The sequence below is a fragment of the Prosthecobacter debontii genome (assembly GCF_900167535.1).
Lineage (GTDB): Bacteria > Verrucomicrobiota > Verrucomicrobiia > Verrucomicrobiales > Verrucomicrobiaceae > Prosthecobacter > Prosthecobacter debontii.
The window spans coordinates 115,344-346,029 of the sequence record NZ_FUYE01000002.1; the positions used below are offsets into that span (position 1 = coordinate 115,344).

Here is a 230,686-nt window from a genome sequence, read left to right on the forward strand (position 1 = left end):
TTGCTCTTGCACCTTTTCCTCAATCAACCAGCAAAGGCGCTGCATCTCGTCTTCGTTTGGAGCCTCGCGCTGTTCATCAATCAACTTGTCCAGCTCGGCGTTGGCTGTTTGGGTGAAGTTATTGGTTTCAGTCTTGGGTTTACGGGTGCCTTTTTCATAGGCGTTATCGCTGTGATAAAACTGCCAGGGTTCAGGATAGGGCGGTGTTGCGCCGAAACCTGCGAGCACCAACTCATGCTTTTTCTCAGCCGCTTTTTTGAAGAGTTGAGTGAAGTCCAGAGACTCGATCTGAAGGTCCACCCCCGCTTTCAGCGCATCTTCTTTCCAGATCAAGGCCGCTTGGTTATAAAGCGGCAAATTGCCGACACTGAGCGTGAAGGTGAGGCGTTTCCCGGCATCATTGGTTAGAACGCCATCGCGTCCAGATTTCGTGAAGCCTGCTTTGGTAAAAGCCTCCCGAGCTTTGGCCGGATCATAAGGACGAGCGCGCAGGTTGGGACTGGTGAAACGGCCAAATCCCGCAAAGGCGCTCTGCATGCGCACGGCGTCATCCCGCAGCACCACAGAGATCACCTTCTCCATATTGAAGGCGTGATGCAGACCCACACGGATGTCTAGGTTATCCAACAAAGGCTTGCTTTGATTGATGAAAATACAGCGTGGGATGCGAGGGTATTGATTGTAAAAGGAATAACGCTCGATGTAGCCATTGAGCAGTTCAGGGATGTCACCTTTGTCATACCAATAGGTAGGCGGCAGGAGTTGGGCGCTGCTGGAAAAAAGATCGAGCTTGCCCTGACGGAACATCTCAAAGGCTTTGTCCATGGAGCTGATCATGCGATAGACGACGTGATCCGCATTGTAGCGATAGCGATAGTATTTCTTGTCCTTCGCCCACCAGTTTTTCACGCGTGTGAGCGTGATGCTGCGGCCAAATTTAACATCTTCGAGCTTGATGTCGTAGGCACCAGCTGTTGGCATCTTACGCCACTGATAGCGAGCGGGGAAATCATCGGTGAACTCGCGGAAAAAGTGCCGTGGCATCGGTCCCATGTTGGCGGAGTAGATGGGGTCAGGCTTCGGTTTCGTTAGAGTCACCGAGAGTGTGCGTTCATCGTATTTGGTGATGCAGGTGAACTCGCGTTGAAAGTAGTCGGCCCGGAAAGGGTCCTTGGCATGCTTTGACAGCGACATGTAAAAGGCCATGAAGAAATCTTCGACCTCCACTTTCACGCCGTCCGAATAGGTGGCATCCGGATCGAGGCGGAAGAAAACGGTGAGGCGATCTTCGCTGACGGCCCATTCATTCGCCAAGCCCGGGATCCAGGTGTCCAAATCCAGGTGCTTGCTCAGCAGGCTCATTTCGATGTTGTCATAGTGCTCGCTACGGAAGGTGTTGTTACCGTCTGGACCCATGAAACGCAGGGTCGAGGGGTAGTTCGGCATGTCATAGTTGAACGTGCCGCCCTTCTTCGCCTCAGGGGAACCCATGTCGGGATAATCCAGGCCTGTTTCCCACTTCAAGTTAGGCGGAAGGTCGGCGGGGGTGCGGAAGCGATACAGATCAGGCTTGGCCTGCCAGGCGGCTTTGACCTCCTCGGTGTTGTCGTAGGGAGGAAAACGATCATCCGTCACGGTGCGCGAGCACGCGCTTATGAGCAGGGTGCAACCGAGCAGCAAGGCTGTTAAGGTTTGATGGAATGAAAATCTCATGGCTCGTGTCAGTCCAGTTGCTGCGAGTAATGTAACCATCGGGACTGGGCTCATTTGTAGATCGTGAACTTTTTCGGATCGAAGGCTTCGCGAACGGCTTCACCCACAAAGGTGACTAGCACGAGAACCGAGGCCATGGCGAAGAACGCGCTGCTGACGATCCAGGGATAGGAGAAGTTATCCACGCCCTCATGCAGCAGTCGGCCCCAGCTGGGTTCATCTGGGGGGAGGCCAAAGCCCAGGAAGTCCAGGGCAGCCAGGGAGGTGATGACACCGGCGACTTCAAACGGGGCGAGTGTCACCAGGATGGCGATCACATTCGGCAGCACTTGGCGGAAGATGATGCGGGGTGTGCTGGCTCCGAGCAGGCGTGCAGCAGCCACGTAGTCTCGAGCTTTCTCACGGAAAACGGCGGTGCGCAGGTAACTGGTGGTGCCCATCCAGCCGAAGGCGGCAATCACGGCCACAAGCACCGTCAAGCTCGGCGTGATGAGTGAACTGATGATGGCCACGACAAAGAGGAAGGGCAGCACGGACCAGATCTCCATGAAACGCTGGACGGTGATGTCCACCCAGCCACCGAAGTAACCCAGAGCGCCCCCGACAAAGATGCCAATGACAAACACCGCAGACACATAAAGAACGGCGGCGACGAGAGCCTGCTGCCAGCCCCCGAAGAGCATGGCCAGCACGTCTTGCCCAGTGGTATTGGTGCCCAGGTAATGTCGATGAGCAGCGGAGGGATAGGATGGCGGATAAACGAGGCGCTGCCAGACGGAGCCCGCTTGGGATTCCAGGGCTGCTGCTTGGCCATCTGAGAAGTCGGTGTAAGCCACGCGCTGGCCGTTTTCATAACGGCCTTTCTCCACCTGTTCACCCTTTTCATTCCAGCCTCGGAAGTCGCCATGCTTCAGGCCTCGGCGAAACTGGAACTCTTGGCGTTTCTGGTCGGGATTGTTGGCAAAGACGGTGTAAGCCGTGCCATTGAGTGGGAGGCCACCCTCTTTAAGGCTGAGCTTGTCACCATGCATTTCCAACTCTTCGATGATGGGTGGCGCATCCAATTTAGTCGCAAAAGGCACCAAGGGCAGAATCACCCAGTCACCCTTGTTCTCACGTCGGCTGCGAGTCTGCAACTCACGGTAATCCGTCTCCGCTTCCGTCTCGAAACCGAACGTCTTGCCTGGCAGAAAATCGCCACGCAGGAAGGGAAAATAAAACTCCCCAGCATAACGAACGATGAGGGCGCGTTTGCCCACCACCAGATTATCCAGGCTTGCCAACCCGGCGAGACCGAGCAAGATGAGGAAGGAAATGTAACCCCGACGAATGGAACGAAAGCGTCGGATCTGCTTCAAGGTCAGTGGGCTGAATTGCCACTCCCGCTGGGGGCGCAGGATGAGGCGCAAGCCCATGACTGTGAGAAGAGCCAGAAGAATCCAACCTGGCCAAGGGCCGCCGAGAAAGGGAATCTTAAACACAGGAACCTGAAAACCCAGGCCCTGAAACAACGCCGAAAGAACAGCGAAGCCAACAGAGAGATAACCAGTGGTGCGTGGGCTCATGGGTAGGTTTACTCAAAGCGGACTCGCGGATCGGTAAGCGCCACGAAGTAGTCAGACAGGATGTTGCCAAGCATGATGAGAAAGACATCCACCGTGAGGATGCCCAGAACGAGAGGGTAATCACGATCCGTGATGCTCTGGATCATGAGCAACCCGAAACCATCGATCTGAAAGATGCGCTCGATCAGCATAGAGCCTCCAACGAAGATGGTGGTGATGCTGCCCAGGGTCGTCGCAATCGGGATCAAAGAGTTTCTCAGCGCATGACCAATCACCGCGCGGCGGAAGCTGCCGCCTTTCGCAATGGCCGTGCGGACATAATCCGCGGCGAGGTTATCCATGAGGTTATTCTTCATGAGCATGGTCATGAAGGCAAAGCTGCCGATCATGTAGCAGATCAGGGGCAGCACGGCGTGGTGCAGGATGTCCCACACCTTGCCGCCGAAACTGAGAGAGTCGAAGTTTTCCCCGGTAAAGCCTTCCGTGGGAAACCAGCCGAGGCGGGCGGCCAGATACACCACCATGAGACTGCCGAGCAGGAAGCCTGGGATGGAGTAACCGATGAAGATGAGCATTGAGGTCACGTTGTCGATCACCGTGCGGTGTTTAATCGCCTTCAAGACACCCAAAGGGATACACACCACATAAGTCATGATGAAGGTGAGCAGTCCGTAGAAGATCGAGACGGGCATCTTCGAGGTCATCATCTCCAGCACAGGCTGATTGTAGCTCGATGACACATGGAAGTAGCCGTGGATGACCCCTTTGCGTTGCGGGCGATAGATGACCACGCGTTCCTTCGCAGGCTCGGCTCGGGTTTCCCAGCCTTCGAGCGCCTTGGCATCTTCGGCCTTTAGCGTGCCGTCGCGCGTTACCGTGGCTTGGGTGAGCTTGTAGGCGTTGTTGGGGGTCCATTCCTCCTTGGGCAGCAGCACCTTCAGCGTGACGGACATCTCCTTGGTTTCTTTTTCGAACTTCACAAACTGAAGTGACTCTTCGCGTGGTAAGACGCCTAGCCAGATGCCATAGGCCTGGAGGAAAGGCTTATCGAAGCCATAATAGGCAGCGAGCTCTTCCATCTGCTCTTCGCTCAGAGACGAGCCGGCGTTTTTACCCCCACCTTTTTCATTCATCAGCGCTTGCTGCATGACTCTCTCCATGGGGCCGCCGGGCGTGATGCGTGTGATGAAAAAAACCACCAGGGTCGCCCCGATCAGCGTGGGGAAGATGAGGAGAAAGCGCCGGATGAAATAGTCTCGCATGAGATAGGTGGACAGAAACTCTCAGGCATACGTTCGCCAGAGACAAGGAATTGTGTGGTTTTTCCTCGGTAGAGGATTCATCTTCAGTTTATGCGTTGGCTCCTCCGAATCATTGTCCTGGCTGGCCTTGGGCTGGGACTCATGGCTTTTCACCAGACCCGCACGCATCGGCCCACGCGCGTGGCTGAGGCGACCGAGAAAGGCATCCTGATTTTGGGCAATGGCTCCGAGCCTGAAACCATGGATCTGCATCTGGCGACCGGAACTCCTGAACATCACATCTTTGATTCGCTTTTTGAGGGCCTCGTGGCTGCCTCGGTGGAAAATCCAGACGGTAATACTCCTGGCGCTGCCAGCCGTTGGGAGACGGCGGACTTCATCACCTGGACCTTTTATCTTCGCCCAGAGGGTAAATGGAGCGATGGCGTGCCGGTCACCGCAGAGGATTTCCTATTTTCCTTTCAGCGCATCCTGTCTCCCGAGCTAGCAGCACCCTATGCGCCCATGCTTTACCCCATGCGCAATGCAGAGAAGTTCAATAAGGGCGAGCTCAAAGATTTCACTCAGGTGGGAGTCAAAGTGATTGATGATCACACCCTGCAGATCGTTCTGGAAGGCCCCGCGCCCTATCTGCCCTCCATGCTGAAACACTACTCCTGGCACCCCGTGCCACGGCATGTGATCGAGCGATTTGGCAAGATGACGGATCGTGATACGAAGTGGACCCGCGTCGGTAATCTGGTGGGCAATGGCCCGTTTCAGCTCAAGGAGTGGCGCTACACCCACTCTCTCACCGTGGAGCGTAATCCTCACTATTGGGATGCCAAGACGGTGAAACTGAACGGCATCGAATTCATCCCGATCGTCAGCGATGCGACCGAGGAACGAGCTTTTCGCGATGGTCAGATCCATCAGACTCAAACCATCCCACTGCCGAAGCTGGATTACTACCGACAGCAGAAGCCGGAGTTGTTTCATGAAGACCCCCTTTTAGGCACCTACTTCTACCGCCTGAATGTCACCAAGCCTCCCTTCAATGACAAACGGGTGCGCCGGGCGTTGACCTTGGCGGTGGATCGTGAAACACTGATCCGCAATGTGTTACGAGCCGGGCAAAAACCTGCCCTGGGTTTCACCCCGCCAGGAGCAGGCGAGGGCTACACCACGCCGATGCCTTTGAAGTTCGATCCCGAAGAAGCCCGCCGATTGCTGGCCGAGGCAGGTTTCCCCAATGGCAAGGGTTTCCCCAAGTTCGACATCCTCATCAACACCATGGAATCTCATCGCACCATCGCTGAGGCCATCCAGGAGATGTGGAAAAAGCACCTCAACATTCCCGCTGGTGTGCTCAATCAAGACTGGGGGGTGTATCTGGAAAACCAACGCAAGCTCGACTATCAAGTCTGCCGCGCTGGCTGGATCGGTGATTACCTGGACCCTTACACCTTTCTCAGCATCTGGCAGACCGGCGATGGCAACAACAACACCGGCTGGGGCCTCCCCCGCTACGACGCCCTCATGCAGGCCTCCCTCCGCGAAGGCGATGCGACCCGCCGCATGGCTATCCTGTCTGAGGCCGAAAACCTCCTGCTCGACGAACTGCCCATGGTGCCGATCTACTGGTATGTCCGCAACTACCTCAGCCGCCCCGAAGTGCGCGGCATGAAGCCCTCCCTCCTCGAACATCGCTGCTATAAGGCGGTGTGGCTGGAGGGTGCTCCTGCTGCGCGCGAGTAGTGAACATTCCACTGGCGTTTTAAGCAGAGGATTGCTCGATGCTGTTGGTAGGAAGGCGAAGAAGTCTTGCTAGGAAGTTCAATTCATCCCGTCGGGCGGTGCCTATATCATCATATTCCCCACCCAGTGCGATACGCTCGCGTCCAGAGTTTTTCGCCTTCGGGATTGTCTAGCATCTTGCCTGTCTTGGGGTCGCAGCGCACGACGGTGTTGGTGCGATAGGCGATGTTCCCCAAGTGACAGAGCATCGTGCTCTTTTGTCCCTCTTCGATGGGACTGTTGAGTTGAGCCTGACCACGAATAGCATCCAAGAAATTGCCGATGTGAGCGGGATCACCACCTCCGGCCCCCTTGCCCTGACTCATCTCCTTGCCCTTTGGATCATAAATCGTCCAAGAGTCTCGATTGATGCCCATGGTGCCGTTGTCCCCATAGAACACTACTTCAGCCAAGGGTTTTTCCGCCGCCCGCGGATGACAGGAACTCTGCACCCACTCGAAGCCTGATTCACCAAAGTCATAGACGGCGGTTCCTGTATCCGGCGTCTCCTGAGCATCATCATAAAAGTAGCGACCACCATTGTAGGTGACTTTCACAGGGTAGTCCGCCTTTAAGCCCCAGCGCAGGATGTCCATGGTGTGGATTCCGTTGTTGCCGAGTTCACCATTGCCCCAATGCCACAGCCAGTGCCAGTCGTAGTGGGCAAATTTCTTGATGTCATGCTTGGCATCATCTGGAACCGGTCCTTGCCACAGATTCCAATCCAGATCGGCTGCGGCAGGGAGGGCGAGTTTGCCCACTTCCTTGCGGGAATTGTAATAGAATCCCCGTCCAAAACGCACCGGACCAATGGCTCCGCCATGGAGGGCTTCGATCGCCTCTTTCATCCAAGTGCGACGCTGATTGCCCATCTGCACCACACGGTTGTATTTTTTCGTGGCGGCGACCAGAGCTTCGGCTTCGCCGGGGTTTTGGCTGCCAGGTTTTTCTACATACACATGTTTACCTGCCTGCATGGCTAAGATGGCCATGGGGGTGTGCCAGAAGTTAGGTGTAGCGATGAATACCGCATCCACACTCTTATCCTCGAGGATCTTGCGGAAGTCCTTCACGCCTTGGCAAGATACGGCCTGCTGATCCGTGACCACCTTCAGCCCTTTCTCCAGTCGATTGGAATCCACCTCGCAGAGGTAAGCAATTTCGACGTTTGGCAACTTCAGCAATGCCTGCACATGCCCCATACCTCTCCCCAGAGCGATAACGGCTACTTTCAGTTTGTTTGCCTGTGCATCCGCAGCACGAAGCCGCGGCAGCGAGGATAAAGCGGCTGTAAGGCCGAGGGCGGAGGTCTGGCGGAGGAGAGTGCGACGGTTCATGAGGATATGAACCGAAACATCGCTGGCAGAAGCCCCCGTCTTTCCCTGTGTAGTCAACGGCCTTTGATACTTTTCGAACTTATTGGGATAACATGAGGATGTTGCAGAAACCGCCAGTTGTGATCCCTTGGGCGCTGATCGTTGGTAGCGTGTTTCTGAGCTATCCTGACCTTGACCCATGCACCCCTGGTTGAAACGCATTCTTCGCCTCTTGGGAGCAGGTTTGCTGTTCGCATTACTCGGTTGGTGGGGCCTGCCTTGGCTGGTGCCACTGCCGGAGGCGCTGGAGACTCCGTTGCAGGCTTCGCCACGTTTTCTCAGCCGTGGGGGACAGCCTCTCCGGATGCTGCTCACCCCAGAGGGCGACCGTGTCGCCGAGGTGCTGCGGTTTGAAGAGATCCCCGAACGTCTGATCCAGGCCACCTTAGCGGCCGAGGATAAGCGCTTTTGGAAGCATGGCGGGGTGGATCTCCTGGCCACCGCGCGTGCGGCCTGGGACAATGCTAGCAATGGGCGGATTGTCTCCGGAGCTTCGACCATCCACCAACAACTCATCAAGGTTGCCGCGGCGCGAAAGGAAAAGCGTGGGTGGCAGATGAAGCTCATCCAAACCCTCCAAGCCCGAAGGCTCGCGCTGAGTTGGAGCAAGCCTCAAGTCATGGCGGAATACCTGAATCGCATCAGCTATGGCAACCTGCTCACTGGCTGTGCCAGTGCGGCTCAGGGATACTTCAATAAGCCTTTGAGCGATCTCAGTCCGGCGGAATGTGCCTTACTCGCCGCCATTCCTCAGTCACCCAGGCGGTTCAATCCCTTCCGCAATCCTGAGGTTATCCAGCCGCGGCAACATCGTATTTTGGATAAGATGCATCAGCTCGGCTGGCTACCCCCAGAGGTATGGCAGACTGCACTCAAAGAGCCGCTGAAACTCCAGCGCTATCATGGTGGGTTCGAGGCACCCCACGCGGTCGGCATGCTGCCAGCGACTCCGGGCTCGATCACCACCACGACACTAGATGCTGCTTTGCAACGACAGGTCGAGACCATCATCACCCAGAGGCTGAATGTGCTGAAGGATCGCCATGTCACTCAGGCTTCGGTGATCGTCATTGAAAACACCACTGGCCATGTGCTGGCGCTGGCTGGCTCTCGCGACTTTTTCGCGACGGATGGAGGTCAAATCAATGGTGCTTGGGTGCCCCACTCTCCGGGGTCAGCGATGAAGCCGTTCACGTATGTCATCGCACTGGAGCGAGGAGCGAGCGCTGCCAGCCTCGTGGCGGATCTGCCCGTGGAATACGCCACCAGCACCGGCACTTACCGCCCCGAAAACTATGCTCATCGGTTATACGGTCCGATGACCTATCGAGGTGCTCTGGGCAATAGCTTAAACATCTCGGCGGTGAAAGTGCTGAGCAGCATCGGTGGTGCTGAGACCCTGCTGGAGCAAATGCACATGTTAGGCCTAACGACATTGACCGAAACACCTGACCATTACGGGCTCGGCCTCACCATCGGCAATGCACCTGTACGCTTGATCGAATTGGCCAATGCCTATGCCTGCCTCGCACGTTTAGGGGTTGATCGCCCTTGGGCATTGGTGGCGGATTCGAGCACTCATGAACCTCAGCGCCGGTTTGATGAACGTGCCTGTTATATCCTGGCGGATATTCTCGCCGACAATCAGGCTCGACAGCTCACCTTCGGTCAGCATTCGCCTCTCCGTCTGCCCTTTCCGGCGGCGGTCAAAACGGGCACCAGCACCAGCTATCGAGATAACTGGTGCGTGGGGTTCACCCCCGAGTTTACTGTAGGCGTCTGGGCCGGAAACTTTGATAATACCCCCATGCAGGAAGTCTCCGGCGTCACGGGAGCAGCGCCCATTTGGCGGGATGTCTTTTTAGAGCTGCAACGGCGCTTTGGTGTCACTTGGTATTCCGAGCCCGCAGGCCTCGTGCATGCACGCATGGATCCCCGCACGGGGAAACGACTTTCGCCTCAGGTGCCCCCGGCCCGCGTCAGTCGAGAGGAAATCTTTTTGCCCGATCATCTCCCACCGACTGCGAGTGCAGCCGACTACGACCCCCAAGGACGCGCTCTGCTGCCTCCTGAATACAACGCCTGGGTGCGAAGCCGTGATAACTGGATGGGCGATCTCGTGATCGCCGATAGCAAGGCAAATGCCCCGCGTCCCTGGCATATCCGCCAGCCCATTCCAGGCACCGTAGTGCGGCTCGATCCCGATCTGCCTGGAGACGGTAAGCGCATGCTGCTCACCACGGAACCCCATCAGCCTCAAGTGCGCTGGGAGTGTGAGACGCTGACTATCCGAGATGACGCTGGGTCGCCCTACGTGGAGTTGAAACCCGGACGTCATGAGTTGCGTGCCATCGATCCCAACACGCAGGAAGTTCAGCGCACGTTCGTAATCGTACATCCAGAGTGAGTTGACAGCGGAACCTTCTACAATTTCCCAAGGTTATTGATCCGCTGACTACTTTCAGCGAAGGCTCGCAGTTTATCACGGTGATAGCCCGTGGGCACCTTGTCCAACGCTTGGTGGAGGGCAAGCTGGGCATGATGCCGAGCGGCTTGGGCGAGGAGAGGATGCTCAAGGGATTGCAAGGAACGGAAGGCCTTTTGCAGGCGCATACCCACCTCAAACATGGCGGCACCATCCCGGGCGATGGGAGTGAAGGCATCATCCAGCAAGTCTTCGGCATCCAGCGGTGGCACCTCGATCTTGGGAAATTGCACCTTGGCTTGATCCAACTCGCGGGTGGCATCTGCCCACTGACTTAGCAAGCGCACCTGACTGCCGATGACGGCGATGGCAGTGCCTGGGTCATTGATCCCTGGAGACAGCGCACGGTCCGCGATTTCCGCCAGCATGACGAGGCCAAAGCGGGGGTCGGACTCGACATGGCGCTCCACCCCTAAGGTGAAGGCACGCACGAGCCGCTCTTTCAGTTCATCGTCTAGACTCGTGATTCCCTGCACGATGAGCAGAGGCCGACAGCGATCGAGAAAGGCGCCTGGACGCACTTCTAGACGCAGGGTGGATTTGCATTCCTCGGCCACCCCTTGCAGGGCTTCCATATCCACAAACTGAAGATAACCAATTTTAGGGGTGTGGATCACTAAGCTCTTGGCATGATTGTCCCCTGTGGAGAGCGAGGCTGGTTTGCCACCGAGCGTGCCTGCAAGGATCGGATCGGTGAACGCTTCCAGAGCAGCGGTCTCTACTCGCTGGATGGTATCGTGCACACGGCCCAGCTTAGAGACCTGATCCACCCAGCGGATGAAGGAGACGAGCACCCACACCACGATGCCTACGTAACCGACAAAGAGAAAAAAGCGTCCCAGCCCCCCATACGGGATGGCGCTGAGAGCCACGAGCGCCACGATGGCGTAGATGAAGGCGGAGAGAAAGGCTGCGAGGGTATTTTGAGAGCTGCGATCCTGCATCACCAGCCGACTGGCACGCGGCGTGGCGGTGGTGGTGACGGAGGCATACGCCCCCACCATGGCCGTGACGGCAAAGATGGCCACCGTGAGCATGGTGGAAGCCAGGATCTGCAGCAGGCTCAGCATCAGCTCCCGGTCGATCTCGAAGGGCGGGCGCATCCGCCAGTTACTGGCGATGAAGGCCGTCTCGATCCATACCGTAGCCGCGAGGCCCGTCAGGGCGGGTTTGATCCACAATCGAGTGCGGAGCTGCATGAGCAGGTAGCGCCATTTTAACATGCGCGCAGCCTAGCGGCTACCGGAGCGTTGAGCAATGAAGGATGGGTTTTGCGCTCAAGATGAGGAGAAGTACTCTACAACCTCCCCCGCAAGCGGCCGCTATTTCAGCCGCTTGCCCACCGTAATCGTCTTGGGTCACTTGCCAGCGACTTGACCAGCACCGGAGGGCAGGGTGCGGAGGCGGTGGCTGGGGCTGAGGCCGTATTTGTCGGGCTCATACATGGCCTCGATGCGGGCGGGTGGGGCGATGGTGTCGCCTTCGCCAGTTACGCGGGCCAGGTAGCGGAGCTGGAATTTGCCTTTCTCAGGGGCGTAGTCGGTGAAGAAGAGGGCACGGTCGGCACGCACCTCGCGGTGGTCGCAGAACCAAGCCCCGACGCCTTCCGGCAGTTGATCACCCTCACGCTCGTTTTGGGTGGCAAACTCGGGGTTGATGGCTTCTAGCACGCTCGGCAGCGGATCATTGATGGCGAGGTAACGATCTCCCCCACCGATCTCGATTTGCAGGGTGATCACGACCATGTCGCCGACGCGCAGGTTTTCGGCAGGGAGCATGGTGCCGTCATCTTGGAGCTTGTTGTAAGTGCGCTCGATGGCGAATCCCTTGTTCTCGCCTTTGAAGTCGCGATCTGGCGGATACGACACGGCCTCGATGCGGGAGAAAACTTCGCGCCCGGTGGGTAGGTCCACCTTCAGAGGAGCAGCGGAGAGCTGGTCATTGAGGGCAAAGGACACCTGGGCACTGCCCGGTGGGGTGGCGATGTTCAGGGGCTGCTCTTGAGCATCCCACAGCACCTTGGCCATGAGTGGCTCGGCGCTGAGCTTGAGGCTGCGCTCGTAGGCAGCCAGGGCGGTGAGAGTCCAGGCGTTGGTGAAGGTATTACCCCACTCGCCACGGCCATTGCGGCTTTGGAGAATGTTTTGCGCCAGGGTCTCGGCGTCCTGCTTCAGACCGAGGTGGGTGTAAACGATCAGGCGCAGGGCTTGATTGACCTTGTTACCGGCCCAGTGAGACCACGTAGGGGCGCTTGTCTTGGTGGGCAGGATCTTCTTGGTCTTCTTAGCTCCAGGCTTCTCAGGTGGTGGTGGTGGTGTCCAGCCGACCATTTCCTGGATTTGCTTGGAGGGAGCATCACTCAGGCACATGGCCAAGGCAGTGTAGAGGCGGGCGGCCTCGGGTAGGCGCTCGCGGCTTTCATGAAGCAAATTTTGGTAGGCGGGCTCAGCCTTTTTGCCTTTGGCCAGGGTGTAGAGTGCCAGCGCGCAGTCGGTGATGTTGTAGTAGTCCTTCTCCTGGTCCAGACCGCGCAGCTTTTTGGAGAGATACTCCAGCAGCTTGGTGGTGACCTCAGGCGGCACGCTGGCTCCAGCGTCCTGGGCGCGCAGCAGCATGAGGCCGCCGTAGGCACTGGTCCAGAGGGAGGGCTCTTGGCCGCCGGGCCAGTAAGCGAGGCCGCCTTCATCGGTGACCATCTGCATGAGTCGATTCACCCCGCGCTGGATGGCCTCGCGGGTTTTGCCGGGCTCGATGAGCTCGGGGAAGAGGGTCTGATAACCGCCGAGCGCCAGCCAGGGCATGGTGGCGGAGGTGGTCTGCTCCGCGCAGCCGTAGGGGTAGGTGAGGATGTATTCCAGGGCGTCCTTGGCCTCGTAAAGGCGGGAGGTGCTCACGCTCACTTGCAGGCTGCCTTCTCCCTCCAGGAGGGCGGGATTGATCGGCTTGGCCAGGTTTTCCACCGGGCTATCGCCGCTGAGACGGGCATAGCGTACTTCCTTGAGCTCAGGCACGGGATAAGTGACCTCGAAGGTAGAGATGGTGGCGTCATTCAGGGCGGGAGCACCAGCGGTCCAACTCACGGTTTTGGCGGACCACTTCCACTGGGCGGTGCCCAGCTGGGTGAAACGCACGGGGTAGGCCACGGCGGTGGTTTCACCGGCCTTCACGGTGAGGGTTTGCTCCCACACTTTGGGATTGTCTTGCGCTTCGGGTTTAAGGCTCACGGGGATGAAGCTGCGCTCCTCGCGGATGAAGTCGGCGGAGTCATCCAGCTCCAGGCGCACGAGCACCTGGCCTTCATTCGCGGTGGTGTTATGGATCACGGCTTTCAGCAGAGTCTCATCCTCCAGCCGGGCAAAGCGCGGCACCACGGGGTCCACCATGAGCGGCTTATTGACCTTGATGGCGGACTCACCACTACCGAAGAGATCCGCCCCGCTGCTGGCCACGGCCATGATGCGGTAGCGGGTGAGGTTATCCGGGGCGGTGACGCTGGCGCTAATCTTACCCTGGGCATCGGTGAGCACGGTGGCCAGCCAGAGAGGGGTGGCCACGAAGTTTTTCCGCACATCCATAGGCGGCTCTTCCATGTCTCCCCCTCCCCCAATGAGGAAACCTTTGTTACCCCGCTCACGGGCGGCGGACTCTTCAGGCAAGAGATCGTCAAAAGAGGTGTAGTTATCAATAGCCAGTGGCATGGGCTCGTGGAAGTAGCTGGAGGGGTCCGGCGTCTGGTGCTTCATCAGGCTGAGCACACCTTCATCCACGGCATAAAGGGTGACCTCACTGCTGGTGACGGGCTGGCCTTTAAAGTCGGTGACGGTGCAGCTGACGGTAAATGCCTGGGCAGGCTTCACCTCGGGCTGATCAGGTGCCACAGCCACGGTCAGCACCTTGGCCTGGGAGTCCACTTCGAGCTGGCAGTAGCCCACCTTGTATTCAGGCATCTTGTGCTGTTTCGGGCTGGCGTCACTGCCACGCACGAGGATGACGGAGACGAACACATTTGGTGCCTCCGCATCCTGCACGGGCACGCGGATGACGGGCTGCTCCGGGGAGATGGAGGTGATGAACTGGCGGTGGATGCTGTTACGCTCCACGCTCACCAAGGCGGTGCCAGCGATGGGGGTCTTCACCACGATCACGGCCTCTTCACCCGGCTTCAGTTTCTTTTTCTCCGGCTGGAGATTGATGCGCACGCCATCTTCCATGGCCCAGGGGAATTCACCACCACCCAGCACATACACGGGCAGGCGGGAGAGCATCTTTTTACCCATGGCATCCACGGACTCGGCGGTGATGAAATACACCCCGCCACGTGCAGGGGTGAAGCGCACCATCGCCGAAGGGGGGCTGCCTGCAGAGGCGGCCTTCAGGGCCAGAGACTGCTTCAGCTCCTCCCGCAGGATGACCTGATCTTTTGTGGTGCTGCCACCACCAGCGGTGGCGATCTTCAGGGTGTGATATTCCTGGCGCTCCACCTTCACATCCACCTGCACAGCACCTAGGGCTGGCTGGCCCTTTGAGTCAATGGCCACCAGATCCACCGCCACTTCCTGGCCGGCCGTGCCGAAGAACTGCGGGCCTTTCAGACCGAGGATGTAGGCTGCCCCAGGCACCTCGAATTCCGTGGCCGCGGTGATGGTTTGCTGATTGATGTCGGTGATCTCCGCCGTCACCCGCACCTGCTGCGGGAGCGAGGCGCGCTCAGGGGGCGGCATGGGCATCTCCAGGGTGGCGGTACCATCTGGGGAGAGAAAGACATCCCCGTTCACCCACCAGTCACTCTCTTCGTCGGTGTCGCTGTCATCATAGTGGCCTTCCGCATCGCGGTCCTTGCCATAGTTCGCCCAGCGGGGAGCTTCCCCAAAGTGATAGTCATCAAAGCCAGAGGGGGCGGTGAAAGCGCGTGTGGAGTAGGCGGACCACGTGGCCTTGGCCTGGCTCAGGGCCTTGCCCATGTAGTAGTTGGCGCTGAGAGGCAGCTTCAGCCGATCCGCCAGCACCTCCAGCTTTTGGCCGTCCAGCTTCACCTCGAAACTGTTCGGCTTGTAGTCGTCAATGCGGAAGGAGTAGAAGCCGCTGGCCCCTTGATGATCATCCTCATTCTCTGCCGCATGGATCATCAGTTCATACCAGCCGAGCGGACCCTCCGGCAATTTGAAATCGTCCGCCCAGGAGCCATTGCCCGTGAAGGTGATTTCCTTCTCCACCACCACACGATATCGAGGATCGCGGATCACCACGCGGGCCTTGCTGCCTGCGGCGTCCAGCTTCAGCTCATCGGCGATGCGGGTGCGGCTGAGCGCCTTCACGTGCATGGTGTCACCGGGCCGATAGAGAGGTCGGTCGGAGAAGATGAAGGTCTTATTCACCGGCTTCCACACATCTTCCCAAGCCGTGGGGATATCATACGGGATGGCGCCGCCGATGTGGGAGCCGTTGCAGTCCAGCGCGGTGCAGTCGCCGGCTTTCTCCGCCAGGATCAGCGCGGGGTTGGGGCCCTTCATAATGGCGATGCCCTTCTCGTCCGTATCTGCATAGCTAATGAGCTTTTGCTCCGCATCCACCGCCGTCAGGCGCACGCCGCTGACGGGCTGGCCGGTCTGGAGCGAGGTGACGAAGACCAGGGTCTCCTTGCCATTGCTCTTTTGCATCAAACCGAGGTCGGTGAACTGCACCAGCGTCTGCGTCAGCACGCCCTTTTGCTCCACGCCATCCGCCGCCCGTCCCTCGAACTCCAGGAACAGCGGAGCCGCTGCCTGCCCACCGAGCACCTCACGCCAATTTAGGCGGATCATGTCGCTCTGGTCGAGGGGCTTATTGATCGGGAACGTACGCTCAAAGACCACCGTGCCGGAGTAGGCGTCGAAGGGTTCGGGCTTGAACGCGTTCTTCTTCTTTTCCTCCAGGTAGAAGGCGTTGCGGTAGGACTTGTATTTGTTCAGCGCCTGCAGAAGCTCCGGCCCCACGAGGCGCTTGGCCCGCACCCGGACCTCCCGCACATTGGCCGCCGAGACTTCGAAGTCGCCACTGCCCTTCGAGAGCTGCGTGCGCACAAAGGTAGGTGCGGCGACATAGGGCGCATTCGGTTTAAACGTCACCTCATTCTCCGACACCGCCTGGAGGGGCAATCCATCCCCCGAGACCATCCCCGGCTCCACCACCACCCGGTAGGGCGTGTGCAGGGAGAAGCCACCGCTGAGACGCAGGGAATAACCCACGATCTCGGCCTTCACCCCCGCCACCTCGGGCGTGATGTGCACCGCCCCGGCCAGCTTATCCGCCAGGGTTTGCAGTTCCTCTGGGGTGTAACCTTCATCCTTCGCAGGTAGCAGCGCTTTGTTAAAAGACACTTCCACATAGTAAGATTGGTCAAAAGGTGTGTGGGCACTCACGTTTCTAACGCTGAAAGGTTTCACGCTACCCAGCGAAACCTCATCCCCAACCGCCAGGGTGGCATAACCCGAAGCATTCACCAGCGAGGGGGAGATGACCAGACGCCACTTTTCCGCCACAGGCAGCGGCTCCGCAGGCTCCACCACGATGGCGCTCATGCGCGTGGCCTCGGGAGCGACGGTCGGTTTGACCTTGCCAATCTCCTCCGCCCACGTGGGCTGGGGTTCACTGTAGCGGGGGAAGTCCTTCCCCAACGCATGCCGCACCACGGCAGGGATGGTTAGCTTCGGATTCTCTGAGGTGAAGCTGATGTGAGCCACACTGTCGGAGGCATTGACATTGTCATTGAACTCGAAGAGAAACCGAGGCTTCCGACGTGCTTCATCATCGTTAAACCATTTGGGCGATTGATCGACGATGCGGAACTGCGCGCTCTGCACGGAGGCCAGAGATTCCGTGGAGAGAGCCTTGCCCTCCACATCCCGCAGGCCCTGACGCAGGGCGAAGTCGTAGCTGGCATTGAACTTCGGCGTCTGAGTCAGCTTATACTGACCACTGCGCGTGCTCACCCACTGGAATTCACCGGTGAGTGCCGGAGTCACCACCAGAGGAGATTCCGGGTCCACGCTGCCAATCTTTTCCTTCGCGATCATCGGCGTGGGGAATACGACCTCGATGGTGCAGTCCGGGGCTAACTCCGCCGGATGCATGTTCAACTCCGCCTCTAAGACCGGTTGAACACTGGGCTTCGATTCGACGCGGCTCTTTTTCACAGGAGCCGCCGGGGACACGGAGACGGGCAGCAGAGCTGCCAAACACAGGGCTGAAACCAGCCGACGACATGCAATGGTTTTCATGGCTTGCGGGGAAATTCGCTCACGCGGAGAGTATCATAGACGAGGGACCGCGAAAAAGATTTTAAGACTTTTTCAAAAGATGTCCCAAGCATGGAACCACCGGTCGCAAAAGAGGAAACACTGCTTTCGGCTGTAGGTTACCGAGGGAGGTGTGACAATACTGACATTGCCAAAAATGCGTTCCTCTCGTTCCACACTCAATACAGCACTCGCACGAGATAAAGCCCTCCCGCAGGAGCCATCTGGTTACTCTGGACAGCTTTTGGATTGGTGAGGAGATCTTGAAACCAGTCCGCAGTGGCGCGCCCACGAGCAACTTGCATCAGGCTGCCGACCATCAGACGCACCATTTTATAAAGAAAACCGTCACCCTCGAACTCCAGTTCCAAGATGCCTCCCTCCAAGCGCATCTCAGCACGATGGATGGTGCGGGTGGTTTTCTCGGGCATCGTGCGGCGTAGAGTCTCTGGCATATCGCCACGATTAGCCGACAAGCAGGCGAAGTTGTGCGTGCCTACGAGACTGCTGAGACATGTCTGAAGGGAGTCCATATCTAGGGGGCCATGCACAGGCCAGACACGATCTGCCTCGAAGGGGGATAACCAAGGATTACGCCAAATGCGATACCGATAGACCTTACCGCAGGCACTGAAGCGAGCGTGAAAGGAGGGCTCACAATAAGCGACCTCGACCACTCTTATGGTCAGGGGTAAGCAAGCATTCAAGGCCTTCATCCAGGCTTCAGGACGTAGATTCAGCGACTCTGGCACATCCATGTGGGCCACCTGTTCGAGGGCATGGACCCCGGCATCCGTGCGACCGGAGCCATGCACCATCGTCTGCACACGAGTGGCTTTCAAGACGGCCGCATTGAGCTCATCTTGGATACCTCCACCGATCGTTTGGCTCTGCCAGCCACGCCAGGGAGTGCCGCAGTAGGCAATGTGCAGCCGTAAACGTCGCCAGCCCGGAGGCGGTCCCACATTCAGGCCCAGCTCACTTTCGACGTCGCTTCGGCTCATGCTGTGTCCACTCCAGATCGTAGGCTTCATCGGGCAGGAGAAAACCCGCCGGTCCGCGCTGATTGTTCAGATAGTCTTGCAGGATCACCACCGCCGCGAGTTGATCCACAATCTTCTCGCGCTCACGTTTGTCGGTAATGCCTGAACGAGACATGGAGGCCTCGGCTTCCACCGAGGAAAGGCGCTCGTCCACAAAATCGATGGGGACCTCATGCTCCACCGCTCGGCTCAACCGTTCGGCAAATTTCTCGACCCGTTCTGCGGCTTCTCCGCGATTGCCACTCATGAGAAAGGGCATCCCGATAATGATGCGCGACACGTGCTTCTCCCGCACCAGGCGCGCGATCTCTCGCTCGGCCTCTTGCTTGGCATCCACGGTTTTCAGCGGACTGGCCGTCAACTCCATCTCGTCGCTAATGGCCAAGCCGATGCGGACGGTTCCGTGATCTATGGCAAGAATACGAGGCATGGGGCAAGAAAGGGCTCCAAGATGACCGTAAAGCCAGCCGGATCAAGTCTGCGACGACCATTGATCCCAAAGCAATCTCAGAATCATGGCAAAGACGACGATGAGAAAGACCACCCGGATGAAGGGTGCCCCATGCCGAATCACCAGTCCAGACCCTAATCTCGCACCGATCAACTGCCCCACGATCATGATGCCAGCCACATCATATCGCACCTGGCCAGCAGAGATGAAGACCATCAGTGAGGCCACATTGCTGGTGAGATTGACCACTTTGGTATAGGCCGTAGCACGCGTGAGTTCCAATCCCAGCAAAGTAAGGCAAGCGATCGTCCAAAACGACCCTGTTCCAGGTCCGAGAAATCCATCATAGAAGCCCAACACACAACCGCCGGCACAAGCGAACGCGTGAGGCGAAAGCCGGGCGGCCACAGGTTGCTTACTCATTCTGGGACTCAATAAGACGTAGGCAGCGATGCCCAGAAGCAGCCATGGCACCCACTCTTTCAGCCGAGCATTGCTCACCTGGGTCACCGCATAGGTGCCGAGCATGGCAAAGACGAAGGTCACCGCCACCGCCAAACGCATGTCCCGCCAATGCACCAGCCCGGCGTTCATGTAGCGGCGCACCGCCATCAGGGTTCCCCAGGTGCTCTGCATTTTGTTCGTGCCCAGAGCCAGATGAGGTGGCAACCCGATGCTGAGCAAAACCGGTAACGAGATCAATCCACCGCCTCCCGCGATGGAATCGATGAAACCAGCACCGAGCCCCGCTAAAAATAAAAGCAAGGCGGCATCGGGACTGGGCATTCGAATGAGGAGAAGACCAGACCTCGAGCCCTGATCAAATCAAGCCTTTAATGGTAAAATAGCCCGGCTTCAGAGTTGGACCGCAGCTTCTAAATTCGCGGTCAGTCCTCTTTCACTGAGCACGGCCGCCAGTTGTGTGTAAGCACTCCGAAGTCCGGCCAAGACACGCTCCCTGGCATCCCTGCTCGTTGCATCAAACTCCGCCTCGTGGAAAAGCGCTGCCATGGCCGTAAACCCGAGGGTTCCTGTAGAACCCCGCACACGATGTGCAGCATGGCGCCAGACTGCATCCGCTCCCTCTTGAAGAGCTGTCTGCATCTTCTCCAGGGTTTCTTCGACTTGTTTAAGGGCCATCTGAATCAAATCCTGATCCAGCTCCAAGTCTCCAGTCAGACACGTGGCGAATTGCTCTTCATCGATGATCGGTTCCTGATGTTTGCTGTTAGGCAATTCATCCGCCCCACCCGATTGAGCCTTTGTCATCGTGGGCAGCCATTGTGAAAGCATCACTTGCAGCTTCTCCAGCTCCATCGGCTTGGACAGATAGGCGTTCATGCCTGACTCCAGGCATTGCTCGGCATCACCACTCATCACATGCGCCGTGATGGCAATGATCGGAATTGCGGGCCGACTCTCTTCTTTTTCCCAACGTCGAATCGCACGAGTGGCCTCAAACCCATCCATCTCAGGCATCTCGCAATCCATCAAAATCAGACATCCCTCGTCACGCTGTGCAGCTTCCAAGGCCTGACGTCCGTGACCACAAAGGACCACCTCCATCCCGAGATATTCGAGCTGGTTACGCAGGACCCTTTGGTTTACGGGGTTGTCATCGGCCACGATGATCCGAGAGGGTGGTAGATCCAGTTTGGTTTCGAGCTCGACCACCTCACTGGAGGCGTGAGAGCCTGCCAACCGGTTATAGAGTTCTGAAGGCCGAAATGGATATTTCAGTGTGCCGACAATGCCCTCTCGGAGCAAGGCATGCTCGCTGAGTTCTTCCTGATCCGTCATGAGGAAGACAGGGACATGACGCAGCCACTCTCGAGATCGCAATTGACGAAGCGGCTGTAACCAGTCCTGAGAAGTAGCGGACCCGATGATCAACGCCTGAAATTCCTCACCCATCTTGTTAGGCCCTTCTTTCGGAATCTCTGCCAAACTCCGATACATGTAAGGACGTAAACCCCAAGCCACGGCATGAGCCTGCAAAGCATCCGCCGTCATGGGTCGATTTTCGAGAACCATAATCGACCGATCTTCCAGCCTCTTCACCTCCGAGTCCGCGTCACTCGCGCCAAAGATCGCCGTAAACCAAAAGGTGGCACCATGGCCAAGCGTGCTTTCCACTCCCATCGCCCCATTCATCCGCTGCACAAGTTCGCGGGAAATGGCCAACCCAAGACCTGTTCCTCCATGCTGGCGAGCGAGCTTGGTATCCACCTGAGTGAAGGGTTGGAACAAGCGAAACTGGACTTCCTTGGCAATCCCAGGTCCTGTATCGCTGACATCAAAACGAAGGCACACCTTGCCGTCGAACTCCACTTCACGACGCCGGGTCACGTGAACGGAAATGCCCCCACTTTCCGTAAATTTGACCGCATTTGACACAAGGTTTGCCAAAACTTGGCGGAGCCTCAGTCGATCCCCCGACACCTGCTGAGGCACATCCGCTGAAATGTGTGGAGTCAATTCGATCCTCTTTTTCGCTGCCGCCGCAGCGAAGAGATTGATCACCTCCTCCACCACATCCTCAGGGCAATAAAGTTCGTTAACGAAGGACATTTCTCCAGCCTGAAGTTTGGAGAGATCGAGGATGTCATTGATGATATTTAGGAGTGCGCGTCCGGAACCCCGGATGGTCTCGATGCCGTCTCTTTGCTTCGCACTAAGCGTGGCATCCCTGAGCAGAAGATCAGCAGTGCCTAACACTCCATTCATCGGAGTCCGTATCTCATGGCTGACTGAAGCGACAAATGCTGAAGTCGTCTTGACCGCATCCAGAGCGGCATCTCTGGCATCGGCCAATCTAACTTCATAGAGCGACCGGGATCGACTCTCCTTGCGGAGCAAAAAGCCAACGCCACTGAGGAGCAAGAATCCGCCAGCGACCGTCCAACCCGCGATGTTTTGAAACTGTTTATTCGCGGCTTCAAAACGAACCCGCCTCTCATCGAGTAGCTTTTGCTCGATGATTGCCAATTCTCGGAGTTCAAGATTCAACTGCTCGGATTTCTTAGCCCCCACCTCCAACCGCACGTTCAAATCTTGATCATTTAAGGTGCTGATCTCACGAGCATTGGCATCAAGTATGGCTATCCGCTCCTTCAGGGTCTTTTGCATCTGGTCGAACCGCTTTACCTGCGCCTCGTTATCCTGAATCAACACTGAAAACTCACCGCCTTTGTCGGGTATTTTTGCCACCAGTTCCCGAAATCGGGTTTCGAAATGTTCACTTTTGGTTAGGAGATAGGCCCGCTGACTGCTCTCGGCTTCACCAATCAATCCATGAATTTCATCCAGTTTAGCGAGGACCTTATGCGTATGCTGGACCCATCGATAACTCTCTTCGGCAAGTCGGGATTGGACCAAGAGCAATCCTCCCAAAACCATGGGTAAAATCAGGATAATGGCCACCCCAAGGACCATTCCCCACCAAGAGCTCGATTTCACCCGATAAGTCACAGATGCAATATTTACCATAAATGGGAATGTTGCACCACTTTTTCTAAGGTCCTCAGCAGGATTGTTTGGGGCCAGTTGCCCTTGCGCATTCCATGCGCGAGAGGGTTCCAAACCCCTCACAAAATTGCAGTGGCCGACCCACTGACAAAGGGAATGCTAATACCGCTATGAACGCAGCTCCCACATCGACACATAACAAAGCCATCGGTTACATCCTCTGGATCTTCGGTTTCACCGGATCTCATCGATTTTACTTTGGCAAACCGATCACCGGAATCATCTGGCTCTTCACAGGCGGCCTGTTTTTAATTGGTTGGATCGTGGACCTCTTCTTGATTCCATCCATGGATCGCGATGCGGATGCACGCTATGCCACCGGGCCCTATGAGTATTCAGTCGCTTGGCTGCTGCTGACTTTCCTCGGTATCTTCGGAGTCCACCGCTTCTATCAGCGCAAGTGGCTGAGTGCGATCCTGTATCTTCTCACCGGGGGCGGTTTCCTCATCGGGGTCATTTACGACTTTTGCACGCTGAACGGCCAGATTGATGAGCTAAACCGCAAACCTGCTCAGTAAAACTGACAGAATCTTCCTCCGCGCATCGTGGAAGGCTGGCATGAAGTTATCTCTCCTAGCCAGCCTTCTCCTCGCGATGTCTTCCCTTTTGGCATCGGCCAAGAACCTCGAGATCCACTGGATTGATTCAGAAGGCGGTGGCTCCACCTTGATCGTGACGCCTGAAGGTGAATCGGTGCTCGTGGACACGGGCAACCCGGGGGGCCGTGATGCTCAACGCATCCTCCATGTGGCTCAAGAAGTCGCAGGGCTGAAGCGTCTGGACCACGTCATTATCACTCATTTTCATGGAGATCATTTCGGCGGCTTGGCCGACCTCGCAGCCCTCATCCCCGTGGGCACCCTTTATGACAAAGGCGTACCTGAAAGCAGCCCCGATGGGAAACCACAAGACATGCGTTGGACTCTACTCAAGCGCCCCTACCAGACGGCGCCTGTAGAAAAACGTGTGACTCTCCACGCAGGTGACGAAGTCTCCCTCCGTCAAAGTGAGAGCGGACCTCCATTGAAGTTGCGATGCCTGGGTGCCAACCAAAAGTTTATTTCCGCACCTAGCACCTGGCCGCAGAACCCACTCACGGGAAGCGTGCCGAGTAAGCCTGTGGATACCAGTGACAATGCCAACAGCGTCGTGCTCCTCCTGGAATTCGGAGATTTCCGCTTCTTCGACGGCGGTGACCTAACCTGGAATGTGGAAGAAAAGCTCGTCACACCCGTAAATTTGGTCGGTATGGTGGATCTTTATCAGGTCAATCATCACGGGCTCGATAGCAGCAATAATCCTCTGCTCATTCGTAGCCTCCAACCAACGGTTTCAGTGATGAACAACGGCCCCAAGAAAGGCACCAGCGCCTCCGCCATGGCAGCTCTGAAATCGGTGCCAGATCTCCAGGCCATGTATCAGATGCACGAAAACATCCGTGATGATCGTGAAAACACAGCGGATCCAAGCATGATCGCCAACCACGGGGACCTCGGAGATAGCTGCCAAGCTCATCAAATCCGCTGCACTGTGACGGCAGACGCCCAGAGTTACACGATTCAGGTTCCCTCACAAAATCACCGCCGGACCTTCAAGACTCGTGCTAAGCCTCACTTGAACTGAAGGTCCGGAGGAAAATTCCGCACGAGGTCATCCTCGGTATAAGGCACTCCGTCCGGGCCATCGTAAATTAACTGAAAGGCACAGCCGCTGCTGGAGATCACATGCAGGCGAATGCCCGGTGCCTCAGGTGATGAGCGAAACGCGTCTTTCTGCAAAGCCGGATGCTCCTTGGGAATGAAGGCCAACTTTTTTCGGTTAGCTCCTGAAAGCTGGGCACACACCTCTTCCCAAGTGCCATTCGGCAGTGAACGAACCGTCGTCCAATAATCCACCAGCATCTGACCCACGATGTCCGTTTGCTGCTCGGGCGTTAGATCGGATTTGAGCAAATCATTGAGGGGGTTCGGCGGCAATCCGGCTGCTGGGTCGGGCTTGGGGAGGCTGGCTGTTAAAGCAGGATCATCAGGAGCAAACTTACCCGAGGAACCACTGACCCAGCCTCTGAGATCAGCCCATAGACCCGCGATACCACCGCCTTTTCCGAGCATCAGCCCGAAGAGAATGGCAAGCATCAGTGCCACACCAAAAACCAAGGACCGCAGGGTGCGTGACATCAGATTCAAGTTAAGACACCGGCTTCATGAAGCCCAGATCAGCATCGAAGTTCACGATGTTGGGGAACACTTCTCGAATCTGTGTGGACGATAGGCCAAACCACTTGCCCATCGTCGCCGCATATTGATCCACACTGGTTGTAGGCACCCAACGGCCACGCCCCGTGTCCAAAGGATTTCCAGACACGGTGATGTCAGGATCAGGGAAGGAACCATAGGCACGCTGCCCCACAAGATCCCCCCCCATGATGAGATGGTGACCGCCCCAACCATGGTCAGATCCACGCCCATTGGAGTCAAAGGTGCGGTTAAAATCCGAAGCCGTAAAGGTAGTCACCGCATTGCCCATGCCGATGCTCTCCAGGCCGTCTTGGAAGCCTTTCATTGCCGCACTCACGCCGCCCAAAAGATTGGCGTGATCACCTAGCTGAGGTCCGTGCGTGTCGAACCCGCCTGTCGCAACAAAGAAGATCTGACGTGTAATCCCAAGCGGACCTTGTGCTTGAATCATTTTCGCGACCACACGCAATTGCTCACCTAACCCAGAGTTGGGAATCGTTGGAAAATTCGAGGTGCCTTGCAAAGCCGTATTGATCGTATCCGCCTCAACAATGGACTTGTTGGAGAGGTCTGCAAAAGCGTCTTCCATCAGGTTGGCATATTCCGCATTGAGGATATTGCGGAAAGCGGTGTAGCGTGTCACATCCTGGCTGCTACTCCCCTGCCCCAATCGAAAAACAGGGGTGCCTCCTGGGCCTGGACGGAAGGGCAGCATGGTCTTTCCCACCTGGAAGAAATTGGTGCCATTCAAAGAAACCAACATGGAGACCGAGGTCCTCTCCTGCCCCCCCACCAGTGCCTCCGCCATGCGTGCACCCCAGCCCGTTTGGTTGTAGGCTGCGTTCATCGTGCTGGCCGAGGTTTGCCACTGCATCTGTTGATCACTGTGTGAGAACAGATTCTCGGGGATCGCCGCCGTGCCATTGTAATAGTCTTGCAAGGTCGCCGGAGCAATGAGAGTGCCCACATTGGTCAGGAGGGCCAATTTGCCTTGATTGTAGAGATCCCGGCAGCCCGTCATGGACGGATGCAGCCCGAGATTCAGGCCGTTATCATTCTGAGTGTTTAGCGCTAGAATGTCCGATTGGGGAATCGTTAAGACCGTGCGGCTCGCTGCATACTTCGCATGCGCGCTGGATTCACGCGGCATCACCATGTTGTTGGAGTCATTACCCCCGTAGAGGAAGACACAAACGATGGCTTTATAGGGTGTGCCAGGAGTGAGGACATCGGCCGCCTGGGCATTCATTTGCCTCAGCGTAAGGATGGTATTCAGCAGACATGTCGTGGACATGGCTGAACACGCCGAGCGCCCCAGGAAAGTCCGCCGCGTCAGCAGCGTAGGCATATCGTTTGGTTGCATGACGAAAGAAGGGCTTGGGGATTAAAGCTCCGTGGAAAATTCCGGAGAGGCCGTGAGGATCTGCAGCATCACTTTCACGCCTGTGGTGGCATTGCTAGGATACAGCGAATGGATATTGAGCAAGGAGGCACGCAACTCAGCCGACATTGAGCGACCTAACAAAAGAGTTTCAAATTTCGCCAAAACGGCCTGCGGGTCTGCCCACAGCGCATTGAGCGGTGTAAGGTCCAGACCTATGCGGGAACCCGTGTTGACGTAAAAACCGTTCGTCACGCCTTCAAAGAAGTAGTTCGCCGTATCGGTCACCGTGAGTTCCGTGGTGATCTCAAACTCAGGCGCACGGATACCCGCATCTAGAACAGCTCCAGGTGGAGCGTAATCCGGCAAGAAGAAGTTGAAGACTGTCGGAGCCTGAAGCGGCCATTGGCCCAGCTCATCCAAAGCATTCCACATGAAGTAACGGCCTAAAATCGGCGGATTGCTGCTCGGAGCCTTGGGGAAAGCTCGCATGAGACGTGTCAGCCGGACCATGGGTTCACTCAGCTTACCTGCTCCTGCTGTGGCACTCATCGTCCGCGCTTCGGAGTCGAGCAGGATGGCTTTGACCACCGCTCCTAGGTCTCCACGCACACCTTTGCCGTTGTTATCCCACACACGAGAGACTCGATAAATGTAGGCCGGGCTAGGATTACTGGTGGTCAACCGCTGAATCAACCGGCGCGCCATAAACGGCCCGACATTCGGATGCGCGGCTAGCACATCCAAACAACGCCGCACATCTTCCATCGCCGTTTGACCTGCCGGAACGGTAGCCCCACCCACAATCACCTTGAGTCCGCGATCATGATAATCTTCGAACGACATCATCGGGTTGATATCATCCGTCGTGTTACCAGCCCAGGTAAAGGTGCGGGAGTTATTGAACGTCCACCCAGTGAAGGCTCGGGAGAGTTCCAGAATGTCTTTCTGAGTGTAAGTCGGGATGGTATCACCGGAACCGTTGCGTTTGAAGGTGCCATCCTTATTGAGGTGATTCAATCCGATGCTGAAAAGCTGCATGATTTCACGCGGATAGTTTTCATCCGGCTGAGCTTTAGAACTCCGCGCCATCGTCAACCACATGCCCATGACTGGGTTCAGCGTGATGTCTTCCAGCAGCTTTCGGTAAGTGACTCCAGAGCCAACACTATGAACCAACAGGTCGTAGTAGTTCGTGCAACCGCGTGGGTAATTACGCAACCCGCCATTGCGATCTGAGATGACTAAAATCTCACTCAAGGCCAGGGCCACGCGCTGACGCAGCTGATCTGGAGTCGTCACAGCAAGCGTCCACCACGTGTAGAGTCGATCTTCCGTATCGAGCGGCGTGTTGGTCATCGGCATCACCGCGCCTGGCAGCCCGAGAGTGCCTGCGGCTTTCGATAGCTCCAGCAACTCCTCTTGAGCACCCTCAAAGAGGGCCATCCTATCCAGATGGGTGAGATGCGAGCTCGGGGGCAGGGCCAATTGTTCATCGATCCATTTCGAGAATCCCAATTGCTTCACCCGTGCGATGTCTGCTTCGGAAGGGCCAAAGGTGGCTTGTTTCAAGAAGCGAGCGGCTTCCACATCTGAAATGGACGCCGGAGTTGCCCAGGCGGTGGTGGAATGTGTGCCACTAGCGTCGGGGGGATACACAGGATCGCTCCCCTCAGCGACGGCCACCGTCACCTGCCGGGTCATCACGGCGGACTGATTTCCCGCTGAGTCCGTCACCACATAACGCAGCAGATAAGTCCCGGGCTTGCTCGTGTCCACGCTGCCTTCTACCGTCACTTTTCCATTCAGATTTCCATCTTCCAGATCACTGGCGAGGAAACCGGGGTCCACGAAACTGGACCCTACATTCACCGTCATGTTCGAACCGCCTGTCAGAGTGATGGTGGGCGCTTGCTTATCCCCTAACTGAAAGGGAGATAAAAAGGGTCCATCAATGATTTCGAAGGCATTCGTCCCAGGCCGCATCCAGGCCAGGGCCATGTGATCCCTCCAGCTCGACTCTTTGTAACGGATCTCGATGTAGTAGCTCGCACCTTTCTTCAAGGTGATCGGACGAGAGAGCTGATAATCAGGAAACTTCCGCCATTCATAGTAGTCCGTTCCCGCTGGCACAAAGCACACGAGTTCCTTTTTCTCAGGGGTGCGGTCCGTGCTGAGATAAACCTCACTCCAGTCATCGGAAGCAATGTTAAAGCGATACACACCCGCCACAGGTGGATGCAGGTAACCTCGCAACAGCATGCCGTAATTGTCCGCTGTATTCGTGACGATCTCCGCACTCTTCAACTGGAAGCGATTGTCGGGATTGTTCGGGAACTTGGGCGACTTTGTCAGGTCGGTGACCCAACTGCCCGTGATGTTGTTAAACACCTCCGCTAAAATCGATCCCGTGCCTGGAGCCACTTGAGGTGCGATGGTGATGGCAACCACTGCGGCTCGGGTATTCGTGCCATCGGTCGCGGTCAGTTGAATTTTATAAGCCCCTGCGGCAGACAGTTCCACATCCGTCGTTAGGCTGGTGGGCGCCGTAAACAGAGCCTTATCAGCCGCACCTTTAGGACCGCTGATCACCGTCCACCGGAACGCCAAAGCTTGCGGCCCCGGTTTATAATCCACGGCTGTCCCACGCAGGGTAAAGCGATTGCGCGGCCACCAAGCCGTCTGATCCTCACCTGCCTTCACCAAGATCTCGCTTTCATGAGCTTCTGCCTTCACCCCATCTGGCGGGCTCAGCAAAACAGAAGGGATAATTTGTGCCTCATCGTCCGTTTGTGAAGCGAGGCGATAAGCCACGGCGAAGTAGTCATCACTGCCTCCTTCTTTATGCAAGGCTTGAACATAATAGCGCTGGCCAGGAACCAGATGAATGGGCGCTGATTTCTGCGAGGCATACCTTGTCCAGTTGTAGCGACCTGTAGCCGAGGCCGTGGAGCAAATCTTTTGAGCACCAGCGGCAGCTTCCCCCGTGCTGTTCAACCAAAAGGCGCTTTCATCATCACTGGCCAAGAGGAATACATAGTCGCCTTCCATCGGCACCTGAAGGAATCCAGTCAAGCGCTGGCCATAGTTGTCCGCCCAATTGCTAGGCGTCTCTAGGTTTGGCAGGATATCCGTGATGTTCGGCGTCCCAGCATAGGCGCTCGAGTTGGTCAAATTCGCCAACTGATAACCAGACACAGCTGTCCAGACCTCGCGGAGCAGTCCGCCAGCTTTGGCGGTCAGCGGATTCTGAACGGTGATCAAGACGGTGTCGCTACCCGTATTAATTCCATCGGTCGCAGTCACGGTCACTTCATGAATGCCTGGAGCCCCAAACTTTAAAACAGCGACTGGACCTGTCGTGTTATCGAAGGTGAGTTTCTTCGACTTCGTTGTCCATTTATAGGTTAGGGGCTGCGGTCCTTGCTTGAGATCATAAACCAGCGCAGCGACGGCCAACTCATTTTGAGGCCAGAGAATGGTTCGATCAGCCCCAAGCACCACTGTGATTTCTGCATTGTGAGCCGGGGCCGCATGATCTGGCGCCAAGAAAGCTCGCGAAATGACCTCACGGCCATTGGTCGCTGGGCCATCCATGGCGATGGAAAGATGATCCGCCCCCGTGCGGTCTTTATGCAGTGCCTGAATCGGATAAGCCACGCCTGCCTGCAACGTGTAGGTGCTCGACTTCTGAAGAGGGTGCCCATCCCAATCCCTCACGGCATGTCCCTCATGATCCAGATAGGCGATCCGGGTCAGACCAGAACCATCCTTGAGATCAAGCTGCAGGTCTGCGGTATCTTCGCCTGTGATCCAAAACGTGTAAGCCCCGGTCACGGGCACTGTCAGGAAGCCCTTCAAACGCGTGCCGTAATAGTCGGCCCAATTCGTGGGAGGCTCGACACTCGGAAGCAGATCTTCCAAATGAGGATTGGAGAGTGTGGGATCGAAATTCAGCAGATCTTGCAAGGTGTTCCCCTCCACATCCAGCCAGACGGAGCGAGTCAGATGCCCAGTTCCGTTAACAAACGATTTGTTCACCTGAATCGTCACACTGTCGCGATGAGAGAAATCCCCCGCGGTCACGGTGAGTTCATACACATAGGTGCCAGCCGCTGAGAAGATCACATCTGAAGTCAGACTGCTAGGCTCAGTCAACGTGGACTTGGGCCCGGAGACTTGCTTCCACAAGGAGGTGGGCGTCAAACTCGAAGACAGCACCTTCACCACCGACCCAGCCAGCTTTGTCTGCTGATGCGGCCACCAGTAGATGCGGTCTGCACCTGCCTTGGCATAAAAGGCAAGGTTGGGATCGAAGGCCGGGGCATTGAGGGAAGGCTCCAGCAAAGTGCCTTCGATCAGCTTTGGGCGTCGGTCGCCTTCAAGTGCCCAAGCGACTGCGAAGTGATCACTGCTCCAGGTCTCTTTGTGCAAGACTTCCACAAAATATCGCCCGCCAGGTTTTAATGCGACCGGAGCCGAAGTTTGCGAGGCCTCAGTCGTCCAGACCTCCCGCCCCGTCGCTGTGGTGGTGTAACAAACGCGGCGCAGGTTCGCCTCCGTCGCATCGGTGCTGATGGAAAACTCTGCGACATCATCCCCCGAGACGTAGAAGACATAGTTCACGGGACTGCTGCCACCCGCAGGCACATTCAGAATGCCCGTCACCCGTGTGGCATATCGATCTGCCCAGCTATTGCTCTGCTTGAGATCAGGAATGGCATCCGTGATGTCGGGTTGATTCGGATAGGAGGGATCCGCCTTGAAGGCCTGAATAGTCGCAAAGTTCCGGTTCCACCAGACTTGACGTGTCAAACTCCCAACTTGCTTATTGATGGGTGCTTTCACCACGACCGTCAGCTCATCCGTGCTGGTGTTATTCAGTGTGGTCACACTGTAGCGCAGCACATAGGTTCCCGCTTTGGGAAAGGTGGCGAGCGTCTGCGTCGCATCTGGGGCCGAGAAGAGCACCCCGGAAGGACCGCTGACCTGAGACCAAGCACGCGTCGGCGTATCACTACCCCAAATCCGGCGCGATTCATAGGCACTCAGAGAAACCGAGTTCCGTGGCATATAGAGCACCACATCGCGTCCGGCATTGAGGATGTAATCATGCGTCAGATCGAATTCCTGCGTTCCAGTCACCACCGCACTCGCATCGATCGGAGGAGCCAGATACTCTCCGGTGATCTCACCGAGATAGTTTTGGCCGGGCTGCTGCCACATCAGGGAGCAGTGATCGGTGCCCCAGTCCTCTTTGTGGCGGATTTCAAAAGCATACTTCTGGCCGCCCACGAGTGACAATGTTTGCGACCCCTGAGAGGCATGATTGGAAAAATCCGCCACATTCACGGCGGTCGTCACCGAAGAACGCAGCTGAAGATTCTCCGGAGAATCGTTGGTGCTGAGATAAAACTCCGCCTTCTCATTGGCCGCCAGAAAAAAACGATAGCTGCCGGTCACTGGCACCAGGATGACACCGCGAATGCGCTGACCATACACCTCGCCGAGGTTCTGGGTTTGTGTCAGCGTTGTGATCAGACGATGCGCGTGTGGGTAATTCGGGTAATCCAAGCTATTGGACAGTGATGCGACCGTATTGCCGCTCACGTTGAACCAATATTCCGCTAAGGCCCGCCCCGCATCCGTGGCAAGAGCTGGCATGATAGTCACTGTCACATCATCCGTGGCCGAATTGGTCGAATGAGTGGCGGTAGCTCTAAACACATAGGTGCCCACCTGAGTGAAGGTCACTTGGGTAGCCGCCACGGCGGGGGTGACGATTGTGGCTGTTGTCGGCCCGCTGACCTGTGTCCATTCGATGGCAGGCGCAGTATTGGCATTGGCGATATTCAGAGCCTGCGCCACCAGATCGACTTTGTAGTTAGGCGCATATTGCTGAATAGGTTTCCCTGCTTCAACGATCAAACCGGTGGGAATCGAGGCAGGCAATTCGAAGGGGGTCAGATAGGCTCCCTGAATCACCTGCGGTGTGCCATCTGGTAAAGTGGCCCAACCGACCGCCAAGCTGTCGCCACCATAGCCCTCTTTCATCAACGCTTCGATGTAATAACGACGTCCGGCCTGAAGCGTGATCGGAGCGGATTTCTGCTCTGGAAACTTGTCCCAGCGTTGAGCCTCCGTCCATCCCGGCACCGTGGCGATCTGGACCTTGTTGGTCGCCTGATCGTCGCTGCTCAGCCACAGCTCGCAGTTATCATCCCCACTCACCCAAAATGTATAGCTGCCACCTGTGCTCGGTGTCAGGTAGGCACGCATGCGCACGCCATACCGCTCCGACCAATTCACGGGGCTGGCAAAATGAGCATCCACCGTCCGCAGGATCGGATGCGTGGGATAGTCGGGAGACAGTGTGAGGTCAGCGATTTCGCCGCCGTCGAGGTTGTTCCAGACTTCCCGCAACACGCCTGTTTGGGCTTGGCTGAAAGACGCCAGCACCGAGATAAGGCCAAAGATCAGAGCGGAAACTTTGTGCATTTGATGAAGTCACTATAATAGCTGAAAAGCCCCTTTGACGCAATGGTTGCAGTCCAACGATCACGCTCGACCCGTGCTTTTTGTGATTCCGGGGTATTTACCCTATCTCTGAGGTTAGACCCTTCTCCTAGACACGTTGCGAGTCGCCAAAAAGCCGCTGATAATTCGCGGCAATTTGCCCGATGAGTTCATCTACAGGCATCTCTTTGACTTTTGCTAACAATTCATAGCTCACCCTTAGATTGGCCGGGTGATTCAAGGGCTTAGCCGGACTTCCCAAGGGATGCGGGTTCAGTTCAGCAGGCGGCCACATATCTGGAGCATCCGTTTCGGCCAGCAGTCGCTCGAGAGGCACCGCTTTGAAAACCTCCAATTGAGCGGCTTTGCGTGGGTGGCCAAAATACGGTGAAAGCGAAAAATACGCGCCGCGTTTGGCAAAGCCTGGAATCATTTCCACCGGTCCCCCATAAGAATGGAGCAGGAACCCACGCTCTGGAATCTTGACGATGCGCAACTGCTCTTCCAGCAGTCCCCAGGCACGCAGGCAATGGACGGTGGCGGGGCGCTCAAGATCATGTGCCAAGTCCATCTGCCAGCGGAAGCACTCCACCTGGGCCTCGATATCGGGATTTTCGATCCAGCGGTCCAGCCCAATCTCCCCGACAGCCGCTCCTGAGCAACCGTGAAGCCATCCTAACAAATGATCTTTCCAATGAGATGTCCGTTCTTTGACATACCACGGATGGAGACCGTAGGAGGGACGCACCCAGGGGTAGTGACGAGCCAGTTCCGCGACCGCGCTCCAGTCCTCTTCACTGGAGCCGTTAACCACAGCCTCCCCCAAATCACAACGGCTGAGTTCTGCCATCACCGCGGGTCGCCAAGGGTCGAGCCGGTCATCTTGCAGGTGATTGTGAGCATCGTGAAGCATGAGTTAATGCAGTCTCCGGAATAAGTTGCGCGTATGTAGCGTTTTATGAAGCGTTTTCAGCCTAAGCGCTGACATCTTCCCCGCTCAACCCATGAAATATACTCTGACCATCCTCGCCCTCGCCGCCAGTCTATTCACCTCCGCCCAGGCGGGCCAAGGTGAAAAAGTGGACCTCCCTGCCCCCCAAGTTTCCGGCGTCAATCAAGACGGCACGACTGTGAATTTCGCCGACGTCTATGCCAAAGGCCCCACCGTAGTTTTCTTTTATCCCAAGGCCAACACCCCAGGTTGCACGAAGCAGGCCTGCTCTCTGCGCGACGCCTTCGGCGATCTGACCAAGGAAGGTGTCCAGGTGCTGGGCGTCTCTTTTGACGGCGTGGAAGCTCAGCTCAAGTTCAAAAATGACCATACCCTGCCCTACGATCTGATCGCCGATCCTGAGGGTAAAATCGTGGATGCCTTCAATGTGGACCGCATTGTCAAAGGCCCCATGACCTTGGCCAGCCGCCAGGCTTTCCTGATCAAGGGCGACAAGATCGTCTGGAAAGATTCAAAAGCTTCCACCGACCAACAAGCCGCTGACATCAAGCGCGTGTTGGCTGAGACGAAGTAATCAAGCTACCCACTTTTGTTCCTCTCTTCATTCAAGGAGAGAGGAATGACCCTTTGCATAAAAGGGCTCAGACTCTTCTCGTTTCACTTCCTGACTTCACGCTGGGCCAAGACAGCCTTCACAAGCCGCAGCATATCCGCAGGCTCATAAGGTTTGGGCAAGACGGCAGCAAAGCCATAAGCCGCAGGCTTGGCCATGACAGGATCATCGGAGTAGCCGCTGGACACGATTGCCAGCACTTCAGGATCCAGTTGGCGTAAACGCTCCATGGTCCTGACTCCGCCCATGCCATTTGGGATCGACAAATCGAGGATGACCAAGTCGAAAGGTTGCCCCTGCTGAAGGGCTTCTTGATAGAGCCTCACCGTCTCGGTGCCTTCGGCGCTTTCCGCGATTTCGTAATTCTGGCTGCTGAGATTACGTACGATGAGATTCCGCACCAGAGGATCATCCTCAAGCACGAGAATGCGCGGCACGGCAGATTGTGGTGGGCTATCGAAGGCGGTGCTTAACCCCATCGCCTCGACTTCATCGCCCTCGGCATCGACGGGGAGATAAAAGCGCACGGTGGTGCCTTTCCCGGGTTCACTTCGCACGGAGATGGAACCGCCGTGGGCTTTGGCAATGGATTCACAAACCGTCAGGCCTAAACCAGTGGCGTTCTCTGCCTTGCGAGTGCTGTAATAGGGCTCGAAAATGTGCGCGAGATTTTCTGGGGCAATGCCTTCACCCCGGTCATGGACTTCAATGACCACGCCCGTAGGCTGCATGGGATGATCCTGGAGCATTTCATGCGGGAACATCTCTCCCGGATCTGCGGGCACACAACGAACGGTGATCAATCCCCCTTCCGGCTGTGCTTGCTCCGCATTGCGGATGAGATTCCCTAACAAACGACGCAACTGCGCAGGATCAACAGCAAGATTCGGCAGGCGTGGAGCTAACTCCAATCGATACTCGATGCGAGTAGCCCGGCTATGATGCAGGAAAAACTGCTCCACAAGATCGCCGAGTTGCGTCGGCCGTTTGATTGGCGCTCCACCGCGAGCGAAGGTGAGCAACTGCTGCACGAGGCCCTGGGCCTGCAGCGTGGCTTGTTTGGCGGTGTGCAACTCAGGCAGTTGCACCGCGCTGCGCAGGCGCATTTCTGCAAGAGAGATATTCCCCAGCAGCACCGTCAGCAGATTGTTGAATTCATGAGCAAAGCCACGGGCCAGCAGCCCAAGAGATTCCAAGCGGTCCAGACGATTGCGACGATCTGCCTCTTCACGGCGGCTGGTGATGTCCTGCATCAGCACAAGCAGCCCTTCCGCAAAAGGATGACCTCTGATTTCTAACCACGTTTGCTTTTCTTCAAAGTAGAGTTCCCGTGTGACGGATTCGCGATGCAGCAGGGCATGAGCCAGAGCTTCGTAATGTGATTCGCGCGTCGCCGTGGGGAGCAGGTCCCAGAAGTTGGCCCCGAGCAGCTTCTCCGGTCCGCGCTCGAACAGTTTTTGCGCGCTCGCGTTGGCATAGATGAGCTGCCACTTGCCATCCAAGGCGACCAGAGGGTCGGAAATGCTTTCCACCACATCCACCAGAGGTGCTTGGGCGGCACGCTCAGCAGGAGAAACGGTGGTCGGTAAATTTTCAGATACCGGAACTGCCAAACCCCGGAAGAGAATGACGACACCTGTCAATTGACCCGATTGATCCTTCAGGGGCGTGGAGCGGTCCTGCACGGCCACGCGGGTGCCGTCTTGGGTGGTCAGCCAAACGGTGCGCTCACGAGCGGGTTGGGTAGCAGTGCTCAACTCCACCGCAGCAGGTTCACCACTCGGATGATAGATGCGGAAAACCTCGTGTAGGGAACGACCAACGCCCTGTTGCTCGGCCCAACCAGTGATGCGGGCCGCCGCAGGATTCATGAAGACAATGACGCCGGCTAAATCCGCAGCGATGACGCCATCGGTCAAACTTTGAAAGGCTTCAAAGTAGCTCTGCTCACGCTTCAAACGCTCTTTCTCAGCAAGGTGACGGCTGGCGGCGACCTCCACCGTCAGGCGCAACTCATCCTGATTGAAAGGCTTGAGGAGATATCCCTGCGGATTGGTGTCGCGTGCTCGATTGACGGTTTCGAGATCCGCACAAGCTGTGACATAGACGACGCCCACATGCCCCTTGCGCTGGAGTCGGCGCGTCGTTTCAATGCCATCCAATGTCCCGTCGAGATGGACATCCATGAGCACAAGATCTGGATGCACCTCGTCATAGAGACGCAGGGCATCTTCACCTGTCGCACAGTTGCCTACCACGCGGTAGCCCAGGCCACTCAGGCACGACGCCATGTCACATCCGACGAGACCTTCGTTCTCGACGATGAGGATGCGAATGCGTTCAGGACCATTCATGGGCGAATTAGCAATACCACGCTAATTCTAAATATCAGCATATGCTATAGGAAATCGCAATTGAATTTCTGTTCCACCGGAATTTGAGCTCCCGACACTGAACTGACCGCGCATTTGCTCGGCGAAAACAGCCAGGATTTTCAGCCCCAACCCAGCAGAGGCCCCAGCTTCGAAGCCGGCTGGTAAGCCGACGCCGTCGTCTTCGACGATCAGTTGCCCGCCTTGAGAACCAAAACTCAGTCGTACCTGGATATGACCTGGCCGTCCTCCGGGGAACGCGTGTTCAAAGCTATTGGACAGCGTTTCATTCAATGTCAGAGCCAGCGGCATGAGCCATTCCTGCTGGATTTCGCCCTCTTCCAAGAAAAGTTGCACTGCCACCTGGTCGGTGGAGACTTGATAGCAGTCCCGCAGACGTCTGACGAGCCCTTCCGCGAAGGCCTTGAAACTTTCCGCCGCCCCTAGGGCGATTTGATAAAGATGCTGGTGCAGCTCCGCAATCGCTCGGACTCGGTTCTGGCTGGAGCGCAGCGCAGAAAGCGCATCGGGATTCGCCACCGTGTTCGACTCCAAGTTCAGGAGGCTCGAAATGATCTGCAGGTGATTTTTGATCCGGTGATGAGTTTCGCTCAAGAGTAACTTTTCCCGGGAGAGATCTGCGACTGGCCAACTGACTGTGGGCTGAATTTGCACTACGGTTTGCGGCACTTGGGGAGTGGCGGCCGCCTGTACGTTTGGCAGCCCCACCATCGCCACCTCCTGCACGTGGAAATCAAAGCCACCGCCATCGAGAGGCGTCACCTTGAGCCGAACGGCCTGCCTCTGACCATCGCGATTGAAGCAAGCCAAATCGGCCTCGCCCTCCACACTTTCCGCCAACCGTTTCAATTGAGCATAGAATCCGGAAGGATCTGACGGACTAAAATGCAGGTGCAGCGCGCGGCCACGGGCTTCGATCTCAGTCAATCCGAGAAGCTCCAATCCCCGAGGTGTGATCTCACGGATGCGTCCATTCACATTCGTTTTCAGCAGAGACCGTCTCACACTGCCTCCAGCCGCCCCACCGTAAGCAGCGGCATCCATCGGTGGCGCAAAAAACGCTGCTGAGGTGGGTATTGCCATCTGAGGAGCCATCTCCCGAGGCGCAAATGCCATTGAACCAGACACCGCAGCTGGAGTTTTCTTCTGGAAGAGGAAGATGGTGCAGTGCGGCTGCCCCTGAGCATCCATGACCGGAGCCATGATCAGGCTCACAGGAACCGAGCTTTGACTCGCCTGCCGCACCCGGACTTCCACCACAGCGCTGCGTCCTCCCGTTTCCAGCAATTGCCGCAAGGCCGCACGACGGGCGGAGGCATCTTCAGGCTCCAGCCAAGCATCCAACGGATAGCGGCGCAATTCCGTCTTCGGATGACCCAGTAGAGTCTCCGCCAGATGATTCACTTCAAACACTGCCCCGGCTTTATCCATCAGCACCACAGGCAGAGGCACCTCATGCAACAACGTGCGGAACTTGGCCTCCGTGGAGCGCAATTGCTCCTCCTGGCGGCAAGGTTCGGTCACATCCTGGATGCAGACGAGCAGTCCCCCTCCCGGTAGGCTGGCAGGTTGGAATTCCAGTTCTTTGAGCAAGCCGTCTGCGGTCGCCAGGGAAAAAGTGCGGGTCAGTTGACGGCGCCACACATCCTCCCGCCACATCGTCATCACCTCTTCACGATGATCGCCGTTCGGGCACGCAGCGGCTAACCAAGTCTCGACCGTCTCATCTTTTTGCAAGCCCCGCCCCAGCAATCGGGTCAGTGGCTCGTTTTGCCCCATGGGCATGCCATGCTCATCCAGCACCAGCACCCCGCAGGGTAAGGCATCCAGATATTGGCGCACGCGCGCTTCCTTTTGGGTAAAAACACGTTCCGCTTCATGCAATGTACGCAATTCCTGGCGAGCACGGGCCAGTTCATCTTGCAGCCGACGCATCTCCAGCATCCGAGTGGCAGTCTCAGAGACCCCTGGAGTGGCTTGAGAAATCGAAGCCACCGCAGTGGCAAGGCTCGCGAGATCAGGCGCTCCACCTCCGCTAGCACCACCCCGCTCCGCTGCCGAGAAAGGCGATGGAGCCGCTGCTGACGCTGGCAGCCGCATGGCGAGGTAACGTTTTTCCCCCTCCTGAGTTGACACCGTATGGGTCACTAGCCAGCGCTGAGATGGTAGGCGGCTGGCATCGGAGAAGGACTGCGCCTGGAGCGCAGGCACATCCAGTATCCAGCCTTCATGTTTGTGGTCTCCGGCCAGCTTCTCCAGAGTCAAACCCCACTGCAGTTGCACACGGCCCGACTCCCGAGATTCGGCAAAGACATCCCAGAAAGCCGAAAACCCTTCCTGAATCCCACGGGCCAATCCCAACTCCACCGCCGCTGGATTGGCCTGATGGATCACCGCCCGCTCATCCAACAGAACCATCGGCAGCGGACTGAGGTTCAACTCACTGGCCAGATTCGACGCGGCGGTCGCAGCTGCCGGCGCTTCCGAAACAGTTCCTTCTTCGGCAGGGAGGGATTGGAGCGCAGCGGCATTGCCAAATTTCTCGCAAGTCACCATCAAGCCCCCGACGCTGGCATCCTGCTTACGACGCCATGGCCTCACCTCCCAGCGATAAATGACCCTGCGACCGTCAGGACCTGAAAGAGCATCGTGCTCACTGCGCACCACATGCCCCTGCAGGGCGCGGTCATAGACCTGCTTCCAGCCTGGATGCATGCCTGGAAAAACCTCATACTGACTGCGGCCCATAAGCGGCTGCGCTGCCTGGAGTGAAAACTCTTCCACCCACGCCCGGTTGGCCAGCATGTAGCGCATCTGGTCATCGAACATGGCCATCGCCACAGGCGCGTTTTCAATCAGTACCCCTAGGACTGCCTCCATCTCCTCAGGGACCTTGCAGGGATCAGCAAGCCCTTGATCCCCACCCTCCATCTTCGCTGCCGAAGAAGGAAATTGGCGGGGCTGAATCACGTTTCGAAGGACGGAGGAAGACATTGAATGCCGAGGGTGACTGAAAGTCGAAATTTTTTAAATATAAAGGAACCTCAAGTTCCCAACAACAAAGAAATCATCAGTCTTGCGTCGCAATTTAGAGAAAATTGAGCTCCTCATTTTACTCGCGATGATACGGTTCATTTCGAAGAATACTATAAGCACGATAGAGCTGTTCGGCCAGCACAACGAGCGCAATCTCGTGCTGTAGGGTAAACGAAGACAGCGTCCAACACTCATCAGCCTGCGCGCGAAAGGCGGCGCTGTGACCGTCCGCCCCTCCGATAATCAAGCTCGCTCGCTTGGTCCCGTGAAGGTCTTTTTGCTCGATCCATCGCGCTAGATCCAAGCTGCGATAAGCCTTGCCGCGTTCATCCAACACAATTCGAAAGCTATCCGCACTGGCCTGAAGAAGCTGCGTCTCCACATGATCGCGGGGTCCTTCTTTAATCACCACATGCTCCACCTTTGCCACACGGCGGAGCCGATGGAGGTAATCATCCAGGCCTTGACGGGCCCAAGACAACGCAGGTTTGCCAACAGTTACAATTCGCCAGTGCATATGAGAGATCGGGCAGAATACACATCGCCTCAGTTTATGAAAAATCTAAGAAAAATAGAATTTAAGTTCATTCTGATAGTCCTTCGCTACCATTGCTGTTGCATAATCTAAAAAAAACACTATAAATGCGAAAGCGGCTTCAAAAAATCGCACCTACGCCCATGCTTCACTCCCAGATGCTCCACCGGCTCCGTCTGCCTTTATTAGGCTGTTCTGTCATCTCCCTCGTTTCCTGTGAGATACCTCCGAGGGAAGCCTGGAGTCAGATTCAAAGCGAGGGATTGATCTCTTATTACATGGCCAAGCCTTCGGGAGCACCTCTGACTTCGACCTCCGCGAAGCCGATGGTGGCGCAGAACACCGCACCAGTGGCCGCTAAACGTGAAGTGGCTCCCGCACCCGTGGACAACAGCAATCTGCCTGTCGCCCGCGCTGTCAGCGATCTTCCAGGCTATGTTCGTTCTCCTTACACCAATCCAGGTCGCCTCGTGGATGTGCGTGGCATGAGCGCTGGATCTAAGGTTGTGTGCCCTTATACTCAGAAGCCTTTTGTGGTGCCAAACAATGTGGCGCGTGAATCCACAGCTCCACGAATCGCAGCTTCTCCAACGCCATCCTCTCCCGAAGTGAAGCCCAAGCCACGGTCCAGCGTGAGCGTGCCCGTGCCTTCTTCCACTCCGACGACACCCACCAATGTGGCTGCTATGACGGCTCCAGAGCCCAAGCTGGAAACACCGACGACTCCAGCCCCTGAGAATCCAACTCCCTCGGTCGCTACTACCCCTGCCCCCGCTTCAGACCTCCCTTACGGTTCCGCCATCCCCGGACGCCCTGGTTTTGTGAACAGCCCCTACGCCGCCAAGCATCAGCTCGTCGATGTGACAGGCCTGCCTGTGGGGATGGAAGTGAAGTGCCCCTACACGGGTAAACTCTTCCGGGTGCCGCCACAGTAAGCGCTGCCGCTTTCCCACTTTCTGTTCGTTGTGAACACCCCGCTTTGAGCAATCAAGCGGGGTTTTTCTTTTCACCTGGGAATAGCCAAAATAAAAGGCGAGGGATGAGCCCTCGCCTTTTGTGATTGATCACTGCCCATTCGTGAGATCACACCTTCGCCATGGCCTTCTCCACACCGGTAACAATCTCGCCGATGCGGAAGTTCAGGCCGTCGGTTTTGCATACGGACTGAATCTTGGGATCAGCAAGGCTGGCACGCAGCAACATCGCTAGCTGACCGTAACCATAGACCCCCACATCATTCATCTCGATGACGATGATGTGTTTGTATTTGGCAAAGAGGCTGTCCAGATTCGCTGGCATCGGGTGCAGATGACGCAGGTGGGCAGCACCGATCTTGTGTCCTTCAGCACGCAAGCGGTTCACACTCTCTTTGATCGGACCATAGCTGCTGCCCCAGCCGACAAGCAGAGCATCGCCTTCTTGATCGCCATACACCTCAGGCAGAGGCAGTTGTTTGGAGAGTTCCACCAGCTTATTGCGACGCTTATCCGTCATCTTCTGGTGCATCTTGGGGTTACCACTTGGATGGCCCCATTCGTCGTGTTCCAGACCGGTCACGTGAGGATAACGCCCGCCTTCCATCTTCGCCCCAGGAGGTGCGTGACGTGTGATCTGATCCAGCGGATACGGTTTGAAATCGGCGGGGCGATCCGAAAGATCAAGGGTCGGTTCGACCCAATGCTTATCGAGATCAGGCTCCGTGAAGGCTTCGATACGGCTGCTCAGAGCTTGGTCGCTGAGAATGATCACCGGGCAGGAGTATTCGCGCGCCAGCTTGCCTGCCTCGAGGGCAATGTAGAAACAATCCTCCACATCTTTGGGCGCCAACACAATGCGTGGGCTATCGCCATGGCTGCCATAGATGGCCTGCAGGAGATCACTCTGTTCCACACTTGTCGGTAGGCCGGTCGAAGGACCGCCGCGCTGGACGTTGATCACAATCAGCGGAATCTCCGCCATGCTGGCATAACTAAGCGCTTCCATCTTCAAGCTCAGGCCAGGCCCAGCACTGCCGGTCACGGCCAGATGCCCGGCGTAGGCAGCCCCGATGGTCATGGCCACCGCAGCCAGTTCATCTTCGGCCTGGACATAAATGCCACCATATTTGGGTAACTCTGTGCGAAGCGTCTCCATGATGCTGGACCACGGTGTGATGGGATAAGCCGCACCGTAACGCACGCCAGCAGCGATCAAGCCCATGGTCATGAGTGTGTTACCATCCGTGCTCAGACGATGCTCATCTTTGTGCTCCCCCTCTTCAAAATTAAAGGTACCAATGTCACCGATGGGATAGGCGTAACCCGCATCGAAAGCCAACATCGCATTGCGCAGCACACTTTCATCCTTCTTGCCAAACTGTCGGCTCACAATGCCCACCAGCTTGTCTTTATCGAGCTGATAAACGGCGCACAAAAGGCCTAACACAAACATGTTTTTACCTCGGTCACGAGCGCTCCCGCCGATGGCCTCCACCGTCGCGGCGGTGAATGGAATGCCGATGTGGTGAATGCCACGCTCCTGCTTCAGCTCAGTCACTTCTCCACTGTCGTAAAAGCAGATGCCGCCCTCACGCAGAGAATTGAAGTGCGCATCATAGCTATGCTGATAAAACGCCACGAGAACATCACTCTCATCACCTGGGTGCAACACCTCGCCTGAGCCCAGATGAAGTTGGAAGATCGAAGGCCCGCCCGAGATCGTGGACGGGATGGTCATATAGGTCATCACATCGTGCTGGGTCCTGCCGGCGAGGCGGGCGAGGAATCCCCCGATGGATTGGATCCCGTCCTGCGAGTTACCTGCAAGACGGATGACGGCATTGCGAAGGGTCGTGCTAACGGACGACGCCGGTGAAGCGGTGGCTGTGGACATGGCTGGTCGGAGATCAGATCAACGCGCTTGATTGGGGAAATTGATCTTAAATCTGATGCTGCGATGAACCCGCCCCTGGCGTCAAGCCAGCGTTTCGCTGCTTTCATTGCTTTTTTCGACCAACTTTCCGACGTCAAAAAGCAAAACAATCGCAGCCTGAGCCCCAGAGTTGGCTCAGAGGCACTGGCTCGGCCTGGACCCCGCTACGACGCATTACTTTCGGTGAGGCCCAAGGGGAGAAAGACACGGACCGTTCGCTGCGCAGAAAGTGCGGTGCTCCATAGCCCCCGAATTTTGCCACCGGTGACCAATCCGGCGTCACGGGCAATTCTGGCGGCGCGTGATCTTTGAATTCTGCTTCCGCCCAGACCGGTTTCCCGCCTAACAAAGTAAGCACACTGTGCAGGCTTTTGATTTTCTCCTCCGGCACACTGAAGTAATCGTCACTGAGCACGATGAGATCGGCGAGCTGCCCGGGCTTGATCACACCTTTGACTTCTTCATCCCTGCTGAACCAAGCACTGCCTTGAGTGTAGAGCCGCAAAGCTTCCTCACGGCTGAGGCAGTTCTTTTCAGGATACAAAGAGAGCCCCCCGACTGTCTTGCCAGCGACAAGCCAATAGAGAGAGTTCCAAGGATTGTAGTTCGCAACACGGGTCGCATCGGTGCCAGCTCCTACGGGCAATCCCATCTCCAGCATTCGCCGCACGGGTGGAGTTCGCGCGGCAGTCGCCGCTCCATAGCGGTTCACAAAATACTCCCCCTGGAAAGCCATCCGATGCTGGATGGCGATACCACCGCCCAGAGCCTTCACCCTTTCCAGGCTGCGATCACTGATCGTTTCGCAATGGTCGAAGAACCAGTGCAAACCTTGCAGGGGCACTTCTCGATTCACTTCTTCAAAGACATTGAGGAAGCGGTTAATGCTCTCTTCATAGGTGGCATGCAGCCGGAATGGCCAACGGTTCTGTGCCAGCAACGTCACCACCTCTTTCAGTTCTGGTTCAAGCGAGGTCGGCAGATCAGGGCGCGGTTCCAGGAAATCCTCAAAATCCGCCGCGCTGAAGACCAGCATCTCTCCGGCACCATTGACCTTGTAATAATCATCGCCACTGCCAGGCCGGGTCATGCCGATCCAACGCTGAAAGTCGGCTTTCTCGCCCCCTTTATTCTGCGTAAACAAATTATAGGCAATGCGCAGACTCAGCTCACCGCGCTGATGGAGCTCAGAGATAACTGCGTAATCATCGGGGTAATTTTGGAAGCCTCCTCCGGCATCACAAACACTGGTTAAACCCAGCCGATTGAGCTCGCGCATAAAATGCCGCGTCGAATTGTATTGATACTCCAAAGGCAGTTTCGGCCCTTTGGCCAAAGTTGCATAAAGGATCAAAGCGTTTGGTCGTGCGATGAGCAGGCCTGTAGGCTCGCCATTTTTGTCTCGCTGGATTTCACCCCCGGGGGGTGAGGCGTGTTCTTGTCATAACCCACCGCTTTTAAGGCGGCTCGATTCAACATGGCTTGGCAATAGAGATGTAGGATGAAAACGGGGGTATCGGGAGCCGCGGCATTGATCTCATCGAGAGTAGGAAGTCGCTTTTCTTTGAACTGAAATTCACTCCACCCACCGACCACCCGCACCCATTGCGGAGCCGGTGTGCGCTCAGCCTGGAGCTTGAGCATGGTCAAGGCGTCCGCCAGCGAGGTCACGCCATCCCAACGCAATTCCAGATTGTAGTTCAATCCCCCCCGAATGACATGCAGATGACTGTCATAGAGGCCAGGCACCACGCGCTTGCCTTTCAGGTCAATACGCACCGTCTGCGGCGTGGTGATGTCGGCATATTCCTCACCTTCATCCACACCGAGAATTTTGCCCCCTCCAATGGCCACGTTGCTGGCTTCGGGATAGGCCGGATCCAGAGTCGTAATGCGTCCATTGTAGAGAATGAGTTCGGCTTTGGTCGTGGTATCGAGGGACATGGCGGCAGCGGGGATCAGGTTAATCGTGGATTGGAGAAAGCGGCGACGAGTGGACATGAGAAAAGATATGCAGTCAGAATTCGAGACGGGCAGCGACTTGGAGATAATCCACGCTTTGCCCGCCCACAGCGGTGAGAGACGGACCCGCTTCATGATGCGTGAAACCGAAAGCGATATTGAAAGCCGGATGCGGGTCCCAGCTCAAAGCGAGGTTGTAGGCTGTGCCCAGATACTTTTCTCCATTCGGTGCCGGACCACCGAGTTCATTGAATGGCGGGCCATAAACGGCGTCATCCGCAGCGTAGCGCCAGAGGAAATTAACCCCGAGGGTGAGAGACACTGATCGATGCAATTGCAGGACCAGATACGGATTCACATTCCACAGGTTTGAGGGTGAGATAAAACCGCCTTCGTTGAAGTAATTGTTGGCCTGAAAGAGTGGATGAAAGGTGTGAGATTCACCTCCACTCTGGCCACCACTGATGAGATCTCCCTTAAACCCGAGCAAGGGGCTCAGAGGCACATGTTTGAACAGCCGCCCCAGACCAAGGCTGAGCGCACCTGCGAGAATGTCTTCCTCCCCGGTTTGGCCGGTCTGTAAAATCAATTCATGGTTATAGCGCCAACGTTCCGTCTGACCAAACCAGCGGGTGCCAAAGGTGTGGCGGATTTCATTCTGGCTTGGCCTCAGCGGAGACTCATCCACATGAAGGCCTAGATAATACAGATCCACACCGTGCCCGGCCCCGAACCAGGACGGCCCCGTGGCATAAAGCCCCCAAAGCTGAGTCTGGTAGAAACGGGATTCATTGTCAAAAGCACCTGATTGAACACGAACGGGCGATGCGCCAAGAACGTCAACCTGCCAACCTGCGTGACGCCAAGAAAGGCGCAAAGCATCGTGACTCAATCGCTGGTTAGCCCCTTCCCGGTGCGCAAGTAAACGGCCCGAGCCGTAATAAAGCATCTGTCGCCCCACCCTCAACACCAACTCTCCGACTGGCAGTTCCCACCGCGTTTGAATATAACCTTGGAGCAAATCCGGCTCGTCTTCATCCACGGGCGACAACTCGCCCCGTTTCCCTTGTATCTCCCCCCAGGTCAGCTCGGCTGCGAGCGTGAAATCTTGCTCATGATCCACGGCCAGAAAGGCCTGCACACGATGATGCACCCAGGCATCTTCACTCAGGCCCGTAAGGCCAAAATCGGGGTTCCGATACGCTTCAGCCATCGTGCGAGCATGCCCAGCCAACCGTGTCTGCCATCCTTGATCATTCGATAGCCTCCATGTGCTCACCATGAGAGAATCCGCCGGTGGAGGCACACGGTCCCAGGGCTCGAGGTGAGCGTCTGCAGCCAAAGCTACCGTCACAAGTCCCAACGAACACCCCAAAGGCCAGCCGATATTTCTCGGTAAGGGGCGTTTCATGGCTTTATTTTTGAGGGTGTAGCCAAGCGTGCAGCATTTTTGTCACGAAAGGCATGACCAGCCAAGTCAAGCAGATGACCATGCAGCCAGAAATGATCAGCGCAGAAATGGCACGCGGCAAAACATGCAGATGAGGTGCCAGAACCAAACCTAGAACGAGGCTCGTCGGATACACGCCTAACCACGTCGCCAGAGCCATTTTCCAGCGCGGTGGACGCGGAGCATCGGGTTGCCGAAACCAAGCTTCCAATCCATGCAGATCTCGAAATTCCGGAGCACCATCGGTGAGATGCGCGATCTCTTTTTCCCAGTTCAAATAATCTTCCGAGGCATAAAAAGCATCGCGATCCTCCGCATTAGCGAAGGTGCGCAGGATACCGTACTCCGGCGCGGTATCACCCGGCGTAGGATGCAGGAGTTGGACGCCGCGTGTGCCACGAACATCAAGAGACCGCTGAGCAAAGCGCCGCAGCCGTTCTTCGAACTCCGCTTCGCTACCAAGACGAACTCGACGGGTAATGGCCACATGAATGCTCATAGAAAATGATCGTGCGCGTGAAGCTAACTTAAGGCCAACTTCACGCGCAAAAAGAAACTCAGATCAGTGTTTAAGTCCACCGGTCACCACCTGAGGCACCTGAGCGGATTGCGGTGCTTTGTGCACCATGGTGTAAGCATACTCGACTCCTACGCCATACGCCCCGCCCTGCTCTTTGATGATGCTCATGAGGTTGTTGTAATGCTCACGGTTCTTCCAGTCCCGCTGCCATTCCAGCAGTGCCGGGATCGTGGTCACGCGAGTGGCACCGGCCTGCACCATGCGGCTTAGCGCTGCCTCATGCGCTGCCGGAGAGGTGGCACCACAGCAGTCCTCCACGACATAGATGTTATATCCGGCACCGATCATTTCGATGGTGGGCCAAGTCACACATACCTCGGTCCAGAGACCGGTCATCAGGATATTCTTTTTACCCGTCGCCTCGATCGCGGCTCGGAAACCGGCATCGTCCCAGGAATTCATCGACGTGCGTTCCACGATGGGCTGCCCAGGAAAAACATCCAGGAGTTGCGGCCAAATGTAGCCACTGAAAGACTCTGTCTCCACAGCGGTCAAGACTGTAGGCACATTGAACTCCTTGGCGGCTTTAGCTAACAGCACAACATTGTTGATCAAAGTCGCACGATCAATATTGGCAACCCCGAAGGTCATTTGGGGCTGATGGTCGATGAAGACCACGGCAGTGTCTTCTGCCGTGTAGAGTTGATGGTAGTGGCTCATAACGTCGTTTGATGGAGAAAAATCCCAGCAGTGTGCTGACTATGAGCCGAATCAATTTTCGCACAATAAGGCACAAAAAAGTGCCTGCTTGCTTTGCCCTCATGAATTGTGTTTTAGAAGCATCATGAAGGGACCCAAGATTTGTTGTCACGTGGAAGAACTGCTCCGGATGGTCGGCGGCCGCTGGAAAGTGGTTTTGATTCGTGAACTGGAATCAGGTCCACGTCGGCATGGTCAGCTCCGCCGTAGCCTCACGGGCATCACCCAGAAAATGCTGACCCAACGTCTGCGTGAACTGGAGCGAGATGGTGTCGTCACTCGCAAAGACGTCCTCGAAGGTAAAATCAAGACAGTGGAATATTCCCTGACGGATTGGGGTCGCAAGGTGATGGAGGTGATCATGCAGCTTCATGATTGGACCCTCCAGCATCAGGGCCATTTCCCCGCTCAACAGGCCCACGAAGTGGCTTAACTTCAGGCGGCAGAGGCAGCATCGAGGAGTCCCCTCCCCTTTTGTTCTTGAGCTTGCATCATCGGGTGGTTCTCCATCATCCTTTTTGACAAATCCCAGCGCCCGCTCTCGTTACCCCCTGCCATGTTTCGCGTTCTCGTTCTCTTTTACTTCCTGCTCGCCGCTGTTTGTCAGGCAGCCTCGCGCCCCAATGTTCTCGTCATCCTCTGCGATGACCTCCGTCCAGATGCTCTTGGCTGTTATGGCTCCAAGCATGTAAAGACGCCGAACATTGACCGCCTCGCTGCGGAGGGGGTGTTGTTCCAAAACTCCTTCTGCACCACCTCCCTTTGCTCCCCGAGCCGCGCCTCTATCCTCAGTGGCTTGTATGCCCACACCCATGGAGTGACCAACAACTTCACGGAGTATCCCTCCGCAATGAAGAGCTTCCCCCAGGTGCTTCATGACTCTGGGTATGCCACGGCCTACATCGGTAAGTATCACATGGGTGAAGAGAATGACGAACCCCGCCCCGGTTACGACTGGTTCGTCACCCACAAAGGCCAGGGCAAATACTTCGACACGGAGTTCAACCTCAACGGTCAGAAGCGTGAAGTCATCAAAGGTTATTACACCACGATCGTCACCGACATGACGCTGGATTGGCTGAAAAAGCAGTCTTCCGAGAAGCCTTGGTGCATGTTCCTCGGCCACAAGGCCCCCCACAGCTTCTACACTCCAGAGCCGAAATATGAGCATGCCTTCGATGACGTCCGCGTGCCCTACCCTGCCACCGCTTTCCAGCTCGACGACAAGCCCAAGTGGATCAAAGAGCGTCTCTACACCTGGCACGGCATCTACGGCCCGCTGTTCGAGTGGCGGAAAAAATTCCCCGACGACCGCCCCGAAGCTGTGAAGGACTTCGAGGCCATGGTGCATGGTTACTGGGGCACTATCCTCAGCGTCGATGACAGCGTCGCCCGCCTCCGCACTTACCTTGAGGAAACTGGCCAACTCGATAACACCATCATCGTCTTCATGGGTGACAACGGGCTCCTCGAAGGTGAGCACGGCATGGTGGACAAGCGTACCGCTCATGAGGCCAGCCTGCGCATCCCGATCGTCGCTCGCTTCCCGAGCCTAACCAAAGACGCCAAAAAAATCCCTCAGCAGGTCCTCACGGTGGACATCGCCCCTAGCATTCTGGAACTGTGCGGCGCTCCGACGGTGCCGAACATCCATGGCAAATCCTGGGTCAAGCTCGTGCAGTCCGGCGACCCGGCATGGCGCAAAAGCTGGTTCTACCACTACAACTACGAGAAGCAATTCCCCTACACCCCGAACGTCCGCGCCATCCGCACCGACGAGTGGAAATACATCCATTACCCGCACGGCAACGGCAAACCTGACCGCCACCTGGCCGAGCTGTATAACCTGAAGGATGACCCCGGCGAGACCACCAACCTCATCGGCAAGCCCGAGCTGGCCAGTAAAGTCACCGAACTCCAGGCTGAACTGGCCAAACTCATGGCCGCCACAGGCCTCACCCCCGCTACCGACAAGATGCCCCTGGACGAAGGTGTGAAGAATGAGCTGCCCGACGCTGAAATCCGCTGAGTCCAGCCTCCCGCTCCATCATTAAGGACGCCACACGCCACCTAGCCTGCTGTTTGCAGTTTAGGTGGCGTTTGCATTGAGGTGACAAGTGAGGTCAGGCCCGACTTCCTGTTTGCCGGACAGGATGGTCTGTTGCACCCATGGTGTTAGCTACCTATCCGTCGGCGCACTTCATTCAGTCACTTTGCTTGGAGCAGATGAGGTTAGACGCTCCGGCCATGGGCACCGTTTCCACGGCTGCTGCACAACGAGGCGAGTTCTTGGAACGACCATGCTGTAGCTCATTAAGCACGGAATCCCTCACTTAGATTGCTGTTTGCAATTTAGGCGGTGTTTGCATGGAGGTGACAAACCAAGTCGGGCGCTATTTCTTGTTTGCCGGACATAATTGTTTGTTGCACTAAATGCCGGGGCCCATTGGCCATCACCCTCCCTTCATGCACCCTTTTTTTGAGCAGACGACGTTAGTCGCTCTGGCTATCGACGCATCTCGCAACCTCATTCACGCCAGCTCTGCCGCGAGCCGAGTTCTTGGATATTCGACCAGCGAACTTCTTCAGCGCCCCTTCATCAGTCTGCTCCAGGCGCCTTCCAGCATCACACCGGCGGTTTTCCCTCACGAGCTGACCCAGGTGAGTCCGACCCAGCCGACTTGCTGTGATCTCACGCTGATTTGCCGTGATGGCCGACCTCTCCCCGCCAGCTTCAGCGTTTCCACCTATCTCTCTCCTGCCACAGGTAGCCAGCACCTCCTGCTGCTGATGCAGCCTCCGCTGAAAGCCCTCACTCAGCAGGTCACATCCAAGGAAGAACTCTTCCTCCGCGCCTCCCTCAATGCGCTCCCCATCGGCTTAGCCGTTCTCGATGGAGACGGCGTCATCGTCATCACCAACAAGGCCTGGGGTCAGCCGGAAAATCAGGCTGTGCTTCCCTGGACGGCAGGCTGCCCGGGGGACAACTACCTCGATCTCTGCGAAAAAATCGCCGCCAGCGGCAGTGAACCCGCCCGCAACACCCTCGATCAGGTGCGCAGCGTCCTGGTCGGCCAGCTTGCCGAGGCCTGCATCGAGCTCAGCGGCACCTATCAGGACGAGGAAAGGAACCTCCTCTGCAAAGCCACCCGCTTCCAAAACCACGGTCCCGTCCACGTCGCCATCACCCACGAGGACATCACCGCCATGCGCCAGACACAGCGGCGGGCCGAGCGGAATCGCCAGCAATTCCAAGACCTCTTCGAGTGCGCGCCTGACGCCATGGTCATGACCAATGCCGAAGGCCTCATCACCCTCGTCAACCGCCAGGCCGAGCAGCTCTTCGGCTACCAGCGTGACGAACTCATTGGCCAACCCGTGGAGATCCTCATGCAGGAGCAGACCCGCCGGAGCCACGTCGGCCTGCGCCAGCAATACCTCGCCTCCGCCATCCCCCGCCCCATGGGCGTCGGCCGCTCCAATCTCAAAGGCCGCAAGCGCGATGGCTCCGTCTTCCACGTGGACATCAGCCTCAGCCCCATGCAGTCGGACCACGGCCCCCAGGTCGTCGCCGCCGTGCGGGACATCACCGAGCGCGTGCAGGCGGAAAGCCAGGTCCGCCAAGCTCTGGCCATGCTCAATGCCACCGATGACGGCGCCTTCATCTTCCAGCCCGAGACCCTGGCCTTCATCTTTGTCAATGAGGGAGCCACTCGTCAGCTCCAGTATAACCGCGAGGAGCTCCTCGGCATGACCGCCCTGGATATTCTGCCCGAATATGATGAGCCCCGTCTGCGCAGTCTCCTCCAGCCCCTCCTGACCGGAGAGAAGACCGTCCGCCGCGTCACCACCCAGCACCGCACCCGCAGCGGCAGCCAGCTCCCGGTCGAGATCAGCCTCCAGGTCGTCACCACCGAGGAAGGCCAGCGCCGCTGCATCGCCATCGCCCGCGACATCACTGAGCGCCTCCAGCGCGAGCGCAAGGAGCGCCGCACCCAGCGTCTGGAAAGCATCGGCACCCTCGCCGGCGGTGTCGCGCATGACCTCAACAACGCCCTCACCCCCGTCCTCATGATCTGCGATCTCCTCAAAGAGCGCTACCCTGAGGCCGCCGAACTCCTCCACACCGCCGAGTCCGGTGCCCAGCGCGGGGCCGACATGGTCCGCCACCTCCTCACCTTCTCACGTGGCGTCGAGGGCGAGCGCCAGCCCGTCAGCCTCAGTGATCTCTTCAATGAGATCGCCTTCATCATCAACGGCACCTTCCCGAAGAACATCCAGCTCCACCTCCAGCACTCCCCCGGGCTCAATCTCGTCCTCGGAGACCCCACCCAGCTCCACCAGGTCATCCTCAACCTCTGCGTCAACGCCCGCGACGCCATGCCTACCGGCGGCAGCCTCAAAATCACCGCCGAAAACATCCAGCTCCACGCCCCCCTCATCGGCGCCCAGCCCGAGTCCCCCGCCGGCAGCTACATCGTCTGCCAGATCAGCGACACCGGCCTCGGCATCCAGCCCGAGCTGCTCGACCGCATCTTCGAGCCCTTCTTCAGCACCAAAGGGCCCGACCGCGGCACCGGCCTCGGCCTCTCCACCGCCCTCGGTATCATCCGCAGCCATGGCGGCTTCATCCGCGTCGAGTCCACCCCCGGCCAGGGCTCCACCTTCTCCATCTACCTCCCCGAGGCCCCCCTCAGCAGCGACTTCCTCATCGATCTCGATCCCCCGCCCGCCCCCGCCAGCAGCAGCGACTACACCGGCCAGGGCCAGCTCATCCTCATCGTCGATGACGAGCCCGCCGTGCGCGACACCATCACCACCGTCCTCACCGCCCTGAACTACCGCGTCCTCGCCGCCGCCGACGGCACCGAGGCCATCATCCACGCCGTCGAGAACAAGGACTCCCTCCACGCCGTCATTACCGATCTCCACATGCCTGAGATGGACGGGCTGAATTTCGTCCGCGCCCTCCGCCGCATCATCCCCACCACCCGCGTCATCGTCGCCAGCGGTCGTTTTGAGCCGCCCCAGGTCCAGCAGTTTGAGCTCCTCGGTCACTGCACCCTCCTGCCCAAGCCCTTCACCCAGCCCCAGCTCCTGGAGGCCCTCCACCACGCCCTCCACGCGTCTGTGTAGGCCCGCTAGCGTTTTTCCCCACATCCGCCCGCCACCTGGGTCAAAATCCCAGCCGTCATGCTAAAATCCTCTTTACCCCCTGTCATCTTCAGGCGAAAACCGAGGCAGGACATGACCACGCGGCCCGTCATCTTCATCTCTGCTGTTTCTAAGGAGCTCAAAACAGCGCGCGACCACGTCGCCAAGACCCTCATCTCCCTCGGTTACGAGCCCAAGTGGCAAGACATCGCCCCCACCGAGACCGGCAACCTCAGCGGCGTCCTGCGCAAGTGGGTGGATGACTCCCAGGCCGTCGTCCAGCTCATCGGCAAATGCTACGGTTACGAGGCCCCCCAGCCCGACCCCCAGTTCGGCCGCTGCAGCTACACCCAATACGAAGCCCTCTACGCCCGCAGCCGGGGCAAGAAAGTCTGGTATCTCCCCGTCGGTCCCGACTACACCTGCGACACCTGCACCGACGAACCCGAGGAGTTGCGACAGCTCCAGGCCGACTACCTCCAGCGCATCCGCGCCCAAGGCGACCTCCGCCACGGCTTCGCCAGCCCCACCGAATTGGAAAACTTGGTCCTCAAGCTCCGCGACGACCTAGCCCGCCTCCGCCGCTGGTCCTACCAAGGGGCCATCGCCATCCTTGTGCTTCTCCTGCTCGTTGCAGGGGGAATCGTTTGGTTACAAATAGGGCAACAGCAGACCCACCAGACGCAGAAGCAGTCCCTTCAAAACGACGATCAGATCAAAGAAGACATCGCCGATGTAAAGCGCATTATCGCCGATTTTAACCAAGCTGCCGACTACCTCATTAAAGGTGGCAGTAAAGAAAAACTCGCCCAAGAATACGATAGCGTCCTGCGATTTACCGCCAAGCGGTGGAGTATACCAGCCACCCGTCTGCATAACCTTATCGAGGCCAATACAGCTAGTATTCTTAGCGATCCAAACATTTCTCTTCTAGTCAAAATCGGGGCGCTAAGAGATGCTGGCCAATTTATTGAAGCACGTAATCTTGCAGTCCAAGGAGCTAAAAACCTTGAAACAGTTCAAGTAGGTCAAACTCATGAACAAGTTCAGTTATGGATAGAATCCTCCATTTCCGAAATCCAGTTAGGCAATTATGAGCAAGCTTATATATATGCAAAAAAAGCGGACAGCTTAGCAAATCGAGAAGATCATTTTGAGACATGGGCTTCGGCTCGCCATACTTTGGGAAGAACACTGATATTATTGTCCCGTTATAAGGAGGCCCTGGAAATCTATAATGAAATCCTGCCTTTACGTCAAAAGGAACTAGGAGATGAAAATGAGGATACCCTCATGACACGAAATAATAGGGCTTATGTATATGAAAAAATGGGAAACCATAAACAAGCCTTAGAGGAACATACAAAGGTTTTTGAAATCAGGAAACGAACTTTGGGGGAATATCACAAAGACACAATTCAAAGCCGAAGCAATCTGATAACAGTACTATATAGACTAAACAGATCTAAAGAAGCCGAGCAACTTGCTAGAGGCACTATTGAATTACTAGAAGATAAATATGGAGAAGATAGTCTAGAAGTTTCATCTGAACGGCTAAATCTTGGAAATACATTATTTTCTCAGGAAAAATACATTGAGGCCGCAAAAGAATATCAAAGGTCAGCCGAGATAAAATCTCGCCTTTTGGGGGCCGAACACCACGGGACGTTAATGAGTCGAATGGGCCACGCCAACGCTTTAAATGAACTAAAACAAAGTAAAGCAGCAGAAGTTGAACATAGGATTGTATTAGCCTGTCTAAAACGCACTTTAGGCCCTGACCATGCAGATGTATTGCTAGCGAATCACAACCTAGCATTGACATTGGAAAATCAGGAACGCTACCACGAAGCACTGACCTTCATGAAAGGTGCATATGAAGGAAGATTAAAGATCTTTGGATCGGCTCATTGGCTTACGGAATACTCCTTGGACGGCTGCAAACGACTAGAGAGGGAGATAAAGGAAGCCAAGGCCAATTAGCCTGGGAAATAGCCCGGTGTGGAATGCGAGCACGACGCTGGCGGATGTGACCTGGGCGGCGAGTGCGGACCCTGACCTGAAGGAATACAAGGTGCGCGCGGCCCCTGGGGAGGACTATGATGCGGATGATGAGGTGGTGCTGAATACGGGCCGGGAACGCGGCAGCCCGCCGGTGTATGTGACGCGCCCGATCGTGACGTGAGTGGCTGGAGGGTTGGAGTGCCCCTACCCCTGAGCTCTGAAACGCGCAGTCGCGTCCCGGAGTGCGGTGGTCCCGCATGCGGGACTCAAGCGCGACACCGCCCTGGGCGCTGAGGGGTCCTTCCCGTAACCTTAACCCTCTGAGCCCACGGACGCCTGAAGACCTCTGCCTTCGTTGCCGCCGTCTCCTCTCCGCCACAAGCGGTGTCGCCGAGGCGAGTGCCCTCGCCTCTCTGCCACCGCACTCCGGGACGCCCCGCGCCTCCATCAGACGACGGATGTGCCCGGGGATCTTTGGGACCCAGCGCCCGACCTTCCGAGCCGGGCGGCGAGTCCCTACAGCTTGCGTTTATAGCCGTCGCAGCGGTTGTGCCAACCGGCGAGCCAGCGCTGCTCCTTGCGGGCAGGCGGGGCGTTTTTCACACGGCGGGTGAGGACGGCTTTGGCGGAGTCGGCAAAGGCGGCGGGGGTGGCGGCTTTCATGCCTTCCAGCACCTGGAGGAGGCCCCAGCCCTGGCCGTTGTAGCGCTCGGAGGGGGCGGTGCCTTCGCCTTTGAAGTTGACATAATCAATGAGGCAGAAGGCACCTTCGGGGCTGCCGAGGAGGGTCTGGAAGCGCGACTCGACAAGCTGGGGCTGGGTGGACGCGGCCTTCATCTTCGGCAGGGCACGCTGGAGTCGGGCGATGATGAACTCGGTCTGGAGGCCGACGGTTTCACCGAGCAAACGGCGCAGTTCCCTCTGGCGCGGGCCTTCGCGGTCAATCAAGAAAGCGCTGCGGCTGGACCAGGGACAGGGGCCGTGGGTCCAGTCGGGCACCTGGACGCCGCGCTGGGCGAGGAAGGCAGCCAGAGGCGGGAAGCTTTCTTCAAAGGGGCCGCGTTTGCCCTGCGGATACCAGATGAAGTGGCCGATGCCGAGGGAGGCGAAGTCCTCGCCCATGTTCCAACTGGTGAGCCCCTCCACGGTGCCGCCACATTCGTTCTGCCAGATGCGCTGGCCCACCCGCTGGAGCTGGGGTCCGGTGAGTTGCGGGCCGGAGCCGGAGATCTGCGGCACCTGAGCGCAGGCGCTGAGGGTGAGGAGGAAGCCGGAAAGGGTGAGAAAGCGTCGGGCGGTCATATTTTAGTGGCCTTAACTTTAGCGGGTGATTGTGGCAGCGCCTGAAATGATGGCACAGAGCGAGCTGACGGATGTTAGGCAGCAATTGATTAAGATTGATTCAATGATTTTCCAAAAGTAATCTGCATTTTCCACACGCCTTTCTGCGCCGCTGCGATGCCTTATCTGGCCTTTAACCTCAATGATGGGAACGAGTTTGTCTTCGACCTGCTCGATGAGCGGTTATCCATCGGCCGAGACATCAAGAACGACATCGTCATCGATAACACCTACATCTCGGGCTTTCACGCGGAGTTCGTGCGCCAAGCGGACGGCGGTTATGAGCTGGTGGACCTGAAGTCTTCGAACGGGACCTTTGTGAATGGCAAGCGGGTGGAACGTAGCCGGGTGAAAGGAGGGGACAAGATCCGTTTCGGTCAACTGGACTCGCGCTTCCGCGAGCGGGCCCCGAAAGGCACAGCCCCAGCCACGGAGGTGAAACCCGCCACGGCGAGTAAGGGGAGCCCAGCACGCACCGATGGCCGCCGAGGTGATACGGAATCCATCCCGGCTCGGGATGCGAAGCCGAGCGAGAACACTAGCCCGATCGAGCCCACGAAGCTGCCCCTGGCCCGGTCGGACGCGACCGCCAAAGGCCCCTCGGTAGCGCCGCCACCGATGGCACCGATCTCCCGCCCTGCCACCCTGGACCCCGCCCTGCAAAAACAGGCGGAGGAACTGCGGGAGGAACTGGCGAAACTGAAGCAGGAGCGCGATCTGCTGCGCACTGAAAATGAGAAGGAAGCCCGCCGCCGGGATGAGGTGCGTGCCCTGGAGAAGCAGATCGAAGATCACCGCAAGACCATGGCTGAAACGGAGCAGAAACTCGCCAGCCTGAAGACGGCTCTCACCACCTCCGAGACCGATGTGGCCGGACTGGACGGCAAGCGCCGAGAAGCCGCCAACCTGGAAAGCGAACTGGAGAGCACTCGCAGCGAATTGGGCAAGGTGCAGACCGACATCGCCATGGCCACCAAGAGCCTGCAATCTCTCCATACGGAAGCGGATCAGGTGAACACCGAGCGCAGCCGCCAGCTCAAGGAAAAGGAAGCACTGGCCGAAGAACTGGCTGCTCTGCGCAAGCAGATCAGCGAAGCCGAAGCGACTAAAACCGCCGCCAGCCAGCAGCAGGTGGAGGCGAAGAAGGCGGAAGCGGAAACACTGAGCAGCCGTGGTGCTGAGCTGGCGGATCTAGAAAGCCGCCTGACCTCCCGCCGTGAGGACCTCGCCTCGCTGGAGAAGCAGTGTGAGGAAGCCTCCTCCAAACTGAGTGGCCTGAGCACCAAGAGCACGCAAGCTACGGCCACTCACGAGAAGCTGAAAGCGGAACAGCTCCAGCTGGAGAACCAGATCAAGGATCTGCACCAGCAGCAGGAGAAACTGAAGGCGGAGCAGTCTCAAGCGGAGGCCACGGCCCAGCAAAAGCTGAGCGAGATCGAGGTCCAACTCCGCACGAAGACGGAGGCCGTCAAAGCCCTGGAAACCCGCGAGGCGGACCTCACGAATAAACTGGATGACCTCGCCTCAGCCGACAGCCGGCTCGGCACTGCCACGGAAGCGTTGAAAGCAGTGGAATCTCACAAGGCGGAGATCGCTGCGGCCATCATCCAGATCACCCAGGAGCGGGATAGCCTGACGCGCGAACTTTTGACCACCACCGAGAAGGGCAAGGCCCAGCACAGTCTCACGCAGACGCTGGTGACCCGGCGGGAGGCCCTGGAGAAGCAGATCCAAGAACTGTCCACCCAGCAGGAGGCTGCCTCGACCACTCTGGGAAAAACCCGCGAGGACTTGCGTCAAGTCGAGACCCATCTCACCGAACGGCAGGAGGAGAAAAAGAAGCTCGAGGCCGCGGAGAAACGTCTCCAGGACCAGACCACCACCCTGCGCCAAGAGGTGACGACTGCGGAAACCAAGCTGGCAGAACTGAAAAAGCAGGTCGCGGCTCAAGAGGATCGGGTGAAGACCCTGAATGACGAAGAGAAAAAGCTGGCGGAGATCCGTTCCGCACTCGTCACCAGCACGCAGGAGCGGGACAAGGTGCAGAGTGAACTGCAAAACCTCACCCTCCAACAGACCGCGCAGGAAAACCGCCTAACCACCCTCAAAACAGACGTGGAGAAGGTGCAGGCCGACCTCGCCACCAAGCTGAAGGAATTGGCGGAGGCCGAGAGCCGCACCCAAGCTCTGAAAAAGGAAGCCGAAGCCCTAGACATCCAGGTGCGCGAGCACGCCGACATCCAGAGCAAGCTGGAGCAGACCCGCACGTCCCTCACCAGCGCCACCGAAGAGCGCGAGAAGCTCACGGCCATCCTGGCCCCGCTCATCCAGCAGCGCGAAGATCATGAGAAGACCCTCCCGGGCCTGAAAGCCGAAGCCGAGGCCCTGCGCGCCGAGATGACGACGCTTTTACGCGATAAGCAGTCCACCATGGCCGCCCTGGAGAAGGCCCAGACGGATCGTAAAGCGGCCCTGGATCAGACCGATGCCCTGCGCAAGGAAGCCGCCAACCTGGAAAAACTGCTCTCTGACAAACGCAGCAGCCTCGAAGCCGAAACGGAGGCCAAGCTCGCCGAAGCCACGGCCGCGGAGACCCGCCTGAAGGACCTACAAAACAACATCGAAGCCGCCGAGAAACGCACCGTCGGACTGGCCGAAACCGAGAAGAAACTGGCCAGCGCCACCCAGGCCCTGCAAGAAGCTGAAAAGCGCCGTCAGACGGAAGAAAAGACCCTGACCGACCTAACTCGTCAGCAGGAGAACTTGCGCTTAGAGATCGCTCGCCTGCAGGCTGAGGCGCAGAACCACAACACGCAGATTGTGGATCTCGGCAGGAAGAGTCATAGCGAACAGACGCGGCTCGCCGATCTGGTGGAGAAGTTTGAGAAAGCCCAGACGGCCCTTCAGACGGCGGATTCTAAGCGCTTAGAAGCCGAAGCCTCCCTCGCCAAAGCCCGCGAAGAAGAAAAGATCCTGCGCAAGCAAGTCCCTGCACTCAACACGGAGGTGGCCGGTCTCCAGGCCATGCTGGTCGGGCTGAACAAAGAACGCGACGAAGCCTCCCAGTTCGTCATGCGGTTGAATGTCGCCACCGAGAATAACAACAAGAAACTCGGCGAGCTGCAGCAGCAAATTTCCCAACTCGAAGAGGCCCACAAGGTCCGTGAAGAACGCCTGATGAAAGCCCAAGCCGAGGTGGATCGTGAAGCCGCCCGCCTGAAGACGGCTCAAGAAGCCACCCGCGCCGCCGAGCTTGCCCAGCAGGAAGCTGAAAAGGAGACCAAAGAAGCCCGAGCCAAAGCCGATGCCGCCCGCACCCAATCCACTGGCCTGGAGACGGAGCTCAGCACCCGCATGGACCGCATCGAGAAGCTGAAGCTGGAGGAGACACGGATGCAGAAGGAAGTGGAAGGGCAGAAACTGGAAATCCAGGGAGCCCAAGCTGTGCTCGCCGAGCTCAACGACAAAATCCGGCACGAAGAGAGCCGCCTCTCCGAATTCACCCAGGTGGGCGGTAAAGTCCTCACCCTCGGGGCGGTGCTGGCCGGACTGGAGACTCGCCAAACCGAAGCCGGTAAGACGCTCCGCGATGCTGCCGAACGTGAGCTCGCCCTCCAAGTGAAGATCAATGCTCTGCAAGAGGCTGTGAACCGGGAGACCTCGCGGGCTGAGCAGATCAAAAAGGAACGAGTCTCTCTCGAAGCCGAACTTTCTGAGGCCACCCAAAAATCGGAGAAGCAGCAGGCGGTCCTCAAAGCTCAGGAGTCCGAGCAACGGAAACGCCTAGCCGAAAACGAGCAGCAGCTTCACGAGCAAATCGCCCATACGGAACGGCTCAAGGCCGAACTCGCGGACCTCAATGATCGCCGGGCTGAATTCACCCAAGCCGAGGCTCAACTCCGCCACTGGCAGGAGATCGAGGCGCGCCTGCGCGGACAACTCCTGGAACTGGAAGAGAAGCACGAGATCATGCGCCGCGGCCTCTCCACCGAGGATTCCACCGTGATCATGTTCGCCAATGACATCATCAAGCGCATTGACTTGATCGATGCGCTGTCCTCCCGCTATGCCGGACACAACGGCGGCGACGTGGTTTCTCAGATCCGCACCCTACGTCATTCGTTCGAGGATATCCTGCTCCAGCACGGCATCAGCGAGTTTGACATCACAGCAGGCACCGAAGTGGACGTGGATCTGCGGAAGCGCATCACCGTCGTGGAATCCGTGCCTGGCAAAAATAAGCCACGCGTGGTGGAAACCTGCCGCTCAGGGTTTATCTACTCTCGCGAGGAAGGCCACGAGGTCATCCTCCGCAAAGTGGAGGTGCGAACCTCCAGTCAGTAACTTTCTTTTGATTTAGCATTCTTTTTGTTATGGCAGAATACGTTGGCATTGACCTCGGAACCACGCTCTCCGGGCTCGCTTATCTAAAACCGGATGGCAATCCGGAAATCGTTCCCAATTCCGATGGCGAACGGCTGACGCCTTCCGTCGTTTTCTTTGAGGCGCACGAAGACATCAAGCTTGTGGGTAGCCCGGCCCGGGATGGTGGCGACCCTGATCGCACGGTCTTCCAGATCAAACGCCACATGGATGACCCCGAGTATCTGGTGGAAATCGATGGCAAGAAATGGACCCCCGCCGAGATCTCCGCCCTCATCTTGGCCAAGCTCAAGCGCGATTGCACCAAGATCATCGGCGACATCAACGAGGTGGTCATCACCGTGCCGGCGAACTTTAACGAACTGGCACGTAAGAGCACCATCGCTGCGGCAGAGATGGCGGGCATGCGCGTGCGTCGCCTCGTGAATGAACCGACCGCAGCCGCGGTTTATTATGCGCATCACCAAGGGGTGAAGGGCCGCATCCTGGTCTATGACTTGGGCGGTGGCACCTTGGACGTGACCATCCTGCAGGTGGAGGGCGATAACATCCGCATCCTCACCAGTGAAGGCGCACGCCATCTGGGCGGCAGCAACTTCGATGATCTACTGCTGGAGTCCTACGCCGAGCAATACACGAAGCAGACCGGTGCTCCCTTGTATTCCGATGAGCGCCATCGCCGCCGTGTGTTGCTGGCCACCGAAGACGCCAAAAAGATGCTGTCGAAGCTGCAACGCGTGAATGACACCGTGGCCAATGACAAAAACGATGGTCTGGCTCGCATTGATCTCACTCGCGATGGCTTTGAAAAAACGATCCGGCACATGCTGACCCGCACCGTGATGCTGGTGGAGCAGGCTCTGGATTCCGCCAAGCTCAAAGCCTCGGAGATTGACCATGTGGTGTTGGTCGGCGGCTCGACGCGTATTCCCAAGGTCAAAACCATCTTGGAGAAGATGTTCGGGAAGACCCCGAAATCCTGCGGCAACGTAGACGAATGCGTGGCCCTCGGTGCTGCCTTGTTCGCCAAAAAATCCTCCCGCATCCAAGAGGTGTGCAATGCCAGCTACGGCACGGTGGCGATGGTCTATAACGCCAAGACGGGTGAGGAAAAACTGATGAACTCCATCGTCATCCCAAAGAACACCCCCATCCCCTGCTCACGCACGCAGGTTTACCAAACCAGCGAGGATAATGAGCGCGTGATCGAGGTGGACATCACCCAGGGCGAGGATGAAGACGCGAAGTTCGTGGACATCATTGGCCGAATCACCCTGGAAGTGCCGCCCAATCGCCCTAAGGGTTGCGAAGTGGCCGTGACCTTCAGCTACGATGAAAACCAGCGCGTGCGCGCCCTGGTGGTGGACAAGCAATCGGGCCGCAGCCGTGAGGTGGCGGTCAGCTACAAGGGGGCTGGCGTGCTCTCAGACGAAGACCTTAAACGCAAGAGCGCCCACCTGCGCACCATGCGCATCGAGTAAACCGGCACTCGCCCTGCCCAACACACCCCCCGCACGCCATGTTCAAAAAGATCCTCCAATCCCTGTCCAAATCGCAAGCCGCCAAGCCCACCGCCGCAGCTCCCCCACCGCGCCAGGAAACCGCGAAACCCGGTGAAGTGCTGCAGAAGATCTCCAAGGTCAGCCCTGCGTCCGCAGCCCCTGTGGAGAAAACCCCCGATGAGCTGTGCGAAATCGCCCCGAAGACTCCCAAAGATCAAGTCCAAGCCCGGCTCAAACTGCTTTACCGACGCTACAATCGTGGTGCTTCCAGCCTCGACCCTAAAATCCGCGCCGAAGCGGACCTCATGCTGGATGCCATCGTGAAAGTACGGGAAAAGTATTTTGGCGAGATTTGAGCCTCACTAGGCCACGGACGCGGCATTCCTCAGCTTGGACGAGGTGACAAACCACTGATAGGCCCCCATCGACACTCACGTCTTGCATCGGGACGATGTGTGCCCAGGAGTGAACATCAGTGGTTCATCCGTTTAAATTGGCCGCTCTGACGTGAGCCAACCTGGATACCACCATCCGGTCGCCTCAGCTTACCGCACGATCCGTCTGGAAGATCCCCGCATGGGCCAGGAAGACCTCCCAATCCCGCACTTGATAGGTGTTGCGGATGAGTTGGGTCACGGGCACTTCACGAGGTGCAGAAGGGCGGCGGAGCAGCTTGAGACCCGCTTCTTCAGGCAGCTTGCTGCCCTTTTTGCTATTCACCTTTTTATCGGCCAGCACGCAGTTATCCCAGGTGCTTTTGCCTCCACGAGAAACGGGAATGACGTGGTCAATGTTCCCCTCACTAGGCTTCAGCTTACGCCCGGTGTATTGACAGACTCCACCATCGCGCTCCCAGATGGCCTTGGCACAGAATTTAGGACGACGCTTCGGCACCCGGTCAAATCGAGCGAGCACGAGCACCGTGGGCACACGAACGGGACCGTGGACGGTGCCAATGGAGTTGTCTCCCTCGTTGACGGGCAGCTTGACCCAGTCTTCCCAGGTGACAGGCGTCATGTCATCTTCGGCAGAGATTTTCAGCGCTGTGGCATTGCCTGTCGCCATCATGCTGAAGGCATCGGCGGGCGTTTTGACGCCGATGGCCTGCCAGTTTCGATTCAAAACCAACACGGTCGTTTTATTCAACACATCGTTCATGCTTTAGCTCCTAATAACGGGAATTGACGGCACGAAGGGACGAAGCGGTGTTCGTTCCTTTATGTTGGGCCAATATCCTGCCGCATCATCGGCGTTTGCCAAGTGGCAATTTTGCCAGCTTTGATGTTACGCCGCTCATCCCCCAGCCTTATGGAGGAAAATCAGCAGGCTTATCGAGGACATTGCTCAAGCGGGAGCGATCAATCCTCCGCCTTTTCTCCTGCAGGGCACATCTTAACGATACGCGGCAGGAATTGCCCGAGCACCTCCACGAGGTCCTGCTGAGCCGCCATCACGCCATGGATGTCTTTGTAAACTCCAGGCACTTCGTCGAGCCCGGCGCTGAGGAGTTCCACCCCGGCCGAGGCGAGTTGCTTGCGCACGCCGCTCCAGGTGAAGCTCTGCTGGGCCTTGCTGCGGCTCATGACGCGACCGGCTCCGTGTGAGGCGCTGTTGAGAGACTCCGCTTTGCCTTGACCACGCACCACGAAGCCTGGTGTGGCCATGGAACCGGGAATGACTCCCAGCTCACCCTGAGAGGCGGGAGTGGCACCTTTACGATGCACCACGACCTCGCGCTCTTGACCGTTGATGAGGTGCGTTTCCTTCCAGGCAAAGTTGTGATGGTTCTCGATGTCTAGGATCACATGAGCTCCTACCTTTTTGGCGATGCGCTTGTGAATGAGAGCATGGTTAGCCGCTGCATAGCGGCCCATCAGGTTCATGGCCGCCCAGTATTCCTGGCCCGCTTCTTCCTCAAAGGTCAGCCAGGCGAGGTGTTTCATCTCTTTGGGCAGGTCGTAACGACGCTCCATGGCGATCTGGCTGTAGTGCTGGCACACTTGAGCTCCAGCGCCTCGCGATCCACTGTGAGACAGCAGAGCCAGATACTCTCCCGGAGGGAGATCAAAACCCGACTCCGTCAGCGCGGCGGCCTGATCGGCATTCACATCGAAAGCACCAAACTCGACGAAGTGATTGCCCGAGCCACTGGTGCCGAGCTGAGCCCAGGCCTTGTCTTTGAATCGTCGGGTGATGGGCGAGACATTCCAGTCCTCATCCATCACCTCATGGTGTCGCTTGTCTTTGAAGGCACCACCCATACCAAAGTTGGTTTCGCTCTCCAGGATATTGGCGAGTCGTCCTTTTTGGCCGGGGATGATATTGGCCTTACGATCATACACACTGAGTCGCATGCGACAGGCGATATCCACGCCCACGGCATAGGGGATCACGCAGTGATCCGTGGCCAGCACACCGCCAATGGGTAGGCCGTAACCTGGATGTGCATCCGGCATCAAAGCACCCGCCACTGCAACAGGCAAAGCACAGGCATTGGCCAGTTGCCGCACCGCTTCAGCATCGAGTCCCGATCCCCATTGCTGCCAGGGGGCAAGCGTATCACGCTGCTTGTAGGCCGGGGCGTAAAGATGACGGGCAAAGACCTCGCGCAGAGGATCACCGAGAAACTTGGCTGGATCTGCGACAATCGCACTGATTTCCTCCTCCAGCTTAGAGGTGTCACCACCCTCGCGGACATAACAGGCGATGAACGCCATGCCCGAAGCAAGAGCCAGTCCCTCGGGCACGCCGAGGTGGATGAGAGATTGAGAGTTCATGGGGAAAGGGGATAGAGGAATAATGGCCAAAGCGGACTGTCTTGAGCTTTGCGCACGGTCACTATTAATGATGACTATAAACTATGATGAGACCCACTGAGCTGATCGCATTGAATGACGTGTCCTCGCTTCGCGATTATGATCCTTCGCTCGACTGGATTGCCCCAGTTGTGACTGGGGGCGGTTTGATTTTGTTTTTGGTTTGCTGGCTACCCTGTGTCATCAAGGTGTGGACGACGGAAGAAGTCATGTCAGGCATGATGAGGGGATGGGGTGGCCTGATCGTTTGGGGACTCATCATGGATTTATCAGGCCCGGCACTCTGGTGGTTGACTGGTAAATCGCAGGTTTTGTATTATTTCCCGCAAGCTCCTAACTTCATGGGTGCTCTTATCGCAGGCTGGCTGAGTGCAGGAATATTGGCGATCTTGGTCTGGGGAGTGAAGCGATCTTGGGTGAGGCTCAGGAGGTGCGTGTAGCGCGCACATAAATCGACGGATCAAATGTCGAAAACGCGTGCGGCATACTTTCCAGCATGCCGCACGCGCGAGGGTTTGAACGAGACGTTTGCGATGGGATCGGCTCAGTCGAGGAAGGCCAAGTTGCTGCGTGAAGGAGAGAGATGCTCTTCATTCATCAGCACACGGCACCAATCGTGAAGCACGATGGTTTCGTGGTCAGGATGACGTACAGAACCACGGGCATACACCCCGGGATTCCGATGCATCTGACGCCAAGACCAACGTTTCGCGGTCGGACGACGCAAGAGCACTTCTTCATACTGCTTCGGCGTGAGTCCGCGTGGGTAGTTTTGGTGCACATACACGACCTCACCGCCTGTGCGATAAAGCTGCTCGACGAGGTGCGGCTTACCACCACCACTGCGTGAGATGGGCTCGTGACGCAGAATGAGCTTGGGATCGACGGCCAGTGGTTTATCCAAAGGCACGAAGAACCACTCTCCCTGACGGCGAAAAGCCACGTTATGACGAGTGTTAGCCTGCCGAGCATTCAGACCTTTACGGGCCTGAGCTTGACGAACAGTCGCTGGTTTGAGGGCCTCCTTGGCCTGCATCACGGTGGATGCACTGCCTGGAACAGCAGCAATAAACCATTCACGTTCATCATGACCACAGAGGAAGCGATCCTTGCGCTTGCCGCCCTCGCTTTTGGCGAGCAGTAGCAGGTGACGGTCATGCTTCTTCTGGTTAAGCAGGAGGAACTCTGCCGTCGCAAGGCTCTCTTCATCACCACTGACAGTAAAATACTGGCCATGACGATCGTGGCCAATATTCAGGGAGTAACCTGAACTGATCTTCGTGCCATCCCAACGCAGAGCACCGGGATGGACTTCCACTTGGAATCGTGCACCGATAGCCTCAAACGCACGTTCAAGATGTTCGAGTTTCATAAGGAATCATCGAATCATCACCCGTGCGATTTTGCCTTCATCAGGCACGCTGGACGGGTGTCACAGCGATCTTCCAAACAAAAGGGAGGTCGGCTGGAAGACGGACCGACGAGCTAGGTTGTTTTGTCATAGTGTTATGGGTGTTAAAGATGGATATCCCTCATTCGAGGAAATAGACCTGCAGGGACACGCACCCTGCTCTGCCGGTTAAAAGCCGACTGCTTCGCTGCCTAAGCTTCAGGTCTGAAAAATGAAAAGAACCTTGGCAACCCTGACGGGATTCGAACCCGTATTGTCCGGGCGAAAGCCGGATGTCCTGAGCCATTAGACGACAGGGTCATGAAGGAACCAAATTGGCGGAACGCGGAGGGCATGCTCCCCATGCGAGTGGAGTCACCGCACGATCTCTTTAGCAAAGAGTCCCGGAGCCTTGTCCGGATCACGTTTCCGTATGAAAAGAAAAGTGTCCCCGGCAGGAGTCGCACCTGCGGCCTGCTGATTCGTAATCAGCCGCTCTCTCTACTGAGCTACGGAGACATGGAATGAAAAGTGCCACACCTTGGATTCGAACCAAGATCCTCTGAGGTCTGAGCTCAGCGCCTCTGCCAGTTGGGCCAGTGCGGCATAACAAGGAGTGAGGCCATATTGGCCTCACGATGACGACAGGATGCCGTCACTCCTAGAGTGATAAAGTCGGTCCGGCTGGATTTGCACCTGCACCTACCGGGTTATGAGCCCGACGCTCTTCTATTAAGCTACAGACCAAAAAAGGAGTCGGATACCCCGGTGCTGCCCCGGGCGCCTCTTGTCTCCAAAACAAGCGAGTTCGCTGGCTCTCTCGTATCCGGTGGAAAATGGACGCGTGCCCCAGACTTGCACTGGGTAAAGTGGCTTTGCAGGCCACCAACTCGGCTCTTTGTCTTGCACGCCAAAAATGAAAAGTGGTTCCCTCGGCCGGTGCTGCCCCGGCACCGTCTCCGTCACAGGGAGGAATGCTACTGTTACACTACGAAGGGAGTTGCCGAAAAGTCGGAATGCCGAATGCTCAATGACGAATGCGCGCCAAGCAGAAGATTGAGCCCCAATAGCCATCTTCGTCATTCGACATTCAATCATTCGTCATTGTGAAAGAGTGCGGTCTGCCGGTGCTGCCCCGGCGCGCTCTGTTTGGAAGACAGACATGCTGGCTGTTACATCAAGACCGCTGAAAAGGTCGCTGGAGTTGGTAGCGTGCCAACCTGTGCGGAGCTTCAGTCCGCCGCTCATCTGTCTGAGCCATCCAGCGTGGTCCCTCCGCGTGGTGACGCTCCACGGTCTTCCGGTTATCAACCGGGTGCTCTACTGTTGAGCTACGGAGGGGAAGGAAAAGTAATGCGGCCACTCTTGGCCGCAGTTGCTGAGGGTGGTTGTATTGGCGGAGCACCCGAGAATCGCACTCGGGACGCCTTCGTGGGCGCAGCGGTTTTCAAGACCGTTTCCTCGTCTATGCCGGACCTGCTCCTTTTGAAATGGCACCCGCGCCAGGATTTGCACCTGGAACCTCAACCGTTAGAACCGTCTTATGCAAGTCTGTTACATCTTGCGGGCATGGAAATGAATGGTGGACCTGGACGGTAACGCTCCGTCACCTGCTGGGTGCAGCGCCATGCGCGATAGCGCAAAGTCGATGGGGTGCGGAGCACTGACTGCCCAGCCGCCGGAGCGGCAAGCCAACTGTGCAACCTTCTACACGACAGGCCCAAACAATGAGTATGGCCACGAAGAGCGAGGCAGAGACAGCCTACCCGAGCCTAGCACCCCTCCGATGGGCGATCCTGTTTCCCAGGGATGTGGCGGATGATCTTCTGCTGTTCTGCCTCGCTCTCCATGATTGATCGTTGGTGGATCGAAATGAAATGGCACGGCGGGTGGGTGCTGCCCCCACATCTTCAGGTTTTGGAGGCCTGCGCATTCCTGGTCTGCCACCGCCGCTTCATGTCGAAAAGCAAGAAAATGAAACTGAAGGGTCGCAGCAAACCACGATCTAGATGTGAGATGAGATGAGTTGCTGCGACCCTTCATAACGTGACGCGGATGGGCATGGGCACATCTCGCGTCACGCATGAAAAGAACGAACACCGCTGCCACGCACGGGATGAAGTCATTCATCGCTGGCGTCGCACCCGCAGGGTATTTCACGGCGGATGTTTCGGTGTTTATGGCACACCTTCCAAAAAGCCTCTTCGTGATGTCTAAAAATGGGCGTGGACTCTCGTTATTCCTGCATCATTGCTTAGGAATACTTACTCGTTCACAAAGGCATGTTTTGATGCGTGAGCATCCATGCCTAGACCTCGTGGGTCAGGGCGACTCCGATGCCCGGCGCATGAGCACTGGAGCCGCTGGCTGGTTGGCATGACAGGCACCTCCTTTAAAAGGTAGAGCCTGCAATGCGCTCTCTATGGGAATAGGTCGGGGTAGGTCTGAAAATCTCCTGGGTTAAAGTGGATCAGGATCCGACAAGGAACTGAAATCGAATCGAAAAACAAAAAGCCCTGCTGCCTTCAGTGGGCGAGCAGGGCTGGAAAGCCTGGTTCTATGGAATAAAACCTGCGGTCTAACCGCGCTGCTCGTAAACCTCCTTGAGTCGGTTAAAACTCCAACCGCCCTCAGGATGGGTGGGGACCATGAAGCCTTTCGTCTCGATGGCACAATACCCCCGCTCCAATGATCCTGGCAGGATCGCCAAGTAGTCGGAGGTGGTGTGTATCGGGTTCATGGAAGGCGTGGGTGAAGTTGTGCTGAGTTTGACATCTCTTTGAGAAACGTCAACTCCATTTCAAAACTTTTTTTATTCGGCGATCTCTTGTTGGAGCTTTTGATCCTTAAGAATACCTAGAGCTAGGGAAAGGCCTTCTCCAAGGCCTCCACATTCGCCTGCATAACGCTCAAGAAATCGCTCTTTTCAGGAACGTTCCCACAGGGAGCAAAGACGAGACTTTTCAGCCCCAGCGCCTGGATCTTAGCCACACTCTCTTGGTTAGGCTCACCTTCCCAGATCATCCACTGAGCGGGATGGGTAGCGAGGATCTTTTGAAGGCCTTCCAGTGCTTGCCCATCGGGCACCGTCTCCGGCTCCCAGAGCACGGCCTGAAGGTTGAGGTCATAGCGTCGGGCCAGGTATTGATACACGGGGTGAGAAGCCATTAATGGTGCTTTCGCAATGCGCTTACCTACCGCTAACAATCTTTGATCCAAAGTCTCCAAGTCTTTTTTCAACGCTGCAAAGCGCTGAGAGATCTCGTCTCCCTTCCCTGTCGGCACGAGTGCCTGTAAAGCGGTGGCGACTTCTTTGGCCTGCAGGATGGCCTGCTGCATATCTAGCCAAGTGGTGAACGCCGTGCCGCTGTGGCTGTGCTCACCGCCAGGGCCATGGCTATGAGTCACTGCATCTTTAACCTCAATGAAATCTTTGGAAAACTCGCTGGAGGAATTCACCACCTTTTCATCCGGTAGAGTCGTGTTATCAACCCATTTGGAGTAGCTGGCTCCATTCATCAGGATGAGATCCGCGGCTTGGAATTTCGCTATGGTTTCATCGTCGGGTTGCCAGAAGGCAGGATCTTCATCCGCGGGTGCTGGGAAATGAACGTCCACCTCATCACCACCGATCCGCTCGGCAAAATACTTGAGTGGGTAATTGGCGACATAGACCTGAGGCTTTGCAGAGGTCTTACCCGCGTTGACCGGAGTTTCCGTCGCAGGTTTGCAAGCCGCCAATAGCAGTCCCAGAGAGAGAGCAAAAAAAGGTTTCATGAGTGAGGATTAAATACGGTCCAAGGGCTTAACGTGGCCACACCACAGAACGTGAAATGTCTGCCACGGTCTTGCAGCCCGTCAGCCCCATGGCCACTTCAAATTCGGCGCGCAGGATGTTCAGCACATGCGCTACACCCACGGCACCTGCCACACTCAGCCCGTAAATGTAAGGGCGACCAATGAGCACTGCACTTGCGCCTAGAGCGATGGCTTTCAAAACATCCGTGCCACGGCGAATACCACCATCCAAAAGCAAAGGCACACGACCTGCCACGGCTGCACTGATCTCCGGCAAAATATCAATGGTCGCAGGAGCCGTATCCAGCACCCGTCCTCCGTGGTTCGAGACGATGATACCCGCCACACCATGCTCCAGTGCTAGAAGCGCATCCTCAGCAGAAAGCACGCCCTTCAGGAGGATCGGCAGGCTTGTAATGGATCGCAGCCAAGCGAGGTCCTCCCAGGTCGGCGCGTCATTGAGGAAAGAACCAAAGGCCACATTTTCTCCCGCTTGTTTCGGGCGGAGATCTGGACCCTTCATGCCTTTCAGATTCACGGCCTCCACACCCGGCGGCATGCGGAACTGCGCACGCTGTAAGCGATTGCGAATGCCATTCAGCGGCGCATCAACCGTCAACACCAGGGCTTGATAACCTGCCGTCTCAGCGCGCTGCACCAGATCTCGTGTAAACGCTCTGTCAGGCTGAATGTAGAGCTGAAACCAAAGGTGTGTCTCGGCGGATCGCGCAATGTCTTCAATGGGCACGGAAGCCCGTGTGCTCACCACCATACCAGCCTTCATAGCAGAAGCGCCCAAAACTGTCGCCAACTCACCCTCTCGATGCGCCATCTTATGATAGGCAATCGGGGCTAGCAAAATCGGATAGTCATGCACCTGCCCCAGCAAGGTCGTTTGAGTGCCGCCGCCTTTCATGTCGCGTAGCACGCGCGGCAGCAGCTTCAGTTTATCGAAGGCCTGGCGGTTCTCGCGAATGGTCACCTCATCTCCGGCACCACCCGAAAAATAAGCCCAGGCTTGCTCACCCAAGTGCTCCCGCGCCAGCGGCTCGTAGTCGGTCAAAGCGACAAGCTCCGGCGGGATCTGGTTCAAGGCTGGCAGAGGAAACGACATCCGTGATGGCCTCAACTCATGCCGCAGAGTTCAGAGCCTGCAAAGTCAAAAGCCCACCTCCAGCATGGAAGCCAGAGATGGGCGTGGTAAAACCGGAAGATGGAAACGGACGCCTCGCTCAGACTTGAAGTGGTTTACTCCGCCTTCTTTTTCTTCTTACCCTTGCCTTTGGCATTGCCCTTTGCAGGCGCAGCGGCAGGAGCCACTTTCTCACCGGGTTTAGGCAGGGCGGCTTTCACGGAGTCCCATTCGGGGTTCAGGGTGGCGGCACGGATGGTCAGGTTACGGAAATCCACCGACTGACCTGCGACAGTGAAGCCTGGGTTCATTTTATCCGTCTTGAAGAGGGCGTCACTGCCCCAGGCGGTCAAGTCGTCCACTTGACCCAGCATGGTGTCGCCCACCATCTCCAGGCGCACTTTGTGCCAGGTGCCGGGACTCAGTTCCGCAGGCAAGCGGGCGAAGACCACCGCTTTATCGGGACCTTCATGATCGTTGTCGTCGCGCTGCACGGTCACGCTTTTGGGCGTGATGTTGATGCGGGCCATGTGATCTTTCACAGCATTGATGGACAGGCTGGTCGTGCGGGCACCCTCAAACTTGAATTCATATTCGATGACGAAATCATTCAGTTTGTTAGGCAGGCGGGTGACCGCGCCGTGTTTATCGGCTTCCAACTCTGAACCGCGCATCACGCCATCCTTGAGTTCCCACTGGCCTTTAGCGGCTTTCCAAGGGGCAGCAGGAGCGGTGTCGAGTTTGCTTTGGTAGATGACCTCACCTGGAATGGCGAGCAAAGGTAGATCAGCAGCACTGGCGATGGAGGCCAGGGCCAGGAAGAGGAGGGCTGGGACTTTCATGGGCCGCTGGAAACGTCCGATAAAACCCGATGTTGCCATGATTTGCATCTCTTGCACCCGCAGCGAGTCCGATGCACTCTGCGGACGATGCGCCTTTTTCTCCGTCCGCTCCTAGCCACCTGCCTCATGCTCCTCAGTGCATGCGCACCTGAGCGGGACCGCGCGGATCTCGTTTTCATCCAAAGCGCCGAGCCTGAGACACTAGACCCAGCCCTGGTGACGGATCAGGTTTCCATGCGCCTTTCCTCAGCCTTGTTTGAGGGCCTCTGCCGGGTCAATCAGGCAGGCCGACCTGAGCCGGGCATGGCCGAGCGATGGGAAGTTTCTGAAGATCGCAAAACCTACACCTTCCACCTGCGTCAGGGCACAACCTGGAGCGATGGCAAACCGGTGACAGCCCAGGATTTCGCCGCTTCCTGGCAACGGGCGCTCGATCCCTCCACGGGGGCAGATTACGCCAGTCTCATGCATGTGATCCGAGGTGGAAAGGATTTCAGCGAGGGCAAGATCCCCTTCTCTGAGGTGGGGGTGAAGGTCGTAAATAATCAGACGCTTCAGGTCACGCTGGAGAATCCCATCCCCTACTTCGTGGATCTCTCCGCCTTCCTCACGCTCGCTCCCGTGCCTGTCGCCACGATTGAAAAACACGGCAGTTCATGGATCAAACCCGCCAACATCGTGACCAACGGCGCTTATCTCCTGGAAGATTGGCGGCTGGACGACCACATTCGGCTGCGCAAAAACCCCTCCTATTGGGATGCCTCCCATGTGAAGATGGCCACCGTGGAAATCAAACCGGTGCAGGATGCCAATACCGCCCTGAGTTACTTTCACACGGGGCAATGCGACCTGATGATGGACAAAGGCATGGTGCCCCCCACGCTGACTCAAAAGCTGAAGCAGCAGCCGTGGTTCCACACCGGTCCCTTCCTAGGCACATGGTTCATCCGCATCAATGTCACACGTGAGCCCTTCACCGATGCGCGTATGCGTCAGGCCTTCGCGCTGGCGGTGGATAAGAAGCGCATTGTCGAAAAGATCACCCAACTCGGCGAAACACCCGCCTGGGGTCTCACCCCTCCGGGGACAGGGCAAAACTACCAGCCACCGGAAGGACTCGATTACAATCCCGAGCGAGCCCGCCAACTCCTGGCCGAGGCAGGTTTTCCAAATGGCAAAGGATTCCCTCGCGTGGAGTATCTTTACATCCCACTTCCGGTGGAAAGGAACATTGCCATCGAGCTGCAATCCATGTGGCAGGAGACCCTAGGCGTGACGGTGAACCTCACCAAGCAGGAGCAAAAAGTCTGGCTGAAATCCATGCGTGAACTGGACTATCATCTCTGCCGTTCCAGTTGGGTGGGAGATTACAATGACCCCAGCACCTTCCTCGACATGTTCATCACTGGCAGCGGCAACAATCGCACCGGTTGGTCTAACCAGGATTACGATCGACTGATTGCCGAAGCGGCCAGTGATCCCGATGTCCAACAACGCAACACAACCTTTCAGCAAGCCGAGAAGACGCTCATCCGTGATGGAGCAGCTATCATCCCGGTTTATTATTATGTCGGCGTGCAGTTTTATCACGATAACAAGCTGCAAGGCGTGCAGGGGAATCTGATCGATGACCACCCGTTCCGCTGCATGAGCTGGAAGTGAGGGTAATCAGCTCGTTCAGCGAATCTCCCGCAATCGCCCTCGGTGCGGCGCACCAGACGCTCCCAAGCACCTTTATCATCCGCCTTCATTTGTAAGCCGACGAAGTGCACGGACACCTTCTCAGGTTGAGCCAACTGCAACTCCTTCATTTTGTCTTCTAAAACCTCATTGGTGATGCGGCCTCCTTGAAGATAGATCTGTTCGAATTGACCATCGGAGATCAGGAAGACCACGTCCGGCTTCATGGCAAATGCCGCATCGAGCCCACAAACCACCCCGTTGGGATTGGGGCTAAAAGCCCCAGCCTGTCCACGTGCCATCTGGCCGCTTTTATTCCATTCCGTGTCGATCCACTGCTTGGCCAGATCACGATTGGCCGGCGGCATGAGCACCAATTCCGTTTTGAAAGGCTTGAAGTTACGCAGGAACTGGATGATGCCGAATTGAACACCCGGCGGCATGTTACTGATGAGCTTGACGGTCTCTTCCGTGATCCGGTTCAAAGGCATGCCGCTGGCCGTCCCGTTCGATCAAGCCGGGGTCCGTCTGCTTCATCAGCTCCTGAGCTAGATTCACGCCGATGAGCCCCGCGTTATTGGCAGGCCAGCTTAGATGTACGAATTTTCCTGCAAGAGCTCCATCAGCCTCTTTTGCCTCGTTGGGCCGGCAAGATTGGCCAGCGCTTCGGTCTCTCCAGTCAAAGACGCGAAATCAATGAACTTCACCTGATTGACTGGGATTGGCACCACCTACGTATTGGAAAAGAAGCGTGCGGAGGCAGCGACTTACTTCGAGCAGCAGTCCCGGCGTCTGTGGGACATGAATCCAGAGACAGCACTCCGAGAGCAGGTGCTGAGGTTGCACTGCTTATAGGAGGTGAATGAGCTGGATCAAGCACGGGCTTTACTGGCTCAACTCCACTCGCTTATGCCCAGGTGACTCAGATTATTCTCTGTACAGATAGGCGCTTGTCAGCGGCATCCTGGGACCACATCAGCCCGTCCGATAGGAGAAAAAGAGGCACAACAGGACAGGGCGCAGCGCCTGGGACATTCGGCTGATGACGACACGTCACCAACCCTCACAGCAGGGAAATGGCCAGAGACGATGTTGTCACAGAAAAAGTGCGGGATTCCCCTCTTCCCAAGGCACCCAACCAAGCCGATCAAGCCCATCGTCAGAAAAAAGGACACCCCCTCTGGAGTTTTCCCCACTTGACTCTGGATGAGACCGCCCGCAACTTCCCCGCCCTTTTCCAAAACCCTCCTATGGCCCAAGAAACATCCCTCCTCCTGCTCAAGCCCGACTGCGTCGCCCAAGGTCTGAATGGCGAAGTCCTGAAGCGTCTGGAGGCCGAGGGCTTCCGTGTGCGCGGCATCAAGATGATCCAGCTCACCGACGAGATCCTGAAAGATCACTACTCCCACATCGCCGACAAGCCTTTCTTCCCTGAAGTGGCTGGTTTCATGAAGAGCAAGCCTGTCATCGCCGTGGCTCTGGGTGGCGAAAACGTCATCTCCCACGTCCGCGACCTGCTCGGCCCAACGGACTCCAAGGCAGCTCCTAAAGGCACCATCCGTGGTGATTTCGGCTCCGACAAAATGACCAATGTCGTTCACGCTTCGGATTCCCCGGAAGCAGCGGCCATCGAGTTGAAACGATTCTTCAAAGACGGCGAAATCTTCTCTTATTAACCCTTCCGGCGCAAAAAGATGCGTTCCGGGGTTGACGCGCCCGCGTCCTCGGCTACTATCGCGCCCCAATTTTTTTCCAGGAGCACTCACATGGCTAAAGTCTGTCAAATCACCGGAGTCGGCGTTACACGCGGCCATCACATCCATCGCAGCGGTAAAGCTAAGAAGGAAGGTGGTATCGGTAAACACATCACCAAGCGTGTGAAGCGCGTTATTTTCCCGAACCTGCGTCAGAAGCGCATCTTCGTGCCTGAGCTGAATCAGTGGGTGAGCGTCAAGCTGACCGCTCGCGCTCTCAAGACCCTGGACAAGAACGGCGCTTACAAGACGCTGAAGGCCGCTGGTCTGATCTAATTTTGATTGTTGGCATCATCGCCAATGATGTTTGAAAGGCAGGTTCGCAAGAACCTGCCTTTTGCATTTTCTACGCCTAACAGGAGAAGCCGCGAGAGAAGCGTCGCCTTTCTTTCACCCAAAACTCCCCTTATCCTGCGGATTAGCCGACTCCCCTTGCTCGCCTCTTGACCAAAGGCCAGAACGCTTTCTTGTGGGACTTCCCCCTTTCCGGCGCTTCCGCGCTTTCTTTTTTCACAACTGGTCCCAACCTCTGATCCACTTTTATGAACCTCACACGCACAGCCTACGGCACCTGGAGTGGTGGCAAATACATGCATTTCGGCGAGATGCTGGACGATGACCGCTACATCGCCATGATCCGCCGCGCCTTCGACAAGGGCGTGCGAACCTTCGTCACCGCCGATGTCTATGGTGCAGGCCGTGCGGACTCCATGCTCGGTCAGGCTCTACAGTGCCTGCCCCGTGACGAATATTGCCTCGTCGGCATAGTCGGTCATGATTTCTACACCGGCCTTCGCTCTGGGGCCAAGGGCTACCCTCGCTTCACGGACGCCGGTCTGCACAAACCCGAGCAATATGAGAGCTACCTCACCATGGCGACTGAAGAGTCTCTGAAACGCTGCCAGGCGAGTAAGTTCGACTGCCTCATGCTTCACAACCCCGACACCATCGGTTACACCAGCGAAGATGTCTGGAAGGCCATGGCTGCGCTCAAAGACAAAGGCCTCGCGGATCGCCTAGGCATCGCCCCTGGTCCCGCCAATGGCTTCACACTCGATATGATCGATTGCTTCGAGCGCTTCGGAGATCTTGTGGATTGGGCCATGATTATCCTCAATCCTCTAGAGCCCTGGCCAGGCCAGCACGTGCTCCCTGCCGCTAAAAAGCATGGCGTGGATATCCTCACCCGCGTGGTGGATTACGGAGGTATCTTTCACGATGACGTCAAACCCGGTCACAAATTCCGCGATGGCGACCACCGCAGCTTCCGCCCCGCAGGCTGGGTGGAGCATGCCGGAGAGAAGCTGGAGAAAATCCGCCACATTGCCGACAAGCACGGACTCACCATGATCCAACTGGCCTGCCTGTGGGATCTGGCACAGGAACCCGTGAAAAGTGTCGTGCCGACCCTGATTCAGGAAGCCGGTGAAGAAGCGAAAAGCATCGAAAGCAAGCTGGATGAACTCGCTGCCCTGCCAGTGGAAAACATCCTGAGCCCTGAGGAAGTCGAAGAGATCCGCCAAATCGGTGACAACACCGGCTGCATGATGCTGAAAGGTGCCAGCCAGCGTCATGAAGGCCAAGAGCCACGCCCCGATGAATGGCCGATGCGCCCCGAACTGCTGTCCCTTGCGGGTCGCTGGGGGCTAGGAAACAGTTGGTAAGAGACCTGCGTCAGTCTTCTTTAAAAACACGGATCGCTCCCATGGGTCCGTGTTTTTCTTTTTGCACAGAGTGCCACCCAATTTCATTTCCAGAATAAAAAAGGCGATATCCAGTGAGGATATCGCCTTTCTAAAAAGAATTAATTCGGGCTCAGCCGTCGTTGATTACCAACGCTCATCGCCTTCGTCGCCGCCTTTACGGCTGCGGTCGCGATCCCAGCTCTTGCCGCCACGGCCACCGCCGCCACCGCCACCACCGTAGCCGCCACGGCCACCGCCGCCGCCACCACCACCACCGTAGCCGCCACGGCCACCGCCGCCGCCGCCACCAAAGCCGCCACGGCCACCGCCGCCGCCGCCGCCACCAAAGGCCGGGCGCTCTTCTTTAGGACGAGCTTCATTGACTGTCAGGGAACGGCCATTGAAGTCTTTTCCGTGCAGGTTCGTAATAGCCGCTGTCATGGCTTCTGGTGTGTCCATCGTGACAAAAGCAAAGCCACGTGGCCGGCCGCTCTCGCGGTCCATCGGAAGGAACACATCCGTCACGCCGCCGTATTGGGCGAAGAGATCACGCACATCTACATCGGTGGCGCTGAAGGGGAGGTTCCCCACATACATTTTCGTATTCATTTCTTTAATTAACTGAGAGTTCACTGAATCTGATTAGCCAGAACCCTCACCGACGACACCTTCACCTGTGAACTTCTGGACCTAACCCTTCAAACAGGTGGACGCTCGGCAGGAGTCGTCGATGTGTCGGAGCAATGCAAGCATTATTCTTGACACTTAATCAGAGCACTGATGTGCGGTTTTAAACCCGTCTGGTTTGTTTATCCGACGCATGAGCCCCCTTTGTCTGCTTAGATAAGCTGCGAATATTCGACATATCCCCTCGATAGGCGGTTAGGATGCTGGATGAACTGGACTCAATAACCCAACCAAGGGCCGAGCCATTTTTCCACCTGCTCCACGCTCATGCCTTTACGGGAAGCATAGTCTTCGATCTGGTCTTTACCGATCACACTGATGCCGAAGTAATGGGCCTCAGGGTGGCTGAAATACAGGCCGCTGACCGCGCTGCCGGGATGCATGGCCATGCTCTCGGTGAGTTCAACGCCGGTTTGGGCTGTGGCATTCAGGAGATCGAACAGGATCGGTTTCTCCGTGTGGTCAGGCTGCGCGGGATAACCCGGTGCTGGACGAATACCGCGATACTTTTCCTTCACCATCTCCTCAGTCGTCAGATCGCCGGGCTTTTCATAACCCCAAGCAAAACGTGCCTGCTGGTGTAAATATTCAGCACAAGCTTCCGCCAACCGGTCGGCCACTGCCTTCGTCAGAATGCCATGATAAGGATCATGCGCGGCGTCGAATTCCTTGGCGAACTCATCGGCTCCATGGATACCCACGGCAAATCCGCCGATGTAATCCGCACGGCCACTGGCTTTCGGGGCGACGTAATCGCTTAACGCAAAGTTAGGCTTGTCCTTCTTGATCACTTGCTGACGCAGCGTGTGGAAGACGGTCTTCACCGCGCTACGGCTGTCATCGGGATAAACCTCAATGTCATCCCCAATGCTGTTGGCGGGGAAGAACCCGATCACGCCACGAGCCGTGAAGCGCTTCTCCGCCACGATGCGATCCAGCAGAGCCTGAGCATCATTGTAAAGCTTCAGCGCCTCCGCTTCCGCCTTCACTTTCATCTCCGCGTCTTCATGGGCGGAATTGAAACGACCTTCATCAGGTAGCCAGCGGCCACGCAGCTCCCAGGAATGAAAGAAGGGGGACCAGTCAATGAAAGCGCGCAGAGTGGGGATGAGATCAGGACCCTCGTAAACTTTCGTCCCCGTGAAGCTTGGTGTCGCGATCTCTTGAGTGTTCCAGTCGCAGAGGAATCCTTTCTCGCGGGACTCCGCCAAGCTGAGTAATTCACGATCCTTCTTCTTGCCGTATTCCTCACGCAGCCTGGCGTGACGAGCTTCGTTCTGCTTCACGAAACCGTCTTTCTGGTCTTCACTCAGGAGAGAGGTTGTCACCGGCACGCTGCGGGAGGCATCCAGCACATGCACGATGCTACCGCTGTATTTTGGCGCGATCTTGATGGCTGTGTGGGCGGCGCTGGTGGTGGCTCCGCCGATGAGCAGTGGTTGGGTAAACCCAAGACGCTCCATTTCGCTGGCCACATGCACCATTTCATCCAGAGAAGGCGTGATCAAACCGCTGAGCCCGATGACGTCTGCACCGACTTCCTTGGCTTTGTCCAAAATCTTCTCGCAGGGCACCATCACGCCCATGTCAGTCACTTCAAATCCGTTACAGGCCAGCACGATACCGACGATGTTTTTGCCGATGTCATGCACGTCACCCTTCACCGTGGCGAGCACGATCTTGCCGGCACTACGCTGGTTCGGATTCGCGTTCTTTTCCTCCTCCATGTAAGGCTGGAGATAAGCCACGCTCTGCTTCATCACGCGGGCGCTTTTCACCACCTGAGGAAGGAACATTTTACCAGCACCGAAGAGGTCCCCCACCACGCTCATGCCATCCATGAGCGGGCCTTCGATCACGGCGAGAGGACGCCCGAGCTTAGCGAGCGCTTCAGCCGTGTCTTCATTGATAAAATCCGTGATGCCCTTGAGCAAAGCATGCTCCAAGCGCTTCTCCACGCTGGCTTCGCGCCAGCTCATGTCGATCTCCGCTTTCTTCGCGCTGCCCGCCTGCCCTTTGAACTGCTCGGCGTAGTCCACCAGGATCTCGGTGGCGTCGGGACGGCGGTTCAGGATCACATCCTCCACCTTCACCAGCATCTCTTGCGGGATCTCTTCATAGACCTCCAGCATGCCTGCATTCACGATGCCCATGTCCATGCCTGCCTTAATGGCATGGTACAGGAACACGCTGTGCATGGCCTCACGCACCTTGTTGTTACCGCGGAAGCTGAAGCTGACGTTACTCACCCCACCACTGACCTTAGCATGCGGCAGGTTCTCCTTAATCCAACGCGTGGCGTTGATGAAGTCGAGGGCGTAGTTGTTGTGCTCCTCGATCCCGGTAGCGACTGTGAGGATGTTGGGGTCGAAAATGATGTCTTCGGGAGGGAAACCGACCTCGTCCACGAGGATGCGATAAGCACGTTCGCAAATACGAATCTTGTCGTCGAAGGTCGCTGCCTGGCCTTGTTCATCAAAAGCCATGACCACAGTTGCGGCACCGTATTGTTTGATCTTAACGGCATATTCCTTGAACTTCGCCTCCCCTTCCTTCAGAGAGATGGAGTTCACGATGCCCTTGCCTTGCAAGCACTTGAGACCGGCCTCGATGATCTCCCACTTGGAGGAGTCCACCATGATCGGCACCTTGTTCACCTCGGGCTCGGTTTGCAGGAGGATCAAAAACTTCGTCATCATGGCCACGCCATCGATGAGGCCTTCGTCCATGCAGACGTCGATCACATTGGCACCGCTCTCCACCTGCTGACGGGCGATGGCCACACCTTCCTCCAGCTTGCCTTCCTTGATGAGCTTGGCGAACTTGGGCGAGCCCGCCACGTTGGTGCGTTCGCCGATCATCAGGTAAGGCGGACGCACATTGGCATCGCCCGTATTCAGCACGAACGGCTGGGAACCGCTGAGGCGCATGGTATGCGGATCTGCTGGCACCTCACGTGGGGCCAAACCTTCCACGGCTTTAGCAATCGCCGCGATGTGCTCCGGTGTATTGCCACAGCAGCCGCCCATGATATTGACGAAGCCACTACCGCCGAAATCCTTGGCAAAGTTGGCCATGTCTGGCGGCAGCAGGTCAAAGCCAGTTGGGGCCAACGGATTAGGCATCCCCGCGTTGGGATAGGCCGAAACAAAGCAATCCGCCTTCGACGAAAGTTCCGCCAGGAAAGGACGCATTTTATCTGGGCCTAACGAGCAGTTCAGACCGATGGACAGCGGGTTGACATGACGCATGGCGTTCAGATAAGCCTCGGTCACCTGACCTGAGATCATCGTCTCACCGCCTGGGCCCACCGCCGCGCTGATTTGCACCGGCAGTTCAACCTTATCCTCTTCAAACACCTCGCGAATCGCCACCAGAGCGGTCTTGGCATTTAGGGAATCGAAAATGGTTTCCACCAGCAGGGTATCCACACCACCGGCAATCAGCGCCCGGATCTGGTGTTTATACGCCTGCTTGACCTGATCAAAGGTCACGTAACGGAAGCTCAGGTCCGTGAGATCGGGAAACTGCGACAGTGAGACCGTGAGGGGCCCAATAGCCCCGGCGACGTAGCGCTTACGCCCCGTCTGCTCACCGACGATATCGGCCCATTTGCGGCATTGCTCGGCAGACTTAAAGTTGATCTCCCAGGCGAGGTCATTGAGGAACTTATCCTCCAAAACCGTCTGGAAAAACGCCGGATCTTTGCGCATGCCCTCCGGCACTTCTTTGAAGAACTCCGCCTGAGCGATGCTGGTCCCTGAGAAGGTGTTCGTCTCGATGATATCCGCACCGGCCTCCAAGAAGCGACGGTGGATGTCCTCGATGACGTCCGGGCGAGTCAACGAGAGGATGTCGCCATTGTTCAGCAGGTCCTTCTCATTCTTCAAAAAGCGATCCCCACGAGCATCCGCCTCCTTCAGACCATACCCGCGAATCGTCGTCCCCATGGCCCCATCAATGACCAGGATGCGTTGACGCATAGCGGCTTCGAGTTCGGAACGGACATTGGGACGGGCAGGCATAGCCTGAACCTACCCCCAAGCCGGGTGCCGTCAATCTCCCATCAACGCATCATGATGTGAGGATGGGAGATATAAAAAGGCATTATTAAGCTATCTTAACCGTTCCACACAAACGTCACGGGCTTCTCGATATCAGGGTGCAGGCTCTGATGAACGGGGCAGGCAAGTGCGGTGGCTTCCAGCACTTTGCGGTCAGGATGGTCCTCAGGCAGAGGGATCTCGATCGTAATCGGAAGTTGCACGATGCGACGCGGGGAGTCAGCGCTCATGTGCTTCTCCACGCTCACCTTCATGCCTGTGATGTCATAGCCTTTTTGCTGGGCCTTAATGTTCATCACCGTCGCCATACAAGCCGCCAGAGCTGTGGCCACGAGATCCGTGGGAGAAAAGGATTCGCCTTTGCCGTGGTTATCCACGGGGGCATCGGTGATGATTTGAGTCTGGGAAGGACCATGCGTGGCTTGGCAACGCAGGCCACCGAGGTAATCGACAGTGATGGAAACAGCCATGAGCCACCCTACACATGGATCATGCGGGCGAGCATCGAAAATCTGTGAATTTCGTTATGCGAGCTTTGAGCGTTGAGCCCGGCCATGGCGGATCAACCATAGGAGACCCATGGCCCATATCAACGAACTCAAGATCTGTCTGCCTGGATGAACTGGTGGGCGTGGGACGGGTGGCCAGATCACGATTTCGGGCGTCTTTTCACCCTCGATCAGAAGCATCCACTTCGCTTCTTTGCCGGGCAGCTTTTCATTCTGAGTCCAGAGCAAGACATCCAGGGGATTTTTCTCCGGCACGCCCAGCACGATGTGATCCGTATGGGGGCGCCATTTCCAGATGCCCGTGAGTAATTGGTGAGTCTGCCCTTCGGGTGGTGGAGCCATGGCTGTCGGTGCCGTGGGGTCCCATTCCATGCGAGTTTCAAACCTTAAGGGCTCCAATTCCTCAAGTCGCTGTGTCTGCCCCCCGAGATAAACGTGAAAGGAATTCAGCACCGCTTCACGAGCCGCCGCTTCATCCGGAATCAGCGGATTGCCACCATAGTCAGCGGTGATCTCCAGGGTCACGCGCTCGGGTTGAACCTCCAGTTTAGCCAGGAGAAACTCGCAGGCGTGTGCGTGCAGATGGTTAGCCCCTAAAAAAGAAAGGAGGCAGAGGGTGAACGCCAACGTCCACCTTGTTGGGTGTGCTCGCCAAACAAACCGGGGGAACGTGATGGTCCCCCCTATGGATGAATGAGTTCTATCGCGCGTCGGGATCATTTCTTATTCCAGCGCAGCACGCGACCGAAGAGATTCCATTCTGTCTCCAGAATGTTGCCTGCGTTGTCAAAGGTAATGCCGTGGGGGGAGGTGACGGTGCCCTGCTGCCAATCCTTGGGCTCCACCTTGGGGGTATTGGTCTGGCCAGCGGTGTCATTGACCCCGAGGGAGGCTACCTGCTTGCCTTCCTTATCCCACACGCTCACCCGACCTGCGATCTCCGCGATGCAAACGAGGTCACCATGGAAGGAAGCGCTGCTCGGACGACGCAGACCTTCTTCGGCATAAACGCTGATCAGATTGCCCTCCAAGTCCAGGTGCAGGATGCGGTTGTTGCCACGGTCGCAGGCTAAGATGCGGGCGGGTTCATAGCGACGATCAATGAAGATCTTGTGCGTGTTGCTCAGCTTCAGGGGCTCGCCTCGGCCTCCGAAGACTTTCTTGAACTTGCCGGCTCGATCAAAGACGAAGATCCAATCAATGCCATAGCCATCCACCACGTAGATGTCGCCATTCGGAGCCACGTCACAGTTGGTCAGCTTCAGGCCTTTCGGGCCCGCTTTATCGGCGGGAAAAGCGCTGGTGGGGATCTCCATCACGATGCTGCTATCGAGCTTGGCCTTGATCACACGCGCCTCACCCAGCACTGCGCCGAAGAGGTATTCGTGGCCTTCATCCTCACGAATCACAAAACCATGCAGAGAGTTGGGGAGAGGCAGTGCCTTGATGAACTTGCCATCCGGACCATAGACTTGCACACCTGCGTCCTTATTTTCGGGTCCTTGGACGCTCACATAGAAGTTGCCCGCACTGTCGCAAGCAATCTCACCGTGACCATTGCCGATGGTTTCCTTGCCTGCCGGTGGCGTGATAAAATTGGGGGCGAACTCATAAGCCACGTCAGCCAAAGCCGTGCTGCTCAAAGCCAAGATGCTGAAAAGGGAGAAAAAAGGATGTCTCATAAAGAAGGGAGCGGATGAAACCGAAGCTCATTCCAAACGAAACGCGCTCCATCCGTCAATCACCAAAGACATGCTGAATCCGCGTGCGTGTGTGTGTCATCCTGCGGAGAGCACCTCCCCCCAAGCTTGCAAAGCCACCACCCTGGCTCACTGTGGGGAGGTGCCACGCTTGCTCTTCATTCTCGCTCTCCTGCCTTGCCTGATTGTGTCGGGTTTGCGGGCTCAGACGTTTGAGGAGACGCTGGGACTGCAACCGAGCTATCTCACGATGGAGGAGGCTCTGCACCGAGTGCTGGAAAAAAGCCTGGATGTGCGCATCGAGTGGCTGAACTGGGCGATTGCTGAGGCCCAAACTCAAGGAGCCTGGGGAAAGTTTGAGCCGTCTTACTTTCTCAGTTCCACCTGGAGAGAATCCAACCTCCCGCAAAATGCTCTGGAGTATGTGCAGACGGGCGGCTTTCTGGTGCCGTTGGATGAGCCCAATATGTTCAAGCAACAGAGCTTCCTCACTCAAACGGGCCTTGAGGGTCGGCTGCCTCTAGGAACCCAATACAGGCTCTTTGCCAGCTTGGGTGAATTTCGCAATGATCTGAACCGTCAGCGTCCGCCTGCCATTTTTTATCCCGAGTATGGTGCGGCCGTCGGAGTGACACTCACCCAACCGCTGCTACGTGACTTTGGCCCAAGCGTGAATCTCGCTGAAGTGCGCATCAGCCGCCGCAACGAAGCCATTGCCGACAGTCAATGGGAGGCACGGCTACAGCGCAGCATCGCTGAGGTGATGTTGGACTATTACGATCTAATCTTTGCCATGGAGAATCTGGAGGTGAAACGAGAGGTCGTTCTCTTTGCTCAACAGTTGGTTCGCGAAAATCAAAAACGACTGGAGGCCGGAGTGCTCTCTCCAGCCGAGGTGCAAGAGGCAGAGGTCGCGGTCGCGGTCGCGCGCGAGGAAGTCATTGCGGCCATGAGCTTTGCCGTAGAGAAACAGCGCCGCTTAAAAAGCCAGATCCTTGGCTCCCTGGAGGAAGGGGCTGGCCTCATCTTTTTACCACGGGACGCGCTGCCCATCATCTCCCCTCGCACGGATCGCCAACAGCTTTTGCAAACCGCTTTGGCGCGCCGCCCCGATCATCGTGCCGCCATCGAGGAAGCTGAAAAGCAGGCCATCGTGGTGAAATACACACGCAATCAATTGCTCCCGCGCCTGGACCTCCAGGCCACGCTCTCCGCCAACGGCCTGAGCGGAGACCGCAGCGGAGCCTTTCAAGAAGCCTTCGACCGTCAGGGCTATGATACCCAGGTAGGCTTCCAGCTTAGCATCCCGCTTGGCAATCGAACGGCTCGATCTAGCAATGCCGTGGCCGAGCATCGCCAGCAGCAGGCGATCCTAAATATCGCGAGGTCCGAACTCAACGTGTCTGTGGAGCTGGATACGGTCATCGCTCAAGTGAAGGCAGCGCGGGCACGTCTAGACACCACCAAAGAATCCATGCGCTTGAGCCAACGCCTGCTGGAGACGGAGCAAAAACGGTTAGGCGAGGGACTAGCACGCACGTTCGACGTACTCAAAGCACGCAATGACCTCGCCGATGCCAGCACGCGCCGCATTGCAGCCTTGGCCGACTATAACAAGGCGGCCACGCAGCTGGCCCTCATCAGCGGCATTTTGCTCGAGCGTCAAGGCATTCGCATTGATCGCAGCCGCCAGCAGCCGCAGGCTGTGAAGACGGAGAAATAGCCTGCCCGCATGACTACCCCGCCCCGCTCTGATCGCCAACAAGCCCTGAAAGCTCTCTCAACAGAGCTTGCACGCCTGGCGGGACAGACGGCGGATGAAGCGGATTTACACCGCGCCATCTTGCATCAATTGGTACAAGCCACTGATGCTCTGGGGGGCGCGGTTTGGCTCGTCGCTCAACGCCGCGGCCAAGATCTCAGTCTCCGCCTGGCTGCCGCTGCGGAATTGGAACCCGCAGCCGGTGCACCTGAAACCGAGCAACGTCAGCAAACTCAACGTGCTGCTACGGAGGTCATCCTCTCTGCCCAGCCCCTGGTGCTCATGCCGAGCCCAGCGGATCAAGGTCCGGTGACGCCCGGGGTCCTCGTGAATCTAGGTCCTCATGCCATCATTGGTGCCCCTTTGCGCAGTGGCGATGATCTGCTCGGCAGTGTGCAGCTCTGGTTCCCTGCGCAGCGTGATCCCAAGGGCCTCGCCGAGATCGCCCTCATGGTGCAGGCTTTACTTGCCGATCTCGGACCACGCTTGCGCTCCCGCCAGATGCGCGAGTTGGGAGCTCTCAGCCAGCGTCAGCAGCGGCTGCTCCAGATGGCTTCAGATCTCGCGGGGGTGCTGGATGCAGAGATGGGAGGACGCCTCGCCGCTGCCCATGCTCGGGAGATGCTGGGCATCAACCGGGTGAGCCTTTTAGTACAAGAGGGGGACCGCTGGCGGATCATCGCCATCTCGGGCCAAGAGTCGGTGGACAAGCGTAGCCGCATCGTCAGTCAGATGCTGGCCTTTACCCAGCGTCATTTTCACGACACCGCGTGGGTGGTGCTTGCAAGCGATGACGTTACCCATTTTCAAGACACGCCCATGCAATCCGCTGCGCTGGTGCCGCTGCGGGATGGTGCCGAGGGAGTGCGCCTAGGCACGCTGCTGTGCGAGAGTACGGATCCCCACAGTTTCGGCTCAGCAGGTGCTCCAGTGGAGTCCCGTCCGCCCTCTCTGGTGCTCGCTCAGTGGTTGGCGGATCTCACCGGACGGTCGCTGAGAGCCGCGTTGGTGCACCAGGCCATTCCTTTTCATCGGCGTCTGCTCCAGCTCGGGCGCTGGCGTCAGGACGTCTCTGCCACGCGCAAACGCCGCTGGCTGGTGAAGACGCTTGCTCTTACGCTACTCATTGGGATTGCAGCTCTCTGGCCCCTACGGGTGCGCGTGGAGGCAGATTGCACCCTACTCCCACTGAAGCGTGCCCTCGTCACGGCAGAGGCACCAGGACGCATTGAGGAAGTCCTCGTGCATGAGGGCGACCGAGTCACGCCAGGGCAAATCATCGCTCGCCTGGATACCCGCCGCCTACAAAGCGATCTGGAAGCGGCTGTGCAAACCCGTAAACGCCTTGAAGCCGAAGCCACACGCCAGCGTGGCCAAGGCAAAGAAGCGCTCGCGCGCATGGCTACCCTGGAAGCTCAAGCGCAAGCGGAGATGGAGAAACGGTTTCGCCTGGAAATCTCCCTCGCTGAGCTACGTGCCCCGCTGGCAGGCATTGTCATGACGCGAGACGTTCATTTAAAAACCGGCAGTTTTCTTCAAGCAGCCGACACCTTTGCTGAGATCGCCAGTGTGGACAGCTGGGACCTGCGGCTGCAAGTGGAGGAAGCGGACATCAGCGCCCTTGAGGAGGCGCTCGCAGAAGGGCAGACCCTACCCGTGGATTACCTGCTCTACACCCAGAGTGCACATGAACTGCACGCTGCCATTACTCAAGCTCAGCAGATTAGCCCTGCCCTCCAGCCTGGCCCTCACGGCGGACTCTTCAGCATCACTCTACCTCAGGTGAAAATTCCTTCGTCGTTGGAACCCCTCATACGACCCGGCTTAACAGGACGCGCGAAGATAGACCTCCATCGTCGTCCGGCCGCCGCAGTCCTGTTCCGGCGTTTTACCCGCTGGCTACGCATGCGCTGGTGGCTATAGCCAGGAATGCCGAAACCTCCCTGAGGACGGACAGGAATCCACACCACGGGATCAGCCGAACCGGCCGCGCACATAGTCGTCGGTCAGTTTCTCTTTGGGGTTTTCAAAGAGGTGCATGGTTTCATCATACTCCACCAGCTTTCCCAGGTAAAATAGGGCCGTGTAGTCTGCCGTGCGCATCGCCTGCTGCATGTTGTGTGTGACAATGACCAACGTGTATTTCTCCTTAAGCTGGTGAAACAGATCCTCCACACGTGCCGTCGCGATGGGGTCTAGAGCCGAACAAGGTTCATCCATCAACAGCACTTGGGGTTTCACGGCAATCGCCCGGGCAATGCAGAGACGCTGTTGCTGACCGCCGGAAAGGCCGTAGGCGCTCTGATCGAGCCGATCCTTGACCTCGTCCCAGAGAGCCGCTCCACGAAGACTTTCCTCCACCACATGGTCGAGATAATCCTTCCGCTTTTCACCGTGAATCTGAAGACCGTAGGTGATGTTCTCGTAAATGCTGCGCGGGAAGGGATTGGATTTTTGAAACACCATGCCCACCCGGCGGCGTAACTGCACCACATCCAACGCTGGGCTATGAATGTCTTCCCCCTCGATCTTGATGCTGCCCTTCCGAACGGCGGCCCCATCCACCCGGTCATTCATGCGATTGAAGCATCGCAGCAAGGTGGACTTACCACAGCCAGAGGGTCCGATGAACGCCGTGGCCTGATTGCGCGGGATGTCCAGATTGATGTCGAACAGCGTCTGCTTGCTACCATAATAGAAATCCACATTCCGCACCTGAATGGCGCTCGGCAGGTGTGCGACGGGATTTGAAACTGTCATGCGTGAAGGGAGTGAAAGACCTTGCCTAGGCAGGTTGGGTTGGCAACTCCCCTTATTGTCACATTGCTGCCATATAAATCCAGAGCGCGTGACAAAACTGTCACACGTCTTTCCGCGCCATGTGACAAAGCTTCGTCGATGAATGCGCCACCTGTCACACAACATCAACCACACCATGAAGATTCCTTCATTTCTCACCCTCATTCTCAGCTTCTCAGCTCTCGCCCACTCGGCTGAGGTGGATCCTGCCATCCCTGAATACAAGCAGGTGAGTGGTGTTTCAGGAAACCTCATCTCCATCGGTTCCGATACTCTTAATAACCTAATGACCCTGTGGGCTGAGGGTTTTAAAGCGAAGTATCCGAATGTGAACATCCAGATCGAGGGGAAAGGCTCTGCGACGGCACCTCCAGCCCTGATCGCCGGCACCAGCCAACTCGGGCCAATGAGCCGTGAGATGAAGCAGGAAGAGCTGGACGCCTTTGAAAAGAAATTTGGCTACAAGCCCACTGAGATCAAAGTGGCTGTGGACGCCTTGGCCGTCTTTGCTCACAAGGACAACACCATCAAGGGTCTGACCCTTTCCCAGATCGACGGCATCTTTTCCTCCACCCGCAAGCTGGGCGCTCCTGCCGACATCACTGAGTGGGGTCAACTGGGCGTGGATGCCTGGAAGGGCCGTGCCATCTCCCTCTTCGGTCGTAACAGTGCCTCCGGCACCTACGGCTTCTTCAAAGAACATGCTCTCGGTAAAGGTGACTTCAAGAGCAGTGTGAAAGAGCAGCCTGGTTCCTCGGCTGTGGTCCAGGGGGTGAGCACGGATGAATTTGCGCTGGGTTACTCGGGCATCGGTTACGTCACCTCGGGTGTGCGTGCTCTCCCGATCGGTGAAACTGCCGAAAGCTTGGCCGAGCCGACCTATGAGAATTGCCTCAGCGGTGAATATCCCCTGGCCCGTTTCCTTTTGATCTACATCAACAAGAAGCCCGGCCAGCCTCTGGATAGCCTCACCAGTGAGTTTGTGAAGTTCATCCAGAGCAAAGATGGACAGCAGGTGGTAGTGAAGGATGGTTACTATCCGATTCCTGTCGAAGTGCTGGAAGAAACCCAGGCCACACTGGCTCAGTAAACTTTTGCGGAGTTAAATCCTCCGCCCGTTCGATTTCCTATGCGTCAGGGGGGTACCTCTGACGCATTTTTCGTGTTCAAATGCACAAGCCCTTGAATTCCTTCAGAGATCCTTACATACTCCGATACCTATCACCCCTTTCTCATGCTCTCCTTCATTAAAATCCGCCATCTGGCTCTCGTCGAGGACGTCACCTGGGATCTGAGGGCTGGTTTGATCGGAGTCACGGGAGAAACAGGAGCCGGGAAATCCATCATCGTTGGAGCCCTGAAGCTCATTCTGGGCGAACGTGCCGACCGCAGCCTGATCCGCAATGGCCAGGACACCTGCACCGTGGAGGCCAGTTTTCATCTGAACGACACTCGGGCCGTCGATGCTGTGCTGGAGGAGGCTGGATTAGAACCCTGTCAGGACGGCGAACTCCTCATCAAACGCAGCATCAGTACTGGTGGTGCCAACAAACAATTTGTTAACTGCTCCCCGGTCACCATCCAGGTGCTGAAGGCCTTGGGCGAGCATCTAGTGGACCTGCATGGCCCGCATGATCATCAATCGCTGAACTCTCAGGACCGGCAGCTGGAAATGCTGGACAAGTACATTGGCAGTGAGGATACCCTGACTCACTACCAAACCGCCTGGCAGCAATGGCGAGCCGCTTTGACCGAACTGGACGAACTGGAAAACAGCGAGCGTAGCAGCAGCCAGCAGGAGGACATGCTGCGCTTCCAAGCTCAAGAGATCGCTGCAGCGGATCTGAAACCCGGAGAAGAAGAGGAGATCGAGGGCCGTCACCGCATCGCCGCCAATGGCGCGCGTCTGGCCGAGGTCTGCTCCGCCATCACCGGACGCCTCAGCGATGGTGAGGGGGGCATTCTGGATGCCCTGCGCGAAATCGGTCGTCATATCCATGAGCTGGAGAAAATCGATCCCTCCACGGCAAGCATGTTCGAGGGCTTCAAGTCGGCTCAGATCGAGCTGACGGAACTGGAAAGCAGCGTGCAGGAATACGCCGATGATCTGGAAACCGATCCCGAAGAGCTCGCCCGTCTGGATCAGCGCATCCACACCATCCAGACCCTGAAGCGCAAGTATGGCTCCACCGTCGAGGCCATCCTGCAATTCCAACAGGAGGCCGAACAAAAACTGTCGAGAATCGAAAATCGTGGAGAGGAATTGGAGCGCCTGCAAGCTCTGGTCAAAACGCGTCGTGCCGAGGTCGATAAACTCGGTAAACAGCTCACCAAAAAGCGGGCTGACGCCGCACCGAAACTCGCCAAAGAAGTGGCGGCTCATCTCACCGATCTCGGCTTCAAACGCAGTGTCTTCGAAGCTCAACTGATCCCTCAAAAAGACCCCGCCCGCAGCGGTTTGGAAGAAGTCGATTTCCAGTTCGCCCCGAACCCAGGCGAGCCACTCAAACCGCTCCGGCTGACCGCCAGCAGTGGTGAAATGTCCCGCGTGCTGCTGGCCGTGAAGAGCGCCCTGGCCAAACAAGACGCTGTGCCTCTGCTCGTCTTTGATGAGATTGACGCCAACGTCGGGGGTAACATTGCCGAGGCGGTCGGTCACAAAATGGCGTCACTGGGCAGCACACACCAAGTCATCGCCATCACCCACTTCCCGCAGGTGGCCTCCCTGGCAGGTAGCCACTTCGTGGTGACCAAGGAGATCGAAGGCGACCGCACCAAGTCCAACATTCGCGAAGTCACCAACGGCGAACGGGTGGAGGAGCTCGCCCGCATGCTCGGAGGTAAAATCGAGTCTGCTCGCGAACATGCGCGAAACCTATTGGTGGGTCACGCCTAACAGCTGACGCAAATAGGCTTCAAACAAAAAGGACGAAGGTAAAACCTTCGTCCTTTTGTTTAAATTACCAGTTAGGCTGGACTCAATCAGTCTTCCCAACGACGTGGCTTGAAGCCGCCGCCACCACCACCGCCGCCGTAAGGCTTACGGCCATAGGGACGATCACCACCGCGGTCGCGATCTCCACCACCACCGAATCCACCAGGTTTGCGGAATCCGCCGGGCTTACCGCCACCGAATCCACCACCTTTACCGCCAAAGCCACCGGGCTTACTGCCGAAACCGCGAGGGCCAAAGCTGCTGCGACGAGGAGCACCGCTGTCTTGGCGATCTGCCATGTCCATACGCACATCACGGCCACGATAATTGGTGCCAGTGACGGTCGTCATCACAGTTTCCACATGATCTTCAGGCACCTCGATGTAGCTGCACTTCTCGAAGATATCGATCGTGCCCAGACTGCCACTTGGGATCTTTGCGGTGTTGTAGATCATTCCGGCGATGTCGCCTGGACGAGCATTGTCCATACCGCCGACGTTGATGAACAGACGCACCATGCCGGAGCGTGGGCCCTTCTGCACAAAGGAGCGGGAGCGCATCGGAGCTGGGCCGAAGTCATCACGAGGAGCCGGACCCGCATCCTGGCGACGTGGACCTTCGTCCTGATACTCGTCGCGCTCACGCGGGGCTGGCGCTGGTGAGGCTGCAGGAGCGGGGGCTGGAACTGCACCATCCGCCGCCGGTGCCGCCGCGGCGGCTTGGCCTTCCACTACGTTTTGTTCGCGAGGAACGAATTCACGCTGAGGAGCCTGTTTTCTCGGCTGAGCGCGATCCTCGACGATCTGCTCACCCTCACGGGAGAACTCTTTCATCCACAGATCCAGCAGGGCGCTCATGATGTCCGTCGGGTCAAACCCGGCGTCCAGAAGGCGCTGCACGGTGTGCTCATGCTTGGCGTATTCACCACCTTCGAGAGTGGCCTTCAATTTTTCAAAGCTCTGGTCCACACGGGTGGCTTCCAGCTCTTCCTGAGATGGCACCTTGGTGCGGGTAACCTTGGCATTCGTGAAGCGCTGGATGCGCTGCATGAGGTAGATCTCACGACCTGCCACCAAGCTGACAGCGGTGCCTTTCCGTCCGGCACGCCCGGTGCGGCCGATGCGGTGCACGTAGTCTTCCGTGTCATAAGGAAGCTCGTAGTTCACGATGAGGTCCACATCGTTCACGTCCAGACCGCGAGCAGCCACGTCGGTAGCCACCAGCACTTCCAGCGTGCCGTTACGGAAATTGCGCATCACACGCTCACGCATGATCTGGTTCAAGTCTCCGTGCAGGCGGTCAGCGGCATAACCGCGGCCTACCAAGGAGTCTGTCACGTCATCAACAGCCTTCTTCGTATTGGCGAAGACGATGGTTAGGCGTGGGGAATCCATATCCAGCACACGGCAGAGCACCTCGGTCTTGCTGCGGCCCTGAACTTCGTAATAACGCTGCTCGATGGTCGGCACCGTCATGGCCTTTTGCTCGATGGTGATCGTGGCCGGGTTGTTGGTATAACGATCAATGAGGCGGCGGATGCGCGGATCAAAGGTGGCGGAGAAGAAGATCGTCTGGCGCTCTTTGGGAACGATCTGCATGAGACGCTCGATCTCGTCGGCAAAGCCCATGTCCAGCATCTCATCCGCTTCGTCAAAGACCAGGGTCTTCAGCGCGTCCAGGCGCAGCGTGCCGCGGTCGGCAAAGTCCAGGATACGGCCGGGCGTGCCGACGACGATCTGGGAGCCCATCTGCAGGGCGCGGATCTGGCGATCATAAGAGGAGCCACCATAGATCGGCGTGGCGCGCACACCTTCTTTAAAGGAGGCGACCTTGTGGATCTCCGCGCAGACCTGCATGGCCAGCTCACGGGTCGGGCACATGATCAGCACCTGCGTGCTGCGGTTGAGGGGATCGATGCGGTCCACGGCAGGCAGACCGAAGGCGAGTGTCTTGCCGGAGCCTGTCTGGCTCTGACCGACGACGTCACGTCCAGTGAGGGCCACCGGGATGGCTTGAGCTTGAATCGGGGAGGGTTGTTCGAAGCCCTGGGCCTCGATAGCTTTCATCAGCTCGGGCGAAAGACCGAGCTCGGCGAATGTTTTTTCCATGTTGTTATACGACCGGCAGACAGGCTTCCAATGAGTGGGCAACCTGTCGCCGTTAGGGGCGTCTCATTTCGGAGCGAGACGGATCACCGCCAATCTGGCGGGCTACATGGCAAACTTCGGCCCCATAGGGGGAAGCGGCGAAAAACCGGTCGTGAGAGTTCCACACCTTGGGGAAAGTGCAAGCAATGTTTGTTGAGAGCGATCATAGCTCGTTCACAACCCGCCCCAAATAGGCATTTCGGTTCGACAATGTCGCTCATCACGGTCTAGTCCCGGTTACTATGACCAACCGCCGTCATTTCCTCCGCACCTCCGTCGCTTCACTCTTCGCCTCACGCCTGGGTTTGACCGCCCAGGAAGCCGAGCAGGCTGAGGTAACCATCCGTCAGATCACCCGTGGGCCGAAGTATCATTGGTTCGCGTATTACGACAAGCTTCAGTTCAGTCCCGATAACCGCTACGTCTTGGGTAACGAGGTGGACTTTGAGCACCGCTCCCCCACAGCGGAGGACAAGATCAAAGTAGGCATGGTGGACCTCCAAGCTGGCGACAAATGGATCGAACTGGGGGAAAGCCACGCCTGGAACTGGCAGCAAGGCTGCATGCTGCAGTGGGTGCCCAGCACAGAGAGCACCGTCATGTGGAATGATCGCCAAAAGGGCAAATTCGTCTGCCACCTCCTGGACGTGAAGACTCAGGAGAAACGCACTCTGCCGCATCCTGTTTACACCCTCAGCCCCGATGGCAAGTGGGGCATCTCACCTGACTTCCGTCGTCTCAACGACACCCGTCCCGGCTACGGTTACGCTGGTGTGCCTGATCCCAACCAAGATGTGCTCGTGCCTGAAGACGCCGGCATCTGGAAAATCAACATGGAAACGGGTGAGCAGGAACTCATCATCACCTTTGCTCAAGCTGCGGCTATTCCGTATGAAGGTGGCTTCAGCCCTAATGCCAAGCATTGGTTCAATCACTTGTTATTCTCACCTGATGGCAGCCGCTTCATCTTTCTGCACCGCTGGAAGGGTGATGGTGACAAGACCTTCAACACCCGTCTTTTCACCGCCAAGGCCGACGGTACCGATCTCTACGTGCTCGATCCTCTCGGCAAGACCTCCCACTTCGTCTGGAGGGACAACGATCACGTCTTCGCCTGGGCCTTCCACCCCAGCCATGGCGACAAATTCTACCTCTACAAAGACAAGACACGCGAGGTGACCGTTGTCGGCCCTGAGAAGATGCCGCGCAATGGCCACAATACCTATGTGCCGAACACCAATAACGAGTGGGTTTTGAACGACTGCTACCCCGACAAGCAGCGCATGCAGACGCCTTACGTCTATCACATCCCTACCGACCGACGGGTGGATCTGGGCCACTTCTACAGCCCCGCCTTTTACACCGGCGAATGGCGCTGCGACAACCACCCGCGCAGCAGCCGCGACGGCAAACTGGTCTGCATCGACTCCCCTCACAGCAAAGGACGGCAGATGTATCTCATCGACATTAGCAAGATCGTCGGGCTGTGATCCGGTCAACAGTCTTTAGTGATCCGTGCTCAGTGATTCGCCACAGAACACGGATTATTGGCCGCCCAAGCACCGCCGGAAGAAATCCACCGTCATACCGAGTGCTTGACGGGCCAATTCAGGATCATAACGCAGGCCCTCATCGCGGAGGAAAGCGTGAGCGGCATTGAATTCATGCCAAGTGAAGTTCACACCAGCCGCCGTCAGCGTTTGATAGATCATCGCCCTCCCTTCCGCAGGCACATGGGGATCTTGGCGCCCAAAGACCAGCATCAGCTCGCCTTGGATGTCCGCCGCACGGGCCAGAGAGTCGTCATTCATGCCAGCGCCCAGACTGCGCTTGTGCAGATCCGTCGGATAAAAGCATGCTGCCGCCGCCACATCCGGCTGTAGGGCCGCGCGATACGTCAAATGCCCGCCGATGCAGGGACCAAAAGAACCCAGGGCACCTGTACACGACTCATGGCTTTTCAGGTAATCCAGCACCGCCCGGTTATCGCCATCATAAGCCACCACTGGTTTCTCAATCTTCAGTCGGTTACCGACATCGGAGCCCGCTTGGTCATACGCCAATACGGTGCCTGACTCCAGATACTCGTGGTAGATCTCCGGGAGCGCCACGATGAACCCGTGCCCCGCCAGAAACGCCGCCGTGCGTACGATGGGGGCTGTCAGTTGAAAGATCTCCGAGTGAAACAGGAGCCCCGGAAACTTCCCCTCCCCCGCAGGCCGCAGCACCAGCGCGCGCATTGGACCGGTCGGCGTGGAGAGAATAACAATTTCAGGTTCGCGGAGGGTCATAACTGAATAGGCTAACTGGCATGTGTTTGTTCCCCTCGATACAGAAGATTAGTCGCAATGAATCACAAAAAAGAAGGCGGGCTTCAAAGGCCGACCTCCGTTTGTTACGCATCACTCCCACTCGATGCTCGCCGGGGGCTTGGTGCTGATGTCGTAGAGGACGCGATTGACGCCTTTGACGCTGTTAAGGATCTTGTTAGATGCATTGCGCAGGACGCTATACGGCAGCTCGACCCAATCGGCGGTCATGGCGTCTTCGCTAATGACAGCGCGGAGGGAGATGGCCTGTTCGTAGCTGCGTTCGTCGCCTTTGACACCGACGGTTTTTACAGGGAGGAGGGCTGCGTAGGCCTGCCAGACCTGCTCATACCAGCCGGAGCGGCGGAGTTCGCCAATGAAGATGGCGTCGGCCTGCTGGGTGGAGAGGATGCGCTCGGGGGTGATCTCGCCCGGGATGCGGACGGCGAGGCCGGGGCCGGGGAACGGGTGACGCCAGAGGGCGCGGTGCGGGATGCCGAGGCTGGCGCCGAGGGCACGGACTTCGTCTTTGAAGAGCTCGGCGAGAGGTTCGAGGACTTTGCCCTGCTCCTTGAGCTCCATGATCCGGTCCACGCGGTTGTGGTGGGTCTTGATCTTGCTGGCGATGGAGCCGCTGGTGGCGCTCTCGATCACGTCGGGATACAAGGTACCTTGAGCGAGGAGCTCGACGTTGTCGGCGACTTTCCAGAATTCATCCACAAACAGGGTGCCGATGATGCGGCGCTTTTGCTCGGGATCGGTGACTCCTTTGAGAGCGCCCAGGAAGGTGGTGCTGGCATCGATCTGCTCGATCGGCACCCCCACTTCGGCGAAGAGTTCCTTCACCTCAGCGGACTCATTGAGGCGCATGAGGCCGGTGTCGATGAAGATGCAGCGCACCTTCACACCGGCACGGGCCAAGAGCACGGCGAGGACGGTGGAGTCCACCCCACCGGAGACGCCACAGATGACCTCGCGGGAGCCGACCTCGGCCTTGATACGGGCGATCATCTGGTCTTTGAACTCGATGATGTCGAACTTCGCGAGAGTGTCGCCACACTGGGCGAGGAAGTTTTTCAGGATGCCCGTGCCCTCATGGGAATGGGTGACCTCGGGGTGGAACTGGATGCCCCAGCAGCGATCCGTCCACTTCAGCGCAACCGGGACGGCGTCTTCATTGGTAGCTATGACCTGAGTCGTGGAGGCGAGGTTCGCACAGGTATCGCTGTGGCTCATCCAAACCTGGGATTCATGCGAGATGCCTTTAAAGAGATCGGCATGATCCGTGACGACCAGCTTGGCAGGACCGTATTCCCGGGTGACACCAGGTTTCACCGTGCCGCCATGTTTGATATTCAGAAGCTGCATCCCATAACACACGCCCAGGACCGGCACACCGAATGACATGAGTTTGTCAAAGTCCACATCTGGGGCATCGACATCCGAAGTGCTGCGGGGGCCGCCAGAGAGGATGATGGCTCCGGGGTTCTTCAAGTTCGGAAGCTCAGCCGGCGGATACAGGTGCGAGACAAAACCCAGTTCGCGAACGCGGCGGACGATGAGCTGGGAATACTGGGAGCCGTAGTCAAGAACGGCGACTTCGTGGTCGGTCATGGAGAAGAGGGAGGGTTAGCCACAAAGAGGAATTAGGAAATGGAGAAAATCCTTCTTGCGCCTTTTGCGTGTCTTTGTGGCTGTTGGAATCGAATTAGGAGGGCTCGTAGTTCACCGGTTCCTCGGTGATGACCACGTCATGTGGGTGGCTTTCCTTGAGACCCCCGGCGGTGATGCGGACGAAGCGAGCATTCGCACGGAGTTCGTCGAGGTTGTTGGCACCGACATAACCCATGCCGGAGCGGAGGCCGCCCATGAGCTGGAAAACAACATCGGCAAGCGGGCCTTTGAACGGCACGCGGGCCTCGACGCCTTCAGGGACAAGTTTGCCGGAGCTGTTCTGGCCGTAGCGGTCACCTGCGCCTTTGCGCATGGCCTTGAGGCTGCCCATGCCGCGGTATTCTTTGAAGGTGCGGCCCTGCCACTTGACCATGTTGCCGGGGCTTTCAGCCGTGCCAGCAAGGAGGGAGCCGAGCATGACGCAATCGGCACCACCAGCGAGAGCTTTGACGATGTCGCCGGAGTAACGAATACCACCATCGGCAATGACGGTGACACCTCGCGGACGACAGACTTCAGCGACTTCCTGCACCGCGGTGAACTGAGCCATGCCCACACCGGAGATGATGCGGGTGGTGCAGATGGAGCCCGGGCCGACACCGACCTTCACGGCCGAGGCACCGGCTTCGACAAGGTGCAGAGCACCATCTGCGGTCACCACGTTACCAGCGACAATCGGGACATTACCACCGACCCGATCACGCAGACGGCGGATCACATCGGCCACGCGGGTGGTGTGGCCCGTAGCGGCGTCAATAAACAAGGCATCGGCACCTGCGGCGACAAGCGCAGCACCACGGTCAGCACAGTCTTCGCCGACTCCGACCGCCGCACCGACCCGGAGCTGGCCATTTGCGTCCTTGGCGGCGTTGGTGAACATCTGGCGCTTCACCACGTCCTGCTTGGTAATGAGGCCGGCAAGCTTACCATTGCTGTCCACCAGAGGGAGCTTCTCGATGCGGTGCGTGTAAAGAATCTTCAGAGCTTCATCGAAGCTGGTCTGCGGGGTGCCCGTCGCCAATCGCTCACGCGGGGTCATGATCGTGGAAACCGGCGTGCTCTCGTCCTCAATATACCAGAGGTCGCGGCTGGTGACCATGCCGACCAGTTTGCCATCCGGCTCGATGACCGGGAAACCGCTGACACCCTTCTCGTGCATGAGGCGCTGCAGCTCACCCAAAGTTGTCTCTGGGCGAACGGTGTGGGGAGTCTGGATCACCGTGTTTTCCGACCGCTTCACCTTCGCCACCTGCTCAGCCTGATAATCAATCGGGATGTTGCGATGAATCACGCCTAGACCACCTTCACGGGCCAGAGCGATGGCCAACTCAGCCTCAGTCACCGTGTCCATAGCGGAGGACAGGACCGGAATATTCAACTGGATGCTGTTGCCAAAAACAGTGCCTAGATTTACTTCACCAGGCAGGACCTGGCTGAGTCCCGGCAGGACCAAAACGTCGTCAAAACTTAATGCGAGGGAAGGAATATCGCCCATGTGCCATCTAAGCGGCACTCAAGCGATTGTCACGCAGAAAGTGCTTTCCGCGCTCAAATCGGGATCAAGGACGATAAACACGGGTGCGGCCTGTGTAGGAGTCGATCTGGATGCAATAAAAGTTCTTGGGTGCCTGCGTGCTCTGGCCGTCTCTCGACTCGACCATGGTAAAAAAACTTTTATCATACTCAGGCACCGTGTAAGCCATCGCGACGGTAGTCACATCAGCATTTGCGTTAAGCGACGAGTTAAGCACTCGCATGCTACCATCGGGATAAAATCGCAGCGAAGCGTAGCTGACGTCATCCGCCGTCGACGAACCGGGCGGTGTAAAGACGTTACGCCCTTCTCGTCCTGCCAGTTGCTGATTGGTCGTTTTCAACAAAGGCGACAGTTCTTCCTGTGGTGAAATGATCACACCCGACTCGAGATAATAGGGATCAGAAATCGCCTTCTCGGTACCATCAGCAAGGTTTTGCACCACTTGATACGCATAATAAGAATTATCCGATGGGCGATCTGAGGTTGAGTCGGCATACTTGTAGATGCGTAGTTCCACCTCCGCAGACAGTGAAGCTGCACTTTGCTGCGCTAAACTGATACGACTCACCAGGGCGTCTCCTGAAGAATTTAACCGTGTGGCACGAATCACATCCACCAAAGCTGGGGCCACCAAGCCAATCAAGAGTGAAATAATACCCACGACGGTGAGCATTTCCACAAGTGTGAATGCTGGCCTCGAGGGCTTAATTGAAGGAACCTTCATAATCATCTGACTACTATTGTTAACTAGCTGCTCCACTTTGCTCCCCGCAGAGCCACAGTGGCGGAAAAGACTCGATAATTGACGCGTTTCTTACGCAAAGCCTCAGCCACCTCTTCGAGCGCAGCATTCACATCAGTGGACATGGTTGAACCAGTCAATGCATCCGAAATATCCGTCCCAAACGGGGGCGTGGAACCATCCCCCATCTGGCTGAGGCGATCTGCCGAGCGCTCATCGATAGCGACGAGAATCACCTTCACCAATGGAGGCAAACGATGTTGATTGCCTTGGCTAGAAGCCGTAGCCCCGAGCAATGAATCGTAAGAGAGTTGTGGTTCAAATATTGCGCCTGAAGACCTGCCCTGAGCATTGGCTTCGATCATCGGTAAGATGGCCATTCCAACAATGTTATCCGCAATCGGACGCGTCAAACCGCGATTGGTTGGCACTTCCTGATCTTCAATCTGGATTCCCGCATCTTTAATCCACTTATTTTTATCATCGTCGTAAACAGTATTCTTTTCGGCCGGAGGTGAAAACTCCATCAACCGATACCGATAGCGTGGAACGCCTGGAGGCAAGATAGATGGGCGGAAAAAATCGTCCGAGGTGTATTGGACAAAGTAACCACGCCCGCAGAGTAAACGGTCTAACCCCACGTATTGAGGGTCGTGAGCAATACCGAGAGGAGCTTGAAAAAATACCGCATGTCCTGGTGCAATTGAAGCAGATCCAGCATTTGGGACCAGGGTAGAGGCCAAATCTGAAACAAAACGCAGGTCGGATTTGCGCAGATACTTGCTGGGGGCGACCGCACCACTGCCAGCATTGGTGGTCGCCGTCAGGTAACTCTGATCGTAGTCGATGTAAGCATTGAGGGTCGCTTGGCTTAGATTCCGAGTGATGATATCAAACGCAATACGCGCCTCACGGAATTGTCCGACTCGAGCACTGGAGGCTGTCCAAGTGCTTTGTACGGTGCCAATCACTTGCGCGCTGATGAGTAGCAGGACGACCAAGACGGTCATCGAAACCATGATCTCCACCAAGGTAAACGCAGACCTCTGAAAGAGGTTTTGCTTACCATTTGTTTTATAACAATGTTTCATGTCCGTCAGGAATGAGGAGGAAGGCTAAATATTTAAGGAGCAAAACGCTTCGATTCGATAATACGGAACCGATAATAGCTTTCGAGAGGCTTCAGAGCGAAGGGGTCTGAAGCAGAAGCATAATCAACGGCCGTGCCAGCCGCCTGCATATCAGCTTGGTCGATATACCTCTCGACCAAGAATGAACCGCGAAACTCACCACTCACCTGGTCACGATTTAGATCGAAAAAGTCTGGTTCCACAGAACGCACAGCCTTACGGATTGACTGGGCTCTCACATGCACCCGAAAGGTATTCGAGCGTGTGGTGAATTTCTGATAAAGATTTGCGTAAGGACGTTCACGGGTATTGTCTCCAGTAGAGCAATGTTCTGCCCAGAAACGCGCCATCGCGTCATCCCGGCTAGAAGCATTGGCAACGCCAGATGCCGAAACGTTGACCTTCCCCTGCGCAAGATCTGGGATCAAGTGAACTTCACACAACTGCGAAGTCGTACGGAAGAGCCCACCTCGGTAATTTGGCTTTAATGCGCCAGAGGTCTGACCGATGCCAAAGTTAAAGCGCTCTTCGAATTGGCGGAGCGTACCTTGAACACGATCCTTAACTTGTTGCTGCCACCAAAGCGAATCAGACGAGCCACCGCTGGGTTTGAAGCGATCAACCACAATACCGCGGTGCCAGTAATTACCATCGGCCTCACTGCGGAAGATCGGAGCCGTAGAGCCATTGGTGCCCCAGCCCGTCTTCACACCTTTGGACTGCTCATACTCCGCATTTGGCATGGCCGCCATGATCTCACCCTTCATAGCAGCATGTAGCGCTGTAGCCCGGCGGATGTGTGTGAAAGGAACCATCTGATAATTCAGGTTGATCTTACCCGCTGTCGATAAAGGCTCACTGATCGCGTAAGGCTCAACGACGGGCATCCAGAAGAGATCCAGTAAGTAATGATCTGGGGGTGTTTCTGCACCTGGGTGGGTCGAGGCCGCCGCACTGCGGGCCCCCGTCAAGCCGTTGGGATAGCTCACATAAGGGCGGAAGAGTAAATTTGTCCAAGCACCGGAGCCATTATTATCCCAAACATGCGAAGGCAATGAACCCATCACCACTGGAGATGGCACCATGCGATTAGGAGTGAAGAAACTACCCTTGCCATTGGCGAAACGCGCGCCCTGACTATTTGAGCGGAAATATGTGGACCGCCACTTTCTGGCATCTGGCCAACCAGAGAGCTTAAAGTCTCCAACCGAGTAGTTACCTTCATCTACTTTGTTGATGAAAGGCCCGATACGGCCACCAGGGTCACTGTCATCAAAGTCATAATAACGCTGAATGTATTGGTGAGCAGCAGTTGGAGTCGGCGCGTAGTCACTGCGTCCATGCGGTGCATCTGGAGAACGTGAAGCGGAAGCTGTCACCTTCACGGGCAGACCACGCACCGTATCATCTGACTTCGTATCCGTATTGCTCGTGCCCCGGTCAAACCCAGGCTCTGTGCCAGACGAATAAGAGGAGAAATTGTGCGCCATGTATTCGTCCTCGTTGTCCCAGAAGCGATGAGGCGTCCAGTCACTGGCAGGCACAGTCTTCTTAGCAGCGATCAGACGCGCATCACCATGAGCAGGTTGGAGCGTGCGCACCACATCTGAGCCATAATGCCATGGGCGGTCCCAGTCACCATTGTCATTTAACACGGCACCGCTCGAGAGCCCGTTGTTCATCACATCACTCCGTGGTCCGTAGGCGATAGCGAGCAATGGATCATTAGCCACCAGAACATGGGATTGAAGCTGTACGCTGGCATAATTTGCCGGATCCTTCGTGTAAATCAAAGACCGTGCGCCGGGAACACTCTGATTATTCGGTGCACTCGCCCGAGGATCATACGCACGGGTAATGTTGTTGATGGAAACACCGTCCCAATTGTAAAACCGACCGCGAATAGAACGCCTAATTGGATCCTCAGGATTGGTAGCCCCACCTTGATCGTCGTAACGCCCCAAAGCACCATCCCGATTAAAACTCCACCAACGAGGTGCTTGCACAGCAGGGTGATTATAGGTGCTGCCATCAGACTGAACATAGTTCACCAAATAAGAGCCTGCAGTCACCAAATCGGGTGTTGGGGCCTTACCATCTCTAAGGCGAAACTGGATCACTTGGACAGGATCATCACCAGTGCCTGCCGTCACATGGTGATCGTAGATTTTGACCGTGATGGTGCCAGACGAAAACTGAAGGGGCGCGTTACGGTCGACCGTAAAGAATGACGACACCAAATCGAGATTCGTTAGGCCAGCATGGGCTTGTCCCGTAGCGCTAGTATCAAAGCCAACATCTTCCGGCATATTTCCGCGTGCACCCACGCGACGGCCCGCAGCCACATTTCGGAAACTGGCAAATCCTCCGATTTCTGGATTACCATCCGTATCATACATCGGCCGCTCGCTGCGAAGCACGATGTCCTGAGTGGTGCTAAAGACAGAGCGCCCAGCCACTTGGATGTTACTAACATCGTTTCCTGAAATGACAATGGTGTAGTCAGGATTGATTTCTGTGTAGGATGCAGAAGGGCAGAAGAATTCCAGATGCAACAGTGCCTGGATGCGCTTTTGGGTTATGAGCATCGGAGTGTCACGCTCAAGCGTCCAGTTCCAATTTTCCCAGTTATACCCCGGGTGCAGACGGTAATAACGAGCATAGTTGGCACTTCCAGCAGGCAATGGTATGCCCAGAGTGCCATAGCGACCAGGCTCAGTTGGATTACTTAAAGGAGGAAAGTTAGAGTAGTACCTCTCTTTGATCATGCCTACATCAGGAACGAAACCATCTTCGTGCCCCTGGCCATTACGCCAGTGCACAGCATCGACATTGGTGAGACGGACTTCACCGCTAAAACCAGGGGGGTAGCTATGAGCAATCCTCAAGTGCGCCAAGTTATTCTCACGAACTTTCAAGGCGGTACGACCACCACTCACCACGGGTGTTGCCGCAGTCGCATAAGAGTCAAACTCGGCTGGCATCATCTCAGGAATTTTATAGTCCTTCTCTTCGCCATTTTCGTCCCTGATCGGAATACGCCAACTATACATATCGGGCTTGCCATCAGCTGTGCAGATGAAATGCAAGCCAACCTCACTGACGGAGAAAAAACGACCGAACCCGCGCACGGAATCTCCTGTACTCCCGATGACCCATTGCGGATGCTCCGAAGGGGTAACTTGACCATGACCTGGGAAGAAACGGTCAGAAAACGGATCCGCAGTATTCCCCGAATTACGAACAACCCCAGGAGTATAAGTTTTGAAGTCCGTTCGATCGCGGGTCTGATAAAGCTGTGTCCAGTTAATGCTGAGGCTGGGCCATTCGTTACGATTATCTGGCACCAGGAAGCTATCGTACAGATTGGTCGAACGAATGTAATCGAACATCGACACGATCAGTTGGCGTGTATTATCGCGTGTAATCTTTTGGACGAAGCTTTTTGCAGTGCCATTGGCTGAAGCGTTTTCAGAAGCCGTTGGGAAGGGCGCATCCAAAATCCGATCCAACATCGACAAGAGTTTCAAATTACGTGGCAGCGAGATGTCATAACGAGCACCATTGACCGAAGACCGACTCGCGGAATGCTCGCGCTGGAAGATATAGCTGTTCGTATTGTCTGCGCCGGCGTCATTACCCAAGCGAGAACAGAAATACATCAAATTGTCGAAGCCCGTCCGTTTGGAGGCAGTTCTTGGAAGAGGCCACATTGCAATCCTTGGCATACCAAACATGTTAATCTCACTTCCACGGCTGTGTGCAGTCAAGAAGGCTGAGGAGCGCTCAAGCGTCCTTTTGTTAAAGAGAGTGATCCCATTTCCACCATCGGCATTGTTGATCACTCGATTCCCACCACTGGAATTCTGGGAAAACAAGAGCTCATCCACACTGGCATAAAGACGCTCTCCAGCCACGCCTTTGATATCGACAAGTGTGGAAACATCCTTACTGCCAGTCGTTGTCGTGGCATACTCATCTTGCTCAAAGGTCAACGTGCCACCATAGCTGCCCCCCTCGGTAATTCTTGGCATCAGTTCATAGATGCGTGATTTGACGGCCAAAGCTCTCGATAACGCCCCTCCTGTAATGGGGCCTGAGAGGCCATAGGTGTCTAGACTGCGGCTGTCAGCAAGCTGGGGATTGGGATAGAAGACACTGCTCAGTGCCACGGTGGCGGGGTGACCAGGAAAGCGCTGATATTCACCACGTGCAGGGGGGTAGTCCGCCCAACGGTGATCGCGCTCATGGTAATAAATCGGCTGGCCAGCAAATGTCGGCTCTGCAGCGGTATTGATGTTCACCTTGCATGTTTCATCATCTGTCCAGAAGGCGATGCGGCCAACGATTGGATTTGACTCCGTGGGTATGCCATAAGTGCCACCCGCGACCGAAGACGGGCCATCTCCAAGTCCACCACCATCACCCTCCAACACCCGGAAATTCATGTTGTCATTGAGATAACCTACAGCTCCATCACGCAGCACATAAAGCCATTGCACAGGCATGGCTAAGCGGAGCTGATCAATCTGACCACCGCTCGTCGCATCGCTGGGCTTAACGATCGCTGGAGTAGTTTGGTTTTCAGCCTCACGACCGATGTTATTTCCCTTGAGGGAAGTCGTCAGCTCATAAGAAAAACCTTCCACAGGCACTTCACTGGCCTCAGCAGCATCAAGATCTTGGCCAGCCCGAGGGTCAATGATGGGGAAATAAATTTGAACCGTATCGGTTGCGTCAGCTTGGCTAGCGACGCCTTTAATGACAGGTTCATTAAGATCCACATAACGCGCCAAATTATTGTTTTGGTTCCAATCCGCCGGGGGTTCTGAATCTCTCACAAACTCCATTTCACGCTGATTTACCGTGCCTCCTGTGGAGCGGAAAATCATGTCTCGGTCCGAGAAAAGTTTATACCCAGCGAGGAAGGCTCCATTGCGAGAGTACTTCCGCACAGCGCCTGGCTGCGTCGCATGGATGACAGGCACGCCTGCTTGTTCACGAGCCGATCCAGAACGAATCTGGCCCATGACGATATTAACGGCAGTATCTGCAAGACGACGAGACGTTTGAGATGCTGAATAGATTGTCGTCGCTTTATGCTCCGTATCGGCAACGCTCAAGAAGGCTAAAATGACGATCGTAGCCAAAGCGAGCATCGATAAGACGATGATCAGAGCTAGGCCTTGATGGCGACGGGCGTCAGCAAGGAGATGGCGGATGGGTTTCATGACGATTTTTCGGGAATTAAATTCTTTTTTCCGATTTAATCGGAAAGCCGATTTTTTTTCAAGTCATTGCAGAGTATATACTTCGTTATTACAGGCGATTTTTGGCAATGGCGGCACTGCAGAGCAGGCCGCCGTGCATTTTTTTACCCTTACTCTTCAGTCTCCTCGCGAGGAGACAGCAAGACTTGCCCGGAGATGATCGGTGTAGTCTTCAGGCTATCATTTGGATCTTCCAAGGTCGGGGCTTTAGGCAGCAGGAAGTAACCAGCCCCCACCATGCCGGTGCTTGATGTGGGAGACTTCACGATGATGCCGTAAAACTTGGTCCCACGATTCAAGAACCCATTTTTATCGCCATGGACTCTGTCGATTTCACGAATCGTGAACGAGCCAGAGAAGACACCTGTTTTCGGATTGGCTGCGATCTTCGTGCCAGCTACATTCGTCTTCGGCAGGACAAACTTGTTACCCGTGATGATACCTAAGTAGTTAGGAAGGAGGTCGTCTTCAGGGTCTGCAAGAGCATTCCGCGATGGCAGGCTCGGGTCACCCACATCGACAGCTAACTCATCCAGAGATGAGAAGACTAGGGTCGCGTTTTCAGGATTGGTGTTTGTGCCTGTGTCAGGAAGTCCAAGAATCAAGTTCACCGGAGCCGGAGTTGGGTTGAGCGGAGTCGGCAGAGGCGGTGTCGCGTCTACATACGCCCCCCCAACCGCTGTGAGCGTAAGCGGTCCAAAACCGTTCTGATAGTAGCGATTTTTTGGCGAGAGGTTTTCAGGGCGAGTCCAGGTCGGAGCCGTTGCAGGGCTGCTGCTGATTTCGTTGTCTTCAAAATAAGATTCATCCATCTTATCCAATTTAATCTGGCCAACCAAAGACCCGCGGAGGGCGGTGGTGTAGAGTGTTTGATAGATGAGGATTTCTCCATTCGGACCGACGAACTGTCCACCCGTGATGGACTGCCCATCTGCTGTCTTACCAGCCAAAGACAATCTGCCGCTAGGAAGCACTGTGAATGCCGCATAGCCATCCCCTTGAGGAAACTTATCAGCCGGGAGCGCTTCACCCGTGTCGGGTGGGCTCAAAGCAAAGGTATGATAACCCTCGTAATAAGTGGCAGGATTCAGCAATTCCGACCAGAGATAGCGCCAGCCATTGAATGAGACCTCTTCCATCAGAGCATCATCGGACAGCGTGGCTGTAGAGACACTGTTGTTCGCATGATCGAGGGTGAAGGTCAGTGTCAGTGGTGTCTTGCCTTTACGTGGGATAGAAACTTCCGCCATCGGCAGATCAGGATTGATGGTATTTGGATCCAAAATCAAGGTCCCCTTAAAGGCGTAGGCAGCTCGGCCCAAGGTCACGCGGCCACTGAAGCTTCCAGCTGTTGAGGTGGTGAGATCAAAGCGCCCACCAATGCCATCATTCAAGACCGCATGACGCGGGATCCAGCCAGCGAACACACCCACAGCACCCGTCGGCACACTTTGAACGTCTAAAATAGGTGCAGGATCGGCCGTCGAGCTGCCGAAACCGTTGCTAACTGTAATTTTCACCAGATAACCACCGACACGAGGAGCTTTAGGACGGCCCGTGATCAAACCGGTTTTTGGGTCGAGCTTCAGACCTGACGGTAAACCACTGGCGGCAAACTTCGTTGGAGACTTGGATTCCAACTGATCGACAGGGATCTGATACTCGAAGTCGGCACCCACCATAGCAGGGGGAAATTCAAGTGGCTGTATCAACTCAGGGGCCTCGGTGTAAACCTGAAGATAATGAGTGCCGCCAACGACCTCATTGTCTGGCGCCGGGCCAGTGCCAGTCACGATGCAAGAGTAAACACCAGAATCATCTGTAGTCACTCCTACCAACTTCAGGGTACGGGTATTGGCTCCAATAAAGCGGGTGTCATCGGGGGCAATGTCCTCGAGCCCCAGCCCCACATCACGCTGCCACTGATAACCGATTACGAAGCCCTTCGGTCCTGTAGCGGTCACAGTCATCGCAGCTGTTTTTGTGTCCTGAGCAGGAAGGGTTGTCTCAGGATTGTTAACCACCACCACCTGCCCGGCGGTGGCTGCTGTGCGATTCTTACCGTTGATGTTTTGAGCAGCCAAAGCGTAAGCTCCCCCAAAACGCGTGGTGATGTTGTGGACCGTCAGAGTTGAGACCGTGACGTTATCTTCCATGGTTTCAGTGATGTCGATGGTCGTCGTCACACCCGCATAGGTGCTAGATCCGGCCCGTATCGCTTTGCCATTGCGCAGCCATTGCACCTTACGTTTGGTTTGCGCACCACCGACTTTAGCCGTGAGTTGTAAGGTCTCTCCATCCAAAAGGGTGGTTGAGATGGGGTCTAACAAGATACTTGGGAAACCATCCTGTACAGTCAGGGTGGCAGGCTCACTGGTCACTGGATCCAGCATGTTATCCACAATGACACGGAAGCGCTGGCCTGAATCCGCCACAAAAACCTGAGGCAGAACCAAGGTAGCATTGGTTGCGTTTAAGATGTTTACAAATCCGGCACCATCACCACGATCGCGTTGCCATTGATAGGTGAACGGAGCAGTCCCTGTATGCTGCACCGTAAAGGTGGCAGGATCGCGATTGCTCACGGTCAAATCCGATGGGGCGATGGTAATCACCACCGGATCATTCACATTTAGCGCGACAAACTGACTGACGGGGGCAGGGCCAGCCGAGTTACTGACGATGACGTTATAATCCGCACGATCATCTGCTTCCGTGACATTCTTAACTGTCAGAGTTGAGGTATTTCCATTGGAGATCACTTCAAAACGAGCGTCGTTTGGAATATTCACGATTCCACGTCTCCACTGGAACGAGTAAGGTGCTGGGCCGGAAACGACGACCGTAAATGTGGCCGAGGCATCTGGGTTGACTGTCTGCGAGACGGGTTGCTGCACAATGGCTGGCAAGTCATTCACCATTAACTGCACAGGAGTGCTTTCGGCGGGATATAGACCCGCACCATTGGTAACGATGACACGATAAGTGCCTTCATCTGCTTCCGTGACATTCGTGAGTGTCAACGTGTTGGAATTGGATGCCGAAGCAATCTCACCACCAATATTCACATAGTTTCCGCCGCCGGATCCTTTTTGCCATTGGTAAACAAAGTCCGGGCTGCCATTGACAGTGACTTTGAATTCCACGGACGTAAAAGGATTCACCGTTTTAGGCTCAGGGTTGCCAGAACCAGGGATCGACACTGGCTGTGTCACACCCGTCACGAGAACCGTGCCAGTAGTCAAAAACTGGGAGGTATCCCAGACGTATTGGCCAGGAAGACGTAGGTATTGGCTCAGCGTCTGACCCGCACTCTGATCGAAGGTGAGGCTCGAAGCCAACAAAAGCCGGAAAGAATCCCCCGTATTCAAGGTTGCCCCATCCGCCAGAGACACGATCAGGCGACCAGTCGCGGTAATATTCACGGATTGGGCCGCCAATTGTGTGAAGTTATTTCTGCCTACGGTAAACTCGACAACCGAGTTTGGCCCCACTTCTAGACCTCCCACAATCGTGAGCGTCTCCACTGAAGCCGTGCTCTGTGTTGGGTCTCCCAAAACCAAGCGTGCGCGGCCACTGTCATCAGAGCCGGTGCCCTGAAGAGAGACCGAACCGCCGATGATACCAGTGCCGCCCAAGGCAGCTCCAGCATTTACCGTTACGAGACCACTGCCTGTAGCTGAACCACTCGTATTCATCACTAGCAGCGTGCCCTGATTGACGGTCACTCCTCCATGGAAAGAATTGTTACCATTCGTTAGCGTGACGACCCCACTACCTGTCTTCACCAGCGAAAGCACATCTGCCGGAGCATTTGGGGCACCAACCCCGTGTTCCTCTGAGATAAGACCTGAAACGGTCACTCCAAAGCCCGAGGTAATATTGGAGTCCAGATTCAGGGCCTGGACTTCACTCGCATTCGTCTGATTGTCCTGGAGGGTGATCGGACCCGAGAAGACGACGGACCCCGTCGTGACGGTCTGGGTGGCACCGAGGCTCATGGTTCCAGCACCGTCACGAGCATTGATTCGGATCTCATTGGCAATCGTCATGCCGCTGGCGTTTGCACGCAAGGAAAGGGCTCCATTAGGAACATCTTGTTCCCATAGAACTGGAGAAACATTCAAGTCCGTGACACGGCTAGCTAAGAAGTAAGCCTTACCTGCCAAAGTGCCATTGCTGACGCGCACCTGCACTCCATAACCAAATTCCACCAGTTCATCCATCTCGGGAGCACGAACAAGGTTCATGGTGCCATCAGGTTGCAAGCCAGAATTGTATTCGACGCGATAAACGCCATTCCAGGCAGGATTACCTTCTTCATCTTTGACCAGGATGAGTGTGCCCACATCAGCTACTGAGAATGTACGACCATCGATGGTGGTATTCACTTCCACGAACGCTCCCGGGCCACCTGCATTACCAAATTTACCGTTATGCAGAGGATCAAAACGACCCGCAAGACGAATCATGCTCGACCCCGTGGTCGCACGATCCACAGTGATCACCTGGGGGCTGGAAGACACCACGTTACCTGATGCATCACGACGGATGAAGACCCCAGGGGCAGAATCTCCAAGATCCACCGCCGATGTGCCCAGCGCATTTTCAACGCCAAGCAGCAGATGACCCGAACGAATCACGACCGGAGCTTCACCATTCAAACCTGCGCCAAAGGAGTTGTTGGAGCTATTGATCAGCAATGAACCTTCGGACACTAAGCGCAGGCCGGCATCACCTGTGATCTGGCCATTCAAGGTCACGACACGACCGGTCGAAGCAGATAACAAGGCTGAACCATCCAAGTTCAAATTACCGTCCAAGATGGTGTCACCACTGAAACTAAGCTTCGAATAAGCAGCGGCGTCACTCAGATGGATAAACTCCATGTTGTTATGGGTAACGTCGCGATAAACAATACCCACGACGCCGTCCGTCATCAGCAATGTGGTGTTCTGGCCAACATTATCTGTGGACAACACCGTGGCTGGCACACCCCACGTCGGTGGATCTTGAGTGTTTCCTGTCGCCAATCCGTCCGCTGTGGTGGATCGGACATACTTCAGATCTCCGTTGGTGACATCGTAGTATGACACAGCAGGGTTACCTGTCGTGGTCGTAGGCTGGCCATTAACGATCGCCAAGCTAGGATATTGGCCCACATTGCCATTAGAATCCAAGACCTGGGAACTCCCCCAAGTGGACGTGAAGGTGACCGTACTGACGGTGCGCGTCACGGTGGTTCCTGCATCACGAAGATTGCTCACCACCCCGACAGCATCGTTCGCCCGAACATAGGACAAACTGCTGCCGTTGTAATAGGCCACAGCGGGGAAGCCATTCACCAATTCGAACGAAATGTGGTTACCTGCCTGGGCGCCACTTTGGATGGTGATGGGCTTCGTCCAGAAAGATCCATCCTGATTGTAAGCCAATGTGTATTTCAGATCTCCAGTGGTAGCATCGCTATAAACAATGGCCGGCGTGCCGCTATTGGCGGTGCCAGAGATCGAAACCTGACTGTTCGAAGTATTCACGGCCACAACGTCGCCGCCGATGTTGGCCGTCTTCATGACAATGCCAACTCCCACATTGTTGGTAGTATCCGTCGAGATCGCAATCGAAGGACTCCAAGTATTACCGTTCACGTCATTGGCACGCACATAACGCAGGTCACCATTCACAATGTCATGATAAGCGATCGCGGGGAAACCACCGCTATTCCCAGTGAAGGTAGCCAAAGGCATCATTGAGGTGTATTGACCACGGTCATTGACCTTCCGATTGAAACCGGTATCCCCTGTGCCATCGGCATTCAACCTTGCCAACCAATGCTGGGTCACTCCGCCCAGATTGCTAAACGAACCACCCACAAGCAGTTTACCACCACTCACTTCGATTACTTCATTCACTCCTTGGTTAGGGGCCGCAGCAAAAGCAGTGTCCATTTTGCCATCTGTTTTCACACAAACAAGATAGTCTGCTGGTGAGGTCAAGCTCTTCGTGAAGAGCCCCCACACCGCAAGCTTGCCCGAAGTAAGCATACGCAAACCGCGCACTTCGGCATTCAGCTCCACACTGAAAGTCTTATCCACGAGACCAGCAGATGTGACACGCACGAGACGATTGCGAGTAATGCTAGTGGTGAGGCCTGTGCCGGTAAGAGTATTGAAAAGTCCTCCCAAATAAACACTGCCATCGCTAGCGACAGCGATCGCACGGACAGTCGCCGTCGTTTCGTTGAAGTTAGGATCAAAAGCCTGTAGCGCACCCGTAGAATCCACCCGGGCGATCCGGCGGCGCGTGCTTCCTTTTAAACTCGTGTAGTTACCGCCGATCAAGATTGTTCCACTTGGTCGCTCAATGGCCAATGCATACACCTCACCTCCTGCATTCGGATCAAAGGAGTCGGCCGCGCCCGCAGCGGGCGTCAGACGAGCCACTCGGTTACGGGTGACACCTGCAATGGATGTGAAGGCTCCCCCCACCAGCATATTGCCGCTGTCATCCAATACCAGCGTATTGACGGGGCTGTTGGCATTCGGATTGTAAGTGGTATCCAGGCCTCCGTCACTAAGCAGACGCGCGATGTTGTTACGCGTGGTGCCATTGACTTGATCGAAATCGCCGCCAATCACGATGTTGTTATCCGATTGCACTGCGATTGCCCGGACTTCACCATTCACGGTGGCAGAGAATGTCGTGTCCAGCACGCCGGTAGAATCCAACCTGGCCAGACGGGTCTTGGTAACTCCGTCAAACTCCAGGAAAGTTCCCCCAATGATGATTTTGCCGTCAGATTGCAAAGCAATCGCATTCACGGGCTGTGCCTCAACGATCACTGGGCTCTTCCAAGCGACTCCACTGGCATCCGAAGCCTGGATATAGCAAAGGGTGCCATTTGTTGCGTCATAGTAACTGACAGCAGGGAAACCATTGATGATGGAGAGTGAGGGAAACTGTCCCACATCTCCTTCACTGGCAAGCGTTACAGGCGCCAACCAGCTCGTGCCACGACCATCAGCAGCGCGGACAAATTTCAAGTCACGCCCATTCGTATCGTAGTAGGCGATCGCAGGCGTGCCATTGACGAGTGTCGATGAAGCGTGAGCCCCCACATTGAATCCAGCAGTACTGTCTGTGTTGCCACGAGCCACCCACTCTGAACCTCGAGAATTCACATTGCCCACATGAATTTCCTTATTCACCGTTCCGCCTTCAATAGCCAACTCCGTTACGGTATTTTTTGTAGTATTGGTATTGCTCGTGCCCAGCTTAACCGGACCACTTCCCAAACCGAGAGCATTGGCAACGTCGGCGATGACCAGTCGGCCTTCTGCGATTTCAATACCACCTTCATGAGTATTTGAAGCACTGAGGCGGAGAGAGCCTGACCCAAACTTCACCAAGGTGCCCAAGCCGGATAAGGCGCCTCCCAATTCCCCCTCGATATCAGCGGGACCGTTAACGACACGCACGGCTTGGCTAAAGCTGCCCAGATCAATCGGGTTAAGCAACGTCACTTTGTGGGTTGCATCGAGCGCACCTAAAATCAGTGAGGAACCATCTGTGACGAAGCCATCATTACCATAACGCAACTTGATCGGAGAAACGGCATTCCCTCCGAAGTTAACGGTCCTATCCTGGCCATAAGCCGCAAAACCACCACTACCTTTGAACTCGACCTGATTGTTCTCTGTTCCAAGAGAACGGGTGAAATTTCCACTACCGAGACCAAGTACACCTTCCTTGATAATGATGTGGCTGGAACTGCTGGAAGAAGCCGAGGCAGTGATACCTCCAGGAACAGCGTTTGCCGAGTTCAAACGAAGGACCCCACCATGAACGAAGGTGTCACCTGTGTAGGTATTATTGCCAGACAAAATCGTTGTTCCAGTGCCTGACTGAACAAAACTTGTGCGGGAACGGAAGGTGTAGATTTTCTCAGTCTGCGTACTCGTCGCGGTATTGCTCAGTGTGATACTAAATTCGACCGAGTTTTTGGAAACCACCGTTGTACCATCTGGCAGACCGGGGCCAGAGACCTCCATTCCTGGAGTGACCTCACTGAAGAAATCAAATGCACCTGTGACAATAAACATCCGGTCCACCCCCACAAAAAGGCTACCGACACCTTTGGCAGAAGCCCCTTTACCCAGTTGAGAAAGGATCACATTGTCGATGATGTTGGCACCGATGGTGAACGCTGACCCAGTATTATAGTTATGAATAACAAGGTCGCTACCTTGGCCGGACTCCACTACTCCAGTAATGTTACCTGGACCGACGATACTCTTCTGACCACCGCGAACATTCGAACCTACAAGAATGGCCCCTGAGGTTAATTTCAAGGTCTTACCAGCTCCGATGGTGATGGCGCTATCTTCAGAACTGTAATAACGCAATGTGTTGACGTCACGGTCATCTGTTAGAGTGCCGTAGAAAGTGCGGCTCTTCGTAAACAGATAAGTACCACCTGCCGTAGTCGCCGTAGCTGCATTATTCAGATAGATAATCATCAAATTGCTATCCAAGGCCACGATTCGTGTCCCCGCAGGCATACCAGGACCAAAGACACTCATGCCATCGGTCAGTTTCGCAAAATCGGTGGCAAGCGCACCCGCCACCTTCAGTTGCTTAACTCCAACGGTGGCATCTACACCCAAGGCCAATTCGACTTCGATGCGCCCACCCTCTGAAGCATCAATGGTGCTACCTGGCTCTACCGTGCCCCAATTGTCTGCATTCATAAAGAAGTCACCCAGATCGTAAAGGCTCTGTGAATCTGCAGAAACCACGGCTCCGTTGACCAACGAGATCGAGGCAAAATCATTTACTCCAGGATTCACTACGTTGGTGATATCTTGATAAACCGCCCATGGAAGGATCTGCGCCCGCTCAAAGGTGGAGGTATTCAAAACCACGTTCGCAGCAGCCGCACCCGCCTCGGGAGCCTCCACAAAGAGCACCGTTCCGCCTGATGAACGAACGACAGTGGTGGTCTCTTCACCCCCCATCAAGTTCAAGGTCGTTGTCCGTGAGACAGGACCGAGACTTAGATTGTTCGGATCATAACCCAGAACGCTCACCGCACGCACCTCGGAAGCTCCTTCATCCACATAGAAATTACCTCCGAAAGTCAACGTAGTATTGCCTTCAGCTGCACCGCGCACCTCAAACTTACCACCTCCTAAACGAAGGCTTCCTAACGAGCCGCCGCTCAAGTTCGACTGGCTATAACTCCCAGGGGCAGCATTCCGATCAACGGCTTGCACGAGCAGTTTACCCTCATCAATCTTAATTTCCGAAAGTGAAGCATTGCCAGACATCTGGAGTGTGCCAGGGCCAGCTTTTTCCAGGCGATCGGTGCCAGAGACATCACCGCTAAAAATCGCCGTCGTCTTTTCATGGCCCACGCTGATCCGGGCGAAATCTGTCACAGTAAAGCCACGGTTCGAAGAACTATCTTCACCCACATACAACAGCGTGCCGCCATTGAAGTTCAAGTTGCCCGCCGATGCCGTCGCAGCGCCTAAGCTACCAACGACACCACCATCCGTCAGCTTGGTTGCTCGGATAGTGCCACCCGCTAGGAAGGTGATCCCCGTGTAGGAATTATCACCACTAAGCACCAAAGTGCCACCGCCCAATTTCTCAAGCCCCACCGATGGTGTCAGAGTAAATTCCGACCAGATATCGGTGAAATGATGGTTTGTATTGATGCGGATGTCCGCATCACTCGCGATAAAGTCCACAATAGCTCCTGGAGGAATCCCAGGCCCCGCGATCTGCATGCCGATGTAGATGTCGGCGGTAGAAATCACTCCATCTTCGCCCACGACCCCCAAGATACGGTTTTGGGTTGTCGTGCTCTGGTGGCTGGCAAAACGATTGACTGTGGTCCCGCCTGTCAGCGTGAAAGTCATTTCTCGACGGCTATCATTCACCAACGTCTCACGGTCGAGTTCGACCGTGTGTCCATCTGGATCAATACGGGCAATGACCGCACTCGTGGTATTGGGCGTTGTGGTGTTTGGTGCGGGGCCAAAATTGGTCGAGTTATCCGTAAAGCGAACGGAGTCACCAACGACCAAGTCTGCCGTTGTTGAAATCCCAGTGATAATCTTGCGATTACCACTCGTGAGTCGGCCAAACTTTTTCACTGGCTTGCGATCCACCATGTCCACGCCAATGACCAAATCACCTGCTTCATTGTATTGATGAATGATGAAGTTCTTCAGGTTACCATTGTTCATCGTCGTCAACGATCCTGAGCCGACGATGGACGAATCATTCGCCCGAACTGTTGGAGAAACCAGGATGGCACCAGTCTGTAAGGTATGAACTGTGTCGGGATCACCGTCTTCGTTCAGAGTAATCGTGGTAGCCTTGTCGGTGGCGAAACGAAGGGTCGAAGTGATGGCTCCATCAGCGAGAGTCGTATCGGTAGTGACGTTGGTGTTTTTGTTTTTGACCCAATTATCAGCCTCGTACGAAGTCGTCGGCTGCACATAACCATCACCCGCATTGGTACCATTTTTCGCCCACCCGAGAGCTTGTATGCCACTATCATTGGTGCCCGAGGTTAAGAGACCGGGACCATAACTTCCTGTATCTACGGTCGTATCATTCCCAGAAACTGCCAGCGTCAGATATTTATTGCCTTTGGGATCCGAGGTAAAAAAGGTAACAATCTCGCGGGCTCTATTTTTATCTTTTGTGGTAAAGATGGTGTAAGTCAGCGGGTCAGCTGGCGTCGGCTCTTCGGGACCGGTCAGTGTGGATGTAATATCACCCGGAGTGTTTGAGTAGATGATCTGAACTTTAAAAATATTGTTTCCTTTCGGACCTGGATATTTATCATCACGAGCTTTGAAGATCAAGCTAGCAGGCCCTGCACGTCTCACGGTTCCAGTGGTCGCAAAAGTATGGGGCGGAGTAGTGGTGTAGGGTGTACCATCCGTCGTCAGATCGATGGGCAGGCCCCACTGAGTCTCGGAGACTTTGAATTGGGAACTTGTGGCCTGCGTTGCATAGTAGGTCTTTCCTACCACCAGCGGAGCCGGCAGAGTATTGCTGGAGCTAAAGACAATAGGCACACCGTCAACAAGGTAAGTCGAAGGTTGCAGACCTGAAAGGTAGAAATTATCAGTGGCGGCATCTCCATGCACTCCTCGAGAGACGGTGCCAGGAAGCACCCATGCGGCCTGAACCGGAGCCTCACGAATGATGGCCCAACCGCCTAAGATGTCATTGACATTGAGTAGATCCACCTTGGCGATCTGGGTCGCATCGAAATAGAGAGTCGCACCTTCGGCGCGGCTAATGCTATTCAAACGGATAACGCTCGAACCGCTGTCACGATAAATGGCGTTTGCACCGGTTGAGAGAGAGAGGGATCCAACAATTTCTTCATGGCTACCGCCTTCTAAGCGCAAGATACCGCCACGGCGGCTACCGCCGAGAACAAGAGTGGCGTTATCCACAAGCTTAGAATTGTTGTTCAAGCTGTAGTCCAGGATCAAAGTCCCCGCCTGCAAGCTATAAGCACGACGGCTGTTATCCAGTGTATTAGTTACTGAGTCAGGCAGAGAAGGCATAATGCTTTCTCCGCGCAGGCGGATGGTGCCTTCACCCAACTGGGTGATTTGGCGTGTGCCGAGAAGGTTGCCATCCAAAATCAATTCAGAATTTTGACCCACGGTGAAAGTCGAGTTCACTTGCACATCGAAATTACCCGCCCAGCGGGCAGTCGTATTGGTAGGGAGAGATAATCCACCACCTTGGAAAGTGACTGTCTCTGGCACCATGTAGTCCACGTCGCGCAGTTCAAGGCGTCCTCCCACCACATTGATACCGCCTGGGTCCGTATTGCCAGGCGTGTAGTAGATCGTACCCGTGCCATTGGAGGTGAAATCAACTGCCGTCCCACCGAGCGTCGTCGCCACTTTGAAGGTCGTGCTCGTTGCGTTTACCACATAATAGGTTTGGGAATTGGTAATCCCGGCAGGCAGAACTTGGCCACGGAACAGCACCGGCGTGCCATTGGCGAGCTGGCCCGAAAAGGTATCCTGAGTAAAATCTGGGGCAGTCGCCACCAGGTTTTGTGTCGTGGTTGACATGTAATAGATCAACCCCGCACCGTTATTGGTAAAGCTTACTGCAGCTCCAGAGGGAGTAGTTGAAACCCTGAAAGTGGTGCCTGTGGCATCTCTCACATAATAGGTCTGGTAAGCATTGATGCCGCTAGGGAGCACTCCATTGACCGTCGTGCCCGTGGCCGAATTGAAATACGGGATTTGCACGCTGAACACCACCGGCATGCCGTCGATCAGATTTCCGGTAAATCTGCCCGTTGAGAAATCAGGCACGGTAGAAGCGACCGTCTGGATATTTGGCACAATAAACACACTAGTTCCGTTACCCGTGATGTCCACAGCGGCGCCGCCAATACTGGTTGCAACCTTGAAACTATTCCCGGCCGAATTGACAGTGTAATAGCGAGTATTTTCAGCAATCCCGGCGGGCAAGGTCGTGCCAACAAAGAAAGGGAAACTGATCTCAATTCCGTTCGGTAGGGATTGACCGGTAATCGTAAAGTAATCGGTATCTTTATTGGCCGTCACAGCAAGAGCGGCGGTACCAGCGGAACCGTTGCCAGACAGAGCAAGGACCCCTTCCTGCACAGTGGTTTCACCCGTGTAACTATTGGGCATGCCTAATACCCAAGTACCTGGACCCGTTTTAAGTAATGAAGTTACTTCTGATTTAGACTTGTCGCCCAACTGGAGCATGAATTCGTTGTCACCTGTGTTCACGCCACTCAGAGTCAATGTGCGTGAGCCATTACCGGCAAAGCCGACTGGGTCGCTGGCAAGGCGATCCACTCCGAAGAAAGGATCATAGATGATCAAATCTGAACCCAAGATAACGCGTGCAGCTTGATTGATTCCATTTGCAACGATCGTAGCGCCATTCACTCCAGCACCCATCGTGAAGGAACGATTGGTCACTTGCTGACCTCTTGGGCTGAGGGACAAAGTCGCGCCATTGATCAAAATTTCTGAGGCTGCTCCAGTCCGACCGAGACCGAGCGCAGACTGTCCCGATACAAAGTTGATTGAAGAGATGTCGAGCACACCTTCTTGAATGATCACGTTGCCTGTGAAGTCACTCGTGTTGTTTGTGAGCGACAATCGGCCATCTCCCGTTTTCGTCAAACTCAGCAAGCTACTCCCACCATTGCTCAGTTTGCCAGCGTAGGTTTCATTGACTGCCAGATCGACCGTAAGCACCGAAGGCAGGTTAGGCAGACTGGTGCTGGCACGGCTGTAACCGTTACTGATTGTCGACGAAGCCGTTCCAGACAGGCTAAGAAGCGTCTGGTTAGTCCCCATCAAGCGCAGCTGAGCTTGGTCGGACATGACGACTTTGAATCCTGCTGTGCCGAGGGAATTGTCACGGCCTAAAGTCACAGTCGCAGCTCCGATTGTCAGAGCTTCGGTGAAATTGGCCTGCCCTTTGTAGGTGTTTGCACCGTTGAGATAAAGCTGCCCACTCAAAACGCGTATCGCGCCGTCAAAATCATTGTTGCCTGAGAACGTTACAATTCCACCCTCCATGAAGAGTCCATTGACGTAGTTTTCGCCATTGATGTTGGTGACACCATTGAAGCCCCCCTCCGTCTTAATACCCCCTCCATAGTAATTCCTGGATGTGGAAGAACCCAATGTCAGGGTGTTATAGGCCCCGGTATTGACATTGTTACGCACAGCCAACTCAACCACCCCTTCTGCATTAATTGGGTTGAGGATATTGACATTGACGATAGGCACGACCGCCTTACTCGAAGAGCTCACTGGAGTTGGGATTGGGTTGATATGCCCAACCTCTAGACGTCCCCCAGATTCACCAAAACTGACTCCGCGTCTGCCGTCACTGATGTCATACGTATAAACCGAATCAGGATCTCCGAACGTACCATTATTCGCCTGATCTTGTCCAAACTGCAAGGTGCCGCCATTAAGTTGCAGATGGTTCTGCTGAAAGGTCGAAGGCGCTGTGCCTAAGTTCGTATTGTTACGCAGGCGCAGAACGCCGTTGTTGATGATGGTCGGACCGCTGTAAGTATTGGTTAAAGAGGTCGCAAGGATCAAAGTACCTGGGCCCGACTTCGTTAATCCTACGCTCCCCCCATAGAAGGTCACACTGCGGGAGCTTGTCGCGGTCAGACTTCCACTGATCGGAGCATTGCTGAGTGTGATGATCGTCTGTCCTGACTGAGTCCGGTTCACTGCAGTGATGACAGTCCCTACAGGTAGGTTAGGGTTCACGACTTCCATACCCACTTGCAACATGGTCGCGGTATTTGCGGGTACGGTCATATCCTTGCTGCCTGCGCTCATGGTAACACCGCTGGTGAAGCGCAATTCAAAGTCACGAATCGCCGTCTGAAGGGTCAATGTGTTAGCAGAGGTCGTGCCTGCATTTGTGCCCACAATGGCCACCAAATCCGCAGGCTTATTGATCGCCGTGCCTACAGTGACATAACCCGTCGAGCCGTTTCCATTGATCGTTTGGTTGCCATGGCTGGCTAGAAGGCCGCCTGAATCGATCGAAAGGATAGCTCCTGCCCCCAGCGTGAGAGTCCGGCTCGCAGCAGCAGCAGCGATGTCGGATTGAAAGTTAACGGAATTGACCGCTCTGCGCGTGTTCAATGTCAGAGTGCCACTGAGACTCAACTTAACATTCTTGTCATAGGTCCATGTGGACAGGGCGTTTGTGCCGCTTCCCGTCGTCAGCAGATAATCGCTCGACGTAAGTCGTGTCACGCCATTCGCTCCGTATTTCACAAACTCATTGTTAGCCCAGGCCCAACCACCAATGATCCCATCATCCATAGTCACGCCACCATTGATCATGATCCGATTGCGAGTGCTGGTCCCTAGGGCGTTAGTCACGTTGTTGACCCCGCCACTGGAAGTCTGTTCCAGACCGGCAAACTCGACGGTTGCGCCATAGTTACGCTGTAATGAGGCGAATGAGAGCGAGGAAGTACCGCCGGAACCTGCTTGATAACCTACGATCTGCGCTTGGCCTTGGCTAAGGGTTAAGGCACCGAGTGTCTCAGAAAAGGTATTGTTAGAAGCATCATTGATCATATCGATCGCACCGCCCTTTAACACGATGGCTGCTGAATCAGGGATGCGATTGGAATTTCTTGAATACTGGCTGTTATTCAAAATGAGACGGCCATTGTTGATCGCACTGGAGCCGATCGGGTTCGGTCTTCCAATAATCGTCAGACTGTTCATGGTGCCATTGATGACGCCGTCCGAGTTTGAGGTTTGACTGAAGGTCAGACTCGCTCCGCCAGAAACGGAAACATTGGAACTGAGAGTTACCACCCGCGTGACAGGATTGTATGACTGGACCGTGGTGTTGCTCGGCACACCTGCCCCCGTTACCCGCATACCAACCACGATAGAAGAACTGTTCGTGACTGTCACTGTGTTAGAGCTGCTACCACCTGCAGTCGTTTTAGTGATGGCAAAACCACCCCCAAGAGACAAGCTCATATAGTTCAACTTCACAGCTCCATTGATCGTCGCCACCCCATCCTCATAGGTGGAGGTCAACTGATCACCCCCAGTAAAAACAGTGCCGCGGATACTGATCATGCTGCCTGTGTTGTTAAAGCGGCCCGTTGCATCGATGCCGCCGTTAATCGTTGTGCGACCCCAAAGTCCAACATTGCGATTCAAGCCCGAATCACCATCGACAATCAAGGCACCTCCCACAACGGCACCTGTGCCGGAGCCCGCGAGATTAAGCGTTCCGTTGCGCACGGTCAAAGTGCCGCCAATGGCTTGGTTTTGACCATGGCTGCTGCTCAGATTCAAAATACCAGCCCCCGTTTTCTCGACACCGCCAGTGCCAGAAATGATCAAAGCGCGTTGGGCAGGAGCAAGTTGCGATCCGCTGCCATCAGGATCGGCGAAAGTCTTGATGAAGTTCCAAGTTTGCGTGGTGTTCAACGTGCCTGTATCAAAAATCAGGGTTCCGTTGTTAACGACATCACTGCGGAAGTTTGTTGTCTGACGCAGAATCGCCGTCCCTTCAGCGATTTCCAAACCGCCACTGAAAGAAATGTTCGAGTTTTGCAGCGATAACACTCCAGATCCTTCTTTGCGTAAAGACAGAGCCGTGGCTCCTGCATTTCCATCAGCATCTGCCTGCTGAAGGTTATTACCGCTTCTATCACGGATGAAGCCGGAGACATAAGAGTTTTCATCGCCCGCCAGGGTGAGTTTAGCCCCCGTCGTGACGTCGGTTTCAGCCTCCCGGTTTTCAATCACGGCCAAGCTACCTAAATCCACGATGTTCCCGACCGTCTCATTACCCCCCATGAGCTTGAAGTAATTATTACGCCCGCTCCCACTGAAGCTTTCGAACGTGAGCGTCGAACTGTCACTGATCTGATCCAGATTCGAACGTCCGCGCAATAATTGCAGGACCGCATGGCCAGACATCCCTTGGGAAGCGCTCCCGATACGAATGTCTCCGGAAATCGCATTGCCTGTGGTTGCCCCAAGTTCCACTTGAGCCCCCGTGTTGCTGGTACCTCGGTTCCAAATCCAGAGATCGAAAGGCGTGCTGGTATTGTTACCAGTGATGGCCAGCGTTCCATTTCCATAGCTGGTCAGCATGCTGCCATTCGTCGTGCGGATATTACCACTGAAGGTCACGCGGTTCGTCGTGTTACGAACATTCAACTGATCTCTCAGGATCATCGGTGCCGTGATGATATCGTTCGAATGACCAGTCACACGATTGAAGTAAGCCCCGCCACCATTCCCCGCATTATCGAAGATCAAACTTCCGCTAGAACCCTGGGCGATGGTGTAATAGTTCCCACTGCTGAGATCGCCAAGCTGCATCCGCCCCACAACCCGGTTGCCATCCAAATTAATGATGATGTTATTGGTGATGTCGTTATTGAAACGAACTGAAGATCCGACGCCCCCCACGGACGGAGGAGCAATCGTCACGGTTGGGTTGGAGGTATAGCCTGTGCCAGCGGTTGTCACCACGATGGAAACCACACGGCCATTGCTAACTGTGGCCGTCGCAACAGCGCCTGAACCACCGCCACCAGAGATCGTGACTGTAGGCGCAGATAGATAACCCGCTCCCGGGTTCACAATCGTGATGGTTCCGACTCCAGTGCCAGTTCTTGTGGCTGTAGCAGTCGCTGTAATCAGTGTGTTCTGAGACCAAGCACTCGTCGCCTGCCCCCAAGAGCCATTAGCATTGAGGAGTGACGAGCCATCGACCTGTGACAAGACCTTCTGAAGAGAGCTTTGTGACCACACAGGGGCTACCCCTAGCAGAGACACGATCAAGGCTGCTGCTTTACAGGCAACCGACGTCATGCGCAGTGAGGCAAGGTTGGTTTTCATAAACTTAAATGGGGGGGAAATTTGAAAGACAATTGACCTCTAAGACCCAAAATACTGGCACTCGTTGAGCTTAAGGGAGGTTGGTGGCCAGCGCTGTATTGGCGACGAGCTGAGTAAAGACCTTGATCGGCACCCCTGAAGAAGGATTGGTGAAATCAAAGTTTTTGAGGGGAGCGGCAATCATTTTGATCATGACTCGACGCAAATTTTGATCAATGCCTGAGGTATCACTGTTTGTCGGCAACCGGACATCAGCCGTCGGAATTGTGACCTGTACAACATAGTTAAGCAGGATGTCGAAACCTTGAGTAGTTGCCTCGATCTCGAGCCCCTGATCATCAAAATAGCGGATTTGTGCTTGTTGGCTGTCCAGCGTGCCCCAATCAACGGACTGCATTTCCCCGACAATTTGGTCAATGATGCGGGTTTCAGCCTGCTCGTTGGCGGTCTTGCGTGTCATTTCCAGACCATGCGGCAGGAGGCCCAAGATCGTCACCACACCGAGGGCCATGATGCCGACAGCAAGCACCACTTCGACAAGGGAAAATCCACCGCGGGTCAGGGAACGGCGCAGGTCTGGCGTGACGATGTTCATGGTTGGGGTAATCTCAAGGTTGGGTTTGTGAGACAAATTTTTCTGGTATTAAATTCATATTACCGCGCAGGGCCATGTAGCGTCAATTCAAATACATGGTAAATACCGAATGTTCCCAATCCCTCTCCCACTGTTCATTGAAACACATACCCCCAGGTTTGTATGGAAATGTGCAATTCTTTGCCTGATTTCTGTAACTTTTAGGCGTATTTAGCTTCCCAGTTGCAGGGATGGTCAGCCTCCTTGAAGCTGGTTTTTTCATGATCACCGACCGGAGTGCCCTCATCCTTTCCACCTTCGCCTTTTTGGCGGCGGTGGTGCCGGCGTTGACTGCGCTGAAGACGGGGGATTGGCGGCGAGGACCGATACAGAAAATCGTGATGGCCATCGGGTTCCTGCTCCAGACGGCGGCCATCTATTTGCGGGGTCAGGCAGTAGGCCAGTGCCCGATGAAGAGCGTGTCCGATATCCTGGTCTTTATCGCTTGGAGCATCGTGCTGCTGTACTTTCTGGTGGGCACCACCTACCGCGTCTCACTCTTGGGCATGTTTACCGCACCTTTAGTGGTAGGGATGCATGCCATCGCCTTTCTATTGCCGGGTGCCTTTCCTGACTACCCGTTCAAAACCAAAATTGATCCTTGGGTGGAGCTTCATGCAGCTCTGGCGCTGATCGCCTACGCGGCCTTCGCGCTCGGCTGTGTCACGGGCGTGATGTATCTGCTGCAAGACCGCTTTTTGAAGCGCCATCAGATCGGTGGCCTGTTTTACCAGCTTCCCCCCATCCAAGGTCTCGCCAAAGGCATCCAGCGCATGCTCTTTCTAGGCGTCGTGCTGTTGAGCGTCAGTCTCGCCATCACCTTTAAGCTGGATACTCCGATCACCAATCCCAAGCTCATCTTCGCCTGGGCTGTCTGGGGACTCTATGCGGTGATTGGCCTCATCGTCTGGCGGCATGCCCTCTCTCCGCGACAGACTGCCTGGCTTGCGGCCGTGGGCTTTGTCATCCCGTTCATCTCCCTGTGGCTCGTGACCTGACCCATGACTTATCCTACCGCCACTAGCGAGCATTTGGTCTGCTTGGGCCTGAACTACCGCACCACCCCCGTGGAGGTGCGGGAGCGCGTGGCATTTCCCGAAGCCAAGGTGCCAGACGCGGTTCAGGAGATCCGCCAGCTTCCCGGCTTTGAGGAAAGCGTGGTGCTGAGCACCTGCAATCGGGTGGAAATGTATGCCACCCACAGTCTTGAGGACGCCCAGAGAGCCCATGACACCTTAGTGGCTTATCTGGTGCAACGCTTCGAACTGCCGGAGGAGCAGGCTGAGGCCCTGGTGACCTATCGCCTGCGTTCCGACGAGGCGGCGCGGCATCTCTTCCGGGTCGTCAGCGGGCTGGATAGCATGGTGCTGGGCGAGACCGAGATCTTTGGCCAGGTCAAGCAAGCCTACAAAGTCGCCTTGGAGACTGGGGGCACTGGCCGCTCGCTCAATAAGCTTTTCCAGCAGGCCTTCACCGTCGGTAAAAAGGTGCGTAATGACACCACCATCCAGCGCGGCTCCACCAGCGTCGGTTCGGTAGCGGTGGATCTGGCCGAGAAGGTGCATGACCTGAAACGCTGCCGCGTCATGCTTGTGGGGGCAGGCGAAATGAGCCGCACCTGCGCTCAAAGCCTCCTCTCCCGCGGAGCTCAGAGCATCATCGTCTCCAACCGCAGCTATGACCGCGCCGTGGAACTCGCGACCGAGATGAAGGGCACGGCCATGAAATTCGATGAATGGGAAAACGCCCTGCACGAGGTGGATGTGATCATCTCCAGCACCAGCGCCCCCCACTTCGTGATCAAACCGGACCTCATCCAGCAAGTGATGCGTAAACGCCGCTGGGATCCCCTGTTGATCATCGACATCGCCGTGCCGCGTGATGTGGACCCTGCCGTGAATGAGATCGAAGGCGTCTATCTCTACGACATTGACGCCCTTCAAGCCATTGCCGATGAAGGCCGCCGTGAGCGTGAACGCCAGCTCAGCGCTTGCGAGCGCATCATCGAGGAGCACCTGGAAAAATACGGCTACACCCATCCTGCCACCATCAGCCATCACGGTACTCAGACCGCTACCTGAAGCTTAAACGGCGCCGGTTTAAACACCACGGGAGTGCTGCCAGGAGCCAGCTCCCCATCCACCTCGAGAGGGGCATCTGGACTCGCGGTCACGGTGAACTCACGCAGCTGAAGATAATCGATGTCCTCCGCCGGCTCATAACCACCTTCCAAAATCGCTCGCAGCATCTGTGCGAACTCCCAACCGCCGAGCCCGCGGAAGACCAACACATCGAGAAGGCCGTCCTGATTGGAGGCTTTGGGAAAGACCGGCACCGGCCCACCGTAGCGCTTCCCTGCCCCGACCAACACCACGGAACCTACTAAGGGAGGCCTTCCCTCCACGTTCACCGAAAGAACGGGAGGCTGCCGGGTCAGCACCTGCATCGCGGACATGACGTAACTCAGTGGACCGAAGCGCTTTTTACTTTCCCAGCTGGTCTCTTGAATGATCTCCGCGTCAAAGCCCACCCCTGCCAGTTGCACAAAGTATTGATCATTCGCCAGCCACAGATCCACCTCGCGAAAGCGATGGCTAGAAAGCTGCCGCCAACAGGCCGCGATGTCCTGGCTAGGTAGCCCAAGCTCGACCGAAAAAACGTTCATCGTCCCCACTGGCAGGACGCCGAGCGCCGTGTGCTTTTCCCCTGGTGGGCGCTCTGCATTCACACGGCAGATGCCCTGGAGCACCTCATTCATCGTTCCATCGCCACCTGCGGCTATCACGAGCGGATGCCCCTCACGTGCCAGTTTTTCCGCCAGCTCAGTGGCCTGCCCGGGCCCTGCCGTCAAAACGAGTTCAGGCTCAGGAGTCAGGGCACGAATGGCTTGCTCACGGGCAGCGGCCTGGGTGCTTCTTGCCGCTGGGTTGAGAATGACAGGGATTCTGGCTGGCATGCGGGAGGCGCTTATGAGCCAAGAACAGCCGCACCACAAGCAACAATGCAGGCTCGCTTACGGAAGGTCAGTGGTTTGCAGAGGAAACACCCGCACCTGAACTCCCTCTGAACCCATGATGTGATCCGGCGGACGCCCGGGTTCTGGCAAACCATTGAGGGTAAACAAGCGGGTGTCCCAGCTCGACACTTCGGCTTGGGCCACAGGGTAAGGCCGATGATGCACCCGCCCCAGACGCAGCCCTCGTGGGGTTTTTGAAAACAACGCATACCGCTCCGCTAGAAAGAACTCCAGACTCCCGGGTTCGGCTTCCCCCACACGTGATCTGAGTTGATATTCAAAGCGGGAGACTTGGGCGTCGCCTCGTCTTTGAGAGGTGTAGATCATCCTTTGATCCGGTCCCTGCACGGCCGTCATGCTCGCATGCTGATAGGGCAGATAAAAACCGGTGCGCGCGACCCAAACAGCCAGGGGTTGATTGCACTCCAAGGAGTAAAACCAGACGCCAGGTCTCCCCTGCTCATCATACACGTAAGTTCTCAGATTCGTTTCCAAGAAGTTGCTGACACCTGGGACAGCAGGACTGAATCGGGGCCGGATCTTCCTCATGAGGAAGGGCACGATCGCCACCCAGGCCTTTCCGTCAAAGACATGCACCGTCAGCCCTGGCGGCATGGAGGCCTGAATGAGCGTAGGATCGAAACTCCAATGGAGAAACAGCAACTGCTCCCAACACTGGTGCATGACGAAGGGCAGAGCAGGAAGCTCTCGCATGGCCAAACGCTGCGCAAGGGTCGGCGTCATTCCATTCTTTGTCGAACTAGCCAGCCTATTTGTAAAGGCATCCCACCCATCCAGCCTCAATTAGCTCAAGACCGGATTGCTCTCAACCAAGGCGTAAACCTCCACGGGCTCGGGCTGACCTTTGACGGGGTGAATGCCCACGTTTTTGTAGTCTTGGAGCCCTTCGGGCCAACCTTCCAGGAAGGACGCGCCCGCCAAGACGGGCACCTGCAACTTACGAGTCAGGCTCTCGATACGGAAGGTCACGTTCACGGCCTCACCCACTGCGGTGTTCACTCCACGTCCCATGGCCCCCAAGGCCACGTCGCCAATATTCAGGCCTATGTGGCAATAAACCTCCATGTTCATCTCGTCCCGCATCATTTTGCGGACCGGAGACTCACTGGCCTCAGGACTGCTGAGAAGGCGGGCGGCTTCCGTGGCCTGCGAGCGAATGTCCAAAGAATCTCCAACCCAATAGGCGAAGACCCCATCACCAATGAATTTATCAATGATGGCTCCTCGGGGCTTCAAGATGCGCTCACAGTCAGCATACCACTCGCGTAGCATCGCGGCGACCTGCTCAGCGCTGAGCTGGGCGGAGATGCTGGTGAAATTACGAAGATCTCCCACCAGAAGCGTGGCCTTCACCGTGCGCATCGGCAGAGCGATGGTGTGGAGCATCTGCGTGCCACTGCCCGTGTTCATGGACGCTTCACCTTCATCCGTTTCAAAGATGAAAACGCAGGTGCCGAGCTGGATCCGATCTCCATGACGGAGCGCACGCGCAGTCGTCACCGCCACATCATTGACAAAGCTGCCATTCGCGCTGCCCAAGTCGGACACCCAGTAGAGAGAACCGTCGCGTCGGATGGTGGCGTGCTGGCGAGAAACCCCCGCATCGGTCAGTCTGATGGTAGCATCCGGACTGCGGCCCAACAGGGTGAAGTCCTCCAGGGAATACTCCACTCCTTTGTCGTGAGCTCTGAGAAAAGCGGGCATGATCGTGATACGAATACTCTTGAAGCAACTGCTGGATGGGAAGTCAAGCATCCACACGGAATTTTCAGAAATACGTGGCCTCCCCGCGCACTTGAGGTGTGAATTGACGAGTTCTGTTCAAACTTCTTCAAAAAATCTTCGTTCCAGCCTGATTTCCTGGCCTCCTTTCGAGTGGCACCGCTTTGAGATGCGTTATCATCAGACATGCGTTCCCTCGTTTTTCATTTGCTGAGCCTCGGGCTACTCCTCCCCTACGCTTCGGCCGCCGATTGGCCCCAGTTTCTCGGGCCTCATCGCAACGGTCAAACAGAGTCGAGCGAACCCACTCTGAGTGGCACCTTTTCCGCTGAACCGAAACCACTCTGGGAAAAATCAGTCGGCTCAGGTTTCGCCGGACCTGTGGTGGCGGACGGCAAAGTCATCCTCTTTCACCGAGAAGGCAGTGACATGACCACCGAAGCGGTGGATGCCCAAACCGGAGTCCCGATCTGGCGCAGCACTTACGTCACGGACTACGTGGACAGCTTCGGCTTCGACAATGGCCCGCGCGCGGTGCCTGCAGTCGTTGAAGGAAAGGTCTTCACACATGGCCCCGAAGGCCGAGTCACGGCCTGGGATCTCCAGACCGGCAAGGAGATATGGGTCTATGACACCGCTTCTGCGGTGGGGTCGGTGCAAGGTTTCTTTGGTCGTGCCGCGTCCCCTCTGGTCGTGAAAGGAAAAGTCATCATCGCCGCAGGCGGCATGCAGGGCGATCAACCCGCTGGCCTGATCGCTCTGGATTCCGCGACAGGGAAACTCATCTGGAACAACGTGGAGGATGAAGCGGGTTACGCCTCGCCCGTGCCCTTGGGGGAGGACCACCTGCTGGCCTGGATGCGCAATCGCCTGTGGCTGGTGCGCGCGAGTGACGGCAGCCTTGTGAATTCTCTCCGGCTCCGCTCCACCATGGATGCCTCCGTCAATGCCGCGACTCCCCTTGAGTGCGCGCCAGGGCAGTGGTTCGTCTCGGCAGGCTATGGTGTGGGAGCCCATCTTTTCAAGATCACGCCAAGCCAAACCCCGGCACTGCAGGAGCTGTGGGCGAAGCAACACGTCATGGACTGCCATTACAGCACCCCTGTCTATCATGAGGGCCACCTTTACGGATTCGATGGTCGGCAGGAAACCGGCCAGACACTCCGCTGCGTAGAAGTGGCCACAGGCAAAGTCTGTTGGGAATCTCCTGGGGTGCCGGGAGGCACTTTGATCCAAACGGGCGGTCACCTTCTCGTGGTCACTGAGCAAGGTGAACTCTGGATTGTCAAAGCGGCTCCTGACACGTTTGACCAACTCGCAGGCTGGCAAATCCTGCGCTCCAGCCACCGCAGCCACGCTGCCTATGCCAACGGTATCCTCTATGCACGCGACACGGAGAAAGTGGTGGCTCTCCGTCTCTGAAATCCAGGTTTTCGATCCATGTCTTTGAGCCGTTTTTATCTTCCTTCCCCAGCCTGGCAGCCGGATACGCTGACCCTCACGGGCGATGAAGCCGCCCACTGCGCACGAGTCCTGCGGCGCCAGGTGGGAGATGCCGTTGAGGTCTTCGATGGGGCAGGCCGTGTCGCTCGTGCGGAGATCACTGCAGTCAGCAAGTCCAGTGTCAGCCTCCGCACTCTGTCGGAAGAATACACCTCTCCTCTGGCCCCTCGCATCCACCTGCTACCCGCCATGATCAAGGCGGAGCCCTTCGAGTGGCTGCTGGGAAAAGCCGTGGAACTCGGTGCAGCCAGTATCCTGCCCATCGTGACGGAACGTACCATCGTCCATCTCGGAGGAGATCATCTGGAAAAGAAAATGACCCGCTGGCAGCGACACATGATCGAATCTGCCAAGCAGTGCCACACGCCTTTCATCACTCGCCTGGAGAAACCTCAGCCACTTCCCCAGGCCATTGCGGATTTACCGAGTTCATCTCTCAAGATCATTCCAGCCTTGAGCGAACATAGCCGCACCTTGCACCAAGTCTCCGGAGGCCTCCCTTCCCCCACGGATGCTTACCTCCTCATCGGACCTGAGGGTGACTTCACGCCGTCCGAAGAAACCCTCGCCCAAGAACTGGGTTTCATCCCCGTCACCCTGGGGCCGCTCATCTTACGTGCTGAGACCGCAGCCATCTCCACTCTCGCCATTCTGCGCCATGAATTGCAGCGCCTCGTTGGAAATCAAACCTGAGCTTTGAACCGGCCGACTTGCCCGTTGGACAAGTACCTAACCCGAGGCACCTTAGAGCAAATCCAACCTGTATGTCTTCTCCTGCCCTCGAATGGCTCTACTCCACTCAGCTTTACGGGATCAAGCTCGGTCTTGATAACGTCCACAAGCTGCTGGAGGCCATGTCCTTGCCTCAGGCGGGCATGAAGTTCATTCATGTCGCAGGCACCAACGGCAAGGGTAGCACCTGCGCCTTCATGCACGCCATTTTCAAGGAGTCGGGCATCAATGCAGGCTTATTCACCTCCCCCCACCTCATCCGCTTCAACGAGCGGATTCGCGATGCCGAACGCGAGATCAGTGACGATGAATTGACGGCGGGCCTCACCCGCATTCGCGAGCTCGTCAGCGCTTGGGATCCCCATCCCACGTTCTTCGAGATCACCCTGGCTTTGGCGCTCGATTGGTTCCGCCAGCGAGGCAACGAATGGGTCATTTTGGAAACAGGTCTCGGAGGTCGGCTCGATGCCACCAATGCCATCACCCCGGAAGTCAGCGTGCTCACCCGTATCGGTCTGGATCACAAGGAGCAACTGGGTGATACCCTGAGCAAGATCGCGGCTGAGAAAGCGGGCATCATCAAGCCCGGCATCCCCGTCGTATCGGCACCTCAGGAAGATGAAGCCCTGAAAGTGATCGTCAAAACTGCCAAGAGCCAAAAGGCATCTCTCCTGGTCGTTGAAGAACCTTTGATTAACGTCAAGTTAGGCCTCATGGGCCCGCACCAAGCCTGGAATGCGGCCATTGCTATCGAGGCCCTACGAGAGGCTGGCATCCGTGTCCCAGCCGTCGTGCTGGAAGGCGCTTTGCAGAAGGTTCATTGGGCGGGCCGCTTCCATCATCTGGAGAGTGGCCGTGTCGTTGTCGATGGCGCCCACAATGGCGACGCCGCCTTGGCCCTGGCCTGGACCTGGAAAACGGAGCATCCTGATGAGAAGGCCACCATCATCTTTGGCGGTTCGACCGGGAAAGATTTGATTGATGTCATGTGGCCTCTGGCAGAGATCGCTGAACGCTGGATCCTCACCCCTTTCCAATCCCCTAGATCCGTGCCCGTGGAGACTCTCAGCGAGGCTCTCACCGATGCCGATGAAGACGGTGAATGGCTGGAAGCGAAAAGCCTGGATGACGCCTGGACTCAAGCCCAAAGCTATCCTGAACGCATTCTCGTGACGGGCTCACTCTTCCTCGTCGGCGAGTTTCTCAGCCAAGTCAGTGCTTCCGGCGGCTACCAGCCCAGCGCGCAGTAGCCCAGCGTTGGGCTCGTGGTCCTCATGAACAACGTTGCCTATTTCGGATCACTTCTCCACCGCAGCCACCGCCATGGCAGCGATACCTTCCTCACGTCCCACGAAGCCCATACGCTCGTTGGTGGTCGCTTTCACACCGACCTGCTCCGCCGTGATCCCCAACGCAGCGGCGATCTTCTCTTTCATCGCTGGAGCGTGCTTCATGACCTTGGGCGCTTCGGCAATCAATGAGGCATCCACGTTGTTAATCACATAACCCTTCTCAGCAGCAAGAGCTGCACACTTCTCCAGAATGAGCAGACTGCAGATGCCCTCGATACTGGCATCCGTAGGCGGGAAGTAGAACCCGATATCTGGCAGGCCCAGAGCCCCCAGCACCGCATCGGCAATGGCATGGCAGAGCACATCAGCATCGGAGTGGCCTTTCAGCCCACGCGTATGTGGGATCTCGACACCACCCAAAATAAGCGGACGCCCTTCCTGAAAGGGATGCACATCATAGCCAATACCAACACGGTTCATCCCTCCTGTCATAGCCCGGTCCACAGGCCTTTCCAGTAGAGAATGCACCCGCAGCGTGCTTACTGCTCGGCTTCCTTCTTCGCCGCCAGCTTGTGCTTGATCACTTCGATCACGATCGGCAGCACGGACACCACAATGATCAGCACGAAGACCAGCTTCAGGTTATTCTTGATGAAAGGAATGCTGCCCAGGAAATAACCCGCCAGCGTGAAGGTCAGCACCCAGATGAATCCACCACCGAGGCTGTAGCTCAGGAATCGGGAATACTGCATCTGACCGAACCCTGCCGTGAAGGGAGCAAACGTACGCACGATGGGCACGAAACGCGCCAGCACGATGGCCTTGCCGCCATGCTTCACAAAAAACGCCTCCGTTTTGGAGAGGTAATCCCGCTTGAACCATTTCTGCGTCACCATCCAGCCTCCAGCCTTACGCCCAATCCAGTAGTTCAGGTTATCGCCAATGATTGCCGCCGATATCAGCAGCGGAATGATCAACTCCAGCCTCACAAAGCCCTGCACCGACAGTGCCCCCACCGCAAATAGCAGGGAATCCCCTGGCAAAAAGGGCGTCACCACCAGTCCGGTCTCACAAAACACAATCGCGAACAGCAGCACATAAATCAGGGTGCCATAGTTCTGCGCAAACGTGAGCAAATGCTTGTCCACGTGCAGGATGAGATCGAGGAAATCGCCAATCATGAAGCCCCGAATCTCAAGCCCTTAAGTCGAACGGGCAAACGAAATGTCTGACGGAATCCGTCTCCTACACCTCCAGCAAACCGGCGCTATCACCGAAGGAAGGAACTTCCACCCCAGCACGATTCAACATCCCCGCGTAGAGATTGCACAGCGGTGTGTCTTTGGCCGCCAGGATATGCTGACCACCCTTCACCCCACCGCCGTGTCCCGCTAGGACCAGCGGTAGATTGCGCGGGTCATGCTTGTTGCCATCGCGAATGCTGGAGCCAAAGAGGACTAGGCTGTTATCCAGCAGTGTCCCCTCGCCTTCGCGGATGCCTTTCAGCTTCTCGATGAAGTAGCTGTATTGCTCCACATGCCAGCGATTGATCTTCTCGTAGGCATCCAGTTTGTCGGCATGTCCCTCATGATGCGAGAGCTGGTGATGCCCACCCTCCACGCCTGGGAGGAAAGAGAAATTCTTGCCGCTGACCGCCCAGCCAAACATGAAGGTGCTGGCACGGGTGCTATCCGTCTGGAAAGCCAGCGCCATGAGATCCAACATCAGACGACAGTGCTCGGTGTGATCCAGGCGCAGCTGTGAGCCCGGATGCTGGGGGGCCTTCGCCATGGCGTCGGCGATGCGCTTGTCGAGCTGACTGATCGACTCCTTCACGGATGGGTCCAGGTTTTCTCCCGTGGCGACACGGGCAATGTCCGCATCAATCCGGCGCTCGATGTGCCGCAGACTTTCCAGGTATTCATCCAGCCGCTGCTGATCCTCCTTGCCCACCTTGGCTCGCAGAGCCTTCGCATCCGCCAGCACCAGATCCAGCACGCTGCGATTTTCCTCCGCACTCGCCTTGCGCTGCGCCGCATCTTCGCGGAAGAGGCGATCAAACACAAACCGGGGGTTGATCTCCGCCGGGATGGGGCTCGTCGGCGTGCGCCAGGCGATGTGGCTGCCATAGAGCATCGTGTAGTTCACATTGCGATCCACCCCACTCATGATCGGGTCCGTGCCCAGTTCCAGAGAGGGAAACCGTGTCAGGTGACCGCGCTCCTTCGCCAGCACCTGATCCACCGACACCCCGCAGTGGAGGTCTTTCCCCGTGGTCTTGGCAATCGGCGTGCCCGTCAGCCAGTTGGCCGTCTTCGCATAATGTCCATCACCCGAAAGCGAGGCTCGGTTGCCCAGCCCCGTCAGTACCGTGATGTCGCGCTTATGCGCCTCCAGGGGACTCAGAATGGGCGACAGCTTGAACTCCGTGCCCTGCCCCTCCGGTGTCCAGCGGTCCTCCCGCACCCCGTTCGGCATGAACAGAAAAGCCATGCGTATTGGGGCCGCCCCCGCCATCACACTCGCCGCCCGCGCACGACTCGGGCGCATGGCATCCAGAAATGGCAGCGCCACCGTGGCGCCCAGGCCACGCAGGACAGTTCGACGAGAAAGGGTTTTCGACATGAGGCAGGAAAATCGGGGAAAGCTTGTCAACATACGCCGCCACGCCCCCCTTTGCTATCAGGGAAACACAATCTCAGGTCTCGGAAGCCCCCGCCTCGCTCCCATTCGCTTCTCCACATACTCCCCAGGCTGAGCCGCACCTCGTTCATCCCCTCAACTTCAGCACAAGGCACTTGTTCCCGTTTTTACACACTTTTCATTTTGTCGTCAAAGCCCACCCAAATCCGCCCCATAGCCTTGGCACTCAACTTGTTAGACCGACACTAAATCCAGTGCCTTTTGTCTCAAAAAATCCCATTGGGGTCCATCCCTCTCGATTTCTCGACCACCGATCACGCTTGGGTGATCAAGCCAGCCTCGTGATGATTTCATGCCTCAACCCGATGGAATAACGAGAAAGAATGCAAGCGGTTTTGGCTTCACCCTATCCCTCGATAGGCGGGTTATCCGGCCACCTGTTCTTCACCCAAGCCTCAGCCACAGCCAGACAAACCCGCCCTACCGCCCAACCCATCCTCAGCCCTTTTGCACGATCAAATACACGTGCAGCTCTGGGTGCTGATCATACTCCAGATGACGGCACACACAGCCCTGGCTCGCCACAATCTCCAGCAGCTTCGGAATCCCCAGCGCCGCGTGATACATCGGCTGCCCCATCATCTCATTGAAAATCTCCCCCGGCTCATCCACACCGCCACTGGTGAAGATCAAAACCCCACCCGCCTTCAAACCTTCACACAGCTTTCTCAAGATCCCCTCATGCTCGCTCAACGGCGCATGCCAGATGCTGTCCCAGGCCGAGATGAAATCATAGCGCTCCGGCAACTCCCACGTGCAGATATCCACCTGATGAAACGTCACCTCTGGATGCCGTTCCCGCGCCAGCGTCACCATCGCGGCGGAAACATCCAGGCCCTCCACCTCAAAGCCTTCGGTGAGCAACAGGTCGATGATTCGCCCACTGCTGCCACACCCCACATCCAGCGCCTTGCGCAAGTCCTGTCCCTCCGCCTCCCGCACAAACTGCAACGCCCGCCAATGCTGCGCGATCCCATTCGATGGATTGAAATCCCCGCCGCTCCAGAACGAAGCGATCCGGTCATACGTCGCTGCGATTTGTTGAGGGGTCATGGAAACAAGGGGGACGAGTCTTGAAACTAAACGTGATGGCTCCAATCCGACAAGTCGTAGAGCGGAGTTAAGGGGGCGCGGCTCAAAAACGTTCGTTCCCCCAGAGATGATGCAGCCGCAAGTCAAAGCATCCTGAAGTCAAATCTCGAAGGGGCTGTCTGAGTTAAATCTCAGGTCTAGACGCTATAGTCACTGAGAGTGAGCCGGACACCTGTTTGATCGAAAATCAAAGACTCGAAATCGCTTTGCCAAAGGTAGGCATCCGAACCGTGATGAGATTTCGACACATCCTTCAAAAGGTTAAGGCTTGAGCGATCATAGATGGCTGCATCTGCAGGCGGCTTTTGCTTATTGGATGGCAGGAAAAAGTAGGCCGCTCCATGGTGGCTGAGGTCAATCAGCATCAGCTCATGGATTTGGAGTAAAAGCCCGCATTGGTCGGGATCCTGAGATTGGAGTTCTGCCATCGCGTCACCAAACTTTTTCCTGAGGGACGGCTCCCCATAGGCTTGGATGATACCATGACCGAGCAGCGCACGAGCGGTCTTCACGACGCCTCGCTTATAGTAGGCTAGCCAAAAGTGACGGCGATAGCGCCACTGCCTCCTCATGGTGATGCTACCCGTCTCCTCCGCGTATTGACCCACCCGCTGGAAAAAGTCTTCCATGACATCCAGGATCATCCAGCGCTCCAGAATTTGCCGACTTAGAGAGGAAGCTGCACTCCAGTATCCTGTCCACCCCTCGGGCACGGACCCAAACCAACCCTCCAGCGTCCTTTTCTGAATCTCTTTCTGAAGCTCGAGCTCGGAGGGATTAAAGGCCGCCCAGGGTTCTAAGAGGCCATTGATGACGGCTGCGCACAGCACTTCGTCCCATGCAGATGACTCGCCGAACAAAAGGTTTTTCCATTCACGGATACGTTCCAGATGAAGGAAATCGTAGCCCTGGGCAGCAGGGATGGGAATATTCAGATAGGCGAGAAAGGCCTGCCGTGACAGGTCAGCAGCCTGAGCGCGCGCAGTCAGAAACCCCGCCTCGGCCAACACACTCCTCAATGACATATCCGGCGAGTTTTGCAGCCGACATGCTAGCTTTACGGGAAAATCATCGGGGGAAAAAAGGTCCCAATCGCGATCCCGACGTCGCCACACATCGATGTGCTCATGGCCCTCCACGTCACACCATTGCCTCAGCGTGTCTCCCAGCCATGCACGGCCCTCTTCATTGGCGTCGGAGGCTTCTGTATAAGCCGTAGCCAGAGTCTCAATCCAGCTAGCAAGGGACACGCTCATGGAGGCTGCCCAGGCAATCCCTTCTCTCAAACGAGGGTACTCAATGGCCTGCTGCCCTTCGTAAGTCCTCCACAATAGGGCAGGAACTTGCTTCCAGATATCCAACGACAGCGCTCTGGCGGGTTGATCGGAACCGAGCCATGCTTGCACTTGCGACCAGACGCCATTTACCTCAGCTTCGGATAGAGGTGGAGGCACTGGCACACTCCCCATTTTCACCGCCAACATTCTGAGGCGGTCCAACTCTGGCGGCGCGTGCATTTGGACGGTCGCTGCGTGGCTTTGAGCGACTGCTTGGAGTGATTTCACCACCGCACTCATGGCTTTACGGTTTCGATCGTTTCCGTCGCTCTCTTGAGCTTAAGCTCCATCTCTGCGATTTCCGCTTGGCTTGGATAGGCCATGACAAAACGTATGTCGATACGACGGTTTTTCTGCCTTCCTTCCAGGGTCGAATTGTCCGCGACAGGTCGTTGCTCCCCGTAGCCGCTGATGCCGATGACAGCTCGATGTTGGTGATTCTGCAGAGCCTGAAGCTCTGGCTGGGAGCCTATTAACGCATTGAATGTGCTGATCGCCCGTGAAGATGAAAGTTGCCAGTTGCTCGGAAACTCGGGAGTCCGGATGGGGACGTTGTCGGTGTGGCCTTCGATATAAATGGCCTCCCATTTCAAGGGACTGTCTCCACAGCCTTTGCGAGCCACCGGCAGCATCTCTTGCGCCAGCAGGGCGATGGCGCGTTCACCTGTGGGTTGCAGCTTGGCCTCGCTCGTTTGGAATAAAAGTTCTTCCGGCAGTCTGAGAATGCCGTTGGTTTCATCGAGCTCAACCGCTAGGTTTTGCTCCTCTAACTTGCTGACAAGACGCTGCAGCTCTTCTTTGCGGAGCTGCTCTCGCTCTCGAAGCACTTTAGCCAGCGCGTCCAAAGCTTCCTGAACCTGCTGAGCTTTTCCATGCGCTTGGGTCGCTTCCTCCTTGGCTGCTTGCGCTGCTTGCCTCGCTTCATTAGCCTCGCTTTCAGCCAGTGCAGCATTCTTCAGTGCTTTCAATGTTTCGCTTTCCGCCTGAGCCGCATTCTTCAGCGCCTTCAACGTTTCGTTTTTAGCCGTTTCGAGCTCAGCTGCCTTCAGATGGTAATGCAGCGCCAATGCCGTCGTCAGAATGACAAAGACAAATAAAACCCCTGTCATGAGATCACTGAGCGAAACGAAGTAATTCTCTTCTTCATCTTCCATCAGCAGCGAAGAGGGTTCACGGCGAGGCTTCATGCGGGAGTCGTGGTGGAGATGAGTGCCTGATCCGATGCCTTTCCAGAAGCCGCCTTTGCGCCCTGAGGCAGTTGCTGCTGAAGATCACTCTGGGTCTTCAACGTCTCCGTGAAACGGATGATGTTCGCGTTCATGGCATCCATGCTGCGCGACAACGCATCGGTCGAGTCTTGCCAGACCGTGCGCTGGACACGCAGTTCCTCCTGACTGCTCGAAAGGTCTTTGATGTTCGTGGAAAGCCCCCCGAGGGCCATCACCATGGCCCCTTGCCACTCTTGACTGAATTCCTGCAGCTTTGCGGCATAGCTAGGGAAAACCTCACTCACACTCTCAACCGCACCCGCCAAATGAGTATCGATGGTTAGAATCAGACCCGACAATTCTTCCCACCGTTTAACCACCGTTTCGTTCTGAGAATGAATGCGGGCCACCATTTCTGAAATGGTGTTGGCCGAGCTTGTCAGGTCCTTCGCCGCCGCTCGCGCGGGCTCCAACGCGTCGGGTAATGTGGCAAATTTCAAAGCCACCTCTTGAGCGGAGTTTGATGCCGCCGCAAGTGATGTCTCAATCGGCTTCACCGCCGTCGTAAAGGCATGGGCAATCGACGTCGTATTGTCCTGAACCAGCCCGACTAAGGCATTGAACTCCTCGGGCAGATTCGCCAAGGCCTTGCTGACCGCCTCCAGCCGTTCAGTCACGGACTTCAAATGGACCTCCGTGGCCTTGTGCAGCCCCTTGGTCATTTGTTGGGCAATTTCCGAGAATGCCTTCTCATTCACCTGACTTAGGCTTTCTGCCACCTGACTGCCCATGGAGCCCATTTTTGAGCCCAGATCATCCCCAAGTTGCCCGAGTTTACCCCCCAGACCTGCCGCGACAGCCTCAAGCCTCTCACACAAGATTCGGTGCTGATCCACTCGGGTGGATTGAGTATCGGTGAAGCCATTCATGAGCAAACCCATTTGGTTCGCCGTGGTCGCCTGATACCCTTCGAGCTTTCGCAGAAGCTGGATGGATTCGTAGTGAAGCTCCTCCGCACTCACCACCCGCACACAGCGCCCCAGATCCCGGGCCAACAAGCCCACCACGCGCTCCATTTGCTGGCTGCGATTGCGAAGCCAAATGCCATACAAGACGGAGAGTAAGACCGCCGTGAGCGATGACCAAAACTTGCTGGACGCTGCCACCAAAAGATCGCGCAAAGCAAGGCTGCTGTCCCCATCTGTTCCTGGAGTGATCACTAAACTCGCATTGCCGATGACCACCGCCAAACCCAAGAACGTGATGCACAGCCCCACACCGACCAAGTAGTTGGGGAAAGCACGGTATAACAACAATTGCACATTATGCTCCATCATGTGATCGGAAAGCCGAATCACGTCTGCGGGCACCACGGATGTCTCCAGACGCACACGGTCAGAGCCTTCGTTTTGAACCGGTTCACAGCGCCTTAGAAAAGCGCTGGTTTGACGTGCCAGAGGCTCATCTTCTGAAAGCTGAGAGAGCTCTTCCTGAGCGGCCTCAAATTTTTCCGACGCATAGTGCTGCCAACGCGTTTTCTCTTCCTTGATAGACAAAGCCGAAGAAAGACCAGAAGCACTACGAATTTTTTGGATGATTGTTTCCAATCGTCTGCCATGCAGCCACCAGCGATAAGCGACTGTTGCGGTTACGACAAACAACCCGCTCGAGATAATCCATGGCGTGTGGGGATTGTTAAAGATGCGCGTAAGCCATTCCATCATGCAACTTTACCAGAGTCTTGCATTTTGCCAATGGCGGAAAGCTAGAATATTCAAATCACTACAATAATTATAATTTCAGACTTGGTTTGATGAGGGTCCTTGGCCCATTTGGTTCAATCTCGATCAGATAGGCGTCCGAACTTCGGCATGGCCTAAAAAAATCCAAGACTGAACCTCATTCCCTTGAGACACGGGGTCATCTTGCCACAAGGTCCCTCAGTAAAAGTCTCATCCACAGCCGGACAAACCACGCCCTACATCCCCGCAAATGAGCCCACCCGTAGGGCGGGTTTGTTCTGCTGGCGAGACTGTAACCTTCTCTCCTCTCCGATGCAGAATAACCCGCCTGTTTAGGGGATGTCGAAAGGTAGTGAATGCTCGAAGGCAAAGCCACATCTCTTGATAGGCGGGTAATCCGGCCACGACGACTCACGATGAAAAGGGAATCCACAGCCGGACAAACCACGCCCTACATCCCACATTCGCCATCTACCCGTAGGGCGGGTTTGTTCTGCTAGCGAGACTGCCACCTTCTCCCACTCCGTTGCAGAATAACCCGCCTGTTGGAGCGTGTTGAACGGTCATTGATGATCGAAGACCGAGCCACATCCCTCAAAGGCGGGTTATCCGGCCACAGGACGTTCACTCGAAATCTCATCCACAGCCGGACAAACCCACCCTACGGACGATCACCCCATCTCCTACCTCAGGCCTCCTTCTGGGAACGCAACTCCCACTCCCGTTTCAACAGCGCAAAGACAAACTCGCTCTCCCAAGAGCTCTTGTACCAACGGTGCTCAATGTGGTGGGCCTCCTGCCGGAAACCCAGCCGCCGGAACAGGGAGGCGGCGGCATGATTTTGATCGCTCGTGATCGCGATTACCCGATGCAGGCCCAGAGTGTCAAACCCATACTCCAGCAGGCACTCCAGCGCCTCCATGGCGTAACCCTGGCCCTGATGACTGGGAGCCAAGGTGCCCCAAACTCCATTTGATACGGTTCGTCCTGCAAGCAGTGCAGCCCGCAATCGCCGATCAGGACGTTCGTCGCCCGCTCGACCACGGCCACCTGAAACCAGGTCCCCGGAATCCCAGGCTCGGCGTGATCCTGGCTTTCAATGAGCCGCCGTGCATCCTCCGGGCCGAACGACTCCCACCCCTGATATCGCGCCACCTCCGGCAGCGACCGGTAGTTGCAAAGCGCGTCCCCATTGTCACGCTGCAACCGGCGAAGGAACAGGCGCGGCGTGGATAAAAAGCTGGGGAAGATGTGGCTCATCGCGATGGCTCGGCCTCAAGTTTCAAAATCGTTTTCACCTGACCGAAAACCTCGCTCAGGAACTGACGGATTATCTTGTGATTGGGAGGCATGGGAGGATTTCTGCGCTCGTAGGGCGGGTGTGTCCGGCATCGATAGACTTCTTTACAAGGTAGATCAAGCCGCCGGATTACCCGCCTTTTGGACGTGTTTGGCAGGCAAAACCTGGCAGTTCTGGATTCATGTTTTCAGAAGATCGAAGAGTTCATTCCGGCCCATAAGCCTGCCGGAGTTTGCGGTTCTTGATCTGGCCGCGCTGGCAGTAGGAGCAACCGCAAGGCTTCCGCCCATCCGAGTGTGATTCGGGATAGTAGCGCCAGCCTATTATCTGCTCAGGCGTGTAAATGCGAGTGATGGCCTTCGGTTCAATGGAAACAGGAATCAGCCTCATGCGGCAAGTCCATCGGTGATGATTTGTTCGACACCGCCCTTGGCCGCACCGGGCAGAGGATTTTTCTTTTGTAGCAAGGCCGCCTTGTCCCGGAACTCAGCGACGATATCTGGTCGGGAGCGTTTCACCAGCTCCCGAAAAAAAGCTTTGTTCGGTTATCTATATAATCAATACTTTCATTTCCACTGATCCAGAGTTGAAGAATCTACCTCGCCTCGTAGGCAAAGTTCATCAATCAGGTCCAAAGCATGTCGCCGCAGAATTCCATCTCGATTTTCGTGATACAAACGCTTTATGACTCTGCTTGCCGTTGCAATATGAAATGAGAGGCGATCTGCATGATCTTCTACAGGCTCATCCAGTCGATTTATCAGCGACTGGATAATGTCAAAAACGACATGCGGCAATACAGATCGACTATCAGAAATGGCCTCGATCAGATTGCTAGGCGCCCTCGTGAAAGCACGTGTGGTCACGAACTTTTTCAATACATCTTCCAACTGATTAAAATCTAAAGGAGCTCTTTTCTGACTGTGATACAGCCCCGAGCCAATAGCACGACAAACATCCAAATCAGGATCGTTCGCTAGGGTCAAGAACGTCTTAATCGTCCAAGATCGATTCGCTTCGATGTCTAAATTATGACTCGCAATTTCTGCACACTTGGCACGAACTTTGGGATCTGTTGAATTGACCAATTTTGAAGCAATATCCACGGCGTTGAGGCCAGACACTACAGCAATACACACCAAATGAGTGCCCGCCCTGCGAACTTCAGAAAATTCCGAAGCTAACATATTTTCCAGTATTGGGCGCAATGTTGACCAATGATCACGTAAACTTGCCCTGATAAATCGGATTGACCATTGACCCGCCAAAACATGTGGATCAGGAAGGTTTTCTGTAGCCAGAATAACAAACAACTCCACCGAAAATCTACGATGCTGTGTAGCATATGCCACTGCATAGCATATTGATGCTAATTCGGCTCTGATCACGGCATTCGGATCTCTCATCATCGCAGGGAGATGGTGTGCAATTCGCGAGACGATCGACGGGTCTTCCCAAAGTTTGACTCTCAGGACTTCCAAAGCTCGGCCACGAACACTGTTAGACGCTTGACCGAGTAAATGTTCGGCTCGCCTCCCTTCCTCGGGTTGAGAAGAAGTTAATGGTGGTAGGGCTCCTTCTATAGCGTGCTGCATCAGTATCAGAAAAGCAGTATCTGAGAGATGTTCCGATGGCACTTTTTGAAGTAACCGAAGTACATCCATAGCCCATTTTTCTCCTAGCCGGTGAAACTCCATTGCAGCTTTTTCTGCCATCTCAATCTTCAAATCCGAGCTGGCAAGTCCGTGCGCTAGGCTCTCGAGAAAGCCCTCGTTCGTCATCCCATCACATGCAGATAAGTACTCCACAAAAACGCCGGGGTTTCTTTTGATCGCATCTATCAATAGATCGCCAAACCCAGTTTCATGTCCAAACTCATACCTCCTCGGGGCATTTGCAAGCCGTGCCTTACGGGTTACCAAAGCCTCATAGTAGTCAGCAGGTCCCCACTCCCCCAAAGCAACTTTGTTGATTGGCTTGCTTTTATAGCTTTCTACGAAATATCGACGAACTGAGTCAAACTTTCGCTCCCACTCATCACTCTTCCTTGATCCTTGGTTAGACAATAGCTCCCGGGGAAAGGAACGAAGTAGAATCATTTGCTGATATCCTCGCCAATTTCCCAAGCATCGTTTGATTTGATCGTCAGGATGTCGGCCATGCATCTCCCGCTTTGGATAGCAGCTAAGAATGGCAGACTCTACTGACATCAATTCTTCTTTGGAAAATCGTTTTGCGTGATTCTGAAGAATTACGCGTGCAATCAACTTGTCACCATACGTCAAAAAGAATGCTTCTTCGTCACGCGAGAGAAAGTCTATCGCAAGGGCAGTGAATTCAGCTCCTTCTCCACATAAAACGCCTGCATAAATGGTATGACAGCCATCTGAAGATGAAGATCTCAATTGCATCAGCCACTCGCGAGCTTCCTCATGATGGGTTTTCACCATCTTTTGAAGAGCCCTCACAAGGGAACTTGAGAGAACTTGATCTGGGCTGATATACCCACTTTCTTCGTCCCCTTTCTCATCTTGAATCCACAGATGCCAAGAGTCTGGGACCTTCATAATTTCAGGAACTATGTGGGAAACAAACTCAACAGGGTTTGCAGATGCAGATGCTCCGATTTGTTCAGAATCTATTGTATGATGCTTGATCAACTCGTATTCCTGGTCACCCCATGATGCAACCCTAGCTTGGATGTAGACAGCGATCCATTCAGCCAACCAAGCAGGCTGATTTTTAGCGAGGTCTTCAAGTAATGTGTGAAAGCGTTCCTGGTATTCTTGCTGCTGATTATGGCGATCAAAATTTTCTCGCGCTTCTGCGAGCAGCCAGTCAAAAGTTTCCCGGCTATTTCCAGCCTTAGAGAACCGTGCGAGAAAATCTAACGCAGTATCAAATTTCGAATTTTCACGTAAAGGAGCAATAATCTGCCAAACCGTTTCCTGCTCGACATTTTGGTGCTTGTTCAAAACACGAAACAGCATACCAACCGACATCGCCCCTGCATTTTGCAGCCAGTTCGTAAAAGCCCCTGAAGACACTGATACCTTAAATAGAGGTAATGAAACAGAGAATGCGTCGAACACATGACGCGCCCAAGTCCCTCTGTTGCCCGAATCAAAATCGATCAAGCTCTGTTCAAGATAGAGTCTCAATATTTCCCACTCCTGGATAGAAGGATCTTGAACATCACACAAGACAGCAACCAAGAGTTGCTTCAGGTGGGCTCTAACATATTTTGCTTCAAGGATTCGTTGTGCTTCATCCAAGTATTCTCCAAGGTTTTCATCTCTCAGATAGGCCATGACCTGTCGCAACTGTCCCCGTTGAATCAGTGTTTGATCGCTTCTCAGTAAATAGGTCAAGAGCGTCTCCCCTCGCTCGTCAAAAAAGCGAGCAAAACAATAATCAAAAAATGACTCATGACCGAAACGAATAGTGTCCTTTCCTTTGGTCAAAACTCCATTTGTAAGCATCCAGTTAATCGCTAGTGGAGAAAAGCTCTGGAGAGACTTTGCAGAAACCGCAAGCGGGGCATCCACACTATCGGAATGCGCAGAAGGAGCAATCGCAAGAGCTACCTTCGAGAGTTTTTCAGTGATGTTACTCAGAATTTGATGCCAAAAATTAGCCTCCCACTGGGGGAAGTTTTTGGCCATATCACTCTGCTTTTTGTCCCAGTATGCATCAAAGAGCTTTTTGGGTGTGATAATCTTGGGCAATTCCTCATCGGAAGGATGTGTTTCAATCAATACAGCAAGGTATTGTGGGATACGAAGCAACTGCTGATGCTGTTGTGGGGAAAACGATGCTGCATCCATCCCATTGCTAGAGAGTAAAGCCGCAATCTCTCCATCCGATAGCGGCTCAACTTTATAAATACCTTTGTCAGCCTCGCTCTCCTTTTGGTTACAATGCAACTTTTTCAGTCTCCCGTCATGCTTCCAATCCACTTCCCGACAAGCAATAACCAAATGGATAGACATGTGATAACGGTAGCCCCGCAACTCCTGGATCAATTCACTAGCTCTCAGAAACAGATTTCCGGTTCTACCAGAATATTCGCTAACGGCATCCAATTGATCGATAACCACCACCACATGATCTCCGGCCGCCGCAAAAGCGACTGCTCTTGCAGGAGGAATAGTTAGGCCTAGATTTTCCTGTAGCTGGCTGGTAGTTAGTGAAGCTGGAAGATCGTCCAGACGAAAGGCGAGGACGGGCCATCTTTTTTCCTGGCACAACTCCACGATTTGCATCATCACCGCACTTTTGCCACCACCAGGAGAACCGAGGACCACAATATCCTCTCCCATTTCAGACGCGGCCATCACCTCCACAATATCAGTGGCGATTTTACGCGGCAGCGGTGGCTGAATGAGTTTATCACGAATACCATCCACATAAGAACGGGTTTGCCGTTCGAGCCGCTCGATCACTCGATGATCACCGAAATATGGACTCCGCCTAACTCCTTTCGTGGCTAGCCAATTCCACAAATCGCTGCTTCGCACCTTTTTATGCAAGTGTGTAAAACAGAAATCTCGTAAATGAGTGTGGGCGTCAACTGCATCCCCATCCACCAAATATTTCAAGATATGCAGGCAAGAGCTTTCGACTTCTTTTTCGTCGGCGTGGCGTGTAGAAATTCTCTGAAGACGCTCCCAGCAATCTTGCTCATCTAGCGCCCACCGTTTCAACAACTCCTGATACCAAGCTTTGTAATCGCCAGTAATGTAATGCTCTTTAAAAAGGGCCGAATTTTCGGAGCGCCGTGCTCGTTCAGCTAAATATCCAAGCTGGACCGCGGGTATCGTGGACACGAAATGACACCTAGCATTAGGATCCATTGAACGATTTTTGAAATCAGACAGGACGTCCTGGGCATCTAAATTGGCCATCGTCCATTCACTCCGGCTGCCAAAAGCCCTCTTTACCTGATGGTGCTCTTCACGGTCACCGATCCCCAGAATAAAATCCACTCCACTTTCACCAGGAAGCCCACCCAAGCGAATCCAATCGGCGCGCTCATCCATCACTTCAAGGAAGTGCCGGACGGTCCAAGTAAACTCCAACGAGATACCATCTTTGAGGGCTTCTTCACCACGCAAGCTACTCATGAGAACATTCAATCTCATCCTTAGCAGCCTGCAAGATTACGCTTGAGTTTTGAGCATTTTATCCACCCGGTCCGGGCATGAGACATGCATCTTTAGTTTATCGTCGGCGGTTGGAGGCCTGGGTGGAGATGATGCGGGCGCGGAAGGCGGCGGAGGTTTTGGCAGAGGAAAAACGGGCGGAGGAGGCTGCCGAGGCGGAGTTGCGGGCAGGAGTGCCCACACCATTTTTAGAAGAAGAGAAGCGGAGAGGAGTCTCCGCGCTCCTCTCGGGGGCTGAGCGGCGGAGTGTGGCTGCGCTCGCAAGAGCGTGGGGGAGTAAAGATGAGGGTGGTGTCAGCGGGACCACCTTTTTGCCAAGGCGGCTAAGGAGTGGCCCTGTCGAGCTTTTGAGCCGTCCGAGAGCCGTTTTTGAGCCAGGGACTGCTGACCCAATGGGTTCGTTTTCAAGACCCTATGCTGATTCCCAAGCCCCGAGAAGAGCCTGAACATCCAAAACACAACAAAAGGCATCAAAACACAACAAAGCGGGTGGGTTTGACCCGAAAGGCGAGGGCGGGAAACCGGGTCGGGAGTGGGTGCCCGCAGGAGGTGGCTAGGCCCAACAAGGCGGGTTTGCACAAAACTGGCTGCAAAGAGGGCGATTCGGTGCTAGGGAGGCCGCCCCTCATGCTTACCCTCCGCGACGTCACCAAGACTTTCAATGCCCGCACGCTGTTCGGCGGGGCCAACATGACTGTAAACTACGCCGAGCGCGTGGCTCTGGTCGGCCCGAATGGTGCGGGCAAATCCACGCTGTTTTCCCTGATCCTGAAAGAAGATGAACCGGATGCGGGCGAAGTGATCCGCGATGAGTGGACGACGCTGGGTTACCTGCCCCAGGAGAGTGAACCGGTGGGCGATGAAACGATCCTGGATGTGGCCACAGGTAAGGCGGGGGAAATGGAGCGGCTGGAAAAGATCCTGCGCGAGCATGAGGAGCGGGGGGACGTCTCCGCACCGGAATACAATGAGGCGCACTCCAAACACGACGCGCTGAACGACCCGCAGGCCGAGGCGAAGTGCAAAAAGATCCTGAAGGGTTTCGGTTTCAAAGAAGAGGACTTCAACAAACCGGCGCGCGAGTATTCGGGTGGCTGGGTGATGCGTGCGCACCTGGCACGACTGCTGGTGATCGAGCCCGATCTGCTGCTGCTGGATGAGCCGACGAACCATCTGGACCTACTCTCCCTGATGTGGTTCCGCAATTACCTGAAGAACTATCCCGGTGCGATCCTGCTGATCTCTCACGACCGCGACTTCATGGATGAGCTGATCGAGACGGTCTATGAGATCGAAGAGAGCAAGCTGGTGCAATATCAGGGCAACTACAGCGAGTATCTGAAGCAGAAGGAAGAGAACTGGGATCGTGCCTACCAAGCCTGGAAGAACCAGCAAAAGGAGATCGAGGCGATGCAGGAATTCATCGAACGCTTCCGCTCCGTGGCCTCGAAAGCTTCGCAGGCCCAGAGCCGCGAGCGTCAGCTGGAAAAGATGGAGAAGCTGGATCGTCCGCGCCCCCTACGTAAGGCTTTCCGTTTCAACTTCCCTCAGCCGCAGCGCAGTGGCCAGCGTGTGATCGCGCTGACGGACATCCATCAGGCCTATGGCGAGAAGAAGATCTACCAGGGCCTGGATCTGGAGATCGAAAAAGGCGAGCGCACGGTGTTGGTCGGCCCGAACGGTGCTGGTAAATCCACGCTGATCAAGATCATGGCGGGTGAGGTGGCTTTCCAGAAAGGTGAACGCCGCTTCGGCACGAATGTGAAGATGGGTTATTTCTCCCAGCACCGTGCGGATACCCTGGAACCTGAGCTGACCATCCTGGAAGAGCTGAAGCGCTGCGCGCCTGAACTGCGTGAAGATGACGCCCGCAGCATCCTGGGCAGCTTCCTTTTCAAACGTGAGGATGTGTATAAGAAGTGCAAAGTGCTGAGCGGTGGCGAAAAGAGCCGCCTGAACTTGGTAAAGTTCCTGGTGGACCCGCCTAACCTTCTTTTGATGGATGAGCCGACGACGCACTTGGACATCTGGGCGATCGAGGGTCTGATCCTGGCACTCCAGAAGTTCGAAGGCACCCTGGTTTTCATCTCTCACGACGTGCACTTCATCCGCAGTCTGGCCACCAAAGTCCTGCACATCAATGCGGGCACGGTGACTCCTTACAGCGGCGGTTACGACTACTACCTGGAGAAGACCGGCGCGGAGGAAAACGCCCGCGCGGCGGTCATCGCCCAGTGATCATCAATCAGTCGATCAAGTCCAGATCATGCCGTGGGGGTTTGATCTGGCAGGGTAACGGCGGCGGACTATCTCGCTCAACCACCGCAGTCAATTCGGCATCGCTGGTGAAACCCATCAGTTTCGACAAACCGATGCGGTTGGCCGAGATCCAATGTACCACCTTCCGAGCCATGGCCTGCATGCCCGGGCTGGCCAGCCGACCCGCCCATGCCCGATACTCCCGCAGCGCCCACAGGCAAATGACCCAGGCGCCTGCTCCCTGCCAAACCTCTCCTGTATCCGCCAGGATGACGATCTCCTGATCGGCCTGAAGATGGCGGATGGCAGGGAGGCGCTGAGCCGCCTCCGGCGAATCGTAGGGCAGAAAGTCCAACCGCACATAGGCGGGCTGAGCACTGAGCCAGCGCCTCACCTGGGAGCACAGGCCGCAGCGGGCATCATAGAAAAGGGTAAGTGTGTTCATAACCGTTCATCGGGGTTCATTGGTTTAATGATCCGTTAGGCCTCAACCTTCAGCATGGGTGGCACGGGAGGAGGCATCGTGGCAAGCTGACCGCGCTTTCTCAGGCGGGCAAAGATCAGCAGGTTAAAGAAGTGCATGACGCCGAGCGCGAGCAGCACGATGCCCATTTTCCCGCTCAAGACCTCGAACACACCCTGCGCGCCATCAATCGTCTCTCGAGTCTTGAGGTAGAGCGAGACGAAGCCGATGTTGATGAGGTAAAAACCCACGACGAGCAGGTGATTCACACTGTCCGCGAGTTCCGTGTTGCCTTGGAAACACTCGACCAAAAAGATCCGCCCGTTTTTGTGCAGAGTTCGGGCGACCCAGATGGTCATTGTAATGGCCAGGATGAGGTAAAGGGCATAGGTGGTGATGGTAGCATTCATAGGTATTGAGGTTTGGGTTAGGGTGAACGAATCAGAGGGTGAAGAAAGTGGCGGCACGCGGCCTAACGGAGCGTTTTTCAGGTATGGCCTGCCGCTCAATTCTTGGCGGCAGGGTTTCCGGCGTCTGGATGTCCCAGGCTAGGCCGAGGCCCTTGAGCAGACAGATGAACCACCAGCCGGGATCATGGTGATGACGCTTCAGGCCCAGTTTGGCCGATTCGGGATAGGCATGGTGATTGTTATGCCAGCCTTCCCCCATCGTGATGAGGCCCAGATGCGGGAGGTTGTATCCCTGCACGGCATGGCCTTGCAGATGCCAATCTCGACGGCTGCCATTGTGCGCCAGATAACCGATGAACCAATGCCCGGTAAGGCTCACCACAATGCGCACCGAGATTCCCCAGACCACCCAGGCCCAACTGCCAAAGGCATACAGGAGGAGGGCCCAGGGGAGTTGCTGCAGCATCCAGGTGCGCTGCATCCAGCGATAAACCGGATCATGGGCCACCTGAGGCTCAATGGTAAAGGCGGGTGGGTGCTCCAGCTTTAACTCAGCATGCGTCTGCCAAAACCAATCACGCCAAACCGGCCCCTGATCGGTGTAGAAGGGATGACACTTTGGCTGCCGCTGGGCCCAGTCCCTAATGTCGTGCATGTGGAGAATGCGATGCGGACCGCCCATGCCAACGAGAGTGCCTAGATGAACCAGCGCATACTCCAGCCAGAGAGGGCATCGAAAGCTACGATGCACCAGCAGGCGATGCAGCCCGACGGTGTGTCCCAGGCAAAGCGTCAGCAGGGTGAACACAAACGACACGAGGACTGCATCAAGGCTGAAAGTGAACCAGCCACCGATCAACGCGAGGAACGCATGCGCGGTGAACCAGAGCGACTTAATCGGACTCCAGACCACCCTGCCCTGGATGGGGTTGGTCTGACTGTTAACCGGGTGCATGCGCGGTTCATGAGCACCTGGGAGGCTTTGAATTGCATTCATAATACTGAACTTTCGGATATTTTTGAAAGTCACGAGCAAATAAAAAGATCAGCTCAACAAGCGCATGGCCCACTGAAGGGCGGAGGCATGCTTCATCCCGGAAACCACATCGGAGACCTTCATGCCGAACTCCACGAACTCCTGAAGCTCCTTCATGTGCTGGTGAAACTCTTTACCGGGTCCTGCCTTCTCGTCCTTGGTCTGCTCAGAGCAGTTTTTCAGAACCGACAAAGCGGGGTCCAGCTCGCGGCGTTTACGCTCACGAGCGATGGTGATGAACATTTTCCAGACATCCTTTTCGGCTTCGAAATACTCCCGGCGTTCACCCTTTTTAACCACCACACGCACCAGGCCCCAGCCGACGAGCTCGCGCAGGTTCGTGTTGGCATTGCCCCGGCTCACCTTGAGGCGCTCCATGATCTCCTCCGTGTGCATCGGCTCCGGTGCTGTCATGAGCAAAGCGTGGATCTGAGCCATGGTGCGGCTGATCCCCCACTGGCTTCCCAGAGCCCCCCACTGGGCAATGAACTCCTCTCGCGAGGTTTCCCAGGGGGCGGTTTCAGATTTCATCTTACTTTCAGTCTATTCTGAAAGTTTTGACCCGCAACTGATTTCACATCGAAAGTTTTAACTGCCCACTTCCGCCAGCAATTCATCCACGAGACGTGGCACTTCCACGCTCGCAGGGCCTTGGCGGTGCTCGGTGAAGTGGCTGCTGATCTCTGTGCTCTCAGGATTGATCTCGATCAGGCGCTGAGCACCATTCTCGGCCGCCAATCGAGCAAAGCCTGCCGCCGGATAAACGACACCCGAGGTGCCGATGCAGATGAAGATATCCACAGTCTCCAAAGCGCGTGTGATCTCGTCGATGTGATAAGGCATCTCGCCAAACCAGACGATGTCGGGCCGGAGCTTGCCCGTCTTCCCGCACTCAGGACAAGGTGTCTCCACGAACAAGTCTTCACGCCAGTCCAGCACCACCCGACACCAGACACAACGGACTTTGGCCAGTTGACCATGCATGTGCAAGAGCTTTCGCGCACCGGCACGTTCATTGAGATCATCCACATTCTGTGTGATGTGGAGGAAACTCCCTGGCCACTCGCGCTCCAACCTAACTAGGGATTCATGGGCTGCGTTCGGCATAACCGTCTTCAAAGCTGCCCGTCGCAGGTTGTAAAAGCGATGTACCAATTCAGGCCTGTGTTTGAAGGCCTCAGGCGAGGCCACTTCCTCGACGCGATACCCCTCCCACAGACCATCCACGCCGCGAAAAGTCGGCACGCCGGACTCTGCGGAGAGTCCGGCACCGGTGAGAATGACGATGCGGGGATGGGGCATCAATGACATGTTACTTGGCAGCTTCCTGATACGTCAGTGCGACCTGGGTCTGTCCATCGGATTCGGTCGAGATCGTGAGGCCTAGGATGGTCTTTCCATCATCCTTGGTGGCCTGGATATTACCCGCTTTGTGTTCGTCAGAAAAACTGCTGGTGACTTCATACCCCTGGCTCTTGAGATCCGTTTCATAGTGCTGATACACCTGCGCGGAAGGAGCCGCCACCTTACCCACGGCGAGACCGCTAACGCCGCCATCAGGCCGCTGCATGCGTGCACCACCCTCTTGCAAAGCTAAGCCAGGATACAAAGGCACCCAGGCAGGCGGCGCAGTCGCAGCCGCATTGCCACCCGTGATGATTTGACCATCAGGCCCTTTGATCACCATGCCTTCCGTTTCGGCCTTGGAGGCATCGACCGTGTATTCTTCGCCTTTGCTGTTTTTGATCTTCATTTTACCCTTTTCGAAATCCTCATAGGAGATCGTAGTCGTCTCACCGGAGGACTTCAGTTTAAAGGTCACTTCACGTTTCGTGTCGTCGGTGTTCAGTACCTCGACATCAGGGTTCATCTTCAGCGCCAGCATTGTTGCCGCCTTGGCAGGATCCTTTTCAAACTCAGCCGCTGCTTCTCTAATCTGCGGCATGAATTTGGCCACCAACGCACCTCCGGCTAAGAAGATGAGAACGATCAAGCCCAAACAGCCGATGCCCGCGATGGCGAGGCCTGACATGCCTTTTTTCTTCGGGACAGGAGGTGGAGATGCATGAGAACTCATAGGAATATCAAAGGTAGTTAGGTTGGTTTACTTGCGGCTCGGCCCCGTCTTCGATCTGACCTATTCAGTTCAGATTCGAAAGCGATCCAGCAACACCCCGCATTCAAAGCCTCTATTTCCCGGCGAGCCGTTCCAAAGATGCCTTTAAATTCGAACGTGCTACAGCTTCATAACGGTCAGCGAACAGCTCTGTGACATAGATACTCTTGCGGTTGAGAAAGGTTTCCAAAACACGAATCCGCCCCTGCCTATATTCGTTTTCATTCACCCATCCGTATTCCTGACGGATCGCACGTTCATAGGCCCAAAAGCACTCCTCGGGCTGGCCTAGAATTGCGAGATCAATGTCACACATCAAACCCGCATCGGGCGTCTTATCCGGCACATGCTGTTTGGTCAAAAGAATGAGTCGGCGCACCTGCTTGATCAGATCTTTAGGTGCATCAGCTTCCTCCAAGACATCGCGTGCCCAATTGGCACTCAGCTCTTCGTTCTTCGAGGTCGTTTGAGGATCATAAATCGCATCGTGAAACCACAGCGCAGTCTCTAGGATGGCCGGTTGCTGCGCCTGATCATGCACGCCGTCCAACTCTTTGAGACAGGCTTCCAAATGATGGAGATTGTGATAGGCACGGCGCGGCTCGGAGTAGGCCGCACACAGCCCGCCAAAACAGGGCTCCTGAACCTGTTTGACACCCAGCTTTCCCCATAGCTGAATCCACCGCTGTAAATCGATACGCGAGAGGGATTCATACCTCTCCACAAAGTCCATCAAACGCGCCCGTGAAAGAGTTTGATTGTCATGATAAAAACTGTCGGGCTTATCCTGTCGCGACAATGACGCGTCTGACTGAGAACCCAACCACAACGAAAAAGCCTCTCGGCTTTCAAAACACTGAGCCATGTTCTCAGCGAGGAGCAATTGACCATCCCAGACCTCGCCGTAATAAAAGCGGCCCTCATGATAGGTCAGCCCCATGCCACAGTAGTCCCGATGTCCATACGCAAGCACATGGCCTCGCTCCAGGATACGAGCGACGCGTTCTGCAAAGACGAACTCATAAGGCTGGGAGCTAGAGGCCATATCGACGCTAGAAGGACTCTTCGAGAATGGAAGGAAAAGAGCGAGATTCAGACGGTGGGGTGAATCGGGGATTATCGACAGGAACCTTGGGAGCGAAGCTGGGAGCAAGCCGATCATCCACAGGTAGCCTTGGCGTCAGGGTAGGAGAAAGCGGATAAGCGGATTTGTTTCCACCTTCAGATCTCGAATGGAATTCGTTCAAGATCCTCTCGGTCTCGCGAGTGTTGTAACGTGTCGAGGGAGAAGTTGCGCAATTGCGGACGGCTTGGAACGCAATAAAAATCATGATGCCGATGACGATCCGAGGGAAAACAGAGTTGCTGTCAGGCACCTCTCTGGGGGGCACATAAGGCTTCGGTTTTTGCCAAGATCTGACCGCCATTCCAGTGTGGCTTTTCATTTTCTCGACAGCTTCTTCATAATCCCGCTGGGATTCCACCGATAGAGGCTGGCCTTGAACCAGCTTCTTCGCCGCGGCGATGAATTGCTTGAACCAAAAGCGGCCTTGGTCTGGCGTCACGGGCATGACATCACACAGAGCACGGGACGTGAGATTCAATAGCCGGAGTTCCATCGGTGCTTGGGAAAAGTCATTCTCATCGAGCAGTTTTTTACAATCTACATACGCCCCCTGATGGGCATAACCCAAGGCGGCATGACTCACATGCAGCAGCCAGGTATGATCCCTCATGCCCTCACGCACCACATGCTGACTGACCTCAGACGCATCACGGTTGCGCCGGCAGCAGCGCAGACTGGTGACGAGATTACTCAACATCCAAGCTTCGGCATCCGGCCGCTTGTAGTCTTGCCACATCCAATCCACACAAGGGCGATAAGCCTGGCTGTTCGTGAGGGCATAGCTCACTTTTCCCCAGATCTCACTCCGACGACGCATCTCGGCATCGCAGCGCTGAATCCACTGCACCACAGCAGGATCAGCTTGCCGGGCTTCACCGTTCATCTCCAGGTAAACCGAGACGGCGGGATCCAACCGGGCCCCAAGTCTGGGCATCCACCGGGCCAGCTGAATCCAGGCCAGCCAGTTCTTCTTTTGACTTTCCCTTTGAGTCCAGAGGATAGCGAAGGCAGGGCCAATCGTATCTTCCTTGACCACCTGCACCAGCACCTCATCCAACACCGCCAGGCAGCGACGGTTGTGCTGCTGAAAGTAATCCAACATCAGAGAAAGCAGCGGCCCCAACATGTCGGGCTGGGTGGCTAAAGCCATCAGATGCTCACGGACACCATCCAGATCTCCCGCATGTGCAGCAGCCAGCATCAGATAAGTTCGCCGAATCAAACCGACCGTGCCATCTGGCATCAGCGCAGTCGCGGCTTCATGCAAGGCAGCGATGTCCTTTTTCTCCCAATAGTAACCTAACAAACGATGCGCTGCATAAGGCACTGTTGGATCGATGTGCAAAGCCCTTTTTAAAAGCTCAATTCCCGCCTCTTGCTGGTGATCATGCAGCTCGGCGTCCGCCGCCGTGCAATAGGGAGCGGATGACCTCGGGCTGAGGCGAATCATTTGTTCAGCCGCCTCGCGCCAAGGCTTCAATTGACCGGATTGCTCGGCCCAATTTGCAATCATCTCCCAGCCCCAATAGTAATCTCGATGCACCTCGACGATGTCCTTCATCTGCTGCATGGCAGCTTTGGCATCTCCTCGCACAGCCTTTAGCCAGGCGAGACGGCCTCGGATATTGAAGGGCATGGCCGCTTCGTCTTGGAAGGATCGGCGAAGAGACGCTTCCGCTTCATCCAAGCGACCGAGACGCGCCAAGATGTCTGCCCGATGATCCATGGCATCGATTAGGCGGGGATTCAGCTCGATAGCCCGATCCAGAGCGGCCAAAATTTCTGTCACCCGCTCCAAGGGTAAGAGATTGGAATAAACATGCCAGGAGCGCGCCTCCAGAGGGCGCTGCTCGGTCAAGGTTCTCGCCATCTCCAATAACTGATCCTGCCGCTGGAGGATGCCGGCCCACGCTTTCAGGAAGTTCCAGGCCCAATCCTGTCCAGGGTCCGTTTGAGCCGCTTTCGTGGCCATGTCCCAGGCTTCTTCGCGCTGCTCCTTACGCCACAACAAAGTAGCGAGGGCTGCTTTCAGGCTCATCTCCAGAGGCAGCCTGACGATCGCCCTCCTGAGCGTGGCTAGTGCTTCATCACCACGACCGGCATCATCCTGATAATCGGCCAGCAGACGCCAAGCTTCCGCCCAGTCTGGATTCAATTGCGTGGCTTTTGTCGCCGCTTGGATGGCTCCATCATGATCGCCATCCAGGCGCAAAACCGTCGCCAGATCAGACCACGCGGCAGGGAATAATGGAAAACGCTCTACAGCCTGTCGAGCCAATTGGGTCGCTTCCTCTCGATGACCACTGGCATCCAACAGCTGCAGGATCAATACCGACCATGCCTCCCAAAGATCCGGCCGAGCTTGCCAGATTTCCCGCAGCTCGATGACAAGTTCTTCAGGGGCCAGGACGGTGAAAGCGAGTGCACGATAAGCATGCAGGGCATTGCCATCCAGGACCTGCCGGATCATCTCTGTGCGGATGAAAGCGAGCTCGGCTCGCTTTGCTTCAGTGCCCGTCATCAGGCTAAGCATCTCACCGAAAGCAGGTGCATAGTTTACATTCATCCGCACGGCTTGACGCTGGGCTTGCACGGCCTCGGCTTCTCGCCCAGCTAAGGTCAGGGCGGTGCCTAACACAGAGTGGCTCGCTGATTGATCCGGTGCTACGACACAGGCTTTTTCAGCCGCAGCCAGAGCCGCTGCAGAACGGCCCATTTCGACTAGAATCAAAGCCTTCTCTCGATGACCCCACGGATCCGTCGGATGTAGCGTGATCATGCTTTCCACATGGTCCAGAGCTTTCTGAAGGTCTGCATCCTTCAGCCACCCGACCAGCAGTTGCCCGAGTCCATAGTGATGTGGAAAAAGACCACATACAGCTTGAAGATGTGTGATTGCCTCTGCATTCCCCTGAGAAGCGGCCAGCTCACGAGCCAGGGCATGATGCGCATCCAAAGCCAAGGGCTCCTGCTCCAGAATCTGACGCCAAAGCCTGACCTCCTCCGCATGCTCACCACAGCGGCGATGAAGCGCGATGCGTGCGCGCAGCCATGAGCCCGGCAGCACTTGTCCACGGGCCCGCTCCAGCACAGTAGCAGCCTCGGCATGATCACCCAGGCGGGTTTCCATCTTGGCGAGCTCCAGCAGCAATTCACCATCCGCTGGACGCAACGCCACTGCCTCACGAACCACATCCACGATTTCCTCCCGACCTAACATGTCCAGGGCCTGCATAAGGGTGATGGCCGGGGCACCGGATTTCGCACCGTAATCCCGCACCCGCCGTTGCAGCCACTGAAGCGCTTCTTCACCGCGCTTTTGGCTAACGGCGTAGCTGAACCATTGCTGGGCATAGCCTTCAACCTTGTCAGAGAAGGCAGCCGCGAAACGATAGTATTGTAGGATTTCAGCCTCCTCGCACTCACGCGTGCGACGCATGAGATCGGCCAGACGGACGAGCAGCAGGCCATCTGATGGCATCAAGGCATGCGCCCGCCATAGGATGCGCCGAGCCTTCGGCCAATCCTGGGCATCACTCATCAGCTCCACCCCCCATTCACGCAGCAAAGCCGGGTGATTGAAACTGACATCACGGAGCAGCTCCAGTCGCGCGTCACGGTGCCCGATGGAGCGCAGCACCATCATTTTCCAGTAGATCAAACGCGGATCGCGAGGGAAAGCCTCCAGCAAGCGATCCAGACCTTCCAGCTTGGCCACATCGTTGCCGTCAAAAGAGGCCAAGGATAAACGCCCCAACAGTACCAAACGATGGCTGGAATCCAGAGACTCCATGGTTTGCAACGTCGTCACCGCCGTCTCGCGGTCATATTTAGAGAGCGCTTGGCTGAAACGATAATTGAGGTCGTGAATCTCCGCTTCAGGGAGTTCCAGACGATTCAACCACGTTGCTTTTTCTGCCGGAACGATAACCATGCCACGCGGCCCCGTGAGAGCATAATTGGCTAGGAAAGCTTCAGCCGGAACTTCTCGGTAATGTGGTTCGCTGGGATCTTGAATGAAAATCGTCTCGCGCAGTTCGTCGTAACCAATCACCGCTTGAGCATGGGCATTGCCTACATCCACAGTGCTCAGTTCAAAAGGCACTCCAGCGTCAATGAGCAACCTTACGGCATCCGTGGTGACGCGGAACTCCCGACAGGCGAAACCGTTGGCCTCGCACCAAGTACGTGCGGTATGATCATAAGTGCCATCGTAACAAATCGCGTCCACGATCTGCTCCATGGTGATGGGCACCTGCCAGAAATGAGCGATCGCGGCCAAGGTCGCCGGGGCGCAGGTGTTGTGTTTTTGATGCACAAACTCAAAAGGCAGACGCACGCGCTTACCGGGGCTTGAGGCCTGCTTCAAGCGCGTTGCAAAGCCTGTGTAGTAGTCATTGCCGACCGCTTCAGCATATTCGGCGGCCTTGGGGTAGTCCCCCTTCAGATGGAAGATATCGGCACGATAGGATTGCAACCAGGCCTGCCCAGCAGAATCTAACAGCAACGATTCAGCCTCGACACGATCCGCCAACTCGGCCATGCCGGCATGATCATCCAGCTCACGTTTCAAGCTCATCAACTGAGCCGTCACGGCATAACTTTGAAGGTGTTGCGAGGCCTCCGTGAGGAATTGAACGGCTTCATCCGCACGACCGAGCAGGTGAAGCATGCGGCCGCGATGCTGTACCGCCGGACGAAACCAGGGTCGGGTATGAAGTGCCTCATCTAGAGCCTCCAAAGCCTCAAGACGCTTTTCTTCGCACTGAAGAATGCTCGCTTTTTCAACCAGCAACCAAGCCCGATCAGGACAGAGCGCGAAGGCTTCCTGCCATAGCTTCCACGCCGTTTCAAAGTCTCGATATGTGCCTGCCGTGATCGCCCGAATGGTTTTCAGATCAGCAAGCGCCTGCCCCCCGATCCCCGGCGAGGACTCCGCCTTCAGCGCATGCTGCCAAGCGGCCAGATGGCCCTGCTCATTGCGGACATGATACCCGTAATGCACCACGGCCTCTGGATGCGCCGGAGCCTCACGATAGGCACGGGTGATCAGCAGGTCTGCCAAACGTGATGCCCCTAGATTGCCAGCGAGCCGGAAACCGAGCGTCAATGCCTCTGGGCCTGCCCATGCCTGAAGAGGCCCAGCCTTCAAAGCTACGCGGCAGGCATCCAGATATCTACCCGCCTCATAATTTTGACGGACCTCAGCCAGTAGAGCAGAGTCCACAGACAACCGGTCTTTTAATGGGTATCGGTCTTTTAACTTATGCGAGTTGAGATTCTCTGCCATGCGTCAAGCAGCAGATAACGACTAAGCAGCTGCCTGAATCAAGACGGGATTTCATTTCAACCTCAAGATACTGGACTTAAGAGGCCTTTCCCTCAAGGCACGGGCCGAGGCTTGGCTTTATTGGGGCGAGCGCGATGTTTGGTGTCCACCTCCACAGCTTTGGCTTTGATGGCTTCGGTCATCGCCTCGTCCTGAGCTTTGAGCCAGGTTTCATAACCCTTCTTGCGGCTCGCCAGATACTTGTAGGTGTCAAAGATGGCCCCGTTACCGAGTGCACGCGGGTCTCCCTCTTCCTTGAGCATCGTCATCATCTTTTCGCGCAGTTCATTCATCACCGGGGCATGCGCCAAGTCATTGGCAAGGTTGATCACACCTTCGGGATCGCTCTTCAGATCATACAATTCGTCGGCTGGACGTTTGCCGAAGGACATGTCGTAGTAAGTGCCGCCGAGTGCCTTCAGCAGCTCTTTGGTGGGGCTGGGATCACAGTTGCCGTAGTCGGTTTCAGGATTGCCCGCAGGCCAGCGCTCGGGATTGAAGTTATGCACGTAGAGATAGTCCTTGGTGCGGATGGCTCGCACGGGATAACCCCAGTCGTTAGGCCGTCCCAGGTCATGCCGTTCTTTACCGGCGAGCATCACTTCGCGATTTTCGATGAACCCAGATTGGTCGGACTTGAGGATGCCCAAGAGGCTTTTGCCTGTCATCTGCTCGTGGGGCTTGAGACCCGCAAGTTCCATAAATGTAGGGGCAAAGTCGCGCACGTTGATGAAGTCCTCCACCACACGGCCAGCCTTGATGCCCTGACCCCAACGCATGGCCAGAGGCAGATGGAAGCCATCCTCATGAATCTGCCCCTTCACATAGGGGAACGGCATACCGTGATCGGAAGTCACGACGATGAGTGTGTTGTCGAGTGCGCCTGCTTTTTCGAGGGCTTCAATCGCACGGCCAATGTGGGCATCGGCATACTCCACTTCCACGGCATAATCGGCGAGATCACCGCGCACGATGGAGGTGTCAGGAAAGTAAGGAGGCACCACCACCTCTTCCAATTTCTTGCCCAATCGCACACCGGAATCGAGTTCATAGGCACGATGGGGCTCTTGAAAACCCATCCAGAAACAGAAGGGCTTGCCCTTATCCCGTTGAGTTAAAAATGCATCGAAGTTCTTGCTGTAATCATTTTGGCCGATGCCTTTCGCGGGCGGAACGATCTTATGCTCGTCGAAACTCGGTCCTGCAGGATTGTTCACGCGTCCGCTGTGCTTGAAGTCGCCAGGGCCCCAGCCTTTCCCCGTGAGGCCAATGGAGTAACCCGAAGCTTCGATCAGATCGGGATAGACGGCGAATTTGGCCGGAAAGAGACCGTTGTGGCAGGAGGCTTCTTCGAGCTGCCAAGTATTGCGTCCCGTCAGAATGCTGGCGCGACATGGGCTGCACTTGGGATTGGATGTATAAGCATTTTTGAAAAGAATCCCTTCTTTGGCGATGCGATCAAAGTTCGGCGTCTTAACCCAGGTGGAACCATAGGCACCAGCATCACGCCAGCCCCAGTCATCAAAGATAATGAACAACACGTTAGGCCGAGAGGCCTCAGCGGCCGACAAAATCGGAGCCGTCAGGGCCAGCAAAGAACACAAGGTGAAGAGAAGGCGTTTCATAATGAAGGTGGTCAAGTCAACGTAGATCCGAGAGGGCGGTTCAAGATTTCTTGGGCGGGTGGGGGACTTTACTCGTGACGAACTCCTCGTGGCTAAGCTGGCCATTGCCATCTTGGTCGCGGGCTTTGAACCACGCTTCCGCATCGGCTTGGCTGCGCCCTTTGCTGAATTCTTCCCAACTTAACACACCGTCTTTATTGGTGTCTTTTTGGAGGAACTGCTTCTCCCGGCTTGGGTCATTCTGAGCGGTGCCTTTTTGACCTGCTTTTTTCTTGGGAGCACCCGCGAGAGGCAGGGGTAGGTAGTCGTAGTCCAGGATCATTTTTTCCTGGAGAGCTTCTTTGAGCTGCTGCTCCACCTCCTTCATATCTGGTTGTCCCGCCAGATTGCGCAATTCATTGGGGTCCTGCTCCAAGTCATAGAGTTCATACACGGCACGAGGGCTAGTGAACCACAGGGTCTCAAACTCAGACGCCAACTCCTGCCCTTCATGAGCTTTCACGATGTCCTGCCAACTCGGATCACCGCCGCTGTCCACCGGAGCGTAACGATGACTCGGCGTGACGTTATAGATGAGCTTGTAGCGGTCACTACGCACGGCACGGCTGTAGTCCACCCCTGAAGCATTGACGTTCTCATTGAAGGTGGCACTGCCATGAGGGCCGCGCTCTGCAAAGACGTATTTCCGCGCTTCGTAATCCTGCCCACGCAGCAGCGGCAGGAAACTCTTTCCAGAGATTCGGTTAGGCACTTTCACCCCCGCAGCTTCTAGGCAGGTCGGTGCCACATCTTCACCCGAGAGCAACGTGCTGGATTCCCCACCCGGCTTCACGACTCCAGGCCACCAAACGAAGAGAGGCACATTCAGGCCTGGATCATGCAGGTTCCCCTTACCACTCGGGAAGGCCATGCCGTTATCACCGGTGAAAATGATGAGCGTGTTTTCCAAACCGGCGCGTTCTTTAATGATGTCCAACACGCCCTGAAAATCGCCATCCATGTGTTCGATCTCCCCCATGTAGCGGGAGAGATCACTGCGCACGCCGGGCAGATCGGGCAGGAAGCCGGGCACCTTGACCTTGGCCGGCTCTGGAGGATTCTCGCCAGTATCCCAGGGGTGATGCGGATCGCTAAAGTTCACCCATAGATAGTAGGGCTTGTCTTTGGGACGTTGGTTGAAGAATTCCTCCATCGTCTTTGGGATCGTCGTCTGGCCCGTAGAGTCCACATAGTCGAAACGTTCCTTGAAAGTCTGGAGATGATTCGCTTCAAACACCCGTGAGCTCACGTCAGGTCCACGACCCGAGCCATCCAGGTGATAGCTGCGGCCCAGCACCCCAACGAAGTAGCCCGCCTCCTTTTTCAGGATCTCTGGATAAGTGATCTCATCCCTGGGCAAAGGTGAGCTGAACCGGGTGATCCGACAGGCGACTGGAGAACGCCCCGTGAGAAAGGTGGCACGCGAAGGCACACACTGGGGAGCACCCGTGAACATGCGGCGGAACTTCATGCCCTCAGCGGCGAAGCGATCCAGGTTCGGCGTCTTCATCTCGCTCTGTCCATAGCAGCCCACGAAAGGGTAACTGTGATCATCACTGAGGATGAAGACAATGTTCGGCAGGGGCTGAGATTCATCCGCACGCGTAGGCATGCTGGCGATGACAGCCGTCAGACTAGCCAGGACAAGGAGGGATGACAAACGCATATGGCCCCTGTGAACGCAGGTCAGGCTTCTGCATTTGCGAGAAAAGCACAGCATTTGTATTTTGTGGCAACGCATGCTGACCTCTCTTTCTCCCACCTTCCCCCTGGTGCCACTCAAGGCTGCCGTGGCGGAGTTGGCTGCCCATGGGGTCTTCGTGGGCACTTCCTCCTGGAAATACCCGGGCTGGCTCGGGCTTCTGTATGATGAGCAGCGTTACATCCACCGGGGTCGGTTCTCCGAAAGCCGCTTTCAGAAAGATTGCCTGGAGGAGTATGCTCAAGTCTTCCGCACCGTCTGTGTGGATGCAGGATACTACCAGTTTCCCTCCCCGCAATTCATCAACGACCTATGCAGCCAGGTGCCCGAGGGCTTTCGGTTTTCCTTCAAAGTGACGGATCAGATCACGACGAAAATATTCCCCAGTCTCCCACGTCATGGCAAACGTGCAGGGCAGCCCAATCCCCACTTCCTCGATGCCGATCTCTTCAAGCAAGCGTTCCTGGCCTCATGCGCTCCGCATCGGGATAAGATCGGCGTACTCATGTTTGAATTCAGCCATTTCCATTCCCGTGATTTTCAACGTGGTCGCGACTTTGTGGAGGCACTGGATACCTTCTTGGCTCAACTCCCCAAAGGCTGGCAATATGGCGTGGAGATTCGCAACAAAACCCTGCTGCATCCCGACTACTTCGCCGTGTTGAGGAAGCATCATGTCACCCACGTTTATAACAACTGGACCCGCATGCCGACCGTCGGGGAGCAGATGGACATTCCTGACAGCCTAACTTGTGATGAGTTCAGCACAGCCCGCTTTCTTCTCAAACCAGGTCGAACCTTCGAGCAAGCCGTGGAGGCTTTTAAGCCCTACACGGAGACCAAAGAAGTAAACGTCGAAGCCCGAGCCTCGGCAGTCCGGCTGGCCCGCAAGCTCATGGTCAAAGGTAAGCCTTGGCCCAGCTTCTTATTTTTCAACAATCGCCTGGAGGGTAACTCACTCTTCACCCTCCTGGCCATTCTGCATGAATTGAATCTCTTCGGTCTGCAACCTGCACCCCCCAAGGATCCAATCGCCTGACACGTTGCCTGATCTTTGGAGACAAGCCCAGAAGTGCATTGACCTTAGCTTCACAAGCTTCGTATTCTAAATCTCTATGAAAGCGATTTTCCACGTCTTGTTCATCAGTCTTCTCGCCTACGCCACCGCTCATGCGGATTGGGTTGTGGTTCAGAAATCCACCACCGACGGCCAAACCTCCGAGTCCACCCTCCAAATCAAAGGCGACCAAACTCGAATGGATCAGGGTAAAGAGATGAGCGTCATCGCCAACAGCACTGCGGGCACATCGGTCATGCTGATGCACGCCCAAAAGGTGATGATGAAAATGGATGCCGAATCCGTCAAGAAACTGATGGCCCGGGCTGGGGCTGCCCTGGGAGGCAATCAACCCGCTGCCGCTCCCACAGCGACCGGCCAAAAGGAAAAAGTCGGGGAATATGACTGTGAGATCTACACCTGGACGGGAGCCTTAGGCACCGGCAAATTCTGGATCGCCAAAGACTTCCCTAACTTCAAAGACCTGAACACAGCTCAAGACAACCTCATGAACGCAATGGGTAACCCCGCTGCAGCGCTCATGCCCAAGGCCTCTGACTTCGCCGGCATGGCGGTCAAAAGCGAGCTGCAAATCATGGGCAAAACTGTGACCTCGGAATTGGTGTCCGCCAAACAAGATCCCGTGGATGAGGCCGTCTTTACCATTCCCACAGATTATCAGGAAATGAAGGTGCCTGGTCTCTAAGCCCCTTCGTCATGGGATTCTATTCGCTTTTCATTGCCAGCGGTCATCGCACCGCCGTAATAGGGTGGAAAGAGAATGCCCCCTACCCCCTCTGAAACCCGCCTGCCAGATGACCATCCTGCCTGGAGAGACCTGCGTCCTCTGGGCTATGAATGCGTAAAGTGGCAGCGGGCTATGAAGGTGCTACAAGCGCGTCATCGCAAAGGACGGTTGGGAGAACCCCTCACAGCCTTCCTCAGTGCATGGATGCCTGAAGCTGAGGTGGATGACGCTATGCCCGAGCCCTTTGACCTTCTCCTCAGCGATCAAGGGTTGATCTCTCCAGAGCTGCCCCTCCTTGGCCAGCCAGTCTGGCAGGCCCTGCTGCATCTCCCGGCCCTGCAGGATTTTTGGACAACTGAACTCCGCGCCAGTGCCTATGCCCATCTGCTGAAAGCCGTGCCGCACTCCTGGTGCATGGACCCCACTCCCCTACCTCCTGGTAGCGTTATTGCGGGATTGGACATCGTGGATTGGGGGGAACTACCTCTCCGTGAGGCCGAAGGGCGCACTTTCCAGCGCCACGAGCTAGGACAGAACCAAGTTGTTTTGACCGAGACATCGGCGATAAGTGCAGGCTGGCGCGCCCGCTATGCCCTGCGGGACGGCGAGATCACCCTTCAGGAGGCTTTTGAGCTTCCCTCTCCCAGCGCCGGACCTAACGTCTGATCTGCTGCTTTGACGACTGCCTCCATTCCAAAACCTGCCGTCCCAGTTTCGCTCCTGGGCCTGACCCCACCCGAAATCACTTCATTGATGGCGGAGATGGGTGAGCCTGCCTTCCGTGCCAAGCAGGTGATCGAGTGGACTTTCACCAAACGCGCCGAGAGCATTGAGGCGATGTCGAATCTCTCCAAGGCTCTGCGACAGAACTTGGCTGAGAAATTCGTCACCCGCACGATGAAGATCGCCACCGTGACGGGGTCCAAGGACACCACACGCAAGTTTCTCCTGAAGCTGCACGATGGCCGGTTTGTGGAAACCGTGCTCATCCCCGCCAACCCCGCCCTGTATGGGGAAGCTTCTGACCGCCACACCCTCTGTGTCTCCAGTCAGGTGGGCTGTGCCTATGACTGTAAATTTTGCGCCAGCGGTCTGGCCGGATTCACCCGCAACCTGACGGCTGCCGAGATCGTGGAGCAGATCGTCCAAGTGGAAGCCTACGCCCAAGAGCGCGTGGATAACCTCGTCTTCATGGGCATGGGTGAGCCCCTGGCGAACTATGGCCATGTCACCAAAGCCATTGAGATCCTCAATGCCGAGTGGGGCATCGGCATCGGTGCCCGCCACATGACCGTGAGCACCAGTGGTGTGGCTCCGCAGATCAAGAAACTGGCGGACTTCCCGCTTCAGATTCGCCTCGCCATCTCCCTGCATGGAGCCAGCGACGAAGTGCGTAACAAGATCATGCCGGTCAACCAAAAGTATAACCTCGATGAACTCTTCGCGGCTTTGGCTTACTGGCGCTCCAAACGCAAGCAGCACATCACCTTTGAATACATCCTCATTCAGGATGTGAACGATGGCATTGATCAAGCGCATCGCCTAGCCAAACGCGCCAAAGGCCTGGAGGCCAAAGTCAATCTCATCCCCTACAACACGGTCGAAGGCCTGCCCTGGGTGCGCCCGACCGAGAAGCATCAGGATGAGTTCCAAGACGTGCTGCTGAATGCCGGGGTGAAAGCCACCCTGCGCCGCGAGAAAGGTCACGACATCGCCGCCGCCTGCGGTCAACTCCGCCTGCGCCAAGAAACCGAATTGGGCATCATCGAATCCCCCATTCCAGCCAAGCGCATCACGATCAGCGCAGGAGCGTGAGGGTGGGAGAATGCTGGATCGGTGGATGATTGGATAGCGCCGGGCCCTGAGCGTTATCGTTCCCCGTTGTCCAGAGATATCACCTTGAGTCAGCGATGGCAGATCCCCGCGGTCCCAAGAATCGTTCGGCCGCAGCCGCCTTCCATTCAACGGATGCTCCCCTCCCTTTCCCGCCCCCTTCCCACGATTCTCAGATTCGAGATTGAGTTGCCTTTATATTTTGGTAAAGTTGAATGTCTTTTTTGCTGAGTTAATCCTCGCTTCCCGAATTCCATGGCTGCTGAACTCGCTAAATCCCGACCTGCCCGTGGCCGCGTGCAGGAGAAAGAAAGCCCCTGGAACGACGCCATCGGTATCGCCATGCTTGTCCTGGCGGCCATGTATCTCTTGGCGCTCGTTTCGTATGATCCCATGGATCTGCCGAGCTGGTTTTGGCTTAGCGTCACGGATCAACCGAACGCGGTGGTGAAAAATTTCGTCGGGCGTTTCGGGGCCATGGGGGCCGGTTTATCCCTGTATCTGGCCGGGATGGCGATTTACCTTTTACCCATCAGCATGACTTGGTTTGGCGTCTGCAAGCTGGCATCGAACCTGAAAGTCACGGGCCGCTCCTGGTTGGGCGTGGCTTTGATGGTCATCTCCATGGCCGCGATTTTTGAGGTGCAGGACATCCTCAATCAACGGGATAACATCACCCCGCTAGGCGGCGGTGGCGGCTTCGGATATCTGATTGGTGGCAGCATCTTAGCCAATCTTCTGGGCAGCGTCGGCTCCACCGTGGTGCTGGCGGGGGTTTACGCCGTCGGCTTTTTCCTGGCCAGCGGCATCCATCCACTCCAGGCCATCCAGGATATCCGCATGGAGATCACCCAGGCCTGGGAGACTTGGCAGATCCGTAAGGAACTGGCTGCCCGTGGAGTCGAGCCGGAGACCTCTGCGGTGTCTGCCTCCCCCTCACGCCGCCGAAAAACCACAGCGGACAAAGCCGATACCGTGCCGGCAGGCCCCTTGGTCACGCCCGAGCTAGGCCTGACCTTTGAGGCTCCGAAACCCAAAATCATCGACTCCTCCGCCAACCGCGAACATACCGAGAACAAGGACAAACCCCGCCTCTCGGAAGTCTGGGAAAAGAAACGCGCCCAAAAGCTGGAGCAGGCCCCGCATGGCACCTTGGGCAGCTTAGCCGTGCGCTTCAAAGACTACAAACTGCCGGAGCTGGACCTCCTCTCCTGGCCCGATGAATCTCAGCGGAAACCGACAGACACTCGTGAACTCCTGGCCATTCAGGAGACGATCGTCAAGGCACTCGCCAGCTTTAACGTCAAGGTGGAAGCTGGCGACATCACCCGCGGCCCTTCCATCACCCGCTACGAAGTGCGACCTGTGGACGGCCTACGTGTGGCCCGCATCGCTGCACTGGATGACGACATCGCACGCGCTACCTGTGCGGAGAGGATCAATATCCTGGCTCCTATCCCTGGGAAGGACACCGTCGGCATTGAGCTGGCCAACCGGGACAAAGTCGCCGTGCCTATTCGTGAACTTTTGGAAGATGAAGTCTTCGCCAATGGCAAGGCCAAGCTGCCCATTGCGCTGGGGAAAGATGTGTATGGCAAGACCATCATCGGTGACCTCGCTGCCATGCCGCACCTCCTGGTCGCCGGGGCTACAGGATCGGGTAAATCCGTCTGCATCAATGGCATCATCACCAGTCTGCTATGCCGGTTTGCCCCAGATGAACTGCGCTTCATCATGATCGACCCCAAGGTGGTGGAAATGCAAAACTACGCCGACCTGCCCCACCTGGCCTTGCCCGTGGTAACCGACCCCAAAAAAGCCCTGCTCGCCTTGCGCTGGGTCGTGCGGGAGATGGAAAGCCGTTACCAAATGTTTGCCCAAGAAGGCTGCCGAAACTTCGAGACCTTCAACAACCGCAACCGCAAACGAGCCGCCGCTAACGAGGCCCGCAAAGCCGCAGCGGCTGCCGCCCAGACTGTCATCCCGGCCAATGAAGTTGAGACGGAGATCGAGGCGGACATGGAAACCGAAGCCGCTCCTCCACCCCCACCTTCCCGCACACCACGCAAGGCCGCCGCAGGTAAGGATGACTCCCGTGTGTCTGCCGCCTTTGCCAAAGCCGCCGCCGCGGCGGATCACCTCGTGGATGGCACCACCCCACCCTGGGATGACATGGATCAAAGCAATGAGGCCGACATGGATGTCGAGACCGACGCAGATGCTGAGAATGAAGCCACCGAGCTGCCCGTAGATCAGCACGGCAACTGGATCGGCGATTCCCTCCCGCCTCAACCGAAGGTGCGCAGCCAGGAATTCATCATCCCGGATACCCTGCCCTACATCGTCGTTATCATCGACGAATTGGCCGATCTCATGCAGACTGCCCCGGCGGATATTGAGGTCGCCATTGCCCGCATCACCCAAATGGCCCGTGCCGCTGGCATTCACCTCATCGTGGCCACCCAGACCCCACGTGCCGACGTCATCACCGGCGTCATCAAGGCCAACATCCCCACCCGCATCGCCTTCCAGGTCTCCAGCGCGCTGGACAGTCGCGTGATCCTGGATCGCAAAGGTGCTGAGAATCTCGTCGGCAAAGGGGACATGCTGTATGTGCCCCCCGGTGGTGCCCAGCCCATCCGTAGCCAGGGTGCCCTCGTCACCGACGATGAAATCCACGCCGTGGTGGAGCGCTGCGCAGAACAGGGCAAACCCATCTTTGACGTGAAAGTGGATGACGAGACCGGCGAAATGGGCGGTGACGACGACGATGATAACGGCGGTGTCAGCAGCGAGGAGGAGCAAACTTTGGAGCGTTGCCTTGAAGTCATCCGTCAGGAGAAAAAAGCCTCCACCAGCCTATTTCAGCGCCGCCTCAAACTTGGTTACGGGCGCGCTGCGCGCATGATGGACATCCTCGAAGATCGCGGCATCATCGGCCCAGGCGAGGGTGCCAAGCCGCGCGAGATCCTCGTGGATATGGATATGATTTGAACTGGAATAGAGCCATCAGAGCGGGCCGTGCATGATTCCCTGCAAGGTCTCATCAAGGCGTTGGAAGAGGTCGTGATGGCGCGAAAAGCGAGAGAATCGGATGCCGTGCCGCACTTTTCAAAAGCGATGGCTTGAAAAAAATCTGTCATTTTCGGAAAGTCAGGCACGCGGTGCGGTGCACCTTTGCGAACAAAGTTGGCGACAAAGGCGAACTTGCGCCATACTGCGTGTCCTGAAACACCTGTCATGACCGAATCCGAAGCGACTCCCGAAGAAACACCAACGCCAAAACCCGCTGGGCTGGTGGACCTTTCTGACCTGCGCATGATGCCCGCTTGGGTTTCAGGCATGAGCGCACCTAGTAACCTCAATAAGTTTGAGGACCGGGAAGAGCGTCGACCACGCCGCGAAGGTGGCGGTGGGCGAGATCGTTTTCAGGGTGATCGCCGTAGTGGTCCCCCACCACGCCGTGATGGGGGTGGTTTCGTCGGTGGCCAAAACCGTGATCGTGGCGAGTTCCGTCCGCGCCGTGATGGCCCACCAGGGCAAGGCCCCGGTGGCCCCCGCAGAGATCGTGATGATCGAGGTGGTCCTCGCCGGTTTGGCGATCGGGATCGTGGTCACGGAGATCGCCCACAACGCGAGTGGGTAGAAATCCCAAAGGATATCAAGGTGGTGATCGAGCCCGAGGACAAGTCGTCGGAGGCCTTGGCCAATCACATCCGCACCAGCGGGCATGCCTTCAGCATGTTCGATGCCGCTCGCCTCGTGCTAGCGGAAGGAGATCGTTTCCACGTCCGTTTCACTTGTGCTGCCGAACGCCCAACGGGCCTGTTTGTAACCCAGGCCGATGGCGGCCTTTTCCTGAGCCGCGAAGAAGCGCTCAGCCATGTCCTGCGCGGCGCCGCCATCGATTCTTACTACAAGATCGAAGAGGTGGAATTGGAAGAGCCTAAGGGCGACTTCAAGAGCATCGGCGTTTGTGGCCTCACTGGAGAATTGCTTGGCCCACCGAGCCACCACAGCTATCAAAGCACCCTGTTGCGTCTGCATCGCGAGCGCTTTGCCCACATGTCTCTGGATGACTACAAGCGCCGCGTGCGCACGGAGGTGAATCCTGACCTCGTCGCCCAGTGGAAAGAGAGCCAGAAGAAGGGTCAGCGCTGGATTTACATCAAAGATCAACCGGAAGATGCCGAGCCGGTGGTGCTCAACAGCCGTGCGGAAATGGAGGCCCACTTCCGCCGCACGCACAGTGAAGATGCCGTCATCGAAGGGCGTGAAGTCGTCATCCCCGGCAGCCAAGAGAAAGGCAAGCTCACCCACATCCTCGGCATCATGATGCGTCACGCCGTGGAAGGCGCGCGCAAGCATCTCTTTGAAATGTCTCAGAAGCTCGGTGGCATCTTCGAGCGCCGTGGCCTGAAGCTCTTCAAGCGCCGTGCCGGCAAGCTCTTTGTGAGCCGAGTGAAGCCTCGTGCCGTGGACCCAGGCGTGGTGTTTTCTGAGCGAGTTTCCAAGATCGTCGAGGTTTTGAAAACCACTCCGGGTATGCCTCTCGCCAAGCTGGTGGAATCAATTGTGCCAGGCGCAGCTCCGATCCCCGAAGGCGAAGCCAAACCCCAGCTTTCTGAAGAACAAATCTCGGTCCTCAAGGACCTGCGTTGGCTGACCAATGAAGGCTATGTCATCGAATACAGCGATGGCATGGTGTTTTTAGGCGTCCAGGGAGAGCCTCATCCTGCGAAGGATAAGGAACCCCCAGCCAAGGACAAAGCCATGTCAGAAACAGCCCCAGAACCCACCGCTACGGCTCTCACCGCATTGCCCGACAACGAGGAGAGCAACGGTGCCGCTGAAGCCGCCACAGCTACAGATGCGACTCCATCCGAAGTAGCCGCCGACGAGGTTGAAGCCCCAGTGGACGATGAAATTTCCGGCTTCGGGGCTACCGAAGGTTTCACCATCGAATCTCTGGAGGAGATCAATGAACCTGTAGAAGGCCCTTCCACCGACGATCTCGATCCCGAAGACAGCGTGCAAGACCTCGTCCAAGGTGAAGATGGCCCGGAAGCCGTCGGTCGGAACCAGATCAACGATACCGCTGCGCCGGAAATCGAACCTGAAGAAGACACACTCGAAGAGGAGCCCATCGCCCCAGAAATGCCTGTGGTGCACGATGACTCCAGCGATGAAGAAAAGGCTAACTGAGGTCACTTCTCTCACAGCTTTATACCCCAAGGAGTGACGGCAGCCTGCCGTCATGTTGAGGTCAGAGTGGCTTCACGCCTTGAAGGCACACTCCAGCGATATGGTCAGCACACTCTGTGTGTGCGGGATACCGCTCCGGAGTCTGAGCGAGACGTGATTTCCTCCAATCCTGAAATCTCCCAAGCTCCAGACATCCCTTGGCATAGGCTTCCGGAGTTACCGTCTCGTCTGGCTTGCCAGGTGGCGCTCCGCCCACGGAGGGTCCGGGCCACTTTGAGGGGTCACTCCTTGCATTCGCCCTGATCGTATTGGATCATGCAGGTTCATGTCCACCCCCATCCTGCCGACCGATCAGCCGCCGCTCATGCACCACGCCGTGGAGGAGGCGGTTCGTCTTCTGCAATCGGGCGAGGTTGTCGCCCTGCCCACTGAAACGGTCTATGGACTGGCGGCCGATGCGCTGAATCCCCAAGCCGTCGCCAAAATCTTCGAAGCCAAGGAGCGCCCAACCTTCGACCCGCTCATTGTCCATCTACCGGACAAGAAGCTGCTCGATACCGTGGCCGAAGTCCCTGAGGACGTAAAAAAGGTGGTGACCCGTTTGATCGAACGCTTTTGGCCCGGTCCACTGACCCTGCTCTTGCCAAAAAAACCGTGCGTGCCTGACCTCGTCACCGCAGGCCTGCCCACCGTGGCGGTGCGGGTGAGCAACAACCCAGTTTTCAAACGTGTCGCCCAGGCCCTGAACAAGCCGATTGCCGCACCGAGTGCCAATCGTTTTGGCTCCATCAGCCCCACCTCGGCCAATGCCGTGCTAGCAGAGTTGGATGGCCGTATCCCGCTCATTCTGGATGGCGGTGCCTGCCTGCATGGCCTGGAGTCCACCATCATCAAGGTGGAACCCGGCACGCCCAAGGCCCTCATCACCGTCCTGCGTCCAGGACCGATCACCATTGAGGATCTGAAACTGTATGCCAAGGTGCAGCGCGTCACCAAAACGCTCTTGGATGAAGCCAGCGAAGCCCCCGGCCAGCTCGCCTCCCACTACGCCCCACGCACGCCGCTGCGCCTGCTCAGCAAGCCCTCGGACTTCACCCCTGAAGAAGGCAGGCGCTACGCCCTCATGAGCTATCGCGGTGAGGAGAAAGACGGCTATGTTGATCTGGCCGATTGGGAGCAGATGATGATCCTCAGCCCGGGGAATGGCAAGCTGCCTGAGGCGGCCGTGCGTTTCTTTTACGTGCTGCGTGAGTTGGATAAACTTGGTGTGGATGAGATCATCGCCGAGCCGATGCTGGAGCACGGCATGGGTGCGGCCATGATGGATAAACTGCGCCGCGCTTCCGTTCGTCCTTCCCGTTAGGCCATGCCCATCCTCGCCCTCGAATCCTCCTGCGACGAAACCGCCGCGGCCATTTGCACGCCGGAGGGCACCCTGCTGGCCTCACGCATCGCCTCCCAGGCGGAGATCCATCGTCGGTATGGCGGCGTGGTGCCGGAGGTGGCCTCGCGCAATCACATCCTGCATGTGCGCCCCTTGGTGCAGGAGGTTTTGGAAGAAGCTGGCCTAGCTCTGGGCGAGATCACCGCCTTTGCCGCCACCAGCGGGCCGGGGCTTGTGAGTTCCTTGCTCATCGGCACCAGCATGGCCAAGGCTCTGGCGGTGGCCGAAAAGAAACCCTTCCTAGCCGTCAATCACATGGAAGGCCACCTGCTTTCTCCCTTCATGGGCGGGCAAGGTCCTGTGCGCCCCAGCGTGGCCCTCATCGTCAGTGGTGGCCACACCATGCTCGTGCAGGTCAAATCGGTCGGTGAATACATTTTGTTAGGCCGGACGCGCGATGATGCAGCGGGCGAAGCCTTCGACAAAGTGGCCAAGATGATCGGCCTGCCCTATCCCGGCGGACCGGAGATCGATAAGCAAGCGCGCCAGGGGAACCCACGCGCCTTTGCCTTTCCACGCAGTTTCATGGATGGGGAGAGTTTGGAATTCAGCTTCAGCGGACTCAAAACTGCGGTGCTCTACGAACTGCCCAAGCTGAACTTGGAAGACCCGACCGTGTTGGCCGATGTCTGTGCCAGCGTGCAGGAGGCCATCATTGAGGTTTTGGTGGAAAAACTCGTCCTCGCAGCTCGCCAAACCGGTGAAACTCTGGTGACCGTCAGCGGTGGCGTAAGCTGCAATCGTGGTCTGCGGGAAAAACTGATGGCGCGCTGTGAGAAGGAAAAGCTCACACTGCTGCTCGCTAAACCAGACCTCTGCACAGACAACGCCGGCATGATCGCTTATGCAGCCTCGCAGCGCTTTCAGTTAGGCCAAAGCTCTGCCCTAGAAGCGGATGTGGACCCGAATTTAGCGCTGGTTTGATGTTATGGCCAAGCCCAAGTCTCTCGCCGCCACTCGCATTCGTGCTGAAGTCATCCGGCTAGTGGGCCTGATTCCTGGCGGCAAATTCACCACTTACGGTTCCATTGCCATTCACATGAACGTCGCCGCGCTGCACGTCTCCAGCGTGATGAGTCGATTGACGGACGAAGAATCGAAGACCCTCCCGTGGCATCGGGTGGTAGGAGCCGACGCACGAATTAGCCCCAAGATGAACGCCGAGCTTGCAGTCCTTCAACGAAAGCGTCTGGAACAAGAAGGATTTCACCTCGATGCCCAAGGATACATCCAGGATGCCGATTCACACTTCCACGTCGTCGGTTTACGCCGAAGCATTCGCTGGAGCGATCCCTGAGCGGTAGCGCCTAACCAAAAACGCGTTACCTCAAATCACCCCCGCATCGTGAAGACCTCGACGTAGGAGGGCCTTACCGTTGGTTTCGATCACTTCCCCATGACCGACGATGACGCGGTCAAAATCCTTGGCAAAAATCTCAGTCATGGAAGCCTGAAATGCCGCCTTATCCTTGATGCACAGCTTGAAAATACGGCTCATCCCGGGATAACGGCGAAACCCGGCGATGTAGCGATGGAAGAAACGGTTCCAGCCGCGCTCATCAGGGCGGAAGTTAAAGACCAAATCCGCCACGATGAGGGTGCGGCTGGGAAGGTGGAGAATAGCATACTCCTTCAGCATCGGAACCCCCGCGATGGGAAGCACCTCCACCTCACCCGCCCACTCAGGAGGAGCAGGTAGGAGTGGGAGAGTGGGAAAATCCACCACGTCTGAAAATCCCGGGGGACCGAGGAACGGCACTTCTGGAAAAGCTTTCTTTCCGTCAGCGGCATAGGTGTCATGAAGCAACATCGCCTCCATCAACCACCCCGGCTTACCCAAGCTGGAGATATCCGCCACTTCCTTGGCCGAAAAAGGGGCCATGGAGTGAAGGATCAGGTGGCCTGAAGCCAGACGAATCAGAGTAACGTTACGTCCATGCTGCGTGCCCAACACGGATAGCGGATAGGTGAGTAGCCAGAGGTGATCAGAGATTTGTTTCATGCGAAGCGGGCTAAGAAGATGAGAAACGGTGCGCAGAATCATCCGTTCTTATCAGTTAATCTCCTCAGCTCGCCCAAGTGGTCTTATCACCCCGTTAAAGCTAAAACGCCAAACGTCGCCGAGCGTCATCCACTCACCCTTGATCCAAACCCGCCTCGCGGTAGCGGCGAGAGACCTCCACATATTTGAGGGCGAGGCGAGCATTGGCGGCCTTTTCTTCCTCCGTCAGGGAGCGCACCACCTTGGCAGGAGAGCCCATCACCAGGGAACCCTCCGGGACGACCATGCCCTTGGTCACCAAGGCCCCCGCAGCGACGATGCTCCGAGCACCAATGACGGCTCCATCCAAAATAATGGCTCCCATGCCCACCAAGACCTCATCGCCGACGGTGCAGGCGTGCACCACCGCTCGATGACCGACCGTCACCCGTTCGCCCAGAATGCAGGCATGATCATCACTCACATGGAGCACACTGCCATCCTGCACATTGCTTTGATCGCCAACGATGATGCGATTGATGTCTCCCCGCAGGACGCTGCCATACCAGACGCTGGACTCTGTTCCGAGCTCCACAGCCCCTACCACGATCGCCCCTGGCGCGATGAATGTGGAATTTTGCACGATAGGTTCAGTTCCAGGGATGTAGAACTGTTTGAAAGGAGAAATGCTCATGGAATCCGCATAAATACAGGGGTTCAGGCGATTTTTATGTTTGACGGCGCGAGAGGCTTAGCGTCTTAATCGCGCTCAATTCCGCTTATCACCAAGCGTGGATAGCCTCAACCTCGAACTAGAACCACACCAGCACCAACATGAACAAAGCTCAACTCCTGGAACTCGTGCAGAAAAACCTGGGTCCTGACACTTCCAAGCGCGCCGCTTCGGACGCTCTGGAAGCTGTGCTCGAAGCGCTGGCCAAGGGCATCAAGAAAGAAGGCACGGTGCAGCTCATCGGCTTCGGCACTTTCAAGGTCGCCAAGCGTGCTGCGCGCACGGGCCGCAATCCTAAGACCGGTGAATCCATGAAGATCAAGGCGTCCAAGAACGTCCGCTTCGTGGCCTCCAGCGCACTCAAGGGCTCCCTGTAATTCGGCAGAGATTCCTGGTGTCTTTGACACCCATAAAAAAACCCCGCGGCAATATCAGCGCCGTGGGGTTTTTCTTTGATTCCGATGCTTGGCGTCAAGCTGTGGTCAGTACCTTAAGCGAGCACGGGAGCATTGCCCTCACGCATGCGGCCACGATACTCCGTGGGAGATTCACTGGCGATCCGGCGGAAGCTGCGATTGAAGTGGGACAAGCTCTGGAAACCTACATCATAAGCCACTTCGGTGATGCGAGCGGCGGGTTTCATCAGCATGCGCTTAGCTTTCTCCACACGAGCACGATTGACGAAGTCCGTGAAGGTCAGGCCTGTAGCGCGCTTGAAGATTTTGCAGAAGTGGAATGGGCTCACATTCACCGCACCTGCCACTGCTTCCAGCGTCATGGGCTCAGCTAAATGAGCGTGAATGTAGATCTTAGCATTGCGCACCGCCTCAGGCTCATGCACGGCATGGGCGAAGAGGAGACGATGGGCGCTTTCACCCAGTTGAAGCGCAAAGGAGCAAAGGATGGCGACAGCAGCGTCATAGCGTTCAGGCTCCATCACGGGCACCTGATGGAAGTGGACCTGAGCGGACCGCACGTCATCCGCCGAGTGATTGTCCTCGAGCAAAGAAGCGGCCAGGGGCGCGAAAGTTTGCGCATTCGCAGGCTCCAGACGCACACCGCCAGTCTGGAGGAGGGCGACAGGGTTTTTACCGACACGGACCGGAACCAGAGTCTCCACGACACCGGAGATGGTCTTGTGGGTTTCCACCTTCTCGACAAACTCCATGTCCCGCTGAGCGCGCAGGGTGAGGGACAAGCCTGTCAGGGTGTGATAGGCATGCTGGTAACGTTGGAAGAGGTCACTCTCAGCGAGGGTTTCGATGAAACGCTGACGTCCGTTGGCCTGAGAAGTTTGGGTTTGCATAGGTGTGAGTGGTTTGCTTGACACCCCGATGCTAATCTGCGCCGCACTTCTCCTCTATTGGGGTCAGCTACGGCACAAACCATGATGAACCACCGCAAGACCCGCATAGTGGAATCCATTACTACCCGCCTTCCCTGGCTTTTTACACCTTGGTCCGGCTCTCCACCCACTGCACGGCGTAACGCACCAAGGCAGCGCCATCGGTGATGGCGAGCTTGTCTTTGATATGAGCGCGATGAGCCTCCACGGTGCGAGCACTGATGCAGAGCTTTTCAGCGATGTTTTTGGTGGCGACCCCTTGGCCAATCATCTCCAGCACTTCCAGTTCACGGTCGGTGAGCGTGTCCAGGCTGGCAACAGTCTTAACACGCTGACCGGTCACTTGCTCCAACATGCGGCTGGCCATGCTCTCGCTCACATAGATACCACCGGAGAGGATCTTGCGCACTGCGGTGATGAGGTGATCGGCAGCCGCTTCTTTCATGATGTATCCACGCGCGCCAGCCCTGAGGGCACGCTCGCCATACATCGTCTCATCATGCATGGAGAGCACGAGGCACTGAGTGCCCGGATGCATGGCATGGATGTCTTTGAGCAGCTCCAGGCCGTTTTTATCAGGCAAAGTGAGATCGATCACCACGAGGTCGGGCTTGAGGGTGCCTACGGCGTCCAGGCCTTCTCGCGCACTACCCGCCTCACCACACACTTCCAATCCCTCCTCCGCACGGATGAGCTGCGCCAAACCATGACGCATGATGGGATGATCGTCGATTAACAATAAGCGTTTCACGATTTTTTTCGAGCCGTCGCGCTTTTAGTTTCGCCGAGCGGCACGCAGCAGCGGACGACGGTGCCGCCGAATTGATCATGCTCAAAGCTGAGCATACCGCCCACCATGCGCGCTCGATGGGTCATTGTCAGCAAGCCCATGCCGGTGCTCTTCCCCGAGATGTTGTCGGGAATCCCCACCCCATTGTCCCGCACACTCAGCGTGAGCTGTTCTTCATCCTGGCCAAGTGTGATCTCGATACGCTCAGCATGACTATGTTTGATTGCATTGGCCACAGCTTCCTGGGCGATGCGGAAAATCTGAGTGGCCATGGTGTTATCCGTGACCTGCACAGGCCGCTCGCAGCGGAAAGGACAACTCACTCGAAAGATGCGTTCCGTGCCTTGGGCGAGATCGGCCAGAGCCGCCATCAACCCTTCCGAATCCAGCACCACAGGCATCAATCCCCGAGACATCTCGCGAGCGCGCACATTGGCCTGAGTAACGAGTCGGACGATCTCTTGAAGATTCTCCGCCTCGGGATTGCCACCGCGCTGAAGTTGTTGATGAGCCACTTTGGCCAGGCAGCCAATGGCAGCGAGTTGCTGGCAGAGATCGTCATGAATGTCCTGACCGATGCGATGCTGCTCAGCCTCACTGATTTGCAGGATCTTTTCTTCCAGAATCTTGCGGTCACTCAGATCTCGGATGATGCCGGTAAAAACGCGGCGACCATCCGGCAACACAGCCTCACCCACGGAGAGATCAATCGGGAAAACAGTGCCGTCTTTGCGCTGCCCCACGGCTTCACGGCCTATGCCAATGATCTTCTTCACCCCTGTATTCAGGTAGCCCTGCACATAGCTATCGTGCTTCTCCCGGTAGGGCTGAGGCATGAGCATGCGGATATTTTGGCCCACCATCTCCTCTCGGGTATAACCAAAAATTCGCTCCGTGGCGCTATTCACCGTCTCGATGATGCGATGCTCACTCATCGTGATGATTGCATTGACGGCGGTCTCCAGGACAGCGCTGCTGCGTTTTTCGGAGGCGACGAGAGCTTCCCGAGTGGCGTGGAGTTCGGTAACGTCTCTTCCCATGCAGAGGATGCCCGTCACATGGCCATCGGCATCTTTGATGTCAGAGTGAATCCACTCCACATGGCGACAGCCCCCATCCTTTTTCAAGAGAGGTTTAATGTGGCTATGACTGCGATCTCCACCGATGCTACCTCGACACAGGAGGGCTGCGGCAGCGCGGTGCTCTTCCGGCACGAAAGTCTTCACCCAATCCTGTCCTTTGACATCCTCGCTGGCGTAACCCGACAGAGCCTCCAGCCCTCGGCTCATCCACTGAATACGCCCGCGGGTGTCCAGCCCCATGACCAGCATGCCTGAGTGATCCATCAGGCTTTGAAGGAGAGCTGGGTCAGTTACGGGAATCATGTCGTCATCGTCATGATCCCCAGCATGGTGATGTCTGTCAAGGCAACCGCCCTTTCCACCACAGCCTCCTTTGCAGCCGCAGCCCGTCTGTTGCCGATTTAAAGAGGGAGCAGGAGCTGGCGCGGACATAGGCAAAAGGGACAACAGGTTTATTCAAGGTGGCTGTCGCTGAAGCCTTCGGGCTTCACGGCGAGGATGGAACAAGGGGCATTCGCCACGATTTTTTCAGCGGTGGTGCCGATCAGCAATTCTCGCAGGCCCGTCTTACCACGGGTTCCCAGCACCACCATATCGGCATGGGTCTCTTGCACATGCTCCAGAATGGCCTCGCGGATGTTCACCCGCTCCAACACGATACCGCGCACAGGAACCTGAGGTCGCTCGGCCTTCAGAGGCTCGAGAAAAGTCTCTAGATCCTGTTTCCAAGCTTCCAGCGCCTGCGGATCCGTGCCCATGGGCATCGGCGTGACGATGCCGCCGTAATCCAGAGACATGGCCAGGGCAGACTGATACACATGCAGGCAGTCCAGCGAGGCCCCATCTTGTTCAGCCAGCTGCAGGGCAATGCGGACGGCTTTGCGCGAGTTATCTGAAAAATCCACGCAGGTAGCCAGATGCTTGAAGGGACCGCAGGCATCTTCTCGCACGAGCAGCACATCCACCGGAGCTTTCCGCACGCACTTGGTCGCGATGACCCCCACTCGATCAGGATCATTGCGAGAACCCTTGACGCCCATGACCAGCAGATCCGCTTGGTGGACTTGGCAAGCCTCTGACAACTCCGCAAAGGGATGTCCGATGCGGACTTCGATCTCGATTTGAGGCGTGCCGAGACCAGCTTCCTCGACAAATTTTCGCAGACGCTCCTGCCAATCCGCCCGGATGCTGGCTTGATCGGTGGAAAGAGCGCGCTTGAGCTCATGGGCCAAAAATTCGTCCATGACATGCACGGCCGTAAGAGACGCCTGTGATGCTGCGGCAAGCCGGACTGCCTCCCGCAGGGCGTTTCTGCAGGAGGGGGTGAAATCAATCGCCGCGATGATGTTGGAATACGCTTTCATAGGTATCTCCTCGTTAGAGCTTAAATTGTGAGACCCATTCTCGCCTCTCCGCGTTTGGTTTGTTCTGAGCGCACCTTGCGCCCCTCACGCAACAACGCCGACTGCGGCTGGCACCGGAAGCTCCGTTTGAGACACGAGACGAGCCCGTTTTTCCAGGCTGAAAGTCAGGGCCACGAGGCTGAGCGTGGCGACCGAACTCAAAGGCATGAGCACGGCTGCGACCAAGGGGCAGAGATGCCCCATCACCCCCATGGCCACCGTAACGAGATTGTAGCCCACTGAGAAGGTGAACACGCGCCGCGTCGCCCGGCGGTGCAGGCGCGCTATGTCCAGCAGTCCACTGACGAAGCGCAAGCTGTGTCCGAGGAAAAAGAAATCCGCCTTTTGCTCCAGGAAACTACGCCCGGTCACTGGGCTACCCGCACAAAGCGCTGCATCGAAGGCAAGACTGTCATTGGCCCCATCGCCGATGTAGAGCGTGTCGTGGCGATCATGCTCCGCCACCCAAGCGGCTTTTTGCTCGGGGGTCATGCCCGCGTGCCAAGCGTCCTCGCCCAGGGCCAGTTGCTGGGCAATGTGAGCCACCTTGCTTTCGCGATCCCCACTGAGGATATACACGCCGAGAGCTCGTCCTTGAAGGGCGCGGATTTCATCCACGGACTCACCTCGCAGTTCATCCCGAAACCGAAAAGCAGCCGCCACTGCCCCAGCTTTGCTAAGACAGGCATCCCCTTCCCAACCACGCCCTAGAAACCACTCCTGGCCTGCCTCGTCGGTGAAGTGCAAGCCCAAGCCGACTTCCTCGCGCACTTCGGAATCGGGCCTCAGTTCACCGGGTCCAGCCGCATCGAAGAGACTGCGGCTGACCGGATGCAAATTACCCGCCACCAACGTGCGCAAGGCACTCAGGCTCTCGGCATCAAGGCGTGCTAAGGCCTCGGGGTTTTCCAAAACAGGGTTCTCCAGCGTAAGCGTGCCGGTCTTATCAAAGACGACACGTCGCACACGCATCAATCGCTTCCACAATCCGAGGCTACGCACAAAAACCCCCATCTTCTCAGCGCGTGACGCGGCCAACTCCTCCGCTAGCGGAACGGCCACACCGAGAGCGCAGGGACAGGAGACGACGAAAATGGAGATCATCACCTGAAGCGCAGCCGTCATCCCGGCCCCACGTAGAAGCCAGAGAGCTGCTCCGGCCATACCGATGACGACCACGATCGCCAAATACCAACGCAGAAGCCGCTCTAGACGCAGGTCTCGGAATTCGCCTGGGCGCCTCGCCTCCAGCAGCTTGCGCAGGGTGCTGTCCTGCCAACTTTCCAGTGCCTCCGCCTCCAGCGTGCGCGAACCGATGTTCAGAGCCCCAGAGGGCAGCATCTGGCCCGCCTTCCGATCCTGAGCTTCACTTTCACCATTGATCCACTCCAAGCTCACCGAAGCATGTGGACTCGTCAGACGGCAGGCCACGGGCACCGATTGAGCGGGTTTGATCGTGAAAGCGGTGCCGGGTTTCAGCGCCTTGAGTGAGATGGTCTTTCCACCTTCCACCAGCGTGACGCTGTCGGGGATGGAGGTATCTCGCATCAGCTTGCGGCGATTCCTCTCCACCGCCGCCTGCTGCGCCCAGCGCCCGACGAGCATAAGGAAGATGAAGATGGCGACGAAATCAAAATACTTCAGCCCCTCGACTCCGAAAACCCACCCACCAATCGACCCCACATATGCGGCGATGATGCCCAACGCGATCGGCGTATCAATGTGCAGTGCGCCCATGCGCAGCCCATGCCAGGCTTTCTCAATGAAATAGCTCCCCCCCACCAGCATGGCCAGCGTGGCGGAGGCGGCAGCGATCATGTCAAACCATGACGCAAAAGCAAAATCGGCGGGCATCCCGAAATAAGCAGGCAGAGAAAAGGCCATGGCATTCATGGCAAAGGCCCCGCATACCCCCATGCGCCGCTCCAATCCTGAAGCCTGCTTCCTTTCCTCTCCTTCCACAGGTGGACCGACTAGATATCCAAAGGCTTGGAGATCTCTCGCGAAGGCGACCGGATCAAATCGGGCCGGATCGTAGCTGAGCAACATCTCTCCATGCACGAGATCCACGTTCACTCGCAGAGCCCCGCTATGGCGTGTGAACACCTTCTCGATCAACCAGACACAACCCACGCAGGAAATACCCTGAAGAGCGAGACGCAGCTCCCCGGGAGGCTGAGCGATCTTGGCTAGATCCGCCAGCCACTCATAGTCGCGCTCCCGCAGGCTCTGGGGGGAAACAGGGGGCACTGAGAGGATGCCCTTCAGATCATAAAAGTGGTCCAACCCCTGCTGATGCAGCAGATCGAAGACATACTGACACCCCGTGCAGCAAAAGCCGTCGTCCCGGTTGGCGGGAACGGGAGAACCGCAGTGCTTGCAGGAGGCTGGGGATGACATCGGCACAAGCTGCCGTCAGTCCGCCCAGAATGCTGTGCCGGACTTGGCCATCGCAGCCCTCCCATTGTGCGTATTAACGAGGGGATAAATGGATGAGTAGATAGCGGGAACCGCAAGCCATGGCCTCCGGTTTTCCAATGATCCAATAGGCCGCCTATCCCCCTCCCAAGGAAAATGAAAAGTGGGTCGGCCTTCATAAGCCGGATTTTGTGCTCTCAGCCTTACGGCCTCCAGCGTGGTCATTTATCTGGCGCTGCCTTGCGGCAGCACCCCCTGCTTGCGCAGAGTGCGACTATTACCCGGAGTTATCCGCCCCCTTTCGGGGACTTGCGGCCAGGCGGGCCATTTCTCCTGTTCTGTCTTGCACCGCATGGGGTTTGTCATGCCTCCTTCATTGCTGTTGGAGCGGTGGGCTCTTACCCCGCCGTTTCACCCTTACCCTCCATCGCCAGAGGCTTTGGAGGGCGGTTTGTTTTCTGTGACACTTTCCATTGCGCCGGGTTGCCCCGGAGCCTCCAGCGCTTGCGCGCGGCATGCTGCCTTACGGTGTCCGGACTTTCCTCTCGTCCGCGAATCCCGCAAGCGAGACCCCGACGAGCGACCACTCCGGCCGACCCGCCGTCATGATAGAGACGGGCGGGGCATTCGCCAAGCGGAATTGTAAGCGGGAATTACTCCGCCTTTTTGCCGAGCTTGCGCATCTCCACCCAGCGGATGGCGAAGGAGGTCAGGGAGGTGCCTTCGGTGAGCTTGAGCTTCTGGCGGATCTTCAGCTTATGCACGTCCACCGTTTTGGGACTGATGCGCAGCGTCTCTGCAATCTGGCCGGTGCTGCGGCCTTCACCGATGAGCTGGAAGACTTCAAACTCGCGGTCGCTGAGGTGGTGGATGGCACCATCTGGGCCTGGATTGGCCCCCGACGAGAACGCCAGAAGGATGGTCTCGGACATCTTTTCACTGAGGGCGATACCACCACCCAGAATCCGACGCAGAGCTTTTTCAAAAGCCCCATGTGGCGCGTCCTTCATGACATAACCTTTGGCCCCGGCTTTGAGAGCACGTTGGGCATAGAGGGTTTCGTCATGCATGGAGACGACCAGCACCGGCAGGTCAGGATTCAGCACCCGCACATCTTTGATGAGTTCCAGGCCATTGCGACCTGGTAGGGTGATGTCCACGACAAGGATGTCCGGCACGTCTTTTTCCAGCATCTTGAGCGCCTCTTGGGAATCCGGTGCGGTCCAGGCGCAGTCGAAGTCTTCGAGGTTCTCCACGAACATTTTCAGGCCCTCACGCATGAGGGTGTGGTCGTCCACGATGGCAATGCGATGAGTTTGTGTTTGGGGGGTAGTCATGCAGTTTCGATGGGGTGGGGTTCGGGGTTATCAGCAAGTGGAATGAGACACTCCACGGAACTGAAGGGTTCCTCCGGGTCTGGAGGATGGAAATGAAGTGAGGCACCGAGAGCATCCAGACGCTGACGCACCAGATGCATGCCCATGCCTTCGCCGCTGGTGGCCGTGGGTCGGTAGGGAATGCCATCATGCGTGACGAGCAAGCGGGCCTCTCGACCCGTCATCTCAAAGCTGATTTCAATCCAGGAGGCATTGGCGTGCTTGGCTGCATTGGTGGCCAGCTCTTGTGCCACACGGAAGATGTGCGTAGCAGATTCTCCCGTGAGGTCCGCATCGGAAGCGGAACACTCCACGCGGCAAGGGATCTTAAATCCACGGGTGATGAAGTCGCCCAAATCCGATAGGGCGGCCGTGATACCGAGCGCTTCAATGCCGACCGGCGCCAAACCACGAGCGAAACCGCGGGCGATACTGGTCGCCTCAGAAAGGTCATTCGATAACTCCGCAGCTAGAGGCTCATGACTGCCTCCTGTACGAGCCAAGGCGGACTGGAGCACCCCTGTTTTCATCAGGGCTGCGGCAAGGCGCTGGCAGAGATCATCATGCAAGTCCATGCCGATTCGGCGGCGTTCATTCTCGGCCGTGTCCAGAAGCCTGCGCTCCAGTATCTTCCGTTCGCTCACATCCATCGCGATCCCAGCTACTGCACACTCGTGATCTTCCCCGCCCTGCACGGCAAAGCCGCGACAACGCACCCAGCGCATCCCCTCAGGCGTGGTCACACGCACTTCGATCTCTTGGCGCGCCCCCCCTTGCCGCAGTGCACGGAGCATCTCCAAGCAGCGATGCCGATCTTCACGCGCGATGGCATGCAGCCAATCCCACCGGTGATTGCGCAGACGTGTCGCCGGGCGTGAGAAAACCGTGCCGTAGGCTTCATTGACAAAAGCTTGGCTGCTAGAATCTGGCGGTGCTAGCCAGAAGACATCACGCATCGTCGCCGCGATCTGCCGCAAGCGCTGCTCTGAGTGACGAAGTCTATCATGGGTCAAGCGAACGGCCTGGGACACTTGGGACAATTCATCCTGCCCGTGCATCGCGGACATGGGCTCGGTTTCCAAAGACATGCTGTGAACCTGACTCACCAACGTTTCCACCCGGTTCGTGACGAGATAACGGAGCAGCAACCATAACGCTAAGCAGCCTCCGGTGAGGGCCAGTGATTGGGCCAACAGAGCCTGAAGGGCCACTGAAGAAGCCGCTTCGAGCGGAGCTTCCAAATCATACTCCAAGACGACGCTCCCCTTCCCTTGGGATTGCCCCTCCCAAAATGGGAAAATCGCGACGAGTCGAGTGCCCTCAGCGCGTTCAAAAACCTTCCCCTCCATGGATTCGCGAACTTTCTCCAGCAAACCCGACACCCCAGCCAAGGGGGTCTCCGTAAAATTAAGCCCGCGCATTTGTTGCATGGTGGCGTGGCGCACGACATTCTTTCCATCCAATATCAGGCCTAACCGCAAGTCTTTATTCGTCGAGCTGTAACTCAACTCCAAATCCGCCGCTCGAGAGACATTCCGTCGTAGCAAATGCTGCGACATTCCCGACAGTCTCGACCCCTCGGTGAAGGCAAGATTCTTCATCATGTTCAGGCGCGACTGCCGAGAGATGCCATTGAGCCGGAAGGCATTGATACAAATCAAGGCAACCCCCACCACGAACAGCGAGATCGAGATCTTGAACTGGAGCGAGTAAACCAAGCGCCTCATGGGAGATCCTCCACAATGCTTGGTTCAAAGACTTCCCCCGGTTGAACGACGGTTGCCGTGGACACCCCTTCGATCAAACCGCTCTGCAATCCCATGAAAAGCCGACCTAACCAAGGATCTCGCAAATCAAGCAACTGCTGATTTCGGTCGAGGTCCACGCTTTCGATCTGCTTCAAGACTTCCTGAAAAACCTCTTGAGAGAGTCCTTCTCGACGCAAAACCAAGGCTGGAATTTCCTGTGCTTCACGAAGCTTACGTATCCATTTGAAATGCGCCTGGAGGAGCGAGCGCAACACCTTTTCGTGCGGCTCGATAGCATCCGGATTGATCGCCAAAACACGCACGATGGAGGCCCCTGGGGTGGACGAATCATAGATCCGGGTAAGATTCAATTCCCCCATCCGCTCTCTCCATGGCTCGGCCAGCACCACGCCATCCAGCGACAGTTCTTTAAAAATCTCTTCCACTTCGGCAGGATTGACAGGCACCGGCTGCACCTCCGTTAGCTTCAGATTGGCATTCGACAAAGCTTTACTGAGTAGCCAAGCCCCTGAGGTGCGGGGTTCATAACCGATACGCCCGCCTTTTAAATCGGCGGCGGAAGCAATGCTAGGCTTCGCCACCAACACATCTGCTCCTCTTGAGATGTCTAATACCGCAATGATCTTGAGGGGATATCCCTGCTGGATCTGACGAATGACCTCATCCAAAGACAAAACGGCCGCATCCACCACCCGGTTACCCACGGCCCGCATCGCCGCGGAGGTCCAATTCATTTCCACCAGATTGACCTCTCCATATTTGAGATCTCCGGCATCCCTCGCCAAAATTAAGGACTCCGTGCCTGGCCACATGCCGACGGCAACCCGCAAGGGCTCCTTTTGCATCGGAGTCGGGACCATGAGAGCACTGGCCCACAACACAATCACCGAAATGGCAATGAGGATGGTGGCCAAAGTGGAGGGTGCTCGTTGACTCATGAAGAAAAGCTGAGATCTTCAGCAAGACTGACAGCCTAACCATGAGCCCCCCCTGATGGTCAATACGGGGTATCTTTATTATGTTATAAAGGTCAGGCTAGGATGCCTTTCACCAGATGGTGCTCCTCCACACCCGTGAGGCGTTGATCAAGCCCTTGGAACTTGAAACTGAAACGACTGTGGTCAATGCCCATGAGGTGCAAGATGGTCGCATTCAGGTCATTGATATGCACAGGATCCTTCACGATGTTGTAACTGAAATCATCGGTTTCTCCCCAAACCGTGCCCGGTTTTACGCCGCCCCCGGCCATCCACATGCAGAAATTGCGCGGGTGGTGATCCCGCCCGTAATTGTCCTGGGTCAAGGTTCCTTGAGAATAAACCGTGCGACCGAATTCCCCGCCCCACACGACTAACGTATCATTCAACAAGCCACGCTGCTTGAGATCCATCACCAAAGCCGCGCAAGCTTGATCGGTGTCCTTCACCTGATTGCGCAGGTGCTTGGGCAGGCCGTTATGCTGATCCCATCCGCGATGCAGAATCTGCACGACACGCGTACCACGCTCGATCAATCGACGCGCCAGGATCGCACTGTGGGTGAAGCTGCCTGGGCGATTCACATCCTCCCCATACATTTCCAGAGTGGCCTTGCTCTCCTTACTGAGATCCGTCAGCTCCGGCACGCTGGCCTGCATGCGAAAGGCCATTTCATACTGAGCGATGCGCGTTTGGATTTCCGGGTCTCCAATGCGCTCGTGATTGATTTCATTCAATCGGTTCAGCGCATTGAGCATCGTCCTCCGATCCCCAGAATTCACGCCGGGAGGATTTTTCACATACAGCACGGGATCTCCCTGACCACGCAAGGCAACGCCAGTATATTTGGTCGGAAGAAAGCCGCTGCTCCACATGCGCGTGAACAAAGCCTGAGCCGCGCTCTCCGGTGGAAAGCTGGGGGTGAAGACGACAAACGCCGGCAGGTCATTGCTCTCGCTACCCAAACCATAAGCCAACCAGGAACCGATGCTTGCTTTGCCCGGCACCTCACTACCCGTCATCACGAAGGTGCAGGCCGGATCATGATTGATCGCGCTGGTGTGCACGGTTTTAACCAAGGCGAGTTCATCGACAATTTTAGCCGTGTGCGGCAGCAACTCGCTCACCCAAGTGCCGCTCTGACCATGCTGCTGAAATTTGAACATGGACGGAGCCACCGCCAAGCGAGCCTGACCACTGGTCATGGTGGTGATGCGCTGTCCATTGCGCACACTCTCCGGCAGATCTTTGTCAAAATACGGCTGAAGCTGCGGCTTGTAATCCCATAGATCCAGCTGGGAGGGAGCCCCATTCATGTGGAGATAGATCAGCCGCTTGGCCTTAGGCGCGAAGTGGGGGAGACCCGGCATCGGGGGATGCACCATTCCGGCTGCGGGTGCCGCCGAAGCAAACTCACGACCCAGCATGGAAGCCAAAGCAATGCTGCCCGCACGCAAACCGACCTGGCCGAAAAACTGGCGGCGAGTCTGCGCGAGGTGATAGTCGAGGAGCGGATCCATGTGCCCGAATACGTTGTCAGACTCCCACGGTTATCTTGGCAATGTTAGAAACTGCCCTTCCAGGCCTGGAGAAAGCTTGTGGTGCTTTGGCCATATCCGGCATCCGGCCGTTCGACCGGATTTGTCGCCCTGAGGTGGTTTCGCGAAGGATGGCCCTGATGGCCTTCGTATTGGCTCGTTCTCATGTTCTCCCGAGCTCTTCTTTTCCTGCCGCTGATCTCCCTGCTGGGCCTGACCTCCTGCCAGCCCAAAGCGGAGCAGGGTTTTGTGCCCATGTTCCATGCCAACGACCTCCACGGATGGGTGAATGCCAACTGCGCGCCGGAAACCTGGAGCATCAAAGACGGGGTGATCTCCTGCACGGGTTTCCCCACCGGCGCTCTCCGCACCGAGAAGCAGTATGAAAACTTCATCCTGGAGGCTGAATGGCGCCATCTGACAGAAGCTGGGAACTCCGGCATCTTCGTCTGGGGCACCCCGATCAGCTCCCCCGGCGTGCCTTTCCTTCGGGGAATCGAGGTGCAGATCCTGGATCATGGCTACATGAAAAAGGCCGATCCAAAGAAACCCAAGTGGTTCACCACCCATGGCGATGTCTTCCCCATCCACGGAGCCACCATGGCCCCTCATGGCGAGCACAACGGCCAGCGCAGCTTCCCGAGCGAGGAACGCAGTAAACCGAGCCCTGAGTGGAACCACTACCGCATCGAAGCCAACAATGGCCGCATCACCCTGGCCGTGAATGGCAAGGTCGTCAGCGGTGGGGATAACTGCAACTATCGCAAAGGCTACCTGGCCCTGGAGTCCGAAGGTGCGCCAGTCGAGTTCCGCAACGTCCGCATCAAGGAACTGCCCTCCACCAACGCTGTTCCAGAGGTCACCGCGCCTCTGGATCAAGGTTGGAAAGCCCTCTACACCGGCTTGGACTTCCGCCACTGGATCAAACCGGCTGCGGGTGGCGATAAGTGGACCACCGCCGATTGGCAAATCAAAGTGGCCGCCAGCCAGACCGGCCCCGCCCTGTGGTCCGAGGAATCCTTCGGCGACTGTGAGATCATCGCGGATATCAATCTACCCAAAGGCACCGATTTGACCAAGCCCGCCGCAGGCCTCTGTGTGCGGGGTTTAAGCCATCCCCTCGTCATGTTTGGTCAAGGCAAAGCCTCCATCGTGCTCGGCCCCGATCAGGTGAAAGCAGGCCAGTGGTACCGCGTCAAAGCCACCCTAAAAGGTAAAACCGCGCAGGTGCTCATCACCGAGCCGAAGGATGAGAATCCCCAAACCTTCGAAGTCACCGTGGATATGGGAGCCCAAGGGCGGATCGGATTGGCCGATCTCACCCAAGCAGTCAGTTACTCCAATATCTACGTGCGGGAGCTGGAGGCATCCGACCCTCCCACTACTCCCACCGCTAAGGCGGAGTAAATCGCCTTTCACAACACCATCAGCGCATAACGGCCATTCTTGGCCGTCAAGCTGACGGGGGCCCCATAGATCTCACTCAAGGCCGCACTGGTCAGCACCTCATCTTTGGTACCTTCCGCGTGAATGTTGCCGTCTTTAAGCATCAGCACATGGGTCAGGCAGGGAAGGATTTCTTCCACGTGGTGGGTCACCATCACGAGTGAGGGGGCCTCCGGCCAGCTGGAGATTTCCGCCATCCAGTTGAGAAAATGCTCCCGCGCCACGGGATCGAGCCCCGCACAGGGTTCATCCAAGATTAGGACATTGAACTTGGCCATGAGGGCCCGGCAGATGAGCACCTTCTGTTTTTCCCCCTGGGAAAGTGTGCCCCACAGGCTCTTGCGCAGGTGCTGGCTACCCGTTGCCTTCAGTAGAGTGGCGGCCTGACGCTGCCACGCCGCCGGAGGGTCCTGCCAGAGATTCAGCTTCGCCTCGCGTCCACTGGCGATGACGTTGATCACGGGTTCACCGGGCTCAATAAAAGTGGTTAATGTGTTGGTTACCAAGCCCACACGCTTACGAACCTCCCGCCAGTCGCTGTTACCGAACTGGTCTTCTCCGATTTGGATATCCCCACTGGTGGCGGGTTCATAACCCGTGATTAGGCTGATCAAAGAGGTCTTCCCGCAGCCGTTGGGCCCGAGGACGCACCAGTGTTGACCAGACTTCACCTCCCAATCGATGCCTTTGAGAATGCGGCGCCCGCCGCGGACGAAAGTGACATTTTGAACACGTAAAACAGATGACATGAAGCCTCAATTAAGGCGGCAATCGCGGCACTGCCAAGCGCAAGACACGATTGAAGGAAGGCCCAGGCTGATGCAAGGTGGCACGGCCTTTGCGCGTATTGCTTGAGAAGCGGTTTTTCCCGCGGCTCTTCATCGTTCCCCCAGATGACCTCACAGACTCCATTTTTCCTCTGGATTCTCGGTGGCAGTTTTGCCATCGCCGGATCACTTGCGACTGCTGCCGATAGCTTTCCTGCGGATCAGATCGAGTTTTTCGAGAAGAGCGTGCGACCCGTACTTGCCGAGAATTGCTACGACTGCCACGGCGATCACAAGCATGAGAATGGCCTGCGCATGAACCTGCGTAGCGCCATCCTGCGCGGAAGTGATTATGGCAAGGTGGTGGAACCCGGGAATCCCGCTGCCTCCAAGCTGATCAAAGCCATCAAGCATGAATCGGGTGTGGAATCCATGCCCAAGAAAGGGGATAAGCTGAAGCCCGAGGAAATCGCAGCTTTAGAAAAGTGGGTGCAAATGGGATTGCCTTGGCCTGAAGAAAAAGAAGTCGCTCATGGCCATGACAAAGCAGATCCCATGCAGCACTGGGCCTTCCAGCCCGTGAAAAAGCCCTCTGGCACAGTGGACTCTCTGGTGGGGGCCAAGCTGAAAGCCGCTGGGCTTGACTTTGCTCCGCAGGCCGATGCTGCGGCTCTCTGTCGTCGCATTCATGTCACGTTGACTGGCTTACAGCCGTCATTCGAAGACGTTCGTGCCTTTGAAAAGGCGAGCGCTCAAAACGCCAAAGCGGCGGTGGATACCTTGGTCAATAAGCTCTTGGCCAGCCCCGCCTATGGAGAACGCTGGGGCCGTATCTGGCTGGATGTGGCCCGCTATGCGGATACCGATGGCTATCAGGTCGCAGGCAAAGACATCCGCTACCCCTACGCCTATACCTATCGCGACTGGGTGGTGAAGTCCCTGAACGAGGACATGCCGTATGACAAGTTCCTCATGTATCAGTTGGCTGCGGACAAGATGGTTCCTGCGGACAAGGCGAAGTCCGATCCGCACCTCGCCGCATTGGCATTCATGAATGTGGGCGATCGCTTCATCAGCAACAAGGACCTGCAGACCGATGATCGCATCGACGTGGTCACACGTGGTATGTTAGGCCTGACGGTCGCCTGTGCACGCTGTCACGACCACAAATACGATCCGATTCCTGCCCGCGATTACTACGCGCTCTACTCGGTCTTCAATAGCTGCGAGGAGCCTGCCAACGATGCCATGCCGGTGATCGGTCGAGCGCCCAATGAAAACGATGTCAAAGACTACGAGGCCAAGGTGGCTGAAATCGCCCAAAAGGATCTCGAGTTCAAAAAGAAGGTCTATGAGGAGATTCGCACTCCCGAGCGCGTGACCGAATACTTGGCTTTCGCTCAAGAGGCTGTGACGATCAAAGATCGCACCGCCCTAAAAGGACGCGCAGGCGCTCTGAAGCTGCGCGACAAAGTCGCCGATCAATGGGCCGACTTTTTGAAACGGCATGCGCTCAAAGCCAAGCCTCATCCCGTGATGCTGGCCTGGAAAGAATTTGCTGCCCTCCCTGCAGATCAATTTGCCGCCAAAGCCCCTGAGCTGGTGAAAACGCTGACCAAGCCCGACAGCGGACTGAATGCCGTGCCGCGCAATGAATTGGCCAAGCGACCTGCACCCAAGAACTTCGGTGAAGTGGCCGCCCTATATGCGGATATTTTCAACACCTGCCTCGCTGGAACGCAGCCCGACAATGCCGATTGGAAGCAGGTGCGCGAAATCCTCCAAACCGATCCCAGCCCCATGTCTGTGCCGGTGGAACAGGCCAACGTGTTCTTTACCCGCAAGGATCTGACTCAGACCGTCAAAATGTCCAATGACCGCCTGAAGTTGGAGATCGAACACCCAGGCTCCCCACCACGCGCTATGGTCATGGTGGATAAACCCAAGCCCGCTGACGTCAGCATCTTCATCCGGGGTAACCCCAGCCGCCGCGGTGCGGTGGCTCCACGTGGGTGGTTGACCATGTTTGGGGGTGAGTCCTTCAAGGAAGGCAGTGGCCGACTCGAACTGGCCCAAAAGATCGCCAGCAAAGACAATCCCCTCACCGCCCGCGTGATCGTCAACCGTGTGTGGACACAGCACTTCGGCAAACCTTTGGTCGGCCAAACCAGCGACTTCGGGGTGCAGACGGACGAGCCCGTTCAGCATGATCTGCTGGACTATCTCGCCGCTAGCCTCATGGAGGAAAACTGGAGTCTCAAGAAACTACACCAGCGCATCCTCACCAGCCGCACCTACCAACAAGCGGTGCTGAACACGCCGGATAAGGCACTCAAGGATGCCGACAATGAACTGCTGAGCCGTCAGAATCGCCAGCGTCTGGACTACGAATCTATGCGTGACGCCATGCTGCAAGTCGCAGGCGAACTGGACTCTGCCAATATGGGTGGCCGCGCTGTGCCTCTCACTGACAAAACCGTGGACAGCCGCCGCAGTGTTTACCTGCTGGTGAACCGCTACGACCAAGCCACGGTGCCAGCCACGTTTGACTTTGCCAACCCGGACAATCACAGCCCGATCCGCTACGTCACCACGGTGCCCCAACAAGCTCTATTTTTGATGAACAGCCCCTTCATGCAGCAGCGCTCGACGAAGCTGGCCGAGGCCACCCCGGTGAAAGGTAGCACCATTGACTCCGAGGCGATCCAATCTCTCTACCACCGCGTGCTTCTGCGAGACGCGAGTCCGGACGAGATTGAGATGACCCAGCGCTTCTGCAACGATGCCGATATGCTCAAGCGTCGCGCCGCCGCCTTTGTCTGGCGTTACGGCACAGCTAAGGTGGAAAAAGACGCCACGACAGGGAAGGTCAGCCTGGCGGGCTTCGAGCCACTGGCCCACTTTGGTAAGGTGGGTCAAAACACCATGCGTTGGACCCCGGACAAAGTCCACCCATCCAAGGAGTATGGCTACCTCTACATCGGTGCCGGTAATGGCCACCCCGGCAGCCAATGGCCCGCCGTTATGCAGTGGACTACCCCCTTCTCCAAAGAGAAAATCCGCATCTCAGGAGCTATCAAGCGCAGCAGCGACAAAGGTAACGGCATCCGCGCCTGGATCATCTCTAACAAAAAGGGTAAAATCCGTGAGGAATTCGTCAAACCCGCTAGCAGTGTGGAACTCACCGCCGACCTGGAAGTCGAGCAAGACGAAGTGCTGAGCTTTGTCGTTGAGTCCGAAAACAACGATACCAATAGCGATAGCTACAACTGGGCACCGAAGATCGAGCGTATCGCCAGCGATGGCAGCGTGGCTCCCATCACTCGTGCCGACACTGATTTCTGCGGCCCTTCCCAGTGGCCTATCAACCGCCCCAAACCACAAACTCCCCTCGCCCAGTTGGCCCAGGTGCTGATGATGTCGAACGAGTTTCAATTTGTTGATTAACCGAACAAACCCAGTGATTTTGAATCCCTAACCAAGGAGGTCTGTATGTCATCCATCGCCCAAATTCGTGAACAGATCGATGAGCTCAGCTATGCGGAGCGGGTCGAGCTTTCGGAATGGCTGCAGCTGACAACGCCTGTCGAGGAAGAGGAGGATCAAGCCTATCTGGATGAAATACTCGCCCTCGCAGAAAAGAGGTCTGAGGAGTTGCGGGCTGGTAAAGTCATCGGCATCCCGTGGGAAGAAGTGAAGCGGCAATTGGACGCTACACAGCCAACATGAACATCGACTTCCACCCTTTAGCCGTCGGTGACTTGCTTGATGCCCAAAAATACTATGGAGAAATAAATCCAGCCCTTTCGAAAGACTTTCGCCAACAACTCGATCTCATCGTCGATAGTCTTTTCGCTTCTCCTTTTCACTATCATCCCCTGTCATCTCGCTCCCGCTTTAGACGCGCCAATATGAAACGTTTCCCGTTCAACCTGATTTATGAGATCGTCGATGCCGACTCCCTCATCAGGATTGTCGTGGTGCGTCATAATAAACGCCATCCTTCGTATGGTCTGAACCGCAAGTGGTCATCAACTTAATCCCCCGCCATGTCCCACCACGCCCCCAATCTTGAACATCACTTTCTGACCCGTCGTCAGTTGCTCGGCCGCCTCGGCATGGGCATGGGTTCCATCGCTCTGGGGGACCTGCTCGGAGCAGGCAAAGCGCAGGCCGCATTGAATGCGAACAACCCTTTCGGTGTGCGCCAGCCGCACTTTGAGCCGAAGGCGAAACGCGTCATTCACTTCTTCATGAATGGTGGTCCCTCTCAGGTGGACACCTTCGATCCCAAGCCCATGCTGGATAAGTATGATGGCAAGGCGCTGCCGAACATTCTGAAGACGGAGCGCCCGACAGGGGCCGGGATGAAGTCCCCCTTCAAGTTCCAGAAGTATGGCCAGTGTGGCTTGGAGGTCAGCGAGATTTTCTCTCGCACCGCTCAGTTTGCCGATGATCTCTGCGTGATCCGCTCCATGCAGGCGGATGTGCCTAACCATGAACCTTCTCTCGGTCTCATGAATACCGGTGACGGGCGCCTGCACCGTCCGAGCTTTGGCTCCTGGGTCACTTACGGCTTGGGTTCCGAAAATGAAAACCTGCCCGGCTACATCTCCATGTGCCCGAATGGCATGCCCACCCGCCGCACGAAGAACTGGCAGTCTGCCTTCCTGCCCAGCATCTATCAGGGCACCTACATCAACACGGAGAATACCGATGTCGATAAGCTGGTGGAATACATCAAAAACACCTCCCTGGATCTGAAGCAGCAGCGTCGTCAGCTCGATCTGCTTTATGAGATGAATCACAATCACCTCGTCCAGCGCCAGAATGATCAACAACTGGATGCCCGCATTCAGAGCTATGAACTGGCTTATCGTATGCAGATGGAGGCGACCGACGCGTTCGACATCAGCAAGGAGCCCGAACACATCCGCAAGGCTTATGGCGAAAATCATTTCGGTCGTCAGACCCTGATCGCGCGTCGTCTGCTGGAGCGTGGAGTTCGCTTCATCCAGCTTTGGACCGGTGCTGGCCAGCCTTGGGATAGTCACGATGAAATCCTCGATCACGCCCGGTTGGCGAAAGATGTGGATGGCGCGATTGCGGCCTTCATGGCTGATATGAAGCAGCGTGGTCTCTTCGATGACACCCTTATGATCTGGGGTGGTGAATTCGGCCGCACTCCAGCGGTTGAGCTTCCGACACCCGGAGCGAATGCAGGCAAGCAGCGCGGACGCGACCACAACCATTATGGCTTCACCTACTGGTTGGCTGGCGGTGGTGTCAAAGCCGGTTACACCCATGGCGCGACCGATGAGTTCGGTTTCGGAGCTGTGGAGAATCCTGTCCACGTGCATGATCTGCACGCCACGCTCCTGCGCACCCTGGGCTTCGACCACGAACGCTTCACCTACAAGTATGCCGGACTCGACTTTAAACTCACCGGCGTGAACGAATGTAAGGTGGTGAAAGAGTTGCTCGCTTAATTAGAAGCCTAACATCTTTTGCATGGCAGCCTTGGGGATCGCTCCGGTCTGCCGTGCAATCACGTTTCCCTTTTCGAAGGCAATGAAGGTGGGTAAAACGTGCACCCGATATTGTGCAGCTACGTCGGGCTGTGTTTCCACATTCAGGCGCAGCACACGTGCTTTCCCGGCCAACTCAGTGGACAACTCCTCCACCTCAGGTGCGATCATCTTGCAGGCTCCACACCAGTCTGCGTAGAACTCCACCAATACTGGCGTGCCAGAGGCCTGAGCCGCCGCCAGCGTTGCTGAGGAATCTCCACCGCTTTTCTGCGGCGCAGACACGTCCATGAGCATCCAGGCGACCCAGCCTAAAGCGGCAGTTGCCACCCACAAACCGATATTGGAGGCTTTCATCAGGTGAAAACTGTCATGGCAATCCGTTCGACTGCCAAGCACTTTCCAGGGAGGGTTTACACCATGATCGCGGGTTGACCGGTGCTTTCCAGCACCGCATGCCAGAGCTCTCCTTTTGAGTCCACCTTGCGCCGACCATGGGTCACCATATCCAGAGGCAGATGCACGAAGGCATTGTGCCAACGTCCCACCAACATGGAGGTCTTACCTGCCATGGCGGCATGGACGGCGGACTGAGCCAAGCGTGAGCAATACACGTTATCCTGAGGATTGGCTGGCACGCTACGGACGATGTAGCTGGGGTCGATGTATTTCAGGTTTACCTCCATGCGGCGCGCCTTGAAGAAAGCATTGATCTGATCTTTGAGGAACAAGCCAATGTCACCATATCGTTTGTTACCGCTGGCATCGGTGCCATCAGCGGCTTGGCAGAGTTCCTGCCCAGCACCTTCGGCCACCACAATGACCGCACTGCCACGCTTCGCCAAGCGATAACGGAGAGCTTCCAAAAGCCCCGCCGTCCCTTCCATGGTAAACGAAACTTCAGGAATGAGCACGAAATCCACATTGCTTCCTGCCAATGCGGCATAACAAGCAATGAAACCACTGTCTCGACCCATCAGTTTCAGCAGGCCCACTCCATTGACCGCACCACAAGCCTCGGTGTAAGCGCACTTGACCGCATTGACCGCTTCCGCAAAAGCCGTCTCAAAGCCAAAGCTCTTGTCCAGATACATGATGTCATTGTCAATGGTCTTGGGGATCCCCACGACCGCCTTACGCAATCCACGATTTTTGATCTCTTTCGCGATTTCGGAGGCACCGCGAAGGGTGCCATCCCCACCGATCACAAAGAGGATATCCACCCCCATATCCTCAAGAGTATCGACCATCTCACCGATTGGCTGCTGGCCGCGTGAACTCCCCAGGATGGTGCCGCCGAAGTTATGAATCTGTGCAACAGACTCCGGTCTCAACATCAGAGGCGTATGCCCGTAACGCTGCACCAAGCCTTCATAACCATAACGAAAACCATACACCTTGGTAATGCCATATTGGCGGTAACACTGATAGACAATGCCGCGAATGATGTCATTCAGCCCCGGGCATAAGCCACCACACGTCACGATGCCCACGGTGGTGCGTGCGGGATCAAAAAAGATCTGCTCACGAGGTCCTGCCTCTTCGAAGCTCAAGGCGCTTTCAGGCTCCTCCAGTCCACGGACGGTGTTGCTATAAAGAATACGGTCTTGATCCGTTTTAAACGGCACTTCAGTGCTGCCGATCTGGTGCAGTGGAGACGCAAACTGGCATGGACCGAGGGAGGGGATGTCAACATTCAGCATGGGACGATCAATAGAGAGCACAACGGGTGCCACCCGCTGATACGGGTGGTGAATTTGTGCGACAGAAAAGGCACAAGGAGAGAATTAGGAGCGGACGCCGAGATCCGAGAGCAGTTGCTGAATGAAGATTTCCCGCTCTTCGGGAGTCAGCGTGCCCTCACGCCAGCAGAGCGTCAGGACCAGTCGCCCGTTTTTCTCATTGGTGAAAACGCCCGTGCCTGGAGGATCTGAGAAGCTCGGCACGTGGTAGGCATTCGTCACGGACGCTCCGGCAAACTGAGTCAACTCCGGCGCAAACACACCTGTGTTGGAGTGATAGAAGGAACTGAATTTCCCCTTCATGTGCCAGTTGATGAAATGCATGTGCAGGCTGGGCGGCATTGGTCGCATCATCCACATGAGATCGCGGAAGGCATCACCGATCTTCTCCTTGATGAAGCGGGTGTGCTGCTTGTGGAGAGACCCAGCAGCAGCGTCCAGCGTGGTCAATTCTTCGGCCAACAGATTGCAGAAGAACATGGTCAGGTGGTTTTGAAAAAGCGGTCCACGAGTGCCTTTTTTACGCACCTGGATCGGCACACAGCACATCAAAGACTCCGGCTTCTGCTTTCGGAAATCAAACACCGCCTGATGCGCGCGCATGGCACAGGCGAGATGGAAGGGCATGTTGATCAGGGGTCCAGAAACCTCCGCACTGCGACGAGCGACCTCAGCGCTTTGTTCTTCCGTCAAGGTAATCACCTGGAAATGGGCACGACCCGAGGAAAGCTTCTCCGAACCCAGAGCCTCGAAGGGATGCTTCATCACCGTATCGAAGAAGGCCGGCATCACCTTGGCCGTCTTCCAGCGTTCACCCCAACCACGAGTATCTTTGAAATCCGTGAGATCAAAGGCCGGCACGGGCTCGCTCTTACCGCCCAACAAGCGGTTCATCTCCAGCAGGAAAAACTCCGCTCCAATGCCGTCCATGATGAGATGGCTCCAGGAGAAAACGAAGACACACGTGCCATCTTCTTTTTCGACCAAATCAAACCGGACATTCATCCAGCCATCGTCGTATTGCGGCAAAGAGGTGTTGATGATGTCATCCAGCTTCGTCTGCAGATCAGCAAACTTCTGCGCACCGTGAGCGATCAAGCCTCCTGAAGACCTTTCATCGGACCAGAGATTCAACTCCAGAGGGCGCTGATAGCGGGCAGGCACCCAAGTATGCAGGGAAAAGAAGCTCGGTTTTTCCAGCTTGGCGGTGAAGATCGGGAAAGGGAACTGATCCGGCAGCTTCACCAGCAGATCACGGATCGCCTGGACGTCCGGCACACGATCCAGCTCAATGAACGAACGCGCGATGTGTCCGCCCTGCCCAGCATGCCGAAGCATTTCATCGAAAGCATGCGTGAAGAAATCGCAGTCTCGCAAGGGCAGACGATCCAGCTTCGGCTCCGGCACGATCTCTTTCGGTGTTGTTTCCACGACCTCAGGTGACACCGCAGGCTCAGAAGCAATCACCGGAGCTGGTTCTTCGACAACCCCGCCCTCAGTCACGACATATCCCTGTTGAACGAGAAGTGCCCCAATGGTCTGCGCACTCCTGAAATTCGCTCGCGAAACACTGCCCACCGGGATGGCCACGCCGTAATGCTCTTCCAGCAATAGCAAGAGCTGCATGATGGCCATCGAATCAAGCCCTGCCTCAAAAAGATCAGAGCTCACTCCAAAACCAGGAGGCGTCTGCAGGACTTCATCACGAACAAGGTCGAGCACACGCAGCTCGAGTTGGGGCAAAGTGGGGGCGTCAGGCATTCTTGGGGGAAGCCCGAACCTATCGTTCCCAAACGCAGGGTCAAGAACTGCCGTAAGCTGAAACGCCGGAGTCTTTACCCCTGGGAACGCAGGGAAATCTCCTTCACCCCCATTTCCAGCTCCTGCACTTCAAAACGCACGGCCAAAAATTTCTCAATCAGAGTCATGTTCGTCTCGGTATGATCACTGATCGCGAGGGTGCGGAAAACTCCGCCGCCCGTCAAAGCCATCGGCAGGAGCAACTGGTCTGCAAGATGCACACCGACGGGAGCTGACGAGGCCAAGTAGGAGCGCAAGCCTTTAGCGGCACCCGTGGCCACCGATTCGGCTGATTTCCCCATCTGAGCAATGCCCGAACTGATCTCGCAAATATTCGCGAAGGCAGCCCCTAACAAGATCGCGTTTCCGGGTCCCGCACTATCATTGGCGTAACGCAGTTCCAGCTTCCCGGCCTCCCATTCCAAGATGCGAGACACCGCCGCCATCTCACGCTCCGCGATGTCGCGCCCGAGATGAGCATGCAGCACTCGTCCGAAGCAGCCTTGGGATTCACCGCGCTCCAGCAGCTTGAGTTTCTTCCACTTTTTGATGGGTGAAATCTGAGCGGTCAGCAGACCTCCGCCCGCTTGCATGAACCCATGTCGTTCCAAGGTCACCTCGGCTTTGACTCCCATCTTGCGCAGGACCGGCATGAAGCACTGATCCATGAACTCATAGGGCGGAGCCAAAGGATTGTGCGTGCCACCTTCGATCCGCACACGACTCTCGCCATCGGCATGCAACAGGGCGGGCAGCAGCGTCTGCAAAACCAACGTCGTGCTTCCCCCACTGCCGATCTTAAAATCATACTCCCCTGCCCTCACGGGCCCAGGAGCGAAGACCAACTCGACAGACCCAATCTCGGCCCCATCCACCGCCGCACCACTGACCTCTGCCGCCGCCTTCACACAAGTCAGATGCTGACGCATCAGCCCGGGCTTGGGCCGCTTGCCACGAATGTTCGTCATGCGAAACGGCTGCCCCGTCACCAGGGACAAAGACAACGCCGAACGCAGGAGTTGCCCACCGCCGGATTCACCGGAAATTTGGAGAAGCGATGTGTTGGTTTTGGTCATTGCGAAAGATAGTGGGTCAGATAGACTCTGGAAATGTCAGCGGGAGTTACCAGCCTTGAAGAGATTTGTCACGCCGACCGCGAGCGCTTGGCCCGCATGGTCCGTGAGCAACCTCCGGTGACTCGCGAAGCGTGGGAAGCCCAAGTAAAACTCTTCGAGAAAGTGGGACGCGATACTAAAACCAGTCTTCCGATTTGGAAGAGGCTCTGGAAATCTCGATCATGAATCAAGTCGAGCTTCCAGCAGGTTTTGGACAAACCCGGGGCTCCGAACATGAGGTTTGGTTTTCGAAAGATGGGCGCGCTATCAAAGCGACTCATCCAGGAGAGTATGGGAGGTTGTTTGGTCCTGATCGATTTGCGACTCTGGAGCAATATCTGGAGCGAATCCGACTTACCGTGGATCTTTTCGGTCTCGATTGGAGGATTCACGGCATTCACGGTTTTGAACGGAATGTCCGCGTGGTCACCAGTCAGCCCATTTTCCTTGGCAAACCAGCTACACGACAAGAGATCACTGAGTTCATGAAAAAACGACGCTTCGTATTTCATCGGACGAGATTTGGAGATGCTTGGTATCGGCATGAGGACAACGTCTTAGTGGCCGACGCTGAGCCAAAGAACGTGGTGCATGGCGTCGAGGGTCTCGCACCGATTGATGTGATTGTATGCAGGCCGTCGGCAGAACTCTTGAAGGCTGCAAACATCTAAATAGATCATCTGATCGAATTAAAGAGATACCGAACGACCTCGACACAGCCCATGAGGAAAACAACAACAAAGAGACTCAAGATAAGTAGACATCCGACCATGGCCAACTTGCTCCCTGATTCAGCATCATCAAAATCAGGAGTCGCTTGATCACTCACTTTGATATGACTGAACTCAATGGCAGGTTCCTCGATAAACGCTTCACCTTTATCCAATGCATTATCAATGGCAGCACGAAGAGCTTGTAGTCCCTCTAAGTTGCCAATGATAAAATTAGAATCTTCCTCGCGATAGTCACCTGGACGTGCCCAAGGCACGCTTTGAGAAACTTTTGATATTGGGTCGTCTGTATTCACGTTTTTTGCCATTGGGGACGGAAAGATTCCCCCTTTCGACTATCAGTTAGAATCAATCATCCGCCTCCGCCGCGTCCTTGATCACAAAGCGCGCCTTCAGTTTACACACCTGCTGAGCCAGACCGGCAGACTCCACGCTACGCAGCACTTCCTGGAAGTTCTTGTAGGCGTTAGGGGCTTCATCAATCGGATACTTGCGGGCGTTGAAGAGGATGTCGTTAGACTCGAAGTCGGCATCCACCGTGGCCTGATCCAGCGCACGAGCGGCGGCTTTACGTCCCATGCAGCGACCGGCACCGTGGTTCACACTGTAGCAGCTCTTCACGGCGTCCGGCTTGGCCACCATCACCACGGAGCCATCGCGCGGATTTCCAGGCAGCAGGATCGGATGACCGGTGGCGGCAAAAGGCGTGTCCTTCAGTGCATGGTGACCTCCAGGGAAAGCACGGGTCGCCCCTTTTCGATGCACCCAGGAGAGTTGGTTATCCACCACCTCCTGACGCGCGATGTTATGGCTGATGAAGTACACCAGTTGACCGGTCGTTCCTGGCAGCACTTCCTGGAAAGCCTCCAGCACCAGCGCATTGATGAGCATATGGTTCACGGTGGCGAAGTTCGCCCCGAGAGCCATGTCATCGAGATACGCATCGGCCTCCGGCGTTCCCAGAGGCGCATACACGAGTTGACGGTCACCCCCTGGATAAGCCAGACCCCAACGCTGGAAGAAACCTTCAAGCACCTTGAACTGACGCTGAGCCAGCATGTTCCCGAACCCACGAGATCCGCAGTGGCTCAGGAAGGCTACATGGTTGTCTTTGAGGCCAAAAACATCCGCCGTGGCACGCATGGCTGGCTCATCGCTGAGCTGCACGATCTCGCACTCACCGAAGTGGTTTCCACCTCCGTAAGATCCGAGCTGCATCATTTTGCTTTCAAAGTTCGGGAAGGCATTGAAGGCACGCAACTTATCCAGGCGCTCGTGGAGCGTGGAGGTGTTTCCATCATGCCCATAGTGCTGGCTGTCTTCACAACGCAGTGCCCATTCCGGAGGGATTCCAAGGGCCTCACACACAGCTTTGCTCGCGCCTTCCGTGCATACTTGCACGCCGAGGTCCGCGGACACACGACGGGACTTTTTTGCCTCACGCTGGCCGCGTCCGGCCCCTGTCGGCGTGCGTGAAATGATGGCTTCGATCACTCGGCGACGGACCGACTTATCGATCATCTCATCGGCCGGGATGTTCATCTGCAGCAGTGACATGGAGCACTTGATATCCACCCCCACAGGGCCTGGATAGATATGCGTTGGTGAAGCCATCACACATCCCACAGGCGCCCCGTAACCGGCATGCGCGTCGGGGTTCAGCACGAGATCCGTCACACCTGGAGCCGAGCGCGAGTTCAGCGCCTGATCAATGCAGATCTGGTCAAAGGTGGATCGGATGGCATCGGTCCCGATCACTGTGATCGGTTTACCTTTGTTATCGCGAGCTGGGAGGAAAGCTTCGGCTTCACCAGTGATATGGAAGGGGGAGGTCATAAAATGAAAAAGAAAAGGTGGGGCGACAAGGGTTTGATGAAACGTTTTTGCTCTGCTCTACCAGACTGAGCTACGGTCCCGTTGAAAGTGGGACCGGAGGGATTCGAACCCCCGGCCTGAGGATTTTTGAATCATGTAGTTCCATCGGGCATTCGCCCCATTTAATAAATGCAATTAGTTAGGCTAAATGGCGACAAGAGGGTGAGTGATGAACGCCCGAGGTTTTCTCAGGTGCGGGTTATCAAGCCGCTCGTGTAGGGATGTAATCACTCGAAGCATTCGCCAGGAGTTGCATGAGTTAAAATTGAAATTTGGCGACAAGGTTTTTTGAGAAACACGATGTCTATTGCTCTACCACTGAGCCACCGGCACCGTGAAAAGCCGGGCAGGAATCGAACCTGCAACCAATAGCTAATGTAGTTCCCCAGGCATTCGCCAAGGATGAATGCTAACGTGATTGAGAAGAAGTGGCGACAAGGAGTCGAGAAACATGGTCTGAAGCTCTACCGAGCTGAGCTACCGCCCCGTTGCTGGGGACAGGCAGGATTCGAACCTGCGACAGTCAGTGTGGATGTAGTTCCTCAGGCATTCGCCAAAATGAGTTTAGTTTTGAGATGGAGCCTGATGAAAAGAAGAAAGAGACGTGTGCATTTTTTGAGAATGGAGTCCGCTTTCGCATTCACCAGGCTCCAAAGAGACTGATCGGTCAGAGAGAGATCTTTTCGATCTCGCCCACCCAATGATCCGCGCCCAAGGTTCCTTGAGCAAAAGATGCGATGATGTCGAAGACCGAATCCGAGAAGCCTCCGATGTTCAGCACATCGGGCCGCTCCTGCACCTGGGTCGTGGCGTAGGGTTGGATATCCAGACACACGAGACGAGCTTTGGGATTCCGTTCTTTGAACTTCATCCACTCGCTCATTGTGCGCGTCGGCGATCCACCGAAACGACCGTGCTGCGGCGTATCCATCCAGGATTCGTTGTCCGAGACATAGATCACCAGATCCGCCTGCACCTTACGGGCATTGAGATCGATAAGCACCGCGCTGCAGTTCGTTCCACCGCAAGGCAGTGAAGCCAGCTTTTGCGCATTCGTCATCACCGAGTCGCGTGGGTTCAAGGCCACACGCACCACGTTAGTTTCAAAAGGCAGCACCTCGGCATCCCGATTCTGGCGGAGGAAAGCCGCCGAGATCAAAGCCGCGATGTCAATGCAGCGGATCTTGCTCGTGGCCCCTTTGCGGATACCCGTCATCGCCGAGTGCATGGAGCCCGACACATCGGGTGCCACCACCACCTTTCCGGTCACTTGAGGTACGTTCGAGATGGCAATCTCCATCGCATCTTGCAGGGCTTCTTTCACCTCATGCGGCACATCGGCCGACACATTGTGATAAGCAGCCATGAGCTGGTACGGCAACACACGCGAGCGGCGAATCTGGTCCTCGCTACGCAGACGGCTGGCAATGAGTCGGGTGAGGTCCTTGCTCGTGAACACACCATGACGAGCAAAGGTGTTCAGGTTCATCCGAGTCATCTGCCAAGGCGCATGCCGGGCGATCTCCTGCCATTGCTCCGTGGTCAAAGGCAGTGCGGTGAGCATCTGGAAAGGCACCTCCGGAGGATTTCCCTCGGGAGCACTCTTCCATGCCTCGAACTCGCGGATCAGGGCAGGCAGAGCCTCCACATCATGTTTACGACCAATGAGGTATCCATACAGAGCCTCACGGGCAGGCGTTCCCGGACGTGGGTGCACCATCTTGATGATGTCAGCCACCGAAGGAGACTGCCCCACGTCAGCACGGAAGATCGCTTCATCGTTGCGGGTTTCGAACCAGCGGCGCACGAGGCGCTTGGGCAGAGAACCGAGCGACTTACGCCCCGTCACACCGGAGCGCAGAATCTGCACGAAGTTCCGCAGCATCTTGGCGTCGTTAATGACACGCGGGAAGATCAGTTCGAGACGCTCTGCATCGCGGGCTGCAAGCACGGCGCAAAGGAGCGCTGGCACATCCTTCATGAACCCTTTCTCGCGACAATGCAGCGCCGTGCGGGCAATGAAGTCCGTCGGGACCTTTTCACAGAGCTGCAGCACTTTAGCGAGCTGATCCTCGGCGGAGGCATAGAAGGTGGCATTGAGACATCCCGTCGCTGCATACTGAGCCAGAGCATGGCGAGGAGTGAACGAGTATCCCTGGCCTCCCGACTCATTACGGGTATCAGCCTTGGGAGCGAGCGCTCCGACGATGGACTGGAAGAGTGATTTGTTGGCCATGGCGTTTTCTTTCTGGTTTGATTTCGTTGTGCCAGATAAAGAATGCCAGGATCGTGCCAACTCCGTTTCAACAGCGTGCCAGTGGCGCTGGAATCCTTATAAAATAAGGGAAAGAAAAATTTCACGCCTACAAATCCGGCCCTTTCCTCAAACCGCCATTATCCATATTTAATATCTAATGATAGATGGTTTTATCTTTCTAGATAATCATCTATATATGAATTAAATCACATTAGCCCTCCGCCTCCAGCTTTATGAAATCCACCGTCGTTTTTGGCTTCCTCGGCACGTCTCTGGACCGGGCCCAAGGGACAGATCGTTGGTCCAAATGGCGACCGACGGTGGCCATGTGCCAGCAAGAGGATCTGCTGATCTCACGAGTAGAGTTACTGGTGGAAACCAAGTTCAAAAATCTGGCTCAGCAGGTAGTGGCTGATATCCAGCAGGTCTCTCCTGAGACCGTGGTCAAAGTAAACGAGATCAACTTTTCCGATCCCTGGGATTTTCAGGAGGTTTATGAGGGACTGTATGATCTCATAACAAATTATTCGTTTAAAACGGATAAGGAAGATTACTTCATTCATCTGACAACAGGAACTCATGTGGCGCAGATCTGCTGGTTCTTATTGAACGAAGCCAATTTCATCCCTGCTCGGTTGCTTCAGACGTCACCCGTCCGCACGGATGACAGGCATGCCAGCGCTGCGGGGCGCTATTCCATCATCGATCTCGATCTCTCCAAGTATGACCGTCTCGCCACGCGCTTTGCTCAGGAGCAGGAGAAGACATTGGACTTCCTCAAAAGTGGCATTGCCACCAAAAGCAAGACCTTCAACAAACTCATCGAACAGATCGAACTCGTCGCCGTCAACTCCAAAGCGCCCATGCTCATCATGGGCCCGACGGGTGCAGGCAAATCCATGCTAGCTTCGCGCATTTTCGATCTTCGTCACAGCAGGGCTGGTATAACTGGAAGATTTGTGGAAGTCAATTGCGCGACCCTGCGTGGTGATCAAGCCATGAGCACACTCTTCGGCCACAAACGTGGCGCATTCACCGGCGCTCAGACGGATCGACCCGGATTGCTCAAAGAAGCAGACAAGGGACTGATCTTCCTCGATGAAATCGGTGAACTCGGACTCGATGAACAGGCCATGCTGCTGCAAGCACTTGAGGATAAGACATTCCTTCCACTTGGCTCCGATAAGTCCGTCAGCAGCGATTTCCAACTGATTGCAGGCACGAATCGCGATCTCCGCATGGAGGTCCAAACGGGCCAATTCCGTGAGGATCTGCTGGCCCGTATCAACCTCTGGACTTTCACCTTACCCAGCCTTGCAGAACGACGTGAAGACATCAGCGCTAATTTGGATTTCGAGCTCGAAAGATTTGCCAAAACGCATCGCCGTCAGGTTCGCTTTAACAAAGAATCGCGAGATGCTTTCCTGAAATTTGCTCGTAGCCCTGACGCTCGTTGGAGTGCCAATTTTCGCGATCTCAATGCCGCCGTAACTCGCATGGCCACCCTCGCACCCAAGGGCCGCATCACCACCACCTGCGTCGAATCAGAAATCGCGCGTTTGAAGGACGGATGGAGTTCGGGAGGCATAGAGAAGGTGACGACGAGCGCAGCCCTCGAAGGCTTGGACCGTGAACAAATCGACCCTTTCGATTGGGCTCAGTTGGAATATGTTCTTCAGGTCTGCAAGGACAGTAAAACGCTTTCCGATGCAGGCCGAAAGCTCTTCACTGTCTCTCGAACTAGCAAAGCCAAGGCCAATGATGCTGACCGTTTGAAGAAGTATCTTGCTCGTTTTGGGCTAACTTGGGATCAGGTCAAATGACTCCCTCATGCCGCGACAACATCATCGCTTAGCGAGTGCATCAGATACAGCAGGTTCCAACTCTCGAGATCCATCTCCGCCCAATTTTTCATCCAGGGCTTCCAGCCGATGAATGAGATCCGCGATATGCTTGCGGGGATACATGCCACCCGCTTCATGGCAGAAGTGAGTCCGGCAGCCAAAGGGTCGATGCAGGTAGATGGTGCATCTGCCTTCCTTTCCTAACAAGGGACAAGCTCCATCGGGCCTCGGTTTGAGGTCTTTGCGCCCACTCGCACGCACGCCTTGGGCCGCATACAGAGCCTCGCCCAATGTTAGAAACGGAGTGCGTCCCGTGAGCCTGAAATGGCAGCATTGCGTGCGCATTTGGCAGTCTCGCTGGAGAGGGCGTTTTTCCAGTTCGGCATAGATGGCTTTCACCTCATCCAAGGCGGCCTTCAAGGTGGAGTCTGGTGGCTGCTTCTTACGCGACACAGGCTTCTATTATTCAGGCACGATGATTTGATCATCTGGCTGGACCAAGACATCCACGTTGGGATTACCAATTCCTGTCGATAGGTTATGCACAGAGGCACGACCACCGCGCAGAAGTTTCACTTTCTTCATGCTGCCAAATGGAGTCGGCCCCCCTGCTGACATGATGGCGCGGGAAAGTGTCATGCCTTGTTGATATGGAACGCCGCCAGGCTTCACCACACCCGTGACGGTCACCTGACGCATGTCAGCTCCGCCGACACTATCAATCGAAACCAAGACATTCGGACGTGTGTAAATCTCCTCACGAATATAGGTTTGCTCAATCGCCCGCTGCAAAGCCGATGGCTTCAAGCCTGAAGCGCGCACCTCACCGATGTGCAAGAGGTTGATCGTGCCATTATCACTGACGGTGTAAACCCCCTTGATCTGGGCCACCTCGTTGTCAGGAATCGCCCCCACGGAGATGGTGATGCGATCTCCAGGGCGCAGAGGCAGTTCACCGCTCTGAGCCCACAGTTGTTGCAAGGTCAATAGACTAACCAAAAGAACAAAAATCGTTTTCATAATCAATCTGTTAGAACAAATCTCCTCGTGGCGCGCTCGAAGATGCAACCGTCGCCTGCCCGGGGCGAGAAGGTGGAATTTGTTTTTTTCTTTTCTCGGGACGAGTGCCCGCAGGAGCCGCCGTGTTGTTCGGCGAGTAGTAGGTGTAGTAGCTGGTGTAATATTGATACTGCGAATCACTGCGCAGATCCACATTGTTCAAGACCACTCCGAGCACCGTTCCCCCGACATTTTCAATGGTCTGCTTGACCCTCAACAGCATGTGTCGCGGCAGTTTGCGGTGCTGCACCACAATGATCGTGAGATCCGCCTCGTTGGCCAAAACGGAGGCGTCACTCACCCCGAGAATCGGCGGCGCGTCGATCAGAACGATATCAAAGCGGCTCTTCGCATCTTCAATGAGCTCCGTCATCCGCTGGGAATTCAAGACTCCTGCACTATCTGCCGGCAACATTCCACTCGGCAAAAAGTAAAGATTCTCCACGGGGGTGCGGACGACGACCTCCTCTAAAGTCACGTTCGTCGTCAGATAATTCGTTAGGCCCACAGCATTGCTGACATCGAAGAGAGTGTGCATGCGAGGACGACGAAGATCCGCATCAATGAGAAGCACGCTATAGCCGCCCTGCGCACAAACGAAGGCGAGGTTGCAGAGCGTGGTGGATTTACCCTCGCCTGCACCTCCACTGGTGACTGTGATGCAATTGGCGTCGGGGTTTTTCCGGTTGAATTCAATGTTGGTCCGCAGGATGCGGTAAGCTTCGGCGTCAGGATTGAAACCACTGGTCCGATGCAGAACGGCCACATCCTTTGGCACCACCGCCAACACAGGCACGCCCAGGAAACGCTCCACATCGTCCAGGCTTTTGACAGAGGTATCCATGTATTCCAGGAAGAAGGCAAGGCCGACTCCCAACATCAGGCCCAGGACCCCTCCGAGCGCCAAGTTCAGGGCCACATTTGGCTTGGCAGGTTTACCTTCAGGCTCTGCCTTTGCGTAGAGGGTCGCTGGGGACTTCACAAGCTCCAGACCCGCCTTGGTCTCAAAGTAGCTGGACTTGAGTTGGAGAAGAAGATTCTCAATGTAGGCCACATCATCAGCGGCGGTCTTGTAATCATTCTGCGCGGACTGCTGATCGAGCATCTCACTCTTAGCCTCCTCATTCGAGGAGCGAAGAGTTTCACGGCGTTGAATGGAGAAATCCAGACGTGTCTGAAGTGCTGCCAGATGCGCTTTCACCGCATCGAGGATGAGTTGTTTCGAGAGGGCGATCTGGCTGTCCACTCCCATGACCTCGGGGTGCCGCCTGCCACGGCCAGCGTTGACAAGGCCCTCACGAGTCACTTGGAGCCGCGTCAGTTCCGCCAGCATGTTGGTCACGTTGGCATTCTCCAGTTTCAGCCCCGAGGACCGAGCGACCAATTCTTCATCGCTCAGTTTGCTGAGTTCTGCGATTTCAGCTTGGAGTGCCTGGACCTCCAACTCGGTGTTCAGCAAAGCTTGCTCGCGCGTCACCACCATGGAGTCTTCTGTCGTGCGAAGGTTAGCTCCAGGAGCTGTCGAGTTGGTTCCGCTGGAAAACCACTCTCCAACGATCCCGCCTTTTTTCTTGGCTTCTTGCATCTTCAGGCGGGCCTGATCTCGCAGCTGCTCTTGCTCAGCAATCTGCTTGGCCAGCATCGCCAGAGCCTCCTGCTTTTGGGACGTCTCCACCTCCACTCGACGGGTCATGTAACTTTGGTAAACCGCGTTGGCGATTTCTGCGGCGACACCAGGATCTTGATCGAAATATTCAATGACGACGAAGTCGGATCGCACACTGGATTGCGTATCCAGATTACCCCGCAGTTTAGCCAAGGCTGATTGACGATTGGGGAGGGACCACCGCTTTTGCAGATCCAATTTATCGACAACAGGATAGAGGGTTTCGGGTTTCGTAATGCTCTCGAACTCGTTTTTAATCACAACATCTGTCGGTGCCATGAAATCATCCGTGTTGCGCTGAAAGACCTGCACCTTGTTTTGCAAGCGCTCGATCTTCATCTCAACACGACCGCGATATTTTCGCGGCATGATGTAGGTAATGATGGCCGCTGTCGCGAAGACGAGGAGGAATGAAAGGATGATCAACCCAAAGCGATTACGAATCACCTGCCAGGAATCCAGGGCCTGCTGCTGGAGCTCGTTGCTGGTTTCACGCATGACAGTCTTTGATTATCTGGAGAAATTAAGAAACCGGGTTTTTATCAACTCGCCAGTGTCAGCATGAAGCCGAGCACTGGCGAGCGATTTTTGGGCTGTTGGTGAAAGGAACGAAATTTAAAATGAAGCCGTGATACCCACGGAGACATTGTTGCGGTCAAACTCGCGCAGATTGTCGTCGGATGCGAGAACCGAATAAGAATATCGTGCGTCAAGAGAGAGGTTCTCAAGCATCTGATAAGAGATGCCCGTGGAGAGCAGCAGGGAGTGCTCCGTCACATCGCCGCCGCCACCTTCGAAGTTACTGTAAGCATAGGAGACGCCTCCATTGAGGCCGACACGCTTGGTGACCTGGTGATTCACGTTTAAGCCCGTGCGAATGGAATACCGGCTGTCATAACCGCCGATCTCAGCCGAGTCATACCCCACAGAGCCAAACCAGCGCGCTGTCGTTTGACGAGCCACGAGGTAACTGAAAGCCACCTCTCCATAAGGCGAAGTGTTTTCCGTCCGGTCAGATTTGAAATACTCAGCCCCCACGCGGAAGGAACCGGTGGACCGCTCACTCCACGCATGATCGACACCCGCCAAGATGAAGTGCGATTGTGAGTCCACGTCATCGCGCTCCTGATAATCGGTGATCCGATAACGGTATTCAGCGGCCAGACTGGTGCGCTGCGTCAATGCGTAGCTGAATTGTTGAGCGATCAAGATCGAAAGACGATCTTCCAACCCAGACACAGCTTCGTCCTCATAAGTGATGCCATCCACCGTCAGCGAGGTGCTTGTGGAGAAGCGCTGCGACCAAGCATAACTCACATTGAAGTTGTTATACCCATACAGGTATTGGCCGTTGTAGAGCGTCGTCGAGGCCCCGGTGGAGACATTCGGCTCCGCCTCATAGGTGAGGTAAAAGTTATTGCTGATTTTAAGCCGTTCAGACATCTGATGGGCGATGTTGAAGGCCACCCGAGCGTTGTAAAAATTATCGTCGTAGCGGTTGGTGCCATCGACATAATGAATGGCTCCGAGATCGACCGCCGCACTCCAAGGCGTGGTCGGGTCCGCATCTGCGTAAGTGAGGCCTAAGCCTCCCTGCACGTAATAAGACTCGAAATTTTCCAAAAAGGGTGATTGCACCTTGTATTGCAAACTGTCGTAACCGCCCCGCGTCGTGAAGCTCCAGGTTAGGGGAACATCCTCACCGAAATCAGCAGAGAAATCCCGAACTGCTGTCAGACCTTGAGAAAAAGCCTGCCCCGTAAAAACGGCTATCAGGGCCGTAGCCATGAATGCATGTGGGAGTCGCATGGTCGGGAGTATAGAGATTGAGGTCGAACGGCCTTTTTAGGAAGTGCTTAAGGGCTGCAATTGCAGGGCGAGGTGGGCACGTTCCGGCACTTGCGATACTTGGAATCACAAGGCACGAAGCCGGTTGCAGGAGGCTGAATCAGATAAACACCGCGGATACTGGGAGCGACGCGGAAATCTTCTTCCACAGGTTCTACAGGCACGGGGTTCTTCTCAGGATTCTTGCCGGAATCTGTCAGGTAATCGGAAGAACTCGAAACGACGGAGGTCACTGCGGCGGGAGACACTGAAGTGGCGCAGTCCATGATCACACCCGACATTTTAGGTGCCACCGAAATACCGGTCTGGACGATTTGATTCACCAACCCGCTGTCGGCCTGAGAGGCCAAAATAGCAGCTTTGATGATTTCGCATGCACAAGCCTCATTGATCACCAAGGCATCCTCGACAATCATCAACGTCTTGGAGGGATCTTTTTGGATGGCCGCAGACACATCTTTGGAGATGTCTTCACAGCCGCCCGCACGAGCATTTCCCTGAGAAAAACCTACCATGGCGGCCAAACCTAAGAGGCAGCTAGCAAAGCGAGTGACGCTTAATGCTTTGATCATAGCAGGGAGTTATCTTTAACAGGGTTACTACAACTGGAGCGGGCAGTGGGAATCGAACCCACATGGCCAGCTTGGAAGGCTGGAACTTTACCATTAAGCTATGCCCGCGATATGAATTATAATAACCTGCAACCTCTAAGACCTGCAAGATATTTTTTAGAATTAGCACAAAAAGTCTGAAATTTTAGAATTCCTGACAGATCTCAGATTCTAAATTTTAAAAAGTCTTGGCTTTCTGCCGTGAGTATTAGCAGGCCAAAAGTAGTTGGCAAGCCGATTTCACGCGGTTGTAACCAAATCGAAGAATCCGGGTATCCAACATAATGAAAATGCAAAGAGCTCTGTAATTTATTAACAAATGTTAAAAACATCCGCAAATTTTGTTGACGAACGTTTTAAACTTTAGTTCAAGCAGAGTGTCAGAACACGCTCTCTTGATCGTAAAATCAGCCTGTTCACCACACCGCGTCAATTTGGCAGAAAAGTTGCTTTGAAAAAATGAGGAGAAAGTCAGTCATCCTTATGCTAAGCTGCCGACCCCCTGCATTCTTGCAGGGCGCCAAGAAAAGCAAAACTGCACCGTATTTAAATCTGTAATGTCTAACATGGAACTCGACGGAGGTATCAAGATCTACCTGCGGGAGATCGGCAAGACCGACTTGCTGACCCCCGAACAGGAGGTCGAACTGGCCGAACGCATCAAGCGTGGCGACCCAGAAGCGCGCTCTCACATGATCCGCGCAAACCTCCGCCTGGTCGTCAAAATCGCCCAGGACTACGCCAACTATGGCCTGCCTCTTCTGGATCTCATTTCAGAGGGCAACATCGGCTTGATGAAGGCCGTGGAACGCTTTGACCCTAATAAAGGGGGCAAACTGTCCACCTATGCTGCTTGGTGGATCAAGCAGTCCATCAAACGTGCGCTGGCCAACCAGTCCAAAACGATCCGTCTGCCCGTCCACATGGTGGACAAGATCAGCAAAATGCGCCGCGTGGCCATGGCGATGTCTGAAGAGCTCGGTCGTGAGCCTACCGATGATGAGTTGTCTGAAGAAATCGGCATTGATCGTGCCAAGCTCAGCCAGCTCAAGGTGGCCTCCATGCGCCCAGCTTCTCTGGATGCTCCTATCAGTGATGATGACAGCACCGAGTTTGGTGAAATCGTCGGTGACGAAAATGCCCAGACACCTTTCGATCTCCTCAGCCACAAAAACATGCATGGCCAGTTGGATGGCTTGCTGACAGTGCTGGATGAGCGTGAGCGTAAGATCATCGATGCCCGTTTCGGCCTTGCCGGTCAGAAGCCTCGCACGCTGGAAGAAGTGGGTCAGGAATTCGGCGTGACGCGTGAGCGTATTCGTCAGCTCCAGAACATCGCGCTGCGGAAGCTACGCCGTGCTCTCCAGAAGAAGGAAGATCCGATTCCCAAGGCGCTCCGCAATGCCGGTGCCAAGAAAAAGAAGAAGGCTGTCGCCGAAGACAAAGCCCTGGACTGATTCTGACACCAACGTCAATCTCTCAGCCAAAGGCAGGTTCCTTCAGGAGCCTGCCTTTTTTCTTGGTGCCATTCAGAGAGAGGTCGGTAACAGTTTCAGCTTCTTGTTTTGCCAGCCTCGGGGCGGAGAAATCCCCAGACTCGTCCATTCCATCCCGCTTTCGACCCACGATGCCCGCCATTGATCGTAACTGATCTCATCGTCATCATCGCTAACACCAAACTGAAATCCGCAGGCGGGGCAGATCTCATAGCTAGGGCCACCCGAAGGACCACGAGGAGGTTCTTTCAAACCTTGAAAACCGCAGACAGGGCAGGAGTAGGAGGGAGCTTTCATCGAATCGTCTGTATTTAAAAGGACAGGTTCTCGGGCTGGATCGGCTTCCCAGGCTGGCGCTGCCAGTAGGTGGAGCTTTGGGGACGGAAATAGGTCTTCGTGGTGCCGTCTCGGTTGTAAGCGGCAAAAGCCCGCGTCTGGGGATCGAAGACCCGGAGGGTGGCATCCGCTGAATCCCACTTCATGAGCGTGTCGCCAGACTTTGCCCTTTGCAGCAATTGCCAAGCTTGAGCTGCATATTCATCTGCGGTTAGGCAACGGAAGTCGGGGCCATGACGGATGAAATGATCCTGCAGTGTCTCCATCCGCCCCCATGTTTCATGCGTCGGAGGTGCCCGGGGTTGGGCAGGGCTTGGAGGCGCTTTCACCTCGGGTTTATCATCCGCACTCAGCAGTCCCCATACTTTGGCCAAAAGAGATTTCTTTTCGGAGGGTGGCTCGGGTTTGACCTCAATGACATGCTGGCCCTGACCCTTCGAATCCGTGACAAAGCGGCCGACATACAACTGCTGGCGCGCGCTCCCTAGCTTGTAGTGATAAGTCGTTCCGGCCTTCAGATGGATCAACTCGACCACATGATCACTAGACACTCCGCCCTCGACTTTTTGGTCGAGTTTATCAGCCGCAAATCCGTAGTTCACGCGCGTGCCACAGGCCACGTCCGTTTTCCAGGAGAGGATCGCCCTGTCTTCAAAGGCTTTCACCTCAGGTGGTCCCACCAACTCCACCGCTAGGAGAGGCGTGGTCAGCAGCATTCCGGCTAAAATCCTCAGCAGCAGTTTCATCATGGACAAGTTAGGCAGGCGTTAAGGAAGATGGCAACTATGACTCTCTCTCGTTAACACCTTTTGCCGTTGTCACTTCCCACGCTTCATCCCATCATTCACCGCCATGCGCGATCAAGGGTCTGGTTTCTCGCAAGCTTCAAGTCTTTGGCATCGGGTTTCTCAAGGCTTCCTCGATGCCTTGTATCCCCGGGTCTGCCGTCATTGCGATGAACTTCTGCCCGCACAAGCGCCCCGGCGGGGATTGGCGGCATGGATCTGCCCATCCTGCCAAGACGAACTCACCCCCATCGAGCCTCCCTATTGCTCCGTCTGCGGCGAGCCTTTCGCCGGTCCCGCGACCAGCGTTTTCCGCTGCTCCAACTGCCAGGGTCGTCGCATCGCTTTCGACTTCGCCTGCTCTGGCTTTAAAGCGGAGGGGCCGCTACGGGAGATGATTCACAGCTTCAAATATGGGAAGGATCTTTCCCTGCGTGCCGCCCTGGTGGATGTACTTCAACACGCCCTCACCGACCCCCGATTGGCCGATGAAGACCTCCTTCAATGGCTGCTCGTGCCCGTGCCCCTGCACTGGACACGACAAGTGAAACGGGGATTCAACCAAAGTTGGGAGCTTTGCCGCTTACTGTCCAAAAGCACTCACATCCCGACCGCCCAAATCCTGAGGCGTCGCGTCATGACTCGCACTCAAACACGGCTGGAGCGGCACCGACGCCTTGCCAATCTCCGGAAAGCGTTTTCGCTACGCCGTTCGCTTCCCTGGTTCAGACTGCCCGACCTTCGCGGGCGAAAAATTTTTCTGGTGGATGACGTCTTAACGACCGGCGCCACGGCTCATGAGTGTGCAAAAATCCTGAAGCGAGAGGGAGGGGCTGAAAAAGTGGTGGTGATTACCGCAGCCCGTGGTTAGTATCGGCCCCACGCCCGGCAACCTGCCGGTCGCCCTTCCGGTCTGCGGGATGTCTCCGCCGACCTTCCCGCGGTAGCCATCCGGGGAGGGAAGGACGTCCGAATGGTAAAGGGATGGACCGACAACAAACGATCATGGGATTTTTCAAAAAGCGCTCTGTTAACGAATTTGGTGAAAAGAAGCAGGACATGCCCGAAGGGCTGTGGACGAAATGCCCATCCTGTGGAGAGAGTCTCTTCGAGCAAACCCTAGCCAAAAACCTGCGTGTCTGTACCAACTGTGGTTACCACTTCACCATCAGCAGTGGAGAGCGTATCACCAGCCTCGTCGATGAAGGGACTTTCGAAGAAATGGACCTCCAACTCGACTCCGTGGATGCCCTGGGCTTCAAAGGATACGTGGACAAGGTGAAAGCCTACCAAAACAAGACCGGTCTTAAAGAAGCCGTCGTCACAGGACGGGCTAACATTGAAGGCATCCCCGTATTGCTCGCCATCATGGATTTCCGCTTCCTCGGTGCCAGCATGGGGAGTGTGGTGGGCGAAAAGATCACTCGTGCCATTGAAACCGCGACTGCCGAAGGCAAACCTGTCCTCGTCTTCTCCGCCTCCGGTGGGGCTCGTATGCACGAGGGCATTCTCAGCCTGATGCAGATGGCGAAGACCAGCGGAGCGCTGGCACGCCATGCCGAAGCCCGTCTGCCCTACTTCTCCATCCTCACGCATCCAACGACCGGCGGCGTCACCGCCAGCTTTGCGACCCTGGGTGACGTCATCATTGCCGAGCCGAAGTGCATGATCGGCTTCGCAGGCCCTCGTGTGGTGAAGGAAACCACCCACGCTGATCTGCCACCAGGCTTCCAGACGGCAGAATTCATGATGCAGCACGGCCTCGTGGACATGATCATCGAACGCAAAGACATGCGCTCGAAGATCGCGGGTCTGCTCCGCTATGTGACCAAGACCACAGCTCCTGCAGCAGCCTAATCCGCTTCTTTCTCGGACTATTCGATCCACCGTGGACATGCCAATGGCAGCCCCCGGTGGATTTTTTCTGTCCCACAATGTCATTGCGGATTAGCGGAAAGGGTGAAACGCCTTGAATAACTGGCATTCGGAAACAGTTTAAAAACGATTCCCGTTGATGTCCTATGACTCTGATGAATCGCTCCCTTCTCCTCATCACTCTGGCAGGAACAATGGCTTCCGCTCATGCCGAGGTTGTCGTTGATATCGAAGCCTTCGGCAAAAGCCTCGGGGGGTGGCTGGCACGTAAAGGCAAGGCTGCCGAGTATGAAATGTCTGAAGCGGACTATCGCACCTACCAGCCAGAGGTTTCCCCCTCTCCTGATGGTGGCATCTTCGTCTCGGTGCGTATCGACCACTGCCGCGGCTTCTTCGCTTCCGATGACCATGCCAGCCTGGAGTTAAGCTTTGCCCCAAATGGTGACCTCGTCTCAGCCCAAAGCAGCCTTGCCCTACAGGGACGCACCATCACCAGCGAACTCATCAAGGGGGGCGCCTCTGCCACCACCTCGGTAGCCGCTCCCCAGATTGATCGCGCGGTCAAGGTGGGCACAGACTTGGTGGCTGATCTGTCTTCCAAACTCCTGCGAGAAAAGGTCGTGGAACCTGGACGAGTGTCCTTCCCTGCGGCAATCCGGCATAACTACAATCTGCTGTATCAAGCCGTGAAGTATCAGACCAAACCCGAGGTGACCGCTACGACTTCGACTCCTCCAGCCGGAAGCCCTGCCACTGCGACTACGCCCGCTAACAATACACCGCCTCCTGCGGCGACGAATCCGGCGCAACCCAACTCCACTGCACCGCCCCCACCTGCGTCTACACCACCATCACCTCCAACAACGAGCCCCCCTAACGGCAATGAGGCCGCAGCTCCGAATAAGGATCACCTCGTGCCCACCAACAAAGCCGCCAAGGACGACCCTGCCAAATCTCCCCCTGCGGCCCCCAAACCGCCTCCAGCACCCGCTTCGACAGCACCGACGACGACGGATGCAGCCACGGGTAAAACCATTCCCCTGCCAGACATCAAAGCCTACAATCCCAGCGGTGCCCCCAGCACGCCGCTGCCGGCGTCTACCGCCTCAAAATCGGAGAAAGAAAAGTCTCTCCTCATGGAACACGGTGGCGAAATGCTGAAGCTAGCCCGCGACGTGGTAAAGACCACCGCAGCCCAATAAGCAGCCCCTCAGTCGGTTCACATGATCCTCACTCAGGGAGGTCCTGTCCCTTGGTCTCTGGGAGAAAGGCCAAGAACACCAAGCCGAACAGGAACAACCCACCTAGATAGGTGATGGCAAGCCTGAGATCGAAAGTGGACTTCATATAGGCTGACAACCAGATCAGCACAGGTGCCGCCAGAATACGGCCCGTGTTGAAACAGAATCCCGCTCCGGTTGCGCGCAGGTGGGTGGGAAACAGCTCGGGAAAATAGACCGCATAACCCGCATGGATTCCCTGTGCGAAAAAGCCAAACAGCGGCAGCAGGCAGAGCAATAAGCCATAGCTCATCAAGTAAGAAGGCAGCCAGCAGATGATCGGTGTCATGATCAGAGCCGCGAGATGCATGATGGCAAAGGTTCGCCGACGTCCCCAGCGCGCACTGAGGGGGCCGAAAGCCAACATGCCTAGCCCCGCACCAGCCGTCTGAATGAAACCGAAGGCCACCTTGGATTTACTCGCCACGTCCGGGTCACCCAAGCGTTTGAGTAAGTCTGCCGCGATATCTTGCCCTGCCACGACCACGCCCCAAAAAGTGGCGAGACCCACCATGGCCAAGAGAGCGCCAAAGATCGCACGGGAGCGCCACAGAGGCGTGCCTAACAATTCACTGAAACTCCCCATGCGTTCAGCCTTGGTCTCCTTCGCCTGTTTCCAGGACTCTGGTTCTTTGATGCTGATGCGCACCCACAACACGAGAAGAGCCGGCACCACACCGATCAAATACGCGGTGCGCCATTGCGTCCCCACCATCAGCCCTGCGGCTGCGGCCAGCCAGAGCCCTGCCACACTCGTCGCATGAAAGATACCACTGGCACGTTCACGCGCCTGCTTAGGAAAGACCTCCGCCACCAAGGCTGCCCCTACGGCCCACTCGCCACCAACACCCATTGCCACCAGAAAACGCAACACCCCAACCTGCCAGACCTCGGTCGCAAACGCTGTTAACCCTGAAAAAAGAGAATAACAAAGGATGGTCATAGCCATCACCGGATTTCTCCCCCATCGATCCGCCAGTGAGCTGAAGATCCAGCCACCGAGCGTTCCACCGATCAAGAAGATCCCCAGGAATCGCTCTCCCCACAGTTTGACAACAGGGTCTGCAGCCTCAACTCGTAGCAACTCAGGCAGCATGTCCGCCCGAGTAATGTTGTAAAGCTGACCTTCAAACGCATCGAAGATCCAGCCCAGAGAAGCGACAATAAGCACCAGCCACTGATAACGAGTGACGCCTGCATACCATTTGGTGGAAGGAGATTCGGCCCTCATATTTATCAGATCGGCAGAGTCGTGCCTGGAATCGCCACAGGATACCATCCATCAGCATCTGGCTTCACGGGCGGTTCGGTCTGCCAAGTGAGGTCATCGGGCACCAGGATTTCTTGGGAGTTCAGCGCTTGTGCCCAGGTGATGACTTGCCCCGTGTAACTCGCCATTCGCCCCATGACACCCATCAGGGTGCTGTGAGCAGCGTATTCGGCATCAATCCGCACCTTGCCCGTGCGGATGTTTTCAAAGAAGGCATCGTGCTCCAGTTGATACGGGTCTTCCTTGGTGCGACTACGCTTCCCGCCAGGAGGCTGACCATTGATGCTGAATTTTCCTCCGTTGCCCAGGTCTGCCACTCCTTTGGTGCCATGAAAATGTTCACTCACATCGCGTGCGCATTTGCCGCCGATCTGGCAGCACTGGCTGAGAATACGCATGCCGTTTTCATACTCAAATTCAACCGTGTGATGATCGAAGATGGTGCCGTTCTCGCGCGCTTTGCGCACCTCACGCCCTCCGTGCCCCACGGCTTTGATCGGCATTTTGCCCTGCATCACCCAGTTGGCTACATCCAGATTATGGCAGTGCTGCTCGAGGATGTGGTCACCACTCATCCAAGTGAAGAAATACCAGTTACGAATCTGGTAATGCAGTTCACTTTCCCCCGGTTCACGAGGGAAGCCTGGGCGAGAGGTGCCATTCCAATAAACACGACCATGAACGAGATCACCGATTTCACCGTTGTGAATGCGCTGGATCACATCCATGTAACCCGGATCATAACGACGCTGAAATCCCACACAGACATTCAGCTTCTTTTCCTTGGCAACCTGTGCTGCAGCTAAGACACGCCGAACACCCGCCGCATCTGTGGCGACAGGCTTTTCCATGAAGACATGTTTACCCGCCTTGATCGCCTGCTCAAATAAGAAAGGCCGTGGCCCCGGTGGCGTCGTGATCAAGACCACATCCGCCAAATCAAAGGCTTTCTTGTAGTCTTGAAAATCGGTAAAGACTTGGTCGGGCGACACATCAATCTGCCCCTCATGCTTTTGTTTCAAGATGTCCAAGGCGGCTTGAGCCTTCCCCTCCAGGGGGTCCACTAAGGCCACCAGCTTGACAGTCGAACCTGCACTGAGGGCCTGATTACAAGCCCCTGTTCCCCGGCCGCCACAGCCGATCAGAGCGATTTTAATATCTCCATCCGAAGGAGCCGCAAAGGCATGAGTCGCTGCTGAAACAGCAGCGACAGAAGCAGACGTCATGAAACTACGGCGCGTTGTCATACTTTAGGTTGGGTTAAAACTTCAACAACTCACCGACAGGAAGCGGTTGCTTTTGGCGAATGGATTCCTCGGCAACCAGGCATAGCCCAGCCGACCACAAACCGTCTTGCCCGGTCGCGATCGGAGCTTTGCCTGTGCGGACCATTTCCACACATTGAGCGATCTCCTCTCGGAGCTCGAAGACCTCTCCACTGTGCTTTTCGATTTTCACTTCCTCCAGATTTTCGCCGTCGAACACTTTGAGGAAATAACTCGGCTCCAGGGTCCGATCCAAGGCTCCACTCCAGCCAGCCCACAGAGCTCCTTTCGTGCCACTGACTTTGACCGTCTGATGATGCTCAAAAGCAGCGAGCGTCTGGGAAACCACTGCATAACTGCCGTTGGCATACTTGAACATGGCACTGAAGTTATCGAAGAGTTCGGGCCGCGAAGGATCGCGTGAATTGCCATAAGCATACAGCTCCACGGGATCGCCGCTGCCTTCAAGATACCAGCGAGCCAGATCAAAAAAGTGGATTGGTTCCTCCAAGACCCAACTCCCCACTCGACTCTGATCATAGCGCCAGCCGCTAGCGCCCAGCCGATAAGGCTTCCGCAATAATTCGACGAGCACATACTGGGGATCCCCAATGGTGCCACGCTCAATGATCTTCTTGATCTCCCCCCATTGAGAAGAAAGCCGGAGTTCATGTCCTACCGCCAGATGCACGCCATACTCACGAGCAGCAGCCACGATCGCTTTACAGTCTTCCAAAGTGATGGCCATGGGCTTTTCCAAAAGCACATGTTTGCCTCGGCTCATCGCCGCGACCGCGATCTCCCGATGCGTGTAACTCGGAGTCACAATATCGAGAATATCAAAGTCTATTTGAGCGATCATCTCGACTGCGTCCGCGAAGATCTGAGCTTCGGGGTAAAGCGACTGAGCCTCAATCCGCGAAGCCTCGGAGGGAGCGGTGATCGCAACGATCTTGGTGTCGGGGTTACCAGCAATGGACTGAGCATGAAGCTTCCCCCAGGCACCGAAACCTGCGAGGGCAAAACGAACAGGGGCAGACATAAAATCAATGACGGGGAGCCGTGGTAAGAGGAGTCGCAGGGTTCGAAACCCGCCGACTTTGGACTTCATTCAGCCGACAAGTCGGCAGTTTTGGCAAGACATATCGGGCAAAAAGATCGCACTCATCCAGGTGAGGATAACCGCTCAAGATGAAGGCACGCATGCCCATGTCCATGTAGCGGTTGAGCTTCGCCAAGACCTGATCGGGATCTCCTACAATGGCGCTTCCGCAGCCGCTGCGCGCGAGCCCGATGCCTGACCAGACATGATCCTCAATGAAAAGATCTTTGCTCTTCGAGCGAAGCTCATCTTGCCTCAAAACCCCTGCACTCTGGCTATCCATGGATCGATTTTTGATCTCTTGGCCTTTCTCTAAATCGAGTTTTGAAATCAGTTTATCCGCCGCTGCACGAGCCTCAGCTTCCGTCTCGCGAACGATGACATGAATGCGTAACCCAAAATCCAGGGTGCGCCCGTAGGAGGCCGCTTTTTCAGACATACCCCGCATCGTCTCCGCCAACCGATCTTCGGTCTCTGGCCACATCAAGAAAACATCACAATGTTTGGCACATAGATCCTGAGCGATGGGTGAAATACCCCCAAAGTAAAGCAGCGGCCCGCCGTTCTGTTGATAGGGCTTAGCCGCTTCGCAGTTCGGCAGGGAAAACTGATAGTGCGCACCTTTCCACTCGAACGGTCCATCCGTCGTCCAGAGCTTTTGCAGGATTTGAATGATTTCGCTGCTGCGCGCATAGCGCACTTCATTGCTCTCCTTTTGCCCTGGCATGTCGGAGGAAATGATGTTCAGGCAGAGGCGCCCCTGAGCTATGTGATCCACGGTGGCAATCGCTCTTGCCAGCATGGGCGGCCAAACTTCCCCCATCCGCAGGGCTACGAGTTGATTGATCTGCCGTGTTTGAGGTGCCATGGCCGCTGCAAAGGTGAGCGCATCCTGCCCTACAATCCATCCTGACGGCAGGAGGATGTTTTGGAAGCCATGCTCGTCGGCGCGCTTCACGAGACTCCCGCAATGCTCATAATTGCTGCGCAAGCGACCGTCAGGCACACCCAAATACTCGTAATCGTCTCCGCATAAAGCCGAGAACCAAGCGATCTCAGCCCGGCGTTCAGGAGTGCGTATGACTGGTGGATTCATGGTGATTGAAGCGACAGAGAGTGAGGATTAACGGATGATACAGCTTTTTATTGCAATATTGGAATAAAGAGGAGCAAAAGCGTCTTTGTCCATCCACCTTAGCACAAGCTGCCACGATGTTTGACGACGCGATTTCGGGCAGTATAACCAAGCTGCATTCGTTCATTGCGATTATTTATTCCAATATTGCAATATGTGACTAGACTGCACGTGTTAACAAGCACAAATTCCAGTTAACGCGTAAAACACATGAGCACGCCTTCACGCATTCATCACGTGGCCATCATTGGCGGCGGCTTCAGCGGTGTCATGACGGCGGTTAATCTGGCTCGCTTGGCCAAGGAACCCATGCGCCTCACCCTGATCCAAGCTGGCGCTCTCGGCCGGGGCGTGGCTTACAGCACCACACGCCCTGAACATCTGTTAAATGTAGCTGCGCGGAACATGTCTGCCTTTCCAGATCTGCCCGATCACCTCTTGCAATGGCTGCGCACCCGCATGGATTTCGATGCGGTTCCGGATCGAGAATTGCGGGAGAAGTTTATTCCTCGCCAGATCTATGGCGACTATTTGCGCTCACTGCTTCTTCACTACCTGGAGGTTCCGAATGGACTGACATCTGTCCAAGTCGAACTCATCCACGATGAAGCCGTGGATGTCGAAACCCAGCCCCAAGGAGCATGTCTACACTTCCGTCATGGACCTTCCATTCTGGCGGATAAAATCGTTCTCGCTTGTGGCAACGAAACACCAGCCTCCCTGCCTGGAGCTGAAAGTCTAACGGAACATCCCGCATGGGTGGCCAATCCTTGGCAAGCATGGCACCGGCAACTTCCAGCCCAAGGTGGCAGCGTCATCCTGCTGGGCACTGGTCTAACGGCCGTGGATGCGGTGCTCACGCTGCGCACACTCGGCTGGCAGGGAGTCATTCATGCCGTTTCACGCCACGGTTGGCTGCCGCAGTCCCACTTTCGTGGCATTGACTACCCTGACTTCCCTCCGGCTGATGAGGATCTATCCCGATTAGGTTTGGAGGGATTGACCCACTTGATGGAAACGCACTGCGCCCACCTGCGCGAGCGAGGTGCTAACCCTGCCATCATCGTGGATCGGTTACGGCCTCACACCCAGAGAATTTGGGAGGGCTTCTCGACCGAAGAAAAAACAGAGTTCATTCGAAAACAGGCCGCACGCTGGAATGTCTTGCGACACCGCATCGCCCCGGAAATCCATGCCCAACTCACAAGTGCTCAGCTCACAGGGCAACTCCAAGTGCATGCGGCAACGGTCACCCTAGTGGAAAGCCATGGAAACCAGATTCAGGTCCACACGACAGCTGATCATTGCCTAACAGGTGATCTCGTCGTCAATGCCACCGGACCTCAAACCCGCTTTACACGCACGTCTTCTCCACTTTTGCAAAACCTCCTTCAGCGAGGTCTGATTCGCCCCGATGCGCTGGATATGGGAGTCGCGGCGAACGTTGATCATACCGCCGTCACACCCTCAGGAGAACGCTCCCATCTTCTGCTGGCCCTGGGCCCGCTGCTGCGTGGCACGCTGTGGGAGACAGTCGCAGTTCCCGAACTGCGAGGACAAGCCAAGCGAGTGGCCGAAACCCTCCTGGGACTCTCCAGCCAAACCATCGAAAGCCCGATCATGATGGAATACATGATCTAGGCGAACCGAGAAAATCAATTGAGCCTTGTCCGCCTCCACTCCTCCCGCCATGATGACGGGGCTCCTACACCATGAGAAGTCCTGAAGAAACCCGCCATAAACTCGCCGAAGCGGTCCTGCACATCCGCAGTGGGCAGGCCACTTCACGAAAGACCTTGGCGGATCTGATGAGTCTCTCGCCCACCACAGCGGGTTTCTACGTGGATCACCTGATCGAATCAGGCTTGCTGAAGGAATCTGGCTTGGAACAAGGTAAGATGGGCCGCCCCAAACGCACCCTGAGCACCGTTGCTGAGGCAGGTTGGTTTGCCGGAATCGAGTTCAATGCAGACCGCATCCAGATCGCTCAAGTCGCCTTCTCGGGAGAAGTACTCACAGCGGAATCCTCGCCTTTGCCTCCCGAGGCCGATGCCCGGGAGGTGATGTCTCGCATCACCACGACTTTGGCCACCTTGAATCGGCGAACTGGTCATCCTCTGCTTGGCATAGGCGTGGGCGCTCCTGGAGTGGTGGACCCGATTCAGGGCCTCGCCCTGGACTATGCTTTTATTTCCGGTTGGACCCAGATCCCCATCCAGCACCGCCTTCAAAAACGCTTTCAGGTGCCTGTAACAGTGGAAAATAATCTGCGCACCATTGCCCTAGCTGAACGCTGGTTCGGTGCAGGCAAGCAGATGGACGACTACGTCATCCTGGGCCCACGCAGTGGGTTTGGCATCGCCATCGTGAATCAAGGCAAGTTACTCCGAGGGCGTCATTATGCTGCGGGTGAAATCGGCCGTTGGCCTTGGCAAACAGGGGAGCAGAAGGGCGAGGTTCATGACGCCATGACAGCACCGGCGGTGTGGCGAAGATTGAGCGGAATGAGTCAGCGCAGCCGGTTGCCCGAAGATCTCCGCAAGGCTCTGCTGAATTTGGATGCTCGCTCATCGCCTGCTTGGTCGGCAGTGATCCATGACTATGCGCAAGTCATTGGCCAGCTTCATTTCATCCTGGATGCCGAGGCCTACTTTCTTCATGGTCCACTGACCGCTTTAGGCTCTGCATTCTGCCAGTCCATTTCTGACCAGGCCTGCCTGCTCATGCCCAGCCTGAAGCCCATCCCGCCTCAGGTCTTACCCTCCGAACTCGGAGATGAAGCGGGTGCGCTCGGTGCCGCCAGCTTGGCCATGGAAGCGTGGTCGCCTATGCTGACGCCTTCGGCCTAAATGCGATCAAAAGTAGAGCCATGAGGCGAAACTTTAGCGAAAGTTCTTTATGCGATGTCAAAATATGTAAAATCCGGCTTGGACAGTGCAGAATAAGCCGCCCGCTGGTTTTAACTCGAACACAGACGTCCGTATCTCATGCGCACCAAGCCCGCCGACCAGACTCAGCTTCTCGCCGCTATTCTGCTCCAGCTCAGGGGGCAGCATGCGGTGTCACGCAGTGGTTTGGCCAAGTTGATGGGACTGTCGCCCTCCACCGTGGGTATCTATGTCGATCATCTCACTGCCATGGGTTATGTTCATGAGTCCGGCCTTGAGCAGGGTCCCATGGGTCGCCCCCAACGCAGGCTGCATCTCAACGAAAATGTCGGTTGGTTCTGTGGGGTAGAGTTCAATGCGGAGCGAGTGCAGGCGGTGCGGGTGGACTTTGCTGGTCAGCAAAGAGCGGCCGTCGCGCGGCCGCTTCCTCACCGCGTGGATACACGCACCGTTCTGGATGAAATCGCAAGAGCCGTCAATGATCTCAGCCAGATTGGCAGCGGCGAGATGCTATCTCTGGGATTTGGGGTGCCCGGTTTAGTGTCCCCCACGGAAGGCATTGCGGTCCACTATTCCTTCATTCCCGATTGGCGTCGCATCCCCATCGTCCAAGACATGCGCGCCCGTTTTCCTGGCCGTGTCAATATTACCCTGGAAAACAACCTTCGCGCCATTGCTCTCGCTGAACGCTGGTTCGGAGGGGGGCGCCAGCTCGACGACTATGTCATCCTGGGACCTCGTCGAGGCTTCGGCGTGGCCATCATGAAGAATGGGCAGCTGGTTCAAGGCGGGCATCATGCGGCTGGCGAGATTGGGCGCTGGCCTTGGCCTCTCGATTCTCGTGGTGCCGAAGTGCATGATGAACTCAGTGCACCTGCCGTTTGGCGACGCCTGACCCATTCGGCCCACCATGCGCCGCTGCCTAAAGACCTTCACACAGCTTTCCAAGCCTTTGCCACAGACGAGAGTGAGGTCTGGCACGAAATCGCCACTGACTTTGGTCGAGTGATGGGGCTGCTCCATCTGCTGCTAGATGCCAAGAGTTATTTTCTCCATGGTCCTCTCACCGCCTTAGGAGAGCGCTTTTGCCGGGAAATCGTCCGTCAGACGGTGAGATTAAACCCGGCGCTCGCACAAATGCAGCCAACCATCGTTCCTTCAAGCTTAGGCGACGAAGCAGGAGCGCTAGGGGCTGCTTGTTTAGCCATGGAGGCATGGGTTCCAGATCTCAGTTTCACCAAAATCAGCCAGCCTGCATGACCACCAAGATCCTCCAGGTGGCGATGCTGGTGGACACATCTCGCTCTTACGGTCAAGACATCGTCGCCGGAGTGAGGCGCTATGTGGCAGAGCATGGCCCTTGGTCACTCTATCTGGAACCTCGTGACCTACTTTCCAGTTATCCTGCTTGGCTGGAGCAATGGCCTGGAGATGGCATCCTCGCCCGCACGGGTGATGCCGCCATGCTTCAGCGCCTTAAAGCCACCGGCTTGCCTGTCATCGAACTGCGTGACTCCTCTCCCGATCAGCCCTTCCCCTTCGTGGGCATGGACAACAGTGAGATCGGAGTGCGCGTGGCCGTGCATCTCCGCAGTCGCGGCTTTCAGCGTTTTGCCGCCTATCTGGACCCAACGCTCGACTTCTTTCGGGAGAGGATTCAGCGTTTCACGGAAACCGTCTGTGCGGAGGGATTCGAATGCCCGGTGTTTGAAGCCTTTTCCACCAGTCAACGGCCGCGCTGGGATGAACATCAAAAAGCTCTTGGAGATTGGCTAGCCTCTTTAGAGAAGCCAGTGGGTGTCTTTGCCAGCAACGATCAGCTCGGCTTTTGGCTGCTCGATGCCGCTCGGCGGGCGGGAATCTCCGTGCCCGAAGAAGTCGCTGTGGTTGGGGCTGAAAATGACAAGCTCCTCTGTGAAACGGCTTGGCCTCCACTTTCCAGCGTTCAACTCCGCGGACAAGCGGTTGGTTATACCGCCTCCAAGATGCTGCATGAGTGGATGCTCACAGGTCAGCGCCCTCCCCAGCGCACCTTGATCCCGGCCGGCGATTTTGTGATTCGCCAATCTTCCGATATCGTGGCGGTGGAAGATCCTCGGCTTGCCAGAGCCCTCACGTTTATCCGCCAACATGCGACCGAGAACATCAGTGTGAATGATGTGGCGAGAGCTGCCGCTTTGTCTCGCAGTTCACTGGAGCGGCGCATGAAACAGCAAATCGGCCGTTCTCCAGGAGAAGAGATCAACCGCATCCGTTTTGGCCTTGTCGAGCGCTTACTCACTCAGACGGATCTCACTCTCGATGCCATTGCCGAACGCGCCGGCTTCACCCATCCGCAATACATGGCTGAAGCCTTCCGCAAACGTCATGACGAAACTCCTGGTCAATACCGCCAGCGCCGCAAAATCTGATAAACGGAAACGCAAAGACTGAACGAGATGGCCCAGCCACGCAGTTTTCATAGGCATGCGTTTCTTGATCCTTTTCTGGCTCCTATCACTGAGCATTTACGATCTTTCGGCACAGCCTAACATTGTTTACATTATCGCTGACGATCACACCTACCGAGATTTCGGTTTTATGGGAAGCCGTGAGGCTCAGACCCCTCATCTCGACAAACTGGCATCCCAATCCGCTCGCTTCGTCAACGGCTACGTCACCACGAGTCTCTGCAGCCCCTCTCTCGGTGTGATGCTGACCGGCCGCTACCCTCATCAAAGCGGCCTCACCTACAATCACCCGCCCCCTGGCAACAGCGGTTTTAACAAAATGACATCGCGTGCCGAATACGAGCTGACACGAAGCCCGGCCTTCAATCTCATTCGAAAGCAGCCCACCCTGCCCCGCACGCTTGGAGAGCTGCGTTATCGCTCGTTGCAGACGGGTAAATTTTGGGAGGGACATTTCTCCAACGCGGGTTTCACCGAAGGCATGACCCTGTTTCAGCCACGTCCAGGACAGGAATACGGAGGCAACCGTGTGCTGAAGGGAGGCGAACTCGCTGCCCATGGCAATGGCGATCACGGCTTGCAGATTGGCCGCGAAACCATGCAGCCCATTGCGGACTTCTTGGATCGCCAAAAACCGGATCAGCCTTTTTTCATCTGGTATGCACCTTTTCTGCCGCACCAGCCCCACGACTCCCCTCAGCGTTACTATGATCTTTATCAGGGCAAAGGCATCCCAGAACATCGCATCCCTTACCTCGCCTCCGTGAGCCAGTTTGATGATACCGTCGGGCTATTGATGGAAATGATCGAGTCACGTGGGCTTGCCTCAAATACTTTGATCGTCTTCCTCTCTGACAACGGCTGGACACCCAGCACCCAGCGTGAGAAAAAGCGCCCCGTAGAATTCGCTCACACCGAAGAGAGCAAGTATTCACCGTTCGAAGACGGATTGCGCACCCCCATCCTTTTCCGTTGGGATGGCCACATCAAACCAGCCACGCATGAGCAACTCGTCAGCAGTGTGGATCTCCTGCCCACGGTTTTGGAAGCGATTGGTCACCCCGCAGCCATCTCGAATCTCCCGGGCCATAGCCTATGGAAAGCGGCACTCGGCACCCCCACGCTCGAAGACAAGCCTGTGTATGGAGAGATCTATCCGGGCGACGCCAGTGCCTTGGGTCAGCCATCTCAAGACATTGCCTATCGTTGGGTCCGGCAAGGCGCTTTGAAACTGCTGATCCCGCATAGGCATCAGGGCAAACCTGCTTGGGGAAACTACCTGAACGAAGTCGCTCTCTA

At 56.2% G+C, this 230,686-nt stretch carries 157 protein-coding genes, 8 tRNA genes, 1 other RNA gene and 1 pseudogene (2 of these 167 only partly in view); 56 read left to right on the forward strand and 111 right to left on the reverse strand.

The genetic code is table 11. The annotated features are described in order from the left end of the window. The 3 genes in view from B5D61_RS02950 to B5D61_RS02960 are tightly spaced (at most 50 nt apart) and all read right to left on the reverse strand, a layout consistent with a single transcriptional unit that may run on beyond the window. Positions 1-1,713 carry the 5' portion of an extracellular solute-binding protein gene (locus B5D61_RS02950; RefSeq protein WP_176159192.1) on the reverse strand. Its footprint begins 228 nt before the window's first position, so only the first 1,713 of its 1,941 coding nucleotides appear in the window; its start codon is at positions 1,711-1,713; the stop codon falls past the left edge of the window. A gap of 50 nt (positions 1,714-1,763) precedes the next feature. Beyond that, a complete protein-coding gene (locus B5D61_RS02955; protein WP_078811823.1) occupies positions 1,764-3,278 on the reverse strand; it encodes an ABC transporter permease subunit in 1,515 nt (504 codons plus the stop codon). An 8-nt stretch (positions 3,279-3,286) separates the two neighbouring features. Then, positions 3,287-4,540, reverse strand: a complete 1,254-nt coding sequence (locus tag B5D61_RS02960; protein ID WP_217698896.1) for an ABC transporter permease — start codon at positions 4,538-4,540, stop codon at positions 3,287-3,289. A 90-nt stretch (positions 4,541-4,630) separates the two neighbouring features. On the opposite strand from B5D61_RS02960, the gene B5D61_RS02965 reads away from it, so the two are divergent. After that, the gene (locus tag B5D61_RS02965) at positions 4,631-6,277 is read left to right on the forward strand and encodes a peptide ABC transporter substrate-binding protein (protein WP_078811824.1); all 1,647 of its coding nucleotides are present in this window, start codon (positions 4,631-4,633) and stop codon (positions 6,275-6,277) included. Positions 6,278-6,387: 110 nt separating this feature from the next. Here the strand turns inward: B5D61_RS02965 and B5D61_RS02970 are convergent, their stop codons facing one another. After that, complete coding sequence (locus B5D61_RS02970; protein ID WP_176159193.1) at positions 6,388-7,653, reverse strand: Gfo/Idh/MocA family protein; 1,266 nt, start codon at positions 7,651-7,653, stop codon at positions 6,388-6,390. 178 nt (positions 7,654-7,831) lie between these two features. On the opposite strand from B5D61_RS02970, the gene pbpC reads away from it, so the two are divergent. After that, a complete protein-coding gene (gene pbpC / locus B5D61_RS02975; protein ID WP_078811825.1) occupies positions 7,832-10,099 on the forward strand; it encodes a penicillin-binding protein 1C in 2,268 nt (755 codons plus the stop codon). Positions 10,100-10,116: 17 nt separating this feature from the next. On the opposite strand, the gene B5D61_RS02980 is transcribed toward pbpC, so the two are convergent. From B5D61_RS02980 to B5D61_RS03005, 6 genes are all read right to left on the reverse strand, one after another. Then, the gene (locus B5D61_RS02980) at positions 10,117-11,400 is read right to left on the reverse strand and encodes a DUF2254 domain-containing protein (RefSeq protein WP_078811826.1); all 1,284 of its coding nucleotides are present in this window, start codon (positions 11,398-11,400) and stop codon (positions 10,117-10,119) included. Between the two features lie 135 nt (positions 11,401-11,535). After that, a complete protein-coding gene (locus tag B5D61_RS02985; protein ID WP_078811827.1) occupies positions 11,536-17,433 on the reverse strand; it encodes an alpha-2-macroglobulin family protein in 5,898 nt (1,965 codons plus the stop codon). Positions 17,434-17,630: 197 nt separating this feature from the next. Next, entirely contained in the window at positions 17,631-18,485 is an 855-nt protein-coding gene (truA, locus tag B5D61_RS02990; protein ID WP_078811828.1) for a tRNA pseudouridine(38-40) synthase TruA, read from the reverse strand. Beyond that, positions 18,430-18,924, reverse strand: coding sequence for a Holliday junction resolvase RuvX (gene ruvX, locus B5D61_RS02995; protein WP_078811829.1), 495 nt, complete (start codon positions 18,922-18,924; stop codon positions 18,430-18,432). Before ruvX ends, truA begins: the two co-directional genes overlap by 56 nt. A gap of 42 nt (positions 18,925-18,966) precedes the next feature. Further along, a complete protein-coding gene (locus tag B5D61_RS03000) occupies positions 18,967-19,731 on the reverse strand; it encodes a TSUP family transporter (protein WP_078811830.1) in 765 nt (254 codons plus the stop codon). Between the two features lie 69 nt (positions 19,732-19,800). Further along, complete coding sequence (locus B5D61_RS03005) at positions 19,801-22,404, reverse strand: response regulator (RefSeq protein WP_217698897.1); 2,604 nt, start codon at positions 22,402-22,404, stop codon at positions 19,801-19,803. Positions 22,405-22,583: 179 nt separating this feature from the next. On the opposite strand from B5D61_RS03005, the gene B5D61_RS03010 reads away from it, so the two are divergent. Beyond that, positions 22,584-22,991 carry an NINE protein gene (locus tag B5D61_RS03010; RefSeq protein ID WP_078811832.1) on the forward strand — a complete coding sequence of 136 codons (408 nt, stop codon included), beginning with the start codon at positions 22,584-22,586 and terminating at the stop codon, positions 22,989-22,991. A 76-nt stretch (positions 22,992-23,067) separates the two neighbouring features. Then, the gene (locus B5D61_RS03015) at positions 23,068-24,096 is read left to right on the forward strand and encodes a ComEC/Rec2 family competence protein (protein WP_217698898.1); all 1,029 of its coding nucleotides are present in this window, start codon (positions 23,068-23,070) and stop codon (positions 24,094-24,096) included. Here the strand turns inward: B5D61_RS03015 and B5D61_RS03020 are convergent. The 4 genes from B5D61_RS03020 to B5D61_RS03035 all read right to left on the reverse strand — a co-directional run bounded on the left by B5D61_RS03020 (position 24,084) and on the right by B5D61_RS03035 (position 33,520). Continuing rightward, positions 24,084-24,650: a hypothetical protein gene (locus B5D61_RS03020; RefSeq protein WP_139373025.1), complete on the reverse strand. Its 567-nt coding sequence runs from the start codon at positions 24,648-24,650 to the stop codon at positions 24,084-24,086. The genes B5D61_RS03015 and B5D61_RS03020 overlap by 13 nt on opposite strands. A 10-nt stretch (positions 24,651-24,660) precedes the next feature. Beyond that, a complete protein-coding gene (locus B5D61_RS03025; protein ID WP_217698899.1) occupies positions 24,661-26,004 on the reverse strand; it encodes a DUF1501 domain-containing protein in 1,344 nt (447 codons plus the stop codon). A 90-nt stretch (positions 26,005-26,094) separates the two neighbouring features. Then, entirely contained in the window at positions 26,095-32,589 is a 6,495-nt protein-coding gene (locus B5D61_RS03030; protein ID WP_078811836.1) for a DUF1800 family protein, read from the reverse strand. A 127-nt stretch (positions 32,590-32,716) separates the two neighbouring features. Continuing rightward, entirely contained in the window at positions 32,717-33,520 is an 804-nt protein-coding gene (locus tag B5D61_RS03035; RefSeq protein ID WP_078811837.1) for a TatD family hydrolase, read from the reverse strand. A gap of 91 nt (positions 33,521-33,611) precedes the next feature. Here B5D61_RS03035 and B5D61_RS03040 point away from each other — a divergent pair, with 91 nt between their 5' ends. Further along, positions 33,612-34,133, forward strand: a complete 522-nt coding sequence (locus B5D61_RS03040) for a peroxiredoxin (RefSeq protein ID WP_078811838.1) — start codon at positions 33,612-33,614, stop codon at positions 34,131-34,133. 83 nt (positions 34,134-34,216) lie between these two features. Here B5D61_RS03040 and B5D61_RS03045 read toward each other — a convergent pair whose 3' ends face one another. From B5D61_RS03045 to B5D61_RS03055, 3 genes are all read right to left on the reverse strand, one after another. Beyond that, positions 34,217-36,526, reverse strand: a complete 2,310-nt coding sequence (locus tag B5D61_RS03045) for a hybrid sensor histidine kinase/response regulator (RefSeq protein ID WP_078811839.1) — start codon at positions 36,524-36,526, stop codon at positions 34,217-34,219. 27 nt (positions 36,527-36,553) lie between these two features. After that, positions 36,554-39,559, reverse strand: coding sequence for a PAS domain-containing protein (locus B5D61_RS03050; RefSeq protein ID WP_078811840.1), 3,006 nt, complete (start codon positions 39,557-39,559; stop codon positions 36,554-36,556). 118 nt (positions 39,560-39,677) lie between these two features. Further along, on the reverse strand, positions 39,678-40,118 hold the full coding sequence (locus tag B5D61_RS03055) for a 23S rRNA (pseudouridine(1915)-N(3))-methyltransferase RlmH (protein ID WP_078811841.1): 441 nt from the start codon (positions 40,116-40,118) through the stop codon (positions 39,678-39,680). A 161-nt stretch (positions 40,119-40,279) separates the two neighbouring features. Here B5D61_RS03055 and B5D61_RS03060 point away from each other — a divergent pair, with 161 nt between their 5' ends. After that, complete coding sequence (locus B5D61_RS03060; RefSeq protein WP_078811842.1) at positions 40,280-41,071, forward strand: hypothetical protein; 792 nt, start codon at positions 40,280-40,282, stop codon at positions 41,069-41,071. 148 nt (positions 41,072-41,219) lie between these two features. Here the strand turns inward: B5D61_RS03060 and B5D61_RS03065 are convergent, their stop codons facing one another. The 5 genes and pseudogenes from B5D61_RS03065 to B5D61_RS03085 all read right to left on the reverse strand — a co-directional run bounded on the left by B5D61_RS03065 (position 41,220) and on the right by B5D61_RS03085 (position 47,698). After that, on the reverse strand, positions 41,220-43,007 hold the full coding sequence (locus tag B5D61_RS03065; RefSeq protein ID WP_078811843.1) for a 2-oxoacid:acceptor oxidoreductase subunit alpha: 1,788 nt from the start codon (positions 43,005-43,007) through the stop codon (positions 41,220-41,222). A 133-nt stretch (positions 43,008-43,140) separates the two neighbouring features. After that, a pseudogene (locus B5D61_RS03070) lies at positions 43,141-45,143 on the reverse strand (amidohydrolase). Further along, positions 45,064-46,419 (reverse strand): alginate export family protein, encoded by a 1,356-nt coding sequence (locus tag B5D61_RS03075; protein WP_078811844.1) that lies wholly within the window; start codon positions 46,417-46,419, stop codon positions 45,064-45,066. Before B5D61_RS03075 ends, B5D61_RS03070 begins: the two are co-directional and overlap by 80 nt. 4 nt (positions 46,420-46,423) lie before the next feature. After that, the gene (locus B5D61_RS03080; RefSeq protein ID WP_078811845.1) at positions 46,424-46,957 is read right to left on the reverse strand and encodes an antibiotic biosynthesis monooxygenase; all 534 of its coding nucleotides are present in this window, start codon (positions 46,955-46,957) and stop codon (positions 46,424-46,426) included. Positions 46,958-47,020: 63 nt separating this feature from the next. After that, positions 47,021-47,698: a hydrolase gene (locus B5D61_RS03085; protein WP_078811846.1), complete on the reverse strand. Its 678-nt coding sequence runs from the start codon at positions 47,696-47,698 to the stop codon at positions 47,021-47,023. Between the two features lie 151 nt (positions 47,699-47,849). Here B5D61_RS03085 and B5D61_RS03090 point away from each other — a divergent pair, with 151 nt between their 5' ends. The 5 genes from B5D61_RS03090 to B5D61_RS03110 all read left to right on the forward strand — a co-directional run bounded on the left by B5D61_RS03090 (position 47,850) and on the right by B5D61_RS03110 (position 55,076). Then, on the forward strand, positions 47,850-48,170 hold the full coding sequence (locus tag B5D61_RS03090; protein ID WP_217698900.1) for a winged helix-turn-helix transcriptional regulator: 321 nt from the start codon (positions 47,850-47,852) through the stop codon (positions 48,168-48,170). 123 nt (positions 48,171-48,293) lie between these two features. After that, positions 48,294-49,766, forward strand: coding sequence for a sulfatase family protein (locus B5D61_RS03095; protein WP_078811848.1), 1,473 nt, complete (start codon positions 48,294-48,296; stop codon positions 49,764-49,766). A 437-nt stretch (positions 49,767-50,203) separates the two neighbouring features. Then, the gene (locus tag B5D61_RS03100) at positions 50,204-52,873 is read left to right on the forward strand and encodes a PAS domain S-box protein (protein ID WP_176159195.1); all 2,670 of its coding nucleotides are present in this window, start codon (positions 50,204-50,206) and stop codon (positions 52,871-52,873) included. A gap of 111 nt (positions 52,874-52,984) precedes the next feature. Next, positions 52,985-54,874, forward strand: coding sequence for a tetratricopeptide repeat protein (locus B5D61_RS03105; protein WP_176159196.1), 1,890 nt, complete (start codon positions 52,985-52,987; stop codon positions 54,872-54,874). 16 nt (positions 54,875-54,890) lie between these two features. Continuing rightward, entirely contained in the window at positions 54,891-55,076 is a 186-nt protein-coding gene (locus B5D61_RS03110) for a hypothetical protein (protein ID WP_078811851.1), read from the forward strand. Between the two features lie 335 nt (positions 55,077-55,411). Here B5D61_RS03110 and B5D61_RS03115 read toward each other — a convergent pair whose 3' ends face one another. After that, positions 55,412-56,197, reverse strand: a complete 786-nt coding sequence (locus B5D61_RS03115; protein WP_245846441.1) for a hypothetical protein — start codon at positions 56,195-56,197, stop codon at positions 55,412-55,414. Positions 56,198-56,353: 156 nt separating this feature from the next. Here B5D61_RS03115 and B5D61_RS03120 point away from each other — a divergent pair, with 156 nt between their 5' ends. The 3 genes from B5D61_RS03120 to B5D61_RS03130 are packed head-to-tail and all read left to right on the forward strand — an operon-like array spanning position 56,354 to position 62,477. Continuing rightward, on the forward strand, positions 56,354-60,580 hold the full coding sequence (locus B5D61_RS03120) for an FHA domain-containing protein (protein WP_078811852.1): 4,227 nt from the start codon (positions 56,354-56,356) through the stop codon (positions 60,578-60,580). Positions 60,581-60,609: 29 nt separating this feature from the next. Further along, positions 60,610-62,100, forward strand: coding sequence for an Hsp70 family protein (locus B5D61_RS03125; protein WP_078811853.1), 1,491 nt, complete (start codon positions 60,610-60,612; stop codon positions 62,098-62,100). Between the two features lie 38 nt (positions 62,101-62,138). Then, positions 62,139-62,477, forward strand: coding sequence for a hypothetical protein (locus B5D61_RS03130; protein ID WP_078811854.1), 339 nt, complete (start codon positions 62,139-62,141; stop codon positions 62,475-62,477). Between the two features lie 184 nt (positions 62,478-62,661). Here the strand turns inward: B5D61_RS03130 and B5D61_RS03135 are convergent, their stop codons facing one another. Both B5D61_RS03135 and B5D61_RS03140 read right to left on the reverse strand, forming a co-directional pair. Next, on the reverse strand, positions 62,662-63,279 hold the full coding sequence (locus B5D61_RS03135; protein ID WP_078811855.1) for an HNH endonuclease: 618 nt from the start codon (positions 63,277-63,279) through the stop codon (positions 62,662-62,664). Positions 63,280-63,479: 200 nt separating this feature from the next. Continuing rightward, entirely contained in the window at positions 63,480-64,898 is a 1,419-nt protein-coding gene (locus B5D61_RS03140) for an RtcB family protein (RefSeq protein WP_078811856.1), read from the reverse strand. Positions 64,899-64,981: 83 nt separating this feature from the next. On the opposite strand from B5D61_RS03140, the gene B5D61_RS26070 reads away from it, so the two are divergent. Further along, the gene (locus tag B5D61_RS26070; RefSeq protein WP_078811857.1) at positions 64,982-65,377 is read left to right on the forward strand and encodes a hypothetical protein; all 396 of its coding nucleotides are present in this window, start codon (positions 64,982-64,984) and stop codon (positions 65,375-65,377) included. A 104-nt stretch (positions 65,378-65,481) separates the two neighbouring features. On the opposite strand, the gene B5D61_RS03150 is transcribed toward B5D61_RS26070, so the two are convergent. From B5D61_RS03150 to B5D61_RS03195, 12 genes are all read right to left on the reverse strand, one after another. Continuing rightward, positions 65,482-66,309 carry a hypothetical protein gene (locus B5D61_RS03150; RefSeq protein WP_078811858.1) on the reverse strand — a complete coding sequence of 276 codons (828 nt, stop codon included), beginning with the start codon at positions 66,307-66,309 and terminating at the stop codon, positions 65,482-65,484. A 263-nt stretch (positions 66,310-66,572) separates the two neighbouring features. Continuing rightward, a tRNA-Glu gene (locus tag B5D61_RS03155) sits at positions 66,573-66,648 on the reverse strand. A 125-nt stretch (positions 66,649-66,773) separates the two neighbouring features. Next, positions 66,774-66,846 (reverse strand) — tRNA-Arg (locus B5D61_RS03160). Between the two features lie 13 nt (positions 66,847-66,859). After that, positions 66,860-66,933 (reverse strand) — tRNA-Leu (locus tag B5D61_RS03165). Positions 66,934-67,002: 69 nt separating this feature from the next. Next, positions 67,003-67,074: transfer RNA gene (locus B5D61_RS03170), tRNA-Met, on the reverse strand. Positions 67,075-67,594: 520 nt separating this feature from the next. Next, positions 67,595-67,668: transfer RNA gene (locus B5D61_RS03175), tRNA-Ile, on the reverse strand. A gap of 53 nt (positions 67,669-67,721) precedes the next feature. Then, a tRNA-Ser gene (locus B5D61_RS26075) sits at positions 67,722-67,810 on the reverse strand. A gap of 395 nt (positions 67,811-68,205) precedes the next feature. Beyond that, positions 68,206-68,280, reverse strand: a tRNA-Trp gene (locus B5D61_RS26080). 625 nt (positions 68,281-68,905) lie between these two features. Further along, positions 68,906-69,067, reverse strand: coding sequence for a hypothetical protein (locus tag B5D61_RS26085; protein ID WP_176159197.1), 162 nt, complete (start codon positions 69,065-69,067; stop codon positions 68,906-68,908). Between the two features lie 122 nt (positions 69,068-69,189). Beyond that, positions 69,190-70,104, reverse strand: a complete 915-nt coding sequence (locus B5D61_RS03185; RefSeq protein WP_078811860.1) for a metal ABC transporter substrate-binding protein — start codon at positions 70,102-70,104, stop codon at positions 69,190-69,192. Positions 70,105-70,132: 28 nt separating this feature from the next. Further along, complete coding sequence (locus tag B5D61_RS03190; protein WP_078811861.1) at positions 70,133-71,239, reverse strand: alpha-hydroxy acid oxidase; 1,107 nt, start codon at positions 71,237-71,239, stop codon at positions 70,133-70,135. 134 nt (positions 71,240-71,373) lie between these two features. Next, positions 71,374-72,099, reverse strand: coding sequence for a 3-keto-alpha-glucoside-1,2-lyase-like domain-containing protein (locus B5D61_RS03195; protein ID WP_078811862.1), 726 nt, complete (start codon positions 72,097-72,099; stop codon positions 71,374-71,376). Positions 72,100-72,225: 126 nt separating this feature from the next. Here B5D61_RS03195 and B5D61_RS03200 point away from each other — a divergent pair, with 126 nt between their 5' ends. Further along, the gene (locus tag B5D61_RS03200; RefSeq protein WP_245846443.1) at positions 72,226-73,761 is read left to right on the forward strand and encodes a peptide ABC transporter substrate-binding protein; all 1,536 of its coding nucleotides are present in this window, start codon (positions 72,226-72,228) and stop codon (positions 73,759-73,761) included. Here the strand turns inward: B5D61_RS03200 and B5D61_RS03205 are convergent. Beyond that, on the reverse strand, positions 73,686-74,270 hold the full coding sequence (locus B5D61_RS03205) for a vWA domain-containing protein (protein ID WP_139373027.1): 585 nt from the start codon (positions 74,268-74,270) through the stop codon (positions 73,686-73,688). The two genes, B5D61_RS03200 and B5D61_RS03205, sit on opposite strands and share 76 nt — an antisense overlap. Before the next feature lie 759 nt (positions 74,271-75,029). Between B5D61_RS03205 and ndk the strand changes: the two genes are divergently transcribed. The 3 genes from ndk to B5D61_RS03220 all read left to right on the forward strand — a co-directional run bounded on the left by ndk (position 75,030) and on the right by B5D61_RS03220 (position 77,197). Beyond that, complete coding sequence (gene ndk / locus B5D61_RS03210) at positions 75,030-75,455, forward strand: nucleoside-diphosphate kinase (RefSeq protein WP_078812162.1); 426 nt, start codon at positions 75,030-75,032, stop codon at positions 75,453-75,455. 90 nt (positions 75,456-75,545) lie between these two features. After that, on the forward strand, positions 75,546-75,809 hold the full coding sequence (gene rpmB, locus B5D61_RS03215) for a 50S ribosomal protein L28 (RefSeq protein ID WP_078811865.1): 264 nt from the start codon (positions 75,546-75,548) through the stop codon (positions 75,807-75,809). A 266-nt stretch (positions 75,810-76,075) separates the two neighbouring features. Then, complete coding sequence (locus B5D61_RS03220; protein WP_078811866.1) at positions 76,076-77,197, forward strand: aldo/keto reductase; 1,122 nt, start codon at positions 76,076-76,078, stop codon at positions 77,195-77,197. A gap of 165 nt (positions 77,198-77,362) precedes the next feature. On the opposite strand, the gene B5D61_RS03225 is transcribed toward B5D61_RS03220, so the two are convergent. From B5D61_RS03225 to B5D61_RS03245, 5 genes are all read right to left on the reverse strand, one after another. Further along, the gene (locus B5D61_RS03225; protein ID WP_078811867.1) at positions 77,363-77,827 is read right to left on the reverse strand and encodes an RNA recognition motif domain-containing protein; all 465 of its coding nucleotides are present in this window, start codon (positions 77,825-77,827) and stop codon (positions 77,363-77,365) included. Positions 77,828-78,123: 296 nt separating this feature from the next. Then, a complete protein-coding gene (gene metH, locus B5D61_RS03230; RefSeq protein ID WP_078811868.1) occupies positions 78,124-81,930 on the reverse strand; it encodes a methionine synthase in 3,807 nt (1,268 codons plus the stop codon). A 95-nt stretch (positions 81,931-82,025) separates the two neighbouring features. Next, positions 82,026-82,439 (reverse strand): OsmC family protein, encoded by a 414-nt coding sequence (locus tag B5D61_RS03235; RefSeq protein WP_078811869.1) that lies wholly within the window; start codon positions 82,437-82,439, stop codon positions 82,026-82,028. A 54-nt stretch (positions 82,440-82,493) separates the two neighbouring features. Further along, the gene (locus tag B5D61_RS03240) at positions 82,494-83,105 is read right to left on the reverse strand and encodes a hypothetical protein (RefSeq protein ID WP_078811870.1); all 612 of its coding nucleotides are present in this window, start codon (positions 83,103-83,105) and stop codon (positions 82,494-82,496) included. Positions 83,106-83,194: 89 nt separating this feature from the next. Next, positions 83,195-84,160, reverse strand: a complete 966-nt coding sequence (locus B5D61_RS03245) for a 6-bladed beta-propeller (RefSeq protein ID WP_139373028.1) — start codon at positions 84,158-84,160, stop codon at positions 83,195-83,197. Positions 84,161-84,230: 70 nt separating this feature from the next. Between B5D61_RS03245 and B5D61_RS03250 the strand changes: the two genes are divergently transcribed. Beyond that, positions 84,231-85,901: a TolC family protein gene (locus tag B5D61_RS03250; protein ID WP_176159198.1), complete on the forward strand. Its 1,671-nt coding sequence runs from the start codon at positions 84,231-84,233 to the stop codon at positions 85,899-85,901. A gap of 9 nt (positions 85,902-85,910) precedes the next feature. Then, complete coding sequence (locus tag B5D61_RS03255) at positions 85,911-87,863, forward strand: GAF domain-containing protein (RefSeq protein ID WP_078811873.1); 1,953 nt, start codon at positions 85,911-85,913, stop codon at positions 87,861-87,863. A 51-nt stretch (positions 87,864-87,914) separates the two neighbouring features. Here the strand turns inward: B5D61_RS03255 and pstB are convergent, their stop codons facing one another. Beyond that, entirely contained in the window at positions 87,915-88,700 is a 786-nt protein-coding gene (gene pstB, locus B5D61_RS03260; RefSeq protein WP_078811874.1) for a phosphate ABC transporter ATP-binding protein PstB, read from the reverse strand. Positions 88,701-88,875: 175 nt separating this feature from the next. Between pstB and B5D61_RS03265 the strand changes: the two genes are divergently transcribed. Continuing rightward, positions 88,876-89,829 (forward strand): PstS family phosphate ABC transporter substrate-binding protein, encoded by a 954-nt coding sequence (locus B5D61_RS03265; protein WP_078812163.1) that lies wholly within the window; start codon positions 88,876-88,878, stop codon positions 89,827-89,829. Positions 89,830-89,973: 144 nt separating this feature from the next. Then, positions 89,974-91,635: a DNA repair protein RecN gene (recN, locus tag B5D61_RS03270; protein ID WP_078811875.1), complete on the forward strand. Its 1,662-nt coding sequence runs from the start codon at positions 89,974-89,976 to the stop codon at positions 91,633-91,635. A gap of 86 nt (positions 91,636-91,721) precedes the next feature. Here recN and B5D61_RS03280 read toward each other — a convergent pair whose 3' ends face one another. Next, on the reverse strand, positions 91,722-93,782 hold the full coding sequence (locus tag B5D61_RS03280) for a DEAD/DEAH box helicase (protein WP_217698901.1): 2,061 nt from the start codon (positions 93,780-93,782) through the stop codon (positions 91,722-91,724). 281 nt (positions 93,783-94,063) lie between these two features. Between B5D61_RS03280 and B5D61_RS03285 the strand changes: the two genes are divergently transcribed. Next, on the forward strand, positions 94,064-95,311 hold the full coding sequence (locus B5D61_RS03285) for a hypothetical protein (protein WP_078811876.1): 1,248 nt from the start codon (positions 94,064-94,066) through the stop codon (positions 95,309-95,311). A 54-nt stretch (positions 95,312-95,365) separates the two neighbouring features. Here B5D61_RS03285 and B5D61_RS03290 read toward each other — a convergent pair whose 3' ends face one another. The 8 genes from B5D61_RS03290 to vccB all read right to left on the reverse strand — a co-directional run bounded on the left by B5D61_RS03290 (position 95,366) and on the right by vccB (position 124,540). After that, a complete protein-coding gene (locus B5D61_RS03290; RefSeq protein WP_078811877.1) occupies positions 95,366-96,112 on the reverse strand; it encodes a dienelactone hydrolase family protein in 747 nt (248 codons plus the stop codon). A gap of 111 nt (positions 96,113-96,223) precedes the next feature. Then, positions 96,224-97,744 (reverse strand): glutamine-hydrolyzing GMP synthase, encoded by a 1,521-nt coding sequence (guaA, locus tag B5D61_RS03295; protein WP_078811878.1) that lies wholly within the window; start codon positions 97,742-97,744, stop codon positions 96,224-96,226. 94 nt (positions 97,745-97,838) lie between these two features. Further along, positions 97,839-99,299, reverse strand: a complete 1,461-nt coding sequence (gene guaB, locus B5D61_RS03300; protein ID WP_078811879.1) for an IMP dehydrogenase — start codon at positions 99,297-99,299, stop codon at positions 97,839-97,841. 64 nt (positions 99,300-99,363) lie between these two features. Next, positions 99,364-100,071: a Verru_Chthon cassette protein D gene (vccD, locus tag B5D61_RS03305; RefSeq protein ID WP_078811880.1), complete on the reverse strand. Its 708-nt coding sequence runs from the start codon at positions 100,069-100,071 to the stop codon at positions 99,364-99,366. Positions 100,072-100,088: 17 nt separating this feature from the next. Beyond that, positions 100,089-101,174 (reverse strand): Verru_Chthon cassette protein C, encoded by a 1,086-nt coding sequence (gene vccC, locus B5D61_RS03310; RefSeq protein WP_078811881.1) that lies wholly within the window; start codon positions 101,172-101,174, stop codon positions 100,089-100,091. Between the two features lie 32 nt (positions 101,175-101,206). Continuing rightward, positions 101,207-106,444: a Verru_Chthon cassette protein A gene (gene vccA, locus B5D61_RS03315; RefSeq protein ID WP_078811882.1), complete on the reverse strand. Its 5,238-nt coding sequence runs from the start codon at positions 106,442-106,444 to the stop codon at positions 101,207-101,209. 149 nt (positions 106,445-106,593) lie between these two features. Next, a complete protein-coding gene (locus tag B5D61_RS03320) occupies positions 106,594-123,945 on the reverse strand; it encodes an immunoglobulin domain-containing protein (RefSeq protein ID WP_078811883.1) in 17,352 nt (5,783 codons plus the stop codon). A gap of 70 nt (positions 123,946-124,015) precedes the next feature. After that, the gene (gene vccB, locus B5D61_RS03325; RefSeq protein ID WP_078811884.1) at positions 124,016-124,540 is read right to left on the reverse strand and encodes a Verru_Chthon cassette protein B; all 525 of its coding nucleotides are present in this window, start codon (positions 124,538-124,540) and stop codon (positions 124,016-124,018) included. 230 nt (positions 124,541-124,770) lie between these two features. Here vccB and ccsA point away from each other — a divergent pair, with 230 nt between their 5' ends. Next, entirely contained in the window at positions 124,771-125,577 is an 807-nt protein-coding gene (ccsA, locus tag B5D61_RS03330; RefSeq protein ID WP_078811885.1) for a cytochrome c biogenesis protein CcsA, read from the forward strand. A 3-nt stretch (positions 125,578-125,580) separates the two neighbouring features. Continuing rightward, positions 125,581-126,660, forward strand: coding sequence for a glutamyl-tRNA reductase (gene hemA, locus B5D61_RS03335; RefSeq protein WP_078811886.1), 1,080 nt, complete (start codon positions 125,581-125,583; stop codon positions 126,658-126,660). Here the strand turns inward: hemA and B5D61_RS03340 are convergent. The 3 genes from B5D61_RS03340 to B5D61_RS03350 are packed head-to-tail and all read right to left on the reverse strand — an operon-like array spanning position 126,645 to position 129,320. Beyond that, complete coding sequence (locus tag B5D61_RS03340) at positions 126,645-127,535, reverse strand: diacylglycerol/lipid kinase family protein (RefSeq protein WP_078811887.1); 891 nt, start codon at positions 127,533-127,535, stop codon at positions 126,645-126,647. The two genes, hemA and B5D61_RS03340, sit on opposite strands and share 16 nt — an antisense overlap. Before the next feature lie 57 nt (positions 127,536-127,592). Continuing rightward, positions 127,593-128,339: a YqjF family protein gene (locus B5D61_RS03345; protein WP_078811888.1), complete on the reverse strand. Its 747-nt coding sequence runs from the start codon at positions 128,337-128,339 to the stop codon at positions 127,593-127,595. Between the two features lie 60 nt (positions 128,340-128,399). Then, positions 128,400-129,320 carry an adenylate/guanylate cyclase domain-containing protein gene (locus tag B5D61_RS03350; RefSeq protein WP_176159202.1) on the reverse strand — a complete coding sequence of 307 codons (921 nt, stop codon included), beginning with the start codon at positions 129,318-129,320 and terminating at the stop codon, positions 128,400-128,402. A gap of 204 nt (positions 129,321-129,524) precedes the next feature. Here B5D61_RS03350 and B5D61_RS03355 point away from each other — a divergent pair, with 204 nt between their 5' ends. From B5D61_RS03355 to B5D61_RS03365, 3 genes are all read left to right on the forward strand, one after another. Beyond that, positions 129,525-130,760 carry an outer membrane protein assembly factor BamB family protein gene (locus B5D61_RS03355; protein WP_078811890.1) on the forward strand — a complete coding sequence of 412 codons (1,236 nt, stop codon included), beginning with the start codon at positions 129,525-129,527 and terminating at the stop codon, positions 130,758-130,760. Between the two features lie 18 nt (positions 130,761-130,778). Beyond that, positions 130,779-131,534: an RsmE family RNA methyltransferase gene (locus tag B5D61_RS03360; protein ID WP_078811891.1), complete on the forward strand. Its 756-nt coding sequence runs from the start codon at positions 130,779-130,781 to the stop codon at positions 131,532-131,534. Between the two features lie 71 nt (positions 131,535-131,605). Continuing rightward, entirely contained in the window at positions 131,606-132,823 is a 1,218-nt protein-coding gene (locus tag B5D61_RS03365; RefSeq protein ID WP_078811892.1) for a bifunctional folylpolyglutamate synthase/dihydrofolate synthase, read from the forward strand. 48 nt (positions 132,824-132,871) lie between these two features. Here the strand turns inward: B5D61_RS03365 and ispF are convergent, their stop codons facing one another. From ispF to B5D61_RS26960, 13 genes are all read right to left on the reverse strand, one after another. Beyond that, the gene (gene ispF, locus B5D61_RS03370; protein ID WP_078811893.1) at positions 132,872-133,345 is read right to left on the reverse strand and encodes a 2-C-methyl-D-erythritol 2,4-cyclodiphosphate synthase; all 474 of its coding nucleotides are present in this window, start codon (positions 133,343-133,345) and stop codon (positions 132,872-132,874) included. Between the two features lie 59 nt (positions 133,346-133,404). Next, positions 133,405-134,046 (reverse strand): DedA family protein, encoded by a 642-nt coding sequence (locus tag B5D61_RS03375; RefSeq protein WP_078811894.1) that lies wholly within the window; start codon positions 134,044-134,046, stop codon positions 133,405-133,407. Positions 134,047-134,110: 64 nt separating this feature from the next. After that, positions 134,111-135,490: a DUF1552 domain-containing protein gene (locus B5D61_RS03380; RefSeq protein WP_078811895.1), complete on the reverse strand. Its 1,380-nt coding sequence runs from the start codon at positions 135,488-135,490 to the stop codon at positions 134,111-134,113. 516 nt (positions 135,491-136,006) lie between these two features. Next, complete coding sequence (locus B5D61_RS03385) at positions 136,007-136,621, reverse strand: class I SAM-dependent methyltransferase (protein ID WP_078811896.1); 615 nt, start codon at positions 136,619-136,621, stop codon at positions 136,007-136,009. Positions 136,622-136,797: 176 nt separating this feature from the next. Further along, positions 136,798-137,916, reverse strand: a complete 1,119-nt coding sequence (locus B5D61_RS03390) for an EH signature domain-containing protein (RefSeq protein ID WP_176159203.1) — start codon at positions 137,914-137,916, stop codon at positions 136,798-136,800. 317 nt (positions 137,917-138,233) lie between these two features. Continuing rightward, positions 138,234-139,184: an OmpA/MotB family protein gene (locus B5D61_RS03395; protein WP_078811898.1), complete on the reverse strand. Its 951-nt coding sequence runs from the start codon at positions 139,182-139,184 to the stop codon at positions 138,234-138,236. Then, positions 139,181-140,929: a hypothetical protein gene (locus tag B5D61_RS03400; RefSeq protein ID WP_139373030.1), complete on the reverse strand. Its 1,749-nt coding sequence runs from the start codon at positions 140,927-140,929 to the stop codon at positions 139,181-139,183. Before B5D61_RS03400 ends, B5D61_RS03395 begins: the two co-directional genes overlap by 4 nt. A 706-nt stretch (positions 140,930-141,635) precedes the next feature. Continuing rightward, a complete protein-coding gene (locus tag B5D61_RS26950) occupies positions 141,636-141,902 on the reverse strand; it encodes a GNAT family N-acetyltransferase (protein ID WP_281251741.1) in 267 nt (88 codons plus the stop codon). After that, the gene (locus tag B5D61_RS27045; protein WP_217698904.1) at positions 141,809-142,207 is read right to left on the reverse strand and encodes a GNAT family N-acetyltransferase; all 399 of its coding nucleotides are present in this window, start codon (positions 142,205-142,207) and stop codon (positions 141,809-141,811) included. The genes B5D61_RS26950 and B5D61_RS27045 overlap by 94 nt, the downstream gene beginning before the upstream one ends. A 244-nt stretch (positions 142,208-142,451) precedes the next feature. Further along, positions 142,452-142,637, reverse strand: a complete 186-nt coding sequence (locus B5D61_RS25590; protein WP_139373031.1) for a hypothetical protein — start codon at positions 142,635-142,637, stop codon at positions 142,452-142,454. Further along, a complete protein-coding gene (locus tag B5D61_RS26955) occupies positions 142,634-142,765 on the reverse strand; it encodes a hypothetical protein (protein ID WP_281251742.1) in 132 nt (43 codons plus the stop codon). Before B5D61_RS26955 ends, B5D61_RS25590 begins: the two co-directional genes overlap by 4 nt. Before the next feature lie 48 nt (positions 142,766-142,813). Continuing rightward, positions 142,814-147,373 carry an NACHT domain-containing protein gene (locus B5D61_RS03410; RefSeq protein WP_139373032.1) on the reverse strand — a complete coding sequence of 1,520 codons (4,560 nt, stop codon included), beginning with the start codon at positions 147,371-147,373 and terminating at the stop codon, positions 142,814-142,816. A gap of 97 nt (positions 147,374-147,470) precedes the next feature. Beyond that, positions 147,471-147,593 carry a hypothetical protein gene (locus B5D61_RS26960; protein WP_281251743.1) on the reverse strand — a complete coding sequence of 41 codons (123 nt, stop codon included), beginning with the start codon at positions 147,591-147,593 and terminating at the stop codon, positions 147,471-147,473. A 446-nt stretch (positions 147,594-148,039) separates the two neighbouring features. Between B5D61_RS26960 and B5D61_RS03420 the strand changes: the two genes are divergently transcribed. Further along, positions 148,040-149,650, forward strand: a complete 1,611-nt coding sequence (locus tag B5D61_RS03420; RefSeq protein WP_078811902.1) for an ABC-F family ATP-binding cassette domain-containing protein — start codon at positions 148,040-148,042, stop codon at positions 149,648-149,650. A 7-nt stretch (positions 149,651-149,657) separates the two neighbouring features. Here B5D61_RS03420 and B5D61_RS03425 read toward each other — a convergent pair whose 3' ends face one another. The 10 genes from B5D61_RS03425 to B5D61_RS03470 form a co-directional block, all read right to left on the reverse strand. After that, positions 149,658-150,116 (reverse strand): thiol-disulfide oxidoreductase DCC family protein, encoded by a 459-nt coding sequence (locus tag B5D61_RS03425; RefSeq protein WP_078811903.1) that lies wholly within the window; start codon positions 150,114-150,116, stop codon positions 149,658-149,660. 35 nt (positions 150,117-150,151) lie between these two features. Beyond that, the gene (locus B5D61_RS03430; RefSeq protein WP_078811904.1) at positions 150,152-150,544 is read right to left on the reverse strand and encodes a hypothetical protein; all 393 of its coding nucleotides are present in this window, start codon (positions 150,542-150,544) and stop codon (positions 150,152-150,154) included. A gap of 31 nt (positions 150,545-150,575) precedes the next feature. Next, the gene (locus B5D61_RS03435; RefSeq protein ID WP_139373033.1) at positions 150,576-151,541 is read right to left on the reverse strand and encodes an acyl-CoA desaturase; all 966 of its coding nucleotides are present in this window, start codon (positions 151,539-151,541) and stop codon (positions 150,576-150,578) included. Between the two features lie 48 nt (positions 151,542-151,589). After that, on the reverse strand, positions 151,590-152,111 hold the full coding sequence (locus B5D61_RS03440) for a GbsR/MarR family transcriptional regulator (RefSeq protein WP_078811905.1): 522 nt from the start codon (positions 152,109-152,111) through the stop codon (positions 151,590-151,592). 57 nt (positions 152,112-152,168) lie between these two features. Continuing rightward, positions 152,169-152,891 (reverse strand): Sir2 family NAD-dependent protein deacetylase, encoded by a 723-nt coding sequence (locus B5D61_RS03445; RefSeq protein ID WP_078811906.1) that lies wholly within the window; start codon positions 152,889-152,891, stop codon positions 152,169-152,171. 1 nt (position 152,892) lies between these two features. Further along, complete coding sequence (locus tag B5D61_RS03450) at positions 152,893-153,657, reverse strand: hypothetical protein (protein WP_078811907.1); 765 nt, start codon at positions 153,655-153,657, stop codon at positions 152,893-152,895. 112 nt (positions 153,658-153,769) lie between these two features. Next, complete coding sequence (locus B5D61_RS03455) at positions 153,770-154,741, reverse strand: HD domain-containing protein (RefSeq protein WP_078811908.1); 972 nt, start codon at positions 154,739-154,741, stop codon at positions 153,770-153,772. A 7-nt stretch (positions 154,742-154,748) separates the two neighbouring features. After that, positions 154,749-160,049 carry a tetratricopeptide repeat protein gene (locus tag B5D61_RS03460; protein WP_176159204.1) on the reverse strand — a complete coding sequence of 1,767 codons (5,301 nt, stop codon included), beginning with the start codon at positions 160,047-160,049 and terminating at the stop codon, positions 154,749-154,751. 155 nt (positions 160,050-160,204) lie between these two features. Continuing rightward, complete coding sequence (locus B5D61_RS03465) at positions 160,205-161,776, reverse strand: sulfatase family protein (RefSeq protein WP_078812165.1); 1,572 nt, start codon at positions 161,774-161,776, stop codon at positions 160,205-160,207. A gap of 40 nt (positions 161,777-161,816) precedes the next feature. Further along, the gene (locus tag B5D61_RS03470; RefSeq protein ID WP_078811910.1) at positions 161,817-163,481 is read right to left on the reverse strand and encodes a sulfatase-like hydrolase/transferase; all 1,665 of its coding nucleotides are present in this window, start codon (positions 163,479-163,481) and stop codon (positions 161,817-161,819) included. Positions 163,482-163,554: 73 nt separating this feature from the next. Here B5D61_RS03470 and B5D61_RS03475 point away from each other — a divergent pair, with 73 nt between their 5' ends. The 9 genes from B5D61_RS03475 (at position 163,555) to B5D61_RS03515 (ending at position 175,101) form a co-directional block, all read left to right on the forward strand. Beyond that, a complete protein-coding gene (locus tag B5D61_RS03475; protein WP_078811911.1) occupies positions 163,555-164,556 on the forward strand; it encodes a DUF72 domain-containing protein in 1,002 nt (333 codons plus the stop codon). A 76-nt stretch (positions 164,557-164,632) separates the two neighbouring features. Further along, entirely contained in the window at positions 164,633-165,280 is a 648-nt protein-coding gene (locus B5D61_RS03480; RefSeq protein ID WP_078811912.1) for a DUF4412 domain-containing protein, read from the forward strand. Between the two features lie 75 nt (positions 165,281-165,355). Continuing rightward, positions 165,356-165,988: a hypothetical protein gene (locus B5D61_RS03485; protein WP_139373035.1), complete on the forward strand. Its 633-nt coding sequence runs from the start codon at positions 165,356-165,358 to the stop codon at positions 165,986-165,988. 9 nt (positions 165,989-165,997) lie between these two features. Further along, positions 165,998-167,137, forward strand: coding sequence for a dual-specificity RNA methyltransferase RlmN (rlmN, locus tag B5D61_RS03490; protein ID WP_078811914.1), 1,140 nt, complete (start codon positions 165,998-166,000; stop codon positions 167,135-167,137). A 273-nt stretch (positions 167,138-167,410) separates the two neighbouring features. Further along, positions 167,411-170,149, forward strand: coding sequence for a DNA translocase FtsK (locus B5D61_RS26605; RefSeq protein ID WP_078811915.1), 2,739 nt, complete (start codon positions 167,411-167,413; stop codon positions 170,147-170,149). A 246-nt stretch (positions 170,150-170,395) separates the two neighbouring features. Then, positions 170,396-172,360: a hypothetical protein gene (locus B5D61_RS03500; protein WP_078811916.1), complete on the forward strand. Its 1,965-nt coding sequence runs from the start codon at positions 170,396-170,398 to the stop codon at positions 172,358-172,360. 325 nt (positions 172,361-172,685) lie between these two features. Next, entirely contained in the window at positions 172,686-173,723 is a 1,038-nt protein-coding gene (locus B5D61_RS03505) for an L-threonylcarbamoyladenylate synthase (RefSeq protein WP_245846445.1), read from the forward strand. A gap of 3 nt (positions 173,724-173,726) precedes the next feature. Continuing rightward, positions 173,727-174,728 (forward strand): tRNA (adenosine(37)-N6)-threonylcarbamoyltransferase complex transferase subunit TsaD, encoded by a 1,002-nt coding sequence (gene tsaD, locus B5D61_RS03510; protein WP_078811917.1) that lies wholly within the window; start codon positions 173,727-173,729, stop codon positions 174,726-174,728. 4 nt (positions 174,729-174,732) lie between these two features. Next, complete coding sequence (locus B5D61_RS03515) at positions 174,733-175,101, forward strand: MGMT family protein (protein WP_078811918.1); 369 nt, start codon at positions 174,733-174,735, stop codon at positions 175,099-175,101. A gap of 30 nt (positions 175,102-175,131) precedes the next feature. Here the strand turns inward: B5D61_RS03515 and B5D61_RS03520 are convergent, their stop codons facing one another. Then, positions 175,132-175,806, reverse strand: a complete 675-nt coding sequence (locus tag B5D61_RS03520) for a hypothetical protein (protein ID WP_139373036.1) — start codon at positions 175,804-175,806, stop codon at positions 175,132-175,134. A 133-nt stretch (positions 175,807-175,939) separates the two neighbouring features. After that, on the reverse strand, positions 175,940-176,479 hold the full coding sequence (locus B5D61_RS03525; RefSeq protein WP_078811920.1) for a gamma carbonic anhydrase family protein: 540 nt from the start codon (positions 176,477-176,479) through the stop codon (positions 175,940-175,942). A 140-nt stretch (positions 176,480-176,619) separates the two neighbouring features. On the opposite strand from B5D61_RS03525, the gene B5D61_RS03530 reads away from it, so the two are divergent. Further along, positions 176,620-176,895 carry an HU family DNA-binding protein gene (locus B5D61_RS03530; RefSeq protein WP_078811921.1) on the forward strand — a complete coding sequence of 92 codons (276 nt, stop codon included), beginning with the start codon at positions 176,620-176,622 and terminating at the stop codon, positions 176,893-176,895. A gap of 113 nt (positions 176,896-177,008) precedes the next feature. On the opposite strand, the gene B5D61_RS03535 is transcribed toward B5D61_RS03530, so the two are convergent. The 10 genes from B5D61_RS03535 to B5D61_RS03580 form a co-directional block, all read right to left on the reverse strand. Beyond that, positions 177,009-177,824, reverse strand: a complete 816-nt coding sequence (locus B5D61_RS03535) for a helix-turn-helix domain-containing protein (protein WP_078811922.1) — start codon at positions 177,822-177,824, stop codon at positions 177,009-177,011. Between the two features lie 142 nt (positions 177,825-177,966). Next, the gene (locus B5D61_RS03540) at positions 177,967-178,614 is read right to left on the reverse strand and encodes a response regulator transcription factor (RefSeq protein WP_245846447.1); all 648 of its coding nucleotides are present in this window, start codon (positions 178,612-178,614) and stop codon (positions 177,967-177,969) included. Beyond that, positions 178,611-180,038, reverse strand: coding sequence for a PAS domain-containing sensor histidine kinase (locus tag B5D61_RS03545; protein WP_176159205.1), 1,428 nt, complete (start codon positions 180,036-180,038; stop codon positions 178,611-178,613). Before B5D61_RS03545 ends, B5D61_RS03540 begins: the two co-directional genes overlap by 4 nt. Before the next feature lie 149 nt (positions 180,039-180,187). Further along, a complete protein-coding gene (locus B5D61_RS03550) occupies positions 180,188-181,099 on the reverse strand; it encodes a universal stress protein (RefSeq protein WP_078811925.1) in 912 nt (303 codons plus the stop codon). Between the two features lie 84 nt (positions 181,100-181,183). Continuing rightward, positions 181,184-183,538 carry a heavy metal translocating P-type ATPase gene (locus B5D61_RS03555; RefSeq protein WP_078811926.1) on the reverse strand — a complete coding sequence of 785 codons (2,355 nt, stop codon included), beginning with the start codon at positions 183,536-183,538 and terminating at the stop codon, positions 181,184-181,186. Positions 183,539-183,716: 178 nt separating this feature from the next. Then, positions 183,717-184,156: RNase P RNA component class A (gene rnpB, locus B5D61_RS03560), an RNA gene on the reverse strand. A 53-nt stretch (positions 184,157-184,209) separates the two neighbouring features. Beyond that, a complete protein-coding gene (locus B5D61_RS03565) occupies positions 184,210-184,893 on the reverse strand; it encodes a response regulator transcription factor (protein ID WP_078811927.1) in 684 nt (227 codons plus the stop codon). Further along, entirely contained in the window at positions 184,890-186,659 is a 1,770-nt protein-coding gene (locus B5D61_RS03570) for a PAS domain-containing sensor histidine kinase (protein ID WP_078811928.1), read from the reverse strand. The genes B5D61_RS03565 and B5D61_RS03570 overlap by 4 nt, the downstream gene beginning before the upstream one ends. Then, positions 186,656-187,639: an ABC transporter substrate-binding protein gene (locus tag B5D61_RS03575; protein WP_078811929.1), complete on the reverse strand. Its 984-nt coding sequence runs from the start codon at positions 187,637-187,639 to the stop codon at positions 186,656-186,658. Before B5D61_RS03575 ends, B5D61_RS03570 begins: the two co-directional genes overlap by 4 nt. 92 nt (positions 187,640-187,731) lie before the next feature. After that, the gene (locus B5D61_RS03580) at positions 187,732-189,198 is read right to left on the reverse strand and encodes a DUF1501 domain-containing protein (RefSeq protein WP_078811930.1); all 1,467 of its coding nucleotides are present in this window, start codon (positions 189,196-189,198) and stop codon (positions 187,732-187,734) included. A gap of 183 nt (positions 189,199-189,381) precedes the next feature. On the opposite strand from B5D61_RS03580, the gene B5D61_RS03585 reads away from it, so the two are divergent. After that, entirely contained in the window at positions 189,382-190,623 is a 1,242-nt protein-coding gene (locus B5D61_RS03585; RefSeq protein ID WP_078811931.1) for a 3-keto-disaccharide hydrolase, read from the forward strand. Positions 190,624-190,631: 8 nt separating this feature from the next. On the opposite strand, the gene B5D61_RS03590 is transcribed toward B5D61_RS03585, so the two are convergent. Continuing rightward, positions 190,632-191,411 carry an ABC transporter ATP-binding protein gene (locus B5D61_RS03590; RefSeq protein ID WP_078811932.1) on the reverse strand — a complete coding sequence of 260 codons (780 nt, stop codon included), beginning with the start codon at positions 191,409-191,411 and terminating at the stop codon, positions 190,632-190,634. 144 nt (positions 191,412-191,555) lie between these two features. Between B5D61_RS03590 and B5D61_RS03595 the strand changes: the two genes are divergently transcribed. The 4 genes from B5D61_RS03595 to B5D61_RS03610 are packed head-to-tail and all read left to right on the forward strand — an operon-like array spanning position 191,556 to position 196,918. Then, positions 191,556-194,876 (forward strand): PSD1 and planctomycete cytochrome C domain-containing protein, encoded by a 3,321-nt coding sequence (locus tag B5D61_RS03595; protein ID WP_078811933.1) that lies wholly within the window; start codon positions 191,556-191,558, stop codon positions 194,874-194,876. Positions 194,877-194,921: 45 nt separating this feature from the next. Further along, positions 194,922-195,158, forward strand: coding sequence for an addiction module protein (locus tag B5D61_RS03600; protein WP_078811934.1), 237 nt, complete (start codon positions 194,922-194,924; stop codon positions 195,156-195,158). After that, positions 195,155-195,469: a type II toxin-antitoxin system RelE/ParE family toxin gene (locus B5D61_RS03605; RefSeq protein WP_078811935.1), complete on the forward strand. Its 315-nt coding sequence runs from the start codon at positions 195,155-195,157 to the stop codon at positions 195,467-195,469. The genes B5D61_RS03600 and B5D61_RS03605 overlap by 4 nt, the downstream gene beginning before the upstream one ends. A 9-nt stretch (positions 195,470-195,478) precedes the next feature. Further along, the gene (locus B5D61_RS03610; protein WP_078811936.1) at positions 195,479-196,918 is read left to right on the forward strand and encodes a DUF1501 domain-containing protein; all 1,440 of its coding nucleotides are present in this window, start codon (positions 195,479-195,481) and stop codon (positions 196,916-196,918) included. Here the strand turns inward: B5D61_RS03610 and trxA are convergent, their stop codons facing one another. From trxA to rtcA, 4 genes are all read right to left on the reverse strand, one after another. Next, entirely contained in the window at positions 196,919-197,314 is a 396-nt protein-coding gene (gene trxA / locus B5D61_RS03615; protein ID WP_217698906.1) for a thioredoxin, read from the reverse strand. Between the two features lie 56 nt (positions 197,315-197,370). After that, a complete protein-coding gene (locus tag B5D61_RS03620; protein WP_078811937.1) occupies positions 197,371-198,660 on the reverse strand; it encodes an ATP-dependent 6-phosphofructokinase in 1,290 nt (429 codons plus the stop codon). 84 nt (positions 198,661-198,744) lie between these two features. After that, entirely contained in the window at positions 198,745-200,460 is a 1,716-nt protein-coding gene (locus B5D61_RS03625) for an acyl carrier protein (RefSeq protein WP_078811938.1), read from the reverse strand. Positions 200,461-200,534: 74 nt separating this feature from the next. Then, the gene (gene rtcA / locus B5D61_RS03630) at positions 200,535-201,575 is read right to left on the reverse strand and encodes an RNA 3'-terminal phosphate cyclase (RefSeq protein WP_078811939.1); all 1,041 of its coding nucleotides are present in this window, start codon (positions 201,573-201,575) and stop codon (positions 200,535-200,537) included. A gap of 221 nt (positions 201,576-201,796) precedes the next feature. Here rtcA and B5D61_RS03635 point away from each other — a divergent pair, with 221 nt between their 5' ends. Then, positions 201,797-202,285: a putative polyvalent protein kinase domain-containing protein gene (locus B5D61_RS03635; RefSeq protein WP_139373037.1), complete on the forward strand. Its 489-nt coding sequence runs from the start codon at positions 201,797-201,799 to the stop codon at positions 202,283-202,285. Between the two features lie 5 nt (positions 202,286-202,290). Here the strand turns inward: B5D61_RS03635 and B5D61_RS03640 are convergent, their stop codons facing one another. The 3 genes from B5D61_RS03640 to B5D61_RS03655 form a co-directional block, all read right to left on the reverse strand. Further along, positions 202,291-202,641 carry a hypothetical protein gene (locus B5D61_RS03640; protein ID WP_139373038.1) on the reverse strand — a complete coding sequence of 117 codons (351 nt, stop codon included), beginning with the start codon at positions 202,639-202,641 and terminating at the stop codon, positions 202,291-202,293. 52 nt (positions 202,642-202,693) lie between these two features. Beyond that, positions 202,694-204,181, reverse strand: coding sequence for an RtcB family protein (locus B5D61_RS03645; RefSeq protein WP_078811942.1), 1,488 nt, complete (start codon positions 204,179-204,181; stop codon positions 202,694-202,696). A gap of 706 nt (positions 204,182-204,887) precedes the next feature. After that, complete coding sequence (locus B5D61_RS03655) at positions 204,888-206,456, reverse strand: vWA domain-containing protein (protein WP_078811944.1); 1,569 nt, start codon at positions 206,454-206,456, stop codon at positions 204,888-204,890. A 254-nt stretch (positions 206,457-206,710) separates the two neighbouring features. Between B5D61_RS03655 and rtcR the strand changes: the two genes are divergently transcribed. Beyond that, positions 206,711-208,300, forward strand: a complete 1,590-nt coding sequence (gene rtcR / locus B5D61_RS03660) for an RNA repair transcriptional activator RtcR (RefSeq protein WP_078811945.1) — start codon at positions 206,711-206,713, stop codon at positions 208,298-208,300. A gap of 21 nt (positions 208,301-208,321) precedes the next feature. Here the strand turns inward: rtcR and B5D61_RS03665 are convergent, their stop codons facing one another. The 6 genes from B5D61_RS03665 to B5D61_RS03690 all read right to left on the reverse strand — a co-directional run bounded on the left by B5D61_RS03665 (position 208,322) and on the right by B5D61_RS03690 (position 213,574). Further along, entirely contained in the window at positions 208,322-208,774 is a 453-nt protein-coding gene (locus tag B5D61_RS03665) for a YkgJ family cysteine cluster protein (protein WP_245846448.1), read from the reverse strand. Positions 208,775-208,783: 9 nt separating this feature from the next. Further along, positions 208,784-209,341 (reverse strand): polysaccharide biosynthesis/export family protein, encoded by a 558-nt coding sequence (locus tag B5D61_RS03670; protein ID WP_176159206.1) that lies wholly within the window; start codon positions 209,339-209,341, stop codon positions 208,784-208,786. A gap of 10 nt (positions 209,342-209,351) precedes the next feature. Continuing rightward, entirely contained in the window at positions 209,352-211,544 is a 2,193-nt protein-coding gene (locus B5D61_RS03675; RefSeq protein ID WP_078811947.1) for an exopolysaccharide transport family protein, read from the reverse strand. A 117-nt stretch (positions 211,545-211,661) separates the two neighbouring features. Next, a complete protein-coding gene (locus B5D61_RS03680; RefSeq protein WP_078811948.1) occupies positions 211,662-212,855 on the reverse strand; it encodes a DUF481 domain-containing protein in 1,194 nt (397 codons plus the stop codon). Positions 212,856-212,902: 47 nt separating this feature from the next. Next, positions 212,903-213,466, reverse strand: a complete 564-nt coding sequence (locus tag B5D61_RS03685; protein WP_078811949.1) for a hypothetical protein — start codon at positions 213,464-213,466, stop codon at positions 212,903-212,905. 34 nt (positions 213,467-213,500) lie between these two features. Continuing rightward, a tRNA-Gly gene (locus B5D61_RS03690) sits at positions 213,501-213,574 on the reverse strand. A gap of 488 nt (positions 213,575-214,062) precedes the next feature. On the opposite strand from B5D61_RS03690, the gene B5D61_RS03695 reads away from it, so the two are divergent. Continuing rightward, positions 214,063-214,962 (forward strand): sigma-70 family RNA polymerase sigma factor, encoded by a 900-nt coding sequence (locus B5D61_RS03695; RefSeq protein WP_078811950.1) that lies wholly within the window; start codon positions 214,063-214,065, stop codon positions 214,960-214,962. Positions 214,963-215,034: 72 nt separating this feature from the next. On the opposite strand, the gene B5D61_RS03700 is transcribed toward B5D61_RS03695, so the two are convergent. Next, the gene (locus tag B5D61_RS03700; RefSeq protein ID WP_078811951.1) at positions 215,035-215,298 is read right to left on the reverse strand and encodes a hypothetical protein; all 264 of its coding nucleotides are present in this window, start codon (positions 215,296-215,298) and stop codon (positions 215,035-215,037) included. 14 nt (positions 215,299-215,312) lie between these two features. After that, positions 215,313-216,086, reverse strand: coding sequence for a hypothetical protein (locus B5D61_RS03705; protein WP_139373039.1), 774 nt, complete (start codon positions 216,084-216,086; stop codon positions 215,313-215,315). Positions 216,087-216,189: 103 nt separating this feature from the next. Between B5D61_RS03705 and B5D61_RS03710 the strand changes: the two genes are divergently transcribed. The 3 genes from B5D61_RS03710 (at position 216,190) to B5D61_RS03720 (ending at position 219,199) form a co-directional block, all read left to right on the forward strand. Continuing rightward, positions 216,190-216,993: a ComFC family protein gene (locus B5D61_RS03710; protein ID WP_139373040.1), complete on the forward strand. Its 804-nt coding sequence runs from the start codon at positions 216,190-216,192 to the stop codon at positions 216,991-216,993. A 134-nt stretch (positions 216,994-217,127) separates the two neighbouring features. Next, the gene (accD, locus tag B5D61_RS03715) at positions 217,128-217,979 is read left to right on the forward strand and encodes an acetyl-CoA carboxylase, carboxyltransferase subunit beta (protein ID WP_078812169.1); all 852 of its coding nucleotides are present in this window, start codon (positions 217,128-217,130) and stop codon (positions 217,977-217,979) included. Between the two features lie 173 nt (positions 217,980-218,152). Then, positions 218,153-219,199, forward strand: a complete 1,047-nt coding sequence (locus tag B5D61_RS03720) for a hypothetical protein (protein ID WP_139373041.1) — start codon at positions 218,153-218,155, stop codon at positions 219,197-219,199. 28 nt (positions 219,200-219,227) lie between these two features. On the opposite strand, the gene B5D61_RS03725 is transcribed toward B5D61_RS03720, so the two are convergent. Genes B5D61_RS03725 through B5D61_RS03740 form a run of 4 tightly spaced genes read right to left on the reverse strand, consistent with a single transcriptional unit; the run spans position 219,228 to position 224,010 of the window. Continuing rightward, positions 219,228-220,508, reverse strand: coding sequence for an MFS transporter (locus B5D61_RS03725; protein ID WP_078811955.1), 1,281 nt, complete (start codon positions 220,506-220,508; stop codon positions 219,228-219,230). A 5-nt stretch (positions 220,509-220,513) separates the two neighbouring features. Then, positions 220,514-221,773 carry a Gfo/Idh/MocA family protein gene (locus tag B5D61_RS03730; protein WP_176159207.1) on the reverse strand — a complete coding sequence of 420 codons (1,260 nt, stop codon included), beginning with the start codon at positions 221,771-221,773 and terminating at the stop codon, positions 220,514-220,516. 34 nt (positions 221,774-221,807) lie between these two features. Next, positions 221,808-222,854: a Gfo/Idh/MocA family protein gene (locus B5D61_RS03735; protein ID WP_078811957.1), complete on the reverse strand. Its 1,047-nt coding sequence runs from the start codon at positions 222,852-222,854 to the stop codon at positions 221,808-221,810. A gap of 4 nt (positions 222,855-222,858) precedes the next feature. Continuing rightward, positions 222,859-224,010, reverse strand: coding sequence for an LLM class flavin-dependent oxidoreductase (locus B5D61_RS03740; protein ID WP_078811958.1), 1,152 nt, complete (start codon positions 224,008-224,010; stop codon positions 222,859-222,861). A 249-nt stretch (positions 224,011-224,259) separates the two neighbouring features. On the opposite strand from B5D61_RS03740, the gene B5D61_RS03745 reads away from it, so the two are divergent. The 5 genes from B5D61_RS03745 to B5D61_RS03765 form a co-directional block, all read left to right on the forward strand. Beyond that, positions 224,260-225,690 (forward strand): FAD/NAD(P)-binding protein, encoded by a 1,431-nt coding sequence (locus B5D61_RS03745; RefSeq protein WP_078811959.1) that lies wholly within the window; start codon positions 224,260-224,262, stop codon positions 225,688-225,690. 71 nt (positions 225,691-225,761) lie between these two features. After that, positions 225,762-226,898 carry an ROK family transcriptional regulator gene (locus B5D61_RS03750; protein WP_078811960.1) on the forward strand — a complete coding sequence of 379 codons (1,137 nt, stop codon included), beginning with the start codon at positions 225,762-225,764 and terminating at the stop codon, positions 226,896-226,898. Positions 226,899-227,036: 138 nt separating this feature from the next. Then, entirely contained in the window at positions 227,037-228,197 is a 1,161-nt protein-coding gene (locus tag B5D61_RS03755) for an ROK family protein (RefSeq protein ID WP_078811961.1), read from the forward strand. Continuing rightward, a complete protein-coding gene (locus tag B5D61_RS03760) occupies positions 228,194-229,348 on the forward strand; it encodes an AraC family transcriptional regulator (RefSeq protein ID WP_078811962.1) in 1,155 nt (384 codons plus the stop codon). The genes B5D61_RS03755 and B5D61_RS03760 overlap by 4 nt, the downstream gene beginning before the upstream one ends. A 55-nt stretch (positions 229,349-229,403) precedes the next feature. Continuing rightward, positions 229,404-230,686 carry the 5' portion of a sulfatase family protein gene (locus B5D61_RS03765; RefSeq protein ID WP_078811963.1) on the forward strand. It continues 130 nt past the right edge of the window, so 1,283 of the gene's 1,413 nt are visible here — the first part of the coding sequence; the start codon lies at positions 229,404-229,406; the stop codon falls past the right edge of the window.

What these genes read in the sequence shown, in the direction of transcription:
- B5D61_RS02955 (WP_078811823.1), bottom strand. Translation starts at nt 3,278, where the DNA reads ATGAGCCCACGCACCACTGGTTATCTCTCTGTTGGCTTCGCTGTTCTT.
- B5D61_RS02960 (WP_217698896.1), bottom strand. Translation starts at nt 4,540, where the DNA reads ATGCGAGACTATTTCATCCGGCGCTTTCTCCTCATCTTCCCCACGCTG.
- B5D61_RS02965 (WP_078811824.1), top strand. Translation starts at nt 4,631, where the DNA reads ATGCGTTGGCTCCTCCGAATCATTGTCCTGGCTGGCCTTGGGCTGGGA.
- B5D61_RS02970 (WP_176159193.1), bottom strand. Translation starts at nt 7,653, where the DNA reads ATGAACCGTCGCACTCTCCTCCGCCAGACCTCCGCCCTCGGCCTTACA.
- pbpC (WP_078811825.1), top strand. Translation starts at nt 7,832, where the DNA reads ATGCACCCCTGGTTGAAACGCATTCTTCGCCTCTTGGGAGCAGGTTTG.
- B5D61_RS02980 (WP_078811826.1), bottom strand. Translation starts at nt 11,400, where the DNA reads ATGTTAAAATGGCGCTACCTGCTCATGCAGCTCCGCACTCGATTGTGG.
- B5D61_RS02985 (WP_078811827.1), bottom strand. Translation starts at nt 17,433, where the DNA reads ATGAAAACCATTGCATGTCGTCGGCTGGTTTCAGCCCTGTGTTTGGCA.
- truA (WP_078811828.1), bottom strand. Translation starts at nt 18,485, where the DNA reads ATGAAGCCTACGATCTGGAGTGGACACAGCATGAGCCGAAGCGACGTC.
- ruvX (WP_078811829.1), bottom strand. Translation starts at nt 18,924, where the DNA reads ATGCCTCGTATTCTTGCCATAGATCACGGAACCGTCCGCATCGGCTTG.
- B5D61_RS03000 (WP_078811830.1), bottom strand. Translation starts at nt 19,731, where the DNA reads ATGCCCAGTCCCGATGCCGCCTTGCTTTTATTTTTAGCGGGGCTCGGT.
- B5D61_RS03010 (WP_078811832.1), top strand. Translation starts at nt 22,584, where the DNA reads ATGAACGCAGCTCCCACATCGACACATAACAAAGCCATCGGTTACATC.
- B5D61_RS03015 (WP_217698898.1), top strand. Translation starts at nt 23,068, where the DNA reads ATGTCTTCCCTTTTGGCATCGGCCAAGAACCTCGAGATCCACTGGATT.
- B5D61_RS03020 (WP_139373025.1), bottom strand. Translation starts at nt 24,650, where the DNA reads ATGTCACGCACCCTGCGGTCCTTGGTTTTTGGTGTGGCACTGATGCTT.
- B5D61_RS03025 (WP_217698899.1), bottom strand. Translation starts at nt 26,004, where the DNA reads ATGTCCACGACATGTCTGCTGAATACCATCCTTACGCTGAGGCAAATG.
- B5D61_RS03030 (WP_078811836.1), bottom strand. Translation starts at nt 32,589, where the DNA reads ATGCACAAAGTTTCCGCTCTGATCTTTGGCCTTATCTCGGTGCTGGCG.
- B5D61_RS03035 (WP_078811837.1), bottom strand. Translation starts at nt 33,520, where the DNA reads ATGCTTCACGATGCTCACAATCACCTGCAAGATGACCGGCTCGACCCT.
- B5D61_RS03040 (WP_078811838.1), top strand. Translation starts at nt 33,612, where the DNA reads ATGAAATATACTCTGACCATCCTCGCCCTCGCCGCCAGTCTATTCACC.
- B5D61_RS03045 (WP_078811839.1), bottom strand. Translation starts at nt 36,526, where the DNA reads ATGAATGGTCCTGAACGCATTCGCATCCTCATCGTCGAGAACGAAGGT.
- B5D61_RS03050 (WP_078811840.1), bottom strand. Translation starts at nt 39,559, where the DNA reads ATGTCTTCCTCCGTCCTTCGAAACGTGATTCAGCCCCGCCAATTTCCT.
- B5D61_RS03055 (WP_078811841.1), bottom strand. Translation starts at nt 40,118, where the DNA reads ATGCACTGGCGAATTGTAACTGTTGGCAAACCTGCGTTGTCTTGGGCC.
- B5D61_RS03060 (WP_078811842.1), top strand. Translation starts at nt 40,280, where the DNA reads ATGCTTCACTCCCAGATGCTCCACCGGCTCCGTCTGCCTTTATTAGGC.
- B5D61_RS03065 (WP_078811843.1), bottom strand. Translation starts at nt 43,007, where the DNA reads ATGTCCACAGCCACCGCTTCACCGGCGTCGTCCGTTAGCACGACCCTT.
- B5D61_RS03075 (WP_078811844.1), bottom strand. Translation starts at nt 46,419, where the DNA reads ATGAAACGCCCCTTACCGAGAAATATCGGCTGGCCTTTGGGGTGTTCG.
- B5D61_RS03080 (WP_078811845.1), bottom strand. Translation starts at nt 46,957, where the DNA reads ATGAGCATTCATGTGGCCATTACCCGTCGAGTTCGTCTTGGTAGCGAA.
- B5D61_RS03085 (WP_078811846.1), bottom strand. Translation starts at nt 47,698, where the DNA reads ATGAGCCACTACCATCAACTCTACACGGCAGAAGACACTGCCGTGGTC.
- B5D61_RS03095 (WP_078811848.1), top strand. Translation starts at nt 48,294, where the DNA reads ATGTTTCGCGTTCTCGTTCTCTTTTACTTCCTGCTCGCCGCTGTTTGT.
- B5D61_RS03100 (WP_176159195.1), top strand. Translation starts at nt 50,204, where the DNA reads ATGCACCCTTTTTTTGAGCAGACGACGTTAGTCGCTCTGGCTATCGAC.
- B5D61_RS03105 (WP_176159196.1), top strand. Translation starts at nt 52,985, where the DNA reads ATGACCACGCGGCCCGTCATCTTCATCTCTGCTGTTTCTAAGGAGCTC.
- B5D61_RS03115 (WP_245846441.1), bottom strand. Translation starts at nt 56,197, where the DNA reads ATGACCGCCCGACGCTTTCTCACCCTTTCCGGCTTCCTCCTCACCCTC.
- B5D61_RS03120 (WP_078811852.1), top strand. Translation starts at nt 56,354, where the DNA reads ATGCCTTATCTGGCCTTTAACCTCAATGATGGGAACGAGTTTGTCTTC.
- B5D61_RS03125 (WP_078811853.1), top strand. Translation starts at nt 60,610, where the DNA reads ATGGCAGAATACGTTGGCATTGACCTCGGAACCACGCTCTCCGGGCTC.
- B5D61_RS03130 (WP_078811854.1), top strand. Translation starts at nt 62,139, where the DNA reads ATGTTCAAAAAGATCCTCCAATCCCTGTCCAAATCGCAAGCCGCCAAG.
- B5D61_RS03135 (WP_078811855.1), bottom strand. Translation starts at nt 63,279, where the DNA reads ATGAACGATGTGTTGAATAAAACGACCGTGTTGGTTTTGAATCGAAAC.
- B5D61_RS03140 (WP_078811856.1), bottom strand. Translation starts at nt 64,898, where the DNA reads ATGAACTCTCAATCTCTCATCCACCTCGGCGTGCCCGAGGGACTGGCT.
- B5D61_RS26070 (WP_078811857.1), top strand. Translation starts at nt 64,982, where the DNA reads ATGATGAGACCCACTGAGCTGATCGCATTGAATGACGTGTCCTCGCTT.
- B5D61_RS03150 (WP_078811858.1), bottom strand. Translation starts at nt 66,309, where the DNA reads ATGAAACTCGAACATCTTGAACGTGCGTTTGAGGCTATCGGTGCACGA.
- B5D61_RS26085 (WP_176159197.1), bottom strand. Translation starts at nt 69,067, where the DNA reads ATGAACCCGATACACACCACCTCCGACTACTTGGCGATCCTGCCAGGA.
- B5D61_RS03185 (WP_078811860.1), bottom strand. Translation starts at nt 70,104, where the DNA reads ATGAAACCTTTTTTTGCTCTCTCTCTGGGACTGCTATTGGCGGCTTGC.
- B5D61_RS03190 (WP_078811861.1), bottom strand. Translation starts at nt 71,239, where the DNA reads ATGTCGTTTCCTCTGCCAGCCTTGAACCAGATCCCGCCGGAGCTTGTC.
- B5D61_RS03195 (WP_078811862.1), bottom strand. Translation starts at nt 72,099, where the DNA reads ATGAAAGTCCCAGCCCTCCTCTTCCTGGCCCTGGCCTCCATCGCCAGT.
- B5D61_RS03200 (WP_245846443.1), top strand. Translation starts at nt 72,226, where the DNA reads ATGCTCCTCAGTGCATGCGCACCTGAGCGGGACCGCGCGGATCTCGTT.
- B5D61_RS03205 (WP_139373027.1), bottom strand. Translation starts at nt 74,270, where the DNA reads ATGCCTTTGAACCGGATCACGGAAGAGACCGTCAAGCTCATCAGTAAC.
- ndk (WP_078812162.1), top strand. Translation starts at nt 75,030, where the DNA reads ATGGCCCAAGAAACATCCCTCCTCCTGCTCAAGCCCGACTGCGTCGCC.
- rpmB (WP_078811865.1), top strand. Translation starts at nt 75,546, where the DNA reads ATGGCTAAAGTCTGTCAAATCACCGGAGTCGGCGTTACACGCGGCCAT.
- B5D61_RS03220 (WP_078811866.1), top strand. Translation starts at nt 76,076, where the DNA reads ATGAACCTCACACGCACAGCCTACGGCACCTGGAGTGGTGGCAAATAC.
- B5D61_RS03225 (WP_078811867.1), bottom strand. Translation starts at nt 77,827, where the DNA reads ATGAATACGAAAATGTATGTGGGGAACCTCCCCTTCAGCGCCACCGAT.
- metH (WP_078811868.1), bottom strand. Translation starts at nt 81,930, where the DNA reads ATGCCTGCCCGTCCCAATGTCCGTTCCGAACTCGAAGCCGCTATGCGT.
- B5D61_RS03235 (WP_078811869.1), bottom strand. Translation starts at nt 82,439, where the DNA reads ATGGCTGTTTCCATCACTGTCGATTACCTCGGTGGCCTGCGTTGCCAA.
- B5D61_RS03245 (WP_139373028.1), bottom strand. Translation starts at nt 84,160, where the DNA reads ATGAGACATCCTTTTTTCTCCCTTTTCAGCATCTTGGCTTTGAGCAGC.
- B5D61_RS03250 (WP_176159198.1), top strand. Translation starts at nt 84,231, where the DNA reads ATGCTGAATCCGCGTGCGTGTGTGTGTCATCCTGCGGAGAGCACCTCC.
- B5D61_RS03255 (WP_078811873.1), top strand. Translation starts at nt 85,911, where the DNA reads ATGACTACCCCGCCCCGCTCTGATCGCCAACAAGCCCTGAAAGCTCTC.
- pstB (WP_078811874.1), bottom strand. Translation starts at nt 88,700, where the DNA reads ATGACAGTTTCAAATCCCGTCGCACACCTGCCGAGCGCCATTCAGGTG.
- B5D61_RS03265 (WP_078812163.1), top strand. Translation starts at nt 88,876, where the DNA reads ATGAAGATTCCTTCATTTCTCACCCTCATTCTCAGCTTCTCAGCTCTC.
- recN (WP_078811875.1), top strand. Translation starts at nt 89,974, where the DNA reads ATGCTCTCCTTCATTAAAATCCGCCATCTGGCTCTCGTCGAGGACGTC.
- B5D61_RS03280 (WP_217698901.1), bottom strand. Translation starts at nt 93,782, where the DNA reads ATGGAAAAAACATTCGCCGAGCTCGGTCTTTCGCCCGAGCTGATGAAA.
- B5D61_RS03285 (WP_078811876.1), top strand. Translation starts at nt 94,064, where the DNA reads ATGACCAACCGCCGTCATTTCCTCCGCACCTCCGTCGCTTCACTCTTC.
- B5D61_RS03290 (WP_078811877.1), bottom strand. Translation starts at nt 96,112, where the DNA reads ATGACCCTCCGCGAACCTGAAATTGTTATTCTCTCCACGCCGACCGGT.
- guaA (WP_078811878.1), bottom strand. Translation starts at nt 97,744, where the DNA reads ATGACCGACCACGAAGTCGCCGTTCTTGACTACGGCTCCCAGTATTCC.
- guaB (WP_078811879.1), bottom strand. Translation starts at nt 99,299, where the DNA reads ATGGGCGATATTCCTTCCCTCGCATTAAGTTTTGACGACGTTTTGGTC.
- vccD (WP_078811880.1), bottom strand. Translation starts at nt 100,071, where the DNA reads ATGATTATGAAGGTTCCTTCAATTAAGCCCTCGAGGCCAGCATTCACA.
- vccC (WP_078811881.1), bottom strand. Translation starts at nt 101,174, where the DNA reads ATGAAACATTGTTATAAAACAAATGGTAAGCAAAACCTCTTTCAGAGG.
- vccA (WP_078811882.1), bottom strand. Translation starts at nt 106,444, where the DNA reads ATGAAACCCATCCGCCATCTCCTTGCTGACGCCCGTCGCCATCAAGGC.
- B5D61_RS03320 (WP_078811883.1), bottom strand. Translation starts at nt 123,945, where the DNA reads ATGAAAACCAACCTTGCCTCACTGCGCATGACGTCGGTTGCCTGTAAA.
- vccB (WP_078811884.1), bottom strand. Translation starts at nt 124,540, where the DNA reads ATGAACATCGTCACGCCAGACCTGCGCCGTTCCCTGACCCGCGGTGGA.
- ccsA (WP_078811885.1), top strand. Translation starts at nt 124,771, where the DNA reads ATGGTCAGCCTCCTTGAAGCTGGTTTTTTCATGATCACCGACCGGAGT.
- hemA (WP_078811886.1), top strand. Translation starts at nt 125,581, where the DNA reads ATGACTTATCCTACCGCCACTAGCGAGCATTTGGTCTGCTTGGGCCTG.
- B5D61_RS03340 (WP_078811887.1), bottom strand. Translation starts at nt 127,535, where the DNA reads ATGCCAGCCAGAATCCCTGTCATTCTCAACCCAGCGGCAAGAAGCACC.
- B5D61_RS03345 (WP_078811888.1), bottom strand. Translation starts at nt 128,339, where the DNA reads ATGACGCCGACCCTTGCGCAGCGTTTGGCCATGCGAGAGCTTCCTGCT.
- B5D61_RS03350 (WP_176159202.1), bottom strand. Translation starts at nt 129,320, where the DNA reads ATGCCCGCTTTTCTCAGAGCTCACGACAAAGGAGTGGAGTATTCCCTG.
- B5D61_RS03355 (WP_078811890.1), top strand. Translation starts at nt 129,525, where the DNA reads ATGCGTTCCCTCGTTTTTCATTTGCTGAGCCTCGGGCTACTCCTCCCC.
- B5D61_RS03360 (WP_078811891.1), top strand. Translation starts at nt 130,779, where the DNA reads ATGTCTTTGAGCCGTTTTTATCTTCCTTCCCCAGCCTGGCAGCCGGAT.
- B5D61_RS03365 (WP_078811892.1), top strand. Translation starts at nt 131,606, where the DNA reads ATGTCTTCTCCTGCCCTCGAATGGCTCTACTCCACTCAGCTTTACGGG.
- ispF (WP_078811893.1), bottom strand. Translation starts at nt 133,345, where the DNA reads ATGAACCGTGTTGGTATTGGCTATGATGTGCATCCCTTTCAGGAAGGG.
- B5D61_RS03375 (WP_078811894.1), bottom strand. Translation starts at nt 134,046, where the DNA reads ATGATTGGCGATTTCCTCGATCTCATCCTGCACGTGGACAAGCATTTG.
- B5D61_RS03380 (WP_078811895.1), bottom strand. Translation starts at nt 135,490, where the DNA reads ATGTCGAAAACCCTTTCTCGTCGAACTGTCCTGCGTGGCCTGGGCGCC.
- B5D61_RS03385 (WP_078811896.1), bottom strand. Translation starts at nt 136,621, where the DNA reads ATGACCCCTCAACAAATCGCAGCGACGTATGACCGGATCGCTTCGTTC.
- B5D61_RS03390 (WP_176159203.1), bottom strand. Translation starts at nt 137,916, where the DNA reads ATGAGCGTGTCCCTTGCTAGCTGGATTGAGACTCTGGCTACGGCTTAT.
- B5D61_RS03395 (WP_078811898.1), bottom strand. Translation starts at nt 139,184, where the DNA reads ATGAAGCCTCGCCGTGAACCCTCTTCGCTGCTGATGGAAGATGAAGAA.
- B5D61_RS03400 (WP_139373030.1), bottom strand. Translation starts at nt 140,929, where the DNA reads ATGATGGAATGGCTTACGCGCATCTTTAACAATCCCCACACGCCATGG.
- B5D61_RS27045 (WP_217698904.1), bottom strand. Translation starts at nt 142,207, where the DNA reads ATGAGCCACATCTTCCCCAGCTTTTTATCCACGCCGCGCCTGTTCCTT.
- B5D61_RS25590 (WP_139373031.1), bottom strand. Translation starts at nt 142,637, where the DNA reads ATGAGGCTGATTCCTGTTTCCATTGAACCGAAGGCCATCACTCGCATT.
- B5D61_RS03410 (WP_139373032.1), bottom strand. Translation starts at nt 147,373, where the DNA reads ATGAGTAGCTTGCGTGGTGAAGAAGCCCTCAAAGATGGTATCTCGTTG.
- B5D61_RS03420 (WP_078811902.1), top strand. Translation starts at nt 148,040, where the DNA reads ATGCTTACCCTCCGCGACGTCACCAAGACTTTCAATGCCCGCACGCTG.
- B5D61_RS03425 (WP_078811903.1), bottom strand. Translation starts at nt 150,116, where the DNA reads ATGAACACACTTACCCTTTTCTATGATGCCCGCTGCGGCCTGTGCTCC.
- B5D61_RS03430 (WP_078811904.1), bottom strand. Translation starts at nt 150,544, where the DNA reads ATGAATGCTACCATCACCACCTATGCCCTTTACCTCATCCTGGCCATT.
- B5D61_RS03435 (WP_139373033.1), bottom strand. Translation starts at nt 151,541, where the DNA reads ATGAATGCAATTCAAAGCCTCCCAGGTGCTCATGAACCGCGCATGCAC.
- B5D61_RS03440 (WP_078811905.1), bottom strand. Translation starts at nt 152,111, where the DNA reads ATGAAATCTGAAACCGCCCCCTGGGAAACCTCGCGAGAGGAGTTCATT.
- B5D61_RS03445 (WP_078811906.1), bottom strand. Translation starts at nt 152,891, where the DNA reads ATGTCATTGATGCCCCATCCCCGCATCGTCATTCTCACCGGTGCCGGA.
- B5D61_RS03450 (WP_078811907.1), bottom strand. Translation starts at nt 153,657, where the DNA reads ATGAGTTCTCATGCATCTCCACCTCCTGTCCCGAAGAAAAAAGGCATG.
- B5D61_RS03455 (WP_078811908.1), bottom strand. Translation starts at nt 154,741, where the DNA reads ATGGCCTCTAGCTCCCAGCCTTATGAGTTCGTCTTTGCAGAACGCGTC.
- B5D61_RS03465 (WP_078812165.1), bottom strand. Translation starts at nt 161,776, where the DNA reads ATGAAACGCCTTCTCTTCACCTTGTGTTCTTTGCTGGCCCTGACGGCT.
- B5D61_RS03470 (WP_078811910.1), bottom strand. Translation starts at nt 163,481, where the DNA reads ATGCGTTTGTCATCCCTCCTTGTCCTGGCTAGTCTGACGGCTGTCATC.
- B5D61_RS03475 (WP_078811911.1), top strand. Translation starts at nt 163,555, where the DNA reads ATGCTGACCTCTCTTTCTCCCACCTTCCCCCTGGTGCCACTCAAGGCT.
- B5D61_RS03480 (WP_078811912.1), top strand. Translation starts at nt 164,633, where the DNA reads ATGAAAGCGATTTTCCACGTCTTGTTCATCAGTCTTCTCGCCTACGCC.
- B5D61_RS03485 (WP_139373035.1), top strand. Translation starts at nt 165,356, where the DNA reads ATGCCCCCTACCCCCTCTGAAACCCGCCTGCCAGATGACCATCCTGCC.
- B5D61_RS26605 (WP_078811915.1), top strand. Translation starts at nt 167,411, where the DNA reads ATGGCTGCTGAACTCGCTAAATCCCGACCTGCCCGTGGCCGCGTGCAG.
- B5D61_RS03500 (WP_078811916.1), top strand. Translation starts at nt 170,396, where the DNA reads ATGACCGAATCCGAAGCGACTCCCGAAGAAACACCAACGCCAAAACCC.
- B5D61_RS03505 (WP_245846445.1), top strand. Translation starts at nt 172,686, where the DNA reads ATGTCCACCCCCATCCTGCCGACCGATCAGCCGCCGCTCATGCACCAC.
- tsaD (WP_078811917.1), top strand. Translation starts at nt 173,727, where the DNA reads ATGCCCATCCTCGCCCTCGAATCCTCCTGCGACGAAACCGCCGCGGCC.
- B5D61_RS03515 (WP_078811918.1), top strand. Translation starts at nt 174,733, where the DNA reads ATGGCCAAGCCCAAGTCTCTCGCCGCCACTCGCATTCGTGCTGAAGTC.
- B5D61_RS03520 (WP_139373036.1), bottom strand. Translation starts at nt 175,806, where the DNA reads ATGAAACAAATCTCTGATCACCTCTGGCTACTCACCTATCCGCTATCC.
- B5D61_RS03525 (WP_078811920.1), bottom strand. Translation starts at nt 176,479, where the DNA reads ATGAGCATTTCTCCTTTCAAACAGTTCTACATCCCTGGAACTGAACCT.
- B5D61_RS03530 (WP_078811921.1), top strand. Translation starts at nt 176,620, where the DNA reads ATGAACAAAGCTCAACTCCTGGAACTCGTGCAGAAAAACCTGGGTCCT.
- B5D61_RS03535 (WP_078811922.1), bottom strand. Translation starts at nt 177,824, where the DNA reads ATGCAAACCCAAACTTCTCAGGCCAACGGACGTCAGCGTTTCATCGAA.
- B5D61_RS03545 (WP_176159205.1), bottom strand. Translation starts at nt 180,038, where the DNA reads ATGATTCCCGTAACTGACCCAGCTCTCCTTCAAAGCCTGATGGATCAC.
- B5D61_RS03550 (WP_078811925.1), bottom strand. Translation starts at nt 181,099, where the DNA reads ATGAAAGCGTATTCCAACATCATCGCGGCGATTGATTTCACCCCCTCC.
- B5D61_RS03555 (WP_078811926.1), bottom strand. Translation starts at nt 183,538, where the DNA reads ATGTCATCCCCAGCCTCCTGCAAGCACTGCGGTTCTCCCGTTCCCGCC.
- B5D61_RS03565 (WP_078811927.1), bottom strand. Translation starts at nt 184,893, where the DNA reads ATGACTACCCCCCAAACACAAACTCATCGCATTGCCATCGTGGACGAC.
- B5D61_RS03570 (WP_078811928.1), bottom strand. Translation starts at nt 186,659, where the DNA reads ATGAGGCGCTTGGTTTACTCGCTCCAGTTCAAGATCTCGATCTCGCTG.
- B5D61_RS03575 (WP_078811929.1), bottom strand. Translation starts at nt 187,639, where the DNA reads ATGAGTCAACGAGCACCCTCCACTTTGGCCACCATCCTCATTGCCATT.
- B5D61_RS03580 (WP_078811930.1), bottom strand. Translation starts at nt 189,198, where the DNA reads ATGGATCCGCTCCTCGACTATCACCTCGCGCAGACTCGCCGCCAGTTT.
- B5D61_RS03585 (WP_078811931.1), top strand. Translation starts at nt 189,382, where the DNA reads ATGTTCTCCCGAGCTCTTCTTTTCCTGCCGCTGATCTCCCTGCTGGGC.
- B5D61_RS03590 (WP_078811932.1), bottom strand. Translation starts at nt 191,411, where the DNA reads ATGTCATCTGTTTTACGTGTTCAAAATGTCACTTTCGTCCGCGGCGGG.
- B5D61_RS03595 (WP_078811933.1), top strand. Translation starts at nt 191,556, where the DNA reads ATGACCTCACAGACTCCATTTTTCCTCTGGATTCTCGGTGGCAGTTTT.
- B5D61_RS03600 (WP_078811934.1), top strand. Translation starts at nt 194,922, where the DNA reads ATGTCATCCATCGCCCAAATTCGTGAACAGATCGATGAGCTCAGCTAT.
- B5D61_RS03605 (WP_078811935.1), top strand. Translation starts at nt 195,155, where the DNA reads ATGAACATCGACTTCCACCCTTTAGCCGTCGGTGACTTGCTTGATGCC.
- B5D61_RS03610 (WP_078811936.1), top strand. Translation starts at nt 195,479, where the DNA reads ATGTCCCACCACGCCCCCAATCTTGAACATCACTTTCTGACCCGTCGT.
- trxA (WP_217698906.1), bottom strand. Translation starts at nt 197,314, where the DNA reads ATGAAAGCCTCCAATATCGGTTTGTGGGTGGCAACTGCCGCTTTAGGC.
- B5D61_RS03620 (WP_078811937.1), bottom strand. Translation starts at nt 198,660, where the DNA reads ATGCTGAATGTTGACATCCCCTCCCTCGGTCCATGCCAGTTTGCGTCT.
- B5D61_RS03625 (WP_078811938.1), bottom strand. Translation starts at nt 200,460, where the DNA reads ATGCCTGACGCCCCCACTTTGCCCCAACTCGAGCTGCGTGTGCTCGAC.
- rtcA (WP_078811939.1), bottom strand. Translation starts at nt 201,575, where the DNA reads ATGACCAAAACCAACACATCGCTTCTCCAAATTTCCGGTGAATCCGGC.
- B5D61_RS03635 (WP_139373037.1), top strand. Translation starts at nt 201,797, where the DNA reads ATGAATCAAGTCGAGCTTCCAGCAGGTTTTGGACAAACCCGGGGCTCC.
- B5D61_RS03645 (WP_078811942.1), bottom strand. Translation starts at nt 204,181, where the DNA reads ATGACCTCCCCCTTCCATATCACTGGTGAAGCCGAAGCTTTCCTCCCA.
- B5D61_RS03655 (WP_078811944.1), bottom strand. Translation starts at nt 206,456, where the DNA reads ATGGCCAACAAATCACTCTTCCAGTCCATCGTCGGAGCGCTCGCTCCC.
- rtcR (WP_078811945.1), top strand. Translation starts at nt 206,711, where the DNA reads ATGAAATCCACCGTCGTTTTTGGCTTCCTCGGCACGTCTCTGGACCGG.
- B5D61_RS03670 (WP_176159206.1), bottom strand. Translation starts at nt 209,341, where the DNA reads ATGAAAACGATTTTTGTTCTTTTGGTTAGTCTATTGACCTTGCAACAA.
- B5D61_RS03675 (WP_078811947.1), bottom strand. Translation starts at nt 211,544, where the DNA reads ATGCGTGAAACCAGCAACGAGCTCCAGCAGCAGGCCCTGGATTCCTGG.
- B5D61_RS03680 (WP_078811948.1), bottom strand. Translation starts at nt 212,855, where the DNA reads ATGCGACTCCCACATGCATTCATGGCTACGGCCCTGATAGCCGTTTTT.
- B5D61_RS03685 (WP_078811949.1), bottom strand. Translation starts at nt 213,466, where the DNA reads ATGATCAAAGCATTAAGCGTCACTCGCTTTGCTAGCTGCCTCTTAGGT.
- B5D61_RS03695 (WP_078811950.1), top strand. Translation starts at nt 214,063, where the DNA reads ATGTCTAACATGGAACTCGACGGAGGTATCAAGATCTACCTGCGGGAG.
- B5D61_RS03700 (WP_078811951.1), bottom strand. Translation starts at nt 215,298, where the DNA reads ATGAAAGCTCCCTCCTACTCCTGCCCTGTCTGCGGTTTTCAAGGTTTG.
- B5D61_RS03705 (WP_139373039.1), bottom strand. Translation starts at nt 216,086, where the DNA reads ATGATGAAACTGCTGCTGAGGATTTTAGCCGGAATGCTGCTGACCACG.
- B5D61_RS03710 (WP_139373040.1), top strand. Translation starts at nt 216,190, where the DNA reads ATGCGCGATCAAGGGTCTGGTTTCTCGCAAGCTTCAAGTCTTTGGCAT.
- accD (WP_078812169.1), top strand. Translation starts at nt 217,128, where the DNA reads ATGGGATTTTTCAAAAAGCGCTCTGTTAACGAATTTGGTGAAAAGAAG.
- B5D61_RS03720 (WP_139373041.1), top strand. Translation starts at nt 218,153, where the DNA reads ATGAATCGCTCCCTTCTCCTCATCACTCTGGCAGGAACAATGGCTTCC.
- B5D61_RS03725 (WP_078811955.1), bottom strand. Translation starts at nt 220,508, where the DNA reads ATGAGGGCCGAATCTCCTTCCACCAAATGGTATGCAGGCGTCACTCGT.
- B5D61_RS03730 (WP_176159207.1), bottom strand. Translation starts at nt 221,773, where the DNA reads ATGACGTCTGCTTCTGTCGCTGCTGTTTCAGCAGCGACTCATGCCTTT.
- B5D61_RS03735 (WP_078811957.1), bottom strand. Translation starts at nt 222,854, where the DNA reads ATGTCTGCCCCTGTTCGTTTTGCCCTCGCAGGTTTCGGTGCCTGGGGG.
- B5D61_RS03740 (WP_078811958.1), bottom strand. Translation starts at nt 224,010, where the DNA reads ATGAATCCACCAGTCATACGCACTCCTGAACGCCGGGCTGAGATCGCT.
- B5D61_RS03745 (WP_078811959.1), top strand. Translation starts at nt 224,260, where the DNA reads ATGAGCACGCCTTCACGCATTCATCACGTGGCCATCATTGGCGGCGGC.
- B5D61_RS03750 (WP_078811960.1), top strand. Translation starts at nt 225,762, where the DNA reads ATGAGAAGTCCTGAAGAAACCCGCCATAAACTCGCCGAAGCGGTCCTG.
- B5D61_RS03755 (WP_078811961.1), top strand. Translation starts at nt 227,037, where the DNA reads ATGCGCACCAAGCCCGCCGACCAGACTCAGCTTCTCGCCGCTATTCTG.
- B5D61_RS03760 (WP_078811962.1), top strand. Translation starts at nt 228,194, where the DNA reads ATGACCACCAAGATCCTCCAGGTGGCGATGCTGGTGGACACATCTCGC.